The following is a 229239-nucleotide window of genomic DNA, read 5'->3' on the forward strand; positions in this document are numbered from 1 at the left end:
GCCGCCGCCTACCTCCCCGGAATCACCCTCGACCCCGCAACCATCCCGCAGTTTCTCAATCTACTCCCGAACCCGCTGGCGACCGCGTTCAAATTCGATCTATCGGGCACGCCGGAGATCGGCATGGCGCAGACGACCGCGCAGATCCTCCCTAACGGCCCGGCGACCACCGTTTGGGGCTACTCGGGTGATGCACAGGCCGACGGTTTTCCCGAAACCACCTTCCCCGGGCGCACCTTTGAAGTCCAGGCCGGCCAGTCGCTGCAGGTGCAGTGGGAAAACAACCTGCCGGAGTATCCAAAACCTGGGGCTCATCATTTATTACCGGTCGATACGACCGTGCACCTGGCCGACATCGCCGCAGGCCCACCGGTCGTGCCGCACCTGCATGGTGGCGACACGGAATCCAATAGCGATGGCCTGCCCGAATACTGGTGGGCGCCCGACGAAAATCTCGTGGGGCCGCGCTTCGTCAAGACCCTGTACGACTACGCCAACTCCCAGGAAGCCGGCACGATCTGGTATCACGACCATGCGCTGGGCATCACCCGGCTCAACGTCTACGCCGGGCTCGCGGGTTTCTATATCATCCGCGACGAATACGACACGGGGCAGCCGGGCAATCCGCTCAATCTCCCGCCCTCTCCCTACGACGTTCCGCTGGCGATCCAGGACCGGATTTTCGATCTCGGTAACCAGCTCTTCTATCCGTCGGACCCGGCTCTGGCCGCCCAACTGTTCGGCCCGGCGGACTACCCGGACCCTACAGTCTTCGCCGAGTTCTTTGGGGATGTGATCATCGTCAACGGCAAGGCGTGGCCGAAGCTCCAGGTCGAGCCGCGCAAGTACCGCTTCCGTATCCTCAACGGCTCGGACACCCGCTTCTACAACCTGTTCCTGGACTTCAGCGTCCCGTTCCTCCAGATTGGGACAGATCAGGCACTCCTGAATGCGCCGGTGGCGACAACACAGATCTCGATCGCACCGGGCGAACGTGTCGACGTCGTCGTGGATTTCTCCGGACTCGCCGGCCAAACCATCATCATGCGCAACAATGCGCCGGGGACCTTCCGCCGCCCGTTGGTGATCGATCCGGAAACAACCGGCAGGATCATGGCCTTCGAGGTCTCTGTCCCGCTCAACCCGAACCTGCCCGACCCGGCCCTGCCGGCGACGTTGCGCGGCGGTCCGGGCCAGCCAGCACCGATTTCCCTCCCCGCCGAACTGGGCCAGGTTTCGAACACCCGGCAGGTATTCCTCTACGAGGGCCTGGACGAGTTGGGCCGGCTCAAGCCGCTGCTGGGCACGGCCGAAGGCCCGCTGGACTGGTTCGCCCCGGTGACCGAGACGCCGGCGCTCGGCAGCACCGAGATATGGGAGATTTACAACACCACGCCCGATACGCATCCCATCCACCTGCACCTGGTGCGATTCCTGGTCGTGAATCGCCAGCGCTTTAAAGTGAAAGAATTTATGCCAGGCCCCGGCGCCACTGTAAGGCTACAGGGCCAGCCGAAGCCTCCCGCCGCCACCGAGGCCGGCTGGAAGGACACGGTGCAGGTGCCCCCGGGCGAGGTGGTACGGATTGTGGCCACCTTCAACCGGCCGGGACGCTACGTCTGGCACTGCCATATCCTCTCGCACGAGGATCACGAGATGATGCGGCCGTTCGAAGTTCTGGAGTAGCGGGCGAGCCAGGCTGAATCTATGATTCTCACTCAACTTAAGTACCGTGATCGAATCCGGGACAGATTGGTTCATCGAAATTAAATCTGTTCCGGTTTCCGTTCTGATAACCATTAAGAGGTAACCCCAATCACTCCCCGCCTATTGACATCCCTTGACTATCATCAAGAGCAAAGGCTCTCCTTCCAAATACAATTATTTCAGATCAATGTTATAAAGCATTGATGGCTCCCGCTCACTGCGGGCACTGAAACAGGGAGATAAACCATGAAATCCTTTGTTCTAATGAGCGTTTTGTTCGCAATGGTGGGAATCGGAGCACCGGCCCATGCGGAACATCCGCAAAGCAGTTCTGACGTAACATATGTTCCGGATGTAACTTATACCCTGCGAACTGACATCGCAGATGGCAAGCTGGTTTTTGTCAGCGAAGCAGGCCCTACCAAGGGCCAGATCAACCCGGACCTCAATGTGCCTGAGGGCGCGGTGGTGCAGATCAATATCGTGAACGGCGACGGTGCTCTTCATGACCTGGCCATTCCTGCGTTTGATGCCAAGTCCGATGAGATTTCCGGCAAAGGCGCGGCCACGGCTATCGTGTTCAAGGCCAATGAAACAGGTACCTTCGAATATCTGTGCACATTGCCCGGGCACAAAGCGGCAGGCATGTTCGGTAAGCTGATTGTCGGCGAGCCTCGGGAACAGGCGGTTACCCGGGAAGAAGATCTTTCCATGGACCCCAATAACGTCGGTGAGCCCGTAGGCGAGCGTGGCCCGAAAAACATCATCGTCGACCTTGAAACCACTGAAGTCGTCGGCCGTCTCGACGATGGCAGCAGCTACAGGTTCTGGACCTTCAACAACACCGTTCCTGGCCCGATGATCCGGGTACGCGTTGGCGATACCGTGACGGTGAATATGAAGAACTCCGACGAGAGCGTACACATTCACTCTGTCGACTTCCATGCGGTAACTGGCCCTGGTGGCGGTGCTGCAGTGACCCAGGCGGCCCCCGGCCAGACCAAGAGTTTCAGCTTCAAGGCTCTGAGGCCCGGGCTGTATGTCTACCATTGCGCGACGCCAATGGTGGCTCAACACATCACCAACGGTATGTACGGTATGATCCTGGTGGAACCGGAGGGTGGCCTTTCTGAAGTCGATCGTGAGTTCTACGTCATGCAGGGCGAGCTTTACACAGCGCAGCGTCACGGTTCATCTGGACTGCAGGAATTCTCCCTCGACAAAATGCTCGACGAGCGCCCTGAGCACATGATGTTCAATGGTGCCATGGATTCCCTGACCGCCATCCACAAGATGGAATCCGAGACTGGCGACAATGTCCGTATTTTCTTCGGCGTTGGTGGCCCGAACCTGGTATCCAGCTTCCACGTTATCGGCGAGATCTTCGATAAGGTATACGATCAGGCTTCTCTTACCAGTCCTCCGCTTACAGATGTGCAGACAACTCTGGTACCTCCTGGCGGTGCAACAATGGTTGAGTTCGTAACCGATTACCCTGGCAAGTACATCCTGGTAGATCATGCCTTGTCCCGCGCAGAAAAAGGTCTGGTAGGCATCCTGAATGTTAACGGGAAGGCCGACACCGAGATCTTCGAAAGCTCCGGGCTGGCAGATGAGAGTGCCGGGCACAACCACTGATACCCGGACGGATTGAAGCTCTCCAACTGAAAGCGTAATAACAGACACCCCGGCGAAAGCCGGGGTGTCTTACACTTGCGGGCCTGGCCTGTCCCGACTTTCTGGACACTTCGTAATCACTTGCCCTTGGAGTGTTGGCTACACTCATCAGACCCCCAATCGCCAAGGAGGGTCCGGCATGGCGGTTCTTTATATAAATGGTAAGCAAGTCACTCTCGACGACGATCCCCGCACCACTCTTCTTGACACCCTGAGGGAACGTCCGGGTCTGACCGGCACCAAAAAAGGGTGCGATCACGGCCAATGCGGCGCTTGCACCTTGTTGCTTGATGGGCGACGAGTCAATTCCTGCCTGATTCTGGCGATCCAGTGTGAAGGCAGTGAAGTGACCACGATCGAGGGGCTGAGTCAAAGCCAGGGCGAGCAGTTGCATCCGATGCAGCAGGCATTCGTGAAATACGACGGCTTTCAGTGCGGCTATTGCACGCCCGGCCAGATCTGTTCCGCGGTCGGTATGCTTGAGGAAGTGGGCAATGGCGAGCCCAGCGATGTCACCGGGCGGGGAGAGGTTACCCTGAGCCGGGTGGAAATCCAGGAGCGCATGAGCGGTAATCTGTGCCGCTGCGGTGCCTACGCCAACATCGTCGACGCGATACTCGACACGGCCAACGAACACTCCCGCAAGACCGGGGGACCCGCAACATGAAACCCTTTGAGTATCGACGCATCCACACCGTGGAAGAGATCGGCCATGACGATCCTGGCCAGGCCCGTTTTCTGGCCGGTGGCACCAACCTGATTGATCTGATGAAGCACGAGATCGAGGTACCGGATCGCCTGCTGGATATCTCCCGCCTCAAACTCGCCACCCTCAAAGACTGTGAGAACGGTGGCTTGCGAGTCGACACACTGGTGACCAATACGGCGCTGGCCAGTGACCCCCGGGTGCGAAAAACCTGGCCGCTGTTATCGGCGGCCTTGCTGTCGGGCGCAACCGCCCAGCTGCGTAACCGCGCCACCACCGGTGGCAACCTGCTGCAGCGCACCCGCTGTTACTATTTCTATGACACCGCGCGCCCCTGCAACAAGCGCAACCCCGGCGAGGGCTGCAGCGCACGGGAAGGACAGAATCGCATTCACGCGATCCTCGGCGCCAGCGACCAGTGCATTGCGACTCACCCATCGGATATGGCCGTGGCGCTGGTGGCGCTGGAGGCGACGCTGACGCTGCGGGCCGCCGATGGCCGTGAACGCGAATTACCGGTTGAGGAACTGCACCGCCTGCCGGGGGACCACCCGGAACAGGATACGGTTCTGGAGCCGGGGGAGCTGATTGTTGCCGTGACCCTGCCGGCGCCGCAACCAGGCCGGCAGATATACCGCAAGGTTCGGGATCGCAGTTCCTACGCCTTTGCCCTCATTTCTGTCGGCGTCATTCTCCAGGTCGTGGAGGGACGAGTGGAAAGTGTCCGGATCGCGTTTGGTGGTGTTGCCCATAAGCCCTGGCGCGCTCGCAAGGCCGAAGCCGCCTTGCTGAACAAGGCCCCGACCGAGGCCAACTTCCGACTCGCTGCGGAGGCCGAACTGGTTGATGCCAGGGGCTACGGCCACAATGATTTCAAGATACCGCTGGCCCGACGTACGCTGATAGCCACGCTCAGGGATGCAGCCCATTCGGAAGAAGAGGTCCCGACATGACAAATCCAGCAGCCATCGGACAGCCACTGGATCGGGTCGATGGCCCACTGAAAGTGACGGGCCGTGCGACCTACGCAGCCGAACACGCATTCGACCAGCCGCCTCTTATTGGCTGGATGGTTGAAGCGACGATTCCCGCTGGTCGCATCAAACGCCTTGATACCGGTGCGGCGGAGGCCAGTCCCGGTGTTGCAGCGGTGCTAACGCACCACAACGCGCCCGCTCAGACTCCTTTTGGTGAACCCGACGATAAGGGTCGATTTACCCAGTCCCGAGCCATGCTTTTTGACGAGCACATTCGCTACCACGGCTTTCCCGTCGCGCTGGTGATAGCCGACACCCTCGCTAACGCCCGCCACGCAGGGGCGTTGATCGAGATCAGCTACGAGCCTGACGAAGAGGCGGTGACCACCGCGGGTGAAGAAGCTGATGAAGTCCCCGGGGAACTGGACGGTGGCATGGAGCCGGACCTCTTCAAAGGCGATTTTGAGCACGCCTATGACGATGCCGAGGTGACTCTGGACGTCACTTACACCACGCCCAATCAGGCGGCGGCCGCGATGGAGCCCCACGCCACGATCGCCGATTTCGATGGCGATCAGCTTGTGGTGTACATGTCCGTGCAACTCATCGGCCCCTCGGTGAAGGCCCTGGCGAATACCCTCAAGATTGATCCGGACAAAGTCCGGGTACTGAGCCCCTACATTGGCGGTGGTTTTGGCTCCAAACTGGGGGTGCATAATGAGGCCATACTGGCCTGTCTCGGCGCCCTGCATCTGGGGCGGCCAGTCAAGGTTGTGCAGCACCGCCGACACGTCTTCCATAACGCGCCGCACCGGGGTAACTCGGTTCAGCGTATTCAGCTGGGCGCCTCCCGGGACGGCAAGCTGCAGGCCATCGGCCACGAGAGCTTCATGCCCATGGCCAGAGGTTACGAATTTGCCGAGCCAACCGGTGCCTCGGCGAGGACCACATACCGGACGGATGCCATCAAAAGTACCCACAGGGTTAAATCCACCGACATGCCGCTCGCCGATTCCTGCCGCGCACCGGGCCATGCGATTGGTTCGCTGGCCTTTGAATCCGCCATCGATGAGATGGCTTATCAGTGTGGGCAGGATCCCCTGGCCTTCCGTCTTGGAAACATGCCCGATAGAGATCCCGGTACCGGCCAGCCCTTTGCCAGTCACGATCTGGCAGAGTGTTTGCGCGAAGGTGCTGAAAAATTTGGCTGGCCAAGCCGTGAGCCACAGCCCGGCAGTCGGTCCCAGGGCCGGCAGCTCATCGGCTACGGCGTCGCCAGTACCATCCGGCTCAATATTCTGGTGCCCTCGAAAACCCGGATTCGCCTGAGCGCAGACGGCACGCTCACCGCCTGGGCAGACATGACGGATATCGGCACGGGCACCTATACCATCCTGACCCAGATAGCCGCCGAAACCATGGGCCTTTCTGCGGATCGGATCAAAATTGAACTGGGCGATAGCCGCTACCCATCAAGCAGTGGCTCCGGTGGTTCCTTTGGCGCGGCCAGTTCCGGCTCGGCGCTTCTGAACGCCTGTGAGAACATGCGCACCAGACTTCTAGAAAGTGCGCGGGAACAGGGCCTCATTGGTGATGAACCGGCGGACGATGCGCGGTTTGAAAACGGCCAGCTTATTCTGGGTGACAAAACCCTGTCGTTCACCGAGGTGCTCAACAAGTCCGGAGCAGCCTACCTGGAAACCGACGGCGAGGTTGAGCCCGGGGACGACCACGACAATTACTCCCAGCATTCCTACGGCGCCCAGTTTGCCGAGGTCCACGTTGATCGCGACACCGGTGAAGTCAGGGTTCAGCGGCTGCTTGGCGTATTTTCCGCCGGTCGCATACTCAACCCTAAAACCGCCCGCTCCCAATTGCTCGGCGGCATGGTCTGGGGGCTGTCCTACGCGTTGCTGGAAGAGTTGATGCTGGACGAACGCTACGGCGCCTTCATGAACCGAGATCTGGCGGAATATCACCTACCGGTGAACCGCGATATGCCGACTATTGATATTCACTTCCGGGAGCACCCTGATCCCCGTTCGAATCCGCTGGGCTCCAAAGGCATCGGTGAATTGAGCATCTGCGGCGCCGGCGCCGCAGTCGCCAATGCCGTCTATCACGCGACAGGGGTACGCGTTCGCGATTTCCCTATCACCCTCGATAAGATTTTGCGGCACTTGCCTGAATAGATGGAGTCATCTGGAGACAGGTTTTGGATAAATCTGAACGCTGGTCACAGAAGGTGACCGAATCCAGCGATGCCCTGGACCTTGAGCGCGGCGTGTTCGCCCTTGACGATCCCCGGGAAATCGCCTGCTCCCTGAAAAAATCTGCCGAAAAGAGCAGCCGACGCAAATCGGATCCTTACCGGTCTGCCATGTCGATGCTGACGTTTTACATCAATCGGGCGGGTAAACAACTCGCCCCGGAGCAAAGAGACCGCCTTGAGGCCGCAAAGGATGAGTTGCGCGTCCTGTTCGGCAGGCCTCGCAGAAATCAGTGACAACGAATAGGGGCCTCATCCCTGGGAAACCGGGAGGACCGGTGTCAGGAGAGACAATGACAGATGGAACTGCACGCCCTCCCCGGGGACTGGCCCGCATTAAAAGACTGGCGATAAGACTGATCTACTCCCGGCACGCTTTCTGGGGTTTGGGTATCGCGTCTTTTCTTGAATCCATTCTCATACCCATCCCGCTGGAGGCCGTCCTCATTCCCTTGATGCAGGCCCGCCGCAGTCAGATATTTCTCCTCAGCACTATTGCCCTGTTGGGCTGTCTGGCAGGCGCAACGGCTGGCTATGTTGTCGGCTATTTCATATTTGATGCAGTCGGTCAGCAGCTCGTGGAGATGGTTTCGACACCCGAGCAATTCGACAATGTGCGTCTGCGGATGGAGGAGGACGGGTTCTGGTTCATCATCAGTGTAGGGGTTATTCCGATTCCGTTTCAGATTGCCATGCTGGCAGCCGGTGCCACCGGTTATTCCTTCTTCCTGTTCATTCTCGCGTCTGCCCTGTCCCGGGCACTAAGATATTACGGCCTGGGACTGCTGGTCCTCATCGCAGGCAATCACGCACAAGCTATTTTCGCACGACATAAAATGTCTGCCGCCATCGTAGTTACAGTAGTGGTACTGGTGATCTGGGGTGGGTCTTTATTGGGCGGGTGACAAATAAAATATCTATCCCGGTTTTTCGTTCAGGCTGTTCGACCATGAGACTGGAAACCTGAAAGCGGTTAAACCCGACATGCTGGGCATCGGCACCGATACCGGCGACAATCAGCGCACGGATGTCCCTTGCAAGGAACAGGAGCCCCGCCCGCCATGCCACCGCAAACGCCCCTCGCCCAGCCTCTCCGCGCTCGCGAAGACAAGCGCGCACTCTGGTCCTGGGCCTTTTACGACTGGGCCAACAGCGCCTTTTTCACCATCATCCTCACGTTTGTGTTTGCCCAATACTTCAGCGTATCGGTGATGCAGAATGAGGTGAAAGGCACCGAGGCCTGGGGCTATATCGTGGGCATTTCCGGGATATTTATCGCCCTCCTTGCGCCCATACTGGGAGCCATTGCCGACCAGTCGGGCCGACGCAAACCCTGGTTTATCACCTTCACCCTGCTGTGCGTGGTTTCCTGCGCCATGCTGTGGACTGTGACCCCGGATCAGGACCAGTTCTGGAACGCCGCGCTCTGGGTCGGCCTGGGCACGCTCGGTGCCGAATTCGCCTTTATCTTCTACAATTCCATGCTGCCGGACCTCGCCAGCCAGGAGCGCACTGGCCGCTGGTCCGGCTGGGCCTGGGGGTTGGGCTATGCCGGGGGCGTTATGAGCCTGGTGGTGGCGCTCTATGGCTTTATCGAAACCGACGCCAGTCTGTTCAATTTAAACCGCGACGAAGCCGAGCACGTGCGCGCCACCTTTGTTCTCGTTGCTGTCTGGTACCTGGTGTTCGCCCTCCCCGCCTTCATCTTCATCCCTGACCGCCCACCCACCGGACTGGGCCTGGCAGCCGCTACCCGCGCCGGGTTCGTGCAATTGAAAGAGTCCATCGCTCACGTTCGTCAGTACCAAGACATCGTGCGTTTTCTTATTGCCCGCATGCTGTACACCGATGGCCTGGCCACGATTTTTACGTTCGGCGGTGTATACGCTGCCGGCACCTTCAATATGAGTGCTACGGAAGTACTTCAGTTCGCCATCGCCCTGAATGTAACGGCCGGGCTGGGAGCCCTGGGTTTTGCCTGGATTGACGACGCCCTGGGCGGCCGCAACACCATCCTGCTGTCACTGGCGGGGCTTGGCACCAGTGCACTGGCCATCCTGGTGGTAGAAGGCGCCACCGCGTTCTGGGTGTGGGGCATGATCCTGGGCATCTTCGTAGGGCCGCTGCAATCCGCCAGCCGTTCCCACCTGGCCCGCATTGCGCCACCCCATCTGCAAACCCAGATGTTCGGCCTGTTCGCGTTCTCCGGCAAGGCTACCGCCTTCGCCGGTCCCCTGCTGGTGGGCTGGGTAACGGCTGTGACCGATAGCCAGCGCGGGGGTATGGGCACTATTCTGGTATTCCTGCTGGTCGGCTTCCTGCTGATGCTGAAGGTGCCTGCAACGGAACAACGGGAGCCTGACCTCGACGTCTAGGCGGCCACCACATCAACCGCCACATTGACGCTTATAGTCAGTCTTGGCTTTAGCGCGCATGCGGTCGCCGTCCTCATCACTGACAAATACACGCTCCCCTTTATCATTCAAACGGTAGAACGCAGAGATTCTCTCCATATTTGTCAGCCGGCCCCCGCATCCTTGTGCACTTTTCCGTTTGCCTGGCCGCTTTCTCTTCCATTCCGGTGCAGCAGCGGCGACCCATGACAGTAGTAATATGTAGTCTATAAATGCAGGTTTTTCAGATCTAGAATTTCTAGAGGGCCTCCCTTTGCTATTGAATCCGGGACCCGTTGGAGGGTGATATTCAGCAGGCTTACGCTATTATAAAAAGACGCAGCCGCGAAACAGGTTGGTTTCGGAGCCGCCGAATGCGGATTACAGGGGCTTTGAACACGAGTGGTGGTGCGTTGATTACTTGAATCCAGGAAAGGAGGAAAGTTATGAATATGCCCACGTTCGATGAGCTCAGGGAACTGGCTCAGCGTGATCCGGAAGGCTTTGAGATATTACGCGCGGAATTGATTGAAGACTGTATTCGCCAAAGTTCGGGGCGCAATCGACGCCGGTTGCGGGGCCTTCAGTTTGTGATCGAGGCCCGGCGCCGGATAGCCAGCACTCCCATGAGGGCACTACTGGATATTCAGGCCATGATGTTCGACTCGTTACTCGGTCTGCAAAGGACCCTGCTTAGTCAGCAGCGCCCCACTGAACCACCGGCGCCGACAAGGGTACGAGTTCTGCACTTTCGACGGTCCCGGTCATCCGTCGATTAGTGGTTCCACGGCGGGCCTCACCGGTGTCCCGGTATCTGCAAATGAACTGATCTTCACTTAAAGATGTATTTTATATGTTAGTATAAAAAATACTTCCTCCGCCCCACGAACGCCTCCGAGAGTTGGCCTCGGATACACGGGCGGACCAAAGGGGCGATGCAGTTTGGTCGGCAGAAATCATCCAGTTTCAGAGCAGGTGTCATATGTTATCGAAGGAAACCATTGCCACGGTCAAAGCGACCGCACCCGTGCTGCAGCAGCATGGTGAAAAAATCACGACTCGGTTCTATCAAATCCTGTTTCAGAACTATCCTGAGGTAAAAGCCTACTTCAACCAGGCTCACCAGGCCCAGGGTACCCAGCCCCGAGCGCTGGCGAACAGCGTTCTGGCTTATGCTTCAAACATTGACCGGCTGGAAGCCCTGGCCGATACGCTGCCGACGATCATACAGAAACACGTGGCCCTGGATATCCGGCCTGAGCATTACCCGCTCGTAGGCGAGTGCCTGATAGAGGCATTCCAGGAAGTGTTGGGGGATGCCGCTACTGAGGATGTGATCTCTGCCTGGGGCGAAGCTTATCAACATCTCGCAAGCATGCTGATTAAAGCCGAGGAAGGTATCTATAAGGCCCGCGAAGCCCAGCCTGGCGGCTGGCGGGAGCCGCGCAAATTCCGGGTGGTACGTAAAGAGTCCGAAAGCGAGGTGGTCAGTTCTTTTTACTTCAAGCCTGTCGATGGCGGCTCGATCATGGACTTTCAGCCGGGACAGTATATCACCGTGCTGATGGAGGTCGACGGCCAGCCACTGCGACGTACCTACTCGCTTTCCAGCGAGCCCGGCTCGGGATTTTATCGCATTAGCGTCAAACGCGAGCCCGGTGGCGTGGCCTCGAGCTACCTCCACGACCATGTGGATGTCGACACTGAACTGGAGCTGCTGCCACCGTCTGGCGGCTTCACATTGCAGGATCATTCGCGGCCATTGGTGCTTCTGACAGCAGGTGTGGGCATAACACCCGCCATCAGCATGCTTGACGCAACGGCCATCAGCGATCGCGAAATTCACTTCATTCATTGTGCGTTAAACAGTCGTGTTCACGCTTTTCGGGGTCATGTCGACAAAATGGCAGAACAGCATGAGAATGTCCGCCCACACTATATATACAGTGAACCGCTGCCGGGTGATGTCGCCCATGGGGAAGGCCTGATCACCGCCGATACCCTCGCTCAGCTGCTGCCTGCAGATCTCGACGTGGATCTCTACTTTCTTGGCCCGAAACCTTTCATGCAGTCTGTATGGCGCATCACTAAAACACTTCGTATTCCTGCGAACCAGGTCCACTATGAGTTTTTTGGACCAGCAGAGGTGTTAGAGGCAGGCTGAAAGTGGTAAGGAACCCGGTTAAATGCGTCTGGCTCTGCTGGCCAGCGTTATCATCCAGATGCCGGTGAAAATAAAATCGATACCCAGTAGCAGACCCAGAATCCAGGGATAGGCTTCAGCAAGCTGGAACAGGATCAGCAGTCCCAGGGCCAAAGACAACAGGCCGCCGGCAAGTAGCAAACCCCAGCCAATGGCGGGCTTCACCAGAAACGCAAAGGCTGTCTTAAGGATGCCGGTAACGAGGAAGAATGCAGCGACCAGGGTGGTCAGGGTTATAATGCCCGCAAGGGGGTAGAACAGCATAAGCAAACCGACAATCAGTGCGAGTGCCGAAAGCCCGAGGCTGAGGAAGAAGCCTCCCCAGCGCGGAATGGAAAAGGACTGCACCGCCTGTGCGACGCCCGCGACGACAAACAGGATGCCGATGGCGATTTCCAGGGACAGGGTGGCAATTAAGGGAAAGGCGATTGCGGCGATGCCGAGCACCAAAAAGACAATCCCCAGCCCTGTGAACCAGTGGGTATGATGCTTGATATCATCGATCAGATTGCTCTCGACGTGCACCTCATAACGCCTGATTTCCATGAGAAACTCCTTTGCCGATTCTGGTTCCGCCACCAATGCGCTACAACGATTGGCGTATAAAAATTGTAGACACCCGATTCCCCGAATTCCAATATGATCCAAACCAGCGCCAGGCTTGCGTTTACCTTCATTTGAAACGATAGGCTGAGCGGATCCACGATTAAAGGGAGCGTTACCTTGAGAACGACGGCATTCGCATTGGCATTGTTTTCTCTACTTGCCCTTTTGACAGCCTGCGGAGGGCACGCACGGTTATCGGCGCAAGCCGGTACCGGCACTGATCCGCAATTGCCGCAGCCCAACCCCAGCCTGATTCCCACCGTCGAAATCGCGCCGGCGGTGGGGTGGACAGACGACGCCACTCCGAGCCCGGCCGCGGACATGGAGGTGACGGCCTTTGCCGAGGGCCTCGACCACCCGCGCTGGCTGTACGTCCTGCCCAATGGCGACGTACTGGTCGCCGAGACCAATGCGCCACCGGGAAAAAGCGGAATCGGCGGCATCAAGGGCTGGATAATGAAACGAGTCATGAAACGCGCCGGGGCCGCAGTGCCAAGCGCCAACCGCATCACCCTGTTGCGCGATACCGATGGCGACGGCAAGGCCGAATTCCGCAGCGTGTTTCTCCAGGGCCTGCATTCGCCGTTCGGCATGGCGCTGGTCGGAGACACGTTGTATGTAGCCAACGCCAATGCCTTAGTGAAAGTGCCCTATCAGAGCGGTGAGACGACCATAACCGCCGCACCTGCCAAGGTTGCTGACCTGCCCGGCAAGGGCGACGAATTGAACCACCACTGGACCAAGAGTCTGCTCGCCAGTGCCGATGGTGCCTACCTGTATGTGGGCGTCGGATCCAACAGCAACATCGCGGAGAATGGCATGCAGGCCGAGCACATGCGTGCCGCAATACTTGAGGTCAATGTTGCCACTGGCGCCACGCGGGTATTCGCTTCAGGCCTGCGCAACCCGGTGGGTCTGGACTGGGAGCCGCACACGGGTGCGCTGTGGGCGGTTGTCAACGAGCGGGACGAACTCGGCAGCGATCTGGTGCCCGATTACCTGACCTCGGTGCGCCGGGATGCTTTCTATGGCTGGCCCTACAGCTACTTCGGCCAGCATGTTGATGAGCGGGTGAGCCCCCAGCAACCAGAGCTGGTGGCGAGCGCAATTCCGCCCGATTTCGCCCTCGGCGCGCATGTGGCGCCGCTGGGTCTGGCTTTCAACAACAACGGTGTGCTCGGCTTGGGCGAGGGTGCGTTTGTCGGCCTGCATGGTTCCTGGAACCGCCGGCCATTGAATGGCTATGAAGTCGTTTTCGTACCATTCACCGGCGGCCGACCGGTCGGCTCGATGGAGGTTGTGCTGTCCGGCTTCGTCGACGCGGACGGCAACGCCCGCGGGCGGCCTGTGGGGGTGGCACTGGATGGGCGCGGAGGTCTGCTGGTGGCCGATGACGTTGGCAACTCAGTGTGGCGCGTAATGGCAGCGCGCGACCTGCCTGATCGTGTGGTGCGGGCCGAGTGACAGTAGCCGTCGTTACGCCCGAGGGTTACGACGCGAATCCGGGACAGACCTATTTTTTATCGAAGGTGGATTATTCGAGAACTAACACACAAGACCCTACCCAGGGACCTTTGCGCTGAGACACCGCACCGAGGTTCTTAATTTCTCCGCGCATTGCCCATAGCATAAGTACTTTGCGGCTTATATTTGATCACTACCACCTGATAGGTCCGCTTTGAAAACATGTCCCTATTACGTCGTCATATTTCTGTTTGTATTTTTTACACTTTTGAACTGGCGATCGAATTAAATAGTAAGCTTTGATTTTACATCATGTTAGGTAAAAATATAATGTCGGTTTGATGGCATTTTTAATACTTTAGTATAGATAATGCCATTTGATCAGGCCCAGATCTTACTCTGCCGTCATTGAACATGTCGATCAATTTTACTTTTCGAAAAGGGTGTATTGAGCTTGTCTGTGAATAATGAGTTTACGTTCCCACATTAAGTTGAAATAACATCTGATATTTTTCGATGCAACCCCACCTGCTCGTCCCAAATTTAGCGTCAAAATAACTTACAGTTTCTGGCCGCGGCCAAGCGCCATTGTATGGCTAACGGCAAGCTCTCACGTAATTTTTATCCCTTCTCGAGGCCAATTTTTGGAGTTTCAAGATAAGCAGTGCAGGAAAACGTATACCTTAAATCACAGTTTATTTTTATGACCTATGAACATTTTTTAAAACAATGGCTTAAATAACTTATCTGCTTTTTAAAAAAAATTCTAAAATTTATAAGGCTTGTGGAACATTTTCTGCTTGATAATTTTCGGCTTCATTGTGCCCTTCAACGTATTGGCTCAGTGATGACTCGACAGCTCAACGGATATTTAGAAGCAAACAATGTGGATTAACGCGGCGAAGGCTTTGCCTCTTGTTGTGATGCTCGCCCTTGCAGAGTGTTTTGACAGTGGCAGCAACAGCAACTCTGGCGCGAGTAATGATAGCGATCCTCCTGCTAGGTGGGACAAAGCATCCTGGCAATAAATTGGAAATAAATAAAAATCTGGAGGTTTTCAATGAAAAACATACTTTTAGCATACTGTTCGCTAATGGCATTCGCCAGTGCACCGGCGCTCGCAGAAGTACCCTCTGTTTTCGATGCAGGCACGGCGGCTCGTGCAGCTGACATTAACGAGAATATCAGGTCTCTCAGTGAAGCCATCGCGAACGCCGCACCCTCAATGGCTGCTACGTCTAGTTGCCGCGGTCTCCCTGATCATTCTACGCTTAAAACGGCGCTGGAAGCTGCGGTGCTGGCGGAAACCAGTGGTCTGGACTTTGAAATGTGGGCCACCATTGTAAATCGTGACGGGGTGGTGTGTGCAGTCGCATTTTCCGGCGATGACAGAGGCGCTCAGTGGCCTGGCAGCCGTGTCATATCAGCACAGAAGGCCAATACCGCGAATGCCTTCAGTCTCGATGGACTGGCGCTGTCTACCGCCAATCTTTTCTCTGCCGTTCAGCCGAACCAGAGTCTGTTCGGCCTGCAGGAGAGCAATCCCGTGGATGTCCGGGTTGCTTATAAGGGGCCCTCTTCCAACTACGGTCAGGCGAACGACCCGATGGTCGGGCAGAAAATCGGCGGCGTGAACGTCTTCGGCGGCGGTCTCGCCCTTTATGAGGCCGGATCGGTTGTTGGTAGCGTCGGAGTCAGCGGAGACACCTCCTGCGCTGACCATATGATCGGCTGGAGGGTTCGATACAATCTTGCATTGGATGCACTGGGAGGGCCGAAAGGCGTTAACGACGGGGATCCACAGCGGCCGGATAATATCATCTACGACATCAATGATGATGGCGTTAGCGCGAACGGATTCGGACACCCCACGTGTTTGAACACCGGGGACCAAAGCGTGTTGCCCCCAGTGAACTGACCGCAATCCTTGAGCCCCATGGGCTGATCTCAAATCCGGTCTGCCGTGGGGCAACTTTAAGACCCGACTCCCGGGAGCGGGTCTTTGGAAATTTCAACTACAGCCGACTAATCGGTGTTTTGGTTCTTGTGCAGGTATGCCAGGGCGTACAACTCGAGTTCGGTCTGCGTGTAGTAAAAGCCTTTATAGATAATGAGCGGCTCCTGACGCGCCAGGTTGATCATCTTTTCATGGTTTATTCCGTGGTGTGTTGAGATGACGCCTTTGTGCGCCATCTCTGAGCGGAGCGCGTCCACGGACCTGCCCGCCGAGTAATCGCGGAAAAACGGGTCTGCGAGCTGCGCAAGCTGGTCACTGAGTGGCGTTCCGGGCGCGGCTATGTCGCCGCGCTCATGGAGACGCCCGTTGAGCACAAGCCGCGCGCAACTGCTGATGCTGAGCCATGCCGCCGCAGCGCCGAGGCCGGCAAGTACGGTGCGCCTATCCATGAGTATTACCTCTTGAAGTGCTGGCAAGATGCGCGCCCAGGCGCAACGCCATTGCCACAATGGTGTAGGTTGGGTTGGAGGCGCCGCCGGCTGGAAAAACCGACGACCCGGCCACGTAGAGGTTATCGGTCGTGTGCACGCGGCAGTTGCTGTCGACCACGGAATCGTCCACCGACAGCCCCATTCGTGTCGTGCCCATCAGGTGCCCGCCATCATGCAACTTGAATTCGGGTGGCAGGATAGAAGGGCGTCCCAATCCCGAGCGCAGCAGTGCCTTGCCGAACAGGTGCCAGCTCTCACGAGCCAGATCATGGTAGCGGTAGTTGAAGTCAATCCGTGGCATGGGGATTCCAAGGTAATTGCGCTGGTCGCTCTCGCGTACGGAATTCCTGAAATCCGGGGCAATCTCGGCCCGAATGGTAACCGGGGTATGAAGCATCTCGCGTCGCTTGCCCATTAGCACGGTCGGGGTCATCTGCTGCAGATTGAAATCGGCGCTGAAAGACAGCACGCCATGCTCGACACAATAGCTGTCTGATAACTGGAGCGCATTTATCACGTGCGGGTCTTCTTCGGCGCCTACCGGTAGCCGGTCCCGGTCCAGATACATATCCGCCACCGCGTAGAGATGTGGATGCTCCATCAGGCCCAGTCCGACGGGCATTTGCTCAACAATATCAGAGAGCTGCAGCAACCTCGGGTTACCCACTCCACCACAGGCAAGTACAAAATTGTCAGCCGACACGACCGCGGGCGAGAGCTCGGGCACCAGTGAATCTCGCAGTTCCAGAGCGGTGACAGTGCGCCCCCGGGTTATCAGGCGAAATCCGGTGGTGCCAAGTATCAGGTCAACGCGGGGATGGTGCTGGAAGAAGGAATGGTACTTTTTATTGAACCGGACCGGCGGGCTCACATAGAAGGGCTTGTAAACCAGCTCCGATGTTCCTTCAATGGCCACCTTTGGTTGGCGAAAGGCCTTGTCTGGTAGCTCGAGAATGCGGGCGGCCGCTGGATACCATTGGTTCAGTTCCTCGTAGGGGATAGGCCATTCTTGAGCTGTGAATGCCCTCTCCTCCAGCACGGCACAAAACCCACCCCAGATTGTCGAGGTACCGCCAAAGCAACGTTGCGTGTGCATGGGAAAGTAATCGTCGGGGAAATCGCCATGTAACTGAACGTTGGCCAGGGTCTGGATGGTTGGGTATCGCTGCAGAAACCCGCTCTCGATGACGGCGATTTTTAGGGAAGACTGTTTAGACAACTCAAGCGCCGTCGTGATGCCGGCGGGACCGCTACCGAGGATAATAACGTCGTAATGAACGTGCTTGGGTTGATTGAGAATCATAGACTCAGCCTTTCCGGTTGGCTCGCCTGGGACCGCACGATAACGTCGCGCACTTCGTTCAGTATTGACGACATGGCGCGAAAAGCACGTAATTTTTTCGTAACGCTCGGCGACCTCCGCCAGCTGGAGTGGCACTGTCGGTTTTGATAAGCGATTGTCAGAGCGGTCAGGCTACGTGGGGGTCACCCGGAATCCGGGCTAGCGCGGTCGGGCAAAAACCTGGGTCCAGAAAGGGGAATATTTCGAGCCCGGCGCCTCGATTCTCGCCGCGCCCATTTCGGTGAAGTCGGCACGCATTATATTGGCGCAGTGTCCCGGGCTTGAGAGCCACCCATCAACGACTTGATCGACAGAGTTCTGACCCGCTGCAATATTTTCGCCCACCGCCGACCAGTTGTAACCTCTGTCATCCACCCGCTCGCCGATCTGAACACCTTCAGGGCCGGTATGACTGAAGAATTCCAGCTCTGCCATAGCCTCCGAGTGGCCCCGGGCGGCATCCTCAAGCTTGCAGTTCCAGGACAGCGGGCCTGCTGCGTCAAAGTCCTGGTCGCCGCATTGCCGGGGCTGGCTGCGAGCTTCATTGACGCGATCCAGCAAAGCCCGATCGGTTGCGTCCATCTCGCAGTCGCCGGCCACAAGAAAACCGGAAAACCCGAGAAAACCCAGCAGGGCAAGGGCGTAAGATGAACGGGAAAATGAGAACGTCATAACACACCTACCTGGTACGTTACAGAAGCGGCATAAAAAACCAGGCGGCGGCGCATGATGTCAGCCGGGCTTACTGACCAATGCTTTGCCTGGGTTCACCCACCGTCTGATAATCATTAGAAGATACCACCCATTTGCCAGCCGGAGTCAAGGCACAATAAAAGCCCTGACCCCGGTATTCCATAGAGAAAATTCAGCCCCTCAGGCTGGGTTTTGTAGCCTGGAGCGGCCACTCGCCCCTACACTGATTTCATTTGTTGATGAAGGGAGAGCGCAGTATTATAAACTATCGCGCCGAAGATGCTCCGGTGGGTATCAGGACACCCCGGAAGGCCAGTCAAAGCTGAATAGCTTTGGGGAACCTGCCAACCAATTCCGGTTCGCGCGAAGGTCAGTAAATAGCCAAAAAAGCTACTAGTTTCCAGGAGGGAGATGACCATGAACCTGAGACCTGATCCAACGTTCCACCCGACCGCAAAATTGGCCATGGAAGCCCCGGCAGAAACCCTTGCCTTCACACTGTTGTTGAGTCCGGATGGCTCTGAGCCGGATGGTTTGGCGGTAATCGACGTCGACCCCACTTCAAAAACCTACACTCACATTGTCCATAGCCTTTTCATGCCCAACAAAGGCGACGAGTTTCACCACTTTGGCTGGAACGCTTGCTCTTCGGCGCTGTCACCGCTCACCGGTCATGCGTTCCTTGAACGGCGCTACCTGATCATTCCCAGCATCCGCTCCAGTCGTATTTACGTGATCGACGTGAAAGAGCCGCTGAAGCCCACAATTCACAAAATCATCGAGCCCGAAGAGCTGTTTGCCAAAACGGGCTATTCCCGCCCCCACACCGTTCATTGCGGCCCTGAGGGGATCTATATATCGACGTTAGGCGGCGGTGGCGTGGACGGGACGGATGGCCCTCCGGGCATTTTCATCATGGATTGTGAGACCTTCGATATCCTTGGCCGTTATGAAATGGACCGTGGCATTCAGGACAAGCACTACGATTTCTGGTGGAACCTGCCCCGTGACTACATGGTCAGTTCCGAGTGGGGGTTACCGCCGCAGTTCGAGAAGGGCCTGGTAGCAGAGGACCTGCTTAGCAACAAATACGGACACAATCTCCATTTCTGGGACCTGCGCGCGCGCAAAAATATCCAGACCATCGACCTGGGTGCCAACCACCAGATGCCACTGGAAGTCCGGCCGGCACACGACCCCGCCAAGCAACATGGCTTTTGCGGCGTCGTGGTCGATACGACCAACCTGCAAGGCGCAGTGTTTACCTGGTGGCGAAATGACGATGGAACATTCGAGGCCAAGAAAACCATTACCATCGATCCCGTTCCTGCTGATCCCGCTGATCTTCCAGAGATGCTGAAGGGCTTTTCGGCAGTACCTCCTCTGGTCACGGATATTGACTTGAGCCTGGACGACAGGTTCCTTTATGTAGCCTGCTGGGGCCTGGGGGAAATGCATCAATACGATGTATCCGACCCGATGAATCCGACACTTGCTGGCAAAGTCGAAATCGGAGGCATTGTAGCCAAACATAAGCACCCCAACGGCCGAGACTTTGGCTATGGTCCGCAGATGGTCGAAATCAGTCGCGACGGCAAACGCGTCTATTGGACCAATTCGCTGTATTCCACCTGGGACGATCAATTCTATCCTGGTGATCGGGGGGCGGCGATGGTTTGCGCTGATGTCGGAGAAAATGGCGGGCTGACCCTGAACAAAAATTTCTGGGTGGACTTCCCCAAAGGCTATCGAAGTCATCAGATCCGGCTGGAAGGGGGCGATTGCTCAACGGATAGCTTCTGCTATCCGAACGTTTGAGGTTTGAGTGAGCCAACAACGATGACGGCACTTTGGTGGGCCGTCATCGTTTCAGGACTCTATCATGGGGTGAACCCGGGCATGGGATGGCCCCTGGCGGTATCCGCAGCGTTGATGGAACGCCGATCCTCGGCAATGCCTGGGGCACTGGTTGCGTTGGCCGGTGGCCATTTTCTCGCCATGCTGGCCATCCTTTTGCCATTCTCGCTGATGACGACCCTTGTCATGTGGGAACGGGAATTGCGCATTGGCGCTGGGCTGTTGGTATTGTCCATGGGCCTGATCCTACTGATCTACCGCCGCCACCCCCGCTTTCTCGCACGGGTGCCGCCTGGCAGACTGGCACTCTGGTCTTTCCTGGCAGCCATGGCGCATGGGGCGGGACTGATGCTGGTGCCAATCTATCTGGGAATGGGCAGTGATCCAACAACGCATAACGCTGGCCACGGGGCGGCGGGCGCGTTAATGGCCAATAATCTTGGCTTTGCGTTGCTGGTTGCAATCGTACATACCGCTGCGATGAGCCTTGCGGGCAGTGTGCTCGCTGTCGTGACCTATGTCTGGCTCGGGCTGAGGTTTCTGTCGCGCAGCTGGTTCAACCTGGACGTGCTCTGGGCATTGAGCCTTATACTTGTCGGATGCATTGGTGCTGGCACGGCATTGATTCAAACCGGATAAGCACACAGGACACACATGGCCGCCAGCAATTGGTATTCGATTCGCCCCTGCACTACAGGTTTAGCTGCCGTTCTACCCTTTAACTATAGCTACCCTCCAAATCAGCATCTGAATGTGAATCGCGGGACAGGCGCAGTGACCGCAGAGGCGCTTCGCCGTGTCGGGCCGAGCGGAAACGTGACCGGACTCGATCTCAGCCCGGACATGCTCGCGGTCGCGCGTCGAAAAATGCCGGATCTCGACTTCCTGGAGGGCCGGGCGGAGTCGCTGCCGTTCAGGGACGAGACTTTCAGCCTACAAGCGCGACGATGGGGCCGTCGAGTTCGAGTTACCCGCTATCATCGCCACCGAATGGAATTACCTCCAGCCTCCAGTTATCGGCACCGACAGCCACGACGCCCCGGTCTGCAAGGTATTTCGCACCATCGACTATGAGCTGAGTGACAACCTGATGATTGAGGGCGGAATCAACCCCGCTCCTCCTGTTCTTCCCGCAACTTGGCCCGCACGTTCATCAGCAACTTCCCATAACGATTTTCACCCCGACGATCACGGCCGCAGCCCCAGAAGTAATCAAAATTGCGCCTTGGCTGGTGTATCTGCTGCCCTTACTGAGTCAGAGCCAATGGTCACGCCGCCGCCAGAAATAGCACCTGCAGCAAGATGAAGACCGCGCTTCCGGCCGGGAGGGTGCAACGCCATCCGGGGCATGGGGATATCACTACACGGGTGGTTGCACAAACCGCCAACTTCCTGCCCACCGTTGAAGTTGGTGATGGTGGCGGGGGCGGCGAGCTTCCCGTATGTAGCAAGCCCGAACTCGAGAACAACCTGATCCAGAATGGCGACTTCACCGAGTTGAACGGCTGGAACAGCTTCAATCAGGCCGCGTCCCTCACGAAATTTGAAACCGAGCGTAGCTGCGGCCGCGATTACCTATTGCTGGTTCAGGACCGTACGCAGTTTTATAGCGGCCCCATTCAGAACATCACGCCCGTGGTCGAGCCCGGCGCTGAATTCAGGGTGAGTGCGAAGCTTATGATCGCCAACGGCGCCAGCCGGGACAACGTCCGGGTCGCCTTCCAGATCCGTGATGAGTCCGGCACACATTATCAATACCTGCCGGAACTGTCGGTCACCCAGAACGAGCTAAGCCCCTATTCCAAAACATTTCAATTCGACATCAAGGGCACGCTGAGCGAGGCCTCGGTCCTCGTTTACGGACCACAGGCAGGCGTCAGCTTTCTGGTAGATGAACTCAAACTGGAAAAAATTGCTGAACCGCAGGTCGAACCGAAGCTAGTCGTGGACCAGGGCATTGAGAACGGCGCGAGTGGCTGGGGCGGTTACTTCTCCACCAGCCTCTCCTATTCCCGTACCGCCAAAGAAGGCAATTATGGACTGCTCTCGAGCAACCGCAGCAGTTGGCATTCTGGCCCCGGATTCAACGTTCATGGGGCGCTCACCAATGGCGGCCAATATAGCGCCAGCGTGGACGTCTACCTGGGCAGCAGTAGCCTGTCCGGTGACAACGCCGGTCTCTGGCTGTACTTAGTGGACAACGATGGCGGCCACTGGCAACAGCTGACCAGCCGCCGGGTTGCCACCCATAACTGGCATTCGCTGGAAACGACGTTTACCGTCGAGGCCAGTGGTCCTGTCACCCAGATGCGCATGCATGTGTTTGGGCCTCAACCAGCGACCAACCTCTACACCGATAACCTGCGGGTTTTCCAATAACAGCCAGTAACCGCCGCTCAGCCGGTTTAAGGGAGGCCCTCGGGCCTCCCTTTTTTATGGTTCTTCGCAAACAAAACCAGGACTGGTTAATTTTCCAGAAACCGGGTGGATAACCCGCAGCGCCAATGGCGGCTATACTGCCTATTACACAACATCGAGAAACTGGCGAAGTATCGGGGCAACGTTTGATTTCCGAGGCCGGCAGAGACGCAGGCAGAATCTGCAGAAATGCAATTTCCTATCCGCTATCGGCTATAAGCAAGGGGCATTCATGAAACCGTTTCGACTGAACAAACATGGCAAACTGGTGTTTCCCTCGAGCATCTTTACCGAGCTCGACTTTTCGATCATCACCGATCTCGACCAGTTGAAGGCGATCATTCGACGCGACTTCGAAGTGAAAGCTCCGACCGGCACCGAAATCGCCGAGCGGGCGACTGCGGGAAGCTATGCCACGCGCTATGACCTGTTGCGCGACATTGGCTTGCACCTTTTCTGGGCGAACCGTTACGCGTTGGTGATGTACGACAAGCAGCCGATGCGCTGGCGCGATGTCCCGCGGAACCGCGACGATGTCTTCGTGCCTCTGCTGCAGCCCTGGGAGGGGCGGGCAGCCAAGACCGCAAGTGTCCGCGACGCCTACGCGCAGCTGCCGGCGAAGTGGAACGCAGCGGCTGAAGACGAGCTGTTCGACCTACTCTTCGACTGCTTCTCAAACAAGCTCTATCACGCAACGTCACTCCCGCCGATCAAGACCACGATTGCCGAGGCGCTCGCCACTAACGATGCCAAAACGACCACTCTCGGCAGCTATAATCCCGACCACCTGCGCTACAGCATCGACGACATCCTTGATGTCTCGGACGAGCAAGCCGAACTCGAGGCGCTCCGGCGCTGGTCTATGGTGCTGCATAACCAGCAGCCCTGGGACCGGAGCCAGGCCAGGCTGAAGCCGTTGGCCGAGATGCAGGATGACGACATCGTCGTGCTGTATTATCCGAAAAACCGCCACGTGCTCGAATTCATCAACCGCGAAAAGAAGGGTACCACCGTCGCGAAGCAGGCGCCGACGCCAGATCCTGCCGTCGAGCCCGTGAGACCCTATCCGCCAGTGGTGATCGGTGATGATGCGCCGATCCAACCGAAGATCGAGGCGCTGGCCGTCCGCAAGGGTGAAGTCATCTGCTCAAACGAGGATGTGGTGCGGAACTCCCCGTCCTCCTGGTCGCCGATGAGCGCAAAGGAAATCGCCGACAAAACCGGCATCGAACGGCGGCGTTATACCGCCGAGCCACTGGAGAATATCGCCCTTGAGGCGGCGCGGGCAGCGCTGAAACATGCCGGTCGCGGGGCCGAGGAGATTGGTGCGGTGCTGTTCTGCTCCTGTACCTCAAGCCGACTGATCCCGTCGACCGCCACCTGGCTCTCCGGCCAGTTGGGCATCCTGCAGACCCATTGCTCGACCGACATCGTCGCTGCGTGTGCCGGGTTCCCGTACGGCGTCGCCGAGGCGATCCGCTTATTGCGGGAGATCGAACGTCCGGTTCTGCTGGTCATGGCCGAGAAGTTCTCGGACAAGATCGGCAATGCCCGACCGTCGCGGATGATCTTTGGCGACGGGGCCGCCGCCGTGGTGATCGCGCCCTCCGACGGTGAACGTGACATTCATGTGGTCCAGACCTATGCCAGCGGGCCGGCCAGTCAGGTGAACTCGATCATCTGGCCAAATCACGATTTCGACAACGACATCACCGTCTATGGCCCCGAGGTCAAGGCGTTGGTCAAGCGCTACCTGAACCAGATGATGGGCGAGCTGTCCGGGCTCGGACTCGAGATCGACATCATCGTGCCCCATCAGGCCAACAAAACCATGATCATCGAGATCACCGAGGCCCAGGGCATCGACGCCAAAGACATCTACTTCAACATTTCCGAGGTCGGCAACGCCTCTGCGGCAAGCATCCCGATAGCCCTCGCCGACGCCGTCTTCGACGGGGCGATCAGCAAACGGTCGCTGGTTTTCGCTCCGGGCTTCGGCGCCGGCGCCGTCGGTGGCTACGTTATCCTGTCGCTGGAGCCGGCGATGGTCGCGCCGGAGGTGACCACCACCCTCGCCATGAGCCCGTCGTCGTCGAAGGCGCATTCCTCAATCGAAGATATCAAGGAGGCGTTCAATACCTAAAGGCTTATTTCAGCGAATTGACAAGTCGTTGTTGTTGCGCTTTCCGGATTTACCCGAGTTGCCCGGAACAGATTTATTTCCTGAACAACGTAAAGGGAAACCCAGCGTAATAATCGGGCCTGGACGGGCAATAAACCTCTCCTTGCGTCTGAGGCACTGAATCTCTTCAGTGCCTCAGACGCAAACGTTAACCGAGGTGCTGGGGCGTTTCATACCGATCAAACCACACTCCAGCGCACGTTAGCCGGAAAGCCGGCCAGAATATAAATCGGTCCCGGTGCTCCCTCGGCATTCCGTCACCCGTCACGTTTGGCGGTGCCTGTAGTTTTAGAATATTTCTGAATAATCTGAAAACAGTTATGAAAACTACGTCTGTAACCTTCCCCGTCAGAGGATGTCTTAATTCGTGAGAGCCAGCACAACATGGCTCTTGTTAAGTAGTAGCGGATCAAGATGGTTAACAACGCAGAGGAGTACATAATCATGAAACACTTATCATTGATAGCCGTCTTGGCGCTACTGTTCGCAGGAACAGCCGTCGCCGAGGGCGTTGACATGGGAGATATCAAGTGCGAAACACCTACCACTTGCGTCAAAATAGTCGACTTGCCGACTCTACCAGACTCTCTCACCGCTGAGCGTTTTCATCAGGATGTATTGTGAAAGTAGAGCAAGCCAGTTGATAACATCAAAAAACCTGTTGGGGGCACCCTCTGTTAGGCGGCAAGGGTGCTCTTTTGGGCTCATTACAGATTGGCGTGACCGGATCAATGCGCCCTGTTAAAAATGGGGGATTTACTTCGTCGTTCCGTAGCTCCGTCTGCGATTCTGGTTCAGGCGGAATAGATTGAGGCGGTCAGATCATAATGGCGAGGCCGGGCAAAACGCAAGACCTCGTCTATTGACGATGCCACACAAATTCAGGATTCTGATCCTGATGAGTCGGCCCGCAGAGTGCCCGAATATAATGTATATCACTGTGCGGAGGAAACGGACATGAAGTGGATCATACTGATCGTTATCGGCGTTGTTGTGGCTTTCTGGATTTATCGGGGCCGTCGCAAGAACAGCGTTGGGGACCCTGAGATGAAGACGTTCGAGGAAAAAGATTACTACCTCACACCAGATGACAACGCACCCGATGACGAGTCATCCTCGGGTGACAGTAACCCGCGTCACTGAGTTGCTTCTTGTTCAGTCTTCATGAAAACCACTCAGTACCGGTGTGTCACCACGGCGGCGATATCGTCGAACACGCCGGCGCCGAGTTCCTCGGCCCGGTCGCGGTCGGAATCACGGTACTTGCCGGTTTTCACCAGCGCCGCTTCAAGCCCGGCCTTCCGGGCGCCGCCAATATCCGCGTCCACATCGTCACCGATCATCAGGCAGTCCCCCGGCGCTAATCCCATGCTGTCACAGGCCTGATGGAACATGGCCTCGCCAGGTTTGCCAATGATGGTGGCTTCCACCCCGGCCGCATACTCCAGGGCGCGGATAAAGGGGCCGGCATCCAGGTGCAGACCGTCGGATTGTTTGAAGTAACGGTTCATGCCCACCGCCAGGAGGGAGGCACCTTCCATCAGCAGACCGAAGGCCTGATCCAACCGGCGATAATCGAAGCGTTCACCCGCGTCACAGACCACTACCGCATCTGCACCCGAGAACGGGGTCGGTTCGAACTCCTCCTCGATGTCAGGATGCACCAGCAGCCAGGCTTTCAGATTCCGGGCCTCCAGATGGCGTGCGACGGCGGCCGGTGCCGTCAGCACCTCTTCCTCATTGGCCTCGAAACCCAGCTCCCGAAGCTGGTCCAGCACAGCCCGGGAAGGCTTGCGGGACGTGTTGGTGAGAAAACGGCAGGGCACTCCGGCCTCGCGTACCCGGGCAATGGCATCGCGCGCGCCGGCCACGGTTTCACCCTCTTCGTGGAGCACACCGGAAATGTCGATACAGAGTCCCTTGGGCTGGGGCATGCGCTCAGGCCTCCTCAGGTTGACCGATGACGCTGGAAGACATGCGACGGCTGTGATCAGGTTTCCAACGGGAAAGTCAGATTTATTGTTTCAGAGTCGGTCCGGAAAATAAATCAGGTTAAAATAAATCTGAAGATCAGCTTTCTTTTTTCTTTTCAGGATTGTTCCCTGATAAGGATCCGTGCAACTCGGTCCCGGTTTTCCTTTTCGTGACACACTGGGGTGTGAACCGGCAGGATGTGTTCCTTTGCGGCATCGAATAGTGGGTTTAACTGCTCTGGTTCAAGCTGCATATCGGGGTCTCAAAACAATACGTCAGCCCTGCCGACAGACAAGCGGATATCGCGATCCGCATAACCAACACACCTCTCGAAACCCTTGTGGGTAACAGACTGGTGACCGTGTCATCGACTCCTGCTTGCAGCGGGAGGCCATTGAACCCGGGGTTTTCCGGCGCAACATCGTGGTCTCTGGCCTGAACCTGCTGGTCCTGAAAGGCAAAACCTTCCGGATCGGTGGTGTGGTTTACTCAATTACGGTTTAATGCGTCAGACACTCACTTGCCTACAGACACGCCCGTCACTATGCCCATAGTCACATCGCCCGAGAAAAACGTCTCCGAAATTGAGGTAGAGCAGGCAATTCGCGTAGGCATCGAGCGCTATTTTGACGACTGCCGTGCGCGGGTGCCGGCGTTTATTGACCGTCATTTCCATTACCCCGGTGCCATCGCGACCAACCGGATGGCGCTGGGATGGGACATGTTGCGGGCACCCATCAATCTACTGTGGGCGCCGGTGTACGCCCTGGCATGTCTGGTAAAAATTCTGGCGCCCAAACGAACAGGCCTGATGTGGCTGCACGGTTTGGCAAATCGTGTACCGGCCGGTTTTACCACCCGGGTACAACAGCACATCTCGCACCTGATCCTGATGGATTTGTTGAACAATGGTCAGCAGGGCCCACTGCTGGAGAGCTATCTGATCGAGGCTCTGGAGGCGGTCTATGAGCGCCATACCTGCCAGCCGGTCGATCACCAGCAGTTCAGCAAGCTGATTGAGCCGCTGGTCGCGGACACGCTCAGTCAGTACCGGGTGACCCGGACGGCATCTGCCGATATCACCAACAGTATTTCATGCACGGTGTTGGGGGCGTTTGCGTTCCAGAAGTTTACCCCCGGTGGTATCGGGCTCGCAGTGGTGCTCGCGTCCATGCTCGCAAAGACCCTGGCCGCCAGAGACTTTCTCCTGGGTGAAACCATCGGAAGCTGGTACTACAGCTGGTTTCCACCCGAGCCTTCGCTGGCGGCGACGGCCAGCGTTATGGTCGCTGTCATGGCCTCATTGGCGGCGTTTGCGGCCTTGTCCGGTGTTATTTTCGATCCCGTTCAGGCGGCGGTCGGTTTGCATCGTCGGCGCCTGCACAAGCTGCTGGATCACCTGCAGAGGGACGTTACACTCAGTACCCAAAGCAGCTTTCGCCCAAAAGACCAGTTTGTGGCGCGGATTCTGGATACGTTCGACATGATCAGATCGGGTTTTCTGTAGCCTGGCTCCAGAAAATAAATCTGGGTTTTGAAATAGCTGGAAAAACCAGGACCTTGAGAAGTCCTCCACTTGAGCGACGGGCCGATGAATACCTCTCCGGCAAGGCTGCGCAACTGCGCGATTTCCTGGCGGGCAATGGCATTCTGATCACAGCGGGAGATCCCGTCTGCTTCGTGACGCAGCTGGGTGCTATCCGGCGGTTTTACCCATCGTGAGGACCTGCCGCTACTCCACTGTGATGGTAATTCTCTCGGACATGACTGGCGGCTCATGGGGCATGTGCAGGTGATCTCCCACCAGTAATTGCAGAGTATGCTCGCCCGGCGACAACTCCACGGTGGTCTGGGTTTGTCCACCGCCGAAATGAATATGGTGTTCATCTGACGGAACTGGCTCGTCCAACGCCGGCAACTCGTCTACATCCACAAGCAGGTGATGGTGCCCGGTGCCCTCGCGTTCCACGCCAGCCGGCGCCACTCCCAGGCCCTCCAGGCCGAACCTCACCGTAACCGGCGAACTCACGGTCTGTCCATCAAGCGGCGTGACGAAATACACCGCCGCTCCTTCGGGTGCGGGCGTCGCTCCATGGACCCCGGAAACCATCGTTGCAGCAAGAACAGAACAGAAGAGGAAACGCGGTGCACTATTGATTATGTTCATGACCCATTCCTTGAGTGAGGGATCTACCTTTCCAATGGTAGGACACAATTCAGGATTTTGCCGGGTAACAAACTGCTATCGCCGATGTCTCAGTGCCTGTAGCCTTTATCAATAAGGGAGAATGACATGAACAGGCTCTTGATGTTGATCGTTACTGCCCTGCTCTTCACAATCAGTGCAGCACGAGGATGATTTAATACTCACTTTTCTCGGCGGAAAAGCCTCGCAGAAATCCGTGATCTTCTCGAGGTTCACTGAAGGATAGAACGATATGACCAGAGCCAACTACGAATCCGAAAACGGGAATAACGGCGCCTCAGTCGAGTTCCTGAAGCCACTGGACGCGGCCATCAACCGCCTCGCTGAAACCAATGCCATTGAGGGTGTCTCGCCGGTATTCGAGGTAATCGATGCGGCAAAACCCCTGATGTTCAGCCCGGAAGGTCTCGAAGCACTTTACGAACGCGTGCCGGCCATTGAGTCGGCCGGATTGTTTGGTGGCAGCGATTGGGACTATCCCCAGACACTGGTGCCCTCCCTGGCCGCACGCACGGTTCGCCACGGGGAACCGGCCGCAACACTGGTTGAATGCCTGAGCCAGATTCGCCTTCTGGCGGTGGCCAAAGGCGATTACACCCACGCTTCTATCTCGGCAGAACACGCCCATCACTTTCTCGCCCAGGTACTGGCGATGAATCTCGATCTAGTGGTCAGTGATCTCCAGGAGAGCGACCGACTGCGGCCCGATCAGCTCGGCTACGCCGTTCAGAACCTGTATCACTACCTGCTGCGGCATCTGGGCTATGAGAACCTGCTGGAACATCTGGTGGCCGAAGTCTGGCGGATTCTGGCGCAACGCCCTGTCCAGGTCGCGGGTGCCAAACACATGGTGACCCAGATAGCGGTCTGCCTGGAAACACCGGACGCGCTAGGGGGTGAAGGCGGCGAAGTCAGCGACGACGCGGTGCAACTGATTAACGCCGTGTTCAGCCCCACCGAGGGTTGCCGTGAAGATCCCGGCCTTGAGGTCTATGCCGAACGAATTGCGGAAATGGACGACGCCACCCTGCTGCAGGAGGCCATCGCCTTTGCCCAGGCCATGCACAGTACCGGCCTGGTGTCGGTCTACATGCCGGTATTCATACGCTACCTGCGTGGCCGCTGGAACGCCCTGATTCCCACAGCCCTGGGGCTGAGCCCCACCGGTGCCGACGCGTTTCATTGCTACCCCGCATTGATTCATCGCCTGATTGACGACGCCCTGTTTCCAGAGACCAGCCAGTGTGCCTATGGCCTGGCCATGATGCTCGAGCGCGGCATTCTCTACTCGCCCCCGGTGGCGCCATCCCTGTGGCGCCAGATACGCCTGCCGCTGTGCGACGCTGCGGCCGAGAAGATTGTGGCCGTCTTCGGCAGCAGCCGTTCCCCCGCATGTTTTCTTCTCGCCGACGTGCTCAATGTGCTTGGGCGCCCGCTGGGAATCGGACAGGGGAACTATCCCACCTGTCAGTCTACCCGCGCCCTCTCCATGTGGGCCTACAACATGCCGGCAGAACTGCTGCGGATCCTTGCCTGGGCGGCGCGCGACGATGAAATCGTGATGCGCTTTGAAGGTAACAGCATATCCTCGCGGGAACTTGGCGCTGGACTTGCGACCGAGCCTCCGGTGGATGTGGATGCGGTATCCCTGCTGACCGTGCCGCACCTGGATCGCATCTATTTTGAAATGGGTCGACGCAGTGTCGGGCGCGGAGAAGATCCCCACAAATGGGTCAACTCAGAATTCCACGGCGACCAGGTCGGCCACGGATTTCGCATTGCCGTCGACGTTTTCACCGGTGGCCTTAAAGACTTCGACGGGTTTATTCGCGATTTCTATGCCGCCTATCACCCTTTTTACAACGGCGACATCCCGGTCATCAATCCGCAACCGGCCGGTATCGCGGTGACCGACAGCGCCACGCGCTTTCTCGGCTGGCACGCCATCACCATTCAGCGGCTCGCATTGGATGCGGACAAAACCATGCGCGTCTACTTCTTTAACCCCAACAACGACAGCGGGCAGAACTGGGGCCAGGGCATCATCACCTCAACACAGGGCCACGGCGAGCGTTATGGTGAAGCCTCGTTACCGGTGGCCGAGTTCGTCTCCCGCCTGTATGTGTTTCACTATGACCCGCTCGAAAAGGGTAATCCAAACGAGGTTCCGACCGATGAAGTCAATCGGGCCATGGAGCTGGCGAAAGGCAGCTGGGCCTCGGGGCGCGAGTGAGCCCAATTCATGACCATCGACCGTGAACGCCTGGCAGCCCTTGCCGCGGAACCTCATTTTCACCGGGGCAGGTATCGCAACCTGGAACGCGTACCCCACCATGGCCTGGGGGATTTCCTGCGCTGGCAACTGGCCCCCGGCCGCCGATTCCCGCCGGGTAAACGCTACACGCTGCTGCGCCCGGATGCCCACGTGCTGATGAACCCGCCGGAGGCGCCGCAGCTGACCTGGCTGGGGCATGCGTCATTTCTGTTCCAGTATCGGGGCCTGAACGTACTGACCGACCCGGTGTTGTCGGACCGCGCCAGTCCTTTCCGACTGGTGGGGCCAAAGCGGTTTACGCCACCCGCGCTGACGGTGGCAGAAATGCCGCCGATCCACCGGGTACTGATTTCCCACAATCACTACGACCATCTCGACGAAGCAACAGTGCGCCAGTTGCACCGACATTTTGGCGCTAGCCTGTGCTTCTTTATTCCCATGGGGCTGCGACGCTGGTTCGAGAAGCGCGGCGTCCAGACTCTGGTGGAACTGGACTGGTGGCAATCGACGACACTGGCCGCCGAACACGAAGTGTTCTGCCTGCCCGCCCAGCACTTCAGCGGACGAACCGCCACCGACACCAACGCCTCGCTCTGGTGTAGCTGGCTCCTGGAAATGGACGGCTTTCGGTTCTATTTCGGCGGTGATACCGGTTATGGTGAGGTGTTTCGCGACATTGGCGAGCTGTTTGCACCCATTGACCTGGCGCTGCTCCCCATCGGCGCATACGACCCGCGCTGGTTCATGGCCCCGGTGCACGTGGCGCCGGAAGAGGCGGTCAGGATTCACCAGGATATTGGCGCCCGCCAGTCGGTAGCCATGCATTGGGGCACGTTCGTACTCACCGATGAACCCATGGATGAGCCACCCCGGCGATTGCGGCTGGCGCTGGAGAGGCAAGGCATCAGTGAGTCGGAATTTCGGGTAATGCAACACGGGGAAGTCTGGTCGCCGCGGTGATTGGCGGGAACGCGAGTTCAGAAGTACCCCAACAGCCCGCCAAGGATCAGCGCACTGAGCCAAACAACCAGAAACAACACGGCCCCCGCCCTAAAGGCTAAAGCCTGATGATACCTTTACCCTGAGCATGCAACCAACGTCTCCAGTCCAAATTCAACATAGTTACCTTGTACATGCCAAAGGACATCACACGATCAAAAAACTCATAGACATTGTTCACGCCGTCAACTATCTGAAAGAATCTCAGAACTGACTACTATCAAAGTAAGTTAGCGCTAGAGTCGACGTTGCCATGGGACTGTCAATCAAGACAACAGAATTTACGCCGGAAGAGTTTGAACGTTTTGCAGCCAAGGTCCGGACGGACCTTACAGCGCTCACTCGTCTTCTGAACCAGCCCGGCTTTGGTGAGGGAGAGAGCTCCATTGGCGCCGAGGTCGAGTTCTACATCGTAAACCCTGACCTGCGAGTGCAACCCATCAACACAGAAATCGCCGCCAGCGTTCAAGACCCCCAACTGACGGTTGAGCTCAACCGCTTCAATCTCGAATACAACCTCAGCCCCCAGTCTTTCAGGGGATCACCGTTTGCCAGAACAGAGCAAGAGCTGCTCGCTGCCATCCGACGAATCAACCAGCACGCCGCATCATTGGACGGGGAACTGGTACCGATCGGCATTCTGCCCACGCTTCGCCAGTCCGATATGGGCGCAAAGGTGATGACAGACGAGCCCCGCTATCATGCTCTATCGAACGCGCTGCTCAAGCAACGGGGTGAGCCATTCAGCATCCATATTGGTGGCAACGATGTCATCAATCTGGAGGCCGACGACGTTTATATGGAAGGGGCCAATACGTCGTTCCAGCTGCACTGGCGGGTGCCCGCCCATCGATTTGCCGATTATTTCAATGCGATCCAACTGGTCACGCCGGTTGTCCTCGCTCTGGCCAGCAATTCACCCAGCCTGTTTGGCCTCCACCTGTGGGACGAAACCCGAATTGCTCTGTTCAAGCAATCCATTGACAGCCGATCCCCCAACCATAAAACCTGGCGCCATCCACCACGGGTTTATTACGGAAACGGCTGGATACGCAGCGCCTGGGAACTGTTTGCGGCCTCGGCATCGCTGTATCCCCCGATCATTCCACTGATGTCGGATGAAGATCCGATGGCCGTGATTGATCGTGGCGAAGTGCCGAAACTGAACGAACTGCGCCTGCACCAGGGAACCACCTGGCCCTGGAACCGGGCCATCTACGACCACGCCGACGGTGGCCACCTGCGCATTGAGATTCGTTCCATGCCTGCAGGCCCGACGGCCGCTGATATGTGTGCGAACGGCCTGTTCGTGATCGGGGCTGCGCTGGCAGTGCTCGATGACATCCATCATCTGACGTCGATACTGCCCTTCCATTACACCGAACACAATTTCTACCGCGCAGCCAAATATGGCATCGGCGCAGACATCATCTGGCCGCACAAGGATCAGGTTCAATTGCAGGATACGCCCCTGTTAAGCGTGGCCAGAGAGCTGCTGCCCCGCGCCCGGGAAGCATTGAAACAAACAGCCGTGGATGAGACGGAAATTCACCGCCTGCTGGGAATCATCGAAGGTCGCATTGAAACCGCCATGTCGGGCGCCCGGTGGCAGCGCCACATCACCGAGTCTTTGTTCAAATCCCTGGGTCGCGATGAAGCGTTCCGGAGCATGCTGTCTCTTTACATGGCCAACCAGAAGAACAACATCCCGCTGCATGAATGGAAACTGTCGCCGTGAGCAACGCGAACGTACTTGATTATCTGAATGATCCGTCACCCCGGACGCTGGGTCGCTCACCCCTTGAGTGGCTGGATCGACTGCACAAGCCTACAGTTGTGCGTGTCACCGGTCGCGACCGCTCCCGTACCCGAGCCATGGCAACGCTTTTGCACGGCAATGAGCCTTCGGGTCTGCTTGCACTGCACCGGTGGCTGCTCGAGCAGCACACGCCCGAAGTTAACATGCTGTTTCTCCTCGGAGGAGTCTATCCGGCGAAGATTCCACCCAGGTTGACATTTCGCCAGCTACCCAAAGGGCTCGACCTCAACCGGTGTTTCAAAGAACCTTTCGAGGGTGAAGAAGGGGCCATCGCCGAAGCCATACTGGCAGAGCTTCATAAGGCGCAACCTGAGTGCCTGCTGGACGTGCACAACACCTCGGGCACAGGTCCCGCCTTCGCTGTGACCATCACCAATGACGCCGAACATCAGGCGCTGACCTCGCTCTATACCGACCGCCTTATAATGACGGACCTTCGTCTGGGTGCGCTGATGGAATACTCTGAGCAGGAAGTGCCCACGGTCACCATCGAGTGTGGTGGAGCCCAGGATGAACAATCTCATCTACTGGCGTACGAGGGACTCGTTCGGTACACCTCAAGAGAAGACGTGTTGGCACTGGAAAAAGCGGAGTGGGACGTCGCCGTAATGCGAAACCCGATTCGGGTGGAGCTGGCTCCTGAAGCGACCATAGAATATCGTCTTGAGCCTACCGGCCATGCTGACCTAACGTTTCCACCCGACATCGAACACCGCAATTTTGGGATTATTTCCCCAGATGAGCCTCTCGGGTGGATCGGGAAAAAAGGCCTGGGCATACTCACCGCGATCGGCCACAACCGGACCGAGAACATGGAGCAGGTTCTTCGCGTGGAAAATGGGCAGATCTATCCCGCCCAGGCCATCAAAACCTTTATGATTACCACCAACCCGGTTATTGCAAAAAGTGACTGTCTGTTCTATGCGGTCAAAGCAACAGGCGAACCCATTTTTTAGCCCCCAGGGAGGATTCCAGCGACAGCTCAGAAGTATCCCAGCAGCCTGCCAAGGATCAGTACACTGATCCAGACGACCAAAGACAACGCGGCCCCTGCCCTCAAAAATGGAGGCATGCGGGACTTCATCGGGAGGCTCCGGATACCCAGGCGCTTCAACACACGCCCCAGAATCAACGCGTTCGATACACCCAACACGACAAGCGCTATCTTCCCCTGGAACAACAGCGATCCGGCGTAGTCCACAGCCGCCGTGGCAAATAGCAGCGCACCACAGACAACCGCCAACCCCAAACCCATCGCCGAAGTGACTCGAAGCACGTCGACAAACATCATCACGGGGTAGTGGCGCCAGAGTCCCAGCAAACGCAAATCAAGTGGCACAATGCCACCGACCAGCATCGAAACCCCAAAAATATGCCCGGCGTTTACCAGCGGGTACATGTACGTTGAGTTGCGCAGGGCCGCGACAAAGGCCAAATCCTCGACGGAGACCAGCGCCTGTTCAATCATTTCTGGGCTCAGGACGTTCGGCCGGGATACAAATCGTAGTCCTTTCCGTCAATCACAACCCGCTCAGCCTTGACCAGCCGTTCGCCTTCTTTGGCGGAGCGATGACCATGCACGGTAATTTCCCGGCCCTGGCTCAACATCTCTTCGCTAAGCCCGACACGGTCGTTACGCCAGGGCTGACCAACTTCCACAACCCATTCCTCGCCATCCACGTTTATCGTGACCTCGCCATGGGGATTACCCAGGCGCACGGATTGGATGACACCGGTGATTTCAAATTCCTCGTCTGTTGCCCAAGCCCAACCGTGATGAGCCTGAGCCGCAGAGGCAGCGAGAAAAGCAGCAAGAACAGCCAAACCGAGCAGGCAGGTAAAACGAATGTGAGGCATATCCAATCCTCTTATCGCGAGTTTTTCAAGGTAATCGAACCGCAAATTCCATAACACGGTATATGTGACAGTCGGAATGTGGCGGAATTCCCAAGATAGATCTATCTGTCCCGCTGCACCGAAGCTCAAGGGGATATCACTCATTCAACCTGCTTCCCCTGATTCCAGACTCCCCAAAGCACTATCACGGTAACCACCACCATCGCCACCGAGAGCGATGTCAGGGCTATGGCAATGAGGCCCTCTTGAACTGCCGAACCCTCGAAGCCCGCAGCAGCTATCGGCATCATGGATGCGCCTGCCCCGATAAACCCGGCAGCCAGCGTGGCCAGCCAGTTGGTGTAAGTACCGAATACCGCAAGACCAAATGCAATTCTTTCGGCCGTGCGCCCCAGCCGAAGCTTGGGCCAGATCACACCCAGCACAATCAGCACCACTCCGTTCATGATGCCCTCAAGGTGGCTCGAAAGCCCCATTCTGGCATTCTCCATTAACGGCAGCAGAAACCCGGTCAACAGACCCAAGAGAAGCAGGATAATGCCGAGTTGGTACAGTCGAAGCTCGCGGTTGGTAGCCGCCGGCAGACAAGCGTTATTCATAAGTTATCCCCCTGTTTGTAGTCAGGGAGACACGCCCCCGACTCGCGTTCCACACAATTTAAGAATACACTTTGTATATTCAATACGAGAGATTATTCCTCGTTCGCGCGCCTGTCAATATTGAGTATACAGCCTGTATGTCGATTAATTCCCCGAAACGTAGTTACCGCAAAACCACCCGGGCAAAACAGGAAGAGCAGACCCGGCGACGGATTACCGAAGCGGTCGTTGAGCTACACCGAACGGTCGGGCCAGCGCAGACAACTGTTAGTGACATTGCAAACCTGGCGGGTGTCGGCCGCGTAACGGTTTACAAACACTTCCCTGATGACTCTGCGATGTTTCATGCCTGCAGTGATCACTGGATTGCCGATAACCCACCGCCGGATTTTGCGCAGGCACTCGCAGAGCCGAATGAGTTAAAGCGGGCCGCCGGCGTGCTCCGATTGCTTTACGACTACTACCGCCGTACCTGTGACATGATGGGAAAAGTGATGCGGGATGCGAAGACAATGCCCGCCCTGGCGGAGGTGGTTGAAAACGGATGGATGAAGCTGCTGCAAGGCCTTGAGGACGCGTTGATACCAGCCGGGAAGCAAGGGGCCAGTGCAAAACGTTATCGTGCAACGCTCCGGGTGGCTATGGATATCGATACCTGGAGTACGATCTCCGAAATGGGAATTGATGACAAATCGGCAGCAGAGCTTGTGTGCCAGTGGCTGAAGGAAGAATGACAATACCTGCCCCGACATTTCTGAATGTCGCCACTTATTGCTGGATAGTTTCAAAACTGGTCGATGCCCGTTAAACGGCACTGTTCGCGGGCTTGAGCGACAACCCGCAAGTCTTACTCGTGACGCTCAAAATACAAACCCGTTTGATCGCGCTCCAGCATCTCCATTTGTTCGGCAAGCCCTTCATTTCGATTGGCTAAGGGTTCTCTGCTCTCAGTTCTCCTCGACGGCCCGGCGGACATTCTGCTCTGCACTCTGCCAAGCCTCGGAGAGTTTGTCGAAGGCGTCGTCGAAGCTCTCCTTCATGGACTCCCAGGTAACACCGGTGCTGTCCTGCATACGCTCGTACCATTCCGTCACCTGTGAACGCTCCCGGCGCAGCGATGCCAGCGCGGTCTGCGCCTGGGCCCGGGCTAACTTATCGGCCGTATTCCAGTTCTCCTCCAATCGGCTCTCCAGTGTCCCTATACGGGCATCGATGGCGCCGAGAAAATCCTTGATGTCCGTCATCAATTGTTCCCGCCGCTCGCTGGTGGAATCCGCCAACTCCTGATCGAGGCTTTGCATCTCCTGGCGCAATGACTCCTCGGTTACATCACCGTCATCCTCCGCAGCGTGCACTGGGGCCAGCGGCATCACCATGGCCAGCAGCAGAGCGCTGGCCTGTAATCGCAATGGGGCTCGCAAAGTCCGGTACCTCCTTTGAATCAGATTTGAAAATCTCATTTCTCTAAGAATAAGCTCATACGATCAAGCTTGCCGGCAGCACTCCAGTGTACGCGGGTTTGTTCATCCTGGGGATGACAAACGAGATACGCTTACGCATCTTCAATTGAATGGGTTTTCTTCAATTTCTGGAAAACCGGGGCACCCATTCAGCCAGCTGTATTCAAGGCTACGGAACACCATTCGATTGCACCCTGTTCGAACTGAGGCGCCAGGTGTCGAATATCGGTCATTATCAACCTACCTCTGATTGCTTGCTATCTTCCTGGCGCTGCTCTTCGGCTGCGTCGGTTTCGGGTACTTCATCTACGGGCGGCGCAAACAGAACATCTCACCCGTTACTGCGGCATTGCGATGATTCTGTCCCGGAATTACCGTAACTGTGGTTCAATGAGATTTCTGTAGGCGTTTAAAAAGTAGTTTCTTTAGCGAGTAACAAGCATCTAACTATGAAGGCCTGTTTTGTTAGCGCGGTTACATCTGAAAACAAATCAGTTGCGGTTTCTTGATGAGATTCTTCCCGGTCCTGACGGACCAACGTTTTTTAACGACTTTTGTTCTGGCCTTCGTCTGGCTACTGCTGGTGCGAGCGGGTTTTATATTGCAGAGCGGTGTCTGGCCAAGCCTGCCGGGCACAGTTGGGGGCGATCTCGCCGGGGCGTTCATTCTCGCCGTTCTGCTCACCCTGGCCAGTGGCCTGCCGCGGACAGCGCTTGTGGTGCTGCTGGGCTGCGCCGCCTATGTGGCTGGCATGCATCTCACCGTACACGGTACTTTGTTTCAACTGACGTTTGCCGGTAAGAGCCTGAATCCGACGTTCATCACCGGCAGTCTCCTGAACGTCTATCTGGTACTGCTACCCTTCTATATTTTCTTCGCATGGGTGCTGCACCGTGCGCATCGAAAGCTGGTTCCGGAACCTCCCCGGGACTCTGCGGGATTAGTGGGTGCCGCCGTCGCCGTCGTGGTTGTTTACTCTCTCTCTTTTCCCAGCCTGACCACACCGGCCAATAACGTGGTAGCCAGCGTCTTTTCCCAGATTCCCGGAGCGGTTCTGAACCCGCTTGGTATTGCCATTGGCGATGGAGCGCTGGAAAGTGATGAAAAACTTGAACAAAAGACAAACTTTTTCCACCAACAGATCACTTCCCGCCCCACAGACAATCATCCCAATGTGCTGTTAATCATGATTGAAGGGCTTTCTGGCGGGTACTTTCCGGAAGTCAGTCGATACCACGACCTGGAACCAACAGTAACCCTAGAAGACCTGGAAAAAACTCTGAAAAACAAAGGCTTCAGAATTTACCGCAACTCGCTGAGTATGGAGCGGCAGACCGATCGGGGCACTTACTCAATCATCTGTGGGCGCTATCCGGATTTCCGACGCCCGTCCGACAAAATGGATAACGTGGCCGAAGGGCGCACAACACCAGACTGCCTGCCGGGCAAGCTCCGGGATAACGGTTATCACACGGCCTATTGGCAGGCTGCCCCCATCGAGTTCATGCAGAAAGACAAGTTCATGCCCAAAGCGGGCTTCATTGATGTAACCGGCGCTGAGGAATTTGATAATCAGGAAGTCATTGAAGGCTGGGGGCCGCCCGATCCCCAATACTTCCGGAACGTCACTGAGCGTCTGATTGACCTGAATCAACGGACCTCTCCCTGGTTCGTCACGCTGCTCAACGTAGGTACCCATCATCCCTTTAATATCGGAGAGGAAGCCGAGAAGGAACTGGAATCCGGGACCTACTTCGCAAACCCGGAAGACGAGAGCTTGATAAAGCCCCAGGAGGCCCGCAGCCAGGCAATGAAAGTCATGGGGAAGTCTCTCGGGAAGTTTCTGGAAGAGCTTGAAGCCAACGGTGTTCTTGATAACACCCTGGTGATACTGACGTCCGATGAATCCGGCGGGTTTGTTCGTGAAGACCACGAAACCATGCCTCTGAACAACAATGTTGGTGTACTGGCCATTCGCCCCCCGGATCCGGACAATCTCTCCCGTTATGCCAGCGAAAACGCCATTACAGCACAGTTTGATGTTCCTTTAACCATCTTGGATGCAGCCGGTTACGGAGACCAGGCGGGTGACATGATTGGCCGCAGCCTGCTGGTTAACAACGACCCCGAGCGCCGGGATATTATGTTGGCGGATACCTATACCGGCCTCAAGTACTTTCTTCGAGAAACCGGACAACTGCTCACGTGCACCGAATTGATGACAACCTGCACATCGTGGGCCTTCGATCCCGACCGGGTATTCGGGTCTTTCAGGGAGACCGATGAGCCGCCGTTTCTTGAGCTGGAAGAACGTCTCGCGCTGTTCGAGAATGCGACGAATCAGGACCCTGTAGACGAAAACATAACATCACAATCCCCGTAGCCGGCTCCTGTTCTTCACCGGTCTTGCCCTGGCAGCACTGCTTGTCATCCTGCAACAAGCAGGTATGACCTGGATTGCGGCCTCAGCCGGGCATCGCGAATACCGTATCGCCCTGTCTGCAATGTGGGCCATTGCCCGACAGGTCGGGCGCTTGGTCACTCTGCGCAACTGGTTGCGCTAGAAAAAGCTGTCGAGAAGGCAAGGATGCCAAGACCCGATGCCAGTTCCTGGTGGAACTGGCGTGGCGGCCCTCCGACCCAGGCGGACAAGATCAACGTCAATGTGACAGCGACAAAGTAAGCAACGATCAAAAAGAGCGGTTTCATCTGTCTAGCCTGTTTCACTTCCTCTGACCATGCAATCTAGTCTTCCCCAGAACCCATGGACGAGGAGATCCATTATCCTCACTGGCCTGCAAAGTCCGGGTCATGCCCAAAGCGCGACCTGCTTTGACTGGCTCACGACCATTTGCTGTTCTGTAAAACACGACGTTAACTGCCTTCCTTGTCATAGGATCCCTTCCCTGGCGAGAGGCAGTTGGGTCTCGGAGCGCTAGCGCACCGACTGACCAACTCCCTCAGCGTAGATTAGGAGCACGTTCAGACAGGACGTTTTGTCCGCCTGCCCCACCCGATTCGACGGAGAATCCTATGAAAAAGCTACGTTCACTCGCGTTTTATGCATTGGTCACACCATCCATAACCCTGGGTTCAGGTGCTTTGGTCGCCGAAGAAGACAGGAGTGGGGATAGAGATGTGGGAGAGCAGAGCATGGGCCACGATGCTGATCCCGAAACACAGAGCTCTCAGCAAGACAAGGAGGTTATCAAGTCCAAATACAATACTTCCGGGCAAACTGACGAGAAAACGGGCAACCAGGCTGGTAAGCAGAATAAGGGCCATAAGGAATCTTCGCCGGATAACGGCGAGCGACCTGATCAGGACTGATTTAAAAACCAGTGGTGACGAAGGTGTAGGTGAGATCGGTGACCTGATGATTGACCGGAATGCTGTAAAGTTGTCAGGCAATCCCGATGATCGGGACCTGCGGGTCGATATGACTCGTGATGATCTGCAATCTGCGCCGAGTTATGAAAAACTGGATGATTGATTCGAACATAATTCGAATCAAGTGTATGGCGTCAGACTCCAGAAACCATCGGAGGTCCTGGACGGGCACCCCGAGATTCTGGATCTGATGGCTACGAATCTGACCGATACCTCAGCATCTGCCATAGGCGTCAAGCCGAAGACCTTACTCATTAGTTACTTTTCAGGTTAATCTGCTTTGACCCTGCAGAGGCGAATTGCCCACTTTTACCTTTGACTACATAATCAACAGATCCGCCGGACTTCAAAAAAACAGCCGTCTGCTCCTCAATCTTGGCAGTCGTTAATGTCGCTTTTACGGGTTTCTTGCTCATCATATTCCCCAAGTTAAATCCTGGCTTATTCGCCAACTTCAATCGGCCAGTGTAGCTTAAATAGGGAAAAATTGTTGGAAATAGTGATTGAATAAGATTTTCACTATTAGAAACAACGGGCACAATTACCCTGAGAGGTTTATTTTCCAAAGGTCATCCCCAAAGCGCGCCCCGATTTCATTGCGAATGCTGAATCCGGCTCACTGGGGACCGGGAAAATCCGAAGCTTTAGCGCTGATGAATTCGCCACTTACCTTTCCGGGCGCGCCGAGCGAATCCCCCGCAAAAAACAGAACACCTGAAGCCGATGACACCATGGAAGGTAGAGTTCACTGACAGCGCATTGGCTGATCTGGACAACAAATGGATCCTGGAGCTCACCTTTGACCACGCAAATGCAGATTTATTAGGTTCAAGTCAGAAACGCCAGGCGCCCTCCGGACCTCGAAATAGATCCCGGTTTTCCCGCAAACTGGCTCGCGCGTGTTACTACGTGATGCGCGTTCAGGTGCCCTTTCAGGCGGAACGCCTGCTTGGTTAAAACTACGAGTACGTTGACAGATAGGGTGCCAAGAATAAAAATAAAAAAGAGGATAATCTTAATGTATGGCCAGATAGAACATCAGCTGGATATGCAACGAGGGAAACCAATATGAGCGCGCAAGACGAGGTTCGTAAAGCATCAAAAGATTTCTACGCGGCACTGAATCGCATGGCGAATGGGGATGCCAGTTCCTTGTCAGACATCTGGTCGCATGGAGCGGAGGTGACGGCCCTGCACCCGATTGGCGGTCGGCACGTCGGCTGGGATGCGATCAGGGAATCGTTTGAGCAAGTATCCCAACTCGCTTCAGGCGGGAATATTGAGCTGCACGATCAACTGATCCAGGTTGCTGGGGAAGTGGCCTATGAAGTAGGTGTCGAGCGGGGAGAGCTTACGATGGGAGGGCATCAAACCAGCATCGATCATCGCGTCACGAACCTCTATCAGCGAGAAGCCGGAACGTGGAAGATGATTCATCATCACACGGATACTTCTCCAGCGATGCTGGAGGTTCTCAGCCGATTGCAAGCCGAGCAATCTTGAGCAGGCAAGCGGAAAACCAGATCTATTTTTCAGACGCGGCGGGCCGAATTGATCAAACCGGCAGTTCGGTGATTTCTCCAGCCAGACAGTCTTCATTCACCTCCAGTCGCCCTACCGTGATTGGCAGAGTGAACCGACGGGGTCCGGCGCCACCGGCGTGAAGGATCACGTCCGAGCCTTTCAATACCTCCAGGGCTTCGGGGCGCGTTTTGCTGTGGGTGTCTGCGATGACGCCTATTTTCATGTTTCAGCCCTGCCAATAAGCCCTACTGCGCTCATCCATCGGAAAGAAATGCTCGATCCGCAAGTTCTGCGCGGTCACATCCAGGGGCGTGCCGATGGTTGCGATGGTGGAAAAGATTCTGAGCTGCCGCTCCCCCAAGTTCAGGGTAAACGGAATCGCCGGGTAGTCCAGGTGTTCCACCAGGTGGCTTTTCCAGTTTTGCGGCACGCCGGGCACCGTCAGTGCCTGTTCCAGCAATCGGTTGGGTTGATCCCGAAAGGGGCCGGCAAGATGCTCATGGTAGACACGTTGCAGCATGTGGCAGGAGATGCTCTCCCAATCGCCCACGAACGGTTTCATGCCATGGTCATCCAGCAGCGACAGCAGAAAGTTTGGCCGGGCCGGAAACCGAGCGCCCAGCGCCACCATTCTTGCTATCATCGCCTGCATGGCCTGGTTGGCCATCACCAGATAATACTCGTGATCGAACACCACCGCCGGGTACGGCAGGTGCCCCTGCAACAGGTGCTCAAGCGCCTCCCTGATCATGGCCATGCCGGGCGCGCTCAAATCCTGGTCGGAGTAGACCTGGCTGTAACCCGCCGCCGACAGCAGGCGATTGGTTCCGGCCAGGTCCGCTTGCAGCATCTGCGCTAAATGCAGAACCATGCCTTTGCTGGGCTGGCTGCGGCCGGTTTCCAGAAAGCTGATGTGTTTTGAGGACACCTCGCACGCAAGGGCGAAATCCATCTGGCTCAGGCGCTTACCCTGCCGCATTTCTCTGAACAGCGTACCGAAGGCGCTCATTGGGCTTCCTGTCAATTTCGAGTGTTCAGCCATTATCGTAGCCGAGGGTAGGCTGTGCACCATTACCTCACAGGTAATTGAGCCAATCACCGCCCGGGTAGAAGCTTTGTAGCGTAGTCCAACACATTGCGAAACCCGATTGAGGTGATCCCATGAAAAACCTAATCCGTCGATTCAGTGTGAAGCAAATCTTCCTGAGCGATGTCTTCCTCTCCGCGCCCCTGGCATTGGTTCTGATTCTGGCCGCTGAGCCGATTGCCCAGTGGGCGGGGGGCCCCGGCGCGACGTTTTACCTGGTGGTTGGCATTATAATGCTGCTCTGGTGCGTGGATATGGCCGCCCTGACCCTCAATGAACGGTGGCAGGAGAAATACCTGAGCCTGATGATTGCGGCCGATGTAACCTGGAGCCTGCTGTCTTTTGCCCTGATGGTGTGGTTTGCAGCGAGCCTGCAGCCCCTGGGATGGGTTCTGTTCGCCCTGAACGTGCTGGTTCCGCTGGACATGGCGTGGATGAAGCGGGTTGCTGGCAGCAAGGCTTTTGAGCCTGAGTTCAGCTAATCATTGAAGCACCGGGTAGCGGCAGCTTATGCCGCTACCCGAGAGAGCTGCCCCGGTTTTCCCGCTTCATTACGAAGAAGCGGGATACCTGATTTTGATGTGTAGTAATTCAGAAAAACAGCGCCGGAGAAACGCCAAACCGCTTGCAGAGGGCTTCAATATGTTTGCGTGTCAGCTTTTTGCCATCGACACCGTTGAGAATCTTGCTCACGTTGCCCTTTGAACCCAGCTCTGGCAGATCAGCAACCCCAAGACCATGTTGAGCCATCAGGGTTTTAAGCGCAGCAATACCCCGGTCTGTTCCCGCAACCGCGGCATTAAAATCAGAAAACTCTTCAGCGTGGTCCTCCCAGCGCTCAATACTGACCGCCAGAATCTCAATTAACGGTTTATTGGCGTCATAGTCGTCCACTAACTGATCCATTAACTCCAGCGCTCGTTCATAGTCATCCGGCGTCTCTATATGAGCCAGGAAAGGTAATTGGGCCAACGCATCTCTGATCTGATCAACGGCAGGCGATATCATAGGCCTTACTCCCGATTGCGACGGTATTTTTCAGTCAGCCGGTCATACTCGGCATGGCTGCATATATGTTTCACGTACATACGATTGTCACGGAATTCGATGAAGGCGATCAGCCTTAAGTTGTTTCCACCAATATCGACAACCCACCATTTGTCTCTGTACTTGAAATTGTCCAGAGACGGAAACACCCGGCGAAGCTCTTCCGGCGTATCGAACTTGCCATTCCGCAGCGTCATGTAAGTACTGACCAGCGCCGCTCTGTCGTTGGGAAACTTTTTGGCTGCATCGTTGAAGGGCTTCCTTGAAATTACGTGCACAAAACATCCTTGTTTCTTTTTTGGAAACCATAACACAGGGTTTCCGAAATGGAAACCAATCATCAGGCTGCACGTCAGCCTGCGATTGGAAACCCGGCGGCTGGAATCAATCAAACCGTCAGTTCGATGATTTCACCAGCCACACGGTCTTCGGTCACATTCAGCCGCCCTGCCGTGATTGGCAGCGTAAAACGCCGGGGCCCGGCGCCACCAGGATTGAAATAAAGCACGTCGCCGATCCACTCGTTACGGGGTTTGTGGGAATGGCCTGCGATCACCACGCGGTAACGTCCTTTGGGATTGATGTCGAGGGTTTTGACGTCGTGCAGCAGGTAGAAAGCGTGGCCGAGGAATTCCAACTCCTGAACATCGGGAAGATTCGCTGCACGGCCTGTTTTATCGATATTACCGCGAATCGCAACCACGGGCGCGATCGCCTCCAGCGCGTCCAGAACCTCGTCCCGCCCGACGTCCCCGGCGTGAAGGATCAAGTCCGAGCCTTTCAATACCTCCAGGGCTTCGGGACGCATTTTACTGTGGGTGTCTGCAATGACGCCGATTTGCATGTTTCATGCCTTATATCGCTTTTATGTCGTGAAGATAATCCTTCAGTGATGTCCACCCGGCCCATGCGCGTGGCCGTGCGCTATCTCCTCCGGATTGGCAGCACGTACCTCGATAATTTCGATATCGAAGGTCAGGGTTTTACCGGCCATCGGATGGTTGGTGTCGACATCGGCAAACTTGAGGCCGACCTTGGCTATGAGCACATGGCGCGGGCCCTGCTCGGTTTTCACCTGGGCGATCATGCCCGGCTTCCAGCGTTTAGCACCGGTCAGATGCTTGACCGGCACGCGCTGCATGGCATCGGCCTTGCGCGGACCGTAGGCTTTGTCCGGAGCCACGGTGACACTGAAGTTTTCGCCAGCCTCGCGACCTTCCAGCGCTTCTTCCAGGCCCCGGATAATGCCGCCGTGGCCATGCAGATAGGCGTTCGGCTCGCTGCCACGGGAGTTTTCAACAACGTTGCCCTGTTCATCACTGACACTGTAGTGAAACAAGACCACCTGATTCTTTTCGATTGGCATAGGGTTCTCTGAGATGGGTCAAGGTAGGCCATTATAACCAGACGCGGCGTTGACTCCAGCCGTTGCAGTCGACTGGCGCTCCTGATGACAACTGTGCAAAACCGGGACACCTGGAAAATAGATCTGTCCCAATTTTCGAAAGGAGCGTCCGGGACGGGTGTCCCCGCCCCGGACTGGCTCTCAGACTCGCTCAAGGGTTACCGGAACCGGCCGGCATACAGTGTTGCAAACCGGAGAGTGGTTCCTGGCAAACGACAGGAGATCATCCAACTCCTCGTCGCTGCAGTCAGCTTCGATGTCCATGAGGATACGAATGCTCTCGTAGCCGGCCACAGCCTCGTCATTCAGCGCCAGCAGTCCTTCCAGGTTGATATTGCCCGACAGTCTGGTTGACAGTTTTCGGATGGTGATGCCCCGTGCCGCGGCATGCAGGACCGTGGTCGTGGTAACACAGCCGGCCAGCGCATGGAGGAGAAATTCCACCGGGTTGGCACCTTCGTTTTTGCCCAGCAGGACCGGGGGCTCCCCATTGGTGAAGACGAAGTCTTTGTCACGAGATTCGTCTTCAGCGCCGGCGCCATAAAATCCGCGGATAGCAGAGCGATTTTCACCGCCGTCCACCCATTCGTTACGTGCCCGGAACTCAAATTGCGCAAGACCTGGGTCGTTTTTCAGGGCTTCAATGGTCTGGCCCATCTGGATCAGATCGAGGCCGTTACGGGTCTTGATATTTACTTGTGTGTTCATTTTTCTCACCTTGCTTCGTCGTCTAAAGGAACCCGGCGGACCGGGAGGCGCACTTTGTGGCGTCTGGGTATAAAGTAAGGGATGACTGCGTACTGGGTCAGATGGAGACCTGACAAAAAGGAGGCATTTGTGCCACCAATTGCAGGGGGGATGGAACATGGGCCAACAGCAGAAAAAAGTTCTGATTCTGGCTCTGCCCGAAACGGCAGGTTCGGCGCTGTACGGGATGGTGGATGTGCTTATGGCGACGGGCAATATCTGGCAGACCCTGGTGGGCGATCCGATTCCCTATCAGCCGTTTGATGTACAGATTGTTTCCGTCGACTCGGCACCATTTCATTGTGGCCATGGCATTCCCGTTGAGCCGACGTACGCCATCGCGGATGAACCGGCTGCTGATATCCTGATCCTCCCGGAGATCTGGCTGGGACCCCATGAAGAGATCGCAGGCCGCTATGAAGCGCTTATGGACTGGATCAAGCTCCGATTCCGTTCGGGTACAACTATCTATTCTGCCTGCTCTGGATCCGTGTTGCTGGCCGAGAGTGGTTTGCTGGATAACTGCGAGGCAACGTCGCACTGGGGTTATCAGGAGCTTTTTCGAACGCACTATCCCAGGGTGCGTTTCCGGCCGGAGACCAACCTTGTTTATGCCCATCCTGATGGCCGTTTGGTGACCGCTGGCGGCACTACATCGTGGCATGACCTGGCACTGCATATCATTGCCCGGTACGTGGGTATCGGTGAAGCGCTCCGCATTGCAAAAGTGTATCTGCTGAAATGGCACGGAGAAGGCCAACTGCCGTTCACGGGTCTGGTCCGGCAAACACGCCATGCCGACTCGGCTGTGCGCAAATGTGAGGAGTGGCTCAAGATGCATTGGCGGGATCCCCGGGCCATTGCCCTGCTGGTAGAGGCCTCCCCTCTGCCAGAGAGAACACTCAAACGGCGGTTCAAGGCTGCCACGGGTTCTTCAATGATTGAGTACCTTCAGAACCTTCGCATTGAAGTGGCCAAGCGCGCACTGGAACATGGCAGATTGTCAGTGGAAGAGGTGAGCCTGGAGGCCGGTTACGAGGATGTATGCTTCTTTCGCCGGTTATTCAGGCGCCTGACGGGTCTGACACCTGGCGAGTACCGGCGTCTGTTCCGACCTCTTGTTGAAGAATTGGCGGATCTTTCCGAGGCGTAAACATTGATCAGCCGGCGCCCACTATGGCCAGTCAGGACCGGAAACCGGCACATCTGAAGCCGATGAGGCCGTGGAAGATAGATTTCGCTGACAGCGCATTAGCTTCCCAACTGCGGAGAAAATAAATTCGTCCCGATTTTCTTACCGGTTTTCTTTATTGTCCCTTTGCTATACTGCCGGCCAGCCGCCTACCCCGCCCGCCCAGTGAGCCGCCATGCAACCGTCCAACAAGCTCTACACCGACCTCTCCGGTTATTACGATCTGATGTGTGCCGACATCGACTACCCAGAACAAAGCAGCGGCGTGCGCAGGCTTAACCAGTTGTTTGGAAACGGCGGTCACAGCCACCTGGACCTGGCCTGTGGAACCGGCCCCCACATGCGGCACTTCCTCGACTTTGGCTACCAAAGCCAGGGCCTGGACATCAACCAGCCTATGCTGGATAAAGCGAAAATGCGCTGCCCTGAAGCCGAGTTCACCCTGGGCGACATTGGCAGTTTTGCATTTGACCAGCCTTTCGATCTGATCACCTGCTTGCTGTATTCCATTCACTACAGCAGTGACATCGACCGCCTGAAATCCTGCATCACCAGCGTCCATGATGCCCTGCAGGCCAATGGTGTTTTCTGCTTCAATGCGGTGGACAAGAACGAGATCAACAACAACCTGTTCGTAACCCATACCGCAGAGCATCAGGACGGTGCCTTCACATTCAGCTCGGGCTGGGACTACCGTGGCTATGGCGAGCAACAGTCACTCAAACTGTGCATGACAAAAACCACGCACAATGTCAGCGAGACCTGGAAGGACGAGCACCCCATGGTGGCGGTGGGCTTCGACGAGCTTGCACAGCTGCTGGAACCCTGTTTCGAGGTTCATATCTTCGAGCATGACTACGGTAAAATAGAGCCCTGGGATGGGCAGTCCGGCAATGCGCTGTTTGTCTGCGTAAAGACCTAGAGAAAGGTCTCTCAGGTTTTCCCAATACACTTTCAAAGGCCTTACGGCTCATTCGCCTTCCGATGATGCCCCCGATAATCAAAAATCCGCTCCTGCACCTGCCAATAGTGCTTCTGCTTGCGAGCAATCACAAAATCCGGTGCTGACAACAGGGCCTGACTCTCAAGCACCTCATCAACCCTGCTGAACACTTTCGGGGCCTGGCCATTCGCGAGACGACGCCCGAACAGCTTGTTAAACACGTTACGCTGCGCCGGCTTACTGAAATCAAACGACTCGCTGAGTTCCTCCCCATCTTCACTGTGATAGGTGATCCTGAGTATGCTGCCGGTTTTGGAGGCATGGGCACTTAACGTGATCCCGGCGCAACGGATCACCATGGCATCCTTGAGTTTCAGCGCATCTCTTAGCTGATCATCCGGGTCAATGATGGCTTTGTGGCACTGGTGGCAGTTACGGGCCGCGATATCATTCTCGCCACCGCAGTGCGGACATTCCTTGAAACGAAACCGGTAATCGCACTGTTGCGGGCGCCCGCTCTGCTTGGCAGGTTTATCGGCTTCCGCAGGCTCCAGCAGCCCGTGACAGCGGCGCCCATAGTGCTCGATAACACCGCCTTCACCGTCTGTTTTGCCCCAGAAAATATTGGCAAAACCACAGCTCGGACAGAACACCTGCACCGGCTCACTGTCGGGGTTGGGTTTTGGCTCCCCCACCTCCGGATGATGCAGATTTACAGTGTTGCCCGCGTAATCAATCACCAGGCAATCCTGCTTGCCTTCGTCCAGGCGAAGACCACGGCCCACCATCTGCTGATACAGGCTGACCGACTGGGTAGGACGAAGAATGGCAATAAAGTCCACATGGGGCGCATCAAAGCCCGTGGTGAGCACGGAGACATTCACCAGATACTTCAACTGCCGCTGTTTGAAGCGCTGGATCAGCAAGTCCCGATCCTTCAGATCGGTCGCGCCGGTCACCAGGGCGGTTTCGCGCTCCGGCAGATAGCCGGTGATCTCTCGGGCATGATCCACCGTGGCCGCAAAGATCATCACCCCCCGGCGTTCAGCGGCCAGCTCCATCACCTGCTCAATGATGGCACGGGTCACACGCCGATGTTTGCCGAGCAGCTGGTTGACGTCCCTCTCGGCATATTCGCCAAAGCGGTCCTGAGCCAGCGCGGAGAAATCGTATTGCGCCACCGCTGCGTTAACCAGCTCAGGCCGGGTGAGATACCCCCGAGTGATCATGTAGCTCAGCGGCAGTTCATAAATGCAATGCACAAAGGGCTTATCCTGCTCGTCACTCTCACCACTAAAACCGCGAACAAAGCCCCGGTAGTGATAGCGGTAGATCCAGCCCATGGCCAAGCGATAGGGTGTGGCGGTTAGCCCGAGCACCTTGAGGGCGTCATTCTGTTGCCTTAGCAGCTCGATGATCCTTTGATACTGGCTGGTTTCCTCACCGCTGACCCGATGGCACTCATCGATGATGACCAACGAGTATTCATCCCGGAACTGATCCAGATTCGCCGATACCGACTGCACACTGGCAAAGGTCACCTGATGCCGGCTTTCCTTACGTTTCAGCCCGGCCGAGAAGACGCCGCCCGTTAACCCATAGCTCTGGTATTTGGCGTGATTTTGCTCTACGAGCTCTTTTACGTGGGTCAGCACCAGAATCTTGCGCCGGGCGAGACGGGCTAACTCGGCAATGACCAGGCTTTTACCGGCACCGGTTGGCAGCACAATCACGGCAGACTCGTCCGATTGGCGAAAATGCCTCAACGTGGCCTCAACCGCTGCTTGCTGGTAAGGCCGCAGCTTAAAAGGAGCTTTCATTTTTCGGTACTTAATCGTTGTCAGGATGAAAAGTGGGCCATACTAGCAGATGCTGTTGCCGTTACCTCTGAGGCAAAAACAAGTCTGTTCCAGTTTTCGCATCGGCTGGCGCCGCTAACTATTCACACACCGGTGAACTAACTTTGTTTCATCACGGGTCCACTCAGGGCGGAGTTGCTTGTGCGCATCGAGCGAATGGCGGTATACACGGCGAATCTGGAATATACCGGAAAAGCTTATGCCTTTGCTGGCGGCCGCTCCCATCACGGATTCGAGACGACGGTTGTTGTCCTTTCTACAGACACGGGGCTGGAGGGCTATGGTGAGGTGTGCCCCTGTGGCCCCAACTACATGGCGGCTTTTGCCGAGGGCCTTCCTGCCTGCCTATCATTACTGGCACCTGAGGTGCTTGGCCAGGACCCTCGGCAAGTCTCGGTGATTCAGGAGCGTATGAATCAGGCGCTCACCGGCCAGGCTGTAGCCAAGGCGGCCATCGATATTGCCTGCTGGGATCTTTTGGGCAAGGCGTGTGGGCTTCCCGTCTACACACTGCTTGGCGGGCTTCAGTCGCCCTCCATGCCCTTGCATCGGATTGTTCCCCTGGCCGAACCAATGGAAATGGAAGAGTCTCTTCATCATTACCGTGCCGAAGGTTTTCGGCACATTCAGATCAAACTGGGCCATGAGGTGGAAGAGGACATCGACCTGGTTCGCAGGCTTGGCAAACTCAAACAGCCTGATGAACTCTGGATTGGCGATATTAACGCCGCCTGGCGGCGTGATGAGGCACTGCGTTTCTCGAGGGCCATCGAGGATGTGGATATTTACCTTGAGCAACCCTGCCGCAGTTACGAAGAGTGCCTGTCTGTCAGGCGGCACGCCAGGCATCCAGTCAAACTGGATGAAGCTTTCAACACTTTGAACGAGTTGCAGCGTGGCCTTAAAGACGATGCCATGGATGCCATTGCGTTGAAAGTCAGCAAGTTCGGGGGACTGACACCGTCCCGGATCATTCGGGATGTGTGTGCAGACGCGGGCATACCCATGACCATTGAAGACGCCTGGGGTAGTGGCATAGCGACGGCTGCCTATGCGCACCTCGCTGCCAGCACATCCCCCAGAGTATTGCTGAATACCACTGATTTGCACAACTACAACAAAGTGCAGCTTGCCACGGGCGCCCCGGAAGTGGCGAACGGCCGAATGTGGCTCAGTGATCGACCCGGGCTCGGCGTGGTACCAGACTTTACCTTACTTTCCCTGCGGGATGTCTACGAGTAGGTTCAAGCCGTCACTTAACCTCTCTCATCCCTCAATGATGCCCACCCGGTTCATGCACGTGGCCGTGCGCTAGCTCTTCCGGATCGGCGGCGCGAACTTCGATGATGTCGACATCGAAGGTCAGGGTTTTACCGGCCATCGGATGGTTGGTGTCGACATCGGCGAACTTGTGGCCGACCTTGGCGACGACCACGTGGCGCGGGCCCTGCTCGGTTTTCACCTGGGCGACCATGCCCGGCTTCCAGCGTTTGGCACCGGTCAAATGCTTGATCGGCACGCGCTGCACAGCATCGGCCTTGCGCGGACCGTAGGCTTTATCCGGAGTGACGGTGACACTGAAGCTTTCGCCGGCGTCGCGACCTTCCAGGGCTTCCTCCAGGCCCCGGATAATGCCGCCGTGGCCATGCAGGTAGGCGTTCGGCTCGCCGCCACGGGAGTTTTCAACAACGTTGCCCTGGTCATCACGGACACTGTAGTGAAACAAGACCACCTGATTCTTTTCGATTGGCATAGAGTTCTCTGCGACGGTTAAAGGTACGCCATTATAACCAGCTGCGGCGTTGACTCCAGTGGGCACCCCGCCTTCTGCCTGCACGCAAGACCTACGGATCGACAGGCAGGCAGAAGTTATGTCGAAGTATTTTACATTCTCCATACCACGGATATGCCAGGAGTTGCCGAACCCGTCTGAACCTTAATGCTTTGTCTTTTCGTGGCCCGGCAATTGCCTAAAAATTGATCGTCCCGAAGCCAACCGCTTCTCGACTGGTATCATTCAATCAATCATGCGGCCAGGCAGAGCTCGGCCACAGGAGAATAACAATGAAAAAACGGTTGTTGACTCTCTCTTTTTGCCTATCACTGGGTGTACCTGCTGCCTGGGCAACTGACCTGCCCCAGGCTCAAACGACCGAGCGCGAAATGGTCGTCACGGCAAACCCGCTAGCCACGGCAGCCGGCGCGAAGATTCTCAAAAACGGTGGTAACGCGGCAGATGCCATGATTGCGGTACAGACCATGCTCAGCCTGGTGGAGCCCCAGTCAAGCGGGCTCGGTGGCGGAGCGTTTATCGTTTATTACGATGCTGAGACCGGCACCACAACCACTATCGATGCCCGTGAAACCGCGCCAGCGGCGGTTGATGAAACGCTTTTTTTGAATGAGGAAGGCAATGCAATCGGCTTTTTAGAGGCGTGGCAGAGCGGTCTGTCCGCAGGCGTGCCGGGCGTCCCTCGAATGATGGAGTACATGCATCAGCAATATGGCCGGCTCCCCTGGCAGCGCCTGTTCGTACCGGCGATCACCCAGGCTCATAAAGGCTTTTCTCTGACCCAGCGTACCAGCGATCAGGTCGCCGGCCTTCTGGCCCGCAACGCATCCTGTGAGGATCGGTTATTTTTCCGTGACCCCACCGCCTTCAATTACTTTGTTGACAGTGAGACCTGCGAAGCCAAGCCTGCCGGTACACTTATCAAAAACAGGGATTATGCGAACACGCTAAAGCTGCTGGCTCGTGATGGAGCAGATACCTTTTATACCGGCTCTATCGCACAGGACATCGTTAGCGCCGTCCAGACCGACCCTAACATTCCCGGATCAATGAGCCTGGCCGACCTGGCCGATTATCAGGTCATTGAACGGCCGCCGGTGTGCCTCCTTTACCGTGGCAATAACGTCTGCGGCATGGGCCCGCCGTCTTCCGGTGGATTGGCCGTTGGTCAGATCATGGGTGTGCTGGAGAATTTCGATCTGGCAGGCAGAAATCCGCTGGACGAGGAAGTGGTTCATCTTTTTACCCAGGCGATGCGTATCGCCTTCGCCGATCGGAACAAGTATGTTGCAGACAGCGATTTCATCACCGTTCCGGTTGAGGGAATGCTGGACAAGCAATACCTTGAAACCCGCGCTGCGCTGATTGGTGAGAATGACCTTGGTGTAGTGGATCCGGGTACGCCCCCCGGTGTTTTTGATCCCTCTGCTCCGGGCATGGATGAGCCGGGCGCGGGCACCAGCCACGTCTCCATTGTCGATCGATTCGGCAATGCGCTATCCATGACCACGACCATCGAGAGCTCGTTCGGGAATGGCGTAATGGTGGCCGGCCGCGGATTTCTGCTCAACAATCAGTTGACCGATTTCAGCTTCCAGCCCACTTCCAGTGCCGGCGAACTGATTGCCAACCGGGTACAGCCCGGAAAGCGGCCCCGCAGTTCGATGGCTCCGACCATTGTCTTTGATCTGGATGGCCAGGTTTCGCTGGTCACCGGCTCGCCGGGCGGCTTCCGGATCATTGGTTACACCGCCAAGACCATCATGAACGTGTTTGATTTTGGACTTGACCCACAGGAGGCCATCAATGTACCTCATTACCAGAATACCAACAGCGGCAGTTCAAGCTCAGCAACCGTTCTGGAAGCACCCATCCCGGGCGTGACGCTGGACTATGATGTCGCTGCACTTGAGTCCGATCTGGAAGAAGGCAGAGGGCATGCGGTTGGTGTCACGACCCTGAACAGCGGGTTGTCGCTGATACAGGTCACCCCGAGCGGTCTTGTTGGCGGAGCCGACATGCGCCGTGATGGAGCAATTGGAGGGCGCTAGGCTGAGATACGCAAGCCTTGCTTTGAAATCGGGATAGGGGGAGCCGACGCTACCGTGACCTTTGATAAACGGGCAGGTAAACACCCGCTTTTCGAATACCTCGGGGCGTAATGGGTGTCCCGGTTTCCATGCCCATCACATACATTAAGATTATACTCACGGACTAAGCCAGACCCACTCTACTATTGAACTCCAAGCCTCGGGCCTACTACTGTGAGCACCCTCCATCGAAGTGAAAAACGTCAAGCCAAGCCTGTTCGCAAAGGTCTACACCCGCGGAATCTACACAACCAGGGCTATGACTTCCCGGCTCTGGTAAAAAGCCACCCGGCACTAGCCCCCCATGTGAAACCGAACGCTCATGGCGCCCTTTCCATCGATTTCGCAGACCCATTGGCAGTAAAAACTCTCAACGCCGCGTTATTAAACCGATACTACAACATTGTCGATTGGGATATTCTAGAGGGTGCGCTTTGCCCTCCAATCCCGGGCAGAGCCGACTATATCCATTACATGGCGGACCTATTGGGGCTTGGGCTTGAACAGCGCAGTATCAAGCTGCTCGATATAGGGACTGGAGCAAATGGAATCTACCCGCTACTGGCCTGCCAGATTTACGGCTGGCAGTGTGTCGGTAGTGATATTAGTGCCCAGTCACTTGAGAACGTAGCCACGATTATCGCCCACAACCCCATACTCAAAGAACGCTTCACGCTGCGCACGCAGCACGACAAAAACCACATGTTTGAAGGGATCATTCAAGCCGGGGAGTTCTTTGATGTCAGCGTATGCAACCCACCCTTCCATGTCTCGCTTGATGAAGCCCTTAAAGGTAGCCAGCTTAAACTCAATAATCTTGCTCGTAGTCGCGGTGAACAGATAACAAAAACCGACTCCCCCACTCTGAATTTTGGCGGTCTGGGCGCAGAGCTTTGGTGTAAGGGGGGTGAACAGCTGTTTCTGAAAAAGCTGATAAGAGAAAGCCAGGTGTATTCAACCCAATGCCGCTGGTTTACCAGCCTGGTTTCAAAAGCCGACAATGTTAAGCCTGCTCAGAAGCTGATTCGTAAGCTCGGTGCAATTGATGTACGGGAAATCGAGATGAAGCAGGGAAATAAGAGTACGAGGGTATTGGCTTGGACATTCATCTGAAGATCATGTAGCCAGCCACCCACAGCCCGTCATCCGGAGTAAGCTGGTAGCCTCTTGGCGGCGCATAATCCGGCAATCGAGCGGCCGCCGTACCTGGAGCGTTCTCGTCGCACTCAAGGTTGAGGCGGGTTTAGATACGCCGTGGCTGGGTGTAAAGGAGAGGACGTTTTGGTACACATATCAGCTATGGTTTGCGGTGCTTGCTTTTGCGCTCATGCGGGAGAGGCGGTGGCTTAAATGAGGAGCCTACCCGTACTGAGCATGACGACCGGAACACCCATTAGCCAGCCGGAGTCATTGAACCACTACAATAGGCCGCACCCGCAGTTGACTCAGCGCCTTAGCCTTTCTCTTCGGTGAGGGCCTCAATCAGAACTCTGACGCGAGGCGGCACCATTCGGGCGCTCGGATAAACGATGCTGATTGGCAGGGGTGGAGGTTGAAAGGCCTTGAGCACTTCACGCAAACGACCATCAGCAATTGCTGCCGCCGCCATGCCACGATTGCGAGGAAGTCGTGCTCTGTCTGGGAGGCCGGGGCGAGCTCAGAATCGATAATCGGGAAGCCTATCCATTTGGTCCGGACTCCACGGTCATTATTCCTCGCAACGCGCTGCACCAGATTTTCAGCGTGGGCACTGAGGATCTGCAGTTTATTGCAATATTCAGTGCCACACCGGTGGAGGCTTACTTTCCGGATGGTGGTTATATTGAGTTGCCCTGGGCGTCATGACTCTGCCTCGTTGACAGGACGACACAGGAACACCCTCGTATTCAATAACTACGGGGGTGATCCCAAGGTTTCTGGTTAGGTCTAGAAATTAGGTCTGTCCCGGTTTCCTCTAAAACCCGCTACGCCACTGCGTTTGAAATCGACCCCCGCTGGCTGGTGGAAGCCGCCGAAGGTGTGCAATATTGACGAGCCGGATTGCGAAGCCTGCCAGTAACCCGCAAGCCGCACCCACAAGTCGGCGTAGGTCGGATTACGCTGCGCTACGAAAATCACCATGACCAGATTTCAGAGGTAAAAATGCTCAACTGGAACGACGAACCAAACACCCAGGCCACTTCCCAAGGCCTGGCCTACCTGACCACCTTCGACCAGACCGGGGCACAACTGGAGTGGTAGCCGGTCCGTCGCCGGCCAGGATGGTATGAAGTTGATTGAAGGGAGCCTGTGTCCGCTGACGCCGTTGCGCTTTTTCTGTGACGAAATGTTGATCAACGTGGCGCAGTGGCTGCGGGTTGCCGGTTACGACACCACCTTGCCCGCCCCGGGCTCGCCAGACGGGCAACTGGTCGACCGCTCCCGCGCGGAGCAGCGATGGCTGGTTACCGCGGATGCGGACCTGCTGGAGTTTGTCTGTGCGCCGTTCTACGTGCTGTATCTGTCGGGTGGGGATGACGAGGCCCGGCTGAAGGAGCTGACTCTCCGGCTGGACCTGGATTGGTGCCTGGCCCCGTTCAGCCGCTGTAAAAACTGCAACACCCCACTGCACACAGCCAGCGAGCGGGAGAAACAGCTCTTTCGCCCGCGGGTGCGTGGGGTGAGTAATGATGCGGTAAGGGCGTGTGCCACCTGTCGCCAGCTTTACTGGGAGGGAAGCCATGTTAGGCGTATGCGCCGCAGGCTGGAAGCGATGAACGTCTGGCGGGACGCTTTGCGCCCACCGCATTGATGCTGGTAATCGGTATTGCCGCGTTGTTTGGGCCTATACTGAAATGCCAAACAGCGGAGAAAGCCTGATGGAGCTTGGATCTAAAACACTCACCATGACCATTTTGATGACACCCGACATGGCGAACTTTGCCGGGAATGTACATGGCGGTACCTTGCTAAAGTGCCTTGATGAAGTGGCCTACGCTTGCGCCAGCCGTTATGCAGGTACCTATGTGGTCACGCTGTCTGTGGACCAGGTGATGTTCCGCCAACCCGTTCATGTGGGTGAGCTGGTCACCTTTCTGGCCAGTGTGAATTACACCGGGCGCACCTCCATGGAGGTGGGCATTAAAGTGATTACGGAAAACATCCGGGAAAAGGTGGTCAGACACACCAACAGCTGTTTTTTCACCATGGTGGCGATTGATGAAAATGGCAAAGCGATGGAGGTTCCGAAACTGGAGCCGGAAACCAGTGAACAGATCAGGCGCTTTGCCAATGGTCAGGAACGACGGGCAATCCGGATTGAGCTGGCTGAGCGCTATAAGGCACTTCATCGGGCCCGCACGGAATAGCGCGGGTGCGCGTGGGGCGTCGTTGAGCTTCAAAGGCAGATGACTGCCGGGAGCTTGGTGCGGTCTATTGACTCCGGCTGGCTAATGGGCGTCCCGATTTCCACTAAAACCATAACCACAAACAAGCAATCCCGAAAAGAAGCACTGCAAAATGGACAGCCAGGTTCTTATGGGTAGTTGGAGCGGGCTTTCTGGCGAAACTGAAGTAATCCTCACCAAACAGCCCAACGCCGCAGCCCTTACAGTAGTTTTTTGAGTAAGAAACCCGCAGCGCAGATGGCTCAAACTTTTTCCGACAGCTGTAACAACTAGGCTTAAACATTTCGGGCTCCGGGCAAAACGATGTCTTGATCAAACCTACCGAATACCCTTCGATTGCAGCCACTGGCTGATCTGCGCCTGGTTCATGGCACCGCTCTGGCGGGCCACTTCCCGGCCATTCTGAAACAGTATCAGTGTCGGTATGCTTCGAATGCCAAACTGGCCGGCCGGCCCGGGCGATTGTTCGGTATTCAGCTTGGCAAAGCGCACTTTACCCCGCCAGGCTTTCGCAGCCTGCTCGAACTGAGGCGCCATTGCTTTGCAGGGGCCGCACCAGCTGGCCCAGAAATCCACCAGTACCGGCACATCACTGCGCCCTGTATGGGCATCAAAGCTCTGATCCCCCAGCTCCAGCACCTGATCCGGCCACAGCGGCTGTTTGCAGGCACCGCAATTACCGCCGGATGACAGCTTATCGGGTGGCACGCGATTCACTTTGTGGCAATGGACACACACCAGGTGTCGAATATCGGTCATTATCAAACTGCCTCTGATTGTTTACTGGTTTGAACAATCAGGGCAATTTAAGAGAAATCAAGTGAATAGAGCGATTTTCATACTCATCACAACCAGGGCTATGACTTCCCGGCTCTGGTAAAAAGCCACCCGGCACTAGCCCCCCATGTAAAACCGAACGCTCATGGCAACCTTTCCATCGATTTCGCAGACCCATTGGCAGTAAAAACTCTCAACGCCGCATCTATTGGGCTGATTTTGTAACGCCCCTCCCAAAGCGAACCACTGCATTTTTCAAGAGCATTGACGAAGCGGGTTTGGCGACCGGCTAAACGTTTCATCAACTGTGGAATGGCAGTCATGTTATCGTTGGCCTGAACAACCAAATGAACGTGATTGGTCATCAAGCAATAGCTGTAAACCTCAACGTCAAAAACCTCTTTCCACTCCTGCAGGTTCGCCAGGTAATACTCAAAGTCACGGCGCTCGACAAAAACCGGTTGGCGGTTATGGCCGCGCTGGACAATGTGGTGGGGAAAACCGGACACGCGGCAGTATGCTACCCGGTTACAACTGGCCCAACAGTATTTCGGCGCTACCGTATGACGTCCCGCAGGGACCGCTCAATCTGACCACCACAGTAGGCCTTACCCAACTCCTTTCGCTGGTCCTCAAGAAAAGGTCTGATCGACGGACGGTCTTCCACTCGCTGGCAGAGACCCGCCACCCGGGGGGCGTTGTGTTCCAGATCTGCGGCGAGTTCCGGAAAGCTGTGGACGAGGGTGCCAAACAATGCAGCAGTTGCAATATCGGCCACTGTGAGCCTGGAGCCCAGCAGATAGTCCGCGTCCGGTTCGAGGAGATGCGCCTGGCCGGTTTTTTCGAAAATGGCCATCCAGTCGGCCAGGCGATGGGTCCGGAATTCGGCCCATGAATCCTGATCCCACATCACTGTGCCATTGTAGTTGGTGATTTCCATGAGAATATCATTGCAGTCCAGAATCACCTTCAGAGCGAGGGTGTGTTGCTCAGGCTCGTCGGGAAGAAAATGGTAGGCCTTCGCCAGATGCATGAGAATCGCCGGCATCTGGGCGAACCAGACCTGGGCTCTGCAGTCGTAAAGATAGGGTGGTGCCATGCCGGGGTACTGGATGTTCAGGTTCTTGTCAGGGTAGACCTCGCTGGCATCCAGCTTCCGATAATCCGCCCGAACCTCCTCCAGAAAAAGCTGAATAAAATTACCGCGAAAGGGCAAGCCCCAGTAATAGAGTTCGTAGTCTTGCATTGTGACTCCCTCACACTGACAGTTGAGAAGATAACTGCTGTCTGGAAGTGTAGCGCACAGGAAAAGACCTGATTCGAAAGCCAGGTCTATTCAACCCAATGCCGCTGGTTTACCAGCCTGGTTTCAAAAGCCGACAATGTTAAGCCTGCAAAGAAGTTGATTGATCGGAGCAGTCGATATACGGGAAATAGAGACGAACCAGGGAAACAAGATTACGAGGGTATTGGCCTGGACATTTATCTGAGTCGCGACCGGGAACGGGCGGGCTCAACCGGTCTGGACGAACCGGGCCACACCAATGAGGACTTTGAGATGAGTGACAACCTCATGATCGAAAGCGGAATCAGCGATTCCGAATCGGAAATGTGGTGCTGGAATACACGGGCCTTTGCCACCCCTGCAGCAAAATGGAGACATCGCTCGGGGCCGGCGGTTACAACGCCATGCGCGGACATTGGGGTATTACTGCGCGGGTGGTTGAAGAGGGTGACATTGCCTGTGGGGACGAAGTTCAGGCCTGTCTATGAATTGGCGAATTCTCCGAGTCACCTCTGATCCCTCAACCTGGGTCAGCTGCGGGACAAGCCGTGGTAAAGTTCCAGATTCGAGACATTAAAAAGGACAACTCAGGAAAGATGAATAGTAATTACAAGATTGCGCTCCTGATCGACTGCGACAACGTCAGCCATCAATCGATTGAAGGCGTTCTGCAGGAACTGGCCAAGTATGGCGCCGTGAACGTACGCCATGCCCATGGAAACTGGAATGGCCCCCAGCTGGGTGGCTGGATTGAAAAGCTGCACGCGAATGCCATTCGGCCAGTTCAGCAGTTTGCCTACACGTCCGGCAAAAACGCTACTGACGCTTCTATGATCATTGATGCCATGGACTTGCTATACAGCAAAAACGTGGACGCCTTTGCACTAATGACTAGCGACTCTGACTTCACCCCGCTCGTTATGCGAATTCTTGAGGCTGGCCTACCGGTGTTTGGATTTGGCGAGCGAAAAACCCCCATGCCATTCGTCAACGCTTGTTCTCAATTCATCTACACAGAGAACCTGCGGGAGGACCTCGAGCAACAGGAAGACACCGTCGATGGTGGCAGCCAGAAGCCAACCGGAGAAATCAAATGGGGTCGCAACCAGCTGCGGGGAGACACGGTTCTGGTTCGAACTCTGCGGACTGCGGTGGAACAAACCGCTGATGATGATGGTTGGGCGCATCTCGGCCGGGTTGGCCAGTACATTTCCAACAACAGCTCCTTCTCCCCTGTGAACTACGGGTATAAAAAGCTGAGTGACCTCATCCGGGCCAGTGAGTTATTCGAGATCAGCATTCGGGACAAGAACGTTGTGTACATCAAGAGTCCCTAGAAAGTAGGTCTGCCCCGGTTTTCAAGCTGCGTAAGAAGCCCCGTCGTCCTGGCTGCCTTGCAAAGTCCAGGTCATCCCTAAAGCGCGACCCGCCTTGACAAGCGTTGTGATTGTGACACCCGTGTCCTTGTCATCAAGAAGCCGATTAACCACCGTACGGCTGGTATGCATCTTCTGGGCAAGCTGGGACTTGTTAACACCGGTATGTCCCATTGCCTGCTGAATCTGCCAAACGATTACCCGCTTCAGCGCCTCGGCTTCTACCTGATCAAGCGTGCCGTCGGATTCGAACAGGTCATCGAGAAGGCTGCCAACGTGTTTATGCTGTGTCATTTTCTCGCTCCTTTTCAGACAAGACTCTTCTTTCGATCTCTCGCCTTCGCCAACTCTTGATCCGGTGTTTTCTGAGTCTTTTTGATAAAACCATTGAGCAATACCATATCACCGTGAAACATCGTGAATATGACTCGTGCAATCCGGCTGTATGAGAGATCACTGCGCCTCCCACAAGTCTGAATCAGCTTTCCCCGTGTCTTGACTCGGAATGGCTAATGGGTGTCCCGGTTTTCAGGCGATGAGTTGATTGCCCGTCAGGGTCTGTACGCCCAGCTGGACGGAGACCGGCAGGCTTGAGACAAGCACGTAACGATTGTTTACATTTTACGCTGATCCCGGAGAGTTGCGGCACGTAATTCTGCGTTAACTACATATTAAAGAAGAAACCAATAGTGCCGATAAACGTGATTGTGCACGACCGCCCCACCGGCAGCCGATACGCCCGAGGTAACCCCCCAATGAATGATTCCAGCGATGTTGCTACGGCAGAACGTCTTCGCACGGACTGGCAGGTATTGTTGATTCTGCTTGCACACATACCGATTGTGGCCCTGCTGGTGCCGATCGGTTTCGACACGCATTCGTTCGCTGTCTCGGCGTCTCTGTTACTCGGTGTTCTGCTTGGAACCGGCTACGGCCTGCTTCGCGGCAGCCGTGCCCTATCGGCTGTGTTCGCTGCCGTCATGATGCTGTTTTCCGCCACGATGATTCAGGCCCAAATGGGCCGGATCGAGATGCACTTCCATATCTTTGCCGCCATGGCCCTGCTGATCATCTACCGTGACTGGCTGCCGGTTGTAACCGCCGCTGTTGTCATCGCGGTTCACCACCTGGCCTTCACGGGCTTGCAGATGTCGTCTGTCAGTTTCGGTAATACGCCAGTAGCCGTTTTCAACCATGATGCAAGCTGGTCCGTAGCAATGGTGCATGCGGCCTTCGTAGTGTTCGAAGCGGGTATTCTAGTGTTCTTCGCCATCCGCATGGGGCAGGAACGCAAACAGTCAATGCAGATTATTGAGGTGGTCAGGAACTTCGATATACAGAAGGATCTGACCGGACGCATAGAGGACACCGGTAATGACATCACAGCAGCGTCATTCAACAGCATGATGGCAAGGTTTGAAGCCTTGATTGCCATGGTGAGGGACCTGTCTGGCCGCCTCAGTGACAATGCGCGTAGTCTTCAGGAAGTCAGCGTTCAGTCCGCAAATATTGTCAACGACCAGCAGCTGCAAACCGATCAGGCCGCGACGGCAATGAACCAGATGGCGGCCACTATCCAGGAAGTGGCCCGGAACGCCCAGGCCGCCTCCGAGTCTGCTGTACAGGCTTCAGAGGCCTCGTTAGCCGGCACCGACAATGTGAGCGAAGCCGTAAAACTGACAGAGTCTACCAACACTGCGCTGGAAGACTCTGCCCGCATGGTTCAGGAGCTGTTGGACAAGGTTCACTCCATCGCTACGGTGATTGGTTCGATCAGTGAGATATCGGATCAAACCAACCTTCTGGCACTGAACGCGGCCATTGAAGCTGCCCGGGCTGGTGAGCATGGGCGGGGGTTTGCAGTAGTGGCCGATGAGGTGCGGAACCTGTCCCGGCGTACGCAGGCATTTACTGATGATATCCGCACCACTATTGGTGAACTGACCGGCGTTTCAGAGGGCAGCCTTGCGGCCATCGAGATCGGCCAGACTCGTTCCCGGGAGACCACCCATGCTATTCATAAGGTTGGAGATGCGCTGGCACTGATAGAAAGGGCGATCGCAGAAGTCAGCGAGATGAACCAGCAAATCGCTGCGGCTTCTGAACAGCAAGCTACGGTATCCTCTGAAATCAATGAGAACATTCAGCGTGTGGCAGGCCAGAGTAACGACGTAGTTTCAGAAGTAGGCAAGGCGGGAAACATGGCGGAAGAGCTGGAGTCAGTGGTCGCTGAGGTCAATGCTCTGGTCAGCGAGTATCGGACATCCTGATGTCTTTTTCGCGGCGGTATTCACCGCCGCAATACCGAACATTGACAGAACCGCAGTTGAAGTCTGGTCAATCAGTACCGTAGTTATAGGTGACTTCCATCGCCAGAGTCTTTGGGTCAGTGTATTACCCTGGCCTGTCTGGGCATAAGCATCTCCTTGCTTGCGGGACACAGAATCCATGCTGTGCGTTCGAAGACAATGGTAGCCGAGTTGATGGGCGCTTTGTACCGACAACTCAGCTTCAGACAGATTCAATCAGGGAGTATCTCCAAAAATAAATCTCGTCTCGGTTTTCTTCAGCGGTGATGCAGACTTATACGATGTTCTGAAAGCGCATAGTCGATCGCCGCACACACTGCGGCAACCTGAGCGGCATTGCATTGCTCGGGGGTCACTCGGTCGCTGTCTGGGTAGACCTCGGTGGTGGTCCTGTAGCGGGCGTTGGTCATGCTGGTGCAAAGGCCAAGCTGCGCCAGCGGATACTGAATAACGCCCCGAGCGGTCGCCGGTGAGCCGAGGATCTCGCCGTTGTCGTCCGCCGGCGCAATATGGGTGATCTTTTCCACCGCCTTGATCAACGCCTGCTGGAATTCAGGCTGCGGGCTCTCGGCGTCATCCACCAGGTAGAAACCGTCCGGTATGCTACCCGGCTCAAACGGTTTGCCATCACGGGCCGCAAGCGCTGGGCGGAACTCGGTTTCGTCGGTATCAGTAGTCTCGTGCAGGTCGATGTGCAGCAGTATTGGCTCACCAATGGACGCCACCAGTTGCATCAGCGCCGCTGACTCCCCGGCCTGGCCGTCATCACGAAACGAGCGGTTTGGATCAATCGCGTTCGCGTTCCAGCGATGGATGCGTTCGTAAGCCCAGGGGCTGACGCAAGGCGCGACCAGCAGGTTTACAAGACCCGCATAATCCGGTGCATGTTGTTCAACGAACTGCAGCGCACCATGGACACCGCTTGTTTCATAGCCGTGTACCCCGCCCGTTATCAGCACCACCGGCCGATCGGCACGCCAGTTGCGGCTGCGGATCGCGATCAGCGGATAAACGTCCGGGCCGTATTCCAGACGGCCATACTCTTGCACGTCGAAGCGCGAACGCAGACGCTCAACCACGCTCAGTACATCGGATTCGTAACTGCGTTGACGGGTCTGGCGTGACAGCCACTCAGCACGTTCCGCGTCGCCCCAGGGAGTGCCGGGCGTACCGACTGGATAGGCCGCTGAAGCGGTATTCATATCGCTTGTCTCCATCAGTCACTCGCGCGCATCTCGCGCATGCGCATCGGCATGGCATCGACCCGGCGGAAAATCCCGTTGAGGTTGAGGCTGGCTTCGCGGCTCTTGATGCCGCCGTCTTTTCCAATCAGCAGCACCCGACCCTCAGAGCGGGCCTTGTCGAGCAGCTCTGTCACATCCCTTTCACTGATTTACGCATGTATAACAAAAACCGGTGCAAATACTGCCTTATCGATAGGATTCCATTTATCGTATGGCTAACCTCATTTCCTTCATTTATCAGCGGCGAGTCTATTATTAAAAGTGCTTTTCGTTCAGGTGGCGTCATCGCCTTAAACTCATTCCGCCTCTCCGGCTGGCTAATGGGTGTCCCGGTCTTTTGTTTCAGGCCGATCAAGTCCCCGCGGCCTGTTCCTCCGCGGCGTCTATTTTCTCAATGGCCTGCCGGAGGACCTTTTCGGACTCTCCATGCTTGCCCGCCTTGTGAAGCGACTCGCCCTTCGCTCGGAGCTCCTCAACTTCAGCCCTTGTGCCTGCATCCAAATCTGCTGACTCCATCTGAGAGTCGACCTGCTTCATCAGAGTGGGACACTGGCCACTGAGAACCGGTGCGGAAAAAAGCAGCGTTGCCAGTAAAACAAAAAGATAGCGCATGATTGTTCTCCCTTTATTTCATCCATCCATTCAAAAGCATAGTCGATCCAAAGGAAAAGCGAGAAGTAATCGTCCAATGATGCCCACCCAACCCGTGCGCGTGGCCAGGCAGATCAGCGTTGCTATAGTGAAAAAGGAAATGACACCAGAGAAGCGTTCCGGGTTGCCCGATTAAACGGGCATTAGTACTCGACGGCCTGATCAGGCCCGCTATCGCGAAAATAAATCTGAAGATCATGTGGCCAGCCTCCCATAGTCCGTCATCGGGAGTAGGCTGGTAGTTGGCAAAACAAACTCTTTGCCTGATGACGACTTGAGTGCGTGGAGCAACCTGAAAACCGGGATGGTTCAACCAGAAATCTGAATGAGTCTCCAGGCACTCTCCCGAGCACGCTGAGTGTCTGATGCGCCCTGGCCGTAAACCACTCTGAGACTGGCACCGCGAGAGCGGCTAACCATCTATCTGTAACACTTGGACACGGTCAGGCACCGATGATTTTTTGGGGCGAAAGCCAGGGGATAGCTCGGTGAGCTATCCTTGGTCCTGATGGGTGTCTGGTGCGGATCAGTCCGTAACCAAAGTTGAAATAGCGGGTGTGCATCTGAGGGAACCAAAAACCGCAACAAAAAAGCGGTCAGGTCTTTTATTGTGCCTTGACTACGGCTGGCTAATGGGTGTCCCGGTTTTCCCATATAACGAGTTCCAGAACACATGGCAACAGCTGTGCTCAACGAGCTACAGGCTTTACCGGGTTGCCCTAGCGTTCTTCTGAGCCATGCAAGAACCAATTGCCGTCTTCATCGAGACATATTTGCAGCTCAGTCTGCTTGAACAGTTTGTTCGCCTCACGGCTTCTGAGCGCCACAAGTCGACAATCCATCGAGTCAATCAGCATATGGGAAAGTAGCTCGTACTGTAGGGAAATCGTAGGCTCTTCAGTCACGAAGGTCTGAACATCGCCTATTTGGGCGATGGACAAAAAATCTTGCATACGTTTTGTGAGTTCTGTTATGTCGCTTTCAGACAGCTGAGCGTTAGAGGGCAAGAGAACATCGGTCACATTTCCCAGCAGTTTTACCGGGGCTTTAAAGATGCCTGTAATCATCCCTGTGAAAACGTTCTCTCCAGCCTCCGAGGCGATTTCATCGGCCTCCAGCACAATTCGCTCGACCCGATTAAGCGTAGGGGGGATAGTCTCGCGAATCCGTCGACTCTCATCCAGGACTTGAGGAACCAGTGCCCGGTACGCTTCCAGTTCAGCGAGCATTCCCGGAACCTGTTTGCGAAAGAGCGCAGCCTCAGCTCGAATCTGCTCCGACTCTTTCCTCATCAACTCCGTTTGTTCAAGAATGGCTGGCAGGCTTTGCCTGATGGCGGCAGACTCCTCCAGTATTCGCGGGACCACCGAGCGAACCGCTTCCACCTCTGCAACAACCTCCGTTGCCGTGCCTCGGAGTTGCTCGGACTCATCAAGAAACTCCGGGGTCAAGTCAAGGACTGGGCCGAGTTTTTCAGCAATCCCCTCCGACGTCGTTACAATCACCTCAACCCGAGCAGCGGTTTTGAGCAAGGCATAGCCAAGGTAGAAAATGGACGCGGCTAACAACGCGACGCAAACCGAATGGAAGCCTTTCAGGATCGTCTTCACGGGCCGCTCCCCTATGGTTCCTCGCTTCGCAGCGGGATCAAAAAAGACTAGCTCAATGCCTAAGACTCTTGCATGGATCAGGTGGGCTTATCAATAGCGCGCTAGCTGGACACCCACCCCTAAATGCTTATTATGCGTGGCGTCTGCAATGGGTGTCCACGGAATTCGTAAAGCGGACACCCATGTCTAAGGCCAGCCGTCACTATTGATTTAAATAGCTTTTATAAGTGAAGCAAAATCGGGACAGACCTATTTTTCAATTCCGGCAAGGCATCTTTTGAGAAGGCATTTGGCACAGCTAAATCCTGATAAGCATAACCGGTTTAATCTCCAGCGCCGGCGTACTGAAAACTGGCCGGCATCGCATTGCTGTCTAGCGGTTGCGACTTCGAAGCCTCCGGAACCGACCAGAAACTCACCTCCAAGATTTTTTCCTACCCCTTGTAACTTTTATCCGCTTTAACTTTCTAATTTTTAGGTAGAGCACGTCAGGGTGCGCATGATTGAGGTGGTGGGCTTGATACAAAATAACATGCCCGCCTCCTTGGGAAAGTCCCGGTGAAAGCCACCGGGCAGCTTTTTGGGAGGGCAAACCATGAAATCTACGTTCGTTTATCCGGTATTTCTGTCACTACTCCTGACCGCTTCTCCTTCATACGGTTCTGAGTGGGAACGGCACTTGAACGAAGGTGCGGTGGCGCAGGACGCATCAGTCACCATGAGCAACGATTGGTCAGAATTGCACGCCAACCGTCTAAGGCAACTGGAGCGAGGTTTTTACCAGGGAAAAGGTTTTGATATTGAAAGCCTGCCACCTCAGGCCGCCGGACCGCGAGTCAGCTACAGCGGTATGAGTAGAGATTGGAGAAAGATAGAGGCCAACCGTCGGGGACAACTCGAACGCAGCATGCATTAGGATTCGACTGTCACCTCCGGGGGAGTCAATCACCAGGGCCGAGGCCCTGGCGATTGACTGTTACGATGCAGCGCGCAGACGCGCAGGAGGGATGAGTACTACATTCATGGTTGATAGCTCAGTCGAAAGGAGTGTGAGAAAAGGGTCGGCTTACGCCGACAAGCTATCCCTCCCCGCCTCTAAGGATGGGGTTTCTCACGAACCATCTTATGAATTACGAACACGAGGACCGTGAGCACTACTGTACGATGTGCATGAGCGGCAATTGCAAAGCAAAATTCGAAAAAGGAAACTAAAAAAACATAGAGTAACGCTCCTATAAACCTTTTCTTCAGGCATGATCCCTATGCCTACCCGCAAACATATTCTGACACGACTACCAACGCGGAAGAGCATTCAAAGTGTGGAGAGGGTTGATAGCGACTCAAATTAGCCCTGAGCCACCAGAGACAGGGACCGCTCAAATAAGATGAACAGCAAAACTACAAAATCGCTCTACTCATCGACTGCGACAACGTCAGCCATCAATCCATCGAAGGAGTACTTCAGGAGCTTGCCAAGTACGGTGCCGCCAACGTGCGCCATGCCCATGGAAACTGGAACGGGCCGCAACGGGGTGGCTGGATCGAAAAGCTCCACGCCAACGCCATAAGACCGGTTCAGCAGTTTGCCTACACGACCGGCAAAAACGCTACCGATGCCTCAATGATCATCGACGCCATGGATCTGCTCTACAGCGGAAACGTCGATGCGTTCGCCCTCATGACCATCGACCGTGAACGCCTGGCCGCCGTTTCCCTCAGGGTAAATGCTACACGCTGCTGCGTCCGGATGACCACTTGCTGATGGCCGCGCCGGCAGAGCCGCGAATGCTCCTAGGACGGCAGTCCAACCAGCAACCCTTCTTTTTGTAGTAAAGCCATTTCGGCGCAACTGGCAAAGCAGGCGATTTCCCTCTGGCCCAAAGTCGGCCGAATACGGCGGGCATCGCTCAAGGCATCGACTGCCCGTGGGACGTTGCCGTCGTGAATATGGGCAATGGCGAGCACAACTCTGGGCAGGAAAATCCGGTCATCACAACGACAGGCATCACTGGCGGTCCGAATGGCGTTGTCAATCTGGCCAAAATTGAGCATCCCTCTGGCAAGCAACGCGCCCCAGGCCGAGCGACGATTATCACGCGGGCTGATTTTCATGCCCTGGAGCATAAAATCGATGCCTTGAACATCGCCCTGGCGAATCATGGCAGCCCCCAGGGCGGCCATCGCCTGGGCATTACTTGGGTCCAGTTCCACTGCGCGACGTAACATGCCGACACCCCGTTGCAGGTCCCCCATATCGGCAAACGCACAGCCGGCATAGCCCAGAACATCGGTATCCTGACCGTCCAGAGCCACGGCTTTTTCAGCTGACCGGGCGGCCTCCATGAGCCATTCGCGCCCACGGATGAGCCCCACCAGATGACCAATGGCAATAATCAGGGCCAGATAGGCATGGGCAAATGCGAGTTCCGGATCCCGCAGGATCGCCTGTCGCAGAAGGTTGGCAGCTTCGGTGAAACTTTCCTCACTCCAGCCTTTTTGGCCAAGAATGGCGTGTCCCTGGCGATACAGGGCCCAGGCACCGAGGTCCACCGTGCGTCGTTTCCGGAGCTGGCTCAGCTCAGCCCGATTGAGTTCGGGCTCAATTCGGCTCACGATCTCGCGCACCACCTCTTCTTCCAGCGCGTTCAGGCTTTCGGCCGGGATCAGTTTCCGGTCCGACCAGAGCATGTTGCCGCTCGCCGCGTCCAGCAGCTGGACCCCGACTCGCAGATTGTCCCCCATGGCCCACACCGAGCCTTCAATGACGTAGTCCACACCCAGCTCTCTCGCGATGTGCTGAATACTCACTTCCCGCTGACGATACTGAGATGCGGTATTGCGAGACAGCACCAGAAAACCGGGAATGCGGGCCAGGTGAATACTGATATCTTCACTGAGCACTTCCGCAACCCAGGCAGCCTGGTCAACGCCCACGCCGTGAGAGAACGGAAGCACCGCCAGCACGGGCTGCTCTTTCTCCCGTTCATTGCCGGACGAAAACAGGCAGGCGGCGGCCAGCTCCTGATGCGCCTCGGCAGCGCTCTGCTGCATGGCATCTGACTCGGAGTTCGGGGCAAGGGGATCGGAAGCATCAATGTCGGCCACAAAGCGATAGCCCCGACGATTGAACGTGGCGATGAAGCCCTGTGTCTGCCCGTTATCCCCCAAGGCCTGGCGTGCAGCTTTGACGGCACTGCTCAAGGCGGACTCGCTGACGACCTTGCCCGTCCATAGCTGGTCCAGCAGCTCCGTCCGGCTGACGATACGGTCGCGGTGAGTCACCAGATAGGTCAGCAAATCGAAGACAAGCGGCTCCAGGGGCTGGGCTACGCCGGCGCGACGCAGCTGGAGCTGGTGGGTGTCCAACTGAAAATCAGAAAAACTGAAAATCATGGATTGAGTCCGCAATGACTAGCTGTGTATAAAATTAGCAGACAACACCCCGAGATTCTCCACATATTCCCCACATCCACCCCAAGTATGGTCCGGGGCAACCCCGTAGACTGATCTCAAGTTGTTTCACACGCCGCCCATTACGGGAGGCTTCCAACCAGAGCAAGGAGAACGACCATGCCATTAGTCACCATCAATCTGATCGAAAACGTATTCGACAAGACACAGAAGCAGGAGATGATCGCGAAAGTCACCGACGCCATGGTGGGCATTGAAGGTGAAGCCATGCGAGGTCTGACCTGGGTAGTCATTAATGAAGTCAGCGAGGGGGAATGGGGAATCGGAGGAAAGCCCCTCAGTAGTGACGATGTGCACAAAATCCAAGCCTCTGCTGCTTGAGGTCGAGATGGGTCGGTCACTCGATCGGCCCATCTTCTCGCGCGGGCATTGCTGGCGTTGTATTCAAATCGGCAGCGTAAAGCGCCGAAGCCCGGCGGCACCGGAATTGACGTAAAGCGAGTCGGCCTTACGGCCCTCACCTCATCGCCCGTAGTAGGCTGGTAGCTGTTAAAGCAGCCACAACAGGAGTAAATTTAAAGGTGTAAGCTGCGCATGCAGAGCCAGTAACTGGCAGTTCGTATTCAGACCCTGACCGGAGTAGACATGCCGGCTCCACCACCAATACGGTCCACTGGAGTCATGTCATGAACACAATCTCTCGCTTAGTACTCGCGGTTACCATGAGCTTTATCCCTCCCGCATTCTCGCATCAGGACACCATGAATGAAGGTCATACCCATAGCACCGGGGATGACATCGGCACCGTCAATTTTCAGGCCGACTGTGATGACAGTGTGCGCGCTGATGTCGATCATGCACTGGGCATGATGCATCACATGATGTACACCCAGGCCCGCGCCGAGTTCGACGCCATTATCCAGGCCGATCCCGACTGTGCCATGGCCCATTGGGGTGTCGCCACGTCGCTGTTCCAGCCATTATGGGGCACCACTCCCAGTCCTGAGGATATCACCCGGGGTCGCCAGGCCATCGAGCAAGCCCGTAACGCGGCCGAAGATGAGCGTGAACGGCTGCTGATAGACGCAACCGCTGCGTTCTTCGAGCCGGATACCGACCAGGTCCGGGAACGGCTGGCCGGCTGGATTAAGGGTATGGATAAGGCCTATCAAGCCTTCCCGGACGACGCTAACGTCGCTACCCTTTATGCCTTGTCCCGCTTGACGCTGTCGCTGTCCGCCGAAGACCGCAAGGCACTGCACAACGAAGCAGAAAAGGTACTGCGTGGGGTTTGGGAGACCGAGCCCACCCATCCCGGGGCAGTGCATTACTCCATACACGCCACGGATGCCGATGGCCGCGCTGGCAACGCCACTGAAATTGTGGACTCCTATACCGGAATAGCCCCCAGCGTTCCCCATGCCTTGCACATGCCGTCTCACATTTATGTGCGGCTCGGGGACTGGCCCCGGATGATTGAATGGAATCAGCAGTCCGCAGACGTGGCGGTCGATCACAAGGTCGATGGCGCCACGTCGTTCCACTACATTCATGCCCTTGATTATCTGGTCTATGGCCACCTCCAGCGGGGTGAAGACAGCGCCGCACGCAGCGTCTGGGAGACCGCCCAGGCCAACGGACCACATCAGGCCAATTTCCCCGGCGCCTTCCACCTGGCATCCATCCCCGCAAGGTTGGCTGTTGAGGAACGGGATTGGGAGGCGGCCGCCGCCATTACCCCCCGTGCTGTCGACTATATCAGCTGGGACAAGTTCTCCTGGCCCGAGGCTCTGAGTTGGTTTGCACGCGGGCTTGGGGCTGTCCACACCGGAGATCTGGACGCCGCCCGCACGGCCGAACAGCGCCTGGAGACTCTGGTGGAAACCGCCCGGTCCGCGGCCGATCCGCGTTTCTCGACCTACATTGAGGTGGATCGGAGGATCCTTGCCGGGTGGATTGCGCAGGCCCAGGGTGAACCAGACCGTGCCATCGAACTGATGCGTTCCGCCGGGCAGCTGGAAGCCAGCGTCGAGAAGCATCCGGTCAGCCCCGGAACCCTTCTCCCGCCCTACGAGGCGCTTGGCGACCTGCTACTCGCCCTGGATCGCCCGGCCGAGGCCCTCGAGGCCTATCAGCAGTCCGATCGCACCTGGCCAAATCGGTATAACACCCTGGAAGGAGCGGCCCGAGCGGCCGATTTGGCCGACGATACCGGATCCGCCGAGCAGTGGGCCCGTCGACTGCTGGAGATAGCCCCGGAAACAGAGCGCGACTCGATCGAACGAATACAGACGCTGTCTGGGAGAAGCTAGGCCCATCAGGGCGGGAACCTTCAGGTTCCCGCCCCGATGCCGGTTTCCCTGTGAGCCCGATAAATCTGGCTCGAACAAGATCATCCGGAGCTGCGCGGGTCGGGCGTCTCTTCATCAAGCCAGGTGCCGCAGTGTTTACAATATTTGGCGTCGACTTCATGGCGATGTTTACCGCAGCCCGGGCAGGCTTCATCGGAGTAACGTTCCGCGCGCAGGGTGCGAATCACTTCCGCGGAAAAAACGCCGGCGGGGAGCGCGATGATCGAGTAGCCCGTAACCATGATCATCATGGAAATGAACTGGCCCCAGGCCGTCACCGGCGTTATATCGCCATAGCCCACGGTTGTCAGTGTCACGATTCCCCAGTAGATGGATTTCGGAATACTGGTAAAGCCCGCTTCGGCCGGCTCAATGAGATAGAGAAAAGAAGAGAAGATGGTCACAACCATCAGCACTACAAACAGAAAAAGCAGGATCTGGTGCCGACTGCGAACCAGGGCGTCCAGCAGCAGACGGCCCTCGCCCACTATCGTCATCATTTCCAGTACCCGAAACAGACGTAGGGTCCGCAATAGCCGCAGTACTACGAGAGTCTGGGCACCCGGGAACAACAGCGCCAGCCAGGTAGGCAAGACGGCCAGTGCGTCGATAACGCCGTAAAAGCTTCTCAGGTAAAGCTTCGGTTTCTCCAGGCAATAGATGCGCAGGGCCAGCTCAATGGTGAACAGCAGCGTTATGCCCCATTCCACAATGTAAAAAAGCTCCCCGTAGCGGGCGTGATATTCCGCAACGCTGTCCAGGAGAATGATCCCGACACTGAGGAATATCAGCAACGCCAAGAAAACATCAAAGCCCTTGGCCAGGGGGGTATCGGATTCGAAAATGATCTGAAACAGATGTGTTTTAATTCCCAGGCCACCAGGCTTTATCGTCGCCATCCGAGCTGCCTCTCTAATATGCCGAGTTGATAAGCACAACGTCCTAAGCTTAGATTAACAGATCATCCGGAATTCCGTATTTCGTGGCGATTCGCCTTCCTTATCGACACAACGCCATTGAGAGAAGCTGCGATGATGCGCTCAGACAGGACGTTTTTGTCCTCCTGAACCATTGTATTTGAAGGAGAATTCTATGAAAAAGTTCCATTCACTCGCCTTTTATGCCTTGCTCACACCGGCCATAGCCCTGGGTTCAGCTGCTTTGCTCGCCGAAGAAGGCAGCAATGGGCATCAGGATTTGGGAGAGCAGGACATGGACGCCCATGCTGAACCCGAGAATCAGAACTCTGAGCTACACGAGGAGTCCACCAAGTCCAAATACAATTCAGAGGACGCAACTGGCACAACTGACTCGGAAACGGGCGATCAGTCTGGCATGCAGAAAGAGGATCATATGGAATCTTCGTCGGATAATGGCATGGACGAGTGACCTGATCGGATCTGAGCTCAAAGCCAATCGTGGCGAGCGCGTGGGTGTGTCGGATTGATCAAACCGGCAGTTCGATGATGTCACCCGCCACACCGTCTTCGGTCACCTCCAGCCGCCCTACCGTGATCGGCAGGGTAAAGCGCCGGGGCCGGCGTGCAGGATCACGTCCGAGCCCTTTAATACCTCCAGGGCTTCGGGACGCATTTTGCTATGGGTATCTGCGATGACGCCGATTTGCATGGTTCTGCTAGCGATTATCGGTCAATGATGCCCACCCGGCCCATGCACATGGCCGTGCGCTAGCTCTTCCTGATCGGCCCGAACCTCCTCCAGAAAAAGTTGAATAAAATTACCGCGAAAGGGCAGGCCCCAGTAATAGAGTTCGTAGTCCTGCATTGTGACTCTCCCACACTGACAGTTGAGAAGATAACTGCTGTGTGGAAGTGTAGCGCACAGGAAAAGACCTGATCCGAAAGCCAGGTCTATTCAACTCAATGCCGCTGGTTTACCAGCCTGGTTTCAAAAGCCGACAATGTTAAGCCTGCAAAGAAGTTGATTGATCGGAGCAGTCGATATACAGGAAATAGAGACGAACCAGGGAAACAAGATTACGAGGGTATTGGCCTGGACGAACTGGGCTACACCATTGAGGACTTTGAGATGAGTGACAATTACATGATCGAAGGCGGCATCAGCAATTCCGGTGGTCAGCTATTACAAACCCTGTTCGACACCCTGCCCCAAACCGGCCGGGTGGAATGGATTGGTATCCGCCCCGCCCGTGGTGAAGCCATGGAAGCGCTCGATAGCGTAGCAGTCACACCCGGCAAAGGCCTGGATGGTGACCGATTCAAAGGCCGCGAGACCAGCAAGCGGCAGGTGACCCTGATCCAGAAAGAGCACCTGCACGTCATCGCCTCCTGCTTGCACCGGGAGTCCATCGCACCCGAGGTTTTCCGGCGCAACATTGTGGTGTCTGGCCTGAACCTGCTGGCCCTGAAAGGCAAAAGGTTCCGGATCGGAAATGTGGTGCTGGAATACACAGGCCTTTGCCACCCCTGCAGCAAAATGGAGACGTCGCTCGGGCCCGGCGGTTACAACGCCATGCGCGGGCATGGGGGTATTACTACGCGGGTGGTTGAAGCGGGTGACATTGCCCTTGGGGACAACGTTCAGGCCTGCCCATGAATTGGCGAATTGGGAACAAATAAATCTGAAGATCATGTAGCCAGCCTCCCATAGTCCGTCTTCGGGAGTAGGCTGGTAGTTGGCAAAACAAACCTGCCACTACAGGAGGCTGACATGAGTCTATTCTGCGCCATTGATCTTCATTCCAACAACAGCGTTGCCGTCATTATCGACGCTCAGGACAACGTCGTTTTCCAGCGACGTCTGCCAAACGATATTGAGGTGATCAAAGCGGCACTATGTCCTTTCCAGGCGGAGCTCCACGCCGTCGCGGTCGAATCGACCTTCAACTGGTACTGGCTGGTAGATGGCCTGCAGGCTGCCGGCTTTGAACTGATGCTGGTCAATCCTCAGGCCGTACAGCAATACCAAGGGCTGAAGCACACCGATGATGTTTCAGACGCCCGTTGGTTAGCCAACCTGATGCGCCTGGGCATCTTGCCGACCGGTTACATCTACCCCTTTGAAGAACGCACGCTGCGAGACCTGTTGCGTAAACGGCTCCTGCTGGTTCGTGAGCGGGTCATGCATCTGATCAGTGCTCAAAGTCAGATCTGGCGGTCCACCAGTCAGCGGGTCGATAGCACCGAGCTCAAGCGAGCTCAACCTGAACTGCTGAAGGTCTTTGATCACCCCAATTTACGCAGGGCATTGCACTGCCATCTGGTGATGATCCGCACTCTGAACGAACAAATTCAGATGCTGGAACGACAGATCAGCCAGCAGATGCGCTTGAACAAGGCATTTCAGATGTTACTGACCGTCGATGGCGTCGGTCCTACTCTGGGTTTAACCATCGCCCTGGAAACCGGCGACATTACGCGCTTTCCCACCGTTGGACGCTATGCGTCCTACTGTCGCTGTGTGAACAGTCAGCGGCTGAGCAACGGCAAAGCCAAGGGGCAGAACAACACGCGTAACGGAAACAAATATTTGGGATGGGCGTTCGTTGAATTGGCCCACAGCATCATCCGGCACAACAAGACGGCGCACCGGTTCTACCAACGCAAACGAGCACAGCGCAATGGTGCCCTGGCAACCAAGGCTCTGGCCCATAAAATGGCCAGAGCCTGTTACTACGTGATGCGTGACCAGGTGCCTTTTGATCAAACCAAACTCTTTGCCTGATGACGATTTGAGTGTGTGGAGCAACCCGGAAACCGGGATGGTTCAACCAGAAGTCTGAATGGGTCTCCACGCACTCTCCCGAGCACGCTAAGTGCCTGATGCGCCCTGGCCGTGAACCACTCTGAGACTGGCACCGCGAGAGCGGCTAACCATCTATCTGTAACACTTGGACACGGTCAGGCACCGATGATTTTTTGGGGCGAAAGCCAGGGGATAGCTCGGTGAGCTATCCTTGATCCTGATGGGTGTCTGGTGCGGATCAGTCCGTAACCAAAGTTGAAATAGCGGGTGTGCATCTGAGGGAACCAAAACCCGCAATAAAAAAGCGGTCAGGTCTTTTATTGTGCCTTGACTACGGCTGGCTAATGGGTGTCTCGGTTTTCCGTTTTCGTCGGACCAGTTCACGGAATGATGCCCTTACCATAACTGAATGCGCGGCAGGAAAGTCGATGAGGCCAGTGTAACTGGCTCAGTTTCCCAGAACTTCCGGTAACGGCTCACCCACGGCCCCGGAGGGCGCTTTTGCGCCGATCAGGGATGACAGGGTCGGGGCAATGTCATACGGCGCTATTGGTCGACTGACGGTTTGGGCCTTCAGGCCGTATCCGGAAAAAATCACCGGTACATGGGTGTCATAACGCCACGGGGAACCGTGAACCGACGCCACCTCCAGACCGTCAAAATCGTTGATAAAAACATTGGGCTTGAAGACCACGTAGATGTCGCCCGACCGTTTCGGATGGAAGTTATTCAAGACGGCATCAATGACTGGCACTGTCGGGAACGCGCCCGACCGCAGGGCCGAGCTGGGTATCGCCACGGCGACACCTTCAAACTGCATCAGCGTCTCTGCAAGAGTCTGTTCGATCTCCCCTTTATTCAGGCCTTTTTCGTCGATGATCTCATCGTTGAGATACAAGTAGGGTTGGAAGAACGCCTCTATGAGTTCCTCACCAATGCCAAACTCCTTCTTCAGGGCTTCAATGGCCGGCGTCTTGTCGAGCGCCTCGACATCGAAATAGCTGGCAGTGGACACGCCAAGCTGATTGAGATGGCCAGGAACTTCGGGCTGCCCGTGGTCGGCCGAAAGCACCACCAAAGTGTTCTCAAGGCCCACGTGCTCATCAACGACGTTAAGCAGGTCCGCCAGGGTACGATCCAGGCGAGCCATATTGTCCTCGGTTTCCAGGCTGGAAGCGCCGAAAACGTGACCGACATAGTCGGTTGAGGAAAAGCTGACCGCAAGGAAATCCGGAATCTCGTCCTGCCCCAACCCCTCGGCTTTAATCAACGTGGTTGCAAAATCCAGGGTTAATTCGTCACCGGCCGGGCTGAGCGTCAGGCGGGTCGTCATGTACTTGTCGTCGGCCGCCCCCCAGGCGTGGGGGAAGGTACGCCCGAAACCCGGAAAATCGGTTTCGAAACCCTGATCGTCGGCACCACCAAACTGGTAAGCATCCGGCTTCAGGAGCAGCTCCCAGGCCTGGCCCGCGTATTTGCCAGCGGGCTTGCCCGCATTCCAGTCCGTCACCCATTGCGGGTACTCGTCATAATAATACGTGCTGGTAACAAACTCCCCGGTGGCCTTGGAGAACCAGAAGGCTTTCCCGGTCTGCCCAGCCAGGGTAACCGCACCTCGATCTTTCACGGAGACGCCGAAGATCTTCGACCGCCCATTGAAATAAATCGCCAATTCATCACTGAACGTTGACGTCAGTATGGCGGTTGGTGATCGGCCATCCACCTTTGCTGCCTTCTGGGTCGGATCGATTTCAGTCTGTTTATCGACATCAGCACCGACTGTCAGCAACCGATAGCGTGCATCTTCGATGTTATAGATCAGACGTCCCAACTCACGGTCAAACCAGACATTTCCGATCATCCCGTGGCGTGCGGGTACGGTGCCAGTCGCCAAGGATGTGTGGCCAACGACAGTCTCTGTGTTGGCGTGTCGATAGTTGGCGTTGGAATAGGTGATTCCGTTGTTCCAGAGGCGCTTGAAGCCATCGTCTCCCAGGACTGACGCGTAACGCTCGGGCAGATCGGCGCGCAGTGCATCCACCGTGATTTGCAGAATCAGCTTTGGGTGGCCGCCACTTTCAGTTTCCGCAGCGCCTGCTGCGCCAGGGGCCAGACCGACCATCAGGACGGAAAACGCAGACGTGAGCGAGAGGCACGCCCAACTGTTCCGAAACTGCCTCAGGAAAGAGAAATAAAGCCTAATCATGGGAGCGCCCTCATTTGGTTGAATGTCCTTATTAACCAAACAATCACCACCACGGCTCCGCGTTGCTACAGAGTCACTGCCCAGATTGTGTCATTTTTGTATAACACAGCCCCGGTTTTTTTCAAGCTGACAGGGAAAAAATATGTCCCGGTTTTCCCTGGCATCAGTCAGCCCAAAACCATGCGCCATCACGACACACGGCAAACTTCTACTGTCGGCATTTTGCGTGTAAAGAACACCGCGACAGGTTGTACCGTGGCTCGGAAATTCCAGGGGGAGTTTCGATCATTGTTTGGCTCACATGCTTGAAGGTCGAGAGTCTCAGGATAGCGCGTGGCCATGCAGGTAAGCGTTGCTACGGTGAAACAAGTCGAGTTTGGCCGGTTTCCCAAACAGGTATCGTAGTCTATGTTTTGGGTATGGACGAGCGTTTCCAGGGCAGGTTAAAAGTCCCGCTGTCGAAGCCCACCTATCCTGCCGAGGATGCACCATGTTGCAGACTTCACTGAGATACCTCACCGTGGTTGCCTTTGCCGCTAATTTTATTGCTGTTTCCGCTCTGGCTAACGCCACAACACCAATCGACTGGGCATCGGTTCCGGTTGAAGAGGTTACCCTGTTCTATCCCGGACAATCGAGCTTCCAGTGGTTACATAGCCCGGACCATCCCGGTGCGCGTAAGGTGGGACGCGGCACCGCCTGCAAGGACTGCCACCGTGACTCGGAACGAAGCATGGGTAACGATATTGTCTCGGGTGGCCACCTGGAACCCAATCCGATCGATGGCAAGAAAGGGTCACTACAATTGGCTGTCCAGGCTGCTCACGACGAGGAAAACCTGTATCTCCGGTTCCGCTGGAAGACCCAAGCGGAACGGCCCGGCGTGATGCACGACTACATGCGCTACGATGGGCAGGCGTGGGCATTCTACGGCGGCCCCCGATCGGCAAAGCGCGTGCGTCAGGGAGAGGAGCCGCCCCTCTACGAAGACCGACTTGCGATCATGATCGACGATGGCGATGTACAACGTTTTGCCGAGCAGGGGTGCTGGCTCAGTTGCCACACCGGCATGCGGGACATGCCGGGCGAACCTACCTCAGAAGCGGTCCGCTCTCACCCGTATCTGGGCGAAGGTGGCCTGGGCCGCAATGACGTGCGCAAGTACCTTCCCGCCTCCCGTACCGACACATCCACGAGCTGGGACAAGGTTAAATCCCCCGAAGCTCTGGCGAAACTCAAGGAAGAGGGCGTTTTTCTGGATCTGATGCAGTGGCGTGCGGCCCGGAGCAACCCGGTCGACATGGCAGACGACGGCTTTGTACTCGGATACCGCCTTTTCGACGAAGGGAACAACCCATTCTCCTGGAACGTCGATCGCGACTCCATGACCCCCAAATTTATGTTCGATCCCAAGAAAGTTGGCCGGAAATCCCTCACCGTGTCGGATATAGAGACTGGCCCGGAACCTGCGGCCCTGATCCGCGAAGATAACTCGGTTCCCTATGACCCCGACGCCGGGTGGAAAGAAGGCGACGTGCTTCCAGGCCGACTGCTGAGTCGCGTAGACGCCCGAGGGTCGGCGGCGGACAACACCAGGGTTACCGGCAAGTGGGAAGATGGGAGCTGGACTGTGACCTGGATCAGACCTCTCGACACCGGCCATGACGACGACATCACCCTGAAGCGCGGTAACACCTATACCTTCGGCTTTGCCGTGCATGACGACAATGTCACGACGCGTTTCCACTTTGTGTCATTCCCGGTTGTCGTCGGGATAGGCCGAGGCGGAGATATTACAGCTGTCCCTCTGGATTAACCGTCGGCACCAGCAAGACGTTCACGCCCCGCCCGGTCATGGCCTCGGCGACCTGCTGCGCATCCGGTGGAACCTGGACGTTCTTGTGGTACGGCCAGATGTCGAACATGCCATAGTCGGCACAGGGAGCTTCGCGCTGAAAGGTAAAGACCATGTAACGACTTAACGAATGAGGTCATCACTCACAAGCATCATCATCCTGGCCCGGGTATGTTTTTCAGAAGCTCGGCATTTGTGGGGTACTTCTCAAGCAGCTCAACCAGCTTTTTGGTGCCCTCTAGCGGTTTGAGACCGCCAAGCGCCCGGCGCAATGCTGTTATTTTGCCTAAATCTTTTGGATCCAACAGCAGCTCTTCACGGCGCGTACTGCTTTTCGAAATATCCAGCGCGGGAAAGATTCGCTGATTCGCAACGTCTCTCGATAAAACCAGCTCCATGTTCCCTGTGCCCTTAAATTCCTCAAAGATAACCTGGTCCATCCGGCTGCCGGTATCCACCAAAACAGTCGCCAAAATGGTCAGCGAGCCGCCATTCTCAATGTTTCGTGCAGCGCCAAACAACCTCCGCGGGATCTCCATCGCTCGAGCATCCACCCCGCCAGACATCGTACGACCGCTGCTCTTTCGCTCCGCATTATGCACCCGCGAAAGCCTGGTGAGAGAGTCAATCACAATCATGACGTTGTGACCCTCGCCAGCTTGTTGGCGGGCGATATCAAGAAGCTCATCGGCAACGCGAACGTGATGGGCATAGCTTTCATCCGAAGACGAAGCGTGTACCTCGGCCGGGACGCTACGCCTGAAATCAGTGACCTCTTCGGGTCGCTCATCTACCAATAACGCGTAAAGTTTGATCTCCGGATACGCCTTTCCCACCGCCTGGCAGATATGTTTTAAAATCGTCGATTTTCCAGACCCCGGCGGTGCAACGATCAAACCTCGCTGCCCCATGCCAATCGGCGTGATCAAATCCATCGCGCGCACCGTGAGTTCTTCTGAACCCAACTCCAAGCGAATCCCCGGCGCTGGATTGATAGCCACAGCATTTAAAAAACGTTTTTGTGGATCGGCCTCAAACACTGCTTCGACTTCCTCAGCCACTGGTTTAGCGTCTTTATTTCGTTTTCCGGTTAAACCTAATGTCTTTCTCGTCATGGTTGTTTGATAGCTCTTGTTTGATAGATATTTTTCGAAATGGGCTGATAACGTCAAAAAAACAGAAGCCCTAACGGATTGCTGACCGCCATTTTCGACAAAGACAGCCCATGCGCGTGGCCATGCTGATAAGCGTTGCTACAGTGAAACAAGCCACCCCACTTTCCATCTTGGCCAGACGCATGCATACATGCAACGCTCGTTAGGATTTCCCAATGCCCACTTACACTGTCACGGTCGCGAATCTTTCCCTGCCGCTGCAACAGAAATCTCAGATAGCGGACAGAAAATAGATCTGTCCCGGTTTTCCTGTTGCCCTGTTCATCACGGACGCTGTAGTGAAACAAGTTTCGAAGACTATTTTGGTGCCTTGTAATAAGCTTCCCCCAGCCTTCTGACGCCTACGTCTTCCAAATCATTAACGACTTGCCAGCGCGAGATGCCCTGCTCTCGCAACCATATTTCCAGCCGGTCCAGATTACTCCATTCACGACCCTGGTCACGCGTATTGTGCACGCGCGCCCAAAGTCCATCGACCAGTAAGGCCACCGCCCAGACATAGGGATGCTTGTCCGGATTGCCGAAACCGCCGCTCTGGTACTCGCGTTCAATACGGTAAACCGTGGCGGTGTTCTGGATGCGCCACACACTGAAAAGGTCAGCAATATCGGTCGACTTTACGCGTTGCTGTACCGGGCTCTCGAAATCAATATGGGTCATAGTGTTGACAGGCTCCTTATAATTGACCACAGTATGAATCATAGTGACAGGCAACCTGTTACGCAATTGCCAGGAGAAAGAAATGCTACCCACGACTTTTCGCGCACGTAAAATCGGGACGATCGATTCGCAATGGCAAGCTGTTTTTGATGACTACTGGCCGGCTTATAAAGCCTGGTACGCGCAGAAAAAGCGTGATGACATCAACCCGAGTGCGCTCAAAGAGGGGCATCGACAGCTCGTGACGGTTATGCCGGAAATGCAGCCGCTCTACGAAAGTTTTCGGGAGGCCAGTAATGATTGCCCTGTCGCGGCCCAGTTTTTGACGGGTTATCAGCCACCAGCCTATCTGGTGAGCTGTTCACAAGCGGTGTTGCTGAATGAAGAGCCGTCACTCATCCGTAATTATGACCTCAGTCCAGATCTGTCCGAGAACCTGCTGACCCAATCGAACTGGTTGGGGCAAGAGGTTATTGGTACCAATGAGTGCCTTTGGGGGCTGGATGACGGCATGAACAAGTCAGGGCTTGTCGCTTCGCTGACCTTCGGCGGCAGTAACAAGGTGGGGAAAGGTTTCGGCATCCCATTCATAGTGCGCTATGTGCTGCAGACCTGCGAGAACGTCAAGCAGGCTATAAAGGTATTGCAACGGGTACCGTCACACATGGCATACAACGTCACCCTTGTCGACAAGCGGGGGGATTTTGCCACCGTGATGTTAGCCCCTGATCAACCCGCGAATGTTACCCGCGAACGCTGTATCACCAATCATCAGACACGAATAACCTGGCCACAGCAGGCAGTGTTTTCTAGAACGCTTGAGCGCAAACAGTTTCTGGATAAGTTGCTGGCAAGCGGCAAGATGAGTGAGCAGCAACTTCGCGAAGCATTCTTAGCCGCGCCATTGCTCTCTGGCAACTATCCACAACAGTTCGGTACGGTTTACACCGCTGTTTACAAACCAGTGAGTGGAACCATGTCGTATCACTGGCCCGAAGAGAAAGCCTGGAAGCATAGCTTTGCCAATTTCCGGGAAACGTCAAAAACGGTCAGTCTCGGGAAGCAAACAAATCCTGGGAAGCAGGCAAATCTGCTGACGGCGCCTGCTAATCTTCTTGAGCATGCTGATTCGAACCACAGTTTGCCAGCGAGTACTCGACAGCAACTGTTGCAAAGTCTCGTGTACTTACCCGCCTCGGTGGTAGGGCAACCGGATGCATTGGAAAAATTGAAACAGGTTCTACGGGCCGAAAATTCTTTTTCGTGGCAAGACTATGCCGATCAGGTAGCACAGGTTTGGCATTATTCTGTGCCTGCGGATTAGCCACCCCAGTGTAATAAATGCACGCAATTGCGGAAGAGTGGCAGCCTAAAACGCCGGGGGCTTGTTTCGGCCTATTGACTCCGGCTGGCTAATGGGTGTCCCGGTTCCCCCCCGAGTGTCAGTTTTTGAGAGCGGTAATGCCGTCTATCTCAGTCACCGTTTTCGCATCCGCCCGCTCAATAATTTTCAGGAGGGTAGATTGAATCGTTTCATCCTCCCGGGCGTCACCCCCACTCGCAAACGTTTGCTTCTGGGGAGCCGCGCCCTCCTCCATGGTAAATGTAATAACGACCTCGGTGGCTGAATCCGGCGTTTTACCAAAATACTCCAGCGAAACTAACGGATACCCATGAAAGCCCTTCCTAACCTGCTTTGCAATACGCTTCTTTGCTTTATCCATATGCATAAAAGTGCCCGTCGCTGCGCTTGTTATCTGGGTGCCACATGAACACCCAGTCGATACCGTTCACCAAATCTATGCCGTTAAATCCATCAGAAAACAGATGTGTCCCGGTTTTCTTTTATCCCGTTGCATCCAGACCCTCCTCCGCCAGCAACGACAGTTGCACGTCGTGCCAGCGGGACAAAAACACCAACGCAGAGATAGCACCTATCAACGCCATTAACATGTCAGACTGTGTATCCCAGACGTATCCCTGGGCGCCGAGGAACGCGTCCGCGGCCTCGTCCGACAGCAGCGCCACCCACCATTCGATCAGCTCGTAGAAGGCACTGAAGGCCAGTGCAATGGAAATAACAAACAACACCAGCCAACCACCACGCACCACGTTGCGACGTAGAAGAATTTCCCGCGCAATTAACGCTGGCACCAGGCCCTGGAAAAAATGCCCCAGTTTGTCGTAGTTGTTTCGCTCACTGCCAAACAGACCGTCAAACAGCGGCACCTCGGCGTAGGTGTAGTGCCCGCCCACAAACAGAATCACGCAGTGGGCCAGGATCAGTGTGTAGAGCAATGGGGTAAGCGGGAATCGCCTATAAGTGGCTAACAGAAGCAGACCGCCGACGATTCCGGGCGACACCTCAAGGAACCATGTCAATTGATCCTTCGGTTCAATGCCCGACCAGATCAGCACACTTCCGAAAACGAACGCCCAACAAAGAACCCATGGATTCATCAAACGGCAAGCCCCCGATACAGTAGACGCCAGATAGCGTTACACTAAGTCAAAACGGAAAAACCACCTACATTAATGTTTGGCAGCTTGGTCGAACGGAATGTGCGAGAAGGGTCGGCTTATGAATTACGAACACGCAATCGTGAAAGTTAACGGAGACGTTGCCACCCTGCTCTGCAACGGCTGTGGCATCACTATCGCAGAGAGCACCAAACACGAGGACCGTGAACACTACTGTACAATGTGCATGAGCGGCAATTGCAAAGCAAAATTCAAAAAAGGGAAATAAAAAAACTTAATTTAACGTCCCTATAAACCTTTGCTCGAGATATAGGTCTGTCCCGGTTTTCGAAATCATCCTTTACCCGTTTCAAGGAAGCACGACCAGTGAAAACAGCGATACCGAAAAAGCGACCTTTTTCAGCTCGGTCCTCCAGCCTACGCGAGCCCGCAAAACCCCAGGAGATTGTTGTGTATCGTTGGGGACGCATCTTTGCTGCTCTCTTCGTATTAATTCTGATGGTAGGGGGCATAATCTGGGGCGCTTTAGAGATCTTTGGCACCGGGGAACAAAAGGAAGCGCTGGTAGAGAATCAGAGCGTTGAGGCGCCTTCTCTCCCGTCGGTATTTATCGATGAGCCCGCGCCCGAGCCTCCATCTATCCAGTTACCGAAGACCGCAGCACGAGAAGAACCGGAAGTTGGCGCAAGCCCTCCCATGCCGGACCAGACAAATCCAGTTCAGGCAGAAGTCGCCGAGCCGCCTGCCTCCATGTCCGAAACTGCCTCGGAAACCGCATCGAGTGAATCCAGTGCAGAACCAGCACCCCCTCAGTCGGCCAGTCAGCCGAGCGAACCGGTGTCATCGGTAGAGCCCGCCTCCCTTCCGGCGCCGGCTGCAGAAGAATCCGAACCGTCCCGGGAAGATGCTGCCTCCATCGAGCTACTTTCTGATCACATAATCCGGGCGCAACTGAGTACCGGCCTGGAGGAAAAAGAGCCAATTGACGAAATCCCGAACGTTTTAAGGATGGACAGTGACGGACTGATTCGAATTTACCTGTTTACCGAAATCCAGGGCATGGAAGGTCAGCTGCACTTCCACGACTGGTACCTGGAGGGCGAACGGGTTGCGCGGGTGGAAATCAGGCCGTCGGTTGACCCCATGCGCGCATCCTCAGCCAAGTATATCGACCGGCACATGTTGGGAGACTGGCGAGTTGAGGTGGTGACAGAGGAAGGCGAGCTTTTGGCCAAGGGGGCGTTTTCCGTTCTCCCTCAATAAACGAAGTCGGAAGCAGAACATGTAGAAACCCGGGACAGGCCTGTTTTTCAATAAGCTTTGTGGGGCTTGTCCCTCAGCCCAAGCAAAAATAAGTCTGTCCCGGTTTTCCGTTTTCCTCGATTTTTCATTTTTCGATTGACTCTCACATTATGAGCAACTACTTTTACCTCAGCGGGTGACATACGCCCGTTTGTAGTTCTCTGAATGTTGCTTGGCGCAGGAAATCGATGCCTTCTGGCGATCCGAAAGGATCATGACCGGTCACCGCGGGTGTCCTTGCCTCTCAGCAAGCGCGTAGCGCGCGATCTGAGTAACGGGCATGGCCGCCGACGGTTGTCTGGCGTAAAGGAAGGGAGTCTACTCGTAGTCAATGTATATATTCCTGTTTCGGGGAAGTTTGGTCTGGCGCTCCTAGGAGCCTAAATCCATTAACTTAACCGGAGGATCCACATGGATCATTTCAAAATAGAAATACAGGTAACATTCGTAAACAAAGAGAACGCATCCAAGCTGAATGAGAATGATGCTAAGGGTGTGAAACAAGTTGACTCGAGTACAGGACAAAGGTGGCATGGGTTGCCAGCCATCAAGTCTTGGGTTTTTATTCTGATAATGATTGTAAAATCGTTTTTTAGTTAAAGCCGACTCCCCCCCTTTTGCTTTTTCTGCTAATCGTCCCGAATCGGCCAAGGATGACTTTTGGACAAGCCCTATTATCCGCATCTTCCAATATCCACGAATGAGACACTGGCCAAAACGCTAGGAGTTCATCCCAAGCTTTTACAGGACTTTTGTGCTCGCTCAAATAGCTCATACACATCGTTCTCTGTTACGTCAAAATCTGGCAAACAACGCATCGTTTTCGAACCAAAATATGAACTCAAAAAGCTACAAAAACGCATTAATCACCGAATTTTTGAAAAAGTTAGGTTTCCGATTTATCTTCAAGGCGGAATAAAAGATTACGAGAAAAAGCGTGATTACGTGGAAAATGCGAAAATACATGCGAACTCCAAAACTTTAATATCTTTAGATATAAAGAATTTTTACGATAACATTGGAGAAGCTTATGTATATCGAGTATTTAAATATTTTTTTAACTTTCCAGACGAAGTTTCAAAGACACTAACAGCACTGGTCACATTAAACGGGCGAGTCCCTCAGGGAGCATGCACATCCTCATACATCGCAAACCTCATATTCTTTAACTCGGAATATCGGATTGTTGCAAACTTAAGAGGACAAGGAGTTAAATACACAAGGCTGCTAGATGACATTACTCTGTCCATCGAATCTGAAATTAGTGAAGAGCACACTAGCCAACTAATAAAAGATGTCATTGCTCTATTTAAAAAACACGACCTGAAAGTTCAAAACAAGAAAACAAAGATTTCAGTAAAGCACTCTCACGCTCAGCCATATGATGTTACAGGCCTTTGGATTGGTCATTCAAAGCCAAAGTTAAGGAAAAGTGAACGCCGGTATATACGGCAGTTAGTATTTGAGTGTGAAAAGAAACATTCGCAAGGCTCAGCAGAGATTGATTACCATAAATTTTGGAATCATGTCTCTGGGCAAGTAGCAAAAATGCACCGTTTAGGTCACAGTCAAAGTGCCGATCTAAGGTCCAGACTAGCAATGATACTTCCGACTCTCGATGATCTTTCTGAGAGAAAATTGGAAATTGATTTAAACAAACTCATTAATTCGAAAAAACAAACGTCACTTAAATATGGTGATATCACTAGAATCAACAAAGTTTTCTATACACTTGGAATACTATCCAGAACAAAAAGAAATAAATCAAGAAAACTGAGGCGTAAACTTAAGAACGCTTATCCTAAAATCCCCACCAAAGTAGAATACTGGCTATGACTGACGAAAAAGAGCATGGAACCGTTCGAATGTTTGATCCATTTAAAGGATTTGGTTTTATCAGACGCGAAACAGGTAAAGATGTTTTTGTATTCTTTGAAGATATAAAAACAAAAGACAGAGCGTTAGTCGAAGGAGACAAAGTTAGATTTGATGTGAAAAAGGAGCACAAGGGACCCAGAGCCTACGACGTAGAAAAAACTGGATAATGATTACTTTTCCGCTATCAAACCGATGGCTTTTACCATTCGCATCCTAAATTTTAGTGGAAAACACTATATATTATATTTGAGTGCCTAGTTTCAATCGTGGAATGTTTTAAATATTCTTCCCGTTTAAGGTAGTGCCATCTTAGCGTCTTTGCCAGCAGTTAATATCATTGGAAACGTGGATTTTATTAGTCAAGCACCTCCCGCGGCTCCATGCAAAGAAGGTACAGTCGATCACGTTATAGTAACCAGGTTTTTCTCTATACTCAGAATCGGGACTCACACAGACGCACAATCCGCAAGCTCATGTAGAAAATAAATCTAGCCCGGTTTTATTTCCGGTTCTCTTCCTGGTTTTGGCATGCCAAAAAATCGTCACCTTAATGCTACTACACCTTATTTGAACCTCTACTATAACCAATTGACCTCGCAAGACTTAATGTAATTTTAGCGATCAAACAAAGCTTTTGCTTTTCTTTATCAGAAGTATGAACGAGAGAACCGGGACACCCATTAGCCAGCCGGAGTCAAGACACAATAAAAGACCTGACCGCTTTTTTATTGCGGTTTTTGGTTCCCTCAGATGCACACCCGCTATTTCAACTTTGGTTACGGACTGATCCGCACCAGACACCCATCAGGGTCAAGGATAGCTCGCCGAGCTATCCCCTGGCTTTCACCCCAAAAAATCATCCGTGCCTGACCGTGTCCAAGTGTTACAGATAGATGGTTAGCCGCTCTCGCGGTGCCAGTCTCAGAGTGGTTCACGGCCACGGCGCATCAGCGCACTTAGCGTGCTCGGGAGAGTGCGTGGAGACCCATTCAGATCTCTGGTTGAACCATCCCGGTTTCCGGGTTGCTCCACACACTCAAATCGTCATCAGGCAAAGAGTCTGGTTTGGTCAAAAGGCACCTGGTCGCGCATCACGTAGTAACAGGCTCTGGCCATTTTATGGGCCAGGGCTTTGGTTGCCAGGGCACCATTGCGCTGCGCCCGTTTGCGCTGGTAGAACCGGTGCGCCGTCTTATTGTGCCGGATGATGCTGAGGGCCAATTCAACGAACGCCCATCCCAAATATTTGTTTCCGTTACGCGTGTTGTTCTGCCCCTTGGCTTTGCCGTTGCTCAGCCGCCGACTGTTCACACAGCGACAGTAGGACGCATAGCGACCAACGGTCGGGAAGCGCGTAATGTCGCCAGTTTCCAGTGCGATGGTTAAACCCAGGGTAGGACCGACGCCATCGACGGTCAGTAACATCTGAAATGCCTTGTTGAAACGCATCTGCTGGCTGATCTGTCGTTCCAGCATCTGAATTTGTTCGTTCAGAGTGCGGATCATCACCAGGTGGCAGTGCAATGCCCTGCGTAAATTGGGGTGATCAAAGACCTTCAGCAGTTCAGGTTGAGCTCGTTTGAGCTCGGTGCTATCGACACGCTGACTGGTGGACCGCCAGATCTGACTTTGAGCGCTGATCAGATGCATGGCTCGCTCACGAACCAGCAGGAGCCGTTTACGCAACAGGTCTCGCAGGGTGCGTTCTTCAAAGGGGTAGATGTAACCGGTGGGCAAGATGCCCAGGCGCATCAGGTTGGCTAACCAACGGGCGTCTGAAACATCATCGGTGTGCTTCAGCCCTTGGTATTGCTGTACGGCCTGAGGATTGACCAGCATCAGTTCAAAGCCGGCAGCCTGCAGGCCATCTACCAGCCAGTACCAGTTGAAGGTCGATTCGACCGCGACGGCGTGGAGCTCCGCCTGGAAAGGACGTAGTGCCGCTTTGATCACCTCAATATCGTTTGGCAGACGTCGCTGGAAAACGATGTTGTCCTGAGGGTCGATAATGACGGCAACGCTGTTGTTGGAATGAAGATCAATGGCGCAGAATAGACTCATGTCAGCCTCCTGTAGTGGCAGGTTTGTTTTGCCAACTACCAGCCTACTCCCGATGACGGGCTATGGGAGGCTGGCTACATGATCTTCAGATCTATTTTTGAATCGATATCAACCTTCTGCCCCAGCACTACCGGCTCCAAAATAACTTTCGTGAAACGCCGCCTTAGCCCGCATCCCATAATTCACACACTCCACCATGTGCCGGTCCGACTTCCAGTTATCACAGCCCTCGGGTGCCACATAATTCTCATTAAAGGCACGTTCAAAGGCACGCTCCTTCGCTTGCCGGGCTTCCGCTAACCGTTGCCTCTGGTCTTCTGCCTGGCGAGCACGTTCGGCCTCAAGGTTCGGCTGTATCTTTGGGGCTTCAACCTCAGGCCTGGCTGTCACGTTTGCCTGGACACTTTGGGCCACACTCCCCGCAACTAGCCTGGTCAACTCGCCAGGGCCTCCCAAATAGACAAACACAACCATCACCGCGATGATGGCGAGCTTCGGTTTCAGCCCCCCGCCCTTGCGCCGGGGTTCGTTTCGATGAATTAGTCTGTCCCGGTCCGTGGCACCGCCAAAGTCCATCTGCTGGGTCTTGCCGGCAACTATCTCCTGCACATGTCGGACATGGGCCCGATGGGTTTTGAAGGATGCGGTCAGTCGCCTTGCCGCAATGCGTTCAATAACCTCACTTACCTGCTCTGGTGTAAGTACCGTGTTCAGGTGGGATTCGATAAACCGTAAATACCCACGGCCCTTCGTCACATTGGGAGGCATCTCAGTCTTGAAGGTCGCATCTCCCAAAAACACCACCAGCGAATGGATCTGGCTCTCAGTCAGGCCCAGCAGTGCCTGCAGGGTTTTTACATGTTTGTAGTTCTGATGCAGTGGGTTCTGGAACTTCTGGTTGTGCCTGAAGATTTTCTGGGTCCACTGACGCTGTTGGGCGTTACCAAAGATCCAGCCCTTCATGTTTTTGGTTTCCACTACGAACACGCCATATCGGGAAACGATGATGTGGTCGATCTGGGTGGTGCCGTCTTCCGTGGGCAGGGTGACATTCTTGATCAGGTGGTAACGGTCTTTGTCGAGGAACAGGCGAGCGGAGACGTTGACAATGAATTCGCCCAGATGGCCTTTGAACCAGGGAGAACGCAATACGGCTAACAGCAGTAAGAGCGGTATGAAATACCAGAAGTGTAAAAGAGGCTGTAGCAATACTGAGGGGTCCATCCGCCGTTATCCCTTACAATCAGGTGCTTCCGTAGTGTTTAGCTACCTAAGGTAGACCATCCCAACGCTTCTTGTCTGCTTTGATTACATAAATACGTAAATTTTATGCCACAAAAAAACTGCGAGGCATTGCCACGCAGCTTTTTGTTTTGCCGAAAATTTTTAGCTGGCTCTCTCGAAATAGAGCGACTTGAGCCCCACCAATACAGACGTCAGTCTTGCCCGTTCTTCTTATGGCGCATCAATGCATAGATCCCAACGGCAATAGCTGCTCCCGCAGCCAACAGGTATTCAATGTGCAGAACATCGCCAATGGCTTCATGGCCAGAATGGCCCCAAGCCGCTCCAGAGATCAGAATCAGACAGGCAGTCAGAGTGAGTCGGTTACTTATTTTCATAGCTGTATCTCCGTAATGCGTTAAACATTTAAAATCCGTCGTTGTTAAGCGGTCTCAGCCAGCTTCCCAGGCCGCCGTTCCGGCAACATCCCCCGCTCCAGAATAAAGCTGATAATCGTCTCCAGCCCTACCCCGTCATACAGGTTGGCAAACACAAAGGGACGCTCGCCGCGCATCTTTTGGGAATCCCGCTCCATCACATCCAGCGAGGCATGCACATACTCGGCGATGTCGATCTTATTGATGATCAGCAGGTCCGACTTGGTTATACCGGGGCCGCCCTTGCGGGGGATCTTGTCGCCGGCGGACACGTCGATCACGTACAGGGTGAGGTCCGACAGCTCCGGGCTGAAGGTGGCGGAGAGGTTGTCGCCGCCGGATTCCACCAGTACCAGTTCCAGGCCCGGGTGGCGTGCCTGCAGGTCGTCGATGGCGGCCAGGTTCATGGAGGCATCCTCACGGATGGCGGTGTGGGGGCAGCCGCCGGTTTCGACACCTAGGATGCGGTCCGCTGGTAGGGCATCGTGTTTGAGCAGGAAATCGGCGTCTTCGCGGGTGTAGATGTCGTTGGTGACCACTGCGATGTCGTAGTAGTCCCGCAGGGCCAGGCACAGCTGGCGCAACAGGGCGGTCTTGCCGGAGCCGACCGGGCCGCCGACTCCAACTCTCAGGCAATGTTTCATTTTTCATCTCCTCATTGTTTTCTTGCTCCGAGTAGGTCGGCAACCAGGAAACCCTTTTTGAAAAACGCTACAAGCACATCCATGTGCGCTTGGGCTCCGCCATCCATGGCTCCGCACATTTTCAAAAAGGGTTTCCTGCTCGCCTCCCCCATCATCGGAGTTGTTTTCTAGCTTCTGAAAAGCCGTGAATACTGGGTTTCATGCAAGGCGCTGCCGAGCGCCAGGCCCGGTATTACGGGGCCGAGTTCGTGGTCTTCTTTCTCCAGGGCGTTATCCACGGCCATCACCAGTTGCGGGCGTAGCCGTTCGGTCAGGCGCTGGGCGGCGGTGTGGCCCAGGGGCATGGCCTTGCAGGCCACGGCGAGCTGGTTTTCCAGCCAGGCCCAGGCAAAGCCGAGCAGGGTCTGGCGCACCGGCACATTGCGCCGGTGGGCAACCCAGGAAAATACGGTGACGTAGCCGGGTTCGTCGGGCATTAACGCCGGGGCGGGCAGCAGTTCCAGACTCGTCAGCAGGCGGATCAGGGCGGAGCCGAGACGAACATCTTCATCGCTCAGTTCAGCGGTTTCCCTGGTGGCGTGCAGCCAGTCGTTCCAATTGGCAATCGCCTCTGCGTCTGCATTCGCCCAGGCAAGTTGCAGCCTTGCCAGCAGCGGCAACTCGCACCGGCTCAGGCCGTCGTCCAGTACGCCGTCCAGCCATTGCCCCAGCTCGGCCTCGTTGGTCACCCAACCCAGTTCAAAGGCGCTTTCCAGGCCCTGGGACCAGGCAAAGGCACCGATGGGCAGAGCCGGGCTGACCAGTTGCAGCAGGCCCAGCAGTGCCAGGTCAGCGACCGGTGCCGAATCAGTGGGCATGGGGTTTCTCCGGGGCCGGTGTGTTGTCGGCTTCCGGATCGTGACTGTGACTTTCAATGTGGCTATGGCTGTGAGACTCAGCGTGGGAATGAGAATGCCCATGAGAGTGCCCATGAGAGTGCCCATGAGAGTGGCCGTGAGAGTGGCCGTGAGAGTGCCCTTGAGAGTGCTCTTGAGAGTGCTCTTGAGAGTGGCCATGGCCGTGGCTCTGGCCGGCTTTGTCGTAGGCACCCGGTTCCGGGTCAAACGGCGCCTGGTGGTGTTTCAGGGTGGCGCCCAGGCGTTCGGCCAGTTCTTCCAACACATGGTCCGGCGGGAAGCGCACCCAGCCTTTGCCTGCGTCCGGGCCGGTCTCGTTCATGCCGATGGCCAGTTGCACGTGGCGGTTGCCGAGGTGATAGCACAAACGCGCCAAAGAGAAACCGGCATCAAGCGTGGCGGTCACCACCGCTTCGTCGGCGGCGCGGATGCGGATGATTTCGCCGCTCTGGGCCTGCAGACATTCACCTTCGCGCAGCACCGGGCCACGATCGAGAAACAGGCCGACGTCGTGGTTGTTATCCGTGGTGGCCCGGAGACGGCCGCGAATGCGCAGCTCGTACGGCAGGGTCAGGCTGTCGAAGACTTCCGAGGGCGCCACCGGATCTATTCGTTTGGTCAGTTCAATCATGGTCAGATCCTTCGTATTGCAGGTCGGTCATTAAAACAGGTGATAGAGCTGGGCCAGTGGCAGCTCTGTGGCCGGCTCGCAGGTCAGCAGTTCGCCGTCGGCGCGCACTTCGTAAGTCTGTGGGTCAACGGTGAGGTGCGGGCAGGCATCGTTCAGTTTCAGGTCGGCCTTGCGCACGTCCCGCACGCCTTTGCAGGCGGACAGCGGGCTGTCCAGCCCCAGTTGCTCGCCAATCCCGGCGTCCAGGGCAGCCTGGCTGACAAAGCTCAGCCGGGTGGCACTGGCGGCCTTGCCAAACGCTCCGAACATGGGCCGGTAATGCACCGGCTGCGGGGTCGGGATCGACGCGTTGGGGTCGCCCATGGGAGCGGCGGCGATCATGCCACCCTTGATGATGGTGGCCGGTTTGACGCCGAAGAAGGCCGGCGCCCAGAGCACCAGGTCCGCCATTTTACCCACTTCCACCGAGCCCACTTCATGGCCGATGCCGTGGGTGATAGCCGGGTTGATGGTGTACTTGGCGATATAGCGCTTGGCGCGGTGGTTGTCCGCCCCCAGCTCTGTATCTTCCGGCAGTAACCCGCGCTGGGTTTTCATCTTGTGGGCGGTCTGCCAGGTGCGGCACACCACTTCGCCCACCCGGCCCATGGCCTGGGAGTCGGAGGCGATCATGGAGATCACACCCAGGTCATGGAGGATGTCTTCGGCGGCGATGGTCTCGCGGCGGATACGGGAGTCGGCAAAGGCGACGTCTTCCGGAATGTTGGGGTCCAGGTGGTGGCACACCATCAGCATGTCGAGGTGTTCGTCGATGGTGTTCACGGTGTAGGGCCGCGTCGGGTTGGTGGAGGACGGCAGCACGTAGGGTTTGGAGCAGGCGGTGATGATGTCCGGCGCGTGGCCGCCACCTGCGCCTTCGGTGTGGTAGGTGTGGATGCAGCGTTCCTTGAACGCCGCCAGGGTGTCTTCCACGAAGCCGGATTCGTTCAGGGTGTCGGTGTGGATGGCGACCTGTACATCGTATTTGTCCCCCACGGTGAGGCAGTTGTCGATGGAGGCGGGTGTGGTGCCCCAGTCTTCATGGAGTTTCAGGCCCATGGCGCCGGCTTTGAGCTGTAGCTCAAGGGATTCCGGCAGGCTGGCGTTGCCCTTGCCGAGGAAGCCGATGTTCATTGGCATGGCGTCCACCGCCTGCAGCATCTTGCCGATGTGCCAGGGCCCCGGGGTACAGGTGGTGGCGTTGGTGCCGGTGGCCGGGCCGGTGCCGCCGCCAAGCATCGTGGTGATGCCGCTCATCAGGGCCTCTTCGATCTGCTGGGGGCAGATAAAGTGGATGTGGGAGTCGATGCCGCCGGCGGTGAGGATTTTGCCTTCACCGGCGATGATTTCGGTGCCGGGGCCGATGACGATAGTGACGTCGGGCTGGGTGTCCGGATTACCGGCCTTGCCGATGGCGGCGATGCGGCCTTTCTGGATGCCGACGTCGGCTTTGACGATGCCCCACCAATCGAGGATCAGGGCGTTGGTGATGACGGTGTCCATCACGGACTCATCGGCACGCTGGCTCTGGCCCATGCCGTCGCGGATGACTTTGCCGCCGCCGAATTTGACTTCGTCGCCGTAGTGGGCGGTGTCGCTTTCCACTTCGATCCACAGGTCGGTGTCGCCGAGCCTTACCCGGTCGCCGGTGGTTGGGCCGTACATGTCGGCGTAGGCCTGTCTTGTTATCTTCATGCTATCCCCCTCATTGTGCTTGGGTGCCTGGGGCCGATCGGGTAAGTCTTTTCGGGAAACGCTCCTTGCGGCACATCCATGTGACGCTTGGGCTCCGCCATCCATGGCTCCGCACATTCCCGAAAAGACTTACCCGACCGACCCTGCTGATCATTTCGTGACGTCCAGCTTTCCCATGACTTCCTGTCGGAAACCGTAGATTTCCCGGCTGCCGGAAAACGGAATCAGGGTGACTTCGCGGCTTTGGCCGGGTTCGAAACGGATCGCAGTACCCGCCGCCACATCCAGGCGGAAGCCCCTGGCTTTCACTCGGTCGAAATCCAGCGCCGGGTTGGCTTCGGCGAAGTGGTAGTGGGAGCCGATCTGGACCGGGCGGTCGCCGGTGTTGGAAACCTCAATTTTGATGCGTTCGCGGCCTTCGCAGAGTTCGATGTCGCCGTCTTTCAAATCGTATTCACCAGGGATCATGGCGCGGTCCTCATACTATGGGGTTGTGAACGGTGACGAGTTTCGTTCCATCCGGGAAGGTGGCTTCCACCTGCACTTCGTCGACCATTTCAGCCACGCCGTCCATGACGTCGTCACGGGTGAGGATTTCGGTGCCGGCGGTCATCATTTCCGCCACGCTGCGGCCTTCCCGAGCGCCTTCCATGATTTCGGCACTGATGAGGGCGACGGCTTCGGGGTAGTTGAGTTTCAACCCCTTGGCTTTGCGGCGTTCCGCCAGCAGGGCTGCGGTGAACAGCAGCAGTTTGTCTTTGTCTCTGGGCGTTAATTCCATCGGTTATCGCTCCGTTAATCGCATATCGTTCAGGTCAGCCAGATTCTTGGAACGCTGGCTGGCTGGCCGGTGAGTCTTGGTCTGAGCAGTTCCCAGGCTTGCTGGCACAGCGCCCAGGCTTCGTTGCGTTCCTGCCCCAGGTAGCGCAGCAGCACCACGCCCCGGCGGCGAGTCACCGCCCAGCGGTGGCTGGCGGGCAGGGTTTCTCTGAGTTCTTCGATGGCGGCGGCTTCGTCGTCCAGGCCGACGACCCAGAGGGTGGCCTGGACGGTGGCGCCGCCCTGGCCCCAGTGGCCTTTGAACCGGGGATGGTTCGGGTCCATGGGCTGGCGCTCCAGCCACAGGGGGCGGCCGTCCATCAGCAGGCGGAATTTCTGTTCCAGGTGGCCGGAGACGAACGGCAGTTTGCTGGCCGGGCGGCCGAGGGCGAGGATTTCCCAGCCGATGCATTTGGCGCCGGTGGCCAGTTCGATGGTGGTGCTCTGTTCGCCCCGGGAGCCGTCAAAGGCGAGGGTTTCCTGGGGCAGGTATTCGAGGGTACCGCCCCTCTCCACGCTCAAATGAGTGTGTTGAGCCCAGGCGACGCCGTGGCTGTCGGCCTTGTAGAGTTTGGCGGCGGCCGGGGTGGTCAACAGGGTGTGGGCGCCCTCGCCCACCCGGGCCTGGATGCTCAGGGCATCGCCGCTGACCAGCCCGCCGGGCGGGTGCAGCAGGTACACGTGGCAGCAGCCGTTGCGGCCTTCGGGATAGAACGGGCGCTGTACTCGCAACGGGCCTTTATGACGCACGTGGGTCATGCGGGTGGCGGTGTTGTCGCCGTCCGGCCGGGCATCGAAGCCCAGGGAGATGGACGCCGCCCAGCGCCGGCCTTCGTCGAAGCGGTGGCCGGAGTCGTTCGCGGCTTTCAGTGGCTGATAGACCGTCATACCGTCAGGTGCTTCTTGATGAGTTCGTCGGTCAGGCCGGCGATTTCGCCTTCGGCCACGCGGCGGCCCCGGTCGAGGATGGCGAAGCGGTCGGCGTATTTGCGGGCGAACGGCAGCTTCTGCTCCACCAACAGCACGGTGAGGCCGTCTTCTTTGATCAGCTTTTGAATCACCTCGCCGATCTGCGCCACGATGTTCGGCTGGATGCCCTCGCCCGGCTCGTCCAGGATCAGCAGGCGCGGCTCGATCACCAGCGCCCGGCCGATGGCGAGCTGCTGTTGCTGGCCGCCGGAGAGGTCGCCGCCCCGGCGGTTGCGCATTTCTTTCAGTACCGGGAAGAGTTCGTAGACCCGCTCGGGGATTTTCTTGCTGCCGTCCTTGCACACGGCCAGGCCGGTGCGAAGGTTTTCTTCCACCGTCAATAACGGGAAGATCTGCCGGCCCTGGGGCACGTAGCCGATGCCCAGGCGGGCGCGGTCTTCGACTTTGCGTTTGGTGAGTTCTACGTCACCGGCGAACAGCAGGCTGCCGTTTTTGACGTCTTCCTCGCCCATGATGCATTTCATCAGGGTGGTCTTGCCCACGCCGTTGCGGCCCATTACGCAGGTGCACTGGCCCCGGGGCACGTCCAGGTCCAGATCCCAGAGGGTATGGCTTTCGCCGTAGAACTGGTTGAGCTTGTGGATTTTCAGCATTACGCCTCCTCCCCCAGATACACCTTGATCACTTCCGGGTCGTTGGAGACCTCATCCATGGTGCCTTCCGCCAGCACGCTGCCCTGGTGCAGCACGGTGACCTTGCGGGCGATGGAGCGCACAAAGCCCATGTCGTGCTCTACCACCACCACGGACTGTTTACCCGCCAGGCCGGTGAGCAGTTCGGCGGTGCGTTCCATTTCCTGTTCGGTCATGCCAGCCACGGGTTCGTCCACCAGCAGCAGACGGGGTTTCTGCATCAGCAGCATGCCGATTTCCAGCCACTGTTTCTGGCCGTGGGAGAGGATGCCTGCGAGTTTGTCCCGCAGGTCCTTCAGGCCGATCGTCTGCAGCACATCGTCGATGCGGTCCCGGTATTGCGGCTGCATAATGGCGGTCAGCGTGGGCAGGATGCGCTTGTCGGCGGCCATGGCCAGCTCCAGGTTTTCGAACACGGTGAGGGCTTCGAATACCGTGGGTTTCTGGAACTTGCGGCCGATGCCCAGGCTGGCAATGTCCGGCTCGCTTTTGGTGAGCAGGTTGTGGCGGCTGCCGAACCAGACCGAGCCGGTGTCTGGCCGGGTCTTGCCGGTGATGATGTCCATCATGGTGGTCTTGCCCGCGCCGTTGGGGCCAATGATGCAGCGCAGCTCGCCATCGTCGATGGTGAGGTTGAGGTTGTTGATGGCCCGAAAGCCGTCAAAGCTTACGTTGACATCTTCCAGGTAGAGGATGGGGCCGTGGCGCACATCCACCGGGGAGTCCGACGGGGTGAGAAAGTCGAACACCCGGTCACGGTTGGTCAGTTCGCTCATGATGCTCATGCGGCGGCCTCCTTTGCCGTGTGGCGGGATTTGAGCAGGCCCGCAATGCCCTGGGGCAGGAAGACCGTGACCAGTACGAACAGGGCACCGAGGGCGAACAGCCAGGCGTCCGGCATGACGCCGGTAAAGACGGTTTTGGCGTAGTTCACCAGGATGGCGCCTATGACCGCGCCGTAGAGGGTTGCACGGCCGCCAAGGGCCACCCACACCACGATTTCAATGGAGAAAATGGGCGAGAATTCGCTCGGATTGATGATGCCGACTTGCGGCACATACAGCGCGCCGGCCACCCCCGCCAGCATGGCGGACACCACGAACACGAACAGCTGCACCCGCTCCACCCGGTAACCCAAAAAGCGGGTGCGGGCCTCGGCATCCCGGCAGGCCACACTCACCCGCCCGAGCTTGCTGGTCACAATGGCGCGGCACACCACATAGCCAATGGCCAGTGCGACGCCGGTGGCGAGAAACAGCCCCAGCCGGGTGGCATCGGTACGCAGGTTAAAGCCGAGAATGTCCTTGAAGTCGGTCAGGCCGTTGTTGCCGCCAAAACCCATCTCGTTGCGGAAGAACGCCAGCATCAGCGCAAAGGTCAGTGCCTGGGTGATGATGGACAGGTACACCCCGGTCACCCGGGAGCGAAAGGCCAGAAAGCCGAACACCAGCGCCAGCAGCCCTGGGGCCAGCAGCACCATGATGAAGGCAAACCAGGCCATGTCGAAACCCAGCCAGTACCAGGGCAGCTCCTGCCAGTTCAGGAACACCATGAAGTCCGGCAGGATGGGGTCACCATAGGTGCCCCGGTCGCCGATCTGGCGCATCAGGTACATGCCCATGGCATAGCCACCGAGGGCGAAAAACGCGCCGTGGCCCAGGCTGAGAATACCGAGGTATCCCCACACCAGATCCACCGCCACCGCCAGCAGGGCGTAGCACAGGTATTTACCAAACAGTGTGACCGTATAGCTGGTCACATGCAGCGGGTGGCCCTCGGGCAGCGCCACGTGCAGCACGGTGACTACCAGCAGCGCAGCGAACAGAATGCCCAGGAACAGCTGGGTGGAACGCTCATAAAAAGGTCGTGTCAGCCACATATTATTACCTTACCCCTCTGCCGCACGGCCCTTTTGCGGGAAAAGTCCCCGCGGGCGTTTCTGGATGAACAGGATGATGAACACCAGCACCACAATCTTGGCCAGTACGGCGCCCGCCCAGGGCTCCAGCAACTGGTTGAGGGTGCCGAGGGTAAGCCCTGCGACCAGGGTGCCCCAGAGGTTACCGACGCCGCCAAACACCACCACCATGAAGGAGTCAATGATGTAGTTCTGGCCCAGGTTGGGGCCGACGTTGGTGAGCTGAGACAGCGCCACACCCGCCAGCCCGGCCACGCCGGAACCCAGGGCAAAGGTCATGACGTCGACCCGGGTAGCCCTGATGCCCATGGAACGGGCCATGGCCCGGTTCTGGGTGACCGCGCGCACTTCCAGCCCGAGCCGGGTCTTGCGCATGATCAGCATCAGCGCTGCGAACACCAGCAGGGCAAAAGCCAGTACGTAGAGGCGGTTGAGGGTCAGGGACAAGGCGTCGTTGATAATCAGTGAACCACTCATCCACTCCGGCGTAATCACGGTGCGATTGAGGGGTGAAATCACGGTGCGCACCAGTTGCTGCAGAATCAGGCTGATGCCGAAGGTGGCCAGCAGGGTTTCCAGCGGGCGGCCCTTGAGAAACTGGATCACGCTGCGCTCGATGGCGACACCGGCGAGGGCGGCCACTAAAAATCCTGCAGGGATGGACAAGATCAGCGCTAGACCGGGCTGGCCCGGTAACAATTGCTGCATGCCCCAGGTGGTGTAGGCCCCCAGCATGATCAGCTCGCCGTGGGCCATATTGATCACGCCCATGACACCGAAGGTGATGGCCAGGCCGATGGCCGCCAGCACCAACACCGAACCGAGGGATAAACCGAAATACAGGGTCTCGGCGGCGCGGTTGAGCTTGAGTTTCTGCTCGACGGATTCCAGTGCTATCCGGGCCTTGCCCGCCAGCGCCGGGTCGTCACTTGTGACAGCGCTGTTCAGGGCAGCCCGGGCGCGGCTGTGGAGGCTGCCTGCCAGCACGTCTACCGCTTCGATATCACCGAGTTGTTCCACCCGGTAAATGGCCAGGGCCTGCTCCACGCGATTGGTCACCGCCCGGGGTCGGTCCTGGGCCAGAAATTCGGTCAGGGGTTCGACCAGTGCCTCATCAACCTTGCCCAGCAGGTCTTTACCTGCCTGCGCTTGCAGATCGGGGTTGTCGGCGTACAGGTCGAGCATCGCCAGCGTGCCTTCGAGTTGGCGGCGCATGGCATTGTTGATATTTATCCGGTCCAGCTTCCGGCGGGAGATTTCTCCCAGGTTCTCGCTGGTGAGGGCGTCCGCTATGGTCCAGTCGCGGCCACGGTTATTCAGCACGACCACGATTTTGCCAGAGTCTTTGATGATGCTCAGGCGGTTGCTGCCAAAGGCTTCGAGCCAACTCCTGGCTCTTTCATCGCCGCTGTTCGCTATGGCCTTGATGGCTGCTTCCACTTCCCTCGGAGAGGCTGTGGCCAGATCATTCAGCAGGGCAACGCCGGGGTCTTCTTGCTGGGCGGCTGCCAGGGGCGTGAAGGCCATGGCAATGACAAAAAGCAGCGATGTGAGCAATCGGGTGATGCTCATAGTTGTGTCCTGTCTTGGGGATGACTAATCCGTGCGTTAGTAAGCGGACAGGTCTTTCCAAAACACGCTGTAAATACTTCCCTGTACGCTCGTCCTCCGCCATCCATGGCTCCGTACGGTTTTGGAAAGACCTGTCCGCTTACTTTGTTTCTCATCAGTAACATGCCATTGAACGACAGGCTCCAGAGGCGGCCAGTGCCACCTCCGGATAACTCACCTTATTCGGCAGCTAGGGCCTGCTCACCGGCAGAGGCACCGCACTTGCCTTCCTTGACGTTGAAGTTGCCGCAGGACATCGGCTTGCGCCAGTCTGCGATCAGGTCCCGGGAACCCGGCAGGAAGTCAGACCAGGCATCACCCGCGACGGTAGACGGGGTCTGCCATACGGTGGAGAACTGGCCGTTGTCCTGAATCTCACCGATCAGCACCGGCTTGGTGATGTGGTGGTTCGGCATCATGGTGGCGTAGCCGCCGGTCAGGTTGGGTACGGAAACACCGATGATGGCGTCTTTGACCGCGTCCACATCGGTGGTGCCGGCTTTGTTGACGGCTTCGATGTACATGTTGAAGCCGATGTAGTGGGCTTCCATGGGATCGTTGGTAACGGCTTCGTCGTCCTGGGAGAACTTGACCCACTCATCGATGAAGTCGTAGTTGGCGTCGCTGTCCACGCTCATGAAGTAGTTCCAGGCGGCCAGGTGGCCCACTAACGGGCCGGTGTCGATACCGGACAATTCCTGCTCGCCCACGGAGAAGGCCACCACCGGGATGTCGGAGGCGGAGACGCCCTGGTTGCCCAGCTCACGGTAGAACGGCACGTTGGCATCACCGTTGATGGTGGAGACCACGGCGGTTTTCTTGCCGGCAGAGCCGAAGCGCTTGATGTCAGACACAATGTTCTGCCAGTCGGAGTGACCGAAAGGCGTGTAGTTGATCATGATGTCGGCTTCCGCCACGCCCTGATCTTTCAGGTAGGTTTCGAGGATCTTGTTGGTGGTGCGTGGATACACATAGTCCGTGCCTGCCAGTACCCAGCGCTCCACGCCGATGGTGTTCATCAGGTAGTCGACCGCCGGAATTGCCTGCTGGTTGGGCGCCGCGCCGGTGTAGAACACGTTCTCGGATGACTCTTCACCTTCATACTGAACCGGGTAGAACAGCAGGCCGTTCAGCTCTTCAATAACCGGCAGTACCGATTTGCGGGACACCGAGGTCCAGTTGCCGAAGATGACGTCGACTTTTTCCTGGGCCAGCAGCTCACGGGCTTTTTCAGCGAACAGCGGCCAGTTGGAGGCGGGGTCTACGACGACCGGCTCAAGCTGACGGCCCAGTACACCGCCTTCGGCGTTCTGCTTTTCGATCAGCATCAGCATGGTGTCTTTCAGGGCGGTTTCACTGATCGCCATGGTGCCGGACAACGAGTGCAGGATACCGACCTTGATCGGACCTTCCTGGGCGGTAACGGATAGTGAGACTGTCAGTGCCAAGGCGGACAACCCGAGTTTGAGGCTCTTCTTCGCGTTCATTATGCTCGTCCTTATTCCAGTGTTTTTAGCTAGCGTGCGAGATAGGCGCACTGGAAACCGTGCATCGGCCGTTCCAACTCTTTAAAACACCCTTTTAAAACATGAGGTTGAATAGTATACAAGCGACATAAGGCAGGTTTTTGGATGCCCGGGTCTGCACTATCAAACGTCACAAAACCCGCCAGTTCAGCGTTTGAAAGCGCTCGGGTCTGTTTTTATGCCCGTTTGAGAACTGAACTTAAATAACTTATAAAACAATGACTTATTTAATTATGGATGGTACTTGCATCGCAGTGACGCTCCTGCGCACCAGAATGGCGCTATTTTTTGGGCCTGGGTCCCACAGTGGTGCGCACTTAATTAGTCCAGAAGCTTCGGACTTCTCATCAGTTTGTTGTTTTTATTGGCTTTTAAATTAAAACCGAAAGTGGCACGTGGGTTGCGATGGGCAGGTTGTATACAAGATGACTGACCTGATGGAACCCACACAATGCCCTCGACAATTGGATGGACACTGCAGGATTGGCAGCAGGCCTACCTTGATAACGAGCAAATGCCCGCCAACCTGCTGCACGCCCTGCTCGACTCATTGGGCGCGGACGATAGCGCGTGGATTTCACTGGCCACCCCGGCGCAACTGGATGACGGCCTCGCCGGCCTGGACCGCGCAGTGGCTCAAGCCGGAGGGTACCCGTCGGCATTGCCGCTGTTCGGCGTGCCCTTTGCGGTCAAGGACAACATCGATGCCACCGGCTTTGAGACCACGGCGGCGTGTCCGGATTATGCGTACACTCCTGCCCAGGACGCCGCCGTTGTCGCCAGGCTCAGAGCCGCAGGCGCCGTGCTGATCGGCAAGACCAACCTGGACCAGTTCGCCACCGGCCTGGTGGGCACCCGCTCGCCTTATGGTGCAGTGCCCAACACGTTCAATCCGGAGGTGATCAGCGGCGGCTCCAGTTCCGGCTCTGCCTCTGCAGTCGCCCGGGGCCTGGTGCCCTTTGCGCTGGGCACGGATACCGCGGGTTCCGGCCGCGTGCCTGCGGGCCTGAACAACCTGGTCGGTCTCAAGCCCACCCGGGGTGCGATCAGCATTGAAGGCGTGGTCCCGGCCTGCCGCTCGCTGGATTGCGTGTCCATCTTCGCCCTGACCGTCACCGACGCTGGCAAGGTATTCGAACACGCGGGGGTGTATCAGCCTTCGGATGCCTTTTCCCGCCCCCGGCCGGAGTCGCTGCCAGCCGCCGGCCCTGCCATTCGCCAGCCCGGAGCAATCAAACGGCTTGCGGTTCCCGCCGAGCCGGAGTGGTTCGGGGATGACTGCGCGAAGGCCGCCTGGGGCGTCACCCTGGGGCTTTGGGAAAAGCTCGGCGTAACGCTGGTACCGACGGATTTCAGCCTGCTGTCTGAGCTGGCCGCGCTGCTTTATGAGGGCCCGTGGGTGGCCGAGCGTCATGCCGCGGTGGAGGAGTTCATGGCCGCCCACCCGGACAGCATGAACCCGGTCGTGCGGGGCATTATCGGCAAGGCCGCCAATTTTACCGCGACCGATACCTTCAGGGCGCAATACCGCAAGGAAGAGCTGGTACGGGCCATTGATCACCTGTTGCAAGACATCGACGCCCTGCTGGTGCCGACCGCGCCCATCGCGCCCACCATTGCCGCGGTGAATGCGGACCCGGTCACTCTCAACAGCCGCCTCGGCACCTACACCAATTTCGTGAACCTGGCGGATCTCTGCGCCCTGGCGGTGCCTGCGGGTTTCCGCAGCGACGCCCTGCCCTTTGGCGTCACCCTGATTGCCGGCGCTTGGCGGGATGGTGACCTGCAACAGCTGGCCAGCCGTTGGCTCAATGCCAACCCCACCCACCTCGGCGCCACTGACCGCCCCCGGCCTGCGGAGAGCGCCCGCACGGAAAAGAGCAGCGCTATGCCTTCCTCCCTGACAGGCCCCAGTCTTGTCGACACCATCACCGTCGCCGTTGTGGGCGCCCATCTGACCGGCATGCCCCTGAACACCCAGCTCACAGAGCGCCACGCCACATTGCGGGAGCAGACCACCACCAGCCCGAATTACCGGCTGTTTGCCCTGCCAGACACCTCGCCGCCCAAGCCGGGCCTGAAACGGGTATCAGGTGATGAAGAAGGTAAAGCAATCATCCTGGAAGTCTGGCAAATGCCCGCCAGCGCCTTTGGCTCCTTTGTGGATCTGATTCCGCCACCCCTGGGCATCGGCAATGTGGAGCTGGCCGATGGCCGCTGGGTCAACGGTTTCATCTGCGAGGGCCATGCCCTGGAAAACGCCCGGGACGTCACCGAATTCGGCGGCTGGCGCGCTTACATCGACGCGCTCAAGGCCGGCAAAGCATAAGGAGATTTGCACCATGTTCAGCACCGTACTGATCGCCAATCGCGGCGAAATCGCCGTTCGTAACATCCGCACCCTCAAGCAGATGGGTATCCGCAACATGGCGGTTTATGCCCACCCGAACCGTCACAGCCAGCATGTTGAGCGGGCCGGTCAGCTGGCGGTTAAAATCGTGGAGTTTGAAATCAACGCCTCCGCCACCATCAGTGCGCTGCATTGCGAGCCGGGCAAGGCGTTTTCACCAGGGGAGCCCCTGATCAGCATTGCAATATGAGGAAGGCACCATGAGCCGATCCGCTGGCAAGCCGCGCCGCCAGAGCAGCGTGGCGGATCGGGTGTATGAGGCCCTCAAGGACGACATCTTCGAGTTCCGGCTGATTCCCGGTGACAGGTTCAGTGAAGGCGAGATCGCCACCCGCCTGGCGGCCAGCCGCACACCGGTGCGGGAGGCACTGTACCGGCTGCAGCGGGAAGGCCATATGGATGTGCTGTTCCGCAGTGGCTGGCAGGTCAAGCCGCTGGATTTCGAGAGGGTGGAAGAACTCTACGATTTGCGCATCACCCTTGAACGGGCGGCGATGCACAAGATCTGCAGCCACCCGACACCCCCACCGATTCTGCGCCAGCTCAACGCCATCTGGCACCCGGATCATCCGTCTGAACGTGCCATTGGCAGCACCGTTCGCGCCCTGGACGAAAGCTTCCATTGCGAGCTGGTCGCCGCCGCGGGCAACCGGGAAATGACCCGCATCCACCAGGAAATCACCGACCGCCTGCGGATCATCCGCCGGCTCGATTTCACCCGGCCGGACCGCGTCGACGCCACTTATAACGAACACGCAGAAATACTCGACGCCATCAGCAGCAACCAACCCGGCGCTGCCGCAGAAAAGCTCACCGCCCACATCCGCACCAGTCAGGCGGCGGTGCGAGAAATCACCATGGAAAAGATTCGGGAGGCGGCGCGGATGCATCAACAGAACAAGGCAACGCCCTGATTTTAAACCTCCCTGCTTTTGAATTAGAGGCAACTCTAAGGTTGCAAGCTGTGGGAGGGGGAAACCCACATTGCAAAAGATGCTGTATAGTAAATACAAGCGAGCAGCATCCCGGTCCATCCGGGATGCCAAATCCAGAAAACCAAAAGGCCCGCCCATGACAGATTCAAGCCGTATTGTGATTTTCGGCGCCGGCAATGTCGGCTGTTACGTTGGAGGCCGGCTGCTGTCCGCCGGGGCAGATGTCAGAATGATCGGACGTCCCCGCCTGCAGCAACTTTTCGAAAAACACCCGCTGACCATCACCGATTACAAGGGCTTCGAGTTTCAGACCACCTTGAAACCCGGCACCTACTCCACCGATCCGGCAGACGCCAGCGACGCAGACCTGGTGATTATCACCACCAAATCCGGTGCCACGGAAGAAGCCGGTCGGCAATTGGCAGACGTTCTGAAGCCCGGCACGCCGGTGATCAGTCTGCAAAATGGTATCAGCAATGCCGATAGGCTGCGGGAGCAGCTGCCTGAGTGCGTGGTGCTGGCGGGGATGATTCCGTTTAACGTGCTGCAAAAACAACACGGGCATTTTCACCAGGGTACCGAAGGTCATCTAATGGCCACCAGGCATCCGGCGCTTGAACCTTTCCTGTATTGGTTCCAGCGGGCTGGCATACCGCTGGAAGAGCGGGACGACATGCCTTCGGTGATGTGGTCCAAGTTGTTGCTGAATCTGAACAACCCCATCAACGCCCTGTCTGGCCTGCCTTTGCTGGAAGAGTTGTCACAACGGGATTACCGCCGCTGTCTGGCGCGGGCCCAGCAGGAAACCCTCACACTGATGGAAATGGCAGGCATTCCGACCATCAAGCTGATAGCGATTCCCACTCCAGCTATCCCGTATCTGATGAAATCACCGGACTGGTTTTTTACCCGGTTTGCCAAAAAAATGCTGACCATTGACCCGATCGCCCGCTCTTCCATGTGGGAAGACCTGGAAGCCGGCCGGCCAACCGAGGTGGACTGGATCAACGGTGAAGTGGTCCGCCTTGCGGAGCGCCTGGGCCTGCGAGCGCCGATAAATCAGGCCCTCACCAACCTGATCCATCAGCATGAACAGGGGCTCCGTCAGCCCTGGCCGGCGGATGTACTGCTCAAGTACCTCAGCCAGGCCCAGAACGATTACCATCCGGTGGGTGGCTGAACCCCGACCCCTTAAATTGCGGGATTACGCGCGTGTAATCCATCTCTCACACGCGGTGCCAACAAAGGCTGGTTCTCGCCCATCAGCACCTGCGTAAAATGATCCTTAGCACGGAAGCAGTACTCGCAAGGATTGCGGGGTTGCAGGGACGCGCCGCTTGAAAGGAGTTCAGGCATGCAGGATGCAAACAGGGAAGAACCTCAGGGATGACTCGATAAACAGGGATAGTTGACGCCTGACGGATCAGGCGGAAGTTGGCCACGGATAGGGTACACAAGGACTGTGCACCTCTCCGTGGCCTCTGTTGATGAGCCTTTCGTTGAGAATCCTTGCCCGTTTTTGCGTCCTTTCCTGTCTTACTTTAGAGCCTGCCTCTGCGAGTCAGCATCCTTCAGATCTGTTTTCGGCTATCAAAAACCAATAACCCGAAAAAAGGAGCTCTTCATGGCCCGTACATCTTTTCTTGCAACATTCGTATTGCTGTTCTCACTGCTGACCGGTTTTGCCTCTGCCAATCCCGGTGAGACTATCAACATCAACGAGGCCGATGTAGCGACACTGGCAAACCTCAATGGCATTGGCGAAGCCAAGGCAGAAGCCATCATTTCCTACCGCGAGCAGAACGGCCCGTTCGCCACGGTCAACGATCTTGGCAATGTTAAAGGCATCGGTGCCAAGACCCTGGAAACCAATGCAGAGCGCCTGACCGTCAAGTAAGGCTCCCATAACCCGCGCTGACTCAGGGCCTCGCCTACGGGGCCTCTGATTTCTATCCCCAGCTGGACCTTCCACATTTTCCTTCCCCATACTTTTGAGTCGAAAGTCGCCTAGACAGGCCAATTCGTGGTGCCTATCGTAAAGATATAAGAAGGCAATTGATTCAAACGAATCATGCAAGCCGCCCTACCCGTCCGGGAGAGTGATAACAACAATGACTGACGCCATTAAACTGTATCCGTCCAAGCCACAGAAAGTGTATTTCTATGGCACTTGCCTGATCGACCTGTTTTACCCTGAAGCCGGCATGGCGGGCATCCAGCTCCTTGAGCGCGAAGGCATTGAGGTTATTTTCCCTCGCGACCAGACCTGCTGCGGTCAGCCTGCCTACACCTCCGGCTATCACGATGAAGCACGCTCCGTGGCGGCCGCCCAACTTGACCTGTTTCCGGAAGGCTGGCCCATTGTGGTGCCCTCCGGCTCCTGCGGTGGCATGATGCGAAAGCATTACCCGGACCTGTTCAGGGGTTTGCCCCAGGCGGAAACAGCCAACGAAGTTGCCAGCCGGGTATGGGAATTGACGGACTTTTTGCTCAATGTGTGCCACATCAAACTGCAGGACCTCGGGCAACCCGCCACCGTGGCAATGCACACCTCCTGCTCTGCCCGGCGCGAGATGGGCGTGGCCGAAGTGGGGCCCAAGCTACTCAAGCAGCTCTCCAATGTGACACTGGTCGAACAGGTACGGGCCGAAGAATGCTGTGGGTTCGGGGGTACTTTTGCTGTTCGGCATCCGGAAATTTCCGGTGCCATGGTCACTGATAAAGTGACGAGTCTGGTGGAGGCCGGGGCACCGGAGTTTGTTACCACCGATTGCGGCTGCCTGATGAACATTGCTGGTTGCGCGGAGAAATCCGCCCGCCCGCTCAACGGCCAGCACATACTGAGCTTTCTGTGGCAGCGAGTCTCAGGCTCGCCCACGGACCCGGTTGAAGGAGATTCCCGCTCATGAACCAACCGACATCACACTCCGACACCCCATCCGCTGAAAACCTGGCCGCTCACGGTGCGGTTGTCCAGCAATTCCATCCCCGCGCCAGGGTTGCGCTTGAGAACCCGCAAATCCGCCGCAATTTCCGCAATGCCATGGATGGGTTGATGAGCAAGCGCCGCTCCGCGTTTGAAGGCTGGGAGCTGGAAACCCTGCGGGAGCTGGGTGCCAACATTCGCCAACGGGCACTCGCTAACCTGCCAGACCTGCTGGAGCAGCTGGAAAAGAATTTGACGGACAACGGTGTCCGGGTGCACTGGGCCAATGACGGTGATGAAGCCTGTCGGATCGTTCGCAAAATCTGTGTCGCCCGTAATGCCAAAACGGTCATCAAGGGCAAATCGATGGTCTCCGAGGAAATGGAACTGAACCATTACCTGGAAGAACAGGGCATCGAAGCGCTGGAATCAGACCTTGGCGAGTACATCGTGCAACTTGCCGAGGAAACGCCCTCCCACATCATCATGCCGGCGATTCACAAGAACACCGAGGAGATCTCCGAACTGCTGCATGAGAAAACCGGCACCGAGCGTTCCCACGACGTCAACTACCTGACTGCCAGCGCCCGCCAGCAGCTGCGTGAAAAGTTCATGAACGCGGATGTCGGGGTGTCCGGGGTGAATTTCGCGGTCGCTGAAACCGGCACCCTGTGTCTGGTGGAAAACGAGGGTAACGGCCGCATGACCACCACCGTGCCCGCTTGCCACATCGCAGTGACGGGCATCGAGAAAGTGGTGGGGACCATGGAGGATGTCACCGGCCTGCTCGCGTTGCTGACCCGCTCCGCTACCGGCCAGCACATCACCACCTACTTCAACATGATTTCCCGCCCGCGCCAGTTCAACGAACTGGATGGCCCGGAAGAGGTGCATCTGGTGCTGGTGGATAACGGCCGCTCGACCATCTACCAGGATGACGAACTGCTGGCGACCCTGCGCTGTATTCGCTGCGGCGCCTGTATGAACCACTGCCCGGTCTATACCCGGGTGGGCGGTCATGTTTATGGCACCACCTACCCCGGACCGATCGGCTCCATCCTGATGCCCCATATGCTCGGGCTGGAGGCAACTCAGCACATGCCGACCGCTTCCTCGCTTTGCGGGGCCTGCGGCGAAGTCTGCCCGGTCAAGATTCCGATACCTGACTTGCTGGTGCGCCTGCGGAGGGAGTCTGTGGACGGTGATTCCGAACGACCCAGCAATGTCCGCGGGCACGGCGTCAAACGCGGCCACCTCGAAGCCGCAGCCTGGCTGGGGTGGCGCTGGATGCACAGCCAGCCCTGGCTGTACCGGCTAGGCACCTCGGTGTCTGCCCGCTTCCGCAAATTACTGCCCAGAACCATGGGAGGCTGGACACGGTATCGGTCGGCCCCGAAGCTGGCACCCAAAACGCTGCACCAGATGATGGCCCAACGGTCGTCCTCAGTGAGACCTTCAGCCCGCATGCCCCAATCCAGCAACGTCGCTCAACGAGGAAACCTGTCATGAGTGCCCGGGAACAGATACTACAGCGCTTGCGGCAGCGCCATGGCGGCGAAATTGCGGTTCCGGAAACAGACTTCAGCGTGATTGCAGATCGCGAATGGAGCGCTGCGGAGAAGCTCGACCGGTTTCAGAAGATGATCGAGTCGGTCCACGGCGAGGTACACCGCGTAAGCGAAGAAGACTGGCTCGATACCCTTGCCGACATCCTGCAATCCCGGTCAGCCCGGAATTTACTGGTGCCCTTAAAGCATGCCATCGGTCGAACTATTCGGGACGCTGACAGGCCTGACATGCCCGAGCTCCTGGGTTACGACACAGCTATCGAGCACTGGCTACCAAAACTCTTCAACGACGTCGACGCAGCCATTACCTCGACTCGTGGTGCCATCGCCGAAACCGGCTCCCTCATCCTCTGGCCCAACGCTGACGAACCGCGCCTGATGAGCCTGGTGCCTCCCATACACATTGCCGTACTGGAAGCGGACCAGATCTTCGCCACCTTCCACGAAGCCATTGCGCTGCAACGATGGGCCTCCGGCATGCCCACCAACGCCCTGCTGATATCCGGCCCCTCTAAAACCGCCGACATCGAACAAACCCTCGCCTACGGCGTCCACGGACCGAAGGAGTTGATTGTCATTGTGATCGGGGCGGAATAACCTGCCCCTTGCCTCTTGACCGGTACTTCCGGCCCTGAATCATTCCTCTGAAAGGCTTTCTCCATGCCAGCGCCCAGAACCCCCGCCCAGGCTAAAGTCCTCAAAGGCGCACTGCTGATTGCTCTGGCGGCGGCCCTTTGGGCCACGACTGGTATTGCTGCAAAATTCCTGTTTACCGGCAGCGAACTGGAGCCGTTGACCCTGGGCCTCGCCCGGCTGAGCATTGCCTTCCCCTGTTTTTTCGTGCTGATGCTGTGGGAGCGCCGGCATACCGACTCCAGTCAGCGCGCTCGCATCACCCCCAGAATCCTGCTCGCGCTGGCAGCGCTCGGGGTTTTTCAGGCGGCATACCAAGGCACCTATCTGGTGGCAGTGGATCTCACCGGTGCTGGCATCGCCACGCTGATTGCCCTGTGCCTGTCGCCGGTCATTGTCGCGCTCCTGGCGGCGCCGATTCTCGGGGAAAAACCGGGCCTGACCACACTCATCGCTCTGATTGCGGCCATTGGTGGCACAGCGTTGCTGGTGATGGGTGATATGAAGACCACCGGCAACATCCGGCTTGCGGGTATCGCCATGGCGTTGGCAGCGGCTTTTGTTTATGCAGGCTTCACGCTGACCAGCCGACACGCCGCCAGCGGCGCACCGGTATTTGCCACGGCATTTATCTGCTTTTTCACCGGGGCCCTGACCTTGCTACCCATCGTAGCGTTATCGGGCGGTCTGGCTCAGCTGCAGAGTTTAGGCACCGTTGACTGGTTGTTGGTGGTGTATATCGGTCTGGTGCCGACGTGTCTGGGGTATTTGTGTTTCTTTGCGGGCATGAAGAACACACCGGCCACTACCTCCAGCATTATCGTCACGCTGGAACCGCTGTTCGTTGCAGCACTGGCCTGGGTGATTCTGGGTGAAAACCTCGCTGCCATGGGCATACTGGGGGCCGTCATCCTGACTATCGCAGTCGTTGTGGCGTCACGTTCCGGAGCCGCCCGGAAACCTGATATCATTGCCAGGGCCGGCCAGGACTCCCCAGCGGCTTGATATCAGCGTTCCGTCCAGCGTTCTTCCCTTTAGCTGTCTTTCCGTAACTTCTCCAGCATATTCGGCTGCAGGATTTCGATCCAGTAACCGTCCGGGTCTTTGATAAAGGCCAGGCCTTTCATCTTGCCATCATCCGGGCGTTTGACGAATTCCACACCCAGTTTTTCAAAGCGGTCGGCGGCATTGTAGACATCCGGCACGGCGACGCCGATGTGGCCAAAGCCCTGTGGCTCGTCGTTGCCATTGTGATATTCGAAGGTTTCGTCGCTCTCCGTGCCCCAGTTGTGGGTCAGCTCCAGCATGGCCTCACGGCCGAATATGAACGTGGTTCTGTGGGCATCATCCGCTGGCACGGTGCTGGCTTGCCGGTCGTCAAGGTAGGCGAGGAAGTACAGAGTGAATTTCATTTCCGGGAAATCGAGTTTGCGGACCAGTCGCATGCCCATGATGCGGGTGTAAAAGTCGAGACTCCGTTTCGGGTCCTTGATCCTCAGCATGGTCTGGTTGAACACATATCCTTCGGTTTCCGGGACGCTTTCATCGTGGAGGCCGGGGGCCTGTTCGAAATGGCGATGCATGGTTGCACTCCGCTCGCGGGATGAATGGTTAACTCCATACATGCTTATGATTTAGGCGGATTTCAAGGGGGCGTACTGGCTGGCTTCTTCAGGACTGCTTTTTCGCCGAACGGATTCTGGTGGCATCCTCCTCCCCAGACACGCCGTAAATACATCCATGTAGGCTCGGTATTGCCATCCATGGCAATACACGGTCTGGAGAGGAGGATCCCACCAGAACCCATGGAACATTGGCGTTATCGCTTAAGAGGAGATTGGTTCATGCCAGCTGATGCTCCTCCCCTTGGTAATATGCTTCTACCCTCGGATTCATCACTTTTTTCCACAGGGGCGGGAACAGCGCCAACACAATCATTGTCGAGTAACCCGCGGGTAGTTGCGGAGCAATCTCGTGGTGGCGCAGCACCTGGTACCGACGCCTGGCGTGGGCGTGGTGGTCGCTGTGGCGTTGCAGGTGGAACAGGAACACGTTGGTCAGAAAATAGTTGGAGTTCCAACTGTGCTCCGGGCCCGTCCGTTCATATCGGCCGTTTTCAAGCATGCGGCGATGGAGGCCGTAATGCTCCAGGTAGTTGACGATTTCCAGCAGTGTGACGGCGATAAAACTCTGCCCGAGGAAATAAGCCACGCCCAGCCAGCCGAAGACAAGGGTGCAAAGGGCCAATGCCACTGCAGAAATGCTGTACCACCAGATCAGCTCATTGCGCCAGTGCAGCGCCGGCAGGCCTTTGCGTTCCAGTTTCCGGGCTTCCAGGCGCCAGGCGTTGATGAAGTTGCGGGCGTATGCCCGGGGCAGGAAATTGTAAAGCGGCTGGTTGTAGCGGGAGGAGGAAGCATCATCCGGCGTGGAGACATGAACATGATGGCCCCGCAGATGTTCCACCCTGAAGCCGCCGTAGCACACCAGCGCCAGCAAAAAACCGCCCGCCCGGGTTTCCAGTTTGCCATCTTTATGAATGAGTTCGTGGGCAACGTTGATGCCCAGGCCTCCGACAATGCCGATGGAGAAGGTCCAACCGATGGCCCCCGGCAGGCTGAAGATTCCCGAGGCCAGCACCTGCAGCCCCCAGATCAGTAACACCACAAAGCCTGCGACCCAGCCCAGTGTCATGACCTGATAAAAGCGCTCGCTGTTCATCTGAGGAACGTCTGCCTGCTCGTCCGGGTTAAGTGAATCCTGCCCCAGCAGCTTGTCCAGCACCGGAATAATACCGAACACCACAACGGGCACGCCCCAGGCGAACAGGTTGACCAAACCGGTTGCTTCACCGGCGGCCAGCAGTAATCCAGACAGCGCCAGCGGCAACATGGCAATCAGATAGCTGTATTTCTTGAGCTGCAACAACAAGCGACGTCTTACAGGGTCCCGGGGCAGGGAAAGGTTTTTGGCATTCATAGCTCTGCTCTCTTGCAGGAATGATTTTTTACGTTGACCTTGAACAGGTCCGCGACAGTCTCATTTTGTAATATTGTCCTACAATACATCAGTCGTCAATTAATACGTTTGGTGTGCTAAACTTCAGTGAACATACTGGCCACACGCGAGCACCCGGACATTCATGGACTTCCAGATCCCCAATACACTGGCCGAGCAGATCACCAATTTTCTGGCGAACCGGATCATGACCGGTGCCATAAAACCCGGGCAACGGCTACACGAAGCCACGATTGCGGCGGAGCTGAAAGTAAGCCGGGCCTCAGTCAAGGAGGCGCTCTATACCCTTGAGCGTTGGCACCTGATCGACATCACGCCTCGCAAAGGATCCTGCGCCACGCAGTTGGATGCCGAACACGCCTCAGAGCTGTATGACGTCTATATGCACCTGTTGATGATGCTGGCCCGGCGGCTCTGCGAGCGCTGGCAGGAGAAGGACAGGGAGCGCCTGGTCACCCGGGTGGGTAAAGTTATCCAGACTATGCAAGCCACCAATACCGATGTGTCCGAGATGGTCCAGGCCAGTTTCGATGTGATGGACATGTGCAATGAGTTGGTGGGCAACCCCTATCTCACAGAAGCCCTGGCAAACTTCAAACCAGCCGTCAGCCGCATGTATTACCTGTGTGCAGACAAGTATCGCCAGGATCTTGACCGTACCGGAGAGTTCTTCACCCGACTCATGAAAGCCGTGATAGACCGCAACCCTATCGAAGCGGAAAACCAGGTAGCAGGGTTTGCCAACCATCAGAAGAAGCTTATTTATCAGGCATTAGCAGCCACACCGTGACCGGACTCTAAGGCTGCCGGGATGACCTGAAGCAAACTTACAGTAGTTTGTGGTTGCGCTCGGGGAGCGAGTTGTACTTTACTAAGTATGCATTCTTTAACGACATGAGATTAAATGGTACGGCTGAGCGGAATTCTATTTGGAGTTTTATTCACACTTGGCGTGACTCCCACGGCCCTGGCTGCCGACCATCCTGCCGATGAGCTGATTTTCAACATCGGGATGGGAGGTATTCCCCCTTACACCATCAAACAGGATGATGGTTCGGTCAGCGGTATTTTCTGGGATGTGCTCTCCCGCATAGCGCGAGAATATGACTACTCGGTGATAGCAACCGAGGTTCCCACCAACCGGGTCGATGACTTTATTCTTGAAGGCCGGGTAGATGTGACAATGCGTGCCATGGAATGGACCAACGAGCCTCATCGCTTCCTGTTTACAGCGCCGGTTACCATTGCCAGGGATGTCGTGTTCACCCGCAAGGATCAACCCCTGAATCTGACATCACCGAACGATCTTGCCGGTAAGACTCTCATTACCCAACTCGGCTACAGCTACCCTATGCTGGAACCCCTGTTTGAATCCGGCGAGATCACCAGACTTGAGCTCCACGACGAGGTCAGCATGTTTCGACGGCTCGCCGGCGCAGAGCGCTTCGATGGGCTGCTTTCCAACTATCGCAGCGGTAAATGGGTCATGCGCATGCACGGCTGGGACGACGACTTTCAGGTTGAGCCCATGGTGTTGAATGAATCGCCCTATCGGCTGATGTTTGCTCCGCGCTGGCCCCATTTCGTGAAGCTGTTTGATCGTGAACTCGCCGAAATGAAAGAAAACGGCGAACTGAACCGTATCATCACTTCTTACGACTACATGGTGCTGACCAAGTAGTCGTAAGAAGTGATGATGGTTTACGGTCACCATGTGGCGCCAAACCCCGTCTGCACCAGTTCGTCTGACAGGCTGTTCACTGGACAGCCCCCCTCCCTGAGGCAGTAAACTGCGGGCTCCTATCACGACGGGCCCGCCATGACAGACTACACCGAAATCGTTGAGCCGCCGCGTACGGCCTGGCGGCGACTCACTTTTTTCAGCCTGCTGTTTATCGGACTGACAGCCGCAGGCTTATATGCGGTTTACAGTCAGTTTGCAGGTAAGAGCTTTTCCTTTGATTTCCGGTTAATCCAGCCCGGCACTGTGGCGGCTTTAGTGGCACTTTTGATGGTATATTTTGCATCGGATGGACTGCGGCTGCATTACACCCTCAAGGCGCTCGGTCACAGCCTGTCATTCCGGGCGTTGTTTCGCCTGGTGTTTATAAATGTGTTCATTTCCAACGTGACCCCCATGGCTACCGGCGGCGGTGTTGCGCAGGTGTGGTATCTGCAGCGCTATGGTGTACCCATTGGCCGGGCGACTGCGGCCACCACCATCCGAACCGTTCTTGCGATCTTTTTTATTTTCTCGCTCACGCCCGTGTTCCTGCTTACCCTGAACGCGCTCGATAATCAGCCCATCCTCAAGGATATCGGCCTGGCGCTGGCGGCGTTCATCCTGCTCTACCTCAGCTTTTTTGCGGTGGTACTGTTTCGCACCCACTGGCTGATCGGCCCACTGTCGAAGCTGTTGCATGGGTTACGCCGTTTCCACCTGCTCAGTGCCAGGCGGCACAAACGCTGGCAATACAAAGCCCGGCGGGAAATGCTCAGATTCTCCTACAGTTTCAGTGAATATCTGCACGGACCACCGGTAAGTGTTTTGCTGTCCATTGTGTTTACTGCGGTGTTCCTGCTCAGCCTGTTCAGCTTTCCCGCTCTGCTGATCGCGAGCCTGGATTACGATGTCAATTACCTGACCAGCACCGGCCTGCTGGTGGTGACGACGTTTATCATGTACTTCTCCCCGACCCCGGGCGCCTCGGGTATTTCCGAAGGGATTTTCGGGAGTTTCTTCCGTGACATACTGTCTGCAAACCACCTGATCCTGGTGATTGTGGCTTGGCGTCTGCTGACGATTTACCTCGGCATGATTGCCGGGCTTGTGATATTTCAAAGGGAACTTGCCCGTGGCAGAAAGGATGCTCAATGATCAGGCGCCATCCACTGAAAGTCCTGTTCTATCTGAATGTGCTGATTGTCACCTTACTGATCGGCTACAAAGCCTACCTGAACCTGTTTGAACCCAGTTTCAAGGCAATTCACACCGAACAGGTCAACCGCATCCAGAACCTGCTGGAGGACCGGGATACCTTCAGCTTTGCGGTTGTTGGCAACATCAATAACTCCGTAGGTATCTTCGAGCGCAAGATCATCCCGATGATCAACAACGCGGGGGTCGATTTTGTGGTGTCTGCCGGCAATGCCGTCAGCAGTGGCAGTGAGGACAAGTACCGGGCCGTTCAGGGTACCCTCAGCTACCTGGCTATGCCCTACCTGCTGACATTCGGGCAGCACGAGTACGAGAGCTTCGGCAGTTTCCGGTTCTATGAGCATTTCGGCCCCTATTTTTTCACCATGCAGGCGGGCAACAGCCGGTTTGTCTTTCTCGACAGTACCAGCAAAACCCCCTGGCGCTGGCAGACTCGCTGGTTGCGGGAAATTCTGGATCAAAACGGCAGCGCCCATACCTTCCTGTTTGTCGGCCACCCGCTGATGCGCAGTGGCGAAGATGTGCTGTTCGATGAGGACGAGGACTATCTTCACCCCCCCGGATTTCGTGACGAGTTGATCACCATCATCCGGGAGTACAACATTGATGCCGCGTTCTCCGCCAATATCTCGCAGTACGACCGTCAGCAACACTATGGTACGGAGTTCATTGCCACCGGCGGCGCAGGTGGGCTTGTGCTTAACAACGAGGTGAGTTTTCACCACTTCGTGAAGGTCTCAGTGGATGCCGATACCGTCACCAGCGAGCTTGTACCTCTGGAAATCGGCCAGCACCCGGTTTTCAAGCGGCTGGAGAGCCTCTGGTTTTTCATCTACTCGCTGTTTTACGTGGGTTATATCAATTTCATATTGATCGTCAGCGCATTAACGCTGATCGCCATCAAGCTGTACGCCATTGTGTTTGTAGGCAAGGACTATTACCCGGACTACGATCTTGATCCCACGCCCTGGCTGGACAAGCCTCTGCGTGTGGCCATGTTTACCAATAACTATCTGCCATTTATCGGCGGTGTGCCGATTTCAATTGAACGCCTCCGCCGGGGCCTGCAGGCCTCCGGCAACACCACACTGGTGGTCGCGCCACGCTATAAGGAACAACCGGAAAAAGAAGACTATGTGCTTCGGGTCCCCTCACTGCTGGCGATGGGTGAAAAGCGGGAATTCCGGTTAGCCAATATTTTTCTGGGCCGGATCCGAAAACGGGTGAGGGCTTTCAAGCCAGACATCGTTCACCTTCACCACCCTTTCTGGCTGGGTTCGCTGGGGCTTTTTGTGGCGCACCGTCTTCGTATTCCAGCCGTTTACACCTACCACACACGGCTTGAACACTACGCCCATTTTGTGCCCTTACCCGGCACACTGTTCCGCAACCTGATCTCTCACGCCCTGATCAAACGCTTCGCCAACAAATGCGATGCCGTTATCGTGCCGACCTATTCCACCGAAGAATACCTGCGCATGATCGGAGTAAAATCCCCTACTTTTATCCAGCCTACCGGGATTGAATACGAGCGTTTCCAGAGCGTGACAGAGGGGGAGGTGAACACGTTGCGGTCTGAACTCGGGCTGGGCGACGAACGCATTTTTATCAGCGTCTCCCGGTTGTCGAACGAAAAAAACATCGATTTTATGATCGATGCCATTGCCAGCCTGAAGACAAAAACCCGAATGCCCTTCCGGTTCCTGATAATTGGCGAGGGACACCAGCGGGATCGCCTGCAAAGGCGGATCGACACTCTTGGTCTGCAAGAGGTTGTCACGCTGGTGGGCTCAGTGCCACCCGATGACATGGCGACCTATTATCGGTTGGGGGACATCTTTCTTTTTGCCTCCAAATCAGAAACCCAGGGCATGGTCATCCTAGAAGCCATGGCCGCTGGCTTGCCGGTGGTGGCGGTGCGGTCGAGCGGAATTGATGATGTGGTCCGGCACGGGTTCAATGGCTACAAGACACCGGAGAACCGTGACCAGTGGCGGGATTGCATTGCCAGCCTGCTGGCTGATGAAAGCCTTAGAAAGACCCTGTCTGACAATGCACTGGCGTTTGCCAGGGATTATTCCATTGAGCAATTTGCCCGGGATGTAAAAGTCATTTACGGCACCGTCCTCGCCGCCAAGGCCAAACAGCAGCGCGCTGCCAAAGCTAAAAAAAATAAACCGCTGGCGACGGATTAGAACCCGTATAGCAGCGAAAGTGATGTTTCCGTATCCGTATTTTCGTTGCCCGCGGGCGCGTCAGATACGTCCTTGACCCTGAAAGCCACTTTCATCGAAAGGTCGTTCACGACGGTGGCCTGTAATGAGGTCTCAGACTGGGTTATGACGTTGTTCTCATCCAGACCTATCTCTGAACCGAGTTTCTGACGAAAGAGCGCGTTATCCGAGAAGGCATAATCAAATTGAGCGGCCAGCCGGACAATAGCTTCCTCTTCATCCCTGGAACCGTCCTCGTCCGGCTCTTTCAGTTTGTTGAAGCGGTAACCACCACCCACCGAGAGATCCAGAAAAGAACGCTCTCCCAGCTCCCAAACCCGGTTACCGTAACCGGTGGTGGCCGAAGACTGAAAGTCGTAGCCGGAAAAGCGCTGATCATCGTATGCGCCACGCAGGAACAGGTACTGGCGTTGATTAAACTTCAGATTGGTTTCAGCAGAAGTGGCGTAGCGCTCCGCCGTAGTTTCGCCATCGGCTTTGGAGTACAGGGTGCGCAGTTCAAGCAGATTCCGCCAGCGCGCCACTTCATGGACCATTCCAAGACGGCCATTGATGTTGGTTTCCTCGGTATTGCCGGAAGTCACCAGCACACCAAGCTCTGCTTCGCCGGTCCAGTCACGATCGCCAGACTGCGCAAGCGCGACAGAAGAACCAACCGCCAGCAGGCAGGCCGTCACTTTTGAGAACTGCATAGCATCTCCTTAGGGGATTATTAAACACAACGTTCTGATACGCCGCGCGGTTGTACCATGATCGTTACGCTTAACAAATGCCCTCAGATACCACCCACCCTCTCAGCGGCGCTCCCCCGCCAGGCTTTTGCGGGCCTGTAACGCACGCTGTGTCTGCTTTGCCGCCTTTTTTTCAGTAATAAGTCTGGCCGCACCTCCGCCCACGTGAACTTCGCCGCGCTGTTGGGCCAGACGCATTTGCCGCTCCCGTTCGGCAAAGCGAGACTTCTGCTCCTCTGTCAAACCATGCAGACACTGATGGCAACTGACCCCCTGTTCGTACTCCGGGCGTTGCTTGTCGGCTTCGGTGATCGGCCGTCGGCAGGCATGGCACTGGTCGAAGTCACCGCGTTCCAGGTTATGATTCACCGTTACGCGGTCATCGAATACAAAACACTCACCCTGCCACAGGCTTTGCTCCTGGGGCACTTCTTCCAGGTATTTCAGAATACCGCCATGCAGGTGGTAGACCTCGTCAAAACCCTGCTCCTTCAGATAGGCGGTTGATTTCTCACACCGAATGCCGCCGGTACAGAACATTGCCACTTTCTTGTGCTTGTCCGGGTCGAGGTGCTCTTTCACGTATTGCGGGAATTCCCGGAAGGTGTCGGTGGCAGGATTAACGGCGTTCCGGAAACTGCCGATCTCCACTTCATACTGGTTACGGGTGTCGATCACCAGCACCTCGGGGTCTGAAATCAGCGTGTTCCAGTCTCTGGGTTGAACGTAGGTACCCACAATACGGCGCGGATCGATGCCATCGACGCCCATGGTGACAATTTCTTTCTTGAGTTTGACCTTGGTGCGCTTGAACGGCTGGATATCCACCAGGGATTCCTTGAAGTCGATGCCTTCAAATCGGTCATCGCTGGCCAGCCAGTGCTTGATGGTATCGATACCCTGGCGGCTTCCGGCAATTGTGCCATTGATGCCTTCTCGGGCGAGCAACAGCGTGCCGCAGACCTGGTGCTGCTGCATCAAATCGATCAGGGGCTGGCGAAGGGACTTGAAATCATTCAGCACTGCGAACTTGTAGAGTGCGCAGACAACAACGTCGTTCATGGTTTTCTCCTGCGGGCCGGACCGTAAATCCGGAGCATGGTTTGTTGGGCTGCCTCACGGCAGCGGTCAAATTTTAACCGATGGGTTTATTCAATCAAGCGGATGCCTTCTTTCTCGATCAGGATCAGGTGCTTTTTGTACAGTGCGCCGATGGCTTGCTTGAACACGCCCTTGCTGACATTGAAGGTGGAGTAGATCGCTTCCGGAGCGCTCTTGTCATTCAGCGGCAGAAAACCATTGCTGGCCTTGAGGGCATCAATGATCGACTCAGCGAATTCACTGACCTTGCCGTACCCGGGCTGGTAGAGGCTCAGCTCGACCTTGCCATCCTGTCGGATACGCCTGACATAACCGGCATGGGACTGACCCTTGCGCACGGGTTTGAAGAGCTGATCGTGGTAAAGCAAGCCCCAGAACTCGTGATTGATCACAGCTTTTACACCAAGGTCCGTGGTGTCGGCGATCACCAGGTTCACTTCATCGTTGTCTGACAGGCCTTCGGCCCTATCTTTTATAAAGCGGTTGAGTCTGGTGGTTGCCGCCAGGCGGCCGGTGTTGTCTTCATAGATATACACCAGGTAGGAGCGACCCTCCTGCATCTTCACGCCCTGCTCGGAGAACGGCACGAACAGATCTTTTGACAACCCCCAGTCAAGGAAGGCTCCCACGTCAGAAACCGACACCACTTTCAGCCACGCGCACTCATTAACCTGAGCCTTGGGCTTTTCCATGGTGGCAATCGGGCGGTCTTCCGAGTCCAGTGACACAAACACCATCAGCTTGTCACCCGGTTTGCAATCAGCGGGGACGTACTTGGTCGGCAGTAGCAGCTCGCCCATCGAACCGGCCTCCAGCCGGGCGCCGATGTCCTCGATACGTGAGACCTTCAAACGAGCATAGCGCCCAACGTCGATCATAGTAGCTCCGGTGGTCATCATTCAGTTGTCGTGGTGTCTGCGGGCGCGGGGCGTTTGCCCGGATTCGGTGGACGACGGCCTGGCGGCTTGGCGGAGGGCTTGCCCTGGCCGGATGTCCTGGCGCTGGGAGCACCGCTCTTGCCTGCCTTGCCCGCCTTGCCTGCCGCCTTACCCGCAGCTACCTTCTTCGCCCTGAGTTTACCGGGGGACAGCTTCGGCCGCTTGGGCTTTTTGGGCTTGGTGGTCTTTTTCAGTTTCGCAGTGGGCTCGGGGGAAACCGGCACATTGTGTTCTGGCTCGAAGCCATTGATGAAATCGCGGACTATCTTCTTCTTGAGCAACCGCTCGATCCCGCGCAATTCAACCACTTCATCATGACTCACCAGGGAGACGGCACGGCCTTTACTGCCGGCACGACCGGTACGACCGATACGGTGGATGTAGTCTTCCGCCACCTTGGGCAGATCCATGTTCACCACCAGCGGCAGACTCTCGATATCCAGGCCCCGCGCCGCCACATCGGTGGCCACCAGAATACCTATTTTGCCGGATTTGAAATCCTCCAGGGCCTTGTTGCGCATGGCCTGGGACCGGTCACCGTGGATCGCGGTACAGGAGATGCCATCGGCATGGAGCTCTTTTACCAGCTGGTCTGCGCCCTTTTTGGTTTTGACAAAGACCAGCGCCTGAAACCAGCCACGGGAGCGAATCAGGTGGCTCAGAAGCTCGCCCTTGCGCTTTTTGTCCACCGGGTGGAGGTTGTGCTGAACGGTAACGGCGGCCAGTTCCTTCGGGCTGACATCCACTTCCAGCGGATGCTCCATAAAACCGCGAGCCAGGGTGCGGATGTCTGCCGACAGTGTGGCCGAGAACAGCAGGTTCTGGCGCTTGGCGGGCAACAGATCAAGTATTTTCCGGATATCGGTAATAAAACCCAGGTCCAGCATCCGGTCTGCTTCATCGAGGATCAGCACTTCGAGTTGATCAAAGCGCACCGCGTTCTGGCGGTGAAGGTCCAACAGGCGTCCCGGAGTGGCCACCAGGATGTCCACACCCTTGCGCAGCTTCATCATTTGCGGATTGATGCGCACCCCGCCGTAAACCACTTCCGCGGTCAGTTCCATGTAACGACCATACAGCGCGACGCTGCTGCCAACCTGGGCTGCCAGTTCACGGGTGGGGGTAAGGATCAGCGCTCTTACAGAATTGCTGCGAACCGGCTCACCATGTTCGAGGCGATGCAACAACGGTAAGGTGAAGCCGGCAGTTTTGCCGGTGCCGGTCTGCGCGGCCGCCAGCATATCGCGGCCCTGAAGAATTCCGGGGATTGCCTGTAACTGGATTGGCGAAGGCTGCTTGTAACCACGCTCTTCAATGGCCTGAAGCAAAGGTTCGGATAACTGGAGCGCGGCAAAAGACATGATAAAACCCTGAAAGATGCGTACAGGCCACCCCGGGTCTCCGGGGCGGCCACAATAGGTGCGATTATACGGGTTTTACCGGCTGTTCGCGTAAGGGATACTGCGACTATTGCCCGGCGTTGGCCAATTCCCGCTTGACCACTGCCGAGAGCTGGCCCCAACCCGGTTGAGTCAGGCGAATGTTATCCACCATAACGGTAGGGGTACTGGTGACCCGAAGCTGCGTTGCCACTTCACGACTGCGGTTGACGGCCTCAAGATGAAGCTCCGATGTCATGCAGTTTCTAAAACGTCGTTCGTCCAGCTCCAGATCCCCCGCGTAGCGGGTAAACATATCCACTGCGGAATCGGTGGCACTCCACTCGGACTGGTTGTCAAACAGCTTATCGTGCATGGGCCAGTAGGCGTTCTGGTCACCGGCACACCGGGCTGCCAGCGCGGCTGGTACAGCGTTTTCATGCTGGCGCAACGGCAGGTCGTAATACACAAACCGCACATCGCCGGATTCCACAAATTCTGTTTTCAAGCGCTGGCTCGCGCTGGAAAATTGCGCACAGGCCGGGCATTGGTAATCGGCAAACTCACGCACCACGACGGGGGCATTTTCAGCTCCCACCGACACCCCGTACTGATCCAGCTGGGCGGGAAAGTCTCCGGCGTTTTCCGCCGCTTTTGGTAGAGAATCGGAGTCCTGGGACGGCGGCCGCGTGGCAAAAAAGACGATCACCAGAATGACCGCAAACGCAGAAACACCGGCGCTGACCCACAGTGGCTTCTTTTTTTCGACTTTGGTTTTAGGGGCCGGGGTGCCGGTCTCTTTACGACGTTTTGCTTCGCCCATGGGGACTCCTTTTGATTCATTACTTAAGAGGCTACTATCAGAACACGCTGATATTCAGGCGGCCTGGAAAAGTTCCGGGACCCATACTAACAGGAGCTACTATGTCAGTCCCTTCCTCTTTGAAAAACCGGCTTTCACTGCCGCTGATTGCCGCCCCGATGTTTTTGATCTCAGGCCCTGAAATGGCCCTGGCCTGCTGCAAAGCCGGTATTGTCGGCAGTTTTCCCGCCCTCAACCAGCGCACCAGTGAGGGCCTGGAAGAATGGCTGGTGACCATGAACACGGAGCTGGAGGCCTACAACAAGGCCCATCCGGACAAGTCCGCGGCGCCTTATGCCGTCAACCTCATCGTCCATAAAACCAACCCGCGCTGGCAGGCCGACCTGGAACTCTGCGCACAGCATAAAGTACCCATTATCATTACCTCCCTGGGCGCCGCCAGCCAGGTGGTTGAAGCCGTTCACGGCTATGGCGGCCTGGTTTTTCATGATGTCACCAACCAGAAGCATGCCCGCAAGGCAGCCGAAGCAGGCGTTGATGGCGTGATTGCGGTAGCCGCGGGCGCCGGCGGCCACGCTGGCACGGTTAACCCGATTGTGCTGGTCCATGAAATCCGGGCGGTGTTCGATGGCACTATTCTGCTGGCGGGCGCGCTATCCCACGGAGAAGACATCCTGGCGGCCCAGGCCATGGGCGCCGACCTCGCCTACATGGGCACCCGCTTTATCAACACCACCGAGTCCCAGGCCGAACCGGCCTATCAGGCCATGGTTATCGAAGCGGTATCCGGCGACATCATTCATACCCCGGCGGTTTCGGGCGTGCCCGCCAGCTTTATGCGCCAGAGCCTGGAAGCCGCTGGCTATCCCATGGACAAGCTTCATGAAGCGGCCGAGATGAACTACGGCGATAAACTCAAACCCGTTGATGACGAAGCCAAGGCCTGGAAAACCGTCTGGTCCGCCGGGCAAGGTGTGAGTGAGATCGTCGACGTGGTGCCGGTGAGGGAGCTAGTGGAACGGCTGACCGGTGAATACCGGGTTGCGAGGGAACAGTTGATAGCCGCAAGCGATTTCTAGTCCATAGGACGAAGGGATTCAGAACTTTCCGGCCTTATCGTTCCGTCTCCCTTCAGGTATGCTCGTTTGTTGTCCAGAACTCACCGTCAGTGTGCCGTGTCCGGTAGCCGGAGCGGTTACCGGGATTCCCCGGCCGACCGGGAGTGATGTCTTGCTCGATGCCTTTTTGCTGCCCCAGAGGGCTTGGCATATAAGCTGATCGTCTCAGCAGGAAGAACCCCATAGTGGCCTGCTCGACCAAGCCGGAATTCAGCAACTCATCAAGTAGTCTGGCGGGAGCGAACCCTTTGCCAGTGCGAATAACCAGGTTAAGCAGTCCGGTGCCGCCGTCTTCCGACAATGGCAGCAGCGCCGGCTCAAGGTTATCATCCAGAAATCTGGTATCCGTTAACCAGCTGTTGAGTACTTCCCTGGCGTCCGGGGATAACAGCAGTTCGACCAGTTCAGTGGTCTCCCAGCTTTGGAATCCATAGCGATGGAACACCGCTGTCATGATTCACTCTCACCGTACCTCAGGAGCAATCGCGCCCGAGGTCGTAGTATCCGCGCAAGAACGCGATAAAAAGATTTGGCGTCAGACTCAATCATATTTGGGACTGCATTCCCATAGTCGATTCAGGATCAGTTCGTAGCCGGAGACAAACCCCGGCCCGCGATCATCGGCTGCCGGAGGGGAGCTCAAGGCCGAGGGCGCTGATGGTAACACCTGTTAGGACATCGAGGGTGCCTTTTATTACTTTCTCTTCACATTCGTCACCCTCCTCACCCTTGTCAATCCCACGAGGGTAAGCTTGACTGAGTAGCTTTATTGATCGTGCTTTATCGTCATTCACCCGTTTGGCCAGAGCATCGGGTTATGAAAGATTTATGAACTTTCCAGTCGGAGTGACGTAAGGTTCTGAACAAACTCACAAAACGGGCGTAAAAAATGCTGGGATTTTTGAAGGGTGATCCACGCAAGAAACTGCAGAAAGAATATGAAAAGAAGCTGACGGAGGCCCTGCATTATCAGAGGAACGGGGACCTCCGAACCTACGCCACGCTGATGGAAGAGGCTGAAGCGATGTATGCCAGACTGCAGGAAATGGACAAGAAATAACGGGTAGGAATAAACCGGGAAAAGCTATTCCCGAGTCAGCTGCGCCAACAGTTGGTTGAGGCGCTCTACCTCCCGTCGGAGTTCCGTGACGTCGTCCAGAAGTTCCAGTGACATGGCGAGGCCGGGCAGGTTCAGCCTCAGATCCCGCTGCAGACGCTGGGCTTTTCGTAGCCGGGCCAGGGCGGGTAAATCAAACGACCACCGGTGTGCATCTCCGCCGTCGATGGGATCGATAACCCCGTAATTGACCAGCTTGATCACAAACTCTGCGTGCACTTCCCCATGTTCGCAGAGTTCACGCAAGGTGAATGTGGTTGTGCCGATAGTGTCTGCTTCCAGTATTGAACGGTTTTTTTTCATCGGTTCTCTCCACCTGTAACTGTCTTCCTCTCTGTCCACGCTCCCTGATCACGCGCGCCCCCGGAACTTTCTTCCTCGCAATAGCCTTCCTCACAATACGCTCGCCCAGAACCTCTTCACTTAAAGTGCACAGCTGTCAGGTCGGCAAGTGGCTGCGGGGATGAAACGATTTCTCTTCCTCCGCCAGTTGCTGATACAAGGCTTGCGCCTTTTCAGTGTGATGCTTCGGCATCGCGACCTGCAGAACCACAATCTGATCGCCGGGGTGCTTGCCTTGCAAACCCTTGCCCTTGAGGCGAAGCTTCTGACCGCTGGTGGCGCCTTTGGGTACCTTCAGGTTGACTGCAGAGCCCAGCGTAGGCACCTTGATGGAGGCGCCAAGGGCTGCCTCCGGGGCGGTGATCGGTAGCGTCATGGTAAGATCACGGCCGTTCACAGCGAACAACGGATGAGGGGCGAGTTCCACTTCGATAAACAGGTCGCCCGCACTGCCCCCGCCGATTCCTGGCGAACCCTGGCCCTTGAGCCGGATGTGCTGGCCGCTGGTCATGCCAGCGGGAATTTTCACATTCAGGGTTTTGCGCCGCCGGACGATTCGGCCCTGAGCATCAGCTTCGGTCACGTCGAACTGCACCTGCTTTTCGCAGCCGTTGTAGGCTTCCTCGAGGAACAGTGCCAGCCGGGCGTGAACGTCCTCTCCGCGCATCCGCATGTTATGTCGGAAACCCTGCCCGCCAGGCTGGCGAGAACCACGCCCTGCTCCGCCGAAGATGGATTCGAAGAAATCACTGAACTGTCCGGCATCGGCTTCGGTGTAACCGCCACCACCAAAATTCGAGGCACTCTGCCAACCCGGAGGCGGCTCGAAAGAGCCGTCGGAGCGGGCGCCGTATTTCCGGATCTGGTCGTACTCTGCGCGTTTTTCCGGATCTTTCAATACTTCGTAGGCTTCGCCAACATCCTTGAACTTGGCTTCAGCGTTGGTTTCCTTGCTGATATCCGGATGATACTTCCGCGCCAGCTTACGATAGGCTTTTTTGATCTCCTCAGGCGGCGCTGATTCGCTCACCCCAAGGGCAGCGTAATAATCTTTGAAGTCCATTATTCCCTCGCATCCGTTAATAACTCAAGCCAGACAAGGCCTTGAGCGACATTTTTCAATACCCATATAATTGATGCGATGCTTGAGAATACAAGGTAAGGCAGGCGGGGTGTTTGATCAGGATCAGGAAATGAACGACGCCCCGGCCAAGGCCGGGGCGTCGCAGAAACCGGGGACGGGAAGAATCAGTTCACTTTCGGGTTCAGTTCACCGCGCTCATAGCGGCCAAACATGTCTTCCAGGTTGATGACTTTTATCTTGCTTGCATTACCAGCGGTCCCGAACGCTTCGTAGCGTGCCAGACAGACGTCTGTCATGGCTTTCATGGATTCCTTCAGGTATTTGCGCGGATCAAATTCCGCCGGGTTCTGCGCCAGGAATCTGCGAATCGACCCTGTGCTGGCCAGGCGAAGGTCGGTGTCAATGTTGATCTTGCGAACGCCATGCCTGATCCCTTCGACAATCTCTTCTACCGGCACGCCGTAGGTCTCGGGAATCTCTCCACCAAATTCATTAATGATCTTGAGCCACTCCTGAGGCACGGAGCTTGAGCCGTGCATGACCAGATGGGTATCAGGAATACGCTTGTGAATCGCCTTGATCTGATCGATCGCCAGGATGTCCCCGGTCGGTGGCCTGGTGAACTTGTAGGCTCCGTGGCTGGTGCCAATGGCAATCGCCAGGGCATCAACCTGGGTCCGCTTGACGAAGTCCGCCGCTTCCTCAGGATCGGTCAGCATCTGACTGTGGTCCAGAATGCCTTCGGCACCGACGCCGTCTTCTTCACCGGCCTGTCCGGTTTCAAGAGAACCCAGGCAACCAAGCTCACCTTCAACCGACACACCACAGGCGTGAGCCATGTCAACGGTCCGGCGGGTGACATCAACGTTGTATTCGTAATCCGTCGGTGTTTTGCCATCTTCCCCCAGGGAGCCGTCCATCATCACTGAACTGAAACCCAGTTGGATAGAACGCTGGCAAATCGCGGGGCTGGTGCCGTGGTCCTGATGCATGACTACCGGGATATGAGGAAACTCCTCAATTGCGGCCAAAATCAGGTGCCGCAGGAAAGGCCCACCTGCGTATTTGCGGGCACCAGCAGATGCCTGAACAATCACCGGAGAGTCTGTTTTATCGGCAGCCTCCATGATGGCGCGCATTTGCTCAAGGTTGTTGACGTTAAACGCGGGCACACCGTACCCGTGCTCCGCGGCGTGATCCAGCAATTGGCGCATGGATATCAGGGCCATGGGAAATCTCCTCAGTTATTCAGTAAGCATACTGTTATCAGGCGGGGCCAGGCCCTACCCGCACATCGACGCTCAAGCGCCGCGTTGTTCCAGGATTGCGACGGCAGGCAGGGTTTTACCCTCCACAAACTCAAGGAATGCACCGCCTCCCGTTGAGATATAGGAAATCTTGTCGCTGATTCCATATTTGTCGACGGCGGCCACGGTATCACCGCCACCGGCCAAAGAGAACGCCGGACTTTCCGCAATGGCATCGGCCAGAGCTCGGGTGCCATTGCCGAATTGCTCAAACTCGAATACCCCGACCGGCCCGTTCCACAGTATGGTTTTGGCGGCTTTCAGCAACTGGGCAAATTCACCGGCGGTCCGGGGGCCGACATCCAGAATCATGTCGTCGTCGGCTACGTCGCTGATGTTCTTGATGGTCGCTTTGGCATCCTCGGAAAACTCCTTGGCCACCACCACATCGACCGGTAACGGAATATCGACCCTGGAGGAAATTTCACGGGCGGTGTCCAGCAACTCGTGTTCACACAAAGACTTGCCCACCGGATGTCCGGCGGCAGCGAGGAAAGTGTTGGCAATACCGCCGCCAACAATCAACTGATCACAGGTGCCGGAGAGTGCCGTCAGAACGTCCAGCTTGGAAGATACCTTGGAGCCTCCGACTATGGCCACCACTGGCTTGGCGGGATTGTCCAGAGCCTTGCCGAGGGCGTCCAGCTCGCGGGCCAGCAATGGGCCGGCGCAAGCTTCCGGGGCGAACTTCGCAACTCCGTGAGTCGAGGCCTGGGCGCGATGAGCCGTGCCGAAAGCGTCCATCACGAAGACATCGCACAAGGCGGCGTACTTCCTCGCGAGGGCTTCATCGTCTTTCTTCTCGCCCTTGTTGAAGCGCACGTTCTCGAACAGCACAACGTCACCGTCCGCCAGATGATCAACGCCGTCAAGATAGTCCTTTACCAGCCGTACGGTCTGACCAAGCAGGCCTGACAGGTAGTCAGCCACTGGCTGCAGAGAGGAGGCTTCATCAAAAACCCCCTCTTCCGGACGCCCCAGGTGAGACATCAACATGACTTTCGCACCGGCATCTCTGGCCGATTTGATCGTTTCAAGGGATGCGCGGATGCGGGCATCACTGGTCACATTGCCATCCTTGATGGGCACGTTCAGGTCTTCCCGGATCAGTACGCGCTTACCGGCGAGGTCCAGATCAGTCATTTTCTTGATGGTCATCAGGCTGTCCTTCCTTTATAGATGTTGAGGATTGAAATACCCCCGCTTCCAGAGAACTGGCAAACGCCTGTCCTGGCCGGCTGGTCAGTGCGGCGACAGGGACTGCTCCCCGGCCGCCAGCCAGCTGCGACTGACGTCCAGCATGCGATTGGCAAAACCCCACTCGTTATCAAACCAGCACAGCACCTTGACCATGCGCTCGCCGGTGACCCGGGTCTGGCCCCCATCAACTATGCCCGAACGCGGATCATGGTTGAAATCAGAACTGGCCAGCAGCTCGTCGGTGTAACCCAGAATACCCCGCAGCGGACCCGCGGCGGCCGTTTTGCGCAACAGGGCGTTAACCTCCGCCACGGTGGTGGCCGCACGGACATTCACCGTCATGTCAATCGCCGACACGTTCATGGTCGGCACCCGCATGGCGACCGAACTGAACCGTCCCTGCATGCCAGGCAGCAGACGCTCGATGCCTTTCGCCAGCCCGGTATCCACCGGCACAATGTTGTGCATGGCGCTGCGGGTGCGCCGCAGATCCTGGTGATGGTAGGCGTCGATGACCGGCTGGTCATTCATCGCGGCGTGGATCGTGGTCGTGCTGCCGTGCTCTACCCCGAAAGCCTCATCCAGAACCTTGATGACCGGTACAATGCAGTTGGTGGTACAGGACGCACTCGATACGATCCGGTCTGTATTCAACAGGTCGGCTTCGTTGATGCCGAACACCACCGTACGGTCCACATCCGGCTCCGCCGGCTGGGAAAACAGCAATCGTTTGGCTCCGGCACCCAGATGGACTTCCGCCATCGCGCGTTCGGTAAAAGCTCCCGAGCACTCCAGTACCAGGTCTATTCCGAGCAGGCCCCAGGGCAAGTGAGACGGGTCAGCCTGGCTGACCACCTCAATGCGGTCACCGTTGATCACCAACGTTTCATCATCGACCTGCACATCGCCCTGAAACCGGCCATGGGTAGAATCATAACGGGTAAGGTGCGCAATGGTGTCGATATCCGACAACTCATTGATTGCCACCACCTGCAAGTGTTCGCGGAAGCCGTTTTCGTAAAGCGCCCGCAACACACACTGACCAATGCGTCCGTAGCCGTTAATGGCAACCCGAAAGGGTGTCCTGTAAGCAGCCATCAGGCGTCCAGCAAGTCCTGTGCAACCGAAATCACATTATCAACCGTGAAGCCGAACTCCTTGAACAGCTCATCGGCAGGCGCTGATTCGCCAAAAGTGCTCATGCCGACCACACGACCGTCCAGACCCACATACTTGTACCAGTAGTCCTCAATGGCCGCTTCGATCGCGACACGATTGGTCACGTCCAGGGGCAGCACGTGCTGCTTGTACTTGGCGCTCTGGGCATCAAAAACATCCGTCGACGGCATTGAAACGACCCGGACTTTGCGGCCCTGCTCTCGCAGTGCAGTCGCAGCATCCTGGGCCAGGCCCACTTCAGAGCCCGTGGCGATGAAAATAAGATCCGGGGTGCCTTTGCTGTCAGACAGGATATAACCGCCTTTGGCGACACCGGACAACTGCTCCTCGTCGCGCTCCTGGTGAGGCAATGCCTGACGCGAGAAGACCAGCGCCGACGGCCCGTTCTTGCGCTCCAGTGCTGCTTTCCACGCCACCGCTGATTCCACCGCATCCGCCGGACGCCAGACACTCATATTCGGGGTGGTGCGCAGGCTGGCCAATTGCTCAACCGGCTGGTGGGTCGGACCGTCTTCGCCCAGACCGATGGAGTCGTGAGTAAACACCATGATGGTACGTTGCTTCATCAGTGCGGCCATACGCACAGCGTTACGGCAGTATTCCATGAAGATCAGGAAGGTCGCGCCGTAAGGCACAAAACCACCGTGCAGGGCGATGCCGTTCATGATGGCGGCCATACCGAACTCACGCACACCGTAATAGATGTAGTTGCCGCCAGCGTCCGCTTTTGAAACGCCCTTGCTGTCGCTCCAGATGGTCAGGTTGGAACCGGCCAGGTCTGCGGACCCGCCCAGCAATTCCGGTAACAGCGGGCCGTAGGCGTTCAGGGTATTCTGTGAGGCTTTGCGGCTGGCGATGGTTTCGCCTTTGGCCTGGCATTCCCGGATGTAGGCTCCGGCTTTGCCGGCGAAGTCTGCCGGCAGGTCACCCGCCATGCGGCGCTTGAATTCGGCAGCCAGTTCAGGCTCGGCCTTTTCATAGGCGGCGAACTGCTTGTCCCAGGCAGATTGGGCGTAGGCACCCTTCTCTTTGGCGTCCCACTTGGCATAGATTTCACTGGGAATCTCAAACGCGCCATGCTTCCAGCCCAGGTTCTCACGGGCTGCGACAATTTCGTCGTCTCCCAGCGGCGCGCCGTGACAGCTCTCGGTGCCCTGCTTGTTGGGTGCGCCAAAACCAATGATGGTCTTGCAGCAGATCATGGTGGGCTGGGTGGTGTTTGCGCGGGCCGTCTCGATGGCGGCTCGGACGGCACCGGCATCGTGGCCGTCAACTGCCGGAATGACCTGCCAGCCGTAGGATTCAAAACGTTTGGGGGTGTCGTCGGTGAACCAGCCTTCAACGTCGCCGTCAATGGAGATGCCGTTGTCGTCATAGAAGAAGATCAGCTTGCCCAGGCCCAGTGTGCCGGCCAGGGAACAGACTTCGTGGGAAATCCCTTCCATCAGGCAGCCATCGCCGAGGAATCCGTAGGTGTAGTGGTCCACGATCTCGTGTCCCGGGCGGTTGAACTGAGCCGCGAGACCGTTCTCCGCAATCGCAAAACCGACCGCGTTGGCGATGCCCTGGCCCAGCGGGCCGGTGGTGGTCTGAACCCCCGGCGTATAACCGTATTCCGGGTGGCCCGGGGTGCGGGAGTGAAGCTGGCGGAAGTTTTTGATGTCATCAATGGAGAGGTCGTACCCGCTGAGGTGCAGCAAAGAATATTGCAGCATGGAACCGTGGCCATTGGACAGCACAAAGCGGTCGCGGTTGGCCCAGTCCGGGTTGGCGGGGTTGTGGCTCAGGTAATCGTTCCACAGAACCTCGGCGATGTCCGCCATCCCCATCGGCGCACCGGGGTGCCCTGATTTCGCCTTCTGTACCGCATCCATGCTGAGCGCGCGAATGGCGTTGGCAAGTTCTTTACGAGATGGCATCAAAGATTTCTCCACTGACAACTGCACGAATTGAAGTGCCAAAAGGACACTGTTCAAAATTAAGGCGCGTATTTTCGCCGATTAGTGACCACTGGAGCAAATAAGACTGACACGAAAAACCTTGTGGATTGCCGAGACCCTATAAAAGAAGCATCAACTGAAGCCGGCCCGATAACTATATCAATTTTTTTTGATATTGCTATTGATCGCGCTGCAAACCCCCTCTACAATTCCGCCTATGAACCAACTAGCCCCCAATAATCTTGCTGTCCCGTTCTCTGTGGACACCCTGGCACCGATCTACAAGGCAAGCGGGGATGCCTTGCGCCTTGAGATTCTGCGGGTGTTGCGGCGGGACACGTTTGGTGTGCTGGAGTTAAGTCAGCTGTTTGATATGCGCCAGTCCGGCATGAGCCATCACCTGAAAGTGATGAGCAAGGCTGGTCTGCTGGAGCCCCAGCGGGAGGGCAATGCCATTTTCTATCGCCGCCCCCTGAACCTGGAAAGCGACAAACTGGCCGATCAGACCATCCGGCAGATTTTCGAGATGGTGGATCAGTTGCCTTTACCGCCTCATCTCCAGCAACGAATCGAAGCCATTCGTACCCAGCGGGCTGAGCAGTCCCAGGCGTTTTTTTCCCGGCATGCGGAGCAGTTCCGGGAACAGCAGGAGCTGATTGCAGCGTTTGAACTCTACGCCGGGCCAGTGGCCAGTCTGCTCCGCCAGCGGGCTAAAAAGCAAAAATGGCAATCTGCCCTGGAAATCGGACCGGGTGAAGGCGCGTTCCTGCCGGTATTGGCAGCGCTCTGCCCCCATGTGGTGGCACTGGATAATTCCAGGGACATGCTGGCGAAGGCCACCCGTACCTGTATCGATGAAAAGCTCAACAACGTTGACCTGATCGAAGGGGTCACCGATACCCTGCTCGACCGCGGCGATGCTTTTGACCTGGTAGTGGCGAATATGGTGCTGCACCACGTTCCCAGCCCTGCAGACATCCTGCTCGATGCAGCCGCGCTGATGAACGGCGGCGGATGCCTGGTGATCAGTGACCTGTGCAGCCACGACCAGGACTGGGCGACAGAAAATTGCGGTGATCTGTGGCTTGGCTTTGAGCCGGAAGAATTAACGGCCTGGGCCACCGAAGCCGGGCTGACGGCTGGAGAGTCCCTGTTCATCGGCCTGCGCAACGGCTTTCAGGTTCAGGTTCGGGAGTTCTGGAAGTCCTCCGGGGGCGGTTAAGCCGTCGTCCGGAAACAATATCAAAACATTTTGATACATGAAATTACAGTTTGTAACCGCCCAGGTCGAAGACCGGGCCATTTAATAAAAGAACCTATGTTCAAGTGCTCAAGAGGAGCTATACCCAATGTCTGATTACAGCGTTTTTACTTCCGAATCGGTCTCAGAAGGCCATCCTGACAAACTGGCGGACCAGATTTCCGACGCGGTTCTGGATGCCATCCTGGCCGAAGACCCCCACGCCCGTGTTGCCTGCGAAACCATGGTAAAAACCGGCGTCGCGATCGTCGGTGGTGAAATCACGACCTCCGCCTGGGTCGACCTGGAAGACCTGGTGCGCGGCGTCATCAAAGACATAGGTTATACCTCCTCCGACGTGGGCTATGATGGCGACACCTGCGGCATCATCAACATCATCGGCAAGCAGTCCGTCGACATCGCCCAGGGCGTTGACCGCCAGAAGCCGGAAGACCAGGGTGCCGGCGACCAGGGCCTGATGTTCGGCTACGCCAGCAACGAAACCGACGTGCTGATGCCGGCGCCGATCACCTTCTCCCACCGTCTGGTCCAGCGCCAGGCCGAAGCCCGCAAAAGCGGCCTGCTGCCATGGCTGCGCCCGGACGCCAAGAGCCAGGTTACCTGCCGCTATGAGAACGGCCGGGTTGCCGGCATCGAAGCCGTGGTACTGTCCACCCAGCACGATCCCGACGTCTCCCAGGCCGACCTGAAAGAGGCGGTGATGGAACTGATCGTCAAGCACGCCCTGCCGGCAGAGCTGCTGCACAAAGGCACCCAGTTCCACATCAACCCGACCGGCAAGTTCGTGATCGGTGGTCCGGTCGGCGACTGTGGCCTGACCGGCCGCAAAATCATCGTCGACACCTACGGTGGTATGGCCCGACACGGTGGCGGCGCGTTCTCCGGCAAGGACCCCTCCAAGGTTGACCGTTCCGCCGCCTACGCCTGCCGTTACGTGGCCAAGAACATCGTCGCCGCCGGCCTGGCCGACAAGTGCGAGATTCAGGTGTCCTACGCCATCGGCGTGGCGCAGCCGACTTCGATCTCCCTGAACACTTTCGGCACCGGCAAGATCGGCGACGACAAGATCATCGAACTGGTGCGCAAGAACTTCGACCTGCGACCCTACGCGATCACCAACATGCTCGACCTGCAGCACCCGATGTACCGGGCCACGGCTGCCTACGGCCACTTCGGCCGTGAACCTTTTGAAATGACCGTGAAGGGCGAGACGTTTACCGCCTTCCCGTGGGAAAAGACCGATAAAGCCGCCCTCCTGAAAGACGCAGCGGGCGCTTGATCGTACAGATTTACCGTTACACATTCTGACCTCACCAGGCCGCCATGTTAACGCGGCCCAGGGTCGCAACAGGAGAACACCATGAGCACTCCAGCAGAACAACTTAAGAACTTTTCCGATTACAAAGTCCGCGACCTCAGCCAGGCGGCTTATGGCCGCAAGGAAATAAACATCGCAGAAGGCGAAATGCCCGCCCTGATGGCGTTGCGCAACAAGTACAAAGCAGAGCGGCCTTTGGCCGGCGCCAATGTGATGGGCTGCATTCACATGACCATCCAGACCGCCGTGCTGATCGAGACTCTGGTGGAACTGGGCGCCAATGTGCGCTGGTCTTCCTGCAACATCTTCTCCACCCAGGACCACGCGGCCGCCGCCATTGCCGAGAGCGGTATTCCGGTGTTTGCCTGGAAAGGCGAAACCGATGATGAATACGACTGGTGTCTTGAGCGCACTGTCGGTGCCGATGTCGAGGGCTGGGAACCCAATATGATTCTGGACGACGGCGGCGACCTCACCGCCCTGCTCCATGAAAAGTACCCGGAGATCCTGAGCAAGTGCCACGGGGTGACCGAAGAGACCACCACCGGCGTACACCGTCTGCAGGAAATGCTGCGGGACGGCACGTTGAAAGTACCGGCCATCAACGTTAACGATGCGGTCACCAAAGCCAAGAACGACAACAAGTACGGTTGTCGTCACAGCCTGAACGATGCCATCAAACGCGCTACCGACCACTTGATGGCCGGCAAGAAAGCACTGGTCATCGGCTACGGCGATGTAGGCAAAGGTTCCGCGGCGTCCCTGCGTCAGGAAAGCATGATCGTCAAAGTCACCGAAGCTGATCCGATCTGCGCCATGCAGGCCTGCATGGACGGCTTTGAAGTGGTGTCACCCTATATCAATGGCATCAACACCGGCACGGAAGCAGGCATCAACAAGGCCCTGCTGCAGAACATTGACCTGTTGGTCACCACCACCGGCAACATGAATGTGTGTGATGCCAACATGCTCAAAGCCATCAAGAGCGGTGCCGTCGTGTGCAACATTGGTCACTTTGACAATGAGATCGACACGGCCTTTATGCGAAAAAACTGGGAGTGGGACGAGGTCAAGCCGCAGGTTCACGTGATTTATCGCGACAAGACTGTCAACGACCACCTGATTCTGCTGTCTGAAGGCCGGCTGGTGAATCTGGGCAACGCTACCGGCCATCCGTCACGGATCATGGACGGCTCTTTTGCTAACCAGGTATTGGCCCAGATGTATCTGTTCGAGCGCAAGTTTGCGGATCTGCCGGAAGATGCCCGCGCCAAGGGTGTGTACGTCCAGGTACTGCCCAAGCAGCTCGATGAGGAAGTAGCCCGTGCGATGGTAGAGGGCTTCGGCGGCGTGATGACCAAGCTGACACCGGAACAGGCGAACTACATCGGTGTACCGGTAGCTGGCCCGTTCAAGACTGACAGCTACAAGTACTGATTGATTGACTGACTGAGAGCCATCACATGCAATCCCAGAAGCAGTTCAAACGCCGGTTCAGCTTTGAGTTCTTCCCCCCCAAGACCGACAAGGGCAAGGAAAAACTCCAGGGTGTCCGGGACCAGCTCGCCGGGGTGCACCCGGATTTTTTCTCGGTCACCTTCGGTGCGGGCGGGTCTACACGCGACCGCACCCTGGAGACTGTGATCAACCTGCACAAACAGGGCATTTCCACGGCGCCGCATATTTCCTGTATTGGCTCCACCAAGGAAAGTATTGCGGAACTGCTGGACCTGTACCGGGAAAATGGCATCAACCGGATTGTCGCCCTGCGGGGCGACATGCCATCCGGCATGGGGTCGGCGGGGGAACTGCGCCATGCCAACGAGCTGGTAAAGTTTATCCGGGACCACTCCGGTGACGCCTTCAATATTGAAGTGGCGGCCTACCCTGAGTTTCATCCCCAGGCCCGCAATGCCGAGGAAGATCTGAAAAACTTCGCCCGCAAGGTGGAGGCTGGCGCCAACAGCGCCATCACCCAGTACTTCTTCAACATTGACAGCTACTTCTACTTTATTGACCGGCTGGAAAAGATGAACGTCACCGTTCCGGTGGTGCCGGGCATCATGCCGATCGTCAACTTTTCCAACCTGGTGCGGTTCTCAGACATGTGCGGGGCGGAGATTCCCCGCTGGATTCGCAAGCAGCTGGAAGCTTATGGCGATGACAGCGAGAGCATCCGGAAATTCGGCGAGGAAATGCTGACGGAGATGTGTGGCAAATTGCTGGACGCCGGTGTGCCTGGCTTGCACTTCTATACCCTGAACCAGGTGGAACCAAGCATCAGCATCTGGAAAAATCTGGGCCTGGGCGAGCGGGACAAAATTGCGTTCTAGGGGCGGACCCTAGCCAGGCGCTACAAACCGGGGAGCCTGTTCCCCGGTTCTTCCTGAAGCCCGGTCAATACGACTTTGCTCCCATCCCTGAAATTTGATTCCGCCCTTCATACCGACCATAGTCTAAACTTGATGGGTTGTAGCCAAACGCTACCCTTAAGTCACCGGACCTCGCGAATACCCACCCGAAGGTTCAATAATTAGAAAATCAAGGAGACAACATGACGAAGACATGGCTGAAAACCCTGGGCGCGGCTGTCGCCCTCTCGATAAGCACCACCGCACTTAGCGCGGAACCCCTGCGTGTAGCAACCGACCCCAGCTTTGTTCCTTTTGAAATGATGGACCAGGAAACCGGTGAAATGATCGGTTTTGACATGGAAATCATTGCGGAGGTGGCAAAACGCGCCGGTTTCGAATATGACCTCAACACGATGGATTTCAACGGCATCATCCCGGCCCTGCAGACAGGTAATATCGACATGGCAATCGCCGGCATCACCATCACCGAAGAGCGCGAAGAAATCGTCGATTTCTCAGACCCCTACTACGATTCAGGCTTGCGCATCCTCAAGCGCGCAGGCGATGACAGCATTTCCGAAGTAGGTGACCTGGAGGGCAAGAAAGTCGGCACCAAAATCGGTAGTACCAGCTACGATTACCTGGTAAAAAATCTTGACGACAACGATGGTGTCACGCCTTATCCGGGCAGCTCCGATATGTATATGGCGCTGATGCAAGGCAGTGTCGATGCGGTATTCTATGACGCCCCTAACGTGGGCTATTTTGCCCGCACCCGCGGCGAAGGCCAGGTAGAAACCGTTGGTCAACTTTACGAAGGCCAGCAATACGGCATTGCGTTGAAAAACGGCAGCGAGTGGGTTGACGACGTCAACGAGGCGCTCGCCGCCATGAAGGAAGATGGTACCTACGAGACCATCTATGAGAAGTGGTTTGGACCCATGCCTGACGCCAACTAGAGGCCTCAGTCCACGCTAGTGCGCCGGGAGTGGTCCCGGCGCGCCTTCCACTTCGCCAGGAGAACCCATCGTGGAGTTCCAGTTTCAATTCGACTGGCAGGCGGCAATCGACTCGATTCCGTTTCTGCTCAAAGGTATTCCGTACACCCTTCTGATTTCTTTCGGCGGCCTGGCCATCGGCTTTGCCCTGGGCATCTTTTTCGGTTTGCTCAGCATCAACAAGAAGTGGTTTCTGCGCTGGCCGGCAACGGCCTATATCGAAATTTTCCGGGGCACCCCTATTCTCGTGCAGGTGCTGTTTATCTTCTATGGCCTGCCAGATCTGATCGGCAGCCCGATTGATCCGCTGGCGGCGGGTATTGCTGCAATTGCGCTGAACTCCGGCGCGTACATTTCCGAAGTTGTGCGCGGCGGCGTGCAGTCCATTGACAAGGGCCAGTCCGAAGCCGGTCTGTCGCTCGGGCTGTCACGGTCCCAGACCTTCTGGTCGATTGTCTGGCCCCAGGCGTTTCGCCGCATGATCCCGCCGCTGGGCAACCAGGCCATTGTCAGCATCAAGGACACGTCACTATTTTCGGTTATCGGTGTCGGGGAATTGGTTCGTCAGGGCCAGGTCTACATTGCCAACACGTTCACCGCTTTTGAGGTCTATTTCGTGGTGGCCATCATGTACCTGTGCATCACTCTGTCCCTGTCGATGTTGCTGCGCTTTGTCGAGCGTCGCGGTCTGGCATCCACCTGAGGAAGGCGACTCTAATGACTGACATTGTATCCATGCAGCGCCTGAACAAATATTTTGGCGATCTTCATGTATTGAAAGACATCGACCTGACCGTAAAGCAGGGCGAGGTCGTGGTTATCATCGGGGCCAGTGGCTCCGGCAAATCGACGCTGATTCGCTGTGTAAATGGCCTCGAGGAATATGAATCCGGGGAGCTCACAGTAGACGGTGAAAAGCTCGCTCCCAAGGGCGGCAGTCAGAAAGCCCTGGCGACCATCCGTAAAGAGGTCGGCATGGTGTTTCAACAGTTCAACCTGTTCCCCCACCTCACGGTGCAGATGAACATCATGCTGGCGCCGATGAAAGTGAAGGAGGCGTCCAAGTCCGCTGCGGCAGAAACGGCCGTGCGGCTTCTTGACCGGGTGGGCATCGGAAGCCAGGCCGACAAATACCCCAGCCAGCTTTCCGGCGGCCAACAGCAACGGGTGGCCATTGCCCGGGCGTTGGCGATGGAGCCCCGGCTGATGCTGTTTGATGAGCCTACTTCGGCACTGGACCCGGAGATGATCGGCGAGGTGCTCGATGTGATGCGCAAACTGGCCAAGGAGGGTATGACGATGATGGTGGTGACCCACGAGATGGGCTTTGCCCGGGAAGTGGCTGACCGCGTCATTTACATCCACGAGGGCCAGATTGTTGAGGAGGGTAAGCCGGAAGATGTGTTTGATAACCCTCAGAATGAGCGGACCCAGTCGTTTTTGTCTCGGGTTTTGAAGCACTGACTTTACTTTAAAGCATGCGCCAGGGTCAGGCGATGTTCTCCCAGACACGCCGTGGATACTTCCCTGTAGGCTCTCTGTTGCCATCCCTGGCAACAGAAGGTCTGGGAGAACATCACCCGACCTCGGCTTCCGGGGTTAATACCAATGCAGCAAAAAATCCCCTCTTTGTGTGTATACCGATCTCACCTGATGAACAGCTCGATTCGGCGATGACCTTCACCGCCGTTAACCCACAAACAGAAAATGGTTTACGGCTGGCGCCTGTTGGCCTCTCACACGTATTATGGGTACCCGGTCAAATGCCCCCTATTCCGTGAACAGACAGGAGAAGCCCCATGCGCAACGCTGATATTGTCGCGAGAGATCTGAAATCGGTCTGGCACCCGTGTACCCAGATGAAGGACCACGAAAGCCTGCCGCTGATTCCGATCAAACGGGGGGAAGGCGTCTGGCTGGAGGACTTCGAGAACAATCGCTACATCGACGCGGTCAGTTCCTGGTGGGTGAATCTGTTTGGCCACGCCAACCCCCGGATCAACGGCGCTATCCGGGATCAGATCGAGCAATTGGAGCATGTGATTCTGGCGGGCTTCAGCCATGAGCCGGTGGTGAACCTGTCGGAACGGCTGATCGAAATTACGCCGGAGGGGCTGAGCAAGTGTTTCTATGCTGACAATGGCTCATCCGCCATCGAAGCCGCCCTGAAGATGAGTTATCACTACTGGAAAAACCACGGCAAACCCGCCAAGAAGAATTTCGTTAATCTCAGCAATAGCTACCACGGCGAGACGCTGGGTGCGCTGGCGCTGGGCGATGTGGCGTTATACAAGGACACCTATCAGCCTTTATTGATGGAAGTCATAACAGCGCCGTCGCCGGATGCCTATAATCGCGAGCCGGGAGAGTCGGAAGAGGACTATGCCCTGCGTCAGTTCGAAGCGATGGAGCGTATCCTGGCGGAGCAGCACGATGAAATCTGCGCGGTCATTGTGGAACCGCTGATTCAGTGTGCCGGTTCCATGCGCATGCACCACCCGATTTACCACACCAGGTTGCGGGAGGCCTGCACCCGCTATGGTGTGCATCTGATTGCCGATGAGATCGCTGTTGGTTTTGGCCGCACCGGGACCATGTTTGCGTGTGAGCAGGCAGGCATTACGCCGGACTTCATGTGTCTGTCGAAAGGCCTGACAGCAGGTTATTTGCCGTTATCCGTGGTGTTGACCACAGACAATGTTTACCAGGCTTTTTACGATGACTATGAAACCCTGCGGGCGTTTCTGCATTCCCACAGTTACACCGGCAACGCTATCGGTTGTGCGGTGGCACTGGCGACGCTGGACATTTTTCGGGATGACCACGTGATTGACAGCAATCGCGCCTTGTCCGCCTGCATGGGGGAGTCGGTGGCGCATCTGGTGGACCATCCCAACGTGGGCGACATCCGCCAGTGTGGCATGACGCTCGCGATAGAAATGGTCAAGGATAAAGCCAGCAAGACGCCCTTCCCCTGGCAGGAACGTCGCGGTCTCAAGGTATACCGGCATTCGCTGACCCGGCAGGCCCTGTTGCGTCCGCTGGGAAATGTGATTTACTTTATGCCGCCCTATGTGATCACCGAGGAACAGATACGGCATCTTGCCCAGGTGGCAACGGAAGGCATTGAGATCGCCATCAAGGACTGACCCATGCGCATTCCCAGAATTTTTACACCCGAGCCGCTGCAGACCGGCACAACGGTTTATCTCGATGATAATGCCGCTCAGCATGTAGGTAAGGTGTTGCGGATGCAGGTTGGCCAGGCGGTCAGCCTGTTCAATGGTGACGGCCTTGATTACCCGGCGACACTGGTGGATGTCGGCAAGAAATCTGTCCAGGTGGACATTGGGGAGGCGAGCGCCAACACCACCGAATCCCCCCTTGCCATTGTTCTCGGTCAGGTGCTCTCCCGGGGCGACCGGATGGATTACGCCATCCAGAAGAGTGTCGAGATGGGTGTCGCGCGTATCGTTCCTCTGGTCAGTGAACGCTGCGAAGTAAAGCTCAAAGGCGACCGGGAAGACAAACGGGTCAAACACTGGCAGTCGGTGGCGATAAGCGCTGCCGAGCAGTGCGGACGGGCGATGGTGCCTGAGGTGGCAGCAATCTGCACCATCGGGGACTGGCTGGCACAAACCGCAGGCTGCGATCTTCGGTTGGTGCTCCATCATCGCACAGCACAATCGCTGGCGGGCCTGGCAAAACCGACAAGCCTGGCCCTGATGATTGGCCCTGAAGGTGGGCTGACGGATGAAGAAATTCGTATTGCTGAAGCGGCCGGGTTCCTGCCGGCTGCACTGGGGCCGAGGGTTTTGCGAACAGAGACCGCCCCGGTCGCCGCCATGGCGGTTTGCCAGTGGCTCTGGGGTGATGCTCAGCCCGGTACGTAATTTTTGAACAATGTTTACGACGAGAGACGGTTCTGTGGCTTCATCCCGGTTGTTGCGTAATGCCAGACGTTTGTTGATTCCGCTGCTGTTGATCGTGGCGACGGTGGTGCTGATTTGGATCTTCAGCTTCATGAAACCCACACCCCCGGAATCCCAGGCCGAAGAACGTACCTGGCCCATTCGCACAGTCACCCTGGATTCCGCCGCCAGAGCGCCCCAACTGCGGCTGCTAGGCCGTGTGGAGACACCGTTTCAATCAACCCTGACGTCTGCCGTCACCGCTGACGTCAAAGCGATACCCGTGCTTGAAGGCTCACCAGTGCGCGCCGGTGATGTCATGGTTCAGCTGGACCCTTCCGAAGTAGAGCTGATTGTTACCCAGCGTCAGGCGGATGTCGCCGAACTCCAGGCCCAGCGGGCCAGCGAGCTGAACCAGCAGCGCGCAGACCGGCAATTTCTTGAACGGGAAAAAGCCCTGGTGGAAATCGCCCGGCGCGGGCTTGACCGAGAGCAACGGCTTTCCGACTCCAACTTCACCAGCCAGTCCCGCATCGACCAGGCTCGACAGCTGCTGCAGACCGCCGAGTTATCCCTGATCAACCGGGAACTGGCGGTTGCCAATCACCAGAGCCGGATACAATCCCTTGATGCCCGGCTTGAGCGAGCCCGGTCATTACTGCAACAAGCCAGACTGGACCTGAGCCGGACCGATGTGGTGGCGCCGTTTGACGGTGTAGTCACAGGCATCGAGGTCAGCCCCGGCGAGCGGGTTCGTGCCAGCGAGCCCCTGGTCAGCCTCTACGCCATTGACCAGCTCGAGGTGCGGGCCCAGCTTCCCATGCGCTGGACCGCGAACGCTGAGCAGGCTCTGGCGTCGGGTCGGGCCATGTGGGCCACCACGGCGTTATCAGGAGAAACCTATACCCTCGCTCTGGAGCGGCTGAGTGGACAGGTCAATGTCGGTGCCGGCGGGGTAGATGGACTGTTCCGGTTTCAGGGTGACCAGCCCCCGGCGGCACTGAACCGGACACTGGATCTGCTGCTCGATCTGAATGCCCGTGAGAACACCTTCTCACTCCCGGTCTCCGCACTCTACGACGAGTCCACGGTTTACAAGGTGATTGAGAACCGTTTGATGTCGGTTCAGGTCGTGCTGATTGGCGACCGCTTTGAAGACGGCAGCCAACGCCTGCTGGTGCAGTCTGACCAGCTGAGCACCGGCGACCAGATCCTCGCCACCCAGTTGCCGAACGCCATCAATGGCCTCAAGGTGGATGTTATCAGAGCGGAGCCTGACGCATGACACTGGGCCCGATCCCCCACCGGGAAGACATTATTGGCCGTTTTGCCCAACACCGGGTAGCGGCCAATCTGCTGATGCTGATTCTTATCCTCGCCGGGGTCTATTCCCTGAGCAATCTGAACCGTCAGTTCTTTCCCAATTTCGCCACCGACTTCATCACCGTTCGGGTAGCCTGGCCCGGTGCGAGCGCCGAGGACGTGGCGCGTTCGATCACCACTCCGCTGGAACAGGAGTTGCGCAATCTCGATGATGTGAAGGAAATGCAGTCCACCTCGTCCCGGGGCTTCAGCAGCATCGTGATCGAATACGAGGAAGACTCCGACATGGGCATTGCCCTGGATCAGGTCAATGAGTTTGTCCCCCTGGTTCGTAACCTGCCCTCGGATGCCGAGCGCCCGGAAATCAGCAAGTTTGTCCGTAACGAATCCGTCGCCACCGTGATACTGACCGGCCCCGCCCGGCTTGAAGCGATGCGACCGCTGGTCTATCAGTTTGAAAAACAGCTGCTGGACCGCGGTATTGCCAAAGTTGAACTGTCCGGGCTGCCGGAGCGGGAAATTGCCATTGAGGTGAGCAGCCAGACGATTTCAGCGCTGGCTATGGACCTGCCGACCATGGGCCAGCGCATCGTGCGCCAGAGCCAGGACATTCCGGCCGGTACCGTGGGCGAGGAAGAGTCAGTGCGGGAAATACGCAGCCTGGAAAAGGGCCGTAGCGCCGATGCCTTTGCACGCATGCCCTTGATAACGACTTCGGATGGTCGACGTTTGGCCCTGGGTGATATTGCGGACGTTCAGCGGCGACCGAAAGACAACAGTGTCGAAATCTATTATCAGGGCCAGCCGGCTGTGCTGATGGAGCTTCAGCGAACCGAATCCTCCGATGCCCTGAAAGCCGCCGAGATCATGACCACCTGGCTGGAGGATACCCGGCCCAACCTGCCCCGGGGACTGCAGCTGATCACGTTTGACGAGCAGTACGAGTTGATCGTTGACCGCATCAATCTGCTGCTGAAAAACGGTATCACCGGGCTGCTGCTGGTGGTGGGCATTCTGTTTATCTTTCTGAATGGCCGGATTGCGTTCTGGGTAGCCGCGGGCATTCCCATATCCTATATGGGTGCACTGGCGGTGCTCTGGCTAAACGGCGGCAGCATCAACATGATCAGCCTGTTTGCACTGATTATGACGCTGGGCATCCTCGTGGATGACGCTATTGTCGTGGCGGAGGACGCCATGACCCATTACGAAAAAGGCGAGCGCTCCCTCGAGGCCGCGGAGGGCGGCGCGCGACGAATGCTTGTGCCGGTGATGAGCTCATCCCTGACCACCATTGCCGCCTTCCTGCCGTTGATGCTGGTGAGCGGTATCATTGGCCAGATTCTGCGGGACATCCCCTTTGTGGTGATTTGCGTGATCATAGCCTCACTGGTCGAGAGCTTCCTGATTCTGCCCGGACACTTGCGGGCCGGCTTCCACAAGAACCACCACCGGGAGCCCGGCCGCACCCGCAAAAAACTCGAAGCAGGTTTTGCCTACTTTCGTGACCGGCAATTCCGCCCGGTTGCCGAATGGAGCCTGAATCATCGTGGCACCGTGCTGGTCGGCACGGCCTGTGCTTTGGCATTAAGCATGGCGCTGGTGGCAACCGGCCACGTTCGTTTCACCTTTTTCCCGACCCCGGAGACTTCCCGCGTGGTGGCCAGCGTCAAGTTTGCCGCCGGCACCCCACCTTCTGACGTCAAGGCCTATGGCCGCCTGATGGAAGATGCGCTCTGGCAGGTAAACGATGACCTGAAACAGGACGACGACCTGGTCAAGATGGCCCTGCTGAACCTCAACCAGGGCTCATTTAATGGCGGCCGCACTATTGAACGTGGCGAGCAGTATGCCATGGTATCGGTAGAGCTGGTGACACCGGATGCCCGGGAAGTGAGAAATCCGGAATTCATAGGTGCCTGGCGTGACCAGTTGCCAGAGCTGGCGGGTGTGGAGCAATTATCCATAACCAGTCCTCAGGGTGGCCCACCAGGCAAACCCCTGGACATTTTCGTGACCGGAGGTGATGCGGGCACCCTGAAAGCGGCCGCGGAAGACATCAAGGCGGCCTTGCGGAATTACGAGGGCGTGACGGACATTCTGGATGACCTGCCCTGGGGCAAGCAGCAGTATGTGTTCACCCTCACCCCACTGGCGCAGTCGGTTGGCCTGACCATTGACGAGGTCGGGCGGCAGATGCGGGCCGCGCTGGACGGTCAGCTCCTCCAGGTATTTTACGACGCCAACGATGAGGTCGAAGTGCGGATCATGCTGCCGAAAGCCGAGCGGGAACTGCAACGTACGCTTGCGACCTTACCGATTGTAACCCCCAGTGGTGACACGGCACCCCTGGAAAACATCATCCGGCTGGAATCCCGCCGTGGCCTGGCCCTGCTTCGCCATACCGATGGCCAGCTAGGGGTCAGCGTCACCGGGGACGTTGACAGTGGTGTTACCAACGCCAACCAGGTTATCGGTGACCTGCAACAGGAGGTGCTGCCTGGCGTTCTGAGTCGTTACGGCGTGCAGGCAACGTTCAAAGGCAAGGCGGAGGAACAGCGGGAAACCGGAGACGACATGCTGGCGGGCGCGCTGATCGGGTTGGCCATGATTTACATCATTCTGGCCTGGGTATTCGGGGCCTACAGCTGGCCCATCGCAGTGATGATCGCCATACCTTTCGGTCTTTGCGGTGCCATTCTCGGGCACCTGGTGCTGGGTATTGATCTTACTATACTGTCGCTGTTTGGCATGTTCGGCCTGTCGGGCATTGTGATCAACGACTCCATTATTCTGGTGACCTTCTACAAGGAATTACGCGCCGGGGGCATGGCGTCACGGCCGGCCCTGCTGGAGGCCACCTGCCAGCGCCTGAGGGCAGTTTTATTGACCTCGCTGACGACGATCGGCGGCTTGCTGCCGCTGCTGTTTGAAACCTCCCTGCAGGCCCAGTTCCTTATCCCCATGGCCGCCAGTATCGCGTTCGGGCTGGCAGTAGGTACGTTCCTGATTCTGTTGGTGGTGCCGGTATTACTGTCACTGATCGAAGACAGTGCCGGCTGGCTGTCGACGCTTCGAACAGGCGCTGCCTCCGGGGCAATCATTGACAATACTGACGGTGCAGAACATCATCCAGACCAACGAAATTCTTAGGTCTGTCGCAACCAACACAGCCTGCAAACCATAGTCAGCCTCTATAACCACCGAGCTTCAGGATGAATGCGCTGTTAACCCAAGTCGAGTTCTGGCAGTACCTCAGCATACCGGTCATCGCAGCGCTAATTGGCTGGATCACCAACTGGCTGGCCATCAAGATGACGTTCTACCCGCTCGAATTCGTTGGCAAGCCCCCGCTACTGGGCTGGCAGGGCATTATTCCCTCAAAAGCGCGCAAAATGGCCGCCATCAGTGTGGATGCCACCATCTCCAAGATTGGCACCGTAAACGAGATATTCGACCAGATTGACCCCCAGGTACTGGCGGCCCACATCATTCATTCAGTCGAGCCCCGCACCGAGGAGTACGTTGATGAATTGATGTTGCAGGAATACCCGACATTCTGGGAAAACCTGCCCTCTTCCGCCCGCCGTATGGTGTATGACCGGGTCCGAAAGTCCACGCCTCACCTGGTGGACAACCTGGTCGGAGATGTGTCGGAGAACATCGAAGGCCTGCTGGACATCAAGGGCATGGTGATTGACCGGCTCGCTGCCGACAAACAGTTGCTTAACCGGATTTTTCTGGAATGCGGCGAAGTGGAGTTTCGCTTTATCGTGAATTCCGGCTTCTACTTCGGTTTCCTGTTCGGCCTCGTCCAGATGTCGGTCTGGTATTTCTATCAAAGCTGGTGGGTACTGCCGTTTTTCGGTCTATTAGTGGGCTGGGCCACTAACTGGATCGCCCTGAACGTGATTTTTCGCCCCCTCCATGAGAAGAAGATTGGCCCGCTCCGGCTTCAGGGCCTGTTTCTGAAACGCCAGGATGAGGTAGCCCAGTCGTTCTGTCATATCGTCACCCACGAAATTCTGACGGTGAGCAACATCGTTCACGCGATTCTCAACGGACCTAATGGTGAACGTGCCCGCAACATGGTCAAGAAACACATCAAACCATTAGTGGATGAAACTACCGGTATGGGTAAGGCATTGACCCAGGTGGCGTTCGGCCCCACCGGGTTTGCGACTCTGAAGTACCAGGTTGGTGAAAAGGCCATTGAAATATCCCGAACCTCGTTCACCAATCCGGTGTTTCAAAAAGACCGGGCCGAAGCTGTGGAGCGCATCATGGTGGAACGGATGATTGCGCTGTCATCAGAAGAATTCCAGGATCTGCTGAGGCCCTGCTTCCAGGAAGACGAAATCAAGCTCATTCTGGTAGGCGCATTCCTCGGCTTCACCGCCGGGGTCGGGCAGCTGCTGTTTATATTCGGCTATTGATGTCCCTCAGGGTCTTACCAAAAAAAACCTCATCGGAAAACGTGCCATAAAACCTTACAGGTTCTATACTCCTGCGGCGGAGTGACCCACTATCAGACTGAGGCCGATGGATTTTGAGATTGCTGTCCTGGATATCAACGCTGTTTTCGAGGCCACCACCTCCCGGCCCGGAGTTACCGTCGCGACTGCTACACCCTGGCCGGGGCGCGCCCCCGCCTGAAACAGACCTTGAGCCAGCTCTCCATAAACTGGAAGAGCACCTTTTCAGCTGGATTCTCGACACCAATCCGGCCCAGCTCGAGAAGCCAGCGCTCCATGGCAATCTGATTCTGCCCGAGCTTGAGACCCGTATCATGGAGGGCAAGCTGGAGGAACTTCCCCGCCAACCCATGACCCTGCCCATGCTGCTGCGGGGGCTCTCTGACGAGAACACTGACCGCAGCAAACTGAGCAAAATCATCCTCGGCGACCCCGCGCTGACCGATCAGCTACTGCAGGTGGTCAACAGCCCGTTTTTCCGGACCGGCGAACAGACGATCGAATCCGTAGACCAGGCTATATTCATCATCGGCATTGACGGTATTCGCAGCGTTATCTCGGCCTCCCTGTTACGGCCGATGCTGGCCGCCCGCAATAGCAGCGAAGCACTGTTTGCCCAGCGGGTCTGGCGGTGGGGCCTGACCTGCGCACGTTCGGCGGAAATGATTGCCCGCCTACATGGCCAGGACACCAACGCGTTCTTCATGGTCGGATTGTTCCCGGCCTTGTCTTACATGACCCTGAGACGGGAAGTACAGCGCCTTTACCTCGTCCGGCTGCCCTCGACGGAAGTGGAGCCACAGGTGATCTGCGAGGCATTGAAGCGATATGACTGGAAAGCGGCCCAGCTGCTGGCCAACGACTGGGCGTTGCCACCCCGTTTTGTAGCTCAACTGCTAACAGCGGAACGGCCAACGCCGGGCGAACAGCATACGCCGCTGAACGATGGCATTATTCTGGGCACTCGCGAAGTCCTGCGTCATGCACATCAGCGCAACCTGCCGGAGGAGGAGCTGAGGCAGGTCATTCAGTTGACCGATCAGGAATTTGATCGGGTGCGCCCAGCCATTGCTGCAATGTTGAAAGAGGGCGACCCTCGGTCTCACTGAGTGTCAGCTTGCTGCGGTCGAAGCAGCTCTGCAAAGGTTTTCGAGGTCGCCTCCCCCCGATCCATAATGCCTGGCGGCAATACATCCGGCAGACGGCGGACCATTTTATCCTCGTCCTCCCGTACCACCGACATCACATCCTCAACCCTGATCAGATCCAGCGAGCGACCGGGCACTAACAGGTCGCTGTTTGGCCCTGCCAGGGTAATCAACCCGCCCCGTATGAGCTTGTCGCTCATGCGCCTGGCCACTTCGCCGGGCACCCTTAATTGATGTTCGAGCTTTTCCTGCTGTGGTGCCGGCTTACCCTCACTGAAGGGTTTGCATACCAGCCACATAATCACCATGGCCACTTTTTCCTGCAGCTCCGGAGAGAACCGCACCCGGTGACGCTTGGCAACGGAGCCCGGATTCTGCAGGTAAAATACGATACTGGCACCCAGCAGAAGGATCATCCAGTTGAGGTATACCCAGATCAGAAGAATGATTCCAATGGCAAAACTGGAGTAGATAGCAGCGTACTTGGCAGAGCCCGCCACAAAAGACGCAAACAACATACCCCCGGCCTGCCAGGATACGCCCGCAACCAGTCCACCGATAAACGCATATTTGACCTTGACCCGGGTATTGGGCATGAACACATAAACAAAGGTAAACGCACCGGCCACCAGGAAAAACGGGGTGAAGCGGCTGAGTATCAGAATCACTGACCCCAGCGGCTCGATCGCAATCAGGGCCTGAACAAACTCGGATGAAAATATCGTTGCACTGACACCAATGGCCGACACCATGAGCAGGGGGCCGACCATGATGACGCTGAGGTAATTACTGAACCGCTGGGCCACTGATCGCCCATCCGGCACCCGCCAGATCATATTGAAGGAGCGCTCGATCTTCTGCACCAGTGACACCACGGTATAGACCAGCAGGGCCAGACCCACGGAACCCAGAACCCCAACTTTCATGTTGTCCACGAAGCCCAGTATCTGTTCCGCGATTTCTATGCCCTGGGGCCCAAGGGGCTGGAAGAACTGATACAAAAATGGCTCCATGCGCTGGTGGACACCCAATGCTTTCAACACCGAAAAGCTCAGCGCCAGCAAAGGCACAATGCTGAGCAGTGTGGTGTAGACCAGGCTCATGGCGTGCAGTGTCAGATTGCCATTAATAATATCCCGCACCAGCGCATAGGCGGTCCGCCCTGAGGTGTGCAGCCAGGTCCAGGGCCATTTCTGGGGAGGATTGGGGTTGGCGAGAATCCAGTTTTCAGCTGCCTGAAGCCGTTCTTGCAAAGTGTTGGAAGCCACAAAACGTCCTGTGCGTAATCGTCAAGGAAAAAAGATCTGGCGATAGTATGGCGTATTTCCCGGCAACTTGCGGAATCCCTTGCCACCTCTTTTACCCCCGGCATGACTCTGGGGGAGCTCAGGCCACCCAGCGCTCCAGAGTGCCATCGCGCATCCCGCGCAGACTTTCGGCGGTCAGTTGGACGATCCTTTGGCGGGCTTCACGGCTGGCCCAGGCAGAATGGGGCGTGACGATCAGGTTCGGAATATCGCTTGCCAGCAGCGGATTGTGATTCCTGGGGGGCTCCTCCGTCAGCACATCAAAGCCGGCGCCGCCGATAATCCCGGCCCGCAGGGCATCTGCCAGCGCTTGTTCGTCCACCAGGCCACCGCGACTGGTATTGATCAGCAAGGCATCAGGTTTCATCATTGCCAACTCCGGGGCACCAATCAGGTGGCGCGTTTCCGGAGTAAGCAGGCAGTGCAGAGACAGCACATCCACCCGGGGCAGCAGCTCCGCCATCGGAATGCGCCGGAGGCCCTCGACGGAACCCGCGGATTGCCCCGGGCGTGCGCCCAGCAACACATTCATACCGAAAGCCTTGGCCCGCTCGGCCACACCCTGCCCGAGATCTCCGTAGCCGACGATACCCAGTGTCCTGCCCTCAAGTTCCATGATCGGATGATTCATCAGGCAGAACTGGGGGCTCTGGGCCCAGCGCCCGGCCTGCACATCACGGTGGTAATCCACCAGCCGGGTCGCCAGCGCCAGAATCAGCGCCATGGTGTGCTGTGCCACGGTAGAGCGGCCGTAACGGATGACGTTCACCACTCGCACGCCCGACGCTCGGGCGGCATCCAGGTCAATATTATTGGTCCCGGTGGCGACGATCGCGATACGTTTTAACTCCGGATTGGCCTTGAAGTGCTCTGAGCCCAGCACCACCTTGTTAACCAACACGGTATCAAACCCGGCAATGCGCTCCTGCACCTGATCCGGCGCAGTGCGCTCATGAAGCACCAGCTCATCGAGAGTGTCCCGAAGGGCAGACAGGTCGACATCGCTGCCCAGGGTGGCGGCATCCAGGAAAACAGCCTTCATCAAATAACCCTCTGTGGTTTGAGCCAGATTAATCCAACAGCTCCAAGATTAAGTTAGACTGAGATAAACCTCCATTACAAGGAGCCTCTGTTATGGACCATGAATTCTGGCACACCCGCTGGGAAAAAAAAGAAATCGGCTTTCACGAAGGCACCATCAACCGGTACCTTCATGACCATTGGTCAGACCTTGCTGGTCACAGTACAGACGCCGTTCTTGTGCCTCTTTGCGGCAAAGCCAAAGATATGTGGTGGCTGCACGACCGGGGCCATCCGGTCATCGGTGTGGAGCTAAGCGACATTGCCTGCAAGGATTTTTTTGAAGAAGCACAGGCCAAGGCATCTGTTCACCCTGGCCAGCCGTTTACCACTTTCCGCCATGACAACCTTGAACTCTGGTGTGGGGATTTCTTTCAGCTCGTGCCCGAGGACCTCAAGCACGTTCGACTGGTTTATGACCGCGCGGCGCTTATTGCGCTACCCCCCGGTATGCGGTCCGATTACGTTGAGCATCTGACAGCAGTTCTGCCAGAACAGGTGTCGATTCTGCTGGTCACTCTGGACTATCAGAATGAAGAAATGAAAGGCCCACCCTTCAATGTCAGTGATCTTGAGGTAGGCGAGCTCTATGGCCGGGACTGGGACATCGAACACGTGGTGACCAATACTCTGGCCAGGGATCACCCCTTTGCCAAGCGCAAGGGTCTGAGTGGTGCGACTGAAAGTGTGTTCAAATTAAAGCGACGTGAAGGCGCGGAATAACCATAAGAAAAATACGTCTATTCACGAAACAAAACAGAGTTGTCACTGTCCAATGCCGTTAGACTGATCTAAGCTAAAATTATCCAAACCAGAAACCGTCTGCTGGCGTATCTGGTATTAAGATTCCATTCAACTCAACTAACTAACAACGAATCGCCGGTACAGGCGGTCCTAATTGATCGGGGAATTTTGCGTGAATCACAGCTGATATAACAGCGAGCGAGGGGCCACTATGAGCATTCTTCAGCACTTCAAAAACCGGTATGACGCGACTCAGGAGGAGGAGTTTTCTCTTGAGGAATATCTGGAGATCTGCAAAAAGGACCCGTCTGCCTATGCCACTGCGGCCGAGCGTATGCTCATGGCCATCGGTGAGCCAGAATTGGTCGATACCTCCCGGGACTCCCGGCTTTCCAGAATTTTCTCCAACAAAGTTATCAAGCGCTATCCGGAATTTTCTGAGTTCTATGGCATGGAGGACGCGGTAGAACACATCGTGTCATTCTTCCGCCATGCAGCTCAGGGGCTGGAGGAGAAGAAGCAGATTCTTTACCTGCTCGGACCGGTCGGCGGCGGTAAATCGTCCCTGGCCGAGAAGCTCAAGCAACTGATGCAAAAAGTGCCCTTCTATGCGATCAAGGGCTCCCCCGTTAACGAATCCCCCCTCAGCTTGTTCAACGTCGATGAAGACGGCGACATCCTGAAGGAAGAGTACGGCATTCCTACCCGTTACCTGAAAACGATCATGTCACCCTGGACGGTTAAGCGGCTACACGAGTTTGGCGGCGACATCAGCCAGTTCCGCGTTGTCAAACGCTACCCGTCCGTGCTCGACCAGATAGCGGTTTCCAAGACTGAACCGGGCGACGACAACAACCAGGACATTTCCGCCCTGGTGGGCAAGGTCAACATCCGCATGCTGGAAGATTTTTCCCAGGATGACCCGGATGCCTACAGCTTCAGTGGCGGCCTGTGTAAGGCCAACCAGGGGCTGCTGGAATTTGTCGAGATGTTCAAGGCGCCCATCAAGGTGCTTCACCCGTTGCTGACGGCAACCCAGGAAGGCAACTACAACACCACTGAAGGCATGGGTTCGGTGCCGTTTGACGGTGTCATCCTGGCCCACTCCAACGAATCCGAGTGGCAGACTTTCCGGAACAACAAACACAACGAAGCCTTCCTTGACCGGGTCTACATCGTCAAGGTGCCCTATTGCATCCGGGTCACCGAAGAGATCGACATCTATCGCAAACTGTTGCGGGACAGCTCGTTGCACGGTGCGCCCTGCGCCCCGGACACCCTCGATATGCTGGCCCAGTTCTCGATCCTGTCCCGCATGAAGGAGCCGGAAAACTCCAGCATCTTCTCCAAGATGCGGGTTTATGACGGCCAGAACATCAAGGACACGGACCCGAAAGCCAAATCGATCCAGGAATACCGGGATTCTGCCGGCGTCAACGAGGGCATGGACGGGCTATCAACCCGCTTCGCCTTCAAGATTCTCTCTAAAGTGTTCAACTTTGATAATTCCGAGATTGCTGCCAACCCGGTTCACCTGCTGTATGTACTTGAAAAGCAGATTGAACAGGAGCAGTTCCAGCAGGAGACCCAGGAGCGCTACCTGCGGTTTATCAAGGAATTCCTGGCGCCCCACTACGTGGAGTTCATCGGCAAGGAGATCCAGACCGCTTACCTGGAGAGTTACAGCGAGTATGGTCAGAACCTGTTCGACCGCTACGTAACCTATGCCGACTTCTGGATACAGGACCAGGAATACCGTGATCCGGAAACCGGCGAAATTCTCGACCGCTCGTCCATCAACGATGAGCTGGAGAAAATCGAGAAACCCGCGGGCATCAGCAACCCGAAGGATTTCCGCAACGAAGTGGTCAACTTTGTCCTGCGGGCACGTGCCAACAATCAGGGTCGCAACCCGTCCTGGCTGAGTTATGAGAAATTGCGCAGTGTGATCGAGAAGAAAATGTTCTCCAACACCGAAGACCTGCTCCCGGTGATCTCGTTCAACCCGAAAGCAAGCAATGAGGACCAGAAAAAGCACAAGCAGTTCGTCGAACGGATGGTCGACCGAGGCTACACTGAGAAGCAGGTACGACTGCTGGCTGAATGGTATCTGCGGGTCCGGAAGTCTCACTGAGGCGACGACCGCATCCTTAGCCAGTAAGGGCGCCCAAAGGCGCCCGGACAATTGCAAGAAAGTGCCACCAGGAGTGCCACTATGGGTATGACCCACATTGTCGACCGACGACTGAACGGCAAGAACAAAAGCGCAGTGAACCGCGAGCGGTTCCTGCGCCGGTACCGCCAGCACATCAAGAAAGCGGTGGCGGAGGCGGTCCAGCGCCGGTCCATCACGGATATCGAACGGGGCGAAAGCGTGAGCATTCCCTCCCGGGATATCCAGGAGCCTGTTTTCCACCATGGCCAGGGTGGCAAGCGCGAGATGGTGCACCCGGGCAATAAGGAATTCATCGCGGGCGACACCCTGCCCAAGCCCCAGGGTGGCGGTTCGGGCCAGGGTCAGGGACAAGCCAGTCCAGACGGCGAAGGAATGGATGAGTTCGCCTTTCAGATCACTCAGGAAGAGTTCCTCGAATTCCTGTTTGATGACCTGGAACTCCCGAACCTGGCTCGCAAGCAACTCAAGGACACCGAAGCCTATAAGTACGTGCGAGCCGGCTTCTCCACTCAGGGCGTGCCAGCCAAACTGGATGTGGTGCGATCCCTGCGGGGTGCTCACGCGCGCCGTCTCGGCCTGGGCGGTGCCCGCAGGAAGAAAATCCGGGAGCTGGAAGCCCAGCTCGCAGCCCTGAAATCCGCACCGGATGATCTGGACCCGGCCTTCAGCCACGAAGACCAGATCGACGTTCTCGAGCTGGAAATCGCCCGCCTGAAGGCCAACGTGCGCCGTATTCCGTTTATAGACGAGATCGATCTCCGGTATCGCCAACACCTCAAACAGCCACAACCGGCCACCAGCGCAGTGATGTTCTGCCTGATGGATGTGTCCGGGTCCATGACGCAGATGCACAAGGATATCGCGAAGCGGTTTTTCATCCTGCTGTATCTGTTCCTGAAGAAAAACTACAAGCGTATTGATGTGGTGTTTATCCGCCATCACACCAGTGCCAAGGAAGTCGATGAGGAGGAATTCTTCTATTCCCGGGAAACCGGTGGCACCATCGTCTCCAGCGCGCTGAAGCTGATGCACAGGATCATCGAGGCCCGCTATTCCCCGTCGGAATGGAACATCTACGCGGCCCAGGCCTCCGATGGTGATAACTGGAATGACGACTCCCCGGTCTGCGGCCAGTTGCTGGCAGAAAGCATATTGCCCCTGGTGCAATATTTTGCCTATGTGGAAATCACGCCCCAGGATCACCAGATGCTCTGGTACGAATACGAGAAAATCCATGAGCGCTTCCCGCAAAGCTTCGCCATGCAGCAGATTGCGGACCCGAGCGAAATTTATCCGGTATTCCGGCATCTGTTCGAGAGGAAAGCCGCATGACCGCTTCAATCGAGAAACCGTCTACCCGGAATCCGATCTCCACTGGTTCGGAATGGACCTTTGACCTGATTCAGCAATACGACGATGAAATTGCCAAGTGCGCGGCCGAGTTCGGGCTGGACACCTACCCGAACCAGATCGAAGTGATCAGCGCCGAGCAGATGATGGACGCCTACAGCTCCGTTGGCATGCCGGTGGGCTACCATCACTGGTCATTCGGCAAGCAGTTCCTGAATACGTCCAAGGGTTATCAACGGGGCCAGATGGGGCTTGCCTACGAGATAGTCATCAACTCCGACCCCTGCATCGCTTACCTGATGGAGGAGAACACCCTACCCATGCAGGCACTGGTGGTTGCCCACGCTTCGTATGGCCACAACTCGTTCTTCAAGGGCAACTACCTGTTCCGGACCTGGACCGATGCCAGCGCCATCATTGATTACCTGGTGTTCGCCCGCAATTATCTGGCGGAATGTGAGGAGCGCCATGGTCTTGATGCGGTGGAGGAAATTCTGGATTCCTGCCACGCTTTGATGAATTACGGGGTCGATCGCTACAAACGACCCTCGCCGATTTCGGCGGCGGAAGAACAGCAGCGCCAGAAAGATCGTGAGGAATACCTGCAGTTGCAACTCAATGATCTCTGGCGAACCATTCCCAGATCCAGCCAGGATGAAGAGAGGTCCCGTCGCAAGAAGCGCTATCCGGTAGAGCCCCAGGAAAATCTGCTCTACTTCATCGAAAAGAATGCCCCGCTGCTGGAAACCTGGCAGCGGGAGGTTATCCGTATCGTGCGAAAACTGGGGCAGTACTTTTACCCCCAGCGCCAGACCCAGGTCATGAACGAGGGCTGGGCAACGTTCTGGCACTACACGTTGCTGCACCGGCTGTATGAGAAAGGCCTGGTCACCGACGGCTTCATGCTGGAATTCCTGCAGAGCCATACGGCGGTAGTCTACCAACCGCCGTTCAACAGCCCCTGGTACTCGGGCCTCAATCCCTACACCCTGGGATTTTCGATGTTTACCGACCTGCGTCGAATCTGCGAAAACCCGACGGATGAAGACCGGGAGTGGTTCCCGGACATCGCCGGCACAGACTGGGTGGAGACCCTGCACTTTGCCATGAAGAACTTCAAGGATGAGAGCTTTATCCTGCAGTTCCTTTCCCCCAAGGTCATGCGGGATCTCAAGCTCTTTGCCATTGCGGATGATGAACAGGAAGAGGTTTACCGCATTACCGCCATCCACGACGAAACCGGCTACCGACGCCTGCGCGAGCAGTTGGCGCGACAATACAATCTGAGTTTCCGGGAACCCAATATCCAGGTCTGGAACGTGGACTTGCGGGGCGACCGCTCATTGACCCTGCGCCATATTCCGGTCAACAGTGTGCCACTGGACGAGTCCAGCGATGAAGTGATCCGGCATGTGCATCGGCTATGGGGTTTTGATGTCCATCTGGAAAGCGTGGAGGACGGCACGGTCGTGGAGGAATTCCACTGCCCGCCACAAGAACTTGGCCTGGATCTGGATGATGAACCACTGGGCCAGCGGCCGCGATATTGACCTGGGCGGCAAGAAGCCGGTCACAATCAAAAGCTGATCCCCAAAAGACAAGGCAAAGGGAGCAACTTACTTGGCTGATGAGTCATCAACGTCTGCCGAAAACCCTGACCTCCGAACTCTGCCCCTGGTAATTGCAGGCCCCATTCTGCGACATGTCACTCCCGAACGGCTGGTAATCTGGTTGGTGACGAGCGAGCGCCTGCCCTTGCATTTGACACTCACAGCCGCAGACTCGAATGAGGTGCTCGAGAACCAGCCCTTGAACGCAGACCAGCTAACGACGCTGTCATTGGGTACCCACGCATTTCTGCAACTGATCGATTTTGTACCCACAGGACCACTGCCCACCGATACGCGGTTAAGCTATGACATCGGCATTGCCAGCGGGACTTCATCCATCAAACTCTGGATCAGGGACTGGGCTTCACATCTGTGTCTTCCCGGCGCCAGCCGGCCAGATTTTGTGATCAAGAGCAGGATTGACCGGCTATTGCACGGTTCGTGTCGGCGACCGCACCATCCCGCTGATGATGGCCTGGTCCGGGTTGATGAGGAACTGATTGCCACCGGTGCTGACATTCTGGAGCGGCCGGCATTGCTGATGATGAAAGGCGATCAGATTTACGCGGACGATGTGGCAGGCCCGATGTTGCGGAGCATCCACGAATTAATCGGCCGGCTGGAGTTGTTCCATGAACATCTCGACGGTAGCGTTGTGGCCAACAGCAGGGCATTGTTTGCTCATCCGGATACCTATTACCACCGCGACAAATTGTTACCGGCAACCAAAAGCAACGAAGCGCTGACCGAACGCTTTTTTGGCGGCGTGAGAAAACCCGTATTCACCACCAGCAGTGCACAAAACCATCTGATTTCCTTTGCCGAAATTTTCGCCATGTATCTGTTGGTGTGGTCACCTGTTTGCTGGCGCCTGATCAACCCCCGACAACCCCGACTCGACGACAATAAAGCTGCCCGCTATCGGCGGGAGATGACCTGTATTGAGCATTTTGTCACCGGCCTGCCCCGCGCTGCCCGGGCAATGGCCCATCTGCCCTGTTATATGATTTTCGACGATCACGACATCACCGATGATTGGAACCTGTCGGCATTGTGGGAAGCCACTGCCTACGGACACCCTTTTTCCAAGCGGATTGTCGGTAACGCCCTGATGGGTTACCTGCTGTGCCAGGGCTGGGGTAACAACCCTTCCGCTTTTGAGAGTCTGATGTCGCAGGCAGAAATTTTGTTAAATCGCGACAAACCAGAGGGACTTCTCGACAGCGGCACCCAGGACCATCTGATAGAGGAGCTTCTTTCATTCCACCATTGGCACTACACACTTCCCACCAATCCCCGGGTTGTGGTACTGGATACCCGTACCCGGCGATGGCGCAGTGAGGTAACCCCTAGTTATCCGTCCGGTCTCATGGACTGGGAGGCATTAACCGAGTTCCAGCAGACTATCATGGGGGAAAAAGCGGTGATCGTGGTGTCCTCTGCTCCCATGTTTGGCGTCAAGCTGATTGAAACCATACAACGGATCTTCACATGGGCTGGCCGGCCATTGCTGGTAGACGCAGAAAACTGGATGGCTCATCGTGGTGCGGCTAACGTTCTGCTGAACATCTTCGGTCATTCTGGCACACCGAATAACTTCGTGATCCTGTCCGGAGATGTGCACTACTCATTTGCCTATGACGTCCAACTGCGTCACAAGAAAACTGGCCCCGATATCTGGCAGATCACCAGTAGCGGACTCAAAAACGAATTTCCCAAAACCTTGCTGGAATGGCTCGACCGGATCAACCGTTGGCTGTACGCCCCCTGGTCTCCCCTCAACTGGTTTACCAAGCGGCGAAAAATGAGAGTAACACCCAGAATGCCGACCGGACGTGAGGCCGGGGAACGGCTCTGGAACAATTCCGGCATCGGGTCAGTGGCATTGAATACGGAAGGCGCTCCGACCGAAATCCGCCAGCTTAACGCGACAGATGGCGAAACGCTGTTTGAGCAAGGGAAATATACCCAGCATCGCTGATGTCCTGTCAGTCTCGCAGCACACCACGGAGATACGCTAGAGCCGCCAGAGCGGCCTGTCCTGCCATTTCATCGGTAATGGTGGCGTAGGTATAGTACGAGTGCTTCATGCAGGCGAAGGCTATCTCCACGGCAATCGTCATGACATCCGGGCTCTCCGGCACTCTGAGCTCCGGGTTGTTATGCATTAGCAAAAGCCTTAATTGCCGCCCGATATCCTGAATGGTGATTTCCTGCGACAGGTAGGCGTTCCGGCTCATCGGCCCGCCCAGTATCAGCACACTGGCAACCGGGTGCTGGTTATAGTAATCCGCTGTCGAACGGGTGGTGAGGCGGGCAATATCCTCAAGGCTGCCACCCTGAAGCTGATCTCGCAAACCCGCTACCAGATCGCTCACGCGCCTTAAATGAATATCCGAAATGGCCAGCAACAGTGCGTATTTATTGGGGAAGAACTGATAAATGGACGCCCGTGGTACGCCGGAGACCCTCGCAACCTCGGGTATCGACAAACCCTCGGGGCCAACTTCGGCTACCAGCTTTTCAGCCACCTTCAGAACCCGGTCAACCCGGTCACGGCTGCGTTCCTGTAGCGGCTTTTTACTACTGGTGGTAATTAGTCTATCGGGCAGTTCCATCGCGGCGGCCTCAGCTTTATCCTCAGAGTGTTGACACTATAACGGACAAAAGTTAACTTTTAAACGGACCCAACAAATGTTGGCTTTTTGTAATGTTGAGCCAAACAATAATAATAGTCAGGAGAGCCCTTGTGAGTAAACCTTGCCATATCTGTGTCATCGGGGCCGGCCCCAGTGGCCTGACGGCCGCCAAGAACTGCCTTGAAGCCGGCCTGCCGGTCACCGTGTTCGAGCAAAATGACCAGGTAGGAGGCAACTGGGTTTATAACGCCAAAACCGGCCACTCCAGCGTCTATGAAAACACCCACATCATCAGTTCGCGAAACTGGTCCGAGTATGAAGATTTCCCGATGCCGGACGACTACCCCGATTACCCGAACCACCGCCAGTTGCAAGCCTATTTCGAAAGTTACGCCAAACATTTCGGGGTGATGAAACAGATCCGCTTCGAAACCACGGTGGAGCACATCAGCCGGAACAACGAGGGCCAGTGGGATGTTCGCTATACCGCTGCGGATGGCGAGACCCATACAGAAACCTACAGCCACCTGATGGTCGCCAACGGCCACCACTGGAACCCGAAGACTCCGGAGTATCCCGGCCACTTCGATGGCACCTTCATGCACTCCCACGATTTCAAGGGCGTGGACGACAGTTGGCGAGGCAAGAAAGTGCTGGTGATCGGCGCCGGAAACTCCGCCTGTGATGTGGCGGTAGAATCCTCGCGCCTTGCTTCCCACGTGGGTCTCAGCATGCGCAGCCCGCAATGGTTCCTGCCCAAGTTCATGTTCGGGTTACCATCGGATGTTCTGGGTGCACGCACGCCCTGGTTACCCGGACGAGCAAGGCAGCTGATTTTTACCGTATTGCTGAAGTTACTCCAGGGTGATTACGCTGAAAAGTACGGGCTACCAAAACCGGAAAAGCCGGTGTTGAGCCACCACCCTTCAGTCAACTCGGATCTGCTCGATTTCATTCGGCACGGTCGTATCAAACCCCGACCGGCAATCAACGCCCTGAAAGGTGATTCGGTGGAATTTGCTGATGGCCGCACCGAAGCTTATGACATCATTGTTGCCTGTACCGGGTTCCGCATTACCTTCCCGTTCTTCGATCGCGATTTTATCGATTTCGAGCAAGCCCGCCACGTGCCGCTATACCGCAAAATGATGCATGAGAAGTATGAGAATCTGTACTTCATCGGTCTGTTCCAGCCTTTGGGATGCATCTGGCCGATGGCCGATTACCAGGCCAAACTGGCCTGCGCCGAAATCAGCGGTCGGTACCAGCGACCCCTGGATATCAAAGCCGCTATTGATCACGAGCTGGCTCATCCTCACCTGAAATTTGAGGGTGGCGGTCGCCATTCCACTGAGGTGGACTATCATAAGTTCCGGGAAGACCTGAAAACCGAACTGGGTAAGGCGGGTATCGACATCGGCAAACCACCGGCCGGTATCCACGGCCGTTACAAACACTTCCGGCAGGCTGGCCAGACAGCACCGGAGCACACGAGTTCTGTCTGATGGTGGATAAAATAACAACAAAACCGCCCGTGGTTTTCATTCATGGTTTATGGAGCCAGCCCGGGGTGTGGGCAAACTGGGAGTCGGTTCTGCGCGACGCCGGCTATCCCTGCTTTGCCATTCGCCTGCCCGGCCACCGGGCCGACGCCGACCGGGCAGCGTTGAAACGACTCGGCAAAACCCGCCTGCACGATTACATAGAAACTGCCCGTGCAGTGGTCGATTCGCTGCCCGAGCCTCCCATCGTGATCGGCCATTCCCTGGGCGGGTTGATTACCCAGATACTGGCCGCCAATGTGCCTCTCGCCGCCGCTGTGCTGGTCAATACCGCAGCACCCGGAGCAGTGTTCCCGCTGAGGCCAAAATCCTTGCCGGGACTGGTTCGCCATTTTATCAAACCCGGCCTGTGGGCCAGAGCCTTCGAGCTGTCTCCGGCGGAAGCGTCCTATCTGTTGTTCAACGCCGTTCCCGAAGCTGAGCGCGAGCCGCTGATTGCCGGACTGGTGCCTGAATCCGGCCATGTCGCCTATGAAATCGCGTTCGGCCGTCTGAATATAAATCGCACCAATGAAGTGGATAAAACCACCATCGAATGCCCGATGCTGGCCATTGCCGGCCAGAAGGACCGAATCGTTCCCATCACTGTCAGCCGCAAAACGTCGGAATGGTATGGCGACGCCCTGACTTACTGGGAATACCCCGACCATGCACACTGGCTGCTCAGCGAACCCGGCTGGGAAGGTATTGTTGACCGCACTCTGAAATGGCTGGATCAGGCCTTGGCAGTGCGTTAACTTTAGGCTCAATGCCGTTCCGGGCTAACGCTCATTCCGGGGTCAGAAGACTGGCTTCAAGGCACGCCGGGGCTGTAAAAGCAGCAACCCCCACTATAAACACTCAGAGAGGCCCTCCATGCCATCAGCAACCTCATCACAACTGAACATTCCCTCCAAAAAAGACAGCGTCAGCGCCGAAGAATGGCAACTGCGGGTAGACCTTGCCGCAGCCTATCGTTTGATTGCCCTCTACGGCTGGGATGATCTGATCTTCACCCATATTTCCGCCCGCATTCCCGGCGATGAACACCACTTCCTGATCAACCCCTACGGCCTGATGTTTGAGGAGATTACCGCCTCCAGTCTGGTCCGGGTGGATCAGGAAGCCAACAAGATCAACCCGGACGATTTCGACATCAACCCGGCCGGGTTTACCATCCACAGCGCCATTCACGCCGTCCGTGACGACGCAGAGTGCGTGATGCATACCCACACCGCCGCCGGCGTGGCAGTCTCAGCTCAGAAAGAAGGGTTGCTGCCTTTATCCCAGCAAAGCCTGTTCCCCCTGGCCAGCCTCGCCTATCACGATTACGAAGGCGTGGCACTGCGGGAGGATGAAAAAGCCCGGCTCCAGAAAGACCTGGGCACCGCTAACTCGATGATTCTGCGAAACCACGGCCTGCTGACGGTGGGCAAATCCATCGCCAATGCGTTTCTGGGCATGTACATCCTGCAGCGGGCTTGCGAGGTGCAAATCGGCGCCCTGTCCGGTAACCGGGAACTGACCCCGATACCCGGCGGCATTGTGGACACCATCAAACAGCAAGCGTCCCAGGTGACCAAAGGCCAGGGGGGCAACCTGGCCTGGCCCGGCCTGCTGCGCAAACTGGACCGTACCAACCCCGGGTTCCGTGACTGAGAAAGGTGAACTGAACATGACTGATACCACAAAAACCCACGCCACCTTTACCCACATGCAAGAGGGCACATCGGAGGACTGGCAGGTAATTGCCAGTCATTTCGGGCAGTTTGCCAAGGGCTTGCCAGACCGCATCATGACGCACCTGAAGCTACTTGAGGGCGACTTCGGCGGCTTTCCGGTAGACCGCCTCACCCACTGTCTGCAAACTGCCACCCGGGCCCATCGCGACGGCAAGGATGAAGAATACGTGGTGTGCGCCCTGCTGCACGATATTGGCGACACCCTGGGCAGCTACAATCATGCCGATGTGGCGGCAGTCCTGCTGGAGCCGTTTGTCAATGAAGAGAATCACTGGATGGTCAAGCACCACGCCATCTTCCAGGGTTATTATTTTTTCCATTATCTGGGTATGGACCGGGATATGCGGGACCAGTACCGTGACCATCCCCATTACGACCGCACCCTTGAGTTTGTCAGCAAATACGATTCACCGGCCTTCGACCCGAACGCGGAAACCCTGCCTTTGAGTTACTTCGACCCCATGATCAGGCGCGTGCTTGCACACCCGAGAAAATCGCTCTACAAGAAAACCACCGAGGCGATGTAGTCCGCTCTGACGGTGGCGCTAAATAGTCTGACTCGGCACTCGTTTCCGAAGCGTTTTGTTGCGTATACTTGCAAAATGCCATGACACAACAACAAATCCGGAGGCGGACTGCCGATCGGGTGCAAGAGGACGCTCAATGAAACGCATGGGAACGCTGGATGCATCTTGGCTGGCAGTGGAGTCTGAAGATACCCCAATGCATGTGGGTAACCTTCAGATTTTTTCCCTTCCGGACAACGCCCCGGAAACGTTTCTGAGGGATCTGCTGGACAGGATGAAAGCCGATTTCGAGTTAGCGCCGCCCTGGTGTTACCGCCTGGTCTACACAAGTTTTCTGGGCCGGCTGATATCCCCCGCCTGGAAGACCGACAAGAACATCGACCTTGACTACCACGTGCGTCACTCGGCGTTACCAAGGCCTGGCAGTGAACGGGAACTTGGTATTCTGGTCTCCCGATTGCACTCCAATCCGCTGGATTTCGCCCGCCCGCTGTGGGAATGCCACATTATTGAAGGGTTGGAGCAAAACCGGTTTGCGCTTTACACCAAAATGCATCACTCCATGATTGATGGCATCAGCGGCGTGCGTTTACTGCAGCGGGTTCTGTCCAATGACCCGACCGAGACCAACATGCTGCCGCCCTGGTCCGTCAGGCCGCAACAAACCCGTGCCCGGCGCACCGACCGTGAGGCCAGCGTACCGGGGGCATTTTCCCAGGCACTGGAAGCATTGCGCATCCAGGCCGATATGGCCCCTCGTCTGGTGGGCGCCATGAACCGGCTGGTGCAATCAGCCCGCCATCCGAACGATGATCTGACGGCACCGTTTACAGGCCCGAAATCGATCCTGAACAAGCGGGTTACCGGCCAGCGCCGGTTCGCCACCCAGCACTATCAGCTCGACCGGCTCAAGGCGCTGACCAAGACCACCTACGCCTCCCTGAACGACATTGTGCTTTATCTTTGTGGCACCGCCCTGAGGCGATTTCTGATTGAACAGAAAAGCCTGCCGGATACCTCCCTGACCGCAGGTATTCCGGTTAACATCCGACCGGCGGATGATGAAGGTACCGGCACCGCCATCAGCTTCATGATCGCAACACTGGCCACCAACGAAGCCGACCCGATCACCCGGTTGAATACGATCAAGACCTCGACCCGCCGAGCCAAGGAGCACCTGCAGAAATTGCCCCGCAGCGCACTGAACCAGTACACCATGCTGCTGATGTCGCCCTACATACTGCAGCTGATGTCAGGTCTGGGAGGGCGCATGAGGCCGGTATTCAACGTCACCATTTCCAACGTGCCGGGGCCGGAGAAGCCACTTTATTATGAGGGGGCAAAACTTGAAGCCATGTACCCGGTGTCGCTGATTGCCCACGGGGGGGCGCTCAATATTACCTGCCTGAGCTACGCCGGCTCCCTGAATTTTGGTTTCACCGGCTGCCGGGACACCCTGCCCAGCATGCAACGGTTGGCAGTGTATACCGGTGAGGCACTGGACGAACTGGAGACGCTGATGGCAGCGAAGCCTTCAAAGCCAGCGGTTCGCCGCAAGACCGCCAGGAAAACATAATCGCCAGCCGTGCCGTGAGTGGATTCGGGACGCGGCATTATGACTCCGTGACGCTTTTCCAGTGGGCAGCTCCCACAAAGATCAGCTGAAGAAAGCGGGTGGTACGGGTTTTAACCTGATTGATCTGGTACTCATCATCCGGGGAGATTCCCAACAGGTCGGTCAGGCTGAAAGCCACACTGCGGACGACCAGGTCACAAGTCATGTCCAGATCGCGGTCATTCAGGTGATCGACCAGCCGCATTCGGCGCAGGTCGTTGGCGAGCTCGCTGGCAAAAAAACGCATTTCACTGCGAATACCTTCCTGAACCGCCCGACTCTCACCCGCCAGCCCCTGCGCCATGAAGAAGAAACAACTGCGATTGGCCTCCACATGGCTGATAAAGATTGCGACCGATTCCGCCATCAACTTGTCAGCGTGCAACACATTGGCCCGGGCTTCCCGCATCATCTTCCTCAAAACCAGCCCCAGCTCATCCACCAACTGAAGCCCGAGATCGTCCATATTCCGGAAATGGCGATAGAACGACGTCGGCACTATGCCCGCCTCACGGGTCACTTCACGAATCCCGAGGCTGGCGAAATGGCGACCTTTGCCCACCAGCGACAGGGCAGCCGCCATCAGCTTGTCACGAGTCTCGCCGGGCTTACGCCGTTGCTTGTCTGCCATTACGGTATGTTTCCTTGATAGCCTGCCATCAGTATTCCGATAACAAGTGTACACATTTTGTCGAGCTGCCGGAAACTCACGCTGTCATTTCAGGTAACAATGCAGGTATTTGTACCTGCCTGATCTTTTAAAACTCGCAATTAAAACCGTAAATTTAATATTGTTCATATAGTTGAACCCTAATCACCCCTGCCGTTGATTTTTGTTGACAGGCTCTCCGCACACTGTGTACAGTCGTGCACATGATGTGCACAACTGTACACATGGAGAGGAAAACCATGCTGTCATTACTAGCAACAAAACCATCGCTGCACTGGCTCGGCAAGCAGCTTTTTAACCGGGAAGACCCGGCTGCTTTTTTTGACCCGTTGCTGGAACGGATCAACCCTATGTGGGTACGCCAATACGTGCCGGCCAGAGTGCAGGCTGTGGTGGATGAAACCGCTGACACCAAAACCTTTATTCTTAAGCCCGCAGCTCGCTGGGGCGGTTTTGTCGCCGGCCAGCACGTCACCATAGACGTCGACATTGACGGCGTGCGGCGCACTCGCACCTTCAGTCTTTCAGGCGCTCCGGCCCAATGGAAGAACGAAGGTACCGTTTCCCTGACGATCAAACGCCTGACCGGCGGCCTGGCCACCAACTGGCTGCATGACAACCTAGCGTCCGGGGATGTTATCGGTATGGGAGAGGCATTCGGTGATTTTCGACTGCCTGAAGCCGACGAGCCTGTTCTCTATGTTGCCGGTGGCAGCGGCGTTACACCGATTCTGAGCCAACTTGAAGCCATGGCTCAAAGGGGCTATCAGGCGCCCGTCACCCTGCTCTATTTCGTCCGTACCCAGGCTGACATTATTGGCGCCGAAAAACTGCATGCACTGCGCCTGAACTGGCCGGCCCTGACGCTGCGCATCATCGCCACAAACGAAGGCGAGTCACCGGAATACCTGAAAGACACGCATTTCGATGACGTGCCCGGTGTGAACGCTCGTCGGTGCTATCTGTGTGGACCCAAAGGCCTTATGGATCTGGCCGGTGAGCTACTGGCCAAGCGCGGTATTGAAGAAGATCGCATTCATAGCACCTTTTTCTCGGTTCCCACGGCCACCCTGGACGGTGACAGCCTGGGGGGCGAAATTCACTTCAGCCGCAGCGATATCAAGGTGACATCAGAAGGCGACGCGGTATTGCTTGAAACCGCCGAAGCTGCGCAGCTTTCCCCCCAGCACGGCTGCCGCATGGGCCTGTGCCACCAGTGCAGTTGCAGGAAAACCAGCGGCACCGTGGTCAACCGCCTTACCGGGAGGGCCTCCGGCCCCGGGGAAGAAACCATCCAGCTGTGTATCTCTGTACCCCGGGGCCCGGTCTCTGTCGATCTCTGACAGCCTTTTAACTCCGCCCCCATACACGATTTCTTACTGCCGGTTGCTATTGGCAGTACTGAGGAGAACAGATATGAAACAACTGACACCCGAACAACTGGACAATCTTGAGCAGGACCTGAACGCCATTCGCGACGAGGTTCTTGCCGATGTCGGTGATCGTGACGCCCGTTACATCCGCCGGATTATCCGGCTGCACCGCGGTCTGGAAGTGGGTGGCCGGGCGCTGATGCCGTTGGGTTTCATCCCCCCGGTGTTTGCAGCGGCAGTGGCCTCTTTAGGCTTGTCGAAGATCATCGAGAATATGGAGATCGGCCACAATGTCATGCACGGCCAGTACGACTGGATGAACGATCCGGCCCTGCATTCCCAGACATACGAATGGGACAACACGTGTACGGGAGACTCCTGGCGCCGCACCCACAATTACGAACACCACACTTTCACTAACATCATCGGCAAGGACCGCGATTATGGCTACGCTTTGCTGCGTCTCAGTGATGACGAGAAATGGAAACCGGCCCACTCCCTGCAGTTCATCAACTACGTTCTGCTCAGCGTTTTCTTCCAGTGGGGCGTGGGCTTGCATGAGCTAGAGTTCGACCGTCTCCGCCGGGGTGAAATCAAGATATCCGACAAGAAGCAGTTCCTGAAAGAATTCTTCCGCAAGGGCGGCAGACAGGCATTCAAGGATTACGTTTTCTTCCCGATAGTAACCTTACCGGTTGCCCCGGTGGTTCTGGCCGGTAATGTGGGTGCCAACCTGATTCGAAACCTGTGGGCCTCGTCGGTCATTTTCTGTGGTCACTTCACCCAGGATGCAGAAACCTTCACCGAAGAAGAGTGCGACAACGGCAGCAAGGGCCAGTGGTATCTGCGGCAGCTCACCGGCTCCAGTAACTTCACCGGCAGCAAGTTGATGCACATGCTGAGTGGCCACCTGAGCCATCAGATTGAGCACCACGTGTTTCCTGACATCCCGGCCCATCGCTACCGCGAAATCTCGCCGAAGGTACAGGCCGTGTGTAAGAAGTACGGCATTCACTACAATACCGGCAGCTTCGCCCGCCAGTACGGCACCGTGGTCAAGCGGATTGTGCAGTATTCCCTGCCCGACCGTCTGCGCCTGAAGCTTGCGCCACAAACCCAGGCCGCCTGAAGAACCGCGTCGTCAATCAAGCCCACCCGCTGAACCGGGCGGGCTTTTTCAGTTTGGGGGACCCGATGACCAACGTCAGGCGATGTGCAGCAATCGTTGCAGCTGATGCTGATTACGGCTGGGCAGAAGATCTTCGAGGGTGTATTTGTCAAGCGTGGCCAGAAATGCATTGAGCGCTTCATTAAGGATGCTCTTCAACCCGCATACCGGCGTTATAACGCAGGTATTGCCGGAAGAGAAGCACTCTACCAAAGCCATATCCTGCTCGGTTTCCCTGAACAACACCCCCAGATTGATATCACTGCAGGGGCGATGCAGCCTCAGGCCGCCATTCTTGCCCCGGACAGTCTCAATATAACCCTTGCGATTGAGTTGATGTACGACCTTCATCAGATGATTCTTGGATATGTCATAACTGGTGGCGATCTCCTGAATCGTCGCCAGGCGATCAGTCTGAACTGCCAGATACATCAATACTCGCAAGGAGTAATCAGTGTAGCGGGTAATATGCATTCGAATACTCCGGCACATCAACAAAGTTGACAGGATACCGTCACAGGGACGGGCGCGTCATAAGAAAAGCAGCGAGGAGGATAAAAAATACCGCGAGTAACCCCAATAGCCAGATACTCGCCCCTGCCCACCAAAGCGTTAGCCAGCTGGACCCAAGCAACAGACAGGCCAGCCATTTTGCTGCGACGGGCACAGCACCGTGCTGTTGCCAGCCATTAATCATGGGCCCGAAATGCCGGTGGTTATCCAGCCAGTTCGCCACTCGGGGCGAACCTCGTCCCGCTGACCACGCCGCCATCAGCAAAAAGGGCGTAGTGGGTATCAGAGGCAGTACCGCGCCAATCAGCGCCAACCCCACACTGACATAAGCAAGACACTGGTAACCCGCCCTGGCTCGCAACTCATCTTTCCTGGCGGGTGCCATGACAGTCACCCTCAGTGAACCGGTAAACCCAGAGCTCGCTGGGACACCAGGCGGGCCACATATGAGATTTTGATTCCCGTGGCAAACAGCAGGGTCCCGATATGGGCGAAAATCTGGCCGGGCATGGACAGCAACTCTGCAAACGGATACGCCAGCAGAATGGACGCTGCCAAGGCAATGGCGCACGCCAACAGAGACCCATTCGATATCGACAGCAGCTTGTTCATACCTCACCCCTTAAACATATATTTTTAATATATCATTAATCTAAACCAATTTGACCACCTTCGCAAGTCGTTGACCACTACCACTCTGAAATCTTCAAGACTATAATTTATATAGTTTTATTCCTTCTATAAGCACGAAATATGCAAATTTCACGAAGATTCTTACACTTTAAGATGTATTTTATTTACCTTTTAATTTTATAGATGTATTTTGTATGTGTATTTTAAGTCGCGAAGGGTTCACTTCCGCAACCTTTCGTCCGGATAAACCTGTGGAGTTAAACACCATGAAAGCGCTTTACCACTCCCCTGGGCAAACCGCCCACGCCATGCCTGGAGCTGTAATGCTCCACCAGCGCCTGAAAACTGACCTGACAGAGGCTTTTCACCCGCAACAACTGATACCGTCCGAGCGCATCGCTGCTGGCCCGGGAGGCTCAAATCATGGGTGAATATCGTCGACTCTGGTTTATCCTGATTGCCGTGGTAGGGATCACCTTTACCCTGCTTGGGTATTTTGGTGCCGAGGTTTATCGCGCTGCGCCACCCATTCCTGATGTTGTGGTCAGTGAAAATGGTGACCCGTTGATGACCGAGGAAACCATCCTCAACGGCCAGACGGCCTGGCAGTCCATCGGGGGCATGCAGCTGGGCTCGATCTGGGGTCATGGTGCCTACCAGGCACCGGACTGGACCGCGGACTGGTTACACCGGGAACTGCTGGCGTGGCTTGACATCGCCGCCCAGGAAACCTTTGGCATGTCGTATCCTGAGCTCGATGGCGCTGAACAGAATGCCCTGCAGTATGAGCTGAAATCGGAATACCGTAACAACCGGTATGACATCGGGACAGCCACACTGGTCCTGTCTGAACGCCGTACCCGCGCCATTGCCGAGACCGCCGACTATTACCATCGCCTGTTCGGGGACGACCAGAGCCTGCGCGGCACTCGCCAGAGCTACGCCATGAAGGAAGGCACCCTGCCCAGCGCGGATCGACGTACAGAAATGACCCAGTTCTTCTTCTGGACAGCCTGGGCCGCAGCCACGGAGCGTCCTGAAGGTGGTGCCACCTACACCAATAACTGGCCCCATGAACCGCTGATAGACAACGTCCCTACCGCCGAGAACATCATCTGGTCACTGGTCAGTATAATTCTGCTGATCGCTGGTGTGGGTGGCCTGATCTGGGCCTGGGCTTTCCTGCGTCGTCATGACGAATCCGAGGTGGCGGCACCACTGAAAGACCCCCTCACTGCCTTTGACATCACGCCCTCCCAAAAGGCCCTGGGCAAGTATCTTCTGCTCGTGGTCGGGCTTTTTGTACTGCAGGTGTTCCTGGGGGGCTTTACTGCCCACTACACGGTTGAAGGTCAGGGTTTCTATGGTATTGAAACCTCCAAGTGGCTGCCCTACTCCCTGATCCGGACCTGGCACCTTCAGGCCGCCATGTTCTGGATTGCCACCGGGTTCCTGGCCGCCGGGCTTTTTCTGGCGCCTATTATCAATGGTGGCAAAGACCCGAAATTCCAGAAGCTGGGGGTCGACATCCTGTTCTGGGCGCTGGTAGCAGTAGTCGCTGGCTCCTTTGCCGGTAATTTCTTCGCTATCAACCAGATCATGCCGCCCAACCTGAGTTTCTGGTTCGGACATCAAGGCTACGAGTATGTTGACCTTGGCCGCTTCTGGCAGCTTGGCAAGTTCCTCGGCATTGTGTTCTGGCTGGCGCTGATGCTTCGCGGCATTGTGCCGGCACTACGTCAACCGGGCGACAAAAACCTGCTGGCACTGCTGACCGCTTCGGTGGTGGCCATTGGCCTGTTTTACGGCGCCGGATTATTCTATGGCGAACGCACCCATCTGTCAGTGATGGAGTACTGGCGCTGGTGGGTTGTTCACCTTTGGGTCGAGGGCTTCTTCGAGGTCTTCGCCACCGCGGCTCTGGCTCTGATCTTCTGCAGCATGGGGTTAGTATCCCGAACCACTGCTACCGCAGCCAGCCTGGCGTCAGCCTCGCTGTTCATGCTTGGCGGTATTCCCGGCACCTTCCATCACATGTACTTCTCCGGCACGACCACGCCGGTGATGGCAGTTGGCGCCACCTTCAGCGCGCTGGAAGTAGTGCCCTTAGTGGTGCTGGGCTATGAAGCCTGGGAAAACTGGCGGCTGAAGTCCCGCGCGCCGTGGATGAAGAATATACGCTGGCCCCTGATGTTCTTTGTGGCCGTTGCGTTCTGGAACATGCTGGGCGCCGGAGTTTTCGGTTTCATGATCAACCCGCCGATTGCGCTCTATTATATTCAGGGCCTGAACACCACGCCCACCCATGCTCACGCAGCACTGTTCGGGGTATACGGTTTTCTGGCGCTGGGTTTTGTGCTGCTGATTCTGCGCTACATCAAACCGCGCATCTTGTTTGATGACCGCCTGATGAAAGTAGGCTTCTGGTGGTTGAACGTGGGCCTTGCCCTGATGCTGTTCACCAGCCTTTTGCCTATCGGGCTGCTCCAGTTTGCAGCCAGCGCGAGCGAAGGGCTCTGGTATGCCCGAAGTGAGGGCTTCATGCAGTCCGACCTGCTGCAGACCTTGCGCTGGGTCCGCACCTTCGGAGACGTGGTGTTTATCATCGGTGCTCTGGCGGTGGCCTGGCAGGTAGTAAAGGGGATCTTCTTCCCGGATCTGGAACCAACCACTCTTGAAACTGATGAGCAAGGGGCTGCCCGCGAGATGGGCGCCTGATATATCGAAGTCCGGACCAGGGAAGGTCCGTCCCAATTACCCCAACCAGAGGGAGTACTAACATGATAATTCCTGATCAAATGGCTCAGGCCTCCAACGAAGAACTGATCGAATATATCCTGACCCGTTATCACGATACCCACCGCGAACAGCTGCCGGAGCTGATCCAGCTTTCCGAGCGGGTGGAGCGGGTCCACGGCGGCCATACGGCCTGCCCGGCTGGCCTCTCGGCGCACCTGAGACAGATGGCCGAAGACCTCGAGGCCCATATGGCCAAGGAAGAGCAGATTCTTTTTCCCATGATTACACGTGGAATGGGCGCCATGGCTGGCGGACCGGTATCCATTATGCGGCACGAGCACGAGGATCACGGCTCCGCGCTGGAGGCGCTGGAGCACCTCACCAATGGTCTGACCCTGCCAGACGATGCGTGTGGAAGCTGGCAGCGTCTCTACCAGGGGCTCTCGACATTCCGCGATGATCTCAAAGCCCACATACAGACAGAGAACAAACTGCTGTTCAGCCGCATTGATGGTGGGAACTGAGAAGGTATACTCCCGTAGGGGTATCGGATTCGACAGGCTGATTTGCCATAATTGAGCTACCCTCTCAAGTGAGAACTCACACAGCAAAGGACAGGAACCATCCCATGCCCCACGCCAAGCTGACAGACCGTTTCGGCCGCACCGTCAACTACGTGCGTCTGTCCGTTACTGACCGTTGCGATTTTCGCTGTGTTTACTGTATGGCGGAGGAAATGACGTTCCTGCCCCGCCAGCAGGTGCTGACACTGGAAGAGATTGCCCGCGTGGCAAGAACCTTTGTGTCCCTGGGCACGGAAAAAATCCGGCTAACCGGAGGTGAGCCCCTGGTACGCAAGGACATTCTGGAACTGGTCAAGGAAATCGGCAGTTACCGCCTGCGGGATTTCGCCATGACCACCAACGGTAGCCAGCTGCCTGCCATGGCAGAGTCCCTGCGCAAGGCCGGCCTCAAGCGGCTGAATATCAGCCTGGATTCTCTGGATGCCGACAAGTTTCACCGGATCACTCGTACCGGGCGGCTAAGCCAGGTACTGGATGGCATTGACGCCGCCAAAGACGCCGGTTTTGAGGGCATCAAGCTCAATACGGTGGTGATGAAAGGTGACAATGACCAGGAAGTGCCTGAGCTGGTGGAATTCGCCCGCAGGAAAAAGGTAGACATCACCTTTATTGAAGAAATGCCGCTGGGGGAAATCTCCGATCATGATCGCGGTCAGGTGCTGTGCACCAGTGACGAGGTCCGAGACATTATCGGCCAGCGCCATCAACTGGTCCCCACTCCCGAAGGCTCCGGCGGCCCTGCCCGCTATTACCGCATGCCGGACAGCGATATCCGGGTCGGTTTTATTTCACCCCACTCCCACAACTTCTGCTCAACCTGCAACCGGGTTCGGCTGACGGTGGAGGGGCGTCTGCTGCTCTGTCTTGGCAATGAGCACTCGGTGGACCTGCGCCGTGTTCTGCGTGGCCATCCGGTGACTAATGACAAGCTGCGCGAAACCATCATCAACGCCATGGATCTGAAGCCGGAGCGGCATCATTTTTCTACGGATGGTGATGTTCAGATTCTCAGATTCATGAACATGACCGGGGGTTAGTCCCCAGCCAGCCTCAGCCCAGGCTTATCGCTTCACCGCTGGCATCTAAGGGCAGGTAGTTGCCAAGGTGCCCCAGGCGAATGGATTCTACCATCATGGTGAGTGGCTGCTGAGCTTCGTCGGTGGATGGCATGGAGCCCCCACGTCCAGACATGGCGGCAACAAAAAGCACATCCCATACCTGTCCGGTATGTCGGGATTCGGCCACCAAGGCCTCGAAATCCCTGGCCTCGGAAAGCGGCTTGTCGACACAGATGACCGGATTCAGAGCTCCACCCTCACCGTTTTGAAATGCTGTTTTCTCCTGCTCAGAGGCCTCATCCGGCAGTTCCGCGCGGCAAAAGACAAAAAGCAGCCGCTGTGGTTCCGCTTGGGTCTGAGCTGTGGTGATCAGGTCGGTATAATTTGAAATCATTGCGCAGTATCCGGGTTGAGTGTGGATGGTCACAAGCGGGCCTGAGTTACTGGCTGATATCGACAAGCCTTTGGGGATCCGAGATGAAGAGCCGGCTGCGGTTGACCCGCACCAGACCGCTGGATTTCAGATCGGCCAGAATCCGGGAGAAGGTTTCCGGTTGCATGGCCAGCCTGGATGCCACCAGACACTTGGGCAGGGGCAGTTCGACCTCACCGCCCTCTTCCGTACCGTTTGGCAGCAGATCGATCAGGTAACGGATCAGCCGGTCACGGGCATTCTGGACGGTCATGATCTCCAGGTCGTGAAACCGGGAGACGGCCCGCTTGGCATAATGCCGGAGGGCGGCCTGGGCATACCGAGGGTTGATTTCGAGCAGGTCCTGGTAGGCCTTGACCGGTATCACCAGCACTTCACTGGCTTTCAGGGCTTCGGCATAGCAGGCGTACCGGGGCGGATCGGCGTAGATCATGACTTCGGCAAAACAGTCGCCGGAGGCGATGCTGTCGAGAGTACGGTCAATGCCGGAGGAGTCCAGGCGGTACAGGCGCAGGCAGCCGGAGATCACGAAGAAGAACTGATGGGCCGGCATGTCCTGGCGATACAACAACTGGTGATGGCCAAGATGGAGCCTTCGGGACTGCTGGAGGATGTACTGGAGGTCCTGACCGCTCAAGGCGGCGAATAACGGGTGGCTGCGCAGGGCCTGAAGGCCGCCTTCATCGTCGAAGGGTTTATTTACGGCGACCAGTATCGGTTTGCTGCATCGGGTTTCCGCAGTTTGTGTCAACGCCATCTGAATGTCCTCTCTGCATATTCATGCATTTCAAATCATGTTTTAAATAGTAGAGAGGTATGGGCTGGGCGTCGCTCCCCCTATGGGGGTATATGCGGGGCTATTTCTGAGTAATTGATTTAACTCAAGGTGGGGTTGGTTCGGGTGTTCTTTTGATTTGGGAGGTTGGGCCAGCGGGCAGGACCGCTTTCCAAAACACGCTCCTTGCGGCACATCCATGTAACGCTTGGGCTACGCCATCCATGGCTCCGCACAGTTTTGGCAATCGGTCCTGCCCACCGGCCTCCTGACAATTGAGTTAGCCTCGGGTTTTACGAACTTATTGCATCAGGGGTGAGTCGGGTAGTTCCAAGTCTACGCCTTCCACTCCGGTTTCCGCTGCCAACACCTGCACGTATTGCCGGAACGCTCTTCGTGTCACGCTTTCGCTCAGGTACTGCCGGATCTGGGGTTTTACGTGCTCGTAGGGGAGCTGTTCGCCGTCGATTCGCTGATCAACTTTCACAATGTGCCAGCCGTAGCGGGTTTCGATCAGTTCCGGGCTGAGACCTTCGCGGAGGCGCAGGACGGGGCGCTCGAATTCTTCCACGGTCTGACCTTTGCTGATCTGGCCGAGACTGCCGCCCTGTTGGCGGGATTCGCAGGCGGAGTATTGTTTGGCCATTCCTGCAAATTGGGCACGGCCGTCGAGCAGGGATGACAGCACCTGGTTGCCGGCTTCTTCCTGACGGAGTCGCTCCTGGACGTCGTCCGGGGCGGCCGCGAGGAGGATGTGACTTACTGCCATCAGGGTTGGGCTGCGAAAGCGTGCCGGGTTGGCGGCGTAGAAGCGTTCGCAGTCCTGCTCGCTGAGGTTGGGGACGTTGAGTTCCTGTTCCAGCACGCGGGCGATTCGATCTTCTTCGTCGGCGATGTCGTCCAGCTTCAGGCGGGTAGCCTGCTGCAGGAGGAGTTCGCGGATGACGAGGCTTTTGGCGGCTTCGTGCCAGGCTTCGGCGACTTCTTCGGCCGGGTGGTGTTGCATTTCCCGGGCGATGGCTTCCTCGCCGATCAGGGTGTCACCCACGGCGACCGGCGGGAACTGGTTTCTGGGTTTTTCGGCTTCGCCGACGGGGATGATTTGCATGGTATTTCTCCTTACGCGCGCTTACGCACGACCTGATACTTGCGCCCGAAATACTCCACGGGAACACTCAGCATGTGCACCAGCCTTGTAAATGGGAACAGCACGAAGATGGTCAGGCCCAGGAAAATATGGGTCTTGTAGATCCAGTGTACGTCGGCAATGTAGTCAGCCACGCCACCCTGCAGGGTGAAGATGCCCTGTGCCCAGGCTGTGAACTTGAGCATGGTGCCGCCGTCCAGGTGACCAAGGGTGGGCAGGATGGTGAGCAGGCCGAGGGCCAACTGGATCACCAGGATCACGATGATCATATTGTCAGCGAAGCTGCTGCTGGCCTGGACCCGTGGGTCGGTCAGGCGACGCCAGGCCAGCATACCGCCACCAACGATGGCCATGACGCCCGCGACACCGCCAACCACAATCGCCATCACCTGTTTCTGGCCCGGAGTCATCAGCCATTCATAGGCCCAATGGGGTGTCAGCAGGCCTACCAGGTGGCCGAAAAAAACCACCAGCACACCCACATGGAACAGCACACTGGCCATGACCATGTTTTTCTTGCGCAGCATCTGGCTGGAATGGGCTTTCCAGGTGAACTGGCCATGGTCGTATCGGGCCCAGGTACCGATGATCAGCACAACGAGGGCAATGTACGGGTAGATTCCGAATAACAGTGTGTTCAGGTAAGACATTGTCGTTTCCTCCTGCGCCCTCAGGCGCGCCCTGCCTGACGGGGTGTGACATCCGTCATCAGCTGATCACTCAGATGAATGGTCTGAGTCTGCTCCAGTTCCCGGCGGCGCTGGCCTACAACGCCACCCGTATTGCAGGAACTCCCCTGATCGTCCACGAACTTGACCATTTCCTCTTCCCAGACTTTATCCAGGGCTTCCGGCGTATCGTCGCGCTCTTCCGAGGCAACGATCTGCGCCAGTTCCTGGCGATTCGACTCACGGCCCGACAGCACCAGCAGTGCATCCATCAAAACGTGATAGAGACTCTCGCGCTGATACAGTCGTTCGCCCAGAAGCCCAAGGATGTGGTGGATGTCCTCAAGCCAATTTCTGATTTCTTCCCCTGGCCGGGTGGAGAGGTATTCCAGAAACAGCGGCAGGTAATCCGGCAGCTCCCTGGCATCGATCTCCAGACCATTGGCACGGTATTGCTCCATCAGGTCCACCATGGCCTGGCCGCGATCGCGGGACTCACCGTGTACGTGCTCGAACAGCAACAGCGAGGTAGCCCGACCGCGGTCAAAAGTGCCCACATACTCTTCCTGTAGATCCAGCAGATTGTGTTCGCACAACCGCTCCACGCAACGCAGCAACTCGCCCTTTTGCTGTTGCGGTAACAGGCGGTCTTCCAGGACAACCGCTACCAGCTCGTCTTTGGCTTGCAGCAGTTCGGCGGTGGGATAATCCAGCAGCCGGGCTATCACTCTTAATAATGTCATGGTGTTTTCCTTAATCCTTTAGCTGCCGGGGGTCCACCTGTTGCACGGTGGTCAGTTTCTGAACCATGGTGGTGGTCTGCTTATTACCGCCAAACATGTTGAACTTGTTGTCGCCGCTACAGCCGTCGCCGAAGCTGAAGCCGCAGCCGCCGCGCTCGCCGTGGGCGTCAGGGAAGGCTTCCTTCGCCAGTTCGCGATGGCTGGTGGGAATTACGAAGCGGTCCTCATAGTCAGCGATGGCCAGGTAACGGTACATTTCGTCAGCCTGGGCCTTGGTCAGACCAACTTCCTCCAGCGCCCGCAGATCTTCCCTGCCCTCCACGGTTTCTGCGCGTTTGTACAAACGCATGGCCATGATCCGCTTGAGCGCCAGAACAACGGGCTTCTCATCACCGGCGGTGAGCAGGTTGGCAAGGTACTTGACCGGAATCCGAAGGCTTTCGATCTTCGGCAAGATGCCGTCAAACTCGACCTTGCCGGCTTCTGCCGCAGACTGGATCGGGCTCAGGGGTGGCACGTACCAGACCATGGGAAGAGTGCGATACTCCGGGTGCAGCGGCAGGGCCAGCTTCCACTCCACCGCCATTTTGTAGACCGGGCTACGCTGGGCCGCCTCAATCACGTTCATGGGAACGCCGTCTCTCTGCGCCTGCTCAATCACTTTGGGGTCGTTCGGGTCCAGGAAAATTTCCAGCTGCTTCTCGTACAGTTCATGCTCGCCCGGGGTGCTGGCCACTTCCTCTATGCGGTCGGCATCGTAAAGCAGCACACTCAGGTAACGGATGCGACCAACACAGGTTTCGGAGCAGACCGTGGGCAGGCCGGCTTCAATACGCGGGTAGCAGAAAATGCACTTCTCGGACTTGCCGGTTTTCCAGTTGAAGTAGATCTTCTTGTACGGGCAGCCGGACACGCACATCCGCCAACCACGGCACTTGTCCTGATCAATCAGCACGATGCCGTCTTCCTCACGCTTGTAGATGGCGCCACTGGGACAGCTGGCCACACAGGTGGGGTTGAGGCAGTGTTCGCACAGGCGCGGCAGGTACATCATGAAAGTGCTTTCGAACTGGCCGTAAATATCGGCCTGGATCTGATCGAAATTCTTGTCCTTGCGGCGTTTGGCGAACTCGGTGCCCAGAATTTCTTCCCAGTTAGGGCCCCATTCGATTTTCTCCATGCGCTTGCCGGAGATCAGCGAGCGCGGTCGTGCCACCGGCTGATGCTTGCTGTCGCCTGCTGTGTGCAGATGCTGGTAATCGAAGTCGAATGGCTCGTAGTAGTCGTCAATTTCCGGCAGGTCCGGGTTGGCGAAGATGTTCGCCAACACCCGGAAGCGGCCGCCGATCTTCGGGCGGATCTTGCCACTGGCATCACGCATCCAGCCGCCTTTCCATTTGTCCTGGTTCTCCCACTCTTTCGGGTAGCCGATACCGGGCTTGGTCTCGACGTTGTTGAACCAGGCGTATTCCATGCCTTCGCGGCTGGTCCAGACGTTTTTGCAGGTCACTGAACAGGTGTGGCAGCCGATACACTTGTCCAGGTTCAGTACCATGCCGACTTGGGAACGGATCTTCATTTTACAGCCTCCTGGACAGTGTCATTGCCTTCGCCATCGAGCCAGTCGATGTTGCTCATCTTGCGCACCACCACAAATTCATCGCGGTTGGAGCCTACGGTGCCGTAATAGTTGAAACCGTAAGAGTACTGGGCGTAGCCACCGATCATGTGGGTCGGTTTCGGGCAGACTCGGGTGACCGAGTTGTGGATGCCGCCACGGGTGCCGGTGATTTCGGAGCCGGGAATATTCACGATCCGCTCCTGGGCGTGGTACATCATCACCATGCCCGGCATCACCCGCTGGCTGACCACTGCCCGGGCCGCGATGGCACCGTTAGCGTTGAAGACCTCAATCCAGTCGTTATCCACCACACCAATTTCTTTGGCATCGTCTTCACTGAGCCAGATAATCGGGCCACCCCGTGACAGGGTCAGCATCAGCAGGTTGTCACTGTAGGTGCTGTGGATACCCCATTTCTGGTGCGGCGTCAGGAAGTTCAGCGCCTTTTCAGGGTTTCCGTTGGGTTTCTTACCGAGCATCGGTGCCATCGCCTTGGTGTTGATAGGCGGGCGATAGACCAGCAGGCTTTCGCCGAAAGCGCGCATCCATTCATGGTCCTGATAGAACTGCTGACGACCGGTCAGGGTGCGCCAGGGGATCAGCTCGTGAACGTTGGTGTAGCCGGCATTGTAGGACACGTGTTCGTCTTCCAGGCCAGACCAGGTCGGGCTGGAGATGATCTTGCGCGGCTGGGCCACGATGTCCCGGAAGCGGATCTTTTCCTCTTCCTTGTTTTTCGCCAGATGGGTGTGGTCCAGGCCAGTCTTTTCGGACAGGGCCGCCCAGGCTTTCACGGCAACCTGTCCGTTGGTTTCCGGCGCCAGGGTCAGAATCACTTCGGCCGCATCAATGGCGCTCTCGATTTTCGGCCGACCGGCATTGGCACCTTCCAGGTGCGTATAGTTCAGCTCCTTCAGGAAGCTGACCTCCTTCTTGGTGTCCCAGTTGATGCCCTTGCCGCCGTTACCAAGCTCATCCAGCATCGGACCAAGCGAGGTAAAGCGGGCGTAGGTATTCGGGTAGTCCCGCTCGACAGTCAGGAAATGGGGGGCGGTTTTGCCCGGGATCAGCTCGCACTCACCGCGTTTCCAGTCTTTCACATCGAGGGGCTGGCCCAGCTCGGCGGGTGCGTCGTGCAGCAGCGGCAAAGTGACCACGTCTTTTTCCACTCCCAGGTGGCCCTCAGCGACCGTGGAAAAAGCTTTGGCTATGCCTTTATAGATGTCCCAGTCACTGCGGGCCTCCCAGGCCGGGTCGGTGGCTGCGGTCAGCGGGTGAATGAACGGGTGCATGTCCGAGGTATTCAGGTCGTTCTTCTCGTACCAGGTGGCGGTCGGCAGCACGATGTCCGAATACAGACAGGTGGTGGACATGCGGAAGTCCAGGGTCACCAACAGATCAAGCTTGCCTTCCGGTGCCTTGTCATGCCACTTGACCTCTGTCGGTTTGACGCCGCCTTCATGGCCCAGATCCTTACCTTGCAGACCACTGGTGGTGCCCAGCAGGTACTTGAGCATGTACTCGTGGCCCTTGCCGGAAGAACCCAGCAGGTTGGAGCGCCAGATAAACATGTTTCTGGGGCAGTTCTCCGGTGCTTCCGGATCTTCGCTGGCAAAGGCCAGAGAGCCGTCCTTCAGGGACCGGGCCACATAATCGGCCACTTCCATGCCGGCTTTCTCGGCCTCTGCGGCGATGCCCAGCGGATTACGGTTCAGCTGCGGTGCGGAGGGCAACCAGCCCATGCGCTCGGCGCGCACGTTGTAATCTATCAGGCTGCCAGCGAATTTGGCCTTATCCGCCAGCGGCGACAGGATCTCGTCCACACCCAGCTTCTCATATCGCCACTGACCCGTGTGGGCGTAGAAGAAGGAGGTACCGTTCATGTGGCGGGGCGGGCGCTGCCAGTCCAGACCGAAGGCCAGCGGCTGCCAGCCGGTCTGTGGCCGCAGTTTTTCCTGGCCGACATAGTGCGCCCATCCACCCCCGCTCTGGCCGACGCAGCCGCACATAATGAGCATATTGATCAGGCCGCGGTAGTTCATGTCCATGTGATACCAGTGGTTCATACCGGCACCCACGATGATCATGGAACGGCCTTTGGTCATATGGGCGTTGTCGGCGAATTCACGGGCAATGCGGATCACTTTCTCAGCCGGAACACCGGTGATTTTTTCCTGCCAGGCCGGTGTGTACGGCTTCACTTCATCATAAGAGGTGGCGCCGTCGTCGTCACCCAGACCCCGGCTAATACCGTAGTTCGCAACCATCAGGTCGAATACGGTGACCACCCGGCCTTCGCTACCGTCGGCCAACTGCACTTTGCGGCTGCCAAGTTTGTGGGTCAGGGTGTCGGAAACTTCCACGTGTTTGAAGTGATCGTGTTTGATACCACCGAAGTACGGGAAGGCCACGTCGACTATGTCATCGTGCTTCTCGACCATGGACAGCTGAAGCTCTACATCATGGCTGCCAGCGGTCTGCCTCAGGTTCCACTTACCTTTTTCACCCCAGCGGTAGCCGATAGATCCGTTAGGTGCGGTCAGCTGATTGGTTTTCTCGTCGATGGCGATGGTTTTCCACTCGGGGTTGTTTTCTTCCCCGAGGCCATCCACCAGATCACTGGCGCGCAGGAACCGGCCCGGCACGTAGCGGCCGTCCTCACGATGCTCCAGCATGACCAGGTACGGCATATCCGTGTAGCGGCGCACGTAATCGGTGAAATACTCGCTGGGCTTGTCGAGGTGGAATTCCTTGAGAATCACGTGGCCCATTGCCATGGCCATCGCGGCATCGGTGCCCTGCTTCGGGTTCAGCCACTCGTCAGACAGTTTGGAAACTTCCGCGTAGTCCGGGGTGATGGCGACGGTCTTGGTGCCCTTGTAACGGACTTCGGTGAAGAAATGGGCGTCCGGAGTTCGGGTCTGAGGCACATTGGAGCCCCAGGCGATGATGTAGCCGGAGTTGTACCAATCGGCGGATTCCGGCACGTCGGTCTGCTCACCCCAGGTTTGCGGGGAAGCCGGCGGCAGGTCGCAGTACCAGTCATAGAAGCTCAAACACACGCCGCCGATCAGCGACAGGTAGCGGCTGCCGGCGGCGTAAGACACCATGGACATGGCCGGAATCGGCGAGAAGCCGATGATGCGGTCCGGGCCATACTTTTTGGCGGTGTAGACGTTGGCAGCGGCAATCACCTCGTTGACTTCGTCCCAGCTGGAGCGCACGAAGCCACCCATGCCGCGGCGGGGCTTGTATTCGGCGGTTTTTATCGGGTCTTCAACAATAGAGGTCCAGGCCACTACCGGGTCATTATGCTGCGCCTTCGCCTCACGCCAGAGTTTCATCAGGTGCTTGCGCATCAACGGGTACTTCAGGCGGTTGGCGCTGTACATGTACCAGGAATAGCTGGCACCACGGGGGCAACCGCGGGGCTCGTGATTGGGCAGACCCGGGCGGGTACGGGGGTAATCGGTCTGCTGGGTTTCCCAGGTGACCAGGCCGTTCTTGACGTAGATTTTCCAGCTGCAGGAGCCGGTGCAGTTGACGCCGTGGGTGGAGCGAACAACCTTGTCATGCTGCCAACGCTGGCGGTAACTGTCTTCCCAGTCACGGTTGACGTCGTGGGTCTCGCCGTGGCCATTGGAGAATGGCTCGCGCTTCTTCCTGAAGTAATTCAATTTGTCGATCAAGTGGCTCATGGCGGTCTCTCTCCGGGTCAATCCGTGTTCAACACAGTGTGTGGGAGAAGGCCTCGGAAATCTGCGTGGTTACCCCGAGATAACCGGTTTGTACCACCAAGGAGATAAGGCCTCTATACGCCCGATTGAAGGAGCGCCAGTCGCTCCTGCCTGCGGACCGATCGTGAAAACAGCATCAGGCAGGTAGCTAACAGAAGGAAGATCATCATGAAGGCCACACTGCGGACCCCCAGCCATAGATTGGCCGCATAGAATGTGACCGGCAGCACAAAGGCTATCAGGCAGGCACTGAGCAACATCATGCCAGCATTGAGCGCAGTGCAGGTTGGTCGCTCGACCGCCATCCGTTGCAACAGGGCCCCCATGGCGCTGCCCAACGCCCCCCCAAGCAATACAACCAACGCCGTTTCCAGCGCCAGGGGAAAAGCGATATCAAAACGTATGACGCCATCAATGCCCTGTATCAGCAGCGTCATGGTCGGGTAGGACAAGACGGCAAGAACCATGAGACCAAGAGCAAGGTTCTGTCTGATCACCCGGTTACTGCCCAGACGGTCAGCCAGGCCACCACCGAGGATCTGGCCCAGTGCACCGGGGACCACAAACCACAAAGCCAGCCGTGCGCCTCCAGTCGCGGTAAGCAGAAACTGCGAGGTCAGCAAATCAGGCAACCAGAGCGCCAGCGCGAGAAAACTGCCGGCGACTGCACCGAACCATAGAGAAATCTCTCCCGAGCGCCGATAGTGGCTGGGGGCGAGAAACTGCCGCCAGGATTGCTCCGGAATTCGATCCCGCAAACCATCCTGATCGTCAGTGAGCAGCACCAGCAACACCAGCGCCAGGAGCAATATAATCAGATAGGCTAAAGGGACCGCTCGCCAGGAAAACGCCGTGATCAGCAGGGGCACCAGGTAATAACTGAGCCCCGCGCCGATTATACCGGCTCCGAAGGTACCGCAGATCAATCCGACATGGTTTGCCGGCCCATACCGGCTGATAAACTGGAGCCCCGCACTGTACATGCCTGCGGTCAGGCCGAGCCCGACCGATGCCAGCAGATAACTGGGGAAGCTCTCCGTCACGAGCAACACACCCATGCTCAGGGCAACACCGGCAAGACAGCCAATCATCACTTTTCTGGCGCCCAAGCTGTTAGCCGCAAGCCCGGCGGGCACGGCGACCAAAGCACCGGCGGCCATCGGTGCTACCAGCAGCAAACTGAACTCGAACTCTGTCAGACCAAGGCTGGCGCGCAAATAGATGCCAGCCACAGCAAACAATGTCCAGCTGCCTGCCGCCGCGGCAAAACCAATGACAGCCAGTGGCAGTATCACCACCAGCGATGTCAGGCTTTCATCATTGCGATCCTGTTCTGATCCCATGTTCCCCCCATAACGGCACACTGCAGTGTCCGGCTTTGCCCGGTTGAGGGTCAAAGACTATGATGGGCGACAGACCATTGGGGTAATTGGCGAAGATAACCTCTCCTGAAGGAGGTATATCCACTCCGTCGGTTCTATCTCAAACGGATATTTGTCAGACGGAAACGTTGGCAGCCACCGGTAGAAGATGAGTCCAAATGAAAGCCACAAGCTCCCTGGTTAATCGAATAGGTGTTGTTGTGGGTGTCGTGGTGCTGACCGCAGTTGTCAGCATGGCCACCACCCTGGCGATTTCCAGGAGCATTGAAGGTAACGCTACTGCCATCAATCTCGCCGGCTCGCTGCGTATGGGGGCCTACCAGTTACTGGCGATTGCGGCCGACCCGGCCCAGCGGTCTGATGCGGGGGAAACTCTTGAGTCAGAGCTCCAGCGATACGATGCCCGCCTTGCCCATCAGAGTATTCGCCAGGCTATTCCCGACTCTGCCGACCACCCGCTGACTCGTAACTACCGCAAGCTTGTTGAAACCTGGTCCGGGCAGCTACGCGAGCAACTCAAGCAAAGCCCTCCCGGAGGGCCCGTGGCTGACACTCTGCTTGCCAGTACCACCCACTTCGTCGGCCAGATTAACGATATGGTCGGGGTTCTGGAACAACGCACCGAAGCACGCATAGATTTGCTGCATGTGATTCAGGTCTTCAGCCTTACACTGTCCGTCATTATTGTTCTGGGCCTGTTCCTGGACTTCAAAACCAGGGTTTTGAAGCCCTTACGCACGCTTATGGGCATCGCCGAAGCGGTCGGGGAGCGAGACTTTACCCGCAAAGCCCGGTTCACTGGCACGGATGAGCTGTCACAACTGGGAGTCGCCTTTGACAAGATGACCGGGGAGCTGGCCGTCAGCTACCATGAGCTGGAAACCGAAGCCCTGATAAAGACCCGCGAACTTGAAAAAAGCCATAAGGCACTGGAACTGCTCCATATTGCCAGTCGTTCGCTGTTTGCCAACCATGACTTGTGTAGTGGCGCCATTCCGATGCTGCAGGATCTGGAGCAACTACTTGGCATCGGTCCGATACGGCTGTTTCTTCACGACAAGAACGTCAACAAAACAGTGGAGGCCATTACTACCGCGACCGTTCAGCGCCCTTACTATTGCAAGGACCACCATTGCAACGCCTGCCTGGTGACACCGGAAGAATACGACGAGCGCCCTTCAGAGAGCTCCGACGGCCGTCGGCTGCTGTTGCCGATTCGGACATCCAGTCAACTTCTGGGCACGCTTGAAGTCTGGTATCCCGCTGATGAGGAGCTGTCCGCAACCGCTCGCAGGCTGCTGGAAATCCTTAGCGACCAACTGGCTACAGCCATTTACCTTGAGCGCCAGATCACCGAGGAGCAACAACTGACCCTGGCGGAAGAACGGGCGGTCATCGCCCGTGAACTGCATGATTCACTGGCCCAGTCGCTGTCGTACCTGAAAATGCAGGTTGCCCGGTTACGGCGGCTTGAAATTGGCGGCGAGCAACAGAGTTTCCACTCAGAAATACTCGACGAGCTGAGTCTGGGCCTGAATAATGCCTACCGGCAACTCCGGGAATTATTGACCACATTCCGTCTGAATCTCGACACCCCGGATCTCGCCACCGCCTTGCAGAGCACCGTCAATGAATTCTCCGACCGGCTGGGTAAACCGGTCGAACTGGCATACACTCTACCCCCGAGCACACTGTCACCGAACGAGGAAATCCACACCCTGCAGATTGTCCGGGAAGGGCTTGCCAATGCCGTCAAGCATGCACAAGCAACGGAAATCACGGTCAGGGTCAGCTTTGAGTCACCCCGGGTGCAGGTGAGCATCCTCGACAACGGCAAAGGCCTGCCAGTGGAGGCCCAGCCGCTTCACCACTACGGGCTGGTTATCATGCAGGACCGTGCCCGCACGCTCGGTGGCAAGATTGCCATTCAGAATCGCCCAACCGGCGGCGTGGAGGTTACACTCAGCTTCGTGCCGAAAAGCCGCCACCTGATTGCGTATGAAGCCTCTAACGGCTGACGAATTCCTGGCTTTACAAAAAGGATACTTGAGATCATGGCTGATTCACCCGCGACTATTTTGCTGATCGATGATCACCCGTTGCTTCGGCAGGGCATCAAGCAGTTGGTGGACATGGAAGACGACATGACGGTGGTGGGTCAGGCCAGTAACGCCACGGATGGTATCCGCCTGGCCATTGAGCTGGAGCCCGACCTGATCCTGCTCGACCTTAATATGCCCGACATCAACGGCATCGAGGCCCTTGGCATACTCAGAGAACAGGGTGTTGGTTCGCGCATCATCATCTTTACGGTTTCCGACCATGAACATGACGTGGTTGCCGCCCTGCGCGCCGGAGCTGATGGCTACCTGCTCAAGGACATGGAACCTGAAGACATGATCAGGCAACTGCACCAGGCAGCGGTAGGCAAGCTGGTCATCAGCGAGCGTCTGACCACGTTGCTGGCTCAGGCTCTGCGCTCCCAAAAACCCCAACCGTCCACACAGCCGAATTTTGCCAGCCTGACCCCCCGGGAAAAAGACATCCTCCGGCTGATCGCCGAGGGCCTGTCCAACAAGATGATTGGCCGCAAACTGGACATCAGTGACGGCACCGTGAAGGTGCACGTAAAGCACCTGTTAAAGAAGCTGAGCCTGCGTTCCCGTGTGGAGGTCGCCGTATGGGCGGTAGAGGGAGGGCTGCACAGGGGCTGAGCTATTTCAAATCGCTGCCAAATGGAACATGACCAGCCCCCCACCCTGGAATAGCATTATCAGTTTATTGGGCCCCGGGCTTCTTCAGGGGCTCTCATTCTGCTGCAAATATTGCCGATACACCCGGATAGAAGCCAACAGACCTTCCCGGTATGCGGCGCCGTATTGGTTACCTCCGGAATCGGTCTCACGAATGGCAGATTCGTACTGACCAACCCCTTGCCTGGCAAAAGCAAGGGCTGCCGGAACTCCGTCCCGGTTGACCACAAACGCAATTCTGTCCCATTCCCGGCGTTCGGCAGAGTCCATACACTATCTCCTGAATGACTTCAGCGCTTCATGAGCTTCCCGAGGAAGGTGGGAACACTGCGGACTGAGCGCCGTCAATGGAGGTAAGCAGCACCGTTAATTATTGGAGTCTGGCACAGAATCCTGATTTCGTACTTTCAGTCTGATGGCATGGGTCATCTGCTAAATTTCATACTGAATACGCCTTTGTTCGAGTGCATCAACTCAAGGCACGGGAGAACAGCGCTATGAGTGGTTTCATCGTCAGGCACTACCGCTACAACCCGGAACAGGATGAAGTACCTTACAATCAGGATGTCGAGGTTGACGACGAATTCCGGAACCGGATGGTGCTGGATGTACTTGAGCACCTGAAAACCCGGGATGCCACATTGGTCTTCCGGCGCTCCTGCCGGGAAGGCGTTTGTGGTTCGGATGGACTCAACATCAACGGTCGCAATGGTCTGGGCTGCATTACACGGATCGCGGACGCCCTGGGCAGGAAAGACGTTCTGGAGATTCGCCCGCTGCCGGGTATGCCGGTGATCCGGGACCTGGTCGTCGACCAGTCACTGTACTTCAAACAGTATGAACGGGTGCAGCCATGGCTGATCAACGATACGCCCGATCCTGCAATTGAAAGACTGCAGAATCACTTCCAGTAGTTGTTGGCCGGAGACATAGTCAGCTCGTTCCGAAAGCTCCACAAACCTCTGGCAAGAGCAAAACCATTTAAACCCAGTATACATTTATTATCAATACATCTTTATGGGGAGGTTCATTAACCAAAGAGCCCCACGCCTCACAACTCACCGTCAAGAATAAAATGACGCAAGGCCACAGCGTTGTTGTGCCGGGTATCCTTGGCGGCAAATACCAGGGTGATCCGTCCGTGGGCTTCAAGATATGTTCGAAGTTTTTCAAGGTCTTCTGCTGCATCCTCCTTTTTGAGTTCGTCAAGGTAACGCTTCCGGAACTCCGACCATTTATCCGGATCGTGACCGAACCACTTCCGCAGTTCGGTGGATGGCGCCAACCCTTTCAGCCAGCAGCTTATATCGGCATCTTTTTTGGCAACCCCCCGGGGCCAGATGCGGTCCACAAGCACTCGTGGGCCGTCTGAGCGGGCGGGGTTCTCGTAGGCTCGTTTCAGTCGGATGTCCATAGTTCCCTCACTATATGAACGCAGTGTCCCCGAGCCTACGCCCTGGTTTCCAGGCGTGCAAAAATCGGGTTGAGGATCAGGTTTGTGAACGATTGCACCCCTCAGGAACAGGTGGCAGGGTCGAGCCCAGTATTTCCACGGACCTGACAGCGAATCCATTTGCGCTTTTCCCGACCCCGGGTCAGCTTCATCTGGCATCCTTTCCAATGTCAGAATCATCGTGCAACAAGACACCACCCTGACCACTCCCCGGGTTGTCATCCCCAACAAACCCGGCTTCAACACAGCGTTACTTATCTGACGCTGGGCCTGCGTTCACGCCTGGCTCAGCGACCTCTGAAAATTCCCTTATTCCGATACCGGAGATAACCATGTCCGCTTTACCTGCTATTACCGTTGCCGAAGAAGACTACAACCGTCTTTCTGCGCTGCTGGAGAAGACCAACGACACCAACGACGTCGCTGAAAGCATGGAAGATGAGCTCAGCCGCGCCGATCTGCGGCCAGCGTTACGCGCCCGGAGTAACTGGGGAGCCGTCCATGAATAGCAGTTATAGCTCTTGACAAATCCGCTCATAAGCGATGTTATTTGAGGGCAGTTTTTTAGTCTTTTAACCTGATCGTCGGAAATACCCGGATCCAGGAACAGCATCCGGGACTTATCATCAGGAGGATGAAATGGATGCTCTGGTCACTTTTTTGTCCGACATCAGTTGGCACAACATCCTTGCCACAATACTTCGAATATTGGTCGTCCTGATAGCTGCCTGGATTGCAATGCGCCTTCTCCGCCGGGGCTTGCAGCGCCTCGAACAGCGGCTGGCACTTCACACCCGGAAAGAAGGCGAGCCACTGACCGAGTCGGCCAAGCGCATTGACACCTTGATCCGGCTTTTACGCCAGGGCATCTACCTGGTTCTATGGATAATTGTAGTCCTGCTGATTCTCAGACAAGCTGGCATTGATATTACGCCGCTGCTGGCGGGCGCTGGCATCATTGGCCTTGCGGTGGGCTTCGGGGCCCAGAGCCTTGTGAAGGATCTGATTTCCGGTTTTTTCTTCCTCCTGGAAAATCAGGTCCGGGTCGGTGATGTCGCCATGATTAACGGCACCGGAGGTCTGGTTGAAGCCATCAACTTCCGGACCATCATTCTCCGGGATTTATCCGGAACTGTGCACATTTTTCCCAATGGCCATGTCACAACCTTGGCGAACATGACACAGGGATGGTCTGCCTACGTGTTTGACCTGGGGGTGGCCTACAAGGAAGACACGGATAAAGTCGTGGATATCATCAACCAGGTTGGCGCAGAAATGAAGGCAGACCCGGCCTACGGGCGCTTCATGCTGGATGAACTGCCGGAGCTGTTTGGGGTGGATAAATTCGGCGATTCGGCTGTCGTCATCAAAGGCCGCATAAAAACCACACCCATTAAACAATGGGAACTTGGCCGGGAGTTCCTTCGTCGTATCAAGAAAGCATTCGACGATCAGGGTGTGGAAATTCCCTTTCCTCATCGCACACTTTACATGGGCGATGCCAGCAAACCCTTCGACATCAGAGCCTCGCAAAAATAAATCGACTCCTGGTGAGTTCACCGTGGAACGCCACATTCGCGGCAAATGGGCCTGGCCAACTACCGTCAGGCACTCTGCGCGATTCTTGTAGATCCTGGCTGGGCGAGCGTGCCAATCCCTGACCGCCAGTAGCATCGCTGCTATTTTGTGTTTAAACCTGCAAAATAAAAGGAATCATTCAAAATGACCGTTATAACCGGAAAATTCCTGGCAACCTTACTGTTGGGCCTGGCAGTTTCAACCAGTTCACTGGCGGCGGAACCTGTCACCCCGAAACTCACTGACAAACTGAGCCAGCTGCTTCAGAAGGAAATGAGGGCGGTGCAGGGGGGCATGGCATCCATCCATTCCGCCATGGTCATGGGACAGCATGAGAGTGTTGCAGCGAACGCCCAACAGATTCATAACAGCTTTATCCTGCAACAGGAACTGAGCGAGCAGGATCGCAAAGATCTGATGTCGGCGGTCCCGGAGGGTTTTATCAAGCTGGACAAGGAGTTCCACAAACTCGCGGCTTCACTGGCCGAAGCGGGCAGAAACGAAGACACAAAAGAACAGCACAAGCTATTCAGCAAAATGACAGGCAACTGTATTCAGTGCCACAGCAAATACGTATCTGATCGTTTCCCTGGCGTTAAATCGTCTGGGAACTAATCGAGGGAAAGCGCCCGGGGCAACACAGCACGGCGGATATCAAAGGCGTCCTTACAGAAAGACAAGGCCTCGTAACTGGTGGCAGAGCCCCGACCAGACAGGTGACAGGGCACACGAGTTCCATAACTATCTCCGCTGGCCAGATGGAGACAAGGTTACCGGCATTCCGCATCCACTGTCTTGATCATTATCAGCGGGTTAGCCTGTCAGATAATCCGTGAGAACCGCTGGCTCGCACCCTCCTTTCGGTACAGATCAAAAATCTGGCAGATGGCCCGGATCAGCAACCGGCCGGCGGGCTGAACCCGCAGCGCGTTACCGTCGTCCGCGATCAGCTCATCCTGAATCATCGGTTTCAGGCGATTCAGTTCATCGGTGAAGTAGCTATCCAGGCGTTCCCCCCATTCATTGGCAAACAGCTTGCGATCCAGCCTGAACTGGCAGATCAGCTGACCGATGACCCAGCGGCGGATGCGGTCATCACGAGTGAGATTAATGCCCCTGGTGATGGCAAGCTGGCCGGAATCAATCGCCGCTTCCCAGGAAGGCAGATCATGGTTGTTCTGGAAATAGGCATCGTCGGTCTGGCCAATGGCCGACACACCCAGGGACACCAGATCGCATTCAGAATGAGTGGTGTAACCCTGGAAGTTCCGGTGCAGTCGGCCTTCCCGCTGGGCCACTGCCAGGCTGTCGTCCGGTTTGGCGAAGTGGTCCATACCGATGTATTCGTAACCTGCCTCCAGCAACCGGTTGATGGTGTTGTGCAGGATGATGAGTTTCTGCTGGGGCGTGGGTAGCGTGTCCGCCAGAAGCCGGGTTTGCGGGTAGAACCGGTCCGGCAGGTGGGCGTAGCTGAACACGGAAAGCCGATCCGGCGACATCTCGATCACCGCTTCCAGGGTTTCGGCAAAGCTCTCCGGGGTCTGGTGCGGCAGACCGTAGATCAGGTCCAGGTTAATGGAACGGAAGCCGAGTCGGCGGGCTTCGCTCAGCACGGCTTCGGTCATTTCCCGGGGCTGGATGCGATTCACCGCCTTCTGCACCTTTGGATTCACATCCTGTACACCCAGGCTGATGCGGTTGAAGCCCAGGTCCCAGAGTGTTGGCAGGGTATCCTGGTCCACTTCTCGGGGGTCGATCTCCACGCTGTAGTCCCGGTCATCACCACTCTGCAGGTTGAACAGTTCCCCGTAGCCGGCCATCAGATGTTCCATCACATCCTTCGGCAGGAAGGTGGGGGTGCCGCCACCCCAGTGCAACTGTTTCACAGGCCGGTTTGCACCGAACAGTCGGGACTGGATTGCGGCTTCCTGGAGCACACGCTCCACGTAAGGCATGGCCTTGTCGCGCTTCTTGGTGATCACCTTGTTACAGGCGCAGTAATAGCAGAGATGGGCGCAGAACGGCAGGTGGGTATAGAGTGACAAAGGCCGGTCGCTGACCTTGCTGCGCCCGGCCGCCAACACCATTTCTTCCACCGGATAGTTCTGGTTGAACTCCACTGCCGTCGGGTAGGAGGTGTAGCGCGGGCCACTGAGGTCGTAGCGGCGGATCAGCGCTTCGTCCCAGATGAATTCCGGGAGGGTCGATTCTATGGTTTTCGATGCGGGGGTGGCGGTCATAATAAGAGCTCTGGTGTCAAAACCGGGGTCATCCTTGAATTGCCGGCATTCTGGGCCATTCCAACGCTTCGCATGTTGATGCGGGTCAGTTGACCGATGATTTCAGTTTACCAGTCCACTGTATGAACCACCCTTGGGCTCTTGGCGTATGCTTGCTACCCCTTATGGGGGGCATTTGGTGTTCGGCACCCCCTCCACTCACCTGACTATTCTGTCAGTCCGCCAACCAAACAACGGAGCCTACCTTCTGCCATGGCAAACCTGATTCTGATTCTCGGTGACCAATTGACCACCGATATAAGCGCACTGGAAGACGCTGACCGAAAGCGGGACCGGGTCGTGATGGCGGAGGTCCATGATGAAGCCAGTTACACCAATCACCACAAGAAGAAAATCGTGCTGCTGTTCAGTGCCATGCGCCACTTTGCTAAAAAGCTGCAAGACGATGGCTGGCAGGTGCATTACCAGGCTTACCATCCGGACAATAATGATCAGAGCCTGGAGGCCGTCGTCGCCAGTCAGCTCGTAGAGACCGGCGCGGACAGAGTGATCACCACCGAATGCGGCGAATGGCGACTGCATGAGCAGATCGGTCAGTGGCATGAACGGCTTGGGGTGCCGGTGGAGATCCGTCCGGATAGCCGCTTTATCGCCAGCAAACAGGAATTTGCGGACTGGGCAGAAGGGCGCAAGCAGCTTCGAATGGAGTTTTTCTACCGGGAGATGCGGCGGAAAACCGGTTTGATGATGACTTCCGAGGGCAAGCCCGAGGGTGGCCAGTGGAACTTCGACGCCGATAATCGCCGCAAGTGGACTGGCAAGCCTCCGGCTCCTGCTCCTTTCCGGGTGGAACCGGATGAGGTGACCCGGGAGGTGATCGATCTGGTGGAGAAGCACTTTGCAGATCATTTCGGCACTACGGAGGACTTCCATTTTGCTGTGACGCCGGAAGATGCGGAGCAGGCGCTGGACTACTTTATCGACTTCGCCCTGCCCTGTTTCGGTGACTTCCAGGACGCCATGTCCGATGACGAGGACTGGCTGTTCCACTCCATTCTCTCGCCATACATCAATTGCGGCCTGCTGGATCCTTTGGCCGTATGCGAAGCCGCCGACCGGGCCTGGCACGCAGGGTGGGCGCCGATCAATGCGGTGGAGGGGTTTATCCGGCAGATTCTGGGCTGGCGGGAGTTTGTGCGGGGCATCTACTGGCTGAACATGCCGGGGTATGCGCAGGAAAACCGGCTCGGCAATACCCGCGCCCTGCCCTGGTTCTACTGGACCGGGGAAACGAAGATGCGCTGCATGCACAAAGCCATTGATGCCACCCGCCGCAACGCCTACGCCCATCATATCCAGCGGTTGATGGTCACCGGTAACTTTGCGCTGCTGGCCGGCGTCAAGCCGGAGGAGATCTGTGACTGGTATCTGGCAGTGTACGCCGATGCCTATGACTGGGTAGAGCTACCCAACGTGCTCGGCATGGTGATGCACGCTGATGGCGGCTACCTCGGCTCCAAGCCCTATGCGGCCAGCGGCAAATACATTCAGCGGATGTCCGACCATTGCCGCAACTGCCATTACAAGGTGAACAAGGCCACAGAAGAGGATGCCTGCCCGTTCAATGCCCTGTACTGGCACTTTATCGATCGACATCGGGATGATTTTGCCAACAATCCACGTATGGGCATGATGTACCGGAACTGGGACAAGCAAAAACCGGAAAGGCGACAGGCGCTGCGCCAGCGTGCCGATGACTTGCTGGCGCGGCTGGAACAGCTCTGACAGTGGTAGCTCAAGGCAGCTATCGCTGTTTGACTAGCCTCGCTACCAGCAGCGTCAATCCTGCCAGGGCAACTGCAATCAGCATTGGCCATACCAGTGCCCACAGCTGATAAGGTGCCGGCAACCAGACCGGTGACTTGACCAGCCCTTCAACCTCCCAGGGCATCCACCAGAAAGCGACAAGACTCACGCCAACAGACGCCAGCCATCCCGCCGCCAGCATTGGCGGGTTTCGGCGGTTTTCAAGTTTGCCTCCAAGCGTCCACAAATATCGCAACACCAGTAGCAGGGTGGCCACCGCCCCGGCAGTCATCAGCGGAGACAGGTAACCGGCAAGAGCAAAATCCAGCGGGTCTTCCGATAGGCCTTCTTTCATGGCCAGTTTGGCGAGCGCACCGCTGGTAAACGGCAACCCGGCCAGGGACAAACCGGGCAAGGCAATCAATAGCCAGACAGCCGCCCGGCGCATTATCCCTGCCGGCAGCGACACCCCCGCAGACAGGAACAGGCTGCCCTTGGCCAGACCATGGTGGAGGGCGTACAGGGCAATGACGGAAAACAGCACGGGTGCGCGCCCGGGGTCCGCCATTGCCGCACCCACCATCAGCACCATCAACCCCATCTGGCTGATACTGGAATAGGCCAGTACCGCCTTGGGTATACGCTGACAAACGCCCAATACAGCGGCTCCGATGGCCGCCACGGCGCCCGCCACAATCATCAGGGCACCCCACCCGGGCAAGGCGGTTTCACCAAACGGCAGGGTGACCAGCCAACCTAGTAACCCGGCTTTTATCATCGCGCCGCTGAGTACCGCACTGGCGGGTGTGGGTGCCACAGGATGGGCCAGTGGGAGCCAGAAATGCAGCAGTGGTAACCCGGCCTTGACCCCGAAACCGGCCACCAGCAGCGCAATTATCAGATCCCGTTGTGACGCGCTGGCGACGGCCGCTGGCAGGTCTGTGAGCAGTTGGCTGTCGGCAGCGGCAGACGCCAGCAGCAATCCTGCCAGAATGGCCATTTCACCCAATACCGCCATCACCAGATAGACGCGCCCGGCGTAGGTCGCCTCATCCGTTCCCTCATGCACCACCAGGCCATAGCCGGCGAAGGTCATTAATGCGAAGAAGCTGTAGAAGCTGCCAACATCCACGGCCACCGTCAGCCCCAGATTACCCGCCAGAGTCAGCCCCCAGAACACACAGAACCGCCGCCGATGATGATCGCCCAGATACCCCACCGCGTAAATGCCCGCTACCGTCCAGAGTACCGCTGTCAGCAACAGGAACAGCCGGCGTAATTCATCCATCGCCCACAATCCGCCATTGAGCAGCCATGGCAGCTCCAGTTGCCAGCCAGGCTCCGCGCCAAGCGCCAGCATGAGTGCCGGCAGTGGCAGCACGGGCATGACATAGCGCATCGCCCGGGCCCCCTCCGCACGCAGGGCCATCGCCGGATACAGTAACGGCAAGCACACGGCCAGCAGAACCAGAACCGATTCAGGACACATCATGGCGAATATTCCCGCAATACAATCAGTTCAGCCCACGACAGCGGGCTGAACGGCAGCGAGGCCAGCACACCGACCACCACCGTCATTACGGCCGTCAGCAGCGGCGGCCAGAACAGCCAGGCGTTGGTCTCCAGGCGCCCCCAGCGTCGTTCACGGGGCCAGCTACCATTCGGCTCCCGAAACCATAGCCGATGCACTATCGGCAGGAAATAAGCGGCATTGAGCAGGCTACTTAACACCAGCACCGCTATTACCCAATCCATATTGGCCGCCAGCGCTCCGCTGCCCAGGGTCCATTTGGTGATAAAACCAGCCAGCGGCGGCACACCGATCATGCCAAATGCGCCGATAGTAAAGGCCAGGGACGTCCCTGGCATACGTCGGCCGGCGCCGTCCATGTCGTCAATGCGGTGAATACCCAATGTTTCGGCGTAGTTGCCGGCACAGAAAAACAGGGTGATCTTCATGATGCCCTGATGCAGCAAATGCACCAGCCCACCGGCGGCCCCTACCGGTCCGAACAGACAAACCCCGAGAATAATGTAGGACACCTGGCTCACCGTGGAAAACGCCAGCAGACGTTTCAGAGCAACCTGTGACAGCGCCCGGACGGAACCATAAAGCATGGTGAATGCTGCCAGCCAGGCCAGCGGCTCCAGCACGCCGAGAAGCGAGGATGCTTCTATGCCGTAGATGTTATAAACCACCCTCACAATGCCAAAGGCCCCGGCCTTCACCACCGCCACCGCGTGCAAAAGAGCGCTGACCGGGGCCGGCGCCACCATTGCCTGGGGCAGCCAGCCATGGAGTGGAAACACCGCGGCTTTCACCCCCAGCCCGGCCACAAGCAATATGAAAATCAGGATCAGCGACAGATGAATGTCGGCATCAGCGTCGATGAAATGGCCACCTTCTCGAAACGGCAGATCCCCCTCTACCCCGTGCAACCATGCAATCGCCAGCAGCAGCACTGCGCCTCCGGTAAGCGTGTAGATCAAATAAGTCCGCCCCGCTTTCAGGGCCTTTTCTGTGCCCCGGTGCACCACCAGCGGATAGGTGGACAACGTCAGCATTTCGTAGAACAGGAAGAAGGTGAACAGGTTACCCGCCAGAGCAATACCCATCGTGCTGGCAACGCACAGACTGAAAAAACCGAAAAACCGGCTGCGGTTGGGTGAATCCTCGAGATAACCGACGGCGTAAACAGTGGTCAGCAACCAGAGCACTGCTGAAAGGGTTGCAAACATCATCGACAAGGCATCGGCTTTCAGAGCAAACGCCACACCCGGCACCATGGTGAAGCTCACGCCATAGTCCACGCCCCGAAACACGCCCCAGACCATGACAACCACCAAGCCCAGCTTCACGAGGGCGGCGCCGAGGTTCACCGCAGTCCGCAAACGGTAGCCCTTTTCCGGCAAGGCAAAGATCACCAACGCGGCAACCAGCGACGTCATCAGGGCAAACACCGGAAGCCAGGCATTTAATGTCATGGCGAGCCCTCTACTTCGAAAGGCAATGCCATCACTGACAGCACCTGCTCCGACACCAGCCCGAGCCCCAGTGCCAGCAAGGCCAGAATCATCGGGATGACTTCCAGGCTCCTGGCCGGGTGGTAAAACTGATCCGACTCCGGGCTTTCCAGAAATGACGCACGGAAAATCCGGAACACATAGGCCGCAGAAAGCAGGCCACCCACCAACAACACCAGCACCCACCACCACTGACCGCTTTCCAGGCTGGCCTGCAGTAGCAGCCATTTTGCTGCAAACCCACCGGATGGTGGCAGGCTCATCAACGACACCCCGGCCAGTCCGAAGGAGAACAGGGAGAACGGCAGAAAACGACTGACCCCGGCCAGCGCATCAACTCGGCTACTGCCAACGGACAGAATCAGGTTGCCGGCGGCCAGGAACATAGCGGCTTTGGCCAGAGCGTGGCTGATGACCTGTAGCGTAATACCTTGCTGAGCCTGCAAGGATACTGATTCAGACACCGAATACGTCAGCGGGAATAACAGAAACAGGTAACCAATCTGGGCCACGGAAGAATAGGCCACCACCTGTTTCAGCTGCAATTGTCGGCACGCCAGCCAACTGCCCCAGACCACTGCCGCACTGCCCAGCAAGCCGACCAGCTGTGCTGAGACCAGATTACCGAGGGGCTCGCCGAGTTCCAGCCACAATCTGGCCGCGATATAAAAAGATGCCTTCACCACCAGCGCCGACAACAATGCGCTAACCGGAGATTTGGCGATTCCATGGGCCGGGGGCAGCCACTGATGAAGGGGGAACAGTGCGGTTTTCAACGCCAGGCCAGCAATCATCAATGCCAGCGCCAAGCCAGAGCCTGCCGGTACCGGATGTTCGGTAAGCCAGGAAGCTATACCTGCAATGGACAGAGTGCCGAACTGCCCGTACATCAGGGCCACCCCAAGCAGATAAGCCAGCGATCCCAACAGTGCGGCCAACAGATACCGGAGCGAGGCGCGTAATGCGCTGGCCTTGCCACCAAGGGCCACAAGGCCAACAGCGGAGAGACTGATCAGTTCCAGTCCGACATAGAGGTTGAACAGATCGTCACCAAGCCAGACAGCGTTCAGCCCGGACCAGAGAAACCAGAACAAGGGCCAGAAATACCGGTGCCAGGGCTTGTCCGGATCGATGTAGATCCCCGCATGCCAGCCACAGGCACTGGCGACCACGGCGGTCAGCAGCACAAAGGTGACGGCGAGCCCGTCCACCCGCAGCTCGATGCCCAGCGGCGCATCCCAGCCACCCAAACCATAGTAGAAGCCCCCGTCCCGGGCGACGGTCAGCCATAATCCCAACGACACCAGAACCTGAACCAGAATGCCGCCCCAGGTGACCAGCCGGCCCCGGGCAAAATCCGTCAGCAACGTCAGCACCGCCCAGGCCAACGGAGTGAACAACAATCCAGCCATCAACCACAGTGTCATTCCGGACCACCTTCCCGGGAGGTGGTCTCACCCTCAAGGCTGGTCATTCCGGACAGATGGTAATAACGTCGTATCAGTACAATGGCAAGCGCAGTGGCGGCAATGGCCACCACTATGCCGGTAAGCACCAGGGCCTGAGGCACCGGATCCTGCCCGCCCTGGTGCTGGGGTAACCCCACCATCACCAGGAACACGCCAGAACCCATAATATTGAAGGCCAGCAGCTTGCGTAGCAGGTGCGACAGCCGCAATAACCCGAACAGGCCAATACCGCACAACATGGCTCCTACCAGCGCGTACAACAGCGGCGCCGTCATGAGGACGAGCCCTCTTCGGAATCCTCGGCATCATTGACTGGAGCGGATACAAACAACGCCAGCAACACCATGGCAATAGACAGGGTCAGAACCGATTCGATAATCACAATCAGAGTTTTGGTTATCCCCGGCGGATACGCCAGAAAGGCCTCCCCCCCGATGGCACTGGCCACCGCCACCAGCAGAAACACCGTAAAACCCAGCGCCAGGCCCAAACGCAACAGCCGGCCCGGGCGAAGAAATTCCATCGGAATGCCACCCAGGCGCATCAATACCCCAGTGGCAGCAAGCACCGCGCCGGCCTGAAATGCACCCCCGGGCCGGTCAGAACCGGCCCATAGCAGGTAGCCCGCCAGCACCAGCATCAGCGGCACGAACCAGCGCTGCAGGGCGTAGAGCAGCGAATCCGAGGTACGCAGTTCCGGGTCCTCCAGCGTTGCAGTTTTCGCCATGGATATCCCGGCGATGCCGGCAATTACCAGAACGCCGATCTCAAGCAGGGTGTCGTAACTGCGGAAATTCAGCAGCACTGCGGTGACCGGATGCTCCACCCCGCTGCGGTCCAGGTTTTCAGACAGCAGTTGCGGCAGATTCACCGGGCTGGGCTTGTCGGCGATGGTCCAGATGCTAGCCGCCAGAACACCAGTGAACGCAAGGCAAACCACAGCAATAAAAAGAGTTCGCAAAGTCCAGATCACTGCCCGCCGCCTCCCTTCTCCTGAGCTCGCGGACTTACGCTACCGAGGTGGCTGACCGCATCCAACAAGAGCACACCGGTAAGCCCGGCTCCGATAGCCGCTTCCGCCAGGGCAATATCGGGTGCCTGCAACCGGACCCACGCCACCGCCATCAACAGACCAAAGGCAATGAACACCACAACGGCCCGGAACAGATCACGGGACAGCAGTGCTGCGGCGGCTGTTACCAGTAGCGCCACCACCAGCAATCCGTCCAGTAGCCACTCAGTCATGGGATTCCCTCCCTTCAGAACGCCCTCGGTCCTGCGACCGGACGGCCCGGGCAATCAGGTGGGCAGATGTGGCGCTGGCCGCCAGGGCCACCAACCAGATCAGGACCACTTTCATTCCTACGGCCAGTGACGGCACTCCCAGCAGCAGGGCCAACAAGATCAATCCCAGCCCCAGATTATCCACCTTGGTGAGGGCGTGGATTCTAGTGAGAGTATCCGGGAAGCGGAACAACCCCAGGGTGCCTACGGCAAAAAACACGCATCCGGCGATCAGCAGAAACCCCTGAATCAACTGAGTGATCTCCATCACGACTCCTTCCCGTCGATACGCACCACCCGTGTCACGAAACCGACAATGGCCAGCACCGACAGCAACGCCAGAACCAGTGCCACATCTCTCAGTGCCGGTGAAGCCTGGGCCTCGGCCAGAACCAGCAACAGTGCAACCCCGGTGGTGCCAAATAGCTGCGACGCCAGCATACGGTCCGAGGGCGTAGGGCCTATCCAGATCCGCACCAGCGCCACCAGCAAGGTAAGCAGCAGGAAAGCCGCTACAGCGTTCAACATCAGTGTCATTCTTTGCCCCCTGCCCGCGCAGCGCTATCCTCCAGCGACAGGCCGAAAACCCGCGCCACTTTTTGCTCCACGGCTCTCACATCTGCCTCAATCGGATCACGGGTATCCAGGCAGTGCAGGTCCAGTCGCGCCCCGTCAAGGCTGACACTCAGGGTACCAGGCATCAGCGACAACGTATTGGCCAGCAGCCAGCGCGGGCCACCTTCCGGCAAGTTGAGGTGAAAGGTAAGAAAACCGGGACTTACAGGCAGGGAAGGTGACAACAAACGACGGGCAACGTCGATGCCTGCGGTTACGGAGCGGCCCGCAAAAAACAGCACGAAAAGACAGAAGGGCATCGGGCGAATCCGCGCCGTTCCCGGTGGAAAAAGGCGCACAGAGATCGCCGTGACCAGTATGACGATCACCAGACCAAATCCGATTCCGGACGGGTCTCCCTCGGTAAGCGTCCACCACACCAGAAGAAGCAGTATCATCCGGCCAGAAATCGTGGTGACTGTCCTCATTGGTGCCCCTCACCCGGACCTGTAAAAAGCTGTCATGAAGCACCTCAGATGCTGAAAAGACTACTCTTCAGCTTTCGCCGGTTCGGCCTTTTTCAGCGACGGCAATACGAGTACCGGACACGGCGCATTTACCGAAACATACTCCACGGTAGCCCGGCGCAAAGGCCAGTGACCACTGCTGCCGCGGGACACCAACAGCAGCAGGTCGGCACAAAGCTGGCCGGCCAGCCCCACCAGCTTTTCGCCAGCGCTGCCCGCGACCACATGCAAACTCGCGTTTCGGTTCAGTGGCAGATATTTTCGCACGAGTAAGTCCAGCACTTCCCGGACCCGCGACTCTTTCTGCTCTGGCGCCTCTTCCGCGACGTGCGGGAAGAACCCGCCACCGCCCGGACTGTAAACACTGGCAAGGTGGAGTTCACCAACTTCGGCCAGCAGATCCATGGCGGCTTCCGGGGCGCGCTTGCCCTCGCCGTCGTCTTCCGGATCAATCGCGATCAACAGTTTCCGGTACATACTGGTTCTCCTGTTTTGTTCCGGAAGTGGCCTCCACTTCCGGGAAAGCCCGTCCCTGGACCAGTTCGTTCATATTGTAGCCCCGGTAATCCGCCCGGAGCGCCCGAAACAACGCAACTGCCATGAAAATCAGCAGAATACAGAACGGCAGGCCCAGTGCGGTAATCACGTTCTGCAGGGCATCCAGCCCCCCTACCAGTAACAGAGTAGCGGCAATGACACCCTGGGCTGCTGCCCAGAAAATCCGCTGCCGCACCAGAGACGGCTGATCGTCCCGCCGAGTCAGCATATCGATGACCAGGGAGGCAGAATCTGAAGATGTGGTAAAGAAAATGATGATGATCACAACGCTCAGGGCCGATGCCACCCCGGCCAGCGGAAGTGTGTCCAGAAAAGCAAAAATGGCTACGGAAGGGTCCTGCTGAACCTGCTCAGCCAGCGCTACCTGACCGTTCACTTCAACCTGAATGGCAGACAACCCGAAGATTCCGAACCACACCAGAGTAAAGGCCGTGGGGGCAAACAGAACACCGGCAACGAACTCACGGATGGTCCGCCCCCGGGAAATCCGGGCGATGAAGATCCCTACATAGGGTGCCCAGGAGATGGTCCAGGTATGCAGGCCGAAGTGATAGAGCGCTATGGTCATGGCATCGCTGGCGGCCCGTTCCGAGCCGGGTTGCACGCCGTCAAAGGGTGGATTGGCGAAGTGGGAAACCGGCTCTGCCACGCCCCAGAACCTCAGAATGGTGCCGATGCCGGCGGCGAACAGCATGGTAAACCAGGTCAGGTCGGAATAATCGGGGCGACTGTCGTCAGTTCCCAGCCGAATGTTGCCATCGCGACTGACCGCAAGACCAAGCAGGAACACCAGTAAAGAAGTAACCGAAAGAATGTAGAACCAGCCCAGGTTACGGGCCACCCAGCCGGTGAGCAGCCCGAAACTGTCGGCAACGGCTTCGTCAAACGGGACCGCCAGGGCAACAAACAGCGTCGCTACTCCTGCCGAGGTGAAAAACACCCCCGGTATGGTCTGCAAACCCAATTGACGTTGCAGCCGTTCCAGCACATGGGTCTCCATTGTTTCAGAAAGATTGATGAAAGGTTTCAAGCTACCACACCCATCCACCGGTGGTGAGACAGAGATCAATTACGGTTCAAATGCCGCATCATCGACGTCATTGCGATCGGGCAGACTGTTGAACTGACGCTACAGGCCTCTAACGGGGCTTCTTTGCTGTTTCAACCTGAGTAATGCGGCCGTTCTGCAAGGTTATGATCCGGCGGAAACGGTTGTCCCCGAACTCATACAGCCATTCCTCGACAGGCACCAGGGCCTGCGCCCCGGTATAACCATGCTGGCGACGGGGAGATAGTGACTGCCAGGTAACCCGCTTCGAGACAGGCTCGCCACAACGGGCAACCAGCTCAAACTCGGTTGTGCCCTGCTGCAATCGTGCAACCGAACAATGGCCGTCATTGTCACCGGCGAAGCCATAGCCCAGGCTGTGCTCATTTCTCAGTACACCATCCCGGAATTCAAGACGCCGAATAAAGCCCTGGGGGCCCGGGTTGTAATACCAGTGCTCCACCTCACGTACCACCCCGATTCCGGGCAATACCGCTGAGGGATAAATGGCAACGTAGTCCGGCTCGCCACAGCGTTCCTCGACTTCCACCGGCCAGTCGCCTACATCCACCAGCGATGTGCCGCATCGAAACGCTGCACTGGCAGACGCCGGTAGCATGGCCGTGAAGATGAGAATGAAAAGGGTGATTTTTACAGGGCTCCAGATCTGCAACATACGAGTCTCCCGGCTGCACTGCATCGTCACCCCTGTGAAAGCTGGACCGTCGATGCTCATTACAATGGTACGCCGCACATCGGAATTTTGGGGCGTGATCTACCGTAAAAAGCGTGTAAATCCGCAGGTCGGCCCACTGTCCTCCTCAGGGCGGACCGATCTCGCAGGCCAGCACCAATGCCCAGAATTCAGAGAAGTCATTCACCACCACATCGGGTTTGTCCGGATGCCGACGGGTGCCGGGAAAGATCTTGTGCAACCACGGCAGATCCCATTGGGCCCCGTTGAAAAACACCGCCGTCATCCCGGCCCGCTTGGCGGCGATGATATCGGTGGTGCTGTCACCGACATACCAGACGCTTGGGTCCGCCGGGTAATTCAGATGTTCCGCTGCCAGCAACAACTGATCCGGATGGGGCTTGCGTAGTGGCGTGTCATCACCACAGACGGTGGTATCGAACAGCTCGGTCCAGCCTGTTCCCTCTACTGCTGCAAGCTCGTGTTCGAAGAACTCCCGGTCCCGGTTGGTAATCACCCCCACTTTAATTTCCATCCGTCGCAGGCCTTCAAGAACATGGCGTACCCGCGGCTCAAAAGCCTCCACGTGGCCATAGTGTTTGCGGTAATGGTGGTTGAACGCCTGATGCGCTATCTGCTTGGCGTCTTCATCATCCCCGAACAGCAATTCAAAGATATCGGTGCGGGAAATCTTCCGGTCGGCCTTTACCTTGGGATGAAGTTTGGCAAATTCCCGCACGTGGCTCACCAGGCGAGCGTCTTCCGGCGTCTTACTGTCCTCCGGTGCCACCATCCGGTCCATGAGATTGAGGCTATGAAAGTCCGGCAGCATGTCGTCCACGGCGTGATACATGGCATCAAGGGTATCCACCAGGGTGGCATGCCAGTCAAACAACACCACCGCGGGGCGGATCAGCTTTGCCACGGCCGGATGCCAGTCCGCCTCAACCCGGGGTTCGGGAGGTCTCGGCGGCGGGAACGATGGGGGCCGCACCGCGGCGGGCGATTGGGTGAACTCGCCCGGGGACGCCTTTTCCAGGGTCTCGAGACAGTCCATCAGGTCATCAAAGCTGTCCAGCAGAATGGCTGGTTTTTCACGGCGGCTGAACCAGCTGTCGATACGGGCCGTGTTCCAGCAGGCCCCGTTGTAAAACACCGCAGTCACCCCCGCATTATTCGCGGTGATCATATCAATGTAGCTGTCGCCCACATACCAGGCGGTGGCATCGGCCGGTAACGTCAGTTGTTCGAGGGCTCTCAGTATCACCTCGGGGGCCGGCTTGTAATCGGTTACGTCATCCGCACAGACGGTGGTATCAAACAGGCCGACCCAGCGGCCATCATCCACCGTACGTATTTCGGTATCCAGAAATTCCCGATTACGGTTGGTCGCTACGGCCAGTTTGATGCCCATTTGCTTGCAGGCCTGCAGGTATTCAAGCACACCTTCCTGGAAAGGCTTTACCTGCCCGAAGTATTTACGGTAGCAGTCATTGTAAGCCTGATGGGCAATGAGCTTGGCGTCGCGGTCATCGCCAAAAATCGCATTAAATATATCCGTCCGGGAGACCCGGCGTTCCGCCAGAATACGGGGGTGAAGGCGCCGAAATATCCGGATGTAACGCACCAGCCGTGCATCTTCAGGAGTCTTGCATTGGTCTTCCGGCAACAGCCGCTCCACCAGCCCAAGATCTTCGAGCTGGGGCAGCATGTCTTCCATGGCGCTGAACATGGCATCGTGGGTATCTACCAGAGTGCCGTGCCAGTCAAACAGCAGAACGACTGGGGGCTGAATCGAATCCGAAAAACGCGCCATCGAGCGGTCTCCTTCGGGGGCGGGGTCGTACAGTTTGTTCAGCAATTTCCCTAGTTAAAACCACTTTGCCAGTGAAAACCATTCACCACTAATCGCACGAGGTATACCAGGGCAAACCAAGGCGTTCACTGCGCTCGAGCTCGGCAATGACCTGGGCGCCCAGCAACAGGATAATGGAGGCCACCTCAAGACTGATCAACAGCACGATAATCGTGGTGAGGGAGCCATAAATCACGTTAACGAAGGAAATATTAAGGAAGTAATACATCATCAGCAGGCGCGTTGCCTCCCACAGAATGGCAGCCACCAGCCCACCTACCACTGCCCGCCGAGGGGAGATGCGCACAATTGGCAGCACCTTGTAGATGGCACTGAACACGAGAAACACACTGATAAAACTGAGCAGGTACAGAATCAGCCCAGGCTCTTCATAGAACGCGTTTACGATAGCGAACAGCAGCGTCAGACCCAACAGTCCGGCTCCCAACACCAGCATGAAGGCGTAAGGCAAAACGGCGGAAACCCAGAACCGACGGCGGGGGTTCTCGGGCCGGTGAAAAATGATCGCGATGGAGTGTTCCAGCATCCGGAAAGCGAAGGAGCTGAAGAACAACATGACCGGGAGGCCGACGAGGCCAATGATGTCCCTGGACTCCATGAAAGCGCGTACCGCTTCCGACACCAGGCCAGCGTGCGCGGGCGCAAGATGCTGGGCCTGAATCGACATCACCTCCAGCAACTGTTCCTCTTCCACTATGCGGGTAAGCAACACCCCGAGTACCGCCAGCATGGGAACCGCCGACAACAGCACGTTGTACCCCACACCGCCGGCCAGCAGCACACCATGATTGCGCAGGAAATTGCGTAAAACCCGGTGTGAAAAACCAAACAGGTGGCGGGCAAGCTCTGCTGGTGATAGTTCGGTATCGCCGGCGCCCTGTGTCACGAAACGATCACCCGAACCGGCCGGGGGCAGGCTTGGTCAGGAAATTAGCCAAAGAGGACACTAGATATCGTTCATCTGGCCGACTTGTCTGGCCAGTCTCATGGATTCGTTCTGCTCCATTTTCAGAAGTTCGTCGAACAGTTCTTCCGCTTCGGGTATTTCTGCCCGGCCCGCCAGGTACTGGTAGAGTTCGATTACCTGATCATGAAACTCGAACACTTCCCGGCAGATACCGTCGAAATCCAGATTGGTGTAATGCTCATCACAGGTCCGAAGAGTCTGGATTGTTTTATCAGCCATGTGATCGTAGACCCGGGTTTCCAGGATCTTGTTATCAGCCTGCCGCTCAAACTCCGTGACGATGCGCTCCAGTTCTGCCTCGTGCTTGGCCAGATAGTCCAGCAACGCCCGGGCGCGCTCCTGCTCATGTTTTTTGGAACAGTCAGCCAGACAATTTGACAGGTTCCGATGCAGATCTCTGGTCCATTCGATCAGGTCTCGAAAGGTTTTTATATCCACGCGTCTCTCCTTGAGGATAGTTGACCGCCCAGTATGCCAACCCCCGGCGTCTCTGGACAGCCATACTAAAGCAACACGATTCGAGTGCGCTTCATACTGGCCTGCCCCGCGGCTCAACAACGGGGGCTGAAGTTCAGCCTGCGGCCAACAAAAACCTGGGGATGTTTGCAGAATTACCCGATAGACTGGATACTTCTGTTGCGTCAACAGAGCAACAGACGCTCCGTCAACAGGTACTCCGGTGATTGAATGTTCTCGCTAGAAATGCTGCTTCCCTACGATTTTTCGCCGTTGACGGTCATTTTCTTCGTTACCGTGCTCGGACTCTACGTCACCGCGTTGAAATTGATGCCCTCGGAGGATCGACCCGGCCCTCTGCGGATCTTTACTTTCCTGTTGGGGCTCGGCATCTGTTATGCCGTCATGCAGACCGTCTTTGATTACTACTCCCAGTATATGTTCTTTGTCCATCGGGGCCAGCATCTGATTCTGCATCATCTGGGGCCTTTCCTGATGGCATTGGCGAACCCGCTGCCGATCCTCCGCTTCTGGAATCGTCAGATTCCCGATCGTGCCCGCCCCTTTCTGGCACCCTTTGGCGGGGTTTACCGGACGCTTCAACAGCCGTTCATCGCTGCTTTCCTGTTTGTCGGCCTGATCTACTTCTGGCTGTGGCCGAGTATTCACTTTGACGCCATGCTCAGCCGCGACCTCTACTGGGTCATGAACTGGAGCATGCTGCTCGATGGAATGCTGTTCTGGTGGCTGATATTTGATCCGCGCTCACCGGCCCGGTCAGATGCGGTTGGCTATGGCAAGCGCATGCTGATGCTGGCCCTGGTGGCGCTGCCCCAGATGTTTCTCGGCGCCTGGATTGTCTTCAACCGGGGCATGGTCTACGACGTTTACGAGGTATGTGGCCGTGCCTGGCCAATGGCACCGGAAACCGATCAGCTGATTGGTGGCGTAATTACCTGGGTGCCCCCGGCGATGATGAGCATTATCGCTATTCTGATCGTGCTCAGACGGGTCATGCACGAAGACAGCAAAAAGACCGGCAAACGGGATTGGAAACCTCAGGAGGCTCACCAATGAGATCAACCGCCAGTGCGCATTGGCAACTAGCCGCGGCCCGGGTGACTGTCGCGTTCTTACTGCTGTTGCTTGCGGGCTGCTTCTCGGATGATGAGCAGTGGAACGCCAAAGACATCAGCAGCCTGATGCCGGATCTGCAGTTCGACCTCATCAGAAGCAACGGCAAGGCGGTGGAGGCACAAGATCTCAGCGGCGAGGTCAGGCTGGTCTTTTTCGGATTCACCCACTGCCCTGACGTTTGCCCGACTACTATGGTGCAGCTCAAACAAGCCATTGAACAGATGCCGGACAAGTTGCAGGAAGAGGTGCGCATTGTCTTTGTCAGCGTCGACCCGAAACGGGATACGCCAGAGCAGCTGGCGTCCTACGAATCCTTCTTCGGTGATCGGGTAATTGCACTGACCGGCTCGGAACCGCAGCTGCGGGAGCTCGCCAAGCGGTATCGCACCACGTTTGGTTATGGCACCCCGGATGAGGACGGCAACTACGATGTTTCTCACAGTTCCGCCGTTTACGTTTTTGATCAGCAAGGCCGAGCCCGGTTGTTGATTCGCGACGGTCTTCCCACCACCGCAATCCGCGACGACCTGACCTCGCTGGCAACCCGGAGCCGAAGCTGAAGGCCTACTGGGGGATGATCCACGCGACCATCACCGGGATATAGGCCAGCGCAAACAGGGTGCTCAGCAGAGTAGTCCCCGCGGCTTGTCGTGGCGATGCGTCCAACAGCGTCGCGATGACCACCGTGTTCGCCGCCATCGGCGTGATAGAAACGAGAAACAGGGCCTGGTAAACCGCCAGGTCGTAGATCTGGAATAACCAGCTGTCCAGCCCCCAAAGCGACAGCGCTGCCACTGGCCAGACCACAAACTTGCCGAAGAACGCCAGCCCGGTAAATCGCAGGTTCCCTGCCAGCCCACGAAAACTCAGGATACTCATACCAATAATCATCATGCCGAATATGCTGTAGGCGCCCCGCAGATTGTCAAACAGCGGCGCCAGTACATCCGGAATTCCGACACCCGAAAGATTCAGCGTAACGGCCAGGGCAAAAGCATAGATGGAGGGCAAGCGCGCCACCCGGCGCAGGCACTCCGCCACATTGTAGCGGCCTCGGGCGGCGAGGTAGAAACCGACCGAAGTTTCGTACAACGTTGTCCCCAACATGCAGACGATATAGATGCCCACACCCTGTTCGCCAAACAGCAGTAGTGCCACCGGAATACCGAAATAGCCGGTATTCCCGGTGCCCGCAGCCAAGGGCAGGATGTTGGCACTACCGTCAGTTAACAGACGCCTGCCGATTATCAGATGGGCCACACCAATTACCGTTGAGAGCAAGAACGTCAACAAGGGCAGCAGGATAACCTCGGCCGAGAGCGGCGCCTTCATCACCCCATAAAAAATCACCGAAGGCGTGATTATATAGAGCATGATACCGGCGATATGCCTGCCGCTGGCCTCGAGATAACGCCCGGCGACCCATCCGAGGGCCACTGTGATGTAAAGCGGGAGCAGCTTGAAAAGCAGGATAAAGGCCGCGGCCATGGCAACTCCGGACAATAAAAGGGTGGAAAGTCTAGCAGTCAATACTTGTGGGCTGAAGATGAAGCCGCATCTACCTCCCATGCCCCGCAGCAATCAGCAGCCTACTCCCTAGGAGTTATATACCTAGTAACTAACTGTAATTATTAAATTTTTATAAGCCATCAGAGAACAATGCAGGTATTGAAAACAGCACTGCGGACGCTCGGAAAACCTTCTTGACCATTATCAATTATTGCACCCTCGCCTATGCCTACAGTCTCTCCATACCCTTTCAGTATGTTTTCTGGAGAATACTATGGTCAGAAAGGCTGCTTCGCCCCGCAAGGAACAGACCCGGGCCCTTGGACTGTCCACATTTGCATTCACTCTGTGTTTCGCGGTCTGGACAATCTTTTCCATCATCGGCATCAAACTGAAACAGGACTTCGGACTGTCGGACACCCAGCTTGGCCTGCTGATGGCCACACCCATCCTCACCGGCTCAATCAGCCGGCTGTTCCTGGGGATCTGGACCGATCGCTACGGTGGCCGCTCAATCTTCAGCCTTCTGATGCTGGCGACCTCCGTCTGCGTTTACCTGCTGACCTTTGCCAACAGCTATCTCATGTTGCTGGTAGCAGCCCTGGGAGTGGGTTTGGCGGGGGGCGCTTTTATTGTCGGCGTTACCTACACGGCCGCCTGGTTCGAACCCGAGCGCCAGGGCACGGCGCTGGGCATCTTCGGCGCCGGCAACGTGGGGGCCGCAGTGACCAATTTCGGCGCGCCTTTTCTGCTGGTGGCTTTCGGCTGGGAGAAAACCGCCCAGGTCTATGCGGTGGTGCTCGCAATCATGGCTATCAGCTTCTTTATCCTGGCCAAGGAGGACCCCCGGGCCAGCGAGCGCGCGGCACGCAGATCCCAGACGTTTATCCAGCAGCTAAGCCCGCTGGCAGACCTGCGAGTCTGGCGCTTTTCGATGTATTACTTTTTTGTATTCGGGGCTTTTGTGGCGCTCGCGCTCTGGCTACCCCATTACCTGATCGAGGTCTACGGGCTGGACATCAGGACCGCGGGTATCATTGCTGCGCTCTATACCATTCCCGCGTCGCTTTTCCGTATTCTGGGTGGCTGGATGTCGGACAAATACGGGGCACGCCGGGTGATGTACTGGACGTTCATTGCCTCTGCCATCTGCACCTTCCTGCTGAGCTATCCGCCGACCGCGTATGTCATCAAGGGCATCGAAGGTGACATCGTATTCAGCCTGGAAATGAACCTTATCGGCTTTGTACTGCTGACGTTTGTACTGGGATTTTTTATGTCCCTGGGCAAGGCCGCCGTGTTCAAGCACATACCGGTTTATTATCCCGGAAGTGTCGGGGCGGTAGGCGGCGTGGTCGGCATGATCGGTGGCCTGGGGGGCTTTTTCCTGCCGCTGACTTTCGGCATGCTGAACGACGTTGTCGGCATCTGGCAAAGCAGTTTCATGCTGCTGTTCGTGATTGCCACCACCGCTCTGGTCTGGATGCACTATTCCATTCGCGCCGCCGAGCGTGTTGAGTGGACTGCCCGGGAGGAGCGGACCGATCTGCCCGAGCTGTCTACCCCGAAGGCCTTTGTGCTTGAGGACTGGCGCCCGGAAGACCCCACGTTCTGGGAACAAAAGGGCAAGAAGATTGCAAAACGCAATCTGTGGATATCCATCCCCAACCTGTTCCTGGCGTTTGCCATCTGGACCATCTGGAGCATTCTGGTGGTAAAAATGCCCAGCGTCGGATTTGACTACAGCCAGAACCAGCTATTCTGGCTGGCGGCACTGCCCGCATTGTCAGGTGCCACCTTGCGGATATTCTACAGTTTCATGGTGCCAATTTTTGGTGGCCGACGCTGGACTGCCATCTCGACGGCATCGCTGCTGCTGCCTTGCCTGTGGATCGGGGTGGCCATCCAGAATACCGATACGCCTTATATCATCATGTTGATTCTTGCCTTGCTGTGTGGCTTCGGCGGGGGCAATTTTGCCTCCAGCATGGCGAATATCAGCTTTTTCTATCCCCAGGCCCAGAAAGGAGGTGCGCTGGGGCTTAATGCCGGTCTGGGTAATCTGGGGGTGTCGGGTATGCAACTGTTGGCGCCGCTGATCATTGCCGGCAGCGTCTTCGGTCCGCTTGCGGGTGACCCCCTGGTGATCGAGCAAGGCAGGAACGCCGGCGAGTCACTCTGGCTCCAGAATGCCGCGTTACTCTGGGTGCCACTCATCGTCATCGGTGCGCTTGCGGCGTGGTTTGGCATGAACGACATCGCCGACGCCAAAGCCAGCTTCAAGGATCAGGCGGTCATTTTCAAACGCAAGGACAACTGGCTGATGTGCTGGCTGTATCTGGGTATGTTCGGTAGCTTTATCGGCTTTGCTGCCGGCTTTCCATTGCTGTCAGGTATGCAGTTCCCCGATGTCGACCCGGTCAAATATGCATTCCTCGGGCCGTTGCTGGGCGCCCTCTCACGCCCGTTAGGCGGCATGGTAGCGGATAAACTCGGTGGTGCCCGGGTCACCCTCTGGACGTTTGCGGTGATGATCGCCGGCGTCTTCGGGGCCCTGTACTTCCTGCCGGACAAAAGCAGCAGCGGCAACTTCTGGGGCTTCTTTGGCTGTTTCCTGGTGCTGTTTGTCGCCACTGGTATCGGCAACGGCTCAACGTTCCGAATGGTACCGGTGATTTTCCGCAACCTGCTGGTTCGGGAATTCGGTGAAGACCAGAAAGACAAGGCACAGAAGGCAGCCAACAAGGAGGCTGCAGCCGTGCTTGGATTCATCTCGGCTTTCGCGGCCTATGGCGGGTTCTTTATACCCAAATCCTATGGCACGTCCATCGCCCTCACGGGTGGCGTGGAGGCGGCGTTGACCGCATTCATCATCTTCTATCTCAGCTGCATGGTTATAACCTGGTGGTATTATGCCCGCAGGAACGCCCCAGCGCCCTGTTAGCTGCAGTTGAACCCCGGCAAGCCTCCATCACCTGGAGGCTTGCCGCCTTCTGCGAGTTCAGAACAGTATTGGTTTATTAATGGCCAGGTGAAATATTGCCATCACCTGAACAAAGGCCAATACCGACGCTATCAGCCGCACCTGCAGCGATAACGTGGTTTTCAAGGCAAATACCCCGGCCACGATATAGCCCACAAGGAGCAACACCTTGGCGGTCAGCCAGCCATGAACAAACGGCATCCACGGAGTGACAAACAACAAGCCGATGGCCGCTCCCAACAATACCGTATCGATAACATGGGGAATCCAGCGCAACGGCGTTTTTCGCCAGGCAGGTTTACCCACGGCATCCAACAACAACCGCAGAGCAAAGATTGGCACGGTCAAATAAGCGGCCGTCATATGGGCGGATTTGAGCAACAGGTAGGTGTTCACGATTCAGACCTCATCCAGTTCATCTACATAAAACCAGGCCACAATACCGGTTAGACGATACCTGTTAATAGGTATGTTGCATACGTTAAGAGTCATATAATATGTATGTTATCGTAAACCGAGTACAGCCTGCAGCAAACGGAGCCACACCATGCACGCCATCCCGACCAGCGAATCCCGGCAGCAGGCCTCTCTGGGCCAGTTGTTCACCTACCCATTCCGCATATTCTTTGTTTCCATGGCAGTGTTGGGGGCATTGGCAATTCCGTTATGGACTCTCCAGATCACGGGTATCATCAACCTGCCACTGGCGCTTCCGGGCGTATTCTGGCACCAGCATGAAATGCTGTTCGGCTTTCTGTCAGCAGCCATCGCCGGTTTCCTGTTAACCGCTGTCTGTGTCTGGACCAAGACCGAACGCCTGCGTGGCGCACCGTTAATAATGTTATGGCTGGTATGGCTGGCAGGGCGATTGCTGCTGGCGTTCGGCGCCGGCGCACCGGAGTGGCTGGTGCATACCGTCAACCTGGCGTTCCTGCCCCTGGTAATGCTGGATGCCGGCCATCGCATCTGGCGTGCACGCCAGGCCCGCCAGTGGATGATACTGGTGGTACTGGGCCTGCTGTGGCTGATGCAGATCGGTTTTGTGACCCGGCTTGAGCCCAGGTTCAGCTACGGCGCACTGATCATGGCGCTGGCGCTGATCAGCATTGTCGGCGGTCGCATCACCCCGGCGTTCACAGTGGGGTGGTTGCGACAGCGGGGTCTGAACGCCTCCGCCGTCAGGATGATTCCCAAACTGGACCTCACCACCCTGGCCAGCCTGATTTTACTGATGGTATCTCTGGTCATCGGCCTCTCCTCACTCACCGCTCTGCTGGCTATAACTGCGGCTGCATTGATGCTGGCCCGACTGGCGCTCTGGCAGGGCTGGCTGGCGCGAACCGAGCCATTACTCTGGATATTGCATCTGTCGCTACTCTGGGTGCCGGTTACGCTGGTACTGCTGGCAGGGTCGCTGCTCGCGGGCTGGCCCGTCAGCGCCTGGACGCATGCTGCCGGCACCGGAGCCGTCGGTTGCCTTGTGCTCGGCGTTATTGCCCGGGTGTCCCTGGGCCATACCGGGCGACCACTGGTGCTGCCTGAAGGGATGGTACTGGCCTTCGTTGCCATTCACCTGGCGGCGCTGGTTCGGGTATTGACGGCGTTCACCCTGATTCCCTGGCACTCAGGTATCGCTGTCAGTGCAGTGTTATGGCTTCTGGCCTACGGTATGTTCCTGCTCCGATATACAAAAATACTGGCCAGCCCTCGCCTGGACGGTCAGCCCGGCTGACAGACTATCACCGTCATTACCTGCCCGTTAATGCCTCGCCGGCCAATTGCGGTATACTCACGACACACCAAATTAATACCTGACTAATTTAGTCTGATATTGTACAATTGGTCATCAAAAGCCTCATCTAACAACGACCCTCAGCAGGTTTACGGGTGCCAAGATCCGGCTCTCGCCCAGTACTGAGGGCATGACACCCGAAGCCTGCAGTAAGGTCCTGAGGGTCTTTACTGACAAAACAGCGGGCCTAGCGGTCCCAATGAGAGAGAATACGGAGCGACGATCATGGCGAACACCGACAAACAGGTGAACGAGCTGATCAAACGGGAATACGAGCACGGTTTCGTCACAGAAATCGAATCTGATACGTTTGAGCCTGGCCTCAGTGAAGATGTTATCCGGCGCCTGTCAGCCATCAAGAATGAGCCTGAATTCATGCTGGAATGGCGGCTGAAAGCTTACCGTCGCTGGCTTGAAATGGATGAGCCAGAATGGGCTCACGTGCACTACCCGAAGGTCGATTACGACAGTATTTCGTACTATTCTGCCCCGAAGAAAAAAGAAGACATGCTCCAGAGCCTGGACGAGGTTGATCCGGAACTGCTGCGCACCTACGAAAAACTGGGCATTCCCCTGCACGAGCGCGCGGCCCTGGCAGGCGTTGCAGTTGACGCGGTATTCGACTCGGTGTCGGTTGCTACCACCTTCAAAGAGCCGCTGGCCAAAGCCGGGGTGATTTTCTGCTCGATTTCAGAGGCCGTCAAGGAGCACCCGGAGCTGGTGAAAAAATACCTCGGCTCGGTGGTGCCTGCTGGCGACAACTTCTTTGCTTGCCTGAACGCGGCGACCTTTTCCGACGGTACCTTTGTCTATGTGCCCAAGGGCGTGCGCTGCCCGATGGAGTTGTCCACCTACTTCCGGATCAACGCTGCCAATACCGGCCAGTTCGAGCGCACCCTGATCATTGCCGAAGCCGGCAGTTATGTCAGCTACCTGGAAGGCTGCACCGCTCCCATGCGCGACGAGAATCAGCTCCATGCGGCGGTGGTTGAACTGGTGGCCATGGACGATGCCCAGATCAAGTACTCCACCGTACAGAACTGGTACCCGGGCGATGAGAACGGTAAAGGCGGCATCTACAACTTTGTCACCAAGCGCGGCGCCTGCATTGGAAAAAACTCGAAAATCTCCTGGACCCAGGTTGAAACCGGGTCAGCCATCACCTGGAAGTACCCCAGCTGTATATTGCGAGGCGAGAACAGCGTCGGTGAGTTCTATTCCGTGGCGCTGACCAATAACTATCAGCAGGCCGACACCGGCACCAAGATGATTCATCTGGGCAAGAACACCAGCAGCACCATCATCTCCAAGGGTATTTCGGCCGGGCACAGCAGCAACGCGTATCGCGGCCTGGTGAAATTCGGACCCGGTGCTGAAGGCGCGCGGAATTTCACCCAGTGTGACTCCCTGCTGATCGGTGACAAGAGCGCGGCCCATACGTTTCCGTACATTGAGACCAAAAACAAGGGTGCCATTCTGGAACACGAGGCGACGACCTCAAAGGTCAGTGACGAGCAGATGTTCCTGTGCCGCCAACGCGGCATTGACCCGGAACAGGCCGTATCGATGATCGTCAATGGCTTCTGTCGGGAAGTGTTCAAAGAGTTGCCGATGGAATTTGCGGTTGAGGCCGGCAAGTTGCTCGAAGTGAGCCTTGAAGGTTCGGTGGGCTAGCAAAGCCCCCGACGCGCCCTGGAATTCAGACAGATTTAACCAGAGAGAAATTGATCCATGCTGAGCATAAAGAACCTGCACGCCACCGTTGAGGGTGAAGAAATCCTCAAGGGCATTAACCTGGAAATCAAGGCCGGGGAAATCCATGCCATCATGGGCCCGAACGGCTCAGGCAAGAGTACCCTGTCGCAGGTGCTTGCAGGCAATGAAACCTTCACTGTGACACAGGGTGAAGTACTGCTGGACGGCAACAACCTGCTTGAACTGGTGACCGAAGAAAGAGCGCGAAAAGGCATCTTCCTGGCCTTTCAGTATCCGGTGGAAATTCCCGGCGTCAGCAACATGCAGTTTCTGCGCACAGCGGTGAACGCTCAGCGTCAGCATCGCGGCGAGCCCGAAATGAACGCCGCCGAATTCATGAAGCTGGCGCGGGAAACCTCGAAACAGGTCGATCTCGACCCCGGCTTCCTGAAGCGCGGCGTGAATGAAGGCTTCTCCGGTGGTGAGAAGAAGCGTAATGAAATACTGCAGGCCCTGCTGCTTCAGCCCCGGCTGGCGATTCTGGACGAAACCGATTCCGGCCTTGACATCGACGCCCTTAAGGTTGTCGCGGATGGTGTCAACGCGCTGAAATCCAAAGACCGGGCGGTGTTGATGGTGACTCACTACCAGCGCCTGCTGAACCATATTGTGCCAGATTTCGTGCACGTACTGGCTGATGGCCGCATCGTCAAATCCGGCGGCAAGGAACTGGCGCTGGAACTGGAAGAGCGCGGATATGGCTGGCTTGGTATTAACGAAACTGCCGCCGCCGCGAGCTAAGGAGAATGCAGGAATGATCGCAGCACCCAGACTTTCCAGCAGCTTCCTCCAGGCGTCAGGGCATGCCTTGCCGGAGCCCTTGATGGCCTTGCGTAAACAGCGGGGTACGGCGCTGATCGATATGCCGTTACCCACGCGCAAAACCGAGAACTGGAAGTACTCCAGCCGTTACCTGAAGCTGGATGACGAGCTGGCAACAGGCCTGCCCGCCGCTGGCAAAACCGGCCCCGAGCTTGCGGTTGCCGGTTACCACGTGGTGTTTCATAACGGGGTGATGGTACCGGAAGCCAGTGATTATCCGGACGTCGACGGCATTACGATTCAACGTTTCGCGGACCTGGATGATGATGAGGCATTGGAGCTCGCTGAGCGACTTGACAACACCCTCGACAGCAACGCGGTGCAACTGGCGCGCCTGAACAGCGCCCGCTTTGAGGATGGGTTGTATATCCGTCTGAAAGCTGATGCCGTGCTTGACCAGCCCCTCTACATTGTGTGCGAAACCGATGCCAGTACCCCCGGGTCGGCCTACCCACGCATCTATGTGGATGCCGGCCGCCACAGCAAAATCACCCTGGTCGAGGAATACATCACCAGCGGCGCCGAGTCGGCCATGGTCAATACGGTGACTGAATTTGCGCTGTCCGAAGGCGCCCAGGTCACCAGTATCCGGCTCGCGCTGGACGGAGACAACGTGCAGCACATCGGTGCCACCGGAGCACGGCTCAAGAACAATGCGCGCTTTGAAAGCCATACCGTCGGATTCGGAGGCCCCCTGCGCCGACACGATCTGCAGGTGCGCCTCGAAGGGCCCGGTGCAGAATGCGTGCTCAACGGCGTGGTCGTGACCCAGGACAAGCAGCACTACGACAACCACACCACCATTGAACACGTGGCCCCCCACTGCAACAGCGATGAAACCTATCGCAACATTGCCGCGGATGAGTCCCACGCGATCTTCAATGGCCGCATCCATATTCATCCGGATGCCCAGAAATCCAATGCCAACATGAGCAACAAGAACCTGTTGCTGTCTACCGGCGCTGAAATCGACACCAAGCCGGAGCTTGAGATCTACGCCGACGACGTAAAGTGCGCCCACGGTGCCACTGTCGGCCAGCTGAACGCCGATTCGATTTTCTATCTGGTCTCCCGGGGCATTGGCAGGCGGGAAGCACGGGCGCTGCTGAGCATGGCATTTATCAATGAGCTGGTTGAGCGCATTCCGGTCGAGCCGGTCAAAGAGACCGTTCAGGCCCGTCTCAACCTCTTCTTCGAACAGACGTTTAACGAGGCCTGATCGCTATGACGGATCTTTCCGTGGCTAACACAGTCGCCAGACAGATGTTTGACGTTGAGTCCGTGCGCAAGGATTTTCCGATCCTGTCGCAAACGGTTCACGGCAAGCCGCTGGTATATCTGGACAACGGTGCATCGTCCCAGAAGCCGACGGCCGTACTGGATGCCATGGATCGTTATTACCGGGAGATGCACTCCAATGTGCATCGGGGCGCCCATACCCTGGGTGACCGGGCGACAGCCGCGTTTGAGGGTGCCCGTGAAACCGTTCGCGAATTCCTCAATGCTCGCAGCACCCGCGAGATCATCTGGACCCGGGGCACCACCGAAGCTATCAACCTGATCGCCAACGGCCTTGCCGGTAAACTGAAAGCCGGTGATGAAATCCTTGTGAGCTTCATGGAGCATCACGCCAACATCGTGCCCTGGCAGATGCTGGCGGAGCGCACCGGAGCGAAAGTGATACCCGTTCAGGTAACGCCTCAGGGCGAGCTGGATATGGATTCCTTCGACAGCCTGCTGGGTGAGAACACCAGGATTCTGGCGTTGACCCATGTGTCCAATGTGCTTGGCACCGTGAACCCGGTGCAACAGCTGGTGGCAAAAGCTCGCAAATTCGATGTCATCACTGTCATCGACGGTGCCCAGGCGGTGCCCCACTACCAGCCGGATATGCAGGCGCTGGATTGCGATTTCTACATGTTCTCCGCCCACAAACTGTTCGGCCCCACCGGCATCGGCGCGCTCTACGGACGCGAGTCCATGCTGGAGGCCATGCCGCCGTACCAGGGTGGCGGTGAAATGATCGAGCGGGTCAGTTTTGAGCGGACCACCTGGAACACCCTGCCCTACAAGTTCGAGGCCGGCACCCCCGCCATTGCTGAAGCTGTCGGCCTGGGTGCTGCAATTGACTACCTGAACAGGTTTGATCGGGCAGCCATGGAGCGAGCCGAGCAAGAGCTGCTTGCCCGCTCCAATGCACTGGTTGAGACGGTACCAGGCATGGAACTGATTGGCACGGCGGCGAATAAAGTACCGGTGATATCCTTTAAAATTGCCGGTTTACACCCCAGTGATATAGGAACGCTGCTGGATCAGCAGGGCATCGCGATCCGCACCGGCCATCACTGCGCCATGCCCCTGATGGACTTTTACGGGGTGCCGGGTACTGCCCGGGCGTCCTTTGCATTTTATAATACGCTGGATGAAGTGGAGCAGCTGTTTACCGCGCTCCGGAAGATCCAGCGGCTGTTTGCCTGATGGAGGCGATACGATGACGGCTGAAACCTTTACCCCGACGGTGGGAGTCACCATGACTCCCACCGCAGTCAATCACGTCAGGAAACAACTGGCCAAGAAACCGGAGGCCAAGGGCATTCGATTGGCTATTAAAAAGAGTGGTTGCTCCGGTTTCAAATATGAGACCCAATGGGTCGAGGAAGCACAGGAAGACGATCAGGTGTTCACCGTGGATGGCGTCGATATCTATGTCGAGCGCAAGCATCTGCCGGTGGTCAATGGTATTGAAATTGACTTTATCACCGAAGGCGTCAACTCCATGTTTTACTTCCGCAATCCGAACGCAACGGCTGAGTGTGGCTGTGGCGAAAGCTTTTCTATCGCTTAAGCGAATACCCTGTTAAACGGCGAGGCCTGAGAGATTCATGCAAGAACGGGAAGTTGTCCTGACCAAACGCGAGGTGGAAGCCCGTCTCGTGCCTACCGGCACCGAGATCATGATTCCGTCGGACACCTTTGTCACTATCACCCAGTCCCTGGGCGGCAGTTTCACGGTCGCGGTCAACGGAAATCTCGCCCGCATTGAAGGCCACGAAGCCGACGCGCTTGGCAAAAAACCGCTGGAAAGCAGTTTCGACACCCCCACTGACGGCACCATCAACGAGAATCAGGTATGGGAAGCCATACGTAACTGCTATGACCCGGAAATTCCGGTCAATGTGGTAGACCTGGGGCTGATCTACGACTGCCAGATTACCAACGGCGGGCCGGACGGCAACGAAGTGTTCATCAAGATGACCCTGACCGCCGCCGGCTGCGGCATGGGTCCGGTGATCACTGATGACGTCAAGCGCAAGGTCGAGCACGTGCCCAACGTGGACAAAGTGACCGTTGAGCTGACCTTTGATCCGCCCTGGAACAGCGATATGCTGACTGATGAAGCCAAACTCGAACTGGGCATGTTTTAGTCCCATACACGGCATTCGCTACGGAGAGAAGTAATCAATGACTGCGGCACTGGAAACCTTCATCAACAACCCGCTCGGCAAAAGCGTCACGATCAAGGACGTTATCGAGGATTTCGAGTTTCTGGACGACTGGGAAGAGCGCTACGCCTACATCATCGATATGGGTAAGCAATTGCCGGATTTCCCCGATGACGAGCGCCGGGAAGAGAATTACGTCCATGGCTGTCAAAGCCAGGTCTGGTTGATCCATCATGTTGACGATGCCACCGGCAAACTCTACCTGCTGATCGATTCCGACGCGATGATTGTCCGGGGGCTGGCCGCCATCATCCTGATTGCGCTCAACGGTCGCGAGCCACGGGAATTACTGACCACAGACATCGACGAACTCTTCGAGCAACTGGACCTGTTCCGCCACATATCACCGACCCGGGGCAATGGGCTTCGGGCCATGGTGGGCAAGATCCGCGATATCGCGGCAGCCCAAGCCGCCTGAATATCCTTCCAATTAGTAAATAACCGCGTAGTCACCAAGCTGAATATTGAGCGCTCCCCCATGCTCCGGCATCCAGGCGATACTTCGGTCCAGGCTAAGACTATGAATATGTAGCTTCACCCCGGTGTCCACCAATCTCGGCGGCGCATCCGGATTGGCCCATGAGGATTGCGCCCGGACAACATTCATTTTAACGCCCGGCAGCAGGCCAGAGTCGGTACCGACATCCAACACCAGATCCTTGCCTGTGACTTCAAGTATCGGCACCAACATCGGCTGACACTCCAGGCGCCGGGTTATATCCCCGGAAATCTCCTCCAGCAAATCGCTTACTGCCTGCCCGTAACCGGTTTCGCCAAAACGCTCTGAATCAATACCCACCCGGTCTGTCCTTGAGACATCCCAACGACCGGAGGTTGCATAGCGCTCCTCCATGACGACCTGGCCGGTATACCCATCATGAACCACCACATCCACCACAAAATCGCGAGCTTTATCCGCGCTGAACAGTGAACGCTTCATTTTCGCGTACGTGGAGGTATTCCAGGCATCAGGGTTATGAACATCAACATTACGCACGACACCGGATACTACAAACTGCACCCCCATTTCCCGGCTGACCGCTGAGTACTTGCTCAAGCGATTGCCGAAACCGGCATGAGTCGGCGCGCTGCCCAAACTGGCAAACATTTGCCGGTCGGGAGCCGCAAATGGCTGGACACTGCCGGTCTCCCGGAAGTTCTGGTACAGCATTCCGGAGACCGCTTTACCCACCTGCCCCAAGCCACCGAAAACACTTTGCCCGGCATGTTCCAGAGTGAAACCGGCGACTGCAAGCTTCTTTCGATACCGAGGCGCCCTGTCATCGGGGCACTGCTGGCCAGGTACAAATTCTGGTCGCAGCTGCTCACTGCTGATGGATTCAGCCAGCACATCCAGCTTGTCCTGGGTTCCGCCGACTTGTTTTGTGATGATCAGGTGGACAGGTTCATTTAAAGCTCCCCCCACTATTTCCATACTCTCAGCCGAAGGCGTTAACTCATCGTCCTGAATTTCCTGATATTGCTCATTAACAACTAAAGCTGACGGCTTCTGGTCAGTATTAGTTGACATTTGCTCACTAGCCTCACCGGAAGCTTGCAATTCAAGATTCGATACTTGCGCATGTGTAAGACCGGAAGTGAGTCCAGACAAGCAAGTTGCCCAGACCATAACGGCCCTGTTTGTCCGACGATACTTGGTGACCAATTTCTTCATGTTTTTCCCCAAAGCCAAAGTCCCGACGATCCCATTACCAGATTTCAACCCCGATTCAAAAGCTTTGTCGCACTTAACATGGAATATTCATGCCAACTCACAGGACAATCAAATAGAAATTCAAAATTGGCCGGAGTTTGATTAAATGAAAGCAGTACCTGCCAATGACAATGCCATTTCAAGTTTTTCCTCATCCTTTTTATGGGCACGAATACTTTTCACTTTGCCCACCAAGCCGATTTTTTCAGAGAGAAGAGTGTCATTTGCCTTCGCCTCACTTACACAACGAAAACAAACCGTTACCCCATCCACGCTGTATTGCCTGGTGAACTGAATTAATCTGAATTTTACGTAATCTTTGAACCGCCAATACCAATGCATCATCAGGATCCATCATGACCGCACATCGTCTGACCAAGCTCACCCTGGCCATCGGCCTTTCCATCGTCACCACTTCGGCCTTGGCCAGCCCGCAAACGTTTATGTCGTCACGGTCCTTTGCCATGGGCGGAACCGATGTCGCTATCGCGCACCCAGCGGCGGCAGGGGCCTCCAATCCGGCCATGATGGCGGCAAAGCACCACGACTGGTCCGACGATTTCGGCCTCGTGTTTCCCTCCGTTAACGCGCGCTTTGCCGACGAGGAAGAAACCGTTGACCAGATCGACAACATTCAAGACACCATTGACCGCTTTCAGGAACTGGACAAAACCTCCAATCCGGAAGGCGCCAGGCAGGCAGCTGGCGAACTGAGACAACAACTGAACGACTTCGATCGTGACACCGTGAGAATCGATGCCGGCCTGGGTATCGCACTGACGGTACCTTCGGACTCCATATCCTTCGGCTTCTTCAGTAATGGCAACCTGCGGGCCACCGTACGTGGCGAGTTCGACAAGGACGACGAGCAATTCCTGGCCGATCTTGAAACGGCAACCATCGACGAGCTGATAGCCGCTGACCTGGACCGGGACTTGGAATCCCGTGGCCGCATTCTTGCCTCCGCCGTGGCCGAGGTTGGCATCTCCATCGCCACGTCGATCGACCTGCAGAACGACTCGCAGCTTCAATTGGGGGTGTCGCCGAAATACGTTCAACTTCGCACCTTCCAATACACCGAAACCGTCTCCGGCTTCGAGGACGATGAATTCGACGGTGATGAGTATCAAACCGACAAGAGCGGATTTAACCTGGACATTGGCGCAGCCTATGCGTTCGGTTCCAGCAACCAGTGGAATGCCGGCGTTGTGGTCAAGAACCTGATCCCGGTGAAGCTGGACTCTGCCGTCAGTGCCAACCCGCTAAAAAATGAGCAGGAACATACCCTGGAACTCAACCCCATGGTGACGGCCGGCATCGCCCACAAAGGCGACTTCCACATACTGACCGCAGAATTGGACCTGACCAAGAAGAAGGCGTTCGGCTACGGAGATGACACCCAGTGGATGGCTCTGGGTGCGGAGCTCGATGCCTTCCGCTATGCCCAGCTCCGCTTCGGTGTGCGCCAGAACCTGGCCAGCAACGACGACAACGACGGCATTGAAGAAGATACCCAGTTTACCGCCGGTATTGGTCTTTCACTGTTCGGCGCCCGTCTGGATATCGGCGCCCTGGTCAGCGATGCCGAAGTTGGCGCGGCCTTTGAACTTGGCGCTGCGTTCTGACCTGAACCCTCAAGCAATGTGCTCCTTACGCCCGGCCCTGCCGGGTTTTTTTTTGTGGCCGACCGGTTTGCCTGTAAACGGCCTTACCCTGATAATCCGTTGAGAAAAAACCACAAGGAGCAACAACCGATTCATGAAAACCTATCTGGTTGGCGGCGCAGTACGTGACGAACTTCTTGGTCTGCCGGTAAAGGATCGGGACTGGGTGGTCACCGGCGCGACGCCACAGGAGATGCTGCAACAGGGTTTCAGACAGGTGGGTGCAGATTTTCCGGTCTTCCTCCACCCCGAGAGTCAGGAAGAGTACGCGCTCGCTCGCACCGAACGGAAACAGGGCCATGGCTATCACGGCTTCAGTGTATACAGCGCCCCGGACGTCACTCTGGAAGATGACTTGCTGCGCCGGGATTTAACCATCAACGCCATGGCCCGGGCCACCGATGGCACCCTCATCGACCCGTTCAACGGGCAGTCGGACCTCGCCAGTCGCACCCTTCGCCACGTCTCGGACGCCTTCGCCGAAGACCCGCTGCGCATCCTTCGGACCGCGCGCTTTGCAGCCCGTTTCTGCGGCCACGGCTTTACCGTGGCGGATGAAACGCTGCACCTCATGACCGAGATGGTCCAGGCCGGCGAGGTCGAGCACCTGGTTCCGGAGCGGGTCTGGCAGGAAATAGCCCGGGCTCTTCAGGAACGGGCCCCTACCGTTTTCTTTGACGTTCTTCAGGCCTGTGGCGCGCTGGCGCGACTGATCCCCGAACTGAATGACAGCACCCGCCTGCAACAGGCAATGGCCAGCCTTGGCTGTACCTGCCAGGCGCCCTCCTCTACCGATGTGCGGTTCGCGGCGCTGTTGTCGGGTCTGGACCCCGCCGACGCCGAGAAACGGGCCGACGCCATGAAAGCGCCCAACGAGTGTCAGGAGCTGGCCAGGTTAACCACCCGATTGGGTACCCGACTTACCTCGGCGACCTCACCCGAGGATATACTCGCACTATTGAATGAAGCCGATGTCTGGCGCCGGCCCGAGCGGTTTGAGCGATTGCTGGCAGTTTGTGAATGTCTGCCCGAACCTTTGACCCGGAGCCGGGCAAATCGCTTCCGACAAGCCCTGGAAACGGCCCAAAAGGTGCAGGCCCGCGAATTGATGGCTCAGGGCCATGAAGGCAAAGCGTTGGGCGAGGCAATCCGGCAAGAGCGCCTGCGTCGTATTGCAGAGCTTGAACACTGAGCCTACATGAACCTGCAGAAGGAGTGGTCCTTGAGCGACCCAGCCCCCGTTGTACTGATTACCGGTGCCGCCCAGCGACTTGGCGCACGAATGGCAGAGCGCCTGCATGATCGTGGCTGGCGGGTCATCATTCATCATCGATCCCGACACGATCAGGCCGCCGCGCTGGTCGATGCACTCAACGCCATCCAGGCAGACTCCGCGGCGATGCTACAGGCAGACCTTACGCAACCGGAAGCCATAATAGAGCTGGCCCGGGACAGCCTTGCCCTCTGGGGTCGCCTCGACGGACTGATCAACAATGCCTCGGTGTTCTACCCGAACCCGACTGGTCAGGCCACCCAGCAGGACTGGGACATGGTCATGCATACCAATCTCCGGGCACCCTTTTTCCTGGGCCAGGCCTGCTTACCGGCCCTTAAAGCAACCCATGGCTGCATCATTAACCTGATCGATATCTACAGCGAGCGCCCCCTGGCCGACCACCCGCTTTATTGCGCAAGCAAAGCCGGGCTGGCGACGCTGACCCGCGCCTGGGCTCGCGATCTTGCCCCGGAGGTCAGAGTCAACGGTGTGTCACCCGGTGCCATTCTCTGGCCAGAGCACGAAGGTGCCATTGAACAAGGTTATCAGCAGGCAATTCTCGCCAAGACGCCACTGAAACGAACCGGCAATCAAGATGATATCGCCGGTGCTGTCATCTATCTGCTGTGCGATGCGCCGTTTGTGACCGGTCAGATACTGGCAGTGGACGGGGGTCGCAGCCTGAACATGTAAGCCGGCACTCCCAGCGGTGCTACACTGTTATCGACTAATCCGAAAATAAGGAGATTTTTATGCGTGACGTAGTGATTGTTGCCGCCAAGAGGACGGCTATCGGTGCTTTCGGTGGTGGCCTGTCAAGTTTGCGGGCAGATGAGCTTGGTACCGCCGTCATCAAGGCTCTGCTGGAAGAATCCGGCGTTGCTGGCAACCAGGTTAACGAGGTGCTGTTGGGCCAGGTGCTCACCGCCGGTGTCGGCCAGAACCCCGCAAGGCAGTCCTCCATCAATGCAGGCTTGCCAGCCTCAGTGCCCGCCATGACGATCAACAAGGTGTGCGGCTCAGGTCTCAAAGCGGTTCACATGGCCGTTCAGGCAATCCAGTGTGGCGATGCCGAGCTGATTATCGCCGGCGGCCAGGAAAGCATGAGCCAGTCACCCCATGTGGTGCCGAACAGTCGCAACGGCCAGCGTATGGGCAACTGGTCAATGATCGACACCATGGTCAATGATGGCCTTTGGGATGCGTTCAACGGCTACCATATGGGCGTCACCGCTGAGAATATCGTCGACAAGTACGGCATCAGCCGGGAAGAGCAGGATACGTTTGCCGCCGCCTCCCAGCAAAAAGCGGTCGCAGCCCAGAAAGCGGGCTATTTCGACGGTCAGATCGTGCCTGTCAGCGTGCCCCAGCGCAAGGGCGACCCGCTGACAGTCGACCGCGATGAAGGCCCGAGGGAAGGCGTTAACGCCGAAGGTCTCGGGAAAATGCGACCAGCCTTTAAAAAAGACGGCTCCGTGACCGCTGGCAACGCGTCTTCC

The 229239-nt window shown here is 56.8% G+C and carries 225 protein-coding genes and 3 pseudogenes (2 of these 228 running past the window's edge); 121 read left to right on the top strand and 107 right to left on the bottom strand.

The genetic code is table 11. From position 1 onward, the window contains the following. The 10 genes from F6Y09_RS00585 to hmpA form a co-directional block, all read left to right on the top strand. A protein-coding gene (locus F6Y09_RS00585) for a multicopper oxidase family protein (protein WP_152204998.1) crosses the window boundary here: on the top strand, nt 1-1686 show its 3' portion. Its footprint begins 114 nt before the window's first position; 1686 of the gene's 1800 nt are visible here — the last part of the coding sequence; the start codon falls outside the window, past its left edge; the stop codon is at nt 1684-1686. 267 nt (nt 1687-1953) lie between these two features. Continuing rightward, entirely contained in the window at nt 1954-3345 is a 1392-nt protein-coding gene (gene nirK / locus F6Y09_RS00590; RefSeq protein ID WP_152204999.1) for a copper-containing nitrite reductase, read from the top strand. 115 nt (nt 3346-3460) lie between these two features. Then, a complete protein-coding gene (locus tag F6Y09_RS00595; RefSeq protein ID WP_425481803.1) occupies nt 3461-4051 on the top strand; it encodes a 2Fe-2S iron-sulfur cluster-binding protein in 591 nt (196 codons plus the stop codon). Continuing rightward, on the top strand, nt 4048-5043 hold the full coding sequence (locus F6Y09_RS00600; RefSeq protein ID WP_152205001.1) for an FAD binding domain-containing protein: 996 nt from the start codon (nt 4048-4050) through the stop codon (nt 5041-5043). The genes F6Y09_RS00595 and F6Y09_RS00600 overlap by 4 nt, the downstream gene beginning before the upstream one ends. Further along, complete coding sequence (locus F6Y09_RS00605; protein ID WP_152205002.1) at nt 5040-7259, top strand: xanthine dehydrogenase family protein molybdopterin-binding subunit; 2220 nt, start codon at nt 5040-5042, stop codon at nt 7257-7259. Before F6Y09_RS00600 ends, F6Y09_RS00605 begins: the two co-directional genes overlap by 4 nt. Before the next feature lie 23 nt (nt 7260-7282). Further along, the gene (locus tag F6Y09_RS00610; protein ID WP_218944078.1) at nt 7283-7573 is read left to right on the top strand and encodes a DUF3175 domain-containing protein; all 291 of its coding nucleotides are present in this window, start codon (nt 7283-7285) and stop codon (nt 7571-7573) included. Nucleotides 7574-7629: 56 nt separating this feature from the next. Then, a complete protein-coding gene (locus tag F6Y09_RS00615) occupies nt 7630-8241 on the top strand; it encodes a YqaA family protein (RefSeq protein ID WP_152205004.1) in 612 nt (203 codons plus the stop codon). Between the two features lie 156 nt (nt 8242-8397). After that, nucleotides 8398-9711, top strand: a complete 1314-nt coding sequence (locus tag F6Y09_RS00620; protein WP_152205005.1) for an MFS transporter — start codon at nt 8398-8400, stop codon at nt 9709-9711. Between the two features lie 464 nt (nt 9712-10175). Then, complete coding sequence (locus tag F6Y09_RS00625; protein ID WP_152205006.1) at nt 10176-10508, top strand: DUF3135 domain-containing protein; 333 nt, start codon at nt 10176-10178, stop codon at nt 10506-10508. Nucleotides 10509-10711: 203 nt separating this feature from the next. Continuing rightward, on the top strand, nt 10712-11893 hold the full coding sequence (gene hmpA / locus F6Y09_RS00630; RefSeq protein ID WP_152205007.1) for an NO-inducible flavohemoprotein: 1182 nt from the start codon (nt 10712-10714) through the stop codon (nt 11891-11893). Nucleotides 11894-11911: 18 nt separating this feature from the next. On the opposite strand, the gene F6Y09_RS00635 is transcribed toward hmpA, so the two are convergent. Beyond that, nucleotides 11912-12478 (bottom strand): HdeD family acid-resistance protein, encoded by a 567-nt coding sequence (locus F6Y09_RS00635; RefSeq protein ID WP_152205008.1) that lies wholly within the window; start codon nt 12476-12478, stop codon nt 11912-11914. A gap of 177 nt (nt 12479-12655) precedes the next feature. Here F6Y09_RS00635 and F6Y09_RS00640 point away from each other — a divergent pair, with 177 nt between their 5' ends. Both F6Y09_RS00640 and F6Y09_RS00645 read left to right on the top strand, forming a co-directional pair. Beyond that, on the top strand, nt 12656-14002 hold the full coding sequence (locus F6Y09_RS00640; RefSeq protein ID WP_152205009.1) for a PQQ-dependent sugar dehydrogenase: 1347 nt from the start codon (nt 12656-12658) through the stop codon (nt 14000-14002). Between the two features lie 1060 nt (nt 14003-15062). After that, entirely contained in the window at nt 15063-15920 is an 858-nt protein-coding gene (locus F6Y09_RS00645) for a heme-binding protein (RefSeq protein ID WP_218944079.1), read from the top strand. A gap of 107 nt (nt 15921-16027) precedes the next feature. Here F6Y09_RS00645 and F6Y09_RS00650 read toward each other — a convergent pair whose 3' ends face one another. The 3 genes from F6Y09_RS00650 to F6Y09_RS00660 form a co-directional block, all read right to left on the bottom strand. Then, entirely contained in the window at nt 16028-16408 is a 381-nt protein-coding gene (locus F6Y09_RS00650) for a hypothetical protein (RefSeq protein WP_152205010.1), read from the bottom strand. Further along, nucleotides 16401-17753 (bottom strand): GMC oxidoreductase, encoded by a 1353-nt coding sequence (locus F6Y09_RS00655; protein WP_152205011.1) that lies wholly within the window; start codon nt 17751-17753, stop codon nt 16401-16403. The genes F6Y09_RS00650 and F6Y09_RS00655 overlap by 8 nt, the downstream gene beginning before the upstream one ends. A 198-nt stretch (nt 17754-17951) precedes the next feature. Then, nucleotides 17952-18464 carry a CAP domain-containing protein gene (locus tag F6Y09_RS00660; RefSeq protein WP_152205012.1) on the bottom strand — a complete coding sequence of 171 codons (513 nt, stop codon included), beginning with the start codon at nt 18462-18464 and terminating at the stop codon, nt 17952-17954. Nucleotides 18465-18902: 438 nt separating this feature from the next. Here F6Y09_RS00660 and F6Y09_RS00665 point away from each other — a divergent pair, with 438 nt between their 5' ends. The 7 genes from F6Y09_RS00665 to F6Y09_RS00700 all read left to right on the top strand — a co-directional run bounded on the left by F6Y09_RS00665 (nt 18903) and on the right by F6Y09_RS00700 (nt 26085). Further along, the gene (locus F6Y09_RS00665) at nt 18903-20303 is read left to right on the top strand and encodes a selenium-binding protein SBP56-related protein (protein ID WP_152205013.1); all 1401 of its coding nucleotides are present in this window, start codon (nt 18903-18905) and stop codon (nt 20301-20303) included. A 21-nt stretch (nt 20304-20324) separates the two neighbouring features. After that, nucleotides 20325-20981: a hypothetical protein gene (locus F6Y09_RS00670; RefSeq protein ID WP_152205014.1), complete on the top strand. Its 657-nt coding sequence runs from the start codon at nt 20325-20327 to the stop codon at nt 20979-20981. A gap of 15 nt (nt 20982-20996) precedes the next feature. Beyond that, nucleotides 20997-21416, top strand: coding sequence for a methyltransferase domain-containing protein (locus F6Y09_RS20780; RefSeq protein WP_152205015.1), 420 nt, complete (start codon nt 20997-20999; stop codon nt 21414-21416). A 228-nt stretch (nt 21417-21644) separates the two neighbouring features. Then, nucleotides 21645-22721, top strand: a complete 1077-nt coding sequence (locus F6Y09_RS00685) for a carbohydrate binding domain-containing protein (RefSeq protein ID WP_152205016.1) — start codon at nt 21645-21647, stop codon at nt 22719-22721. Nucleotides 22722-22992: 271 nt separating this feature from the next. Then, nucleotides 22993-24903 carry a 3-oxoacyl-ACP synthase III family protein gene (locus F6Y09_RS00690; protein ID WP_152205017.1) on the top strand — a complete coding sequence of 637 codons (1911 nt, stop codon included), beginning with the start codon at nt 22993-22995 and terminating at the stop codon, nt 24901-24903. Nucleotides 24904-25386: 483 nt separating this feature from the next. Continuing rightward, nucleotides 25387-25566, top strand: coding sequence for a hypothetical protein (locus tag F6Y09_RS00695; protein WP_152205018.1), 180 nt, complete (start codon nt 25387-25389; stop codon nt 25564-25566). Nucleotides 25567-25899: 333 nt separating this feature from the next. Further along, nucleotides 25900-26085, top strand: a complete 186-nt coding sequence (locus F6Y09_RS00700) for a hypothetical protein (protein WP_152205019.1) — start codon at nt 25900-25902, stop codon at nt 26083-26085. A 32-nt stretch (nt 26086-26117) separates the two neighbouring features. Here the strand turns inward: F6Y09_RS00700 and F6Y09_RS00705 are convergent, their stop codons facing one another. Continuing rightward, the gene (locus F6Y09_RS00705) at nt 26118-26876 is read right to left on the bottom strand and encodes a TIGR01458 family HAD-type hydrolase (protein WP_152205020.1); all 759 of its coding nucleotides are present in this window, start codon (nt 26874-26876) and stop codon (nt 26118-26120) included. 418 nt (nt 26877-27294) lie between these two features. Here F6Y09_RS00705 and F6Y09_RS20785 point away from each other — a divergent pair, with 418 nt between their 5' ends. From F6Y09_RS20785 to F6Y09_RS00720, 3 genes are read left to right on the top strand one after another with little or no spacing between them, the layout of a single operon-like run. Next, entirely contained in the window at nt 27295-27420 is a 126-nt protein-coding gene (locus F6Y09_RS20785; RefSeq protein WP_425481793.1) for an MOSC domain-containing protein, read from the top strand. Nucleotides 27421-27460: 40 nt separating this feature from the next. Beyond that, nucleotides 27461-28423, top strand: a complete 963-nt coding sequence (locus tag F6Y09_RS00715) for a DUF6635 family protein (RefSeq protein WP_152205021.1) — start codon at nt 27461-27463, stop codon at nt 28421-28423. A gap of 53 nt (nt 28424-28476) precedes the next feature. Continuing rightward, nucleotides 28477-28638: a hypothetical protein gene (locus F6Y09_RS00720; RefSeq protein ID WP_246180245.1), complete on the top strand. Its 162-nt coding sequence runs from the start codon at nt 28477-28479 to the stop codon at nt 28636-28638. A 10-nt stretch (nt 28639-28648) separates the two neighbouring features. Here F6Y09_RS00720 and F6Y09_RS00725 read toward each other — a convergent pair whose 3' ends face one another. Further along, nucleotides 28649-29083, bottom strand: a complete 435-nt coding sequence (locus tag F6Y09_RS00725) for a DUF4399 domain-containing protein (RefSeq protein WP_152205022.1) — start codon at nt 29081-29083, stop codon at nt 28649-28651. A gap of 271 nt (nt 29084-29354) precedes the next feature. Here F6Y09_RS00725 and F6Y09_RS00730 point away from each other — a divergent pair, with 271 nt between their 5' ends. The 4 genes from F6Y09_RS00730 to F6Y09_RS00745 all read left to right on the top strand — a co-directional run bounded on the left by F6Y09_RS00730 (nt 29355) and on the right by F6Y09_RS00745 (nt 35171). Then, a complete protein-coding gene (locus tag F6Y09_RS00730; RefSeq protein ID WP_152205023.1) occupies nt 29355-31355 on the top strand; it encodes a hypothetical protein in 2001 nt (666 codons plus the stop codon). Between the two features lie 9 nt (nt 31356-31364). Beyond that, nucleotides 31365-32357 carry an MBL fold metallo-hydrolase gene (locus F6Y09_RS00735; protein WP_152205024.1) on the top strand — a complete coding sequence of 331 codons (993 nt, stop codon included), beginning with the start codon at nt 31365-31367 and terminating at the stop codon, nt 32355-32357. Between the two features lie 292 nt (nt 32358-32649). After that, nucleotides 32650-34134: a glutamate-cysteine ligase family protein gene (locus tag F6Y09_RS00740; RefSeq protein ID WP_152205025.1), complete on the top strand. Its 1485-nt coding sequence runs from the start codon at nt 32650-32652 to the stop codon at nt 34132-34134. Further along, nucleotides 34131-35171, top strand: coding sequence for a M14 family metallopeptidase (locus tag F6Y09_RS00745; RefSeq protein WP_246180247.1), 1041 nt, complete (start codon nt 34131-34133; stop codon nt 35169-35171). Before F6Y09_RS00740 ends, F6Y09_RS00745 begins: the two co-directional genes overlap by 4 nt. Nucleotides 35172-35197: 26 nt before the next feature. On the opposite strand, the gene F6Y09_RS00750 is transcribed toward F6Y09_RS00745, so the two are convergent. From F6Y09_RS00750 to F6Y09_RS00760, 3 genes are all read right to left on the bottom strand, one after another. Continuing rightward, nucleotides 35198-35683 (bottom strand): hypothetical protein, encoded by a 486-nt coding sequence (locus F6Y09_RS00750; protein ID WP_152205027.1) that lies wholly within the window; start codon nt 35681-35683, stop codon nt 35198-35200. An 8-nt stretch (nt 35684-35691) separates the two neighbouring features. After that, nucleotides 35692-36072, bottom strand: coding sequence for a DUF6152 family protein (locus F6Y09_RS00755; protein WP_152205028.1), 381 nt, complete (start codon nt 36070-36072; stop codon nt 35692-35694). A 140-nt stretch (nt 36073-36212) separates the two neighbouring features. Next, on the bottom strand, nt 36213-36671 hold the full coding sequence (locus F6Y09_RS00760) for a styrene oxide isomerase (RefSeq protein ID WP_152205029.1): 459 nt from the start codon (nt 36669-36671) through the stop codon (nt 36213-36215). A 137-nt stretch (nt 36672-36808) separates the two neighbouring features. On the opposite strand from F6Y09_RS00760, the gene F6Y09_RS00765 reads away from it, so the two are divergent. Then, nucleotides 36809-37405 carry a TetR/AcrR family transcriptional regulator gene (locus F6Y09_RS00765; protein ID WP_152205030.1) on the top strand — a complete coding sequence of 199 codons (597 nt, stop codon included), beginning with the start codon at nt 36809-36811 and terminating at the stop codon, nt 37403-37405. A gap of 213 nt (nt 37406-37618) precedes the next feature. On the opposite strand, the gene F6Y09_RS00775 is transcribed toward F6Y09_RS00765, so the two are convergent. Beyond that, the gene (locus F6Y09_RS00775) at nt 37619-38092 is read right to left on the bottom strand and encodes a sll1863 family stress response protein (protein ID WP_152205031.1); all 474 of its coding nucleotides are present in this window, start codon (nt 38090-38092) and stop codon (nt 37619-37621) included. Between the two features lie 547 nt (nt 38093-38639). On the opposite strand from F6Y09_RS00775, the gene F6Y09_RS00780 reads away from it, so the two are divergent. Together F6Y09_RS00780 and F6Y09_RS20265 are read left to right on the top strand one after the other, a co-directional pair. Then, a complete protein-coding gene (locus F6Y09_RS00780; protein ID WP_152205032.1) occupies nt 38640-40514 on the top strand; it encodes an LTA synthase family protein in 1875 nt (624 codons plus the stop codon). A 650-nt stretch (nt 40515-41164) separates the two neighbouring features. Then, on the top strand, nt 41165-41461 hold the full coding sequence (locus F6Y09_RS20265; protein WP_218944080.1) for a hypothetical protein: 297 nt from the start codon (nt 41165-41167) through the stop codon (nt 41459-41461). Between the two features lie 314 nt (nt 41462-41775). Here the strand turns inward: F6Y09_RS20265 and F6Y09_RS00790 are convergent, their stop codons facing one another. Further along, nucleotides 41776-42087 carry a hypothetical protein gene (locus tag F6Y09_RS00790; protein ID WP_152205033.1) on the bottom strand — a complete coding sequence of 104 codons (312 nt, stop codon included), beginning with the start codon at nt 42085-42087 and terminating at the stop codon, nt 41776-41778. A gap of 502 nt (nt 42088-42589) precedes the next feature. On the opposite strand from F6Y09_RS00790, the gene F6Y09_RS00795 reads away from it, so the two are divergent. Beyond that, the gene (locus F6Y09_RS00795) at nt 42590-43024 is read left to right on the top strand and encodes a YybH family protein (RefSeq protein WP_152205034.1); all 435 of its coding nucleotides are present in this window, start codon (nt 42590-42592) and stop codon (nt 43022-43024) included. A 52-nt stretch (nt 43025-43076) separates the two neighbouring features. Here the strand turns inward: F6Y09_RS00795 and F6Y09_RS00800 are convergent, their stop codons facing one another. Both F6Y09_RS00800 and F6Y09_RS00805 read right to left on the bottom strand, forming a co-directional pair. Next, nucleotides 43077-43268: a metallophosphoesterase family protein gene (locus tag F6Y09_RS00800; protein WP_152205035.1), complete on the bottom strand. Its 192-nt coding sequence runs from the start codon at nt 43266-43268 to the stop codon at nt 43077-43079. A 3-nt stretch (nt 43269-43271) separates the two neighbouring features. Next, complete coding sequence (locus F6Y09_RS00805; RefSeq protein ID WP_152205036.1) at nt 43272-44054, bottom strand: helix-turn-helix domain-containing protein; 783 nt, start codon at nt 44052-44054, stop codon at nt 43272-43274. A 152-nt stretch (nt 44055-44206) separates the two neighbouring features. On the opposite strand from F6Y09_RS00805, the gene F6Y09_RS00810 reads away from it, so the two are divergent. After that, nucleotides 44207-44614 (top strand): hypothetical protein, encoded by a 408-nt coding sequence (locus F6Y09_RS00810; protein WP_152205037.1) that lies wholly within the window; start codon nt 44207-44209, stop codon nt 44612-44614. A gap of 109 nt (nt 44615-44723) precedes the next feature. On the opposite strand, the gene F6Y09_RS00815 is transcribed toward F6Y09_RS00810, so the two are convergent. The 5 genes from F6Y09_RS00815 to F6Y09_RS00835 form a co-directional block, all read right to left on the bottom strand. Then, the gene (locus tag F6Y09_RS00815) at nt 44724-45140 is read right to left on the bottom strand and encodes a helix-turn-helix domain-containing protein (protein WP_152205038.1); all 417 of its coding nucleotides are present in this window, start codon (nt 45138-45140) and stop codon (nt 44724-44726) included. A 5-nt stretch (nt 45141-45145) separates the two neighbouring features. Further along, complete coding sequence (locus F6Y09_RS00820; RefSeq protein ID WP_152205039.1) at nt 45146-45457, bottom strand: type II toxin-antitoxin system HigB family toxin; 312 nt, start codon at nt 45455-45457, stop codon at nt 45146-45148. A 110-nt stretch (nt 45458-45567) separates the two neighbouring features. After that, nucleotides 45568-46023 carry a metallophosphoesterase family protein gene (locus F6Y09_RS00825; protein ID WP_152205040.1) on the bottom strand — a complete coding sequence of 152 codons (456 nt, stop codon included), beginning with the start codon at nt 46021-46023 and terminating at the stop codon, nt 45568-45570. 42 nt (nt 46024-46065) lie between these two features. Then, nucleotides 46066-46545, bottom strand: a complete 480-nt coding sequence (locus F6Y09_RS00830) for an FKBP-type peptidyl-prolyl cis-trans isomerase (RefSeq protein ID WP_152205041.1) — start codon at nt 46543-46545, stop codon at nt 46066-46068. A gap of 180 nt (nt 46546-46725) precedes the next feature. Beyond that, nucleotides 46726-47292, bottom strand: a complete 567-nt coding sequence (locus F6Y09_RS00835) for an OsmC family protein (protein ID WP_152205042.1) — start codon at nt 47290-47292, stop codon at nt 46726-46728. Between the two features lie 157 nt (nt 47293-47449). On the opposite strand from F6Y09_RS00835, the gene F6Y09_RS00840 reads away from it, so the two are divergent. Continuing rightward, nucleotides 47450-48484, top strand: a complete 1035-nt coding sequence (locus tag F6Y09_RS00840) for a GlxA family transcriptional regulator (protein WP_152205043.1) — start codon at nt 47450-47452, stop codon at nt 48482-48484. 214 nt (nt 48485-48698) lie between these two features. Continuing rightward, nucleotides 48699-49445 (top strand): class I SAM-dependent DNA methyltransferase, encoded by a 747-nt coding sequence (locus F6Y09_RS00845; RefSeq protein WP_152205044.1) that lies wholly within the window; start codon nt 48699-48701, stop codon nt 49443-49445. 41 nt (nt 49446-49486) lie between these two features. Here F6Y09_RS00845 and radD read toward each other — a convergent pair whose 3' ends face one another. Continuing rightward, nucleotides 49487-51286 (bottom strand): DNA repair helicase RadD, encoded by a 1800-nt coding sequence (radD, locus tag F6Y09_RS00850; protein ID WP_152205045.1) that lies wholly within the window; start codon nt 51284-51286, stop codon nt 49487-49489. A 180-nt stretch (nt 51287-51466) separates the two neighbouring features. Between radD and F6Y09_RS00855 the strand changes: the two genes are divergently transcribed. Continuing rightward, a complete protein-coding gene (locus F6Y09_RS00855) occupies nt 51467-52567 on the top strand; it encodes a mandelate racemase/muconate lactonizing enzyme family protein (protein ID WP_152205046.1) in 1101 nt (366 codons plus the stop codon). A 31-nt stretch (nt 52568-52598) separates the two neighbouring features. Here the strand turns inward: F6Y09_RS00855 and F6Y09_RS00860 are convergent, their stop codons facing one another. After that, complete coding sequence (locus F6Y09_RS00860; protein WP_152205047.1) at nt 52599-53078, bottom strand: FKBP-type peptidyl-prolyl cis-trans isomerase; 480 nt, start codon at nt 53076-53078, stop codon at nt 52599-52601. A gap of 311 nt (nt 53079-53389) precedes the next feature. On the opposite strand from F6Y09_RS00860, the gene ggt reads away from it, so the two are divergent. Together ggt and rlmF are read left to right on the top strand one after the other, a co-directional pair. Next, the gene (gene ggt / locus F6Y09_RS00865) at nt 53390-55168 is read left to right on the top strand and encodes a gamma-glutamyltransferase (protein WP_152205048.1); all 1779 of its coding nucleotides are present in this window, start codon (nt 53390-53392) and stop codon (nt 55166-55168) included. A 213-nt stretch (nt 55169-55381) separates the two neighbouring features. After that, complete coding sequence (gene rlmF, locus F6Y09_RS00870) at nt 55382-56320, top strand: 23S rRNA (adenine(1618)-N(6))-methyltransferase RlmF (protein WP_152205049.1); 939 nt, start codon at nt 55382-55384, stop codon at nt 56318-56320. Nucleotides 56321-56660: 340 nt separating this feature from the next. Here the strand turns inward: rlmF and F6Y09_RS00875 are convergent, their stop codons facing one another. Further along, on the bottom strand, nt 56661-56816 hold the full coding sequence (locus tag F6Y09_RS00875) for a LysR substrate-binding domain-containing protein (protein WP_152205050.1): 156 nt from the start codon (nt 56814-56816) through the stop codon (nt 56661-56663). Between the two features lie 20 nt (nt 56817-56836). On the opposite strand from F6Y09_RS00875, the gene F6Y09_RS00880 reads away from it, so the two are divergent. From F6Y09_RS00880 to F6Y09_RS00895, 4 genes are all read left to right on the top strand, one after another. Then, complete coding sequence (locus F6Y09_RS00880; RefSeq protein WP_179959310.1) at nt 56837-57052, top strand: cupin domain-containing protein; 216 nt, start codon at nt 56837-56839, stop codon at nt 57050-57052. 195 nt (nt 57053-57247) lie between these two features. Continuing rightward, nucleotides 57248-57448, top strand: a complete 201-nt coding sequence (locus F6Y09_RS00885) for a hypothetical protein (protein WP_152205052.1) — start codon at nt 57248-57250, stop codon at nt 57446-57448. A gap of 25 nt (nt 57449-57473) precedes the next feature. Further along, entirely contained in the window at nt 57474-57998 is a 525-nt protein-coding gene (locus tag F6Y09_RS00890) for a Mut7-C RNAse domain-containing protein (RefSeq protein ID WP_152205053.1), read from the top strand. Between the two features lie 67 nt (nt 57999-58065). Further along, nucleotides 58066-58554: an acyl-CoA thioesterase gene (locus F6Y09_RS00895; RefSeq protein ID WP_152205054.1), complete on the top strand. Its 489-nt coding sequence runs from the start codon at nt 58066-58068 to the stop codon at nt 58552-58554. A gap of 357 nt (nt 58555-58911) precedes the next feature. Here the strand turns inward: F6Y09_RS00895 and trxC are convergent, their stop codons facing one another. Further along, nucleotides 58912-59352: a thioredoxin TrxC gene (gene trxC / locus F6Y09_RS00905; protein WP_152205055.1), complete on the bottom strand. Its 441-nt coding sequence runs from the start codon at nt 59350-59352 to the stop codon at nt 58912-58914. Between the two features lie 87 nt (nt 59353-59439). On the opposite strand from trxC, the pseudogene F6Y09_RS00910 reads away from it, so the two are divergent. Continuing rightward, nucleotides 59440-59574, top strand: a pseudogene (locus F6Y09_RS00910) (RlmF-related methyltransferase); the annotation flags it as partial. On the opposite strand, the gene F6Y09_RS00915 reads toward F6Y09_RS00910, so the two are convergent. Together F6Y09_RS00915 and F6Y09_RS00920 are read right to left on the bottom strand one after the other, a co-directional pair. Beyond that, nucleotides 59514-59879 carry a transposase gene (locus F6Y09_RS00915; protein WP_425481794.1) on the bottom strand — a complete coding sequence of 122 codons (366 nt, stop codon included), beginning with the start codon at nt 59877-59879 and terminating at the stop codon, nt 59514-59516. The pseudogene F6Y09_RS00910 and the gene F6Y09_RS00915 sit on opposite strands and share 61 nt — an antisense overlap. A gap of 47 nt (nt 59880-59926) precedes the next feature. Continuing rightward, nucleotides 59927-60616, bottom strand: coding sequence for a glutathione S-transferase (locus F6Y09_RS00920; RefSeq protein ID WP_152205056.1), 690 nt, complete (start codon nt 60614-60616; stop codon nt 59927-59929). 368 nt (nt 60617-60984) lie between these two features. On the opposite strand from F6Y09_RS00920, the gene F6Y09_RS00930 reads away from it, so the two are divergent. Continuing rightward, the gene (locus F6Y09_RS00930; RefSeq protein ID WP_343031053.1) at nt 60985-61143 is read left to right on the top strand and encodes an MOSC domain-containing protein; all 159 of its coding nucleotides are present in this window, start codon (nt 60985-60987) and stop codon (nt 61141-61143) included. 108 nt (nt 61144-61251) lie between these two features. Further along, nucleotides 61252-61992 (top strand): NYN domain-containing protein, encoded by a 741-nt coding sequence (locus tag F6Y09_RS00935; protein ID WP_152205057.1) that lies wholly within the window; start codon nt 61252-61254, stop codon nt 61990-61992. A 21-nt stretch (nt 61993-62013) separates the two neighbouring features. On the opposite strand, the gene F6Y09_RS00940 is transcribed toward F6Y09_RS00935, so the two are convergent. Both F6Y09_RS00940 and F6Y09_RS20420 read right to left on the bottom strand, forming a co-directional pair. Continuing rightward, nucleotides 62014-62325, bottom strand: coding sequence for a helix-turn-helix domain-containing protein (locus F6Y09_RS00940; RefSeq protein WP_152205058.1), 312 nt, complete (start codon nt 62323-62325; stop codon nt 62014-62016). Between the two features lie 14 nt (nt 62326-62339). Beyond that, nucleotides 62340-62447 (bottom strand): type II toxin-antitoxin system RelE/ParE family toxin, encoded by a 108-nt coding sequence (locus tag F6Y09_RS20420; protein WP_343031054.1) that lies wholly within the window; start codon nt 62445-62447, stop codon nt 62340-62342. A 339-nt stretch (nt 62448-62786) separates the two neighbouring features. On the opposite strand from F6Y09_RS20420, the gene F6Y09_RS00950 reads away from it, so the two are divergent. Then, nucleotides 62787-64301 carry a methyl-accepting chemotaxis protein gene (locus F6Y09_RS00950; protein ID WP_152205059.1) on the top strand — a complete coding sequence of 505 codons (1515 nt, stop codon included), beginning with the start codon at nt 62787-62789 and terminating at the stop codon, nt 64299-64301. Nucleotides 64302-64597: 296 nt separating this feature from the next. Here F6Y09_RS00950 and F6Y09_RS00955 read toward each other — a convergent pair whose 3' ends face one another. From F6Y09_RS00955 to F6Y09_RS00970, 4 genes are all read right to left on the bottom strand, one after another. Continuing rightward, nucleotides 64598-65542 carry a M14 family metallopeptidase gene (locus tag F6Y09_RS00955; protein WP_152205060.1) on the bottom strand — a complete coding sequence of 315 codons (945 nt, stop codon included), beginning with the start codon at nt 65540-65542 and terminating at the stop codon, nt 64598-64600. A gap of 14 nt (nt 65543-65556) precedes the next feature. Further along, nucleotides 65557-65718, bottom strand: a complete 162-nt coding sequence (locus F6Y09_RS00960; protein WP_246180249.1) for a DUF4174 domain-containing protein — start codon at nt 65716-65718, stop codon at nt 65557-65559. 217 nt (nt 65719-65935) lie between these two features. Then, nucleotides 65936-66196 (bottom strand): hypothetical protein, encoded by a 261-nt coding sequence (locus F6Y09_RS00965; RefSeq protein WP_152205061.1) that lies wholly within the window; start codon nt 66194-66196, stop codon nt 65936-65938. Between the two features lie 758 nt (nt 66197-66954). Further along, a complete protein-coding gene (locus F6Y09_RS00970) occupies nt 66955-67845 on the bottom strand; it encodes a hypothetical protein (RefSeq protein ID WP_152205062.1) in 891 nt (296 codons plus the stop codon). A gap of 595 nt (nt 67846-68440) precedes the next feature. Between F6Y09_RS00970 and F6Y09_RS00975 the strand changes: the two genes are divergently transcribed. Then, nucleotides 68441-68761: a hypothetical protein gene (locus tag F6Y09_RS00975; RefSeq protein ID WP_152205063.1), complete on the top strand. Its 321-nt coding sequence runs from the start codon at nt 68441-68443 to the stop codon at nt 68759-68761. A gap of 531 nt (nt 68762-69292) precedes the next feature. Beyond that, nucleotides 69293-69607: an NYN domain-containing protein gene (locus F6Y09_RS00980; protein WP_246180328.1), complete on the top strand. Its 315-nt coding sequence runs from the start codon at nt 69293-69295 to the stop codon at nt 69605-69607. Between the two features lie 29 nt (nt 69608-69636). On the opposite strand, the gene F6Y09_RS00985 is transcribed toward F6Y09_RS00980, so the two are convergent. Then, on the bottom strand, nt 69637-71238 hold the full coding sequence (locus F6Y09_RS00985; RefSeq protein ID WP_152205064.1) for a winged helix-turn-helix domain-containing protein: 1602 nt from the start codon (nt 71236-71238) through the stop codon (nt 69637-69639). 177 nt (nt 71239-71415) lie between these two features. Between F6Y09_RS00985 and F6Y09_RS00990 the strand changes: the two genes are divergently transcribed. Next, nucleotides 71416-71637 (top strand): tautomerase family protein, encoded by a 222-nt coding sequence (locus F6Y09_RS00990; RefSeq protein ID WP_152205065.1) that lies wholly within the window; start codon nt 71416-71418, stop codon nt 71635-71637. A gap of 305 nt (nt 71638-71942) precedes the next feature. Further along, entirely contained in the window at nt 71943-73568 is a 1626-nt protein-coding gene (locus tag F6Y09_RS00995; protein WP_152205066.1) for a tetratricopeptide repeat protein, read from the top strand. A gap of 80 nt (nt 73569-73648) precedes the next feature. Here F6Y09_RS00995 and F6Y09_RS01000 read toward each other — a convergent pair whose 3' ends face one another. After that, complete coding sequence (locus F6Y09_RS01000; protein ID WP_152205067.1) at nt 73649-74506, bottom strand: ion transporter; 858 nt, start codon at nt 74504-74506, stop codon at nt 73649-73651. Between the two features lie 193 nt (nt 74507-74699). Here F6Y09_RS01000 and F6Y09_RS01005 point away from each other — a divergent pair, with 193 nt between their 5' ends. Next, on the top strand, nt 74700-74996 hold the full coding sequence (locus F6Y09_RS01005; protein ID WP_152205068.1) for a hypothetical protein: 297 nt from the start codon (nt 74700-74702) through the stop codon (nt 74994-74996). A gap of 147 nt (nt 74997-75143) precedes the next feature. Here the strand turns inward: F6Y09_RS01005 and F6Y09_RS20790 are convergent. Further along, nucleotides 75144-75236 (bottom strand): annotated as a pseudogene (locus tag F6Y09_RS20790) (YfcE family phosphodiesterase); the annotation flags it as partial. 21 nt (nt 75237-75257) lie between these two features. Further along, a complete protein-coding gene (locus F6Y09_RS20655; protein WP_281347691.1) occupies nt 75258-75392 on the bottom strand; it encodes a hypothetical protein in 135 nt (44 codons plus the stop codon). A gap of 264 nt (nt 75393-75656) precedes the next feature. On the opposite strand from F6Y09_RS20655, the gene F6Y09_RS01025 reads away from it, so the two are divergent. Together F6Y09_RS01025 and F6Y09_RS01030 are read left to right on the top strand one after the other, a co-directional pair. Further along, nucleotides 75657-76184 carry an MOSC domain-containing protein gene (locus F6Y09_RS01025; RefSeq protein ID WP_425481795.1) on the top strand — a complete coding sequence of 176 codons (528 nt, stop codon included), beginning with the start codon at nt 75657-75659 and terminating at the stop codon, nt 76182-76184. A 114-nt stretch (nt 76185-76298) separates the two neighbouring features. Further along, a complete protein-coding gene (locus F6Y09_RS01030) occupies nt 76299-77312 on the top strand; it encodes an IS110 family RNA-guided transposase (RefSeq protein WP_152205069.1) in 1014 nt (337 codons plus the stop codon). Between the two features lie 469 nt (nt 77313-77781). Here F6Y09_RS01030 and F6Y09_RS01035 read toward each other — a convergent pair whose 3' ends face one another. Then, a complete protein-coding gene (locus F6Y09_RS01035; protein ID WP_152205070.1) occupies nt 77782-79539 on the bottom strand; it encodes an alkaline phosphatase family protein in 1758 nt (585 codons plus the stop codon). Between the two features lie 490 nt (nt 79540-80029). Here F6Y09_RS01035 and F6Y09_RS01045 point away from each other — a divergent pair, with 490 nt between their 5' ends. Further along, nucleotides 80030-81355, top strand: coding sequence for an ethylbenzene dehydrogenase-related protein (locus tag F6Y09_RS01045; RefSeq protein WP_152205071.1), 1326 nt, complete (start codon nt 80030-80032; stop codon nt 81353-81355). Here F6Y09_RS01045 and F6Y09_RS20050 read toward each other — a convergent pair. The 3 genes from F6Y09_RS20050 to F6Y09_RS01060 all read right to left on the bottom strand — a co-directional run bounded on the left by F6Y09_RS20050 (nt 81333) and on the right by F6Y09_RS01060 (nt 83229). Further along, nucleotides 81333-81509, bottom strand: coding sequence for a hypothetical protein (locus F6Y09_RS20050; RefSeq protein ID WP_179959311.1), 177 nt, complete (start codon nt 81507-81509; stop codon nt 81333-81335). The two genes, F6Y09_RS01045 and F6Y09_RS20050, sit on opposite strands and share 23 nt — an antisense overlap. Nucleotides 81510-81549: 40 nt before the next feature. Next, nucleotides 81550-82566: a transcription termination factor Rho gene (gene rho, locus F6Y09_RS01050; protein WP_152205072.1), complete on the bottom strand. Its 1017-nt coding sequence runs from the start codon at nt 82564-82566 to the stop codon at nt 81550-81552. Between the two features lie 300 nt (nt 82567-82866). Then, entirely contained in the window at nt 82867-83229 is a 363-nt protein-coding gene (locus tag F6Y09_RS01060) for a hypothetical protein (RefSeq protein ID WP_152205073.1), read from the bottom strand. Nucleotides 83230-83311: 82 nt separating this feature from the next. Between F6Y09_RS01060 and F6Y09_RS01065 the strand changes: the two genes are divergently transcribed. Beyond that, a complete protein-coding gene (locus F6Y09_RS01065; protein ID WP_152205074.1) occupies nt 83312-84553 on the top strand; it encodes a C45 family autoproteolytic acyltransferase/hydrolase in 1242 nt (413 codons plus the stop codon). A gap of 118 nt (nt 84554-84671) precedes the next feature. On the opposite strand, the gene F6Y09_RS01070 is transcribed toward F6Y09_RS01065, so the two are convergent. Further along, nucleotides 84672-84959, bottom strand: coding sequence for a hypothetical protein (locus F6Y09_RS01070; protein WP_152205075.1), 288 nt, complete (start codon nt 84957-84959; stop codon nt 84672-84674). Between the two features lie 115 nt (nt 84960-85074). Further along, nucleotides 85075-85689, bottom strand: coding sequence for a DUF2238 domain-containing protein (locus tag F6Y09_RS01075; RefSeq protein WP_152205076.1), 615 nt, complete (start codon nt 85687-85689; stop codon nt 85075-85077). 471 nt (nt 85690-86160) lie between these two features. Here F6Y09_RS01075 and F6Y09_RS01080 point away from each other — a divergent pair, with 471 nt between their 5' ends. The 3 genes from F6Y09_RS01080 to F6Y09_RS01090 all read left to right on the top strand — a co-directional run bounded on the left by F6Y09_RS01080 (nt 86161) and on the right by F6Y09_RS01090 (nt 89057). Then, nucleotides 86161-86973 (top strand): DUF2914 domain-containing protein, encoded by an 813-nt coding sequence (locus F6Y09_RS01080; RefSeq protein ID WP_152205077.1) that lies wholly within the window; start codon nt 86161-86163, stop codon nt 86971-86973. Between the two features lie 699 nt (nt 86974-87672). Beyond that, a complete protein-coding gene (locus tag F6Y09_RS01085; RefSeq protein WP_152205078.1) occupies nt 87673-88848 on the top strand; it encodes a reverse transcriptase family protein in 1176 nt (391 codons plus the stop codon). Beyond that, nucleotides 88845-89057: a retron Se72 family effector protein gene (locus F6Y09_RS01090; protein WP_152205079.1), complete on the top strand. Its 213-nt coding sequence runs from the start codon at nt 88845-88847 to the stop codon at nt 89055-89057. The genes F6Y09_RS01085 and F6Y09_RS01090 overlap by 4 nt, the downstream gene beginning before the upstream one ends. A gap of 880 nt (nt 89058-89937) precedes the next feature. On the opposite strand, the gene F6Y09_RS01095 is transcribed toward F6Y09_RS01090, so the two are convergent. From F6Y09_RS01095 to urtA, 15 genes are all read right to left on the bottom strand, one after another. After that, entirely contained in the window at nt 89938-90951 is a 1014-nt protein-coding gene (locus F6Y09_RS01095) for an IS110 family RNA-guided transposase (RefSeq protein WP_152205080.1), read from the bottom strand. 108 nt (nt 90952-91059) lie between these two features. After that, nucleotides 91060-92175 (bottom strand): nuclease-related domain-containing protein, encoded by a 1116-nt coding sequence (locus F6Y09_RS01100; protein ID WP_152205081.1) that lies wholly within the window; start codon nt 92173-92175, stop codon nt 91060-91062. 212 nt (nt 92176-92387) lie between these two features. Next, nucleotides 92388-92573, bottom strand: coding sequence for a hypothetical protein (locus F6Y09_RS01105; protein WP_152205082.1), 186 nt, complete (start codon nt 92571-92573; stop codon nt 92388-92390). A 44-nt stretch (nt 92574-92617) separates the two neighbouring features. Next, nucleotides 92618-93256: an urease accessory protein UreG gene (gene ureG / locus F6Y09_RS01110; RefSeq protein ID WP_152205083.1), complete on the bottom strand. Its 639-nt coding sequence runs from the start codon at nt 93254-93256 to the stop codon at nt 92618-92620. Between the two features lie 167 nt (nt 93257-93423). Next, entirely contained in the window at nt 93424-94113 is a 690-nt protein-coding gene (locus tag F6Y09_RS01115) for an urease accessory protein UreF (protein ID WP_152205084.1), read from the bottom strand. Next, complete coding sequence (gene ureE / locus F6Y09_RS01120) at nt 94103-94783, bottom strand: urease accessory protein UreE (RefSeq protein WP_152205085.1); 681 nt, start codon at nt 94781-94783, stop codon at nt 94103-94105. The genes F6Y09_RS01115 and ureE overlap by 11 nt, the downstream gene beginning before the upstream one ends. Before the next feature lie 30 nt (nt 94784-94813). Next, nucleotides 94814-96517 carry an urease subunit alpha gene (gene ureC, locus F6Y09_RS01125; protein WP_152205086.1) on the bottom strand — a complete coding sequence of 568 codons (1704 nt, stop codon included), beginning with the start codon at nt 96515-96517 and terminating at the stop codon, nt 94814-94816. A gap of 150 nt (nt 96518-96667) precedes the next feature. Next, complete coding sequence (locus F6Y09_RS01130; RefSeq protein WP_152205087.1) at nt 96668-96985, bottom strand: urease subunit beta; 318 nt, start codon at nt 96983-96985, stop codon at nt 96668-96670. 10 nt (nt 96986-96995) lie between these two features. After that, nucleotides 96996-97298 carry an urease subunit gamma gene (gene ureA, locus F6Y09_RS01135; RefSeq protein WP_152205088.1) on the bottom strand — a complete coding sequence of 101 codons (303 nt, stop codon included), beginning with the start codon at nt 97296-97298 and terminating at the stop codon, nt 96996-96998. Nucleotides 97299-97327: 29 nt separating this feature from the next. Beyond that, entirely contained in the window at nt 97328-98224 is an 897-nt protein-coding gene (locus F6Y09_RS01140; RefSeq protein WP_152205089.1) for an urease accessory protein UreD, read from the bottom strand. Beyond that, a complete protein-coding gene (gene urtE, locus F6Y09_RS01145; RefSeq protein WP_152205090.1) occupies nt 98221-98919 on the bottom strand; it encodes an urea ABC transporter ATP-binding subunit UrtE in 699 nt (232 codons plus the stop codon). Before urtE ends, F6Y09_RS01140 begins: the two co-directional genes overlap by 4 nt. Beyond that, nucleotides 98919-99734 (bottom strand): urea ABC transporter ATP-binding protein UrtD, encoded by an 816-nt coding sequence (gene urtD / locus F6Y09_RS01150; RefSeq protein ID WP_425481804.1) that lies wholly within the window; start codon nt 99732-99734, stop codon nt 98919-98921. Before urtD ends, urtE begins: the two co-directional genes overlap by 1 nt. Nucleotides 99735-99739: 5 nt before the next feature. After that, nucleotides 99740-100837 (bottom strand): urea ABC transporter permease subunit UrtC, encoded by a 1098-nt coding sequence (gene urtC, locus F6Y09_RS01155; protein WP_152205092.1) that lies wholly within the window; start codon nt 100835-100837, stop codon nt 99740-99742. Between the two features lie 9 nt (nt 100838-100846). Further along, nucleotides 100847-102448 (bottom strand): urea ABC transporter permease subunit UrtB, encoded by a 1602-nt coding sequence (gene urtB / locus F6Y09_RS01160; protein WP_152205093.1) that lies wholly within the window; start codon nt 102446-102448, stop codon nt 100847-100849. 218 nt (nt 102449-102666) lie between these two features. Beyond that, a complete protein-coding gene (urtA, locus tag F6Y09_RS01165; RefSeq protein ID WP_152205094.1) occupies nt 102667-103974 on the bottom strand; it encodes an urea ABC transporter substrate-binding protein in 1308 nt (435 codons plus the stop codon). Between the two features lie 490 nt (nt 103975-104464). Here urtA and atzF point away from each other — a divergent pair, with 490 nt between their 5' ends. From atzF to F6Y09_RS01210, 9 genes are all read left to right on the top strand, one after another. Next, a complete protein-coding gene (atzF, locus tag F6Y09_RS01170) occupies nt 104465-106342 on the top strand; it encodes an allophanate hydrolase (protein ID WP_152205095.1) in 1878 nt (625 codons plus the stop codon). Between the two features lie 13 nt (nt 106343-106355). Beyond that, a complete protein-coding gene (locus F6Y09_RS01175; RefSeq protein ID WP_152205096.1) occupies nt 106356-106613 on the top strand; it encodes a biotin carboxylase N-terminal domain-containing protein in 258 nt (85 codons plus the stop codon). A 10-nt stretch (nt 106614-106623) separates the two neighbouring features. Then, entirely contained in the window at nt 106624-107337 is a 714-nt protein-coding gene (locus F6Y09_RS01180; protein ID WP_152205097.1) for a GntR family transcriptional regulator, read from the top strand. A gap of 157 nt (nt 107338-107494) precedes the next feature. Next, nucleotides 107495-108538 (top strand): 2-dehydropantoate 2-reductase, encoded by a 1044-nt coding sequence (locus F6Y09_RS01185; RefSeq protein WP_152205098.1) that lies wholly within the window; start codon nt 107495-107497, stop codon nt 108536-108538. Nucleotides 108539-108982: 444 nt separating this feature from the next. Then, nucleotides 108983-109255: a ComEA family DNA-binding protein gene (locus F6Y09_RS01190; RefSeq protein ID WP_152205099.1), complete on the top strand. Its 273-nt coding sequence runs from the start codon at nt 108983-108985 to the stop codon at nt 109253-109255. Between the two features lie 214 nt (nt 109256-109469). Next, nucleotides 109470-110267: a (Fe-S)-binding protein gene (locus F6Y09_RS01195; protein ID WP_152205100.1), complete on the top strand. Its 798-nt coding sequence runs from the start codon at nt 109470-109472 to the stop codon at nt 110265-110267. Further along, nucleotides 110264-111793 (top strand): LutB/LldF family L-lactate oxidation iron-sulfur protein, encoded by a 1530-nt coding sequence (locus F6Y09_RS01200; protein WP_152205101.1) that lies wholly within the window; start codon nt 110264-110266, stop codon nt 111791-111793. The genes F6Y09_RS01195 and F6Y09_RS01200 overlap by 4 nt, the downstream gene beginning before the upstream one ends. Next, nucleotides 111790-112449 (top strand): LutC/YkgG family protein, encoded by a 660-nt coding sequence (locus F6Y09_RS01205; RefSeq protein ID WP_152205102.1) that lies wholly within the window; start codon nt 111790-111792, stop codon nt 112447-112449. Before F6Y09_RS01200 ends, F6Y09_RS01205 begins: the two co-directional genes overlap by 4 nt. 63 nt (nt 112450-112512) lie before the next feature. Continuing rightward, a complete protein-coding gene (locus F6Y09_RS01210) occupies nt 112513-113490 on the top strand; it encodes a DMT family transporter (RefSeq protein ID WP_152205103.1) in 978 nt (325 codons plus the stop codon). 29 nt (nt 113491-113519) lie between these two features. Here F6Y09_RS01210 and gloA read toward each other — a convergent pair whose 3' ends face one another. Continuing rightward, nucleotides 113520-114068: a lactoylglutathione lyase gene (gene gloA / locus F6Y09_RS01215; protein ID WP_152205104.1), complete on the bottom strand. Its 549-nt coding sequence runs from the start codon at nt 114066-114068 to the stop codon at nt 113520-113522. A 259-nt stretch (nt 114069-114327) separates the two neighbouring features. Further along, nucleotides 114328-115464 (bottom strand): alkane 1-monooxygenase, encoded by a 1137-nt coding sequence (locus F6Y09_RS01220; RefSeq protein ID WP_152205105.1) that lies wholly within the window; start codon nt 115462-115464, stop codon nt 114328-114330. Nucleotides 115465-115627: 163 nt separating this feature from the next. Between F6Y09_RS01220 and F6Y09_RS01225 the strand changes: the two genes are divergently transcribed. From F6Y09_RS01225 to F6Y09_RS01240, 4 genes are all read left to right on the top strand, one after another. Beyond that, nucleotides 115628-116293, top strand: coding sequence for a GntR family transcriptional regulator (locus F6Y09_RS01225; RefSeq protein ID WP_152205106.1), 666 nt, complete (start codon nt 115628-115630; stop codon nt 116291-116293). Nucleotides 116294-116407: 114 nt separating this feature from the next. Continuing rightward, on the top strand, nt 116408-117184 hold the full coding sequence (locus tag F6Y09_RS01230) for a substrate-binding periplasmic protein (protein ID WP_152205107.1): 777 nt from the start codon (nt 116408-116410) through the stop codon (nt 117182-117184). A 138-nt stretch (nt 117185-117322) separates the two neighbouring features. After that, a complete protein-coding gene (locus F6Y09_RS01235; protein WP_152205108.1) occupies nt 117323-118381 on the top strand; it encodes a lysylphosphatidylglycerol synthase transmembrane domain-containing protein in 1059 nt (352 codons plus the stop codon). Continuing rightward, a complete protein-coding gene (locus F6Y09_RS01240) occupies nt 118378-120636 on the top strand; it encodes a glycosyltransferase (protein ID WP_152205109.1) in 2259 nt (752 codons plus the stop codon). Before F6Y09_RS01235 ends, F6Y09_RS01240 begins: the two co-directional genes overlap by 4 nt. Here F6Y09_RS01240 and F6Y09_RS01245 read toward each other — a convergent pair. The 5 genes from F6Y09_RS01245 to F6Y09_RS01265 form a co-directional block, all read right to left on the bottom strand. After that, a complete protein-coding gene (locus tag F6Y09_RS01245; RefSeq protein WP_152205110.1) occupies nt 120633-121367 on the bottom strand; it encodes a DUF481 domain-containing protein in 735 nt (244 codons plus the stop codon). The genes F6Y09_RS01240 and F6Y09_RS01245 overlap by 4 nt on opposite strands. Nucleotides 121368-121469: 102 nt before the next feature. Then, a complete protein-coding gene (trhO, locus tag F6Y09_RS01250) occupies nt 121470-122468 on the bottom strand; it encodes an oxygen-dependent tRNA uridine(34) hydroxylase TrhO (protein WP_152205111.1) in 999 nt (332 codons plus the stop codon). A gap of 86 nt (nt 122469-122554) precedes the next feature. Beyond that, nucleotides 122555-123385 carry a CvfB family protein gene (locus F6Y09_RS01255; protein WP_152205937.1) on the bottom strand — a complete coding sequence of 277 codons (831 nt, stop codon included), beginning with the start codon at nt 123383-123385 and terminating at the stop codon, nt 122555-122557. A gap of 17 nt (nt 123386-123402) precedes the next feature. Beyond that, nucleotides 123403-124806, bottom strand: coding sequence for a DEAD/DEAH box helicase (locus F6Y09_RS01260; RefSeq protein ID WP_152205112.1), 1404 nt, complete (start codon nt 124804-124806; stop codon nt 123403-123405). A gap of 106 nt (nt 124807-124912) precedes the next feature. After that, nucleotides 124913-125647, bottom strand: coding sequence for a DsbA family protein (locus F6Y09_RS01265; protein WP_152205113.1), 735 nt, complete (start codon nt 125645-125647; stop codon nt 124913-124915). Nucleotides 125648-125748: 101 nt separating this feature from the next. On the opposite strand from F6Y09_RS01265, the gene F6Y09_RS01270 reads away from it, so the two are divergent. Next, nucleotides 125749-126726 carry an NAD(P)H-dependent flavin oxidoreductase gene (locus tag F6Y09_RS01270; protein WP_152205114.1) on the top strand — a complete coding sequence of 326 codons (978 nt, stop codon included), beginning with the start codon at nt 125749-125751 and terminating at the stop codon, nt 126724-126726. 52 nt (nt 126727-126778) lie between these two features. On the opposite strand, the gene F6Y09_RS01275 is transcribed toward F6Y09_RS01270, so the two are convergent. Next, nucleotides 126779-127219, bottom strand: a complete 441-nt coding sequence (locus F6Y09_RS01275) for a hypothetical protein (RefSeq protein ID WP_152205115.1) — start codon at nt 127217-127219, stop codon at nt 126779-126781. A 435-nt stretch (nt 127220-127654) separates the two neighbouring features. On the opposite strand from F6Y09_RS01275, the gene F6Y09_RS01280 reads away from it, so the two are divergent. Continuing rightward, nucleotides 127655-127825: a DUF6435 family protein gene (locus F6Y09_RS01280; RefSeq protein WP_152205116.1), complete on the top strand. Its 171-nt coding sequence runs from the start codon at nt 127655-127657 to the stop codon at nt 127823-127825. A 24-nt stretch (nt 127826-127849) separates the two neighbouring features. Here the strand turns inward: F6Y09_RS01280 and F6Y09_RS01285 are convergent, their stop codons facing one another. The 6 genes from F6Y09_RS01285 to tkt form a co-directional block, all read right to left on the bottom strand. Next, nucleotides 127850-128185, bottom strand: coding sequence for a chaperone modulator CbpM (locus F6Y09_RS01285; protein ID WP_152205117.1), 336 nt, complete (start codon nt 128183-128185; stop codon nt 127850-127852). A 136-nt stretch (nt 128186-128321) separates the two neighbouring features. Next, nucleotides 128322-129287, bottom strand: a complete 966-nt coding sequence (locus F6Y09_RS01290; protein WP_152205118.1) for a DnaJ C-terminal domain-containing protein — start codon at nt 129285-129287, stop codon at nt 128322-128324. Between the two features lie 185 nt (nt 129288-129472). Next, complete coding sequence (fba, locus tag F6Y09_RS01295) at nt 129473-130537, bottom strand: class II fructose-bisphosphate aldolase (protein WP_152205119.1); 1065 nt, start codon at nt 130535-130537, stop codon at nt 129473-129475. A 72-nt stretch (nt 130538-130609) separates the two neighbouring features. Beyond that, nucleotides 130610-131773, bottom strand: a complete 1164-nt coding sequence (locus tag F6Y09_RS01300; RefSeq protein WP_152205120.1) for a phosphoglycerate kinase — start codon at nt 131771-131773, stop codon at nt 130610-130612. Between the two features lie 84 nt (nt 131774-131857). After that, entirely contained in the window at nt 131858-132913 is a 1056-nt protein-coding gene (gap, locus tag F6Y09_RS01305; protein ID WP_152205121.1) for a type I glyceraldehyde-3-phosphate dehydrogenase, read from the bottom strand. After that, nucleotides 132913-134913, bottom strand: coding sequence for a transketolase (tkt, locus tag F6Y09_RS01310; protein ID WP_152205122.1), 2001 nt, complete (start codon nt 134911-134913; stop codon nt 132913-132915). The genes gap and tkt overlap by 1 nt, the downstream gene beginning before the upstream one ends. Nucleotides 134914-135151: 238 nt before the next feature. On the opposite strand from tkt, the gene F6Y09_RS01315 reads away from it, so the two are divergent. The 13 genes from F6Y09_RS01315 (at nt 135152) to F6Y09_RS01375 (ending at nt 151683) form a co-directional block, all read left to right on the top strand. Further along, complete coding sequence (locus tag F6Y09_RS01315) at nt 135152-136156, top strand: metalloregulator ArsR/SmtB family transcription factor (protein WP_152205123.1); 1005 nt, start codon at nt 135152-135154, stop codon at nt 136154-136156. Between the two features lie 127 nt (nt 136157-136283). Beyond that, complete coding sequence (gene metK, locus F6Y09_RS01320; RefSeq protein ID WP_152205124.1) at nt 136284-137474, top strand: methionine adenosyltransferase; 1191 nt, start codon at nt 136284-136286, stop codon at nt 137472-137474. Between the two features lie 81 nt (nt 137475-137555). Beyond that, nucleotides 137556-138950: an adenosylhomocysteinase gene (gene ahcY, locus F6Y09_RS01325; RefSeq protein WP_152205125.1), complete on the top strand. Its 1395-nt coding sequence runs from the start codon at nt 137556-137558 to the stop codon at nt 138948-138950. A gap of 26 nt (nt 138951-138976) precedes the next feature. Beyond that, nucleotides 138977-139846, top strand: a complete 870-nt coding sequence (metF, locus tag F6Y09_RS01330) for a methylenetetrahydrofolate reductase [NAD(P)H] (RefSeq protein ID WP_152205126.1) — start codon at nt 138977-138979, stop codon at nt 139844-139846. Between the two features lie 221 nt (nt 139847-140067). Continuing rightward, nucleotides 140068-140826, top strand: coding sequence for a transporter substrate-binding domain-containing protein (locus F6Y09_RS01335; protein WP_152205127.1), 759 nt, complete (start codon nt 140068-140070; stop codon nt 140824-140826). Between the two features lie 70 nt (nt 140827-140896). Further along, complete coding sequence (locus F6Y09_RS01340) at nt 140897-141568, top strand: amino acid ABC transporter permease (RefSeq protein ID WP_152205128.1); 672 nt, start codon at nt 140897-140899, stop codon at nt 141566-141568. A gap of 14 nt (nt 141569-141582) precedes the next feature. Next, nucleotides 141583-142329, top strand: coding sequence for an amino acid ABC transporter ATP-binding protein (locus F6Y09_RS01345; protein WP_152205129.1), 747 nt, complete (start codon nt 141583-141585; stop codon nt 142327-142329). A gap of 335 nt (nt 142330-142664) precedes the next feature. Further along, nucleotides 142665-144014 carry an adenosylmethionine--8-amino-7-oxononanoate transaminase gene (locus F6Y09_RS01350; RefSeq protein WP_152205130.1) on the top strand — a complete coding sequence of 450 codons (1350 nt, stop codon included), beginning with the start codon at nt 142665-142667 and terminating at the stop codon, nt 144012-144014. Between the two features lie 3 nt (nt 144015-144017). Then, entirely contained in the window at nt 144018-144758 is a 741-nt protein-coding gene (locus F6Y09_RS01355) for a 16S rRNA (uracil(1498)-N(3))-methyltransferase (RefSeq protein WP_152205131.1), read from the top strand. A gap of 34 nt (nt 144759-144792) precedes the next feature. Beyond that, entirely contained in the window at nt 144793-146061 is a 1269-nt protein-coding gene (locus tag F6Y09_RS01360) for an efflux RND transporter periplasmic adaptor subunit (RefSeq protein ID WP_179959312.1), read from the top strand. Beyond that, complete coding sequence (locus tag F6Y09_RS01365; protein ID WP_152205133.1) at nt 146058-149252, top strand: efflux RND transporter permease subunit; 3195 nt, start codon at nt 146058-146060, stop codon at nt 149250-149252. Before F6Y09_RS01360 ends, F6Y09_RS01365 begins: the two co-directional genes overlap by 4 nt. A 62-nt stretch (nt 149253-149314) precedes the next feature. Continuing rightward, nucleotides 149315-150535: a DUF445 domain-containing protein gene (locus F6Y09_RS01370; protein ID WP_152205134.1), complete on the top strand. Its 1221-nt coding sequence runs from the start codon at nt 149315-149317 to the stop codon at nt 150533-150535. A gap of 119 nt (nt 150536-150654) precedes the next feature. After that, complete coding sequence (locus F6Y09_RS01375; protein ID WP_246180252.1) at nt 150655-151683, top strand: HDOD domain-containing protein; 1029 nt, start codon at nt 150655-150657, stop codon at nt 151681-151683. Here F6Y09_RS01375 and F6Y09_RS01380 read toward each other — a convergent pair. Both F6Y09_RS01380 and F6Y09_RS01385 read right to left on the bottom strand, forming a co-directional pair. Continuing rightward, on the bottom strand, nt 151677-152990 hold the full coding sequence (locus F6Y09_RS01380; protein WP_152205136.1) for a YihY/virulence factor BrkB family protein: 1314 nt from the start codon (nt 152988-152990) through the stop codon (nt 151677-151679). The two genes, F6Y09_RS01375 and F6Y09_RS01380, sit on opposite strands and share 7 nt — an antisense overlap. A 118-nt stretch (nt 152991-153108) precedes the next feature. Further along, nucleotides 153109-154071 (bottom strand): D-2-hydroxyacid dehydrogenase, encoded by a 963-nt coding sequence (locus F6Y09_RS01385; protein ID WP_152205137.1) that lies wholly within the window; start codon nt 154069-154071, stop codon nt 153109-153111. A 92-nt stretch (nt 154072-154163) separates the two neighbouring features. Here F6Y09_RS01385 and tmpT point away from each other — a divergent pair, with 92 nt between their 5' ends. From tmpT to F6Y09_RS01410, 5 genes are all read left to right on the top strand, one after another. After that, the gene (gene tmpT / locus F6Y09_RS01390) at nt 154164-154832 is read left to right on the top strand and encodes a thiopurine S-methyltransferase (protein ID WP_152205138.1); all 669 of its coding nucleotides are present in this window, start codon (nt 154164-154166) and stop codon (nt 154830-154832) included. A 232-nt stretch (nt 154833-155064) separates the two neighbouring features. Continuing rightward, a complete protein-coding gene (locus tag F6Y09_RS01395) occupies nt 155065-156987 on the top strand; it encodes a PrkA family serine protein kinase (RefSeq protein ID WP_152205139.1) in 1923 nt (640 codons plus the stop codon). A gap of 87 nt (nt 156988-157074) precedes the next feature. After that, nucleotides 157075-158361, top strand: coding sequence for a YeaH/YhbH family protein (locus F6Y09_RS01400; RefSeq protein WP_246180329.1), 1287 nt, complete (start codon nt 157075-157077; stop codon nt 158359-158361). Beyond that, nucleotides 158358-159929, top strand: coding sequence for a SpoVR family protein (locus F6Y09_RS01405; RefSeq protein WP_152205141.1), 1572 nt, complete (start codon nt 158358-158360; stop codon nt 159927-159929). Before F6Y09_RS01400 ends, F6Y09_RS01405 begins: the two co-directional genes overlap by 4 nt. A gap of 70 nt (nt 159930-159999) precedes the next feature. Next, complete coding sequence (locus F6Y09_RS01410) at nt 160000-161970, top strand: alkaline phosphatase D family protein (RefSeq protein ID WP_152205142.1); 1971 nt, start codon at nt 160000-160002, stop codon at nt 161968-161970. Between the two features lie 7 nt (nt 161971-161977). Here the strand turns inward: F6Y09_RS01410 and F6Y09_RS01415 are convergent, their stop codons facing one another. Continuing rightward, nucleotides 161978-162607 carry a TetR/AcrR family transcriptional regulator gene (locus tag F6Y09_RS01415; RefSeq protein ID WP_152205143.1) on the bottom strand — a complete coding sequence of 210 codons (630 nt, stop codon included), beginning with the start codon at nt 162605-162607 and terminating at the stop codon, nt 161978-161980. Between the two features lie 131 nt (nt 162608-162738). On the opposite strand from F6Y09_RS01415, the gene F6Y09_RS01420 reads away from it, so the two are divergent. The 5 genes from F6Y09_RS01420 to F6Y09_RS01440 all read left to right on the top strand — a co-directional run bounded on the left by F6Y09_RS01420 (nt 162739) and on the right by F6Y09_RS01440 (nt 168014). Continuing rightward, complete coding sequence (locus F6Y09_RS01420; RefSeq protein ID WP_218944081.1) at nt 162739-164133, top strand: flavin-containing monooxygenase; 1395 nt, start codon at nt 162739-162741, stop codon at nt 164131-164133. Continuing rightward, on the top strand, nt 164133-164927 hold the full coding sequence (locus F6Y09_RS01425; RefSeq protein WP_152205145.1) for an alpha/beta hydrolase: 795 nt from the start codon (nt 164133-164135) through the stop codon (nt 164925-164927). The genes F6Y09_RS01420 and F6Y09_RS01425 overlap by 1 nt, the downstream gene beginning before the upstream one ends. A gap of 118 nt (nt 164928-165045) precedes the next feature. Next, nucleotides 165046-165828 (top strand): class II aldolase/adducin family protein, encoded by a 783-nt coding sequence (locus F6Y09_RS01430; protein WP_152205146.1) that lies wholly within the window; start codon nt 165046-165048, stop codon nt 165826-165828. Between the two features lie 16 nt (nt 165829-165844). Further along, complete coding sequence (locus F6Y09_RS01435; RefSeq protein ID WP_152205147.1) at nt 165845-166438, top strand: HD domain-containing protein; 594 nt, start codon at nt 165845-165847, stop codon at nt 166436-166438. A 136-nt stretch (nt 166439-166574) separates the two neighbouring features. Further along, nucleotides 166575-168014 (top strand): WS/DGAT/MGAT family O-acyltransferase, encoded by a 1440-nt coding sequence (locus tag F6Y09_RS01440; RefSeq protein ID WP_152205148.1) that lies wholly within the window; start codon nt 166575-166577, stop codon nt 168012-168014. Between the two features lie 37 nt (nt 168015-168051). On the opposite strand, the gene F6Y09_RS01445 is transcribed toward F6Y09_RS01440, so the two are convergent. After that, a complete protein-coding gene (locus F6Y09_RS01445; protein WP_152205149.1) occupies nt 168052-168684 on the bottom strand; it encodes a TetR family transcriptional regulator in 633 nt (210 codons plus the stop codon). A gap of 278 nt (nt 168685-168962) precedes the next feature. Here F6Y09_RS01445 and F6Y09_RS01450 point away from each other — a divergent pair, with 278 nt between their 5' ends. Further along, nucleotides 168963-170066, top strand: coding sequence for a ferredoxin reductase (locus F6Y09_RS01450; protein ID WP_152205150.1), 1104 nt, complete (start codon nt 168963-168965; stop codon nt 170064-170066). A gap of 73 nt (nt 170067-170139) precedes the next feature. Continuing rightward, complete coding sequence (locus F6Y09_RS01455) at nt 170140-171225, top strand: fatty acid desaturase family protein (RefSeq protein ID WP_152205151.1); 1086 nt, start codon at nt 170140-170142, stop codon at nt 171223-171225. Nucleotides 171226-171300: 75 nt separating this feature from the next. Here the strand turns inward: F6Y09_RS01455 and F6Y09_RS01460 are convergent, their stop codons facing one another. From F6Y09_RS01460 to F6Y09_RS01470, 3 genes are read right to left on the bottom strand one after another with little or no spacing between them, the layout of a single operon-like run. Beyond that, complete coding sequence (locus F6Y09_RS01460) at nt 171301-171738, bottom strand: RrF2 family transcriptional regulator (RefSeq protein ID WP_152205152.1); 438 nt, start codon at nt 171736-171738, stop codon at nt 171301-171303. Between the two features lie 40 nt (nt 171739-171778). Further along, complete coding sequence (locus F6Y09_RS01465) at nt 171779-172162, bottom strand: YbaN family protein (protein WP_152205153.1); 384 nt, start codon at nt 172160-172162, stop codon at nt 171779-171781. Nucleotides 172163-172173: 11 nt separating this feature from the next. After that, nucleotides 172174-172389 carry a hypothetical protein gene (locus tag F6Y09_RS01470; RefSeq protein WP_152205154.1) on the bottom strand — a complete coding sequence of 72 codons (216 nt, stop codon included), beginning with the start codon at nt 172387-172389 and terminating at the stop codon, nt 172174-172176. Nucleotides 172390-172833: 444 nt separating this feature from the next. Between F6Y09_RS01470 and F6Y09_RS01475 the strand changes: the two genes are divergently transcribed. The 3 genes from F6Y09_RS01475 (at nt 172834) to moaA (ending at nt 176770) form a co-directional block, all read left to right on the top strand. Next, complete coding sequence (locus F6Y09_RS01475) at nt 172834-175128, top strand: nitric-oxide reductase large subunit (RefSeq protein ID WP_152205155.1); 2295 nt, start codon at nt 172834-172836, stop codon at nt 175126-175128. 62 nt (nt 175129-175190) lie between these two features. Continuing rightward, the gene (locus F6Y09_RS01480) at nt 175191-175673 is read left to right on the top strand and encodes a hemerythrin domain-containing protein (protein WP_152205156.1); all 483 of its coding nucleotides are present in this window, start codon (nt 175191-175193) and stop codon (nt 175671-175673) included. A 104-nt stretch (nt 175674-175777) separates the two neighbouring features. After that, the gene (moaA, locus tag F6Y09_RS01485; RefSeq protein ID WP_152205157.1) at nt 175778-176770 is read left to right on the top strand and encodes a GTP 3',8-cyclase MoaA; all 993 of its coding nucleotides are present in this window, start codon (nt 175778-175780) and stop codon (nt 176768-176770) included. A 13-nt stretch (nt 176771-176783) separates the two neighbouring features. Here moaA and F6Y09_RS01490 read toward each other — a convergent pair whose 3' ends face one another. The 8 genes from F6Y09_RS01490 to F6Y09_RS01525 form a co-directional block, all read right to left on the bottom strand. Then, complete coding sequence (locus F6Y09_RS01490) at nt 176784-177185, bottom strand: ribonucleotide reductase subunit alpha (protein WP_152205158.1); 402 nt, start codon at nt 177183-177185, stop codon at nt 176784-176786. A gap of 46 nt (nt 177186-177231) precedes the next feature. Next, nucleotides 177232-177981, bottom strand: a complete 750-nt coding sequence (locus tag F6Y09_RS01495; protein ID WP_152205159.1) for a Crp/Fnr family transcriptional regulator — start codon at nt 177979-177981, stop codon at nt 177232-177234. A 319-nt stretch (nt 177982-178300) separates the two neighbouring features. Beyond that, a complete protein-coding gene (locus F6Y09_RS01500; RefSeq protein WP_152205160.1) occupies nt 178301-179107 on the bottom strand; it encodes a peptidylprolyl isomerase in 807 nt (268 codons plus the stop codon). An 11-nt stretch (nt 179108-179118) separates the two neighbouring features. Next, complete coding sequence (gene narI / locus F6Y09_RS01505) at nt 179119-179796, bottom strand: respiratory nitrate reductase subunit gamma (RefSeq protein ID WP_152205161.1); 678 nt, start codon at nt 179794-179796, stop codon at nt 179119-179121. A gap of 20 nt (nt 179797-179816) precedes the next feature. Then, entirely contained in the window at nt 179817-180557 is a 741-nt protein-coding gene (narJ, locus tag F6Y09_RS01510) for a nitrate reductase molybdenum cofactor assembly chaperone (RefSeq protein ID WP_152205162.1), read from the bottom strand. 10 nt (nt 180558-180567) lie between these two features. After that, complete coding sequence (gene narH / locus F6Y09_RS01515) at nt 180568-182136, bottom strand: nitrate reductase subunit beta (RefSeq protein WP_152205163.1); 1569 nt, start codon at nt 182134-182136, stop codon at nt 180568-180570. After that, nucleotides 182133-185876 (bottom strand): nitrate reductase subunit alpha, encoded by a 3744-nt coding sequence (locus tag F6Y09_RS01520; protein ID WP_152205164.1) that lies wholly within the window; start codon nt 185874-185876, stop codon nt 182133-182135. The genes narH and F6Y09_RS01520 overlap by 4 nt, the downstream gene beginning before the upstream one ends. A gap of 113 nt (nt 185877-185989) precedes the next feature. Next, nucleotides 185990-187258 (bottom strand): MFS transporter, encoded by a 1269-nt coding sequence (locus tag F6Y09_RS01525; protein WP_152205165.1) that lies wholly within the window; start codon nt 187256-187258, stop codon nt 185990-185992. 197 nt (nt 187259-187455) lie between these two features. Here F6Y09_RS01525 and F6Y09_RS01530 point away from each other — a divergent pair, with 197 nt between their 5' ends. Next, entirely contained in the window at nt 187456-189315 is a 1860-nt protein-coding gene (locus tag F6Y09_RS01530) for an ATP-binding protein (protein ID WP_152205166.1), read from the top strand. A 36-nt stretch (nt 189316-189351) separates the two neighbouring features. After that, nucleotides 189352-190011, top strand: a complete 660-nt coding sequence (gene narL / locus F6Y09_RS01535; protein WP_152205167.1) for a two-component system response regulator NarL — start codon at nt 189352-189354, stop codon at nt 190009-190011. 84 nt (nt 190012-190095) lie between these two features. On the opposite strand, the gene F6Y09_RS01540 is transcribed toward narL, so the two are convergent. Next, nucleotides 190096-190320: a hypothetical protein gene (locus F6Y09_RS01540; protein ID WP_152205168.1), complete on the bottom strand. Its 225-nt coding sequence runs from the start codon at nt 190318-190320 to the stop codon at nt 190096-190098. Nucleotides 190321-190547: 227 nt separating this feature from the next. Here F6Y09_RS01540 and F6Y09_RS01545 point away from each other — a divergent pair. Then, nucleotides 190548-190949, top strand: a pseudogene (locus F6Y09_RS01545) (2Fe-2S iron-sulfur cluster-binding protein); the annotation flags it as partial. Between the two features lie 152 nt (nt 190950-191101). Here the strand turns inward: F6Y09_RS01545 and F6Y09_RS01550 are convergent. Continuing rightward, nucleotides 191102-191464 carry a DUF488 domain-containing protein gene (locus F6Y09_RS01550; RefSeq protein WP_152205170.1) on the bottom strand — a complete coding sequence of 121 codons (363 nt, stop codon included), beginning with the start codon at nt 191462-191464 and terminating at the stop codon, nt 191102-191104. A gap of 371 nt (nt 191465-191835) precedes the next feature. On the opposite strand from F6Y09_RS01550, the gene F6Y09_RS01555 reads away from it, so the two are divergent. The 3 genes from F6Y09_RS01555 (at nt 191836) to F6Y09_RS01565 (ending at nt 193696) form a co-directional block, all read left to right on the top strand. Further along, on the top strand, nt 191836-192012 hold the full coding sequence (locus tag F6Y09_RS01555; RefSeq protein WP_152205171.1) for a GreA/GreB family elongation factor: 177 nt from the start codon (nt 191836-191838) through the stop codon (nt 192010-192012). 130 nt (nt 192013-192142) lie between these two features. Further along, nucleotides 192143-193042, top strand: coding sequence for a mechanosensitive ion channel family protein (locus F6Y09_RS01560; protein WP_152205172.1), 900 nt, complete (start codon nt 192143-192145; stop codon nt 193040-193042). A 183-nt stretch (nt 193043-193225) separates the two neighbouring features. After that, on the top strand, nt 193226-193696 hold the full coding sequence (locus F6Y09_RS01565) for a cytochrome c (RefSeq protein ID WP_152205173.1): 471 nt from the start codon (nt 193226-193228) through the stop codon (nt 193694-193696). Here F6Y09_RS01565 and F6Y09_RS01570 read toward each other — a convergent pair. Both F6Y09_RS01570 and hemN read right to left on the bottom strand, forming a co-directional pair. After that, nucleotides 193693-193809, bottom strand: a complete 117-nt coding sequence (locus tag F6Y09_RS01570; protein WP_246180253.1) for a U32 family peptidase — start codon at nt 193807-193809, stop codon at nt 193693-193695. The genes F6Y09_RS01565 and F6Y09_RS01570 overlap by 4 nt on opposite strands. 93 nt (nt 193810-193902) lie before the next feature. Next, nucleotides 193903-195321, bottom strand: a complete 1419-nt coding sequence (gene hemN, locus F6Y09_RS01575) for an oxygen-independent coproporphyrinogen III oxidase (RefSeq protein WP_152205174.1) — start codon at nt 195319-195321, stop codon at nt 193903-193905. A 252-nt stretch (nt 195322-195573) separates the two neighbouring features. On the opposite strand from hemN, the gene F6Y09_RS01580 reads away from it, so the two are divergent. After that, complete coding sequence (locus F6Y09_RS01580) at nt 195574-197106, top strand: cryptochrome/photolyase family protein (protein ID WP_152205175.1); 1533 nt, start codon at nt 195574-195576, stop codon at nt 197104-197106. Nucleotides 197107-197125: 19 nt separating this feature from the next. Here the strand turns inward: F6Y09_RS01580 and F6Y09_RS01585 are convergent, their stop codons facing one another. From F6Y09_RS01585 to F6Y09_RS01655, 15 genes are all read right to left on the bottom strand, one after another. After that, nucleotides 197126-198619, bottom strand: coding sequence for a complex I subunit 5 family protein (locus F6Y09_RS01585; protein WP_152205176.1), 1494 nt, complete (start codon nt 198617-198619; stop codon nt 197126-197128). Next, nucleotides 198616-200112, bottom strand: coding sequence for a proton-conducting transporter transmembrane domain-containing protein (locus F6Y09_RS01590; protein WP_152205177.1), 1497 nt, complete (start codon nt 200110-200112; stop codon nt 198616-198618). Before F6Y09_RS01590 ends, F6Y09_RS01585 begins: the two co-directional genes overlap by 4 nt. After that, entirely contained in the window at nt 200109-201578 is a 1470-nt protein-coding gene (locus F6Y09_RS01595) for a complex I subunit 5 family protein (RefSeq protein WP_218944082.1), read from the bottom strand. Before F6Y09_RS01595 ends, F6Y09_RS01590 begins: the two co-directional genes overlap by 4 nt. After that, complete coding sequence (locus tag F6Y09_RS01600) at nt 201575-201895, bottom strand: NADH-quinone oxidoreductase subunit K (RefSeq protein ID WP_152205178.1); 321 nt, start codon at nt 201893-201895, stop codon at nt 201575-201577. The genes F6Y09_RS01595 and F6Y09_RS01600 overlap by 4 nt, the downstream gene beginning before the upstream one ends. Next, nucleotides 201892-202593, bottom strand: a complete 702-nt coding sequence (locus F6Y09_RS01605) for an MnhB domain-containing protein (protein WP_152205179.1) — start codon at nt 202591-202593, stop codon at nt 201892-201894. The genes F6Y09_RS01600 and F6Y09_RS01605 overlap by 4 nt, the downstream gene beginning before the upstream one ends. Continuing rightward, nucleotides 202590-202865: a Na(+)/H(+) antiporter subunit B gene (locus tag F6Y09_RS01610; protein ID WP_152205180.1), complete on the bottom strand. Its 276-nt coding sequence runs from the start codon at nt 202863-202865 to the stop codon at nt 202590-202592. The genes F6Y09_RS01605 and F6Y09_RS01610 overlap by 4 nt, the downstream gene beginning before the upstream one ends. Continuing rightward, nucleotides 202858-203172 carry a cation:proton antiporter gene (locus F6Y09_RS01615; RefSeq protein ID WP_152205181.1) on the bottom strand — a complete coding sequence of 105 codons (315 nt, stop codon included), beginning with the start codon at nt 203170-203172 and terminating at the stop codon, nt 202858-202860. The genes F6Y09_RS01610 and F6Y09_RS01615 overlap by 8 nt, the downstream gene beginning before the upstream one ends. Further along, nucleotides 203172-203441, bottom strand: a complete 270-nt coding sequence (locus F6Y09_RS01620) for an MrpF/PhaF family protein (RefSeq protein ID WP_152205182.1) — start codon at nt 203439-203441, stop codon at nt 203172-203174. The genes F6Y09_RS01615 and F6Y09_RS01620 overlap by 1 nt, the downstream gene beginning before the upstream one ends. After that, nucleotides 203438-203947: a Na+/H+ antiporter subunit E gene (locus F6Y09_RS01625; RefSeq protein WP_152205183.1), complete on the bottom strand. Its 510-nt coding sequence runs from the start codon at nt 203945-203947 to the stop codon at nt 203438-203440. The genes F6Y09_RS01620 and F6Y09_RS01625 overlap by 4 nt, the downstream gene beginning before the upstream one ends. A gap of 60 nt (nt 203948-204007) precedes the next feature. Continuing rightward, entirely contained in the window at nt 204008-204463 is a 456-nt protein-coding gene (locus F6Y09_RS01630; protein ID WP_152205184.1) for a universal stress protein, read from the bottom strand. Then, nucleotides 204435-205532, bottom strand: coding sequence for a BCCT family transporter (locus tag F6Y09_RS01635; protein ID WP_152205940.1), 1098 nt, complete (start codon nt 205530-205532; stop codon nt 204435-204437). The genes F6Y09_RS01630 and F6Y09_RS01635 overlap by 29 nt, the downstream gene beginning before the upstream one ends. 151 nt (nt 205533-205683) lie before the next feature. Beyond that, nucleotides 205684-206268 (bottom strand): DUF2845 domain-containing protein, encoded by a 585-nt coding sequence (locus F6Y09_RS01640; RefSeq protein WP_152205185.1) that lies wholly within the window; start codon nt 206266-206268, stop codon nt 205684-205686. A gap of 145 nt (nt 206269-206413) precedes the next feature. Next, complete coding sequence (locus F6Y09_RS01645; protein WP_152205186.1) at nt 206414-208102, bottom strand: HAD family hydrolase; 1689 nt, start codon at nt 208100-208102, stop codon at nt 206414-206416. A gap of 88 nt (nt 208103-208190) precedes the next feature. Next, the gene (locus tag F6Y09_RS01650) at nt 208191-209048 is read right to left on the bottom strand and encodes a YihY/virulence factor BrkB family protein (protein ID WP_218944083.1); all 858 of its coding nucleotides are present in this window, start codon (nt 209046-209048) and stop codon (nt 208191-208193) included. Nucleotides 209049-209108: 60 nt separating this feature from the next. Continuing rightward, the gene (locus F6Y09_RS01655) at nt 209109-209567 is read right to left on the bottom strand and encodes an ATPase (protein ID WP_152205187.1); all 459 of its coding nucleotides are present in this window, start codon (nt 209565-209567) and stop codon (nt 209109-209111) included. Nucleotides 209568-209816: 249 nt separating this feature from the next. On the opposite strand from F6Y09_RS01655, the gene F6Y09_RS01660 reads away from it, so the two are divergent. Next, nucleotides 209817-210662, top strand: a complete 846-nt coding sequence (locus tag F6Y09_RS01660) for a cytochrome c oxidase assembly protein (protein ID WP_152205188.1) — start codon at nt 209817-209819, stop codon at nt 210660-210662. Continuing rightward, on the top strand, nt 210659-211282 hold the full coding sequence (locus F6Y09_RS01665) for an SCO family protein (RefSeq protein ID WP_152205189.1): 624 nt from the start codon (nt 210659-210661) through the stop codon (nt 211280-211282). Before F6Y09_RS01660 ends, F6Y09_RS01665 begins: the two co-directional genes overlap by 4 nt. 4 nt (nt 211283-211286) lie before the next feature. Here F6Y09_RS01665 and F6Y09_RS01670 read toward each other — a convergent pair whose 3' ends face one another. After that, nucleotides 211287-212210, bottom strand: coding sequence for an AEC family transporter (locus tag F6Y09_RS01670; protein WP_152205190.1), 924 nt, complete (start codon nt 212208-212210; stop codon nt 211287-211289). Between the two features lie 295 nt (nt 212211-212505). Between F6Y09_RS01670 and F6Y09_RS01675 the strand changes: the two genes are divergently transcribed. Further along, nucleotides 212506-215175, top strand: coding sequence for a nitrate/nitrite transporter (locus F6Y09_RS01675; RefSeq protein WP_152205191.1), 2670 nt, complete (start codon nt 212506-212508; stop codon nt 215173-215175). A gap of 57 nt (nt 215176-215232) precedes the next feature. Here F6Y09_RS01675 and F6Y09_RS01680 read toward each other — a convergent pair whose 3' ends face one another. Continuing rightward, nucleotides 215233-215610: a SirB2 family protein gene (locus F6Y09_RS01680; RefSeq protein ID WP_152205192.1), complete on the bottom strand. Its 378-nt coding sequence runs from the start codon at nt 215608-215610 to the stop codon at nt 215233-215235. Between the two features lie 151 nt (nt 215611-215761). Here F6Y09_RS01680 and F6Y09_RS01685 point away from each other — a divergent pair, with 151 nt between their 5' ends. The 8 genes from F6Y09_RS01685 (at nt 215762) to F6Y09_RS01720 (ending at nt 223504) form a co-directional block, all read left to right on the top strand. After that, entirely contained in the window at nt 215762-216946 is a 1185-nt protein-coding gene (locus F6Y09_RS01685) for an NnrS family protein (protein ID WP_152205193.1), read from the top strand. Between the two features lie 285 nt (nt 216947-217231). After that, the gene (gene sufB / locus F6Y09_RS01690) at nt 217232-218680 is read left to right on the top strand and encodes a Fe-S cluster assembly protein SufB (RefSeq protein ID WP_152205194.1); all 1449 of its coding nucleotides are present in this window, start codon (nt 217232-217234) and stop codon (nt 218678-218680) included. Nucleotides 218681-218737: 57 nt separating this feature from the next. Next, on the top strand, nt 218738-219502 hold the full coding sequence (gene sufC, locus F6Y09_RS01695) for a Fe-S cluster assembly ATPase SufC (protein WP_152205195.1): 765 nt from the start codon (nt 218738-218740) through the stop codon (nt 219500-219502). Between the two features lie 13 nt (nt 219503-219515). Further along, on the top strand, nt 219516-220802 hold the full coding sequence (sufD, locus tag F6Y09_RS01700; RefSeq protein ID WP_152205196.1) for a Fe-S cluster assembly protein SufD: 1287 nt from the start codon (nt 219516-219518) through the stop codon (nt 220800-220802). A 5-nt stretch (nt 220803-220807) separates the two neighbouring features. Next, nucleotides 220808-222061 carry an aminotransferase class V-fold PLP-dependent enzyme gene (locus F6Y09_RS01705; protein WP_152205197.1) on the top strand — a complete coding sequence of 418 codons (1254 nt, stop codon included), beginning with the start codon at nt 220808-220810 and terminating at the stop codon, nt 222059-222061. A 13-nt stretch (nt 222062-222074) separates the two neighbouring features. Further along, nucleotides 222075-222428 (top strand): HesB/IscA family protein, encoded by a 354-nt coding sequence (locus F6Y09_RS01710; RefSeq protein WP_152205198.1) that lies wholly within the window; start codon nt 222075-222077, stop codon nt 222426-222428. Nucleotides 222429-222465: 37 nt separating this feature from the next. Continuing rightward, nucleotides 222466-223008, top strand: a complete 543-nt coding sequence (gene sufT, locus F6Y09_RS01715; RefSeq protein ID WP_152205199.1) for a putative Fe-S cluster assembly protein SufT — start codon at nt 222466-222468, stop codon at nt 223006-223008. A 37-nt stretch (nt 223009-223045) separates the two neighbouring features. Continuing rightward, the gene (locus tag F6Y09_RS01720; RefSeq protein ID WP_152205200.1) at nt 223046-223504 is read left to right on the top strand and encodes a SufE family protein; all 459 of its coding nucleotides are present in this window, start codon (nt 223046-223048) and stop codon (nt 223502-223504) included. A gap of 12 nt (nt 223505-223516) precedes the next feature. On the opposite strand, the gene F6Y09_RS01725 is transcribed toward F6Y09_RS01720, so the two are convergent. Together F6Y09_RS01725 and F6Y09_RS20055 are read right to left on the bottom strand one after the other, a co-directional pair. After that, the gene (locus F6Y09_RS01725; protein ID WP_179959314.1) at nt 223517-224617 is read right to left on the bottom strand and encodes a flagella assembly protein FlgT middle domain-containing protein; all 1101 of its coding nucleotides are present in this window, start codon (nt 224615-224617) and stop codon (nt 223517-223519) included. A 285-nt stretch (nt 224618-224902) separates the two neighbouring features. Continuing rightward, nucleotides 224903-225073, bottom strand: a complete 171-nt coding sequence (locus F6Y09_RS20055) for a hypothetical protein (protein WP_179959315.1) — start codon at nt 225071-225073, stop codon at nt 224903-224905. An 83-nt stretch (nt 225074-225156) separates the two neighbouring features. Between F6Y09_RS20055 and F6Y09_RS01730 the strand changes: the two genes are divergently transcribed. From F6Y09_RS01730 to F6Y09_RS01745, 4 genes are all read left to right on the top strand, one after another. Next, on the top strand, nt 225157-226425 hold the full coding sequence (locus F6Y09_RS01730; RefSeq protein WP_179959316.1) for a conjugal transfer protein TraF: 1269 nt from the start codon (nt 225157-225159) through the stop codon (nt 226423-226425). 133 nt (nt 226426-226558) lie between these two features. After that, nucleotides 226559-227656 (top strand): tRNA nucleotidyltransferase/poly(A) polymerase-related protein, encoded by a 1098-nt coding sequence (locus tag F6Y09_RS01735; RefSeq protein ID WP_152205202.1) that lies wholly within the window; start codon nt 226559-226561, stop codon nt 227654-227656. A 30-nt stretch (nt 227657-227686) separates the two neighbouring features. Next, the gene (locus tag F6Y09_RS01740; RefSeq protein WP_246180255.1) at nt 227687-228433 is read left to right on the top strand and encodes a pteridine reductase; all 747 of its coding nucleotides are present in this window, start codon (nt 227687-227689) and stop codon (nt 228431-228433) included. 59 nt (nt 228434-228492) lie between these two features. Continuing rightward, nucleotides 228493-229239: the 5' portion of an acetyl-CoA C-acetyltransferase gene (locus F6Y09_RS01745; protein ID WP_152205204.1), read on the top strand. Its footprint extends 432 nt past the window's final position; only the first 747 of its 1179 coding nucleotides appear in the window; it begins with the start codon at nt 228493-228495; its stop codon lies off the right edge, out of view.

Source organism: Marinobacter changyiensis (assembly GCF_009193265.1).
Lineage (GTDB): Bacteria > Pseudomonadota > Gammaproteobacteria > Pseudomonadales > Oleiphilaceae > Marinobacter > Marinobacter changyiensis.

Bases quoted from the DNA above. Each gene is read 5' to 3' on its own strand.
- F6Y09_RS01440 (WP_152205148.1), top strand. From the start codon at position 166,575: ATGAAACGCATGGGAACGCTGGATGCATCTTGGCTGGCAGTGGAGTCT.
- trhO (WP_152205111.1), bottom strand. From the start codon at position 122,468: ATGAACGACGTTGTTGTCTGCGCACTCTACAAGTTCGCAGTGCTGAAT.
- F6Y09_RS00705 (WP_152205020.1), bottom strand. From the start codon at position 26,876: ATGCCCCAGCCCAAGGGACTCTGTATCGACATTTCCGGTGTGCTCCAC.
- metF (WP_152205126.1), top strand. From the start codon at position 138,977: ATGCAATCCCAGAAGCAGTTCAAACGCCGGTTCAGCTTTGAGTTCTTC.
- F6Y09_RS01025 (WP_425481795.1), top strand. From the start codon at position 75,657: ATGAGTGACAATTACATGATCGAAGGCGGCATCAGCAATTCCGGTGGT.
- F6Y09_RS01580 (WP_152205175.1), top strand. From the start codon at position 195,574: ATGGCAAACCTGATTCTGATTCTCGGTGACCAATTGACCACCGATATA.
- F6Y09_RS01205 (WP_152205102.1), top strand. From the start codon at position 111,790: ATGAGTGCCCGGGAACAGATACTACAGCGCTTGCGGCAGCGCCATGGC.
- F6Y09_RS01245 (WP_152205110.1), bottom strand. From the start codon at position 121,367: ATGCAGTTCTCAAAAGTGACGGCCTGCCTGCTGGCGGTTGGTTCTTCT.
- gap (WP_152205121.1), bottom strand. From the start codon at position 132,913: ATGGCTGCTTACAGGACACCCTTTCGGGTTGCCATTAACGGCTACGGA.
- F6Y09_RS01445 (WP_152205149.1), bottom strand. From the start codon at position 168,684: ATGGCAGACAAGCAACGGCGTAAGCCCGGCGAGACTCGTGACAAGCTG.
- F6Y09_RS01060 (WP_152205073.1), bottom strand. From the start codon at position 83,229: ATGACCCATATTGATTTCGAGAGCCCGGTACAGCAACGCGTAAAGTCG.
- F6Y09_RS01640 (WP_152205185.1), bottom strand. From the start codon at position 206,268: ATGTTGCAGATCTGGAGCCCTGTAAAAATCACCCTTTTCATTCTCATC.
- F6Y09_RS20655 (WP_281347691.1), bottom strand. From the start codon at position 75,392: ATGCAGGACTACGAACTCTATTACTGGGGCCTGCCCTTTCGCGGTAAT.
- F6Y09_RS00895 (WP_152205054.1), top strand. From the start codon at position 58,066: ATGGAGCTTGGATCTAAAACACTCACCATGACCATTTTGATGACACCC.
- F6Y09_RS00935 (WP_152205057.1), top strand. From the start codon at position 61,252: ATGAATAGTAATTACAAGATTGCGCTCCTGATCGACTGCGACAACGTC.
- F6Y09_RS01540 (WP_152205168.1), bottom strand. From the start codon at position 190,320: ATGGACTCTGCCGAACGCCGGGAATGGGACAGAATTGCGTTTGTGGTC.
- F6Y09_RS01720 (WP_152205200.1), top strand. From the start codon at position 223,046: ATGACTGCGGCACTGGAAACCTTCATCAACAACCCGCTCGGCAAAAGC.
- F6Y09_RS01210 (WP_152205103.1), top strand. From the start codon at position 112,513: ATGCCAGCGCCCAGAACCCCCGCCCAGGCTAAAGTCCTCAAAGGCGCA.
- F6Y09_RS01385 (WP_152205137.1), bottom strand. From the start codon at position 154,071: ATGAAGGCTGTTTTCCTGGATGCCGCCACCCTGGGCAGCGATGTCGAC.
- F6Y09_RS01475 (WP_152205155.1), top strand. From the start codon at position 172,834: ATGGGTGAATATCGTCGACTCTGGTTTATCCTGATTGCCGTGGTAGGG.
- F6Y09_RS01495 (WP_152205159.1), bottom strand. From the start codon at position 177,981: ATGGCGTTGACACAAACTGCGGAAACCCGATGCAGCAAACCGATACTG.
- urtE (WP_152205090.1), bottom strand. From the start codon at position 98,919: ATGCTGAAAATCCACAAGCTCAACCAGTTCTACGGCGAAAGCCATACC.
- F6Y09_RS00615 (WP_152205004.1), top strand. From the start codon at position 7,630: ATGACAGATGGAACTGCACGCCCTCCCCGGGGACTGGCCCGCATTAAA.
- tmpT (WP_152205138.1), top strand. From the start codon at position 154,164: ATGGACCATGAATTCTGGCACACCCGCTGGGAAAAAAAAGAAATCGGC.
- F6Y09_RS00765 (WP_152205030.1), top strand. From the start codon at position 36,809: ATGTCGATTAATTCCCCGAAACGTAGTTACCGCAAAACCACCCGGGCA.
- F6Y09_RS00845 (WP_152205044.1), top strand. From the start codon at position 48,699: ATGCAACCGTCCAACAAGCTCTACACCGACCTCTCCGGTTATTACGAT.
- F6Y09_RS01175 (WP_152205096.1), top strand. From the start codon at position 106,356: ATGTTCAGCACCGTACTGATCGCCAATCGCGGCGAAATCGCCGTTCGT.
- trxC (WP_152205055.1), bottom strand. From the start codon at position 59,352: ATGACCGATATTCGACACCTGGTGTGTGTCCATTGCCACAAAGTGAAT.
- F6Y09_RS00715 (WP_152205021.1), top strand. From the start codon at position 27,461: ATGCCCATAGTCACATCGCCCGAGAAAAACGTCTCCGAAATTGAGGTA.
- F6Y09_RS00695 (WP_152205018.1), top strand. From the start codon at position 25,387: ATGAAACACTTATCATTGATAGCCGTCTTGGCGCTACTGTTCGCAGGA.
- narI (WP_152205161.1), bottom strand. From the start codon at position 179,796: ATGTCTTACCTGAACACACTGTTATTCGGAATCTACCCGTACATTGCC.
- atzF (WP_152205095.1), top strand. From the start codon at position 104,465: ATGCCCTCGACAATTGGATGGACACTGCAGGATTGGCAGCAGGCCTAC.
- F6Y09_RS00860 (WP_152205047.1), bottom strand. From the start codon at position 53,078: ATGCCAATCGAAAAGAATCAGGTGGTCTTGTTTCACTACAGTGTCCGT.
- F6Y09_RS00840 (WP_152205043.1), top strand. From the start codon at position 47,450: ATGGGCCAACAGCAGAAAAAAGTTCTGATTCTGGCTCTGCCCGAAACG.
- gloA (WP_152205104.1), bottom strand. From the start codon at position 114,068: ATGCATCGCCATTTCGAACAGGCCCCCGGCCTCCACGATGAAAGCGTC.
- F6Y09_RS01070 (WP_152205075.1), bottom strand. From the start codon at position 84,959: ATGCATATGGATAAAGCAAAGAAGCGTATTGCAAAGCAGGTTAGGAAG.
- narJ (WP_152205162.1), bottom strand. From the start codon at position 180,557: ATGACATTATTAAGAGTGATAGCCCGGCTGCTGGATTATCCCACCGCC.
- F6Y09_RS00725 (WP_152205022.1), bottom strand. From the start codon at position 29,083: ATGAACATAATCAATAGTGCACCGCGTTTCCTCTTCTGTTCTGTTCTT.
- urtA (WP_152205094.1), bottom strand. From the start codon at position 103,974: ATGAACGCGAAGAAGAGCCTCAAACTCGGGTTGTCCGCCTTGGCACTG.
- urtB (WP_152205093.1), bottom strand. From the start codon at position 102,448: ATGAGCATCACCCGATTGCTCACATCGCTGCTTTTTGTCATTGCCATG.
- ureG (WP_152205083.1), bottom strand. From the start codon at position 93,256: ATGAAACATTGCCTGAGAGTTGGAGTCGGCGGCCCGGTCGGCTCCGGC.
- F6Y09_RS00740 (WP_152205025.1), top strand. From the start codon at position 32,650: ATGGGACTGTCAATCAAGACAACAGAATTTACGCCGGAAGAGTTTGAA.
- F6Y09_RS20265 (WP_218944080.1), top strand. From the start codon at position 41,165: ATGAAAAAGCTACGTTCACTCGCGTTTTATGCATTGGTCACACCATCC.
- F6Y09_RS01645 (WP_152205186.1), bottom strand. From the start codon at position 208,102: ATGGCGCGTTTTTCGGATTCGATTCAGCCCCCAGTCGTTCTGCTGTTT.
- F6Y09_RS01455 (WP_152205151.1), top strand. From the start codon at position 170,140: ATGAAACAACTGACACCCGAACAACTGGACAATCTTGAGCAGGACCTG.
- F6Y09_RS01565 (WP_152205173.1), top strand. From the start codon at position 193,226: ATGACCGTTATAACCGGAAAATTCCTGGCAACCTTACTGTTGGGCCTG.
- sufD (WP_152205196.1), top strand. From the start codon at position 219,516: ATGATCGCAGCACCCAGACTTTCCAGCAGCTTCCTCCAGGCGTCAGGG.
- F6Y09_RS01595 (WP_218944082.1), bottom strand. From the start codon at position 201,578: ATGACACTGTGGTTGATGGCTGGATTGTTGTTCACTCCGTTGGCCTGG.
- F6Y09_RS01530 (WP_152205166.1), top strand. From the start codon at position 187,456: ATGAAAGCCACAAGCTCCCTGGTTAATCGAATAGGTGTTGTTGTGGGT.
- F6Y09_RS01400 (WP_246180329.1), top strand. From the start codon at position 157,075: ATGACCCACATTGTCGACCGACGACTGAACGGCAAGAACAAAAGCGCA.
- F6Y09_RS01675 (WP_152205191.1), top strand. From the start codon at position 212,506: ATGGTCAGAAAGGCTGCTTCGCCCCGCAAGGAACAGACCCGGGCCCTT.
- F6Y09_RS01585 (WP_152205176.1), bottom strand. From the start codon at position 198,619: ATGATGTGTCCTGAATCGGTTCTGGTTCTGCTGGCCGTGTGCTTGCCG.
- F6Y09_RS00920 (WP_152205056.1), bottom strand. From the start codon at position 60,616: ATGCAAGACTACGAACTCTATTACTGGGGCTTGCCCTTTCGCGGTAAT.
- F6Y09_RS01240 (WP_152205109.1), top strand. From the start codon at position 118,378: ATGATCAGGCGCCATCCACTGAAAGTCCTGTTCTATCTGAATGTGCTG.
- F6Y09_RS01630 (WP_152205184.1), bottom strand. From the start codon at position 204,463: ATGTACCGGAAACTGTTGATCGCGATTGATCCGGAAGACGACGGCGAG.
- F6Y09_RS01345 (WP_152205129.1), top strand. From the start codon at position 141,583: ATGACTGACATTGTATCCATGCAGCGCCTGAACAAATATTTTGGCGAT.
- F6Y09_RS01140 (WP_152205089.1), bottom strand. From the start codon at position 98,224: ATGACGGTCTATCAGCCACTGAAAGCCGCGAACGACTCCGGCCACCGC.
- F6Y09_RS01620 (WP_152205182.1), bottom strand. From the start codon at position 203,441: ATGACACTGATGTTGAACGCTGTAGCGGCTTTCCTGCTGCTTACCTTG.
- F6Y09_RS00670 (WP_152205014.1), top strand. From the start codon at position 20,325: ATGACGGCACTTTGGTGGGCCGTCATCGTTTCAGGACTCTATCATGGG.
- F6Y09_RS01065 (WP_152205074.1), top strand. From the start codon at position 83,312: ATGCTACCCACGACTTTTCGCGCACGTAAAATCGGGACGATCGATTCG.
- F6Y09_RS00965 (WP_152205061.1), bottom strand. From the start codon at position 66,196: ATGCGCTATCTTTTTGTTTTACTGGCAACGCTGCTTTTTTCCGCACCG.
- F6Y09_RS01255 (WP_152205937.1), bottom strand. From the start codon at position 123,385: ATGATCGACGTTGGGCGCTATGCTCGTTTGAAGGTCTCACGTATCGAG.
- metK (WP_152205124.1), top strand. From the start codon at position 136,284: ATGTCTGATTACAGCGTTTTTACTTCCGAATCGGTCTCAGAAGGCCAT.
- F6Y09_RS01705 (WP_152205197.1), top strand. From the start codon at position 220,808: ATGACGGATCTTTCCGTGGCTAACACAGTCGCCAGACAGATGTTTGAC.
- F6Y09_RS01465 (WP_152205153.1), bottom strand. From the start codon at position 172,162: ATGGCACCCGCCAGGAAAGATGAGTTGCGAGCCAGGGCGGGTTACCAG.
- F6Y09_RS01300 (WP_152205120.1), bottom strand. From the start codon at position 131,773: ATGACCATCAAGAAAATGACTGATCTGGACCTCGCCGGTAAGCGCGTA.
- F6Y09_RS01180 (WP_152205097.1), top strand. From the start codon at position 106,624: ATGAGCCGATCCGCTGGCAAGCCGCGCCGCCAGAGCAGCGTGGCGGAT.
- F6Y09_RS01260 (WP_152205112.1), bottom strand. From the start codon at position 124,806: ATGTCTTTTGCCGCGCTCCAGTTATCCGAACCTTTGCTTCAGGCCATT.
- F6Y09_RS01115 (WP_152205084.1), bottom strand. From the start codon at position 94,113: ATGCCCACTGATTCGGCACCGGTCGCTGACCTGGCACTGCTGGGCCTG.
- fba (WP_152205119.1), bottom strand. From the start codon at position 130,537: ATGGCCCTGATATCCATGCGCCAATTGCTGGATCACGCCGCGGAGCAC.
- F6Y09_RS01365 (WP_152205133.1), top strand. From the start codon at position 146,058: ATGACACTGGGCCCGATCCCCCACCGGGAAGACATTATTGGCCGTTTT.
- F6Y09_RS01090 (WP_152205079.1), top strand. From the start codon at position 88,845: ATGACTGACGAAAAAGAGCATGGAACCGTTCGAATGTTTGATCCATTT.
- F6Y09_RS01725 (WP_179959314.1), bottom strand. From the start codon at position 224,617: ATGTCAACTAATACTGACCAGAAGCCGTCAGCTTTAGTTGTTAATGAG.
- F6Y09_RS00660 (WP_152205012.1), bottom strand. From the start codon at position 18,464: ATGACGTTCTCATTTTCCCGTTCATCTTACGCCCTTGCCCTGCTGGGT.
- sufC (WP_152205195.1), top strand. From the start codon at position 218,738: ATGCTGAGCATAAAGAACCTGCACGCCACCGTTGAGGGTGAAGAAATC.
- F6Y09_RS00760 (WP_152205029.1), bottom strand. From the start codon at position 36,671: ATGAATAACGCTTGTCTGCCGGCGGCTACCAACCGCGAGCTTCGACTG.
- F6Y09_RS00890 (WP_152205053.1), top strand. From the start codon at position 57,474: ATGAAGTTGATTGAAGGGAGCCTGTGTCCGCTGACGCCGTTGCGCTTT.
- ureA (WP_152205088.1), bottom strand. From the start codon at position 97,298: ATGGAATTAACGCCCAGAGACAAAGACAAACTGCTGCTGTTCACCGCA.
- F6Y09_RS01405 (WP_152205141.1), top strand. From the start codon at position 158,358: ATGACCGCTTCAATCGAGAAACCGTCTACCCGGAATCCGATCTCCACT.
- nirK (WP_152204999.1), top strand. From the start codon at position 1,954: ATGAAATCCTTTGTTCTAATGAGCGTTTTGTTCGCAATGGTGGGAATC.
- F6Y09_RS00795 (WP_152205034.1), top strand. From the start codon at position 42,590: ATGAGCGCGCAAGACGAGGTTCGTAAAGCATCAAAAGATTTCTACGCG.
- F6Y09_RS01335 (WP_152205127.1), top strand. From the start codon at position 140,068: ATGACGAAGACATGGCTGAAAACCCTGGGCGCGGCTGTCGCCCTCTCG.
- F6Y09_RS01285 (WP_152205117.1), bottom strand. From the start codon at position 128,185: ATGAAAAAAAACCGTTCAATACTGGAAGCAGACACTATCGGCACAACC.
- F6Y09_RS01225 (WP_152205106.1), top strand. From the start codon at position 115,628: ATGGACTTCCAGATCCCCAATACACTGGCCGAGCAGATCACCAATTTT.
- F6Y09_RS00650 (WP_152205010.1), bottom strand. From the start codon at position 16,408: ATGGATAGGCGCACCGTACTTGCCGGCCTCGGCGCTGCGGCGGCATGG.
- radD (WP_152205045.1), bottom strand. From the start codon at position 51,286: ATGAAAGCTCCTTTTAAGCTGCGGCCTTACCAGCAAGCAGCGGTTGAG.
- F6Y09_RS00975 (WP_152205063.1), top strand. From the start codon at position 68,441: ATGAAATCTACGTTCGTTTATCCGGTATTTCTGTCACTACTCCTGACC.
- F6Y09_RS01590 (WP_152205177.1), bottom strand. From the start codon at position 200,112: ATGACATTAAATGCCTGGCTTCCGGTGTTTGCCCTGATGACGTCGCTG.
- narH (WP_152205163.1), bottom strand. From the start codon at position 182,136: ATGAAGATCCGTTCCCAAGTCGGCATGGTACTGAACCTGGACAAGTGT.
- F6Y09_RS00825 (WP_152205040.1), bottom strand. From the start codon at position 46,023: ATGCAAATCGGCGTCATTGCAGACACCCACAGTAAAATGCGTCCCGAA.
- F6Y09_RS01555 (WP_152205171.1), top strand. From the start codon at position 191,836: ATGTCCGCTTTACCTGCTATTACCGTTGCCGAAGAAGACTACAACCGT.
- F6Y09_RS01470 (WP_152205154.1), bottom strand. From the start codon at position 172,389: ATGAACAAGCTGCTGTCGATATCGAATGGGTCTCTGTTGGCGTGCGCC.
- F6Y09_RS00835 (WP_152205042.1), bottom strand. From the start codon at position 47,292: ATGAACACACAAGTAAATATCAAGACCCGTAACGGCCTCGATCTGATC.
- F6Y09_RS00830 (WP_152205041.1), bottom strand. From the start codon at position 46,545: ATGCCAATCGAAAAGAATCAGGTGGTCTTGTTTCACTACAGTGTCAGT.
- F6Y09_RS00735 (WP_152205024.1), top strand. From the start codon at position 31,365: ATGACCATCGACCGTGAACGCCTGGCAGCCCTTGCCGCGGAACCTCAT.
- F6Y09_RS01230 (WP_152205107.1), top strand. From the start codon at position 116,408: ATGGTACGGCTGAGCGGAATTCTATTTGGAGTTTTATTCACACTTGGC.
- F6Y09_RS00755 (WP_152205028.1), bottom strand. From the start codon at position 36,072: ATGCCTCACATTCGTTTTACCTGCCTGCTCGGTTTGGCTGTTCTTGCT.
- F6Y09_RS01200 (WP_152205101.1), top strand. From the start codon at position 110,264: ATGAACCAACCGACATCACACTCCGACACCCCATCCGCTGAAAACCTG.
- F6Y09_RS01435 (WP_152205147.1), top strand. From the start codon at position 165,845: ATGACTGATACCACAAAAACCCACGCCACCTTTACCCACATGCAAGAG.
- F6Y09_RS01350 (WP_152205130.1), top strand. From the start codon at position 142,665: ATGCGCAACGCTGATATTGTCGCGAGAGATCTGAAATCGGTCTGGCAC.
- F6Y09_RS01450 (WP_152205150.1), top strand. From the start codon at position 168,963: ATGCTGTCATTACTAGCAACAAAACCATCGCTGCACTGGCTCGGCAAG.
- F6Y09_RS01685 (WP_152205193.1), top strand. From the start codon at position 215,762: ATGCACGCCATCCCGACCAGCGAATCCCGGCAGCAGGCCTCTCTGGGC.
- sufT (WP_152205199.1), top strand. From the start codon at position 222,466: ATGCAAGAACGGGAAGTTGTCCTGACCAAACGCGAGGTGGAAGCCCGT.
- F6Y09_RS20420 (WP_343031054.1), bottom strand. From the start codon at position 62,447: ATGTTTCACGGTGATATGGTATTGCTCAATGGTTTTATCAAAAAGACT.
- F6Y09_RS01370 (WP_152205134.1), top strand. From the start codon at position 149,315: ATGAATGCGCTGTTAACCCAAGTCGAGTTCTGGCAGTACCTCAGCATA.
- F6Y09_RS01005 (WP_152205068.1), top strand. From the start codon at position 74,700: ATGAAAAAGTTCCATTCACTCGCCTTTTATGCCTTGCTCACACCGGCC.
- moaA (WP_152205157.1), top strand. From the start codon at position 175,778: ATGCCCCACGCCAAGCTGACAGACCGTTTCGGCCGCACCGTCAACTAC.
- tkt (WP_152205122.1), bottom strand. From the start codon at position 134,913: ATGCCATCTCGTAAAGAACTTGCCAACGCCATTCGCGCGCTCAGCATG.
- F6Y09_RS01030 (WP_152205069.1), top strand. From the start codon at position 76,299: ATGAGTCTATTCTGCGCCATTGATCTTCATTCCAACAACAGCGTTGCC.
- F6Y09_RS01415 (WP_152205143.1), bottom strand. From the start codon at position 162,607: ATGGAACTGCCCGATAGACTAATTACCACCAGTAGTAAAAAGCCGCTA.
- F6Y09_RS00780 (WP_152205032.1), top strand. From the start codon at position 38,640: ATGAGATTCTTCCCGGTCCTGACGGACCAACGTTTTTTAACGACTTTT.
- F6Y09_RS00990 (WP_152205065.1), top strand. From the start codon at position 71,416: ATGCCATTAGTCACCATCAATCTGATCGAAAACGTATTCGACAAGACA.
- ahcY (WP_152205125.1), top strand. From the start codon at position 137,556: ATGAGCACTCCAGCAGAACAACTTAAGAACTTTTCCGATTACAAAGTC.
- narL (WP_152205167.1), top strand. From the start codon at position 189,352: ATGGCTGATTCACCCGCGACTATTTTGCTGATCGATGATCACCCGTTG.
- F6Y09_RS01105 (WP_152205082.1), bottom strand. From the start codon at position 92,573: ATGAAAATAAGTAACCGACTCACTCTGACTGCCTGTCTGATTCTGATC.
- F6Y09_RS01665 (WP_152205189.1), top strand. From the start codon at position 210,659: ATGAGATCAACCGCCAGTGCGCATTGGCAACTAGCCGCGGCCCGGGTG.
- F6Y09_RS01520 (WP_152205164.1), bottom strand. From the start codon at position 185,876: ATGAGCCACTTGATCGACAAATTGAATTACTTCAGGAAGAAGCGCGAG.
- F6Y09_RS00950 (WP_152205059.1), top strand. From the start codon at position 62,787: ATGAATGATTCCAGCGATGTTGCTACGGCAGAACGTCTTCGCACGGAC.
- F6Y09_RS01660 (WP_152205188.1), top strand. From the start codon at position 209,817: ATGTTCTCGCTAGAAATGCTGCTTCCCTACGATTTTTCGCCGTTGACG.
- sufB (WP_152205194.1), top strand. From the start codon at position 217,232: ATGGCGAACACCGACAAACAGGTGAACGAGCTGATCAAACGGGAATAC.
- F6Y09_RS01710 (WP_152205198.1), top strand. From the start codon at position 222,075: ATGACGGCTGAAACCTTTACCCCGACGGTGGGAGTCACCATGACTCCC.
- F6Y09_RS20780 (WP_152205015.1), top strand. From the start codon at position 20,997: ATGGCCGCCAGCAATTGGTATTCGATTCGCCCCTGCACTACAGGTTTA.
- F6Y09_RS01100 (WP_152205081.1), bottom strand. From the start codon at position 92,175: ATGGACCCCTCAGTATTGCTACAGCCTCTTTTACACTTCTGGTATTTC.
- F6Y09_RS00700 (WP_152205019.1), top strand. From the start codon at position 25,900: ATGAAGTGGATCATACTGATCGTTATCGGCGTTGTTGTGGCTTTCTGG.
- urtC (WP_152205092.1), bottom strand. From the start codon at position 100,837: ATGTGGCTGACACGACCTTTTTATGAGCGTTCCACCCAGCTGTTCCTG.
- F6Y09_RS01270 (WP_152205114.1), top strand. From the start codon at position 125,749: ATGTCAGTCCCTTCCTCTTTGAAAAACCGGCTTTCACTGCCGCTGATT.
- F6Y09_RS00620 (WP_152205005.1), top strand. From the start codon at position 8,398: ATGCCACCGCAAACGCCCCTCGCCCAGCCTCTCCGCGCTCGCGAAGAC.
- F6Y09_RS01395 (WP_152205139.1), top strand. From the start codon at position 155,065: ATGAGCATTCTTCAGCACTTCAAAAACCGGTATGACGCGACTCAGGAG.
- F6Y09_RS00645 (WP_218944079.1), top strand. From the start codon at position 15,063: ATGAAAAACATACTTTTAGCATACTGTTCGCTAATGGCATTCGCCAGT.
- F6Y09_RS00940 (WP_152205058.1), bottom strand. From the start codon at position 62,325: ATGACACAGCATAAACACGTTGGCAGCCTTCTCGATGACCTGTTCGAA.
- F6Y09_RS00985 (WP_152205064.1), bottom strand. From the start codon at position 71,238: ATGATTTTCAGTTTTTCTGATTTTCAGTTGGACACCCACCAGCTCCAG.
- F6Y09_RS01730 (WP_179959316.1), top strand. From the start codon at position 225,157: ATGACCGCACATCGTCTGACCAAGCTCACCCTGGCCATCGGCCTTTCC.
- hemN (WP_152205174.1), bottom strand. From the start codon at position 195,321: ATGACCGCCACCCCCGCATCGAAAACCATAGAATCGACCCTCCCGGAA.
- F6Y09_RS20050 (WP_179959311.1), bottom strand. From the start codon at position 81,509: ATGGTCTTTACCTTTCAGCGCGAAGCTCCCTGTGCCGACTATGGCATG.
- F6Y09_RS01735 (WP_152205202.1), top strand. From the start codon at position 226,559: ATGAAAACCTATCTGGTTGGCGGCGCAGTACGTGACGAACTTCTTGGT.
- hmpA (WP_152205007.1), top strand. From the start codon at position 10,712: ATGTTATCGAAGGAAACCATTGCCACGGTCAAAGCGACCGCACCCGTG.
- F6Y09_RS01280 (WP_152205116.1), top strand. From the start codon at position 127,655: ATGCTGGGATTTTTGAAGGGTGATCCACGCAAGAAACTGCAGAAAGAA.
- F6Y09_RS01265 (WP_152205113.1), bottom strand. From the start codon at position 125,647: ATGGGCGAAGCAAAACGTCGTAAAGAGACCGGCACCCCGGCCCCTAAA.
- F6Y09_RS01315 (WP_152205123.1), top strand. From the start codon at position 135,152: ATGAACCAACTAGCCCCCAATAATCTTGCTGTCCCGTTCTCTGTGGAC.
- F6Y09_RS01095 (WP_152205080.1), bottom strand. From the start codon at position 90,951: ATGAGTCTATTCTGCGCCATTGATCTTCATTCCAACAACAGCGTTGCC.
- F6Y09_RS01235 (WP_152205108.1), top strand. From the start codon at position 117,323: ATGACAGACTACACCGAAATCGTTGAGCCGCCGCGTACGGCCTGGCGG.
- F6Y09_RS01550 (WP_152205170.1), bottom strand. From the start codon at position 191,464: ATGGACATCCGACTGAAACGAGCCTACGAGAACCCCGCCCGCTCAGAC.
- F6Y09_RS00750 (WP_152205027.1), bottom strand. From the start codon at position 35,683: ATGATTGAACAGGCGCTGGTCTCCGTCGAGGATTTGGCCTTTGTCGCG.
- F6Y09_RS01430 (WP_152205146.1), top strand. From the start codon at position 165,046: ATGCCATCAGCAACCTCATCACAACTGAACATTCCCTCCAAAAAAGAC.
- urtD (WP_425481804.1), bottom strand. From the start codon at position 99,734: ATGAGCGAACTGACCAACCGTGACCGGGTGTTCGACTTTCTCACCCCG.
- F6Y09_RS00685 (WP_152205016.1), top strand. From the start codon at position 21,645: ATGAAGACCGCGCTTCCGGCCGGGAGGGTGCAACGCCATCCGGGGCAT.
- F6Y09_RS01035 (WP_152205070.1), bottom strand. From the start codon at position 79,539: ATGATTAGGCTTTATTTCTCTTTCCTGAGGCAGTTTCGGAACAGTTGG.
- F6Y09_RS01670 (WP_152205190.1), bottom strand. From the start codon at position 212,210: ATGGCCGCGGCCTTTATCCTGCTTTTCAAGCTGCTCCCGCTTTACATC.
- F6Y09_RS00815 (WP_152205038.1), bottom strand. From the start codon at position 45,140: ATGATATCGCCTGCCGTTGATCAGATCAGAGATGCGTTGGCCCAATTA.
- F6Y09_RS00955 (WP_152205060.1), bottom strand. From the start codon at position 65,542: ATGAATACCGCTTCAGCGGCCTATCCAGTCGGTACGCCCGGCACTCCC.
- F6Y09_RS01275 (WP_152205115.1), bottom strand. From the start codon at position 127,219: ATGACAGCGGTGTTCCATCGCTATGGATTCCAAAGCTGGGAGACCACT.
- F6Y09_RS00800 (WP_152205035.1), bottom strand. From the start codon at position 43,268: ATGAAAATAGGCGTCATCGCAGACACCCACAGCAAAACGCGCCCCGAA.
- F6Y09_RS00875 (WP_152205050.1), bottom strand. From the start codon at position 56,816: ATGGCGGCGGCAGCAATTGCTGATGGTCGTTTGCGTGAAGTGCTCAAG.
- F6Y09_RS01600 (WP_152205178.1), bottom strand. From the start codon at position 201,895: ATGACGGCGCCGCTGTTGTACGCGCTGGTAGGAGCCATGTTGTGCGGT.
- F6Y09_RS01500 (WP_152205160.1), bottom strand. From the start codon at position 179,107: ATGCAAATCATCCCCGTCGGCGAAGCCGAAAAACCCAGAAACCAGTTC.
- F6Y09_RS01490 (WP_152205158.1), bottom strand. From the start codon at position 177,185: ATGATTTCAAATTATACCGACCTGATCACCACAGCTCAGACCCAAGCG.
- F6Y09_RS01195 (WP_152205100.1), top strand. From the start codon at position 109,470: ATGACTGACGCCATTAAACTGTATCCGTCCAAGCCACAGAAAGTGTAT.
- F6Y09_RS00690 (WP_152205017.1), top strand. From the start codon at position 22,993: ATGAAACCGTTTCGACTGAACAAACATGGCAAACTGGTGTTTCCCTCG.
- ureE (WP_152205085.1), bottom strand. From the start codon at position 94,783: ATGATTGAACTGACCAAACGAATAGATCCGGTGGCGCCCTCGGAAGTC.
- F6Y09_RS01610 (WP_152205180.1), bottom strand. From the start codon at position 202,865: ATGACTGAGTGGCTACTGGACGGATTGCTGGTGGTGGCGCTACTGGTA.
- F6Y09_RS01460 (WP_152205152.1), bottom strand. From the start codon at position 171,738: ATGCATATTACCCGCTACACTGATTACTCCTTGCGAGTATTGATGTAT.
- ureC (WP_152205086.1), bottom strand. From the start codon at position 96,517: ATGAAGATAACAAGACAGGCCTACGCCGACATGTACGGCCCAACCACC.
- F6Y09_RS01425 (WP_152205145.1), top strand. From the start codon at position 164,133: ATGGTGGATAAAATAACAACAAAACCGCCCGTGGTTTTCATTCATGGT.
- F6Y09_RS00625 (WP_152205006.1), top strand. From the start codon at position 10,176: ATGAATATGCCCACGTTCGATGAGCTCAGGGAACTGGCTCAGCGTGAT.
- F6Y09_RS00730 (WP_152205023.1), top strand. From the start codon at position 29,355: ATGACCAGAGCCAACTACGAATCCGAAAACGGGAATAACGGCGCCTCA.
- F6Y09_RS00810 (WP_152205037.1), top strand. From the start codon at position 44,207: ATGAAAAACCTAATCCGTCGATTCAGTGTGAAGCAAATCTTCCTGAGC.
- F6Y09_RS01190 (WP_152205099.1), top strand. From the start codon at position 108,983: ATGGCCCGTACATCTTTTCTTGCAACATTCGTATTGCTGTTCTCACTG.
- ggt (WP_152205048.1), top strand. From the start codon at position 53,390: ATGAAAAAACGGTTGTTGACTCTCTCTTTTTGCCTATCACTGGGTGTA.
- F6Y09_RS00655 (WP_152205011.1), bottom strand. From the start codon at position 17,753: ATGATTCTCAATCAACCCAAGCACGTTCATTACGACGTTATTATCCTC.
- F6Y09_RS01220 (WP_152205105.1), bottom strand. From the start codon at position 115,464: ATGAATGCCAAAAACCTTTCCCTGCCCCGGGACCCTGTAAGACGTCGC.
- F6Y09_RS01290 (WP_152205118.1), bottom strand. From the start codon at position 129,287: ATGGACTTCAAAGATTATTACGCTGCCCTTGGGGTGAGCGAATCAGCG.
- F6Y09_RS01000 (WP_152205067.1), bottom strand. From the start codon at position 74,506: ATGGCGACGATAAAGCCTGGTGGCCTGGGAATTAAAACACATCTGTTT.
- F6Y09_RS01045 (WP_152205071.1), top strand. From the start codon at position 80,030: ATGTTGCAGACTTCACTGAGATACCTCACCGTGGTTGCCTTTGCCGCT.
- F6Y09_RS00600 (WP_152205001.1), top strand. From the start codon at position 4,048: ATGAAACCCTTTGAGTATCGACGCATCCACACCGTGGAAGAGATCGGC.
- F6Y09_RS01525 (WP_152205165.1), bottom strand. From the start codon at position 187,258: ATGGGATCAGAACAGGATCGCAATGATGAAAGCCTGACATCGCTGGTG.
- F6Y09_RS01355 (WP_152205131.1), top strand. From the start codon at position 144,018: ATGCGCATTCCCAGAATTTTTACACCCGAGCCGCTGCAGACCGGCACA.
- F6Y09_RS00605 (WP_152205002.1), top strand. From the start codon at position 5,040: ATGACAAATCCAGCAGCCATCGGACAGCCACTGGATCGGGTCGATGGC.
- F6Y09_RS00665 (WP_152205013.1), top strand. From the start codon at position 18,903: ATGAACCTGAGACCTGATCCAACGTTCCACCCGACCGCAAAATTGGCC.
- F6Y09_RS00805 (WP_152205036.1), bottom strand. From the start codon at position 44,054: ATGAGCGCCTTCGGTACGCTGTTCAGAGAAATGCGGCAGGGTAAGCGC.
- F6Y09_RS00635 (WP_152205008.1), bottom strand. From the start codon at position 12,478: ATGGAAATCAGGCGTTATGAGGTGCACGTCGAGAGCAATCTGATCGAT.
- F6Y09_RS01075 (WP_152205076.1), bottom strand. From the start codon at position 85,689: ATGAATCCATGGGTTCTTTGTTGGGCGTTCGTTTTCGGAAGTGTGCTG.
- F6Y09_RS01625 (WP_152205183.1), bottom strand. From the start codon at position 203,947: ATGAGGACAGTCACCACGATTTCTGGCCGGATGATACTGCTTCTTCTG.
- F6Y09_RS01615 (WP_152205181.1), bottom strand. From the start codon at position 203,172: ATGGAGATCACTCAGTTGATTCAGGGGTTTCTGCTGATCGCCGGATGC.
- F6Y09_RS00995 (WP_152205066.1), top strand. From the start codon at position 71,943: ATGAACACAATCTCTCGCTTAGTACTCGCGGTTACCATGAGCTTTATC.
- F6Y09_RS01480 (WP_152205156.1), top strand. From the start codon at position 175,191: ATGATAATTCCTGATCAAATGGCTCAGGCCTCCAACGAAGAACTGATC.
- F6Y09_RS01130 (WP_152205087.1), bottom strand. From the start codon at position 96,985: ATGATCCCTGGTGAATACGATTTGAAAGACGGCGACATCGAACTCTGC.
- F6Y09_RS01560 (WP_152205172.1), top strand. From the start codon at position 192,143: ATGGATGCTCTGGTCACTTTTTTGTCCGACATCAGTTGGCACAACATC.
- F6Y09_RS01185 (WP_152205098.1), top strand. From the start codon at position 107,495: ATGACAGATTCAAGCCGTATTGTGATTTTCGGCGCCGGCAATGTCGGC.